Source organism: Tardiphaga sp. vice154 (genome assembly GCF_007018645.1).
In the GTDB taxonomy this organism is placed as follows: domain Bacteria; phylum Pseudomonadota; class Alphaproteobacteria; order Rhizobiales; family Xanthobacteraceae; genus Tardiphaga.
Genome location: NZ_CP041399.1, coordinates 2,468,019 through 2,693,108, shown reverse-complemented (window position 1 = coordinate 2,693,108; position 225,090 = coordinate 2,468,019). Strand labels below are relative to the sequence as shown.

The window sequence follows — 225,090 nt, the reverse complement described above, 5'->3', positions numbered from 1 at the left end:
CAGATCGCGATCCAGCGCGCGTTGCGGTTGGCCGCCTCGTCGCCGCCGCGCGCCAGCAGATACACCAGCACGGCGCCGATGGTCGGCAGGAAGGTGACGACGGAGAGAATGGGCCAGGTCATGACGGAAGCCGACGACATCAGTGGCCCCCCAGGCCGAATATGAACCAGGTGATCAGCCCGGCGACGCCGATCAGCATCGCGAAGGCATAGTGGTAGAGATAGCCGGTCTGGATCCGCACCGCACCGCGCGTGATATCGAGCACGCGAGCCGAAATGCCGTCGGGACCGAGCCCGTCGATGATCTTGCCGTCGCCGACCTTCCACAGGAAGCGGCCAAGCCATTTGGCGGGACGCACGAAGATCAGGTCATACAGCTCGTCAAAGTACCACTTGTTGAGCAGGAACTTGTAGAGCAGCGGATGCTGGCCGGCGAGTTCGACCGGCAGATAGGGCCGGCGGATGTAGAACAGATACGACACCAGGAAGCCGGCCGCCATCATCACCGTCGGCAGGTTGGCAATCATCGCGGGGATGTGGTGCATCTCGTCCAAGAGGTGCGGATGGTTCTTCAGCGAATCCCGGAAGAACTCCTCCACGCCGTGACCGGCGAACAGTTCCTTGAACGGGAAGCCGGCGAGGATCGCACCGGCCGCCAGCACGCCGAGCGGCACCAGCATCACCAGTGGCGCTTCATGCGCGGCCTCGTAATGCTTCTGGTCATGCGGCGCGCCGTGGAAGGTCTTGAAGATCAGGCGCCAGGAATAGAACGAGGTGAGACCCGCGGCGACGATGGTCATCAGGAAGCCGTACAGCGCGAACGGATTGGTCGAGACATAGGCGGCCTCGATGATCGCATCCTTCGAAAAGTAGCCGGCGGTCAGCGGGAAGCCGGTCAGCGCCAGCGTGCCGATCACCATCATCGCATAGGTGAACGGGATCTTGCGCCACAACCCGCCCATCTTGCGGATGTCCTGCTCGTGATGCATCGCGTAGATCACCGAGCCGGACCCTAAGAACAGCAGCGCCTTGAAGAAGGCGTGCGTGAACAGATGGAACATGGCGATGGAGTAGCCCCCTGCCCCCAGCGCCACGAACATGTAGCCTAGCTGCGAACAGGTCGAATAGGCCACGATGCGCTTGATGTCGTTCTGCACCAAGCCGATGGTGGCCGCGAAGAACGCGGTGGTCGCGCCGACCAGCATGATCACGGCCTGGGCATTCGGCGCGAGCTCGAACAGCGGCGACATGCGGGCCACCAGGAACACGCCGGCGGTCACCATGGTGGCGGCATGAATCAGCGCCGACACCGGGGTCGGGCCTTCCATCGCGTCCGGCAGCCAGGTGTGCAGCAGGAACTGGGCCGACTTGCCCATCGCGCCCATGAACAACAACAGGCCGATCAGCGTCAGCGCGTCGGCCTGCCAGCCGAAGAAGTTGATGGTCTTGCCGGTCAGGCCCGGAAGGGCGGCGAAGATGGTGTCGAAATCGGTCGAGCCGACCATCATGAAGATCGCGAAGATGCCGAGCAGGAAGCCGAAATCGCCGACGCGGTTGACCACGAAGGCCTTGATCGCCGCGGCGTTGGCGCTCGGCTTCTGATACCAGAACCCGATCAGCAAATAGCTGGCGAGACCGACGCCTTCCCAGCCGAAGAACAGCTGCAGCAGATTGTCGGCGGTCACCAGCATCAGCATCATGAAAGTGAACAGCGACAGATAGCCCATGAAGCGCGGGCGGTTCGGATCGTCTTCCATGTAGCCGAGCGAATAGATGTGCACGAGCGCCGACACCGTGGTGACGACCACCAGCATGACGGCGGTCAGCGTGTCGACGCGCAGCGTCCACGACAGCTGAAGGTCGCCGGAGGTGATCCAGGGCATCAGGACCACGCGGACGTCATGGTGCATGAAGCCGACATCGACCAGCGTCATCCATGACAGCGCGGCGGAAACCACCAGCAGCGTCGAGGTGATCAGTTCGGCCGCGCGGGAACCGGCCGCAGCCGGCTCGGCCACGTGGTGGTCATCATGGCCGTGATCGTCATGGGCGTGATCGTCATGGGCGTGCGCTGCGTGCGCGTCGCCGTGGCCATGCGCGTCGTCATGGTGATGGTCGAGCTGGTCGCCGCTGGGGTGGCGCGCATGCGCGCCCGACAGGGCGATCAGCCCGGCAAGGATCGCGCCGATCAGCGGCAGGAAAACAAGAGCCTGGATCATAGCTGGCTCAGCCCTTCATCAGATTGATGTCTTCAACCGCGATCGAGCCGCGGTTGCGGAAATAGACGACCAGCACGGCAAGGCCGATGGCTGCTTCCGCAGCGGCCACCGTCAGCACCAGCAGCGCGAACACCTGGCCGACGATGTCGCCCAGGAAGGTCGAGAACGCCACCAGGTTGATGTTGACCGCCAGCAGGATCAGCTCGATCGACATCAGGATGACGATGACGTTCTTGCGGTTGAGAAAGATGCCGAGAATGCCGAGCGTGAACAGGATCGCGCCGACCGCCAGATAATGTCCGAGACCGATCGTCATTTGACCCACTCCGAGGCGTCCGCGTCCTGCAGGCCCTGCCCGACGGCGACCTTGCGCACATCCATGGCGAGCGCCGGCGTGCGGGCGTTCTGCACGTTGATGTCCTGGCGCTTGACGGTCGCCTTGTGGCGCAGCGTCAGCACGATCGCGCCGATCATCGCCACCAGCAGCACCATCGCCGAGAGCTGGAAGTAATGGATGTACTTCGTATACAGCACCAGGCCGAGCGCCTCGGTGTTGGAAATGCCGGCGGGGATCGCCGAGGTGATCGACTTGGTGACGTTCGGGTTGATTACCCAGCCGCCGACCACGAGCAGCAGCTCGGCGAGGAAGATCACGCCGATCAGGAGGCCGAACGGCAGGTATTCGATGAAGCCTTCGCGCAGCTGCGCGAAGTCGACATCGAGCATCATGATGACGAACAGGAACAGCACCGCGACCGCGCCGACATAGACGACGATCAGCAGCATGGCGAGGAATTCGGCGCCCATCAGCACGAACAGGCCGGACGCATTGACGAAAGCGAGGATCAGGAACAGCACGGCATGGACGGGATTGCGCGAGGCAATCACCATCACCGCGCTGGCGACGCAGACGCCGGCGAACAGGTAGAAGAACAATGCGGCAATCATGACTGTGTCCTACCGGTACGGCGAGTCGAGTTCGATCGATTTGGCAATCTCTCGTTCCCAGCGGTCGCCGTTGGCGAGCAGTTTCGCCTTGTCATAGTACAGTTCCTCACGGGTCTCGGTCGCGAATTCGAAGTTCGGTCCCTCGACGATCGCATCGACCGGACAGGCTTCCTGGCACAGCCCGCAATAGATGCACTTCACCATGTCGATGTCGTAGCGCACGGTGCGGCGCGTGCCGTCGTTGCGGCGCGGACCGGCCTCGATGGTAATGGCCTGCGCGGGACAAACGGCCTCGCACAGCTTGCAGGCGATACAGCGTTCCTCGCCGTTCGGATAGCGGCGCAGCGCGTGTTCTCCACGGAAGCGCGGCGAAATCGGCCCTTTCTCGAAGGGATAATTCAGCGTCGGTTTCGGCCGGAAGAAATAGCGCATGGCGAGGACGAACGCGGATGCGAACTCGGCCAGCAGCAGCGAATGAGCGGTTGCCCTGATATTCATAGTGACCTCATTTCGGAGCAAGCCCCCCGAATTGCAGCACGGCCGCGACGAGGATGACATAGCCCAGCGACAGCGGCAGAAACACCTTCCAGCCCAGACGCATCAGCTGGTCATAGCGGTAGCGCGGCACGATCGCCTTCGCCATCGCAATCAGGAAGAACATGAACAGCACCTTGAGCGTGAACCAGATGATGCCTGGCACCCAGGTGAACGGTGCGAACGGGATCGGCGACAGCCAGCCGCCGAGGAACAGGATGGTGGCCAGCGCGCACATGGTGACGATGGCGACGTATTCGCCGAGCATGAACAAAAGGTACGGTGTCGAGCCGTATTCCGTCATGAAGCCCGCGACCAGCTCCGATTCGGCCTCGACGAGATCGAAGGGCGGACGGTTGGTTTCCGCGAGCGCCGAGACGTAGAACACCACGAACATCGGGAACAGCGGGATGAAGTACCAGCCCAGCATGCCCCACTTGCCGTCCTGCGCCATGACGATCGCCGACAGGTTCAGCGAGCCGACGCACAGCATGACCGTAATGATGACAAAGCCGATCGAGACTTCATAAGAAACCATCTGCGCGGCCGAGCGGAGCGCGGCGAGGAACGGATATTTCGAGTTCGACGACCAGCCGGCCATGATGATGCCGTACACCGACAGCGACGAGATCGCGAAGATGTAGAGCACGCCGACGTTGAGATCGGCGATCACCCAGCCGAGGTTCATCGGGATCACGGCCCAGGCGGCCAGCGCCAGCACGCAGGACACCAAGGGCGCCAGCAGAAACACGCCCTTGTTGGAGCCGGACGGAATAACCGGCTCCTTGAGCACGAACTTCAAGAGATCGGCGAAGGATTGCAGCAGGCCGAACGGCCCCACCACGTTGGGTCCGCGGCGCATCTGCACCGCCGCCCAGATCTTGCGATCGCCCAGCAGGATGAAGGCAATCGCGATCAACAACACTACGAGCACGAGAAGCGACTGCGCGACCATGACGATCAGCGGCCACAGGGTGCTAGTCCAGATATCAGCCATCGGTTTACTCCGCCGCCGTCAGTATCTGGCCGGAAGCCAGGCGGGAACATTCCGCCATGATGGCTGACGCGCGTGCGATCGGGTTGGTCAGGTAGAAATCCTCAATGCAGGTCTTGAACGGCGTCTTCTCGACGCTACCGCCCTTCCCCGCAAGGGTCTTGATCACCGAGGCGTCGCCAGCCTCGATCTGATCGAGCCGGATCAGATGCGGCACCGCCTTGAAGATCGCCTGGCGCAACGCGGCCAGCGAATCATAGGGCAGCCGGTGGCCAAGCACGTCGGACAGAGCGCGGATCACAGCCCAGTCTTCGCGGGCCTCGCCCGGCGGGAACCCGGCGCGCGCGGCCATCTGCACACGGCCTTCGGTGTTGACGTAGAGGCCGGACTTTTCGGTATAGGCCGCACCCGGCAGGATGACGTCGGCGCGGTGCGCGCCGCGGTCGCCATGGGTGCCGATATAGACGACGAAGGTGCCGTCGGCGACCTTCACTTCATCGGCGCCGAGCGAGAACAGCACGTCGATTGCACCCGGCGCGGTCATCTGGGCCACGCTGAGGCTGCCGGCACCCGGCGCGAAACCGATGTCCAGCGCGCCGACCTTGGAGGCCGTCGCCTGCAGCACGGCAAAGCCGTTCCAGCCCTCCGTGATGGCGCCGAAATCGGCCGCGAGCTTCGCGGCCAGCGCCAACACCGCGGCGCCGTCGGGACGCGCTGCGGCACCCGCGCCGACCAGCACGATCGGCTTCTTGGCGTTCTTCAACACGTCGGCAAAGTCGTTCTTGCCGGCGGCCAGCTCGTTCATCGATTCCGTGCCGGCGCCGAGATAGTCGTAGAGATAGGTCAGGTCGGCCTTCTCGCCGATCACGCCGATCTTCAACTGGCCGGTGCGCCAGCGCTTTCGGATGCGCGCGTTGAGAACGGCGGCTTCCTTGCGCGGGTTGGAGCCGACGATCAGCAGCGCGTCGGCTTCCTCGATCCCGGCGATGGTCGGGTTGAAGATGTAGGAGGCGCGGCCGGCGGCGGGGTCGAAGGCGCTACCGTCCTGAGTCGACACATTGGCCGAGCCCATGCTGGCCAGCAATTGCTTCAGCGCGAACATTTCCTCGATCGCGGCGAGGTCGCCGGCGATCGCACCGATCTTGCTGGCCTGCGTAACCGACACCTTGGCGGCCACGGCGCCGAACGCCTCCGCCCAGGTCGCGGCCCGCAGCTTGCCGTTCTCACGGATATAGGGGCGATCGAGCCGCTGGGTGCGCAGGCCATCTACGATGTGCCGCGTCTTGTCGGAGATCCACTCCTCGTTCACGTTCTCATTGATGCGCGGCAGGATGCGCATCACTTCGCGGCCGCGGGTATCGACGCGGATCGCGGATCCGACCGCGTCCATCACGTCGATCGACTGCGTCTTGCCAAGCTCCCAGGGGCGCGCGGCGAAAGCATAGGGCTTCGACGTCAAGGCGCCGACCGGGCAGATATCGACCAGGTTGCCCTGCAATTCCGAGGTCAAGGCGCTTTCCAGATAGGTGGTGATCTCGACGTCTTCGCCGCGGCCGAGCAGGCCCATTTCCGGCACGCCGCAGACTTCCGTGGCAAAACGGACGCAGCGCGTGCACTGGATGCAGCGGTTCATCGAGGTCTTGACGAGCACGCCGAGGTACTTGTCCTCGACGGCGCGCTTGTTCTCGGCAAAGCGCGACGTGTCGACGCCGTAGCCCATCGCCTGGTCCTGCAGATCGCACTCGCCGCCCTGGTCGCAGATCGGGCAATCCAGCGGATGGTTGATCAGCAGGAATTCCATCACGCCCTCACGGGCCTTCTTGACCATCGGCGACTTGGTCGAGATCTCCGGCGGCTCGCCCTTTGGGCCCGGGCGGCAGTCGCGCACGCCCCAGGCGCAGGAGGCGACCGGCTTCGGTCCGCCCTTCACTTCGACCAGACACATCCGGCAATTGCCGGCGATCGACAGCCGCTCGTGATAGCAGAAGCGCGGGATCTCGGCGCCCGCCGCCTCGCACGCCTGCAACAGCGTGTACTCGGCGGGGACATCGATCTCTTTGCCGTCGATGATGAGTTTCGTCATTTCTGTTCCGTCGATCTCACGATGAGCGAAGCGTCAAATAAATCAGGAGCGCGATCGTGACCGCGATCCCCATAATGATGTCGAGCCGGGCGAGATTTGCCACAACTCGTAGAAAGCAATTCATGGCTTTCGACGCCATCATCGCCTCCTCTGCAAACGTTACTCCGCCGCGACCATGTGCGCGGGATCGAGAATGCCCTGGTCGTCGAGGCTCGCCTTGCGGCTGAAATCGTCGATGCGGCGTTCGATCTCCGGGCGGAAGGCGCGGATCAGGCCCTGCACCGGCCACGCGGCGGCATCGCCGAGCGCGCAGATGGTGTGGCCTTCGACCTGCTTGGTGACTTCCAGGAGCATGTCGATCTCGCGCTTGTGGGCGCGACCCTCGACCATGCGGTTGAGCACTCGCCACATCCAGCCGGTGCCTTCGCGGCAGGGCGTGCACTGGCCGCAGCTCTCATGCTTGAAGAAGTAGCTGATGCGCGCGATCGCCGCGACCACGTCGGTCGACTTGTCCATCACGATGACGCCGGCGGTGCCGAACGACGACTTCGCGGCACGGGTGCCGTCGAAATCCATGATCAGGTCTTCGCAATCCGCCGCCGGGATCAGCGGGCACGAGGCACCGCCGGGAATGATCGCCAGCAGATTGTCCCAGCCGCCACGGATGCCGCCGCCATGCTTTTCGATCAGCTCGCGGAACGGGATGCTCATGGCGTCTTCGACCACGCAGGGCGTGTTGACGTGACCGGAGATGCCGTAAAGCTTGGTGCCGACATTGTTGGCGCGACCGATGCCGGCGAACCAACCGGCGCCGCGGCGCAGAATGTCGGGTGCCACCGCGATCGACTCGACGTTGTTCACGGTTGTCGGGCAGCCATACAGGCCGACATTGGCCGGGAACGGTGGCTTCAGGCGCGGCTGGCCCTTCTTGCCCTCGAGGCTCTCCAGCAGCGCGGTCTCTTCACCGCAGATATAGGCGCCGGCGCCGTGCGCGACATAGAGCTCGAACGGGAAGCCGTGGACGTTGTCCTTGCCGATCAGTCTCGCCGCATAGGCCTGGTCGATCGCCGCCTGCAGGTGCTCGCGCTCGCGGATGAACTCACCGCGGACGTAGATGTAGCCGACATGGGCGCCCATCGCGCAGCCGGCGATCAGGCAGCCTTCGATCAGGAGATGCGGATCGTGCCGCATGATCTCGCGATCCTTGCAGGTGCCGGGCTCAGACTCGTCGGCGTTGACGACGAGATAGCTCGGCCGACCGTCGGCATTCTCCTTCGGCATGAACGACCATTTCATGCCGGTCGGGAAGCCCGCCCCGCCGCGGCCGCGCAGACCGGACGCCTTCATTTCGGCGACGATCCAGTCGCGGCCCTTGTCGAGAATGGCCTTGGTGCCATCCCACGAGCCGCGCTTGCGCGCGCCGTCGAGGCCCCAGTCCTCGAGGCCGTAGAGATTACGAAAGATGCGGTCCTTGTCGTCGAGCATGGCTTCCTCGATCAGCGATTGGATTGCTTGTAGGCGAGCATCGCGGCGCAGCCGCCGAATACCACCGCCCACAGCAAGCTCGATTCCAGCGTGGCACTCAGAAAGAAGCGCTGCAGCAGGAAAATGAAAGTCGCAGCTGCAGCGGTATGGAGCGCGATGTAGAGCCACTTGTTCATGACTTCGGCACCTGTCTGCGTTGCGGGTGTCAGCGGGGACGTCATTTGGTCGGTCCCTTCGGTTCCGCCTTGGTCGGCGGATTGTTCTTGGTCGCGTCCGCGGCCGGTGCCTTCGGCGCCGGGCTTTCGCGGTCGGAGGCGGATTTGGTCGGCTTCTTGGCCTCGCCGTCGGCGAGTGCCGGCTCCTTCGGCTGGTCGAGTTCGATCGGCGGGCGCGTCATCGCGCCGCCGCCGATCAGCGTGCGGGCGCCGCCTTCGGGAGCCGCGAACTGGCGACCGATCTGCGACCCCGGATGCTGCGGCGTGCCGGCTTTGAAGCCGTCGATCAGCGCGTTCATGCTGTCCTTGGTGAGGTCTTCGTAGGTATCGCTCCAGATCATCACCATCGGGGCGTTGACGCAGGCGCCGAGGCACTCGACCTCTTCCCAGCTGAACTCGCCGTCATCCGACACATGCAGCGGATCGTGATGGATGCGGTGCTGGCAGACCTCGATGAGGTCGCCGGCGCCGCGCAGCATGCAGGGCGTGGTGCCGCAGACCTGGATATGCGCCTTCTTGCCGACCGGCGAGAGCTGAAACATCGTGTAGAAGGTCGCGACTTCGAGCACGCGGATATAGGCCATGCCGAGCAGGTCGCCGACGACGCGCAGAGCGGCTTCCGAGACCCAGCCGGCGTTCTGCTCCTGCGCCCGCCACAGGACCGCGATGACCGCGGAAGCCTGCCGGCCCGGCGGATAGTGCTCCATCTGCTGCTTCGCCCATACCAGATTCTCCGGCGTGAAGCTGAAGCTCGCGGGCTGCAATTCTTTCGGTGCGAGGCGGCGAACGGCCATGGTTTAGTCTCTCATTGAGCGCGGCGCGACGCGCTCGCATTCAGGCTGTTGATACGGTCCAGCCAGAACGCGCTCGAAGTGCCGAACACGTTGTAGCCGACATTGGTGGATACCTTGATGCGATCGAGGATCGAAAGATCGGTCACGGTCTCGAAGCGGTTGCTGGCGGGATCGCGCACGAACAGCGTCAGCGGCGTGTGGTCGAGAATATAGCGCGACACCGTATGCGCGGGATCGTTGCCGTGTTCTTCGCACATGATCACCGAGTCGGCTTGCAGCAAACGCGTACCGCCCTTGATCGCCTCGATCTCGACGCCTTCGACATCGAGCTTGATCAGGTACTTTCCGTCTGCCGTTACCCGGCCCTCGTCGATCAGATTGTCGAGCGCCAGCACCGGGACCTGCTCGCCGACGGCGTCTGCCGCGCCGACGATGCTGAAGGCCTCGTGCTTGGTGCCGGAAAGCTTGGCCGTGCCACGCTCCGAGCCGATCGCGCACTTGATCGTCTCGAAACGGCTGCCGTTGATCCGGGCGTTATTGGCGAGCTTGACGAAATTCTGCGCCGACGGCTCGATCGCGATGGCCTTGTGCGAACCGAGCGGCCCGCTCGATACCAGCACCGACCAGTAGCCGTAGTTCGCGCCGCAATCGAGCAGCGTATACTCGACCTCGACCGAATGCCGGAACAGCAGCTCCAGTTCGTTTTCGTAGGAGAACGCGGGGTCGAGCAGCTTGCTCCAGTACCCGTCGCCGAACGGAAAGGCGAAGTGCGCATCGCTGTTCAGGTTGACGACGATGTCGCGCTTCGGCAGCGCCCGGCGCAGCAGGTTGGCGCACATGATGTAGCCGCGATGCGAGAACGACGCCGACAACCGGCAGCCTGCCATCAGCATGAACGCCGCCGTGCGCTCCCAGGGACTGACGTCCTGGTAAGCGCCGGTGGCCCGGTCGAACTGAATGGGTGGCTGCGCCGATGTCACCGATCGACCTCGCCGAACACGATATCGATCGAGCCGAGGATCGCGGAAACGTCGGCAAGCTGATGGCCCTTGCAGATGAAATCCATCGCCTGCAGATGCGCGAAGCCCGGCGCGCGGATCTTGCACTTGTAGGGCTTGTTGGTGCCGTCGGAGACCAGAAACACGCCGAACTCGCCCTTCGGCGCCTCGACGGCGACGTAGACCTCGCCTTCCGGCACGCGAAAACCTTCGGTGTAGAGCTTGAAGTGGTGGATCAGCGCTTCCATCGAGCGCTTCATCTCGCCGCGACGCGGCGGCGTGACCTTGTGATCCTCTGTCAGGACGGGGCCCTGCCCGTCCGGCGCGCGCAGCTTGGCGATGCACTGGCGCATGATGCGAACCGACTGCCGCATCTCTTCCATACGGATGCAGTAACGGTCGTAGCAGTCACCGTTCTTGCCGATCGGAATGTCGAAATCCATCTCGTCATAGCACTCGTAGGGCTGCGACTTGCGCAGATCCCATGCTGCACCCGAGCCGCGCACCATGACGCCGGAGAAGCCCCACTTCCAGGCGTCCTCCAGCGACACCACGCCGATATCGACGTTGCGCTGCTTGAAAATGCGGTTGCCGGTCAGCAGCGTTTCGAGATCGGCGACCGTCTGCAGGAACGGGTCGAACCAGGCGTCGATGTCGTCGATCAGCGCCGGCGGCAGGTCCTGATGCACGCCGCCGATGCGGAAATAGGCGGCATGCATGCGCGAGCCCGAGGCGCGCTCATAGAACACCATCAGCTTTTCGCGCTGCTCGAAGCCCCACAAGGGCGGCGTCAACGCGCCGACGTCCATGGCCTGCGTGGTGACGTTCAACAGATGCGACAGGATACGGCCGATCTCGCAATACAGCACCCGGATCAGCTGCGCGCGGCGCGGCACGGTGATGCCGAGCAGCTTCTCCGCCGCGAGGCAGAACGCGTGCTCCTGGTTCATCGGAGCGACGTAATCGAGCCGGTCGAAATAGGGAATCGCCTGCAGGTAGGTCTTCTGCTCGATCAGCTTCTCAGTGCCGCGGTGCAAAAGGCCGATATGCGGATCGACGCGCTCGACCACTTCCCCGTCAAGCTCCAACACGAGGCGCAACACGCCATGCGCCGCCGGATGCTGCGGGCCGAAATTGATGGTGAAATTGCGGATGGCTGGTTGTTCGGTCATGGCTTGACCTCCGCCTTCTCGTCACCGGGCAGGATCGGATAATCCGCGCCCTCCCAGGGCGAGAGGAAATCGAATTTGCGGAATTCCTGGTTGAGCCGGACCGGCTCATAGACGACGCGCTTCTCCTGGTCGTCGTAGCGCACTTCGACGAAGCCGGAGAGCGGGAAATCCTTGCGCAGCGGATGGCCATCGAAGCCGTAGTCGGTCAGCAGCCGGCGCATGTCGGGATGGCCGACGAAGATCACGCCGTACAAATCATAGGCCTCGCGCTCGAACCAGTCGGCGCCGGGAAACACGCTGATGATCGACGGCACCTGGGTCGTCTCGGACGCCTCGAACTTGATCCGTACCCGCGCGTTCAGCGTCGGCGACATCAGGTGATAGACGACGTCGAAACGGTTCTCGCGGCCGGGATAGTCCACCGCCGTGACATCGACGAAGCTGACAAAGCGGCAGCCGGGATCCTCGCGGAGGAAGCGCATGACTTCGACAATCTTCGCGCCGTCGACGGTCAGCGTCAGTTGATCGAACGCGACATAGGAGCCGCTGACGGCGCCGGGCAGCGCTGCCTTGATGGTTTCGCCGAGACTGGAAAGGTCGATCACTTAATGGTCTCCGGATCGCGCTTCTTATAAAATGATGATGTTGTCAGGTTCAGCCATCCGCCTCTCCCAATTAACGCTCGATCGTCCCCGTTCGCCGGATCTTCTTCTGCAGCAGCAGTACGCCGTAGAGCAGCGCTTCTGCGGTGGGCGGGCAGCCCGGTATGTAGATATCGACCGGCACGACGCGATCGCAGCCGCGCACCACCGAATAGGAATAGTGGTAATAGCCGCCGCCATTGGCGCAGGAGCCCATCGAGATGACGTAGCGCGGTTCCGGCATCTGGTCGTAGACCTTGCGCAGCGCCGGCGCCATCTTGTTGGTCAGCGTGCCGGCGACGATCATGACGTCGGACTGCCGCGGAGACGCGCGCGGCGCGAAACCGAAACGCTCGACGTCATAGCGCGGCATCGAGACCTGCATCATTTCGACCGCGCAGCACGCCAGGCCGAAGGTCATCCACATCAGCGAGCCGGTGCGCGCCCAGGTGATCAGATCATCGGTCGCCGCAACGAAGAAACCCTTGTCGGACAGCTCGGCATTGACCTCGCGAAAATACGGATCGTTCGAGCCGACAGGCAGGCCGGTGTTGGGATCGATGATCCCGGTCGATGCCTTGGAGACAAGTGGCTGCGCGCCGATCGGGCGAACCGACGGCGTGGGCTGACCGGAGGTGAGGACGGGGCTCAATCCCATTCGAGGGCGCCTTTCTTCCATTCATAGGCAAAGCCGACGGTGAGAACACCCAGGAACACCATCATCGACCAGAAACCGGTCACGCCAAGCTTGCCGAAGGCCACCGCCCAGGGAAACAGAAACGCCACTTCCAGATCGAAGATAATGAACAGGATCGCCACCAGGTAGAAGCGCACGTCGAATTTCATGCGCGCATCGTCGAAAGCATTGAACCCGCATTCATAGGCGGAGAGCTTCTCCGGGTCCGGGCTCGAATAAGCGACGAGGAAAGGCGCCACCAACAGCCCCGCTCCGACAACGGTAGCGATGCCTATAAAAACAACGAGAGGTAGGTAATTTTGCAAGATGCCGTTCATCGGCAATCCCTTTTCCCGCAGGCGCGCGCGGATTCGAGAACATTGGAATTGTTCGAGGCTTAGCGCAGCGCAACAAGCCACGCAAGACGAGCGTTCGTGACAACTGCGATGCGGTCGCTGCCCTTCCGGAGCATCGTCAACGGTTTGTTTCCGGACATGACAGCGCCTCGCGACGGGCGATCAGCGCCAGCCATTCGCCCTGCATCCGCGCCAATCGGGCCGCCGCGTTGGCACAGTCGAGACCGGCGCTGCCGAGCAGCCGGAAGTCGGCCTGGGTGCCGCGCATCTGGCGGCGTAATCGCGAGATGCGAAAATTCAGCTTGGCGGATTCGGCCATGAGGGATATAGAACAAAAGAAGAACATTTTTACAAGTGCTGCGTTGAGCCAGACAATAGATCCCGGAGGTTCCCATGGCCCGTTCCGCTTCGTCTCAGTCCGCCGCCGTTAGCTACGCCGAAATGCCCGACCGCCTCGCGCAGCCGATGACGCGCGGTCAGGCGCTGACGTTGAAGTCGCTGGCGATCGAGGCCTACCAGCCCCGCCAGTTCGCCGCCGATCTCAGCCGCACGGAGGCCGCCCGGCGTATCGAAGCGTTGAAGCAGGAAATCGCGCTGGCCGATTCTTTCTGAAGATCAGGCGGACGACAGACGCGACAATAACGGCGCGAACCATGGTTTTGCCGACATCATTCTCATTGTGGAACACCGGGGAAACTTCGCATCTCGCCATTCCCGAATGTGGAATGGCGCGAGAGACGGGACTCGAACCCGCGACCTCTGCCGTGACAGGGCAGCGCTCTAACCAACTGAGCTACTCCCGCGTGGATCGTTCAATCCCGCAGTGAGGTGGACATAAAGGGGGGACCATTTGAAGTCAAGGACGTTGCGAACGGTCTGTGCATTGTTCTTGGTTTTCCGCGTGTCCGATTCAAAAACCCCGCTGTTTGCAGGCGAAACAGCGCAGGCGCCGCGTGCCCGAATCGTTTAAGCCCTGCTACGTCTCACTTTCCTGACCGACACCAACGTAGAGGGCCTAAAACATGGCGAAAAAAGCCGTTGCCGCCGCGACCCCCGCCGCAAAAGCCGCAGCCACCCCCGCTGCGAAAGCCGCAGCCAAAGCCGCCGCTCCCGCCACCGTGACGCTGAAGCATCTCGCCGCGGCGCTCGCCGAAGAGCACGAATTGTCGAAGAAGCAGACCGAAGCGATTCTCGGCGACATGGTCGGCCGCATCACCAAGCACCTCAAGAAGGGCGAGCGGATCCGCATCGTCGGCCTCGGCATCCTGCAGGTGAAGAAGCGCGCCGCCCGGATGGGCCGCAACCCCGCCACCGGCGAGGCGATCCAGATCAAGGCCAGCAAGAAGGTCGCGTTCCGCGCCGCCAAGGAGCTGAAGGAAGCCGTCTGATCGACGACTTTCCGCCGATAATTCGACGATAGATCAAACCCATTCCGGGCTGCGGCGGCGCCCGGCCCGGAATGAGGTCTTCAGGACTGGAGTGGTGATGTGACAGCGGCCCCGTCCCTCGAATTCACCCACGACGTGCTGCAGCGCTTCCTGCGCTATGTCGTGATCGACACCCAGTCCGATCCCGCCTCCCACACCTGCCCGTCCACCGAGAAGCAGAAGAATCTCGGCCGCCTGCTGGCGCAGGAATTGCGCGAGATCGGCCTTGCCGACGCGCATCTCGACGAACACGGCTACGTCTATGCGACGATCCCGGCGACTTCGACCAAGAACGTGCCGGTGATCTGCTTCTGCTCGCACATGGACACCTCGCCGGACTGCGCCGGCGCCGGCGTCCGGCCGCAGATCGTCCCGAATTACCGGGGCGGCGACATAGTGCTGCCGGCCGACCCGTCACAGGTGATTCGCGTGGAAGATAATCCGGCGCTCGCCGACCAGATCGGCCACGATATCATCACCTCGGACGGCACGACCCTGCTCGGCGCCGACAACAAGGCCGGCCTCGCCGAGATCATGGACGCCGCGCGCTATCTCATCGCCAATCCGCAGATCCCGCACGGCACCATCAAGATCCTGTTCACGCCGGATGAGGAGATCGGCCGCGGCGTCGACAAGGTCGACCTCACAAAGCTCGGCGCCGATTTCGCCTATACGATGGACGGCGAGACCGCCGGCCATCTCGAGGACGAGACGTTTTCAGCCGACGGCGCCGTGATCACGATCGAGGGCGTCAGCGCGCATCCCGGCTTCGCCAAGGGAAAGATGGAGCACGCCATCAAGATCGCCGCAGCCATCGTCGAGCGGCTGCCGAAAGACCATTGTTCGCCGGAGACCACCGAGGGCAAGGAAGGTTTTCTGCATCCGATCGGCATCACCGGCGCGCTGGAGAAAGCCACGCTGAGCTTCATCGTGCGGGATTTCACCGACGAAGGCCTCGCCGAAAAAGAAGCGTTGCTGCAATCCATCGTCGACGAGGTGATGAAGGATTACCCGCACTCCACCGCATCGATCGCGATCAAGCCGCAATACCGCAACATGAAGCAGGTGATCGACCGCCATCCGCAGATCGTCGATTACGCGATGCAGGCGATTCGGCGCGCCGGTCTTGCGCCGAAGCGCACCAGCATCCGCGGCGGCACCGACGGCTCGCGATTGTCCTTCATGGGCCTGCCCTGCCCCAACATCTTTGCCGGCGAGCACGCCTTTCACGGTCGCACCGAATGGGTCAGCCGCCAGGACATGGAAAAGGCCAGTGAAACCATCGTGCATCTGGCGATGATCTTCGAGGAACAGGCCTGACGCGCAGCGCGGCAGGATTTGAAGCCGGGTTGCCTTGCCACCCCGGCCGCCTCCGGCTAAATGAACGCCACGGGCGATTAGCTCAGCGGTAGAGCATTCCCTTTACACGGGACAGGTCGGCGGTTCGATCCCGTCATCGCCTACCATCTTCCTTCAGTCGAGCGGCTTGTCGTCGTCGGTCGAAGACTCTTCTTCCAGCGAGCAGATGTCACCGCCGCCGAGTTGTTCTTCCGGAGGCGGCGAGCTGTCGAGATCCTTCAGGACCTCCGTCAGCAGCTCGCACGGCGTTTTCTTCGGCTGTTCGCCTTCGATGGAGACAGGTGGATGGGCCATGGCAATATCCTCTGCTTCTCAATCTAACACCGATCGGCCGGATATGTTGCAACTCCGGCGTCGGGCGCCCGTGCCGCGCGCCTGGCCGATGCGTTGGTCGGGCATCGGCCCGGACGATGGCCGGATCACCGTCTGTACGCGAGAAGCCAGCCCGTGCGGTCATACCTCCGGCTGCAGCGTCCTCACATCGTCCAGTTGCCGACAGATTTCAGCAAACAACGGCCGCGAGGCGGGCTCGACGGACAAGCAGGCCGCTGACAATCGTTCGAGCCCTCGCAGCGCAACCCAATCCTCGGCGCCGCTGTAGCGGTCGAGCAGTTCTTCCAGCAGGCATCCGAAGGCCCGCACCTCCAGCCGCTGCAATCCGTTCGCCATCGTCAGGTTACCGGCATCGTAGAGCGACGCCGCGCCGAAATCGCCCAGCAACGCCTGCCCCTGCCCGTCATGCAGGATGTTGTGACCGTAGAGATCGCCATGCAGGATGCCGCGGTCGTGCAGGTGGCGGGCCGCGGACGCGATACCGTGCGCGATGCGCAGGATAGTCGGCATATCGAATGCGGCAGACGCCGGATAGATATCGCGGGTGCAGGACTCCAGGCTCGGCGGCCCCGCCAGAATCTCGAACACGGGATCGACGAGCTGCAGGACCAGACCGGCGGCGCCCGCCGGATGACCCACTACCCTGCCGATCACATCGATCAGATGGGGGTGCTCACCGGCGGCGATGGCGGCGCGCATTTCGGAGGCCGGCAGGCCGTCGCTGGTCATCGCGCCCTTGAACAGTTTGACAGCCACCGCCTGCAGGTCCTTGCCGTCCGCAGCCATCATGGCCCTGTGAATAACGCCCGATGCGCCCTGGCCGAGCACCTGCCCGATCTCCAGCGCGTCCCAGGGAATATCGGCGATCGCCGACGGCGAAGCGTCGCTCTCCGCGCCGCCGAGCTGATTTCCGGACGTGGCCAGCCACGACAGCCGCGGCAGGCCGAGCAACCATTCCGGCAATGCGGTCAGCCGGTTGGCGGCCAGACGAAGCAGTTCGAGATTAATGCAGCCGGCCAGCGTCTCCGGCAGGGATTCAAGCCGGTTGCCGGCCAGCATCAGCTTCTGCAATTGCGTACAAAAGCCGATTTCCTCCGGCAGCCGGTCGATCTCATTATCCGTCAGGATCAGCCAGCGCAGCCGCGGCGGCAGCGCCTTGGCGGAGACGCGCCTGATACGGTTGGCCTTGAAGCCGACCATGCTGAGTTGCGGGCATCGGCCCAGCACCTCCGGCAGCTCGGTGAACTGGTTGTCCGAGCAGAAGATGATCCGCAGCCTCGGCCATTCGGCCAGCTCATCGGGCAGTTCGCTGAGCGCGTTGCCGGACAGATCGAGGATTTCCAGGGTGTCGCCGAGATCCAGGATCTCGTGGGGAAAATCGGTCAGCCCGCAATCAAGCTTGAGATGGCGCGCGCCGCTGAGCGCGCCGGAGCGGAGCTGGTCGAGTGTGTGCATCTGCGATTCCACCGTGTCGTCGCCGGTCGATCGCACCCGGGCGGATCGGCCCGCCGCGGGCACCGGTCGCGCCCCTCGTAGCGCGATTGACGTCGCCGCGAAACCGGGACGCCGTCACTTCTGCAATTGCTCGATCAGTACGCGCGCGCCGACGCGGGGATCGCCGACATTTTCAATGGCGACATCCGGCACGATCTCGGCGGAAGCGCGCTGCAGGCGCTGCACGATCGGCCCGTCGCTAATTCTGCCGCGGGCCAGCAACCGCGCCGCCAGCACCTCCGGCGGCGCCGTGACGGCAACCACGACCAGTTCGGCGTAGGTGTCGCGCAGCCGGCCGATCACCGCGCGGGACACGTTGGCAACCACCGTGCGCCCTGCCCCGATGTCGTCGTCGATCGACTTGGCAAGCGCATAACACAGGCCATGCGCTTCCCAGTGTACGGCGAAATCGCCTCGGGTGCGGGCCGCCTGAAAGGCGTCCCGCGTCACCTGGTCATTGTCCTCGGCGCCGGAGGCCTCGCGCGTCACCACCCGGCGCGCAAACACCACGCGAGCATTGCCGGCGCAGGCGGCGCGCGCCAGATCGATCAGCGTATCCTTGCCGGCGCCGGAGGGACCGACCACCAGCACCAGCCGTCCCGGGCCGATCTTCGCTCGCGCGGCGGCCTCGGCCAGCGTGTCGTTCATGCGACCCGGTGCCCCTCGCGCCAGACGCTGCGCACCACTGGCAGGTCGCGGGCGACGTGGACACGGATCAGGTCGGCGCGCTTGCCGACTGCGATCTCGCCGCGATCATGCAGGCCGACCGCCTCGGCCGGGCGCTTGGTGACGGTCCGTACTGCGGCGGCCAGATCGATCGACGGCACGCGCTCGCTCAGTTGCAGCGCCGCCATCAAGAGGCTGGAGGGAATGTAGTCCGACGACAGGATGTCCAGCAGCCCTTCGCGCGCCAGATCGATGGCAGCAATGTTGCCGGAATGCGAGCCGTTGCGCACCACGTTCGGCGCGCCCATCAGAATGCCGACGCCAGCCTCATGCAGGCCGCGCGCGGCCTCCAGCGTGGTCGGGAATTCGGCGACGGAGACGCCATCGCGGATGGCGTCCACGACGTTCTCGTCGGTGGTGTCGTCATGGCTGGCCAGCGGGATGTTGTGCGCCTGCGCCAGCGCCACGATGTCGCGCATGTTGTCGGCGGCGTAAAGCCGCTGATATTCAAAGCGCTTGGCGAACAATTCGTCGAGCTCGGCGTCGGTCTTGCCGGCGCCTTTTCCGCGATAATAGGTGCGCAGCTTGGCTTCGTCGCGGAACTGGCGCTGGCCGGGCGTGTGGTCCATCAGCGACAACAGGCGGACGTGCGGCCGGCCGATCATCTCCTTCGCTTCCTCGACCACGCTGGGCATCGGGATCTCGCAACGAAGATGCAGGAAGTGGTCGGCGCGCAGCAGGTCGGCGTCGCGCGCGGTGGCGATCGCATCCGCCAGCAGCCCGGCGTGGCCGTCCGCTTCCTCGGCGCCCTTCTCGCTCCATACGCGCAAGGAATCCAGCACGGTGGTGATGCCCGAGGTCGCAAGCTGCCCGTCGTAGGAGACGACCGCAGCCACCGGATCCCAGAACACTTTGGGACGCGGCACGAAATGCGCTTCGAGATGGTCGGTGTGCAGTTCGATCAGGCCGGGCATGATCAGGTCGCCACGGGCATCGTCGAAGCCCGCGGGCGCATCGCCCTCGCCGAACTCTGCGATCCTGCCATCGGCAAAGGCGATCCAGCCTTGTTCGATCACGCGATCGGCCAGCACGATTCGGGCATTGCCGATCACGGTTTCTTGTTGCTTTGCTTTCATCATCTTCTTTCTCAGGCGCCTGCTGCGAACGATGTCACATCGACCAGCCGGTCGGCAATCTGGTGGCGCACGTCGTCGTCATGAACGATCGCGACCATGGCAACGCCGGCGCGTTTCTTCTCGGCGACCAGTTCGACCACCACGGCGCGGTTCACCGCATCCAGCGAGGCGGTCGGCTCGTCCAGCAGCAGGATCGGCAGTTCGGAGATGAAGCCGCGCGCGATGTTGACGCGCTGCTGCTCGCCGCCGGAGAAGGTCGAGGGCGGCAGCTTCCACAGCCGCTCGGGAATGTTGAGTTTTCGCAACAGCACGCCTGCCCGCTCGCGCGCGTCCTCGCGGGCCACGCCGGCGGCGAGCAACGGCTCCGCCACGACGTCGAGCGAGGCGACGCGTGGCACCGCGCGCAAAAACTGGCTGACATAGCCGATGGTGTGGCGGCGTACATTGAGGATCTGGCGCGGCTCGGCGGTGGCGATGTCGAGCGACGCGCCCTGGTGCTGCAAGCCGATCACGCCGCCGTCGCAGCGATAGTTGCCGAAGATCATCTTCAGGATCGAGGACTTGCCGGCGCCGGAGGGCCCGCCCAGCACGACACATTCGCCGGGCGCGACGTGGAACGAGACGCCGCGCACGACCGGCAGCCGGATGCCGTCCTGCAGATGCATCACAAAGGTCTTTTCAGCGTTGCGGATGTCGATCATCGGAATCATGGTGCCCTCACGCCGGCAGGATCGAGGAAACGAGCAGTTGCGTATAGGGCTCGCGGGGATCGTCGAGCACCTGGTCGGTGAGGCCGGTCTCGATCACGCGGCCGCCCTGCATCACCATCACCCGATGCGACAGGAGCCGCGCCACCGCGAGATCATGGGTGACGACGATGGCGGCAAGGCCGAGTTCGCTCACCAGCGTCCGCATCATGTCCAGCAGGCGCGCCTGCACCGAGACGTCGAGCCCGCCGGTCGGCTCGTCCATGAAGACAAGGCGCGGCTCGGTGACCAGGTTGCGTGCGATCTGCAACCGCTGCCGCATGCCGCCGGAATAGGTTTTTGGCGCATCGTCGATGCGATCCACCGAGATCTCGACGCGCTCCAGCCACGACGCCGCGGTCTGCCGGATTCGGCCGTAGTGGTTTTGGCCAACGGCCATCAGCCGCTCGCCCACATTGGCACCGGCCGAGACGCCCATGCGCAACCCCATCGCGGCATCCTGATGCACGAAGCCCCAGTCGGTGCGGAACAGAAAGCGCCGCTCGGCTTCGCCCAAGGCCGAAAGATCGCGTAGTACGCCGTCGCGCATCCGGTACGACACCGAGCCGGCATTCGGAATCATCTGCGCCGACAGCAATTGCAGCAGCGTCGACTTGCCGGAGCCGGACTCGCCGACGATCGCCAGCACTTCGCCGGGATACAGCGCGAAGGAGACATCGCGGCAGGCGTTGAGCCGACCGAAGGATTTCGACAGGCCTTCGGCGAGCAGCAGCGGCTGGTCGTCGTTGCGCGGCGCGCGCGTCACATCAAGCATGCTGCTTCTCCACATAAGGCGCGCTCTCGGCGCCACGGTGGCCTTCGGCCTGCCGCGTCTCGCAATAGTCGGTATCGGAACAGACGAACATCCGGCTGCCCGCATTGTCGGTGACGATCTCGTCGAGATAGGACGAGGACGAGTTGCACAGCGCGCAGCAGGCGTCGTGCTTGTAGGGCTCGAACGGATGGTCCTCGAAATCCAGCGACACCACCGAGGTATAGGGTGGGATCGCGTAGATGCGCTTCTCGCGGCCGGCGCCGAACAGTTGCAGCGCCGGGCAGTTGTCCATCTTCGGATTATCGAATTTCGGCGTCGGCGACGGGTCCATCACATAGCGTGCATTGACCTTGACCGGATAGGCATAGGCGGTCGCGATATGGCCGAACCGCGCGATGTCCTCGTAGAGCTTCACATGCATCAGCCCGTATTCGCCGAGCGCATGCATGCGCCGCGTCTCGGTCTCGCGCGGCTCGAGGAAGCGCAGCGGTTCCGGGATCGGCACCTGATAGACCAGCACTTGCTTCTCATGCAGCGGCGCTTCGGGAATCCGGTGCCGGGTCTGGATCACGGTGGCGTCGAGCGTGCTGGTGGTGACGGCCACACCCGCGGTCTTCTGGAAGAATTTGCGGATCGAGATCGCGTTGGTGGTGTCGTCCGAGCCCTGGTCGATCACCTTCAGCACGTCCTTGTGGCCGAGGATCGCCGCGGTCACCTGCACGCCGCCGGTGCCCCAGCCATAGGGCATCGGCATTTCCCTTGACGCGAACGGCACCTGATAGCCGGGGATCGCGATCGCCTTCAGGATGGCGCGGCGGATCATCCGCTTGGTCTGTTCGTCGAGATAGGCGAAATTATAGGTCGGCGCGTTCATTCCGCGGCCTCCTTCATGGCATCGGGTGCAGAATTGGCGTCGACAAATTCCTTGCGCAGCTTGCGCAACAGTCCGAGCTCGGACTGGAAATCGACGTAATGCGGCAGCTTGAGGTGCTCGACGAAGCCGGTCGCCTGCACGTTGTCGGAATGCGACATCACGAATTCCTCGTCCTGCGAGGGCGCAACGACATCCTCACCGAGTTCGCGGGCGCGCAGCGTGCGATCGACCAGCGCCATCGACATCGTCTTGCGCTCGCTCTGGCCGAAGGCCAGGCCGTAACCGCGCGTGAAGCACGGCGCCTCGGTGGCGCTTCCCTTGAACTGGGTGACCATCTGGCACTCGGTCAGCGTGATGGCGCCGAGCGGCACCGCGAAGCCGACATCTTCCGCCATGAACTCGACTTCGACCTCACCGAGCCGGATCTCGCCGGCGAACGGATGGTTGCGGCCATAGCCGCGCTGCGACGAATAGCCGAGCGACAACAGAAAGCCCTCGTCGGCCCGCGCCAGATTCTGCAGCCGCAGATCGCGCGCGGCGGGAAAGCTGAGCGCGTCGCGGGTGAGATCGCCGACCGGCTGATCGGCCTGTTCCGCCGGAGACGCTTCGATCAGGCCGTCGCGACCCAGAATGTCGGTGACGCGCGGCATTACCGCGGGCTGCGCTTCGGACTGCGCCGGCTGCTCCGGCATGGACTCGCCAGCGAGTACGGGATCCAGCAGGCGATGGGTGTAGTCGAAGGTCGAGCCCAGCACCTGGCCGCCCGGCATGTCCTTGAAGGTCGAGGATATCCGGCGCCGCACCCGCATCTGCGAGGTATCGACCGGCAGGCTTTCGCCGAACCGCGGCAGCGTGGCGCGGAACGCGCGCAGCAGGAAGATCGCCTCGATCATGTCGCCGCGCGCCTGCTTGATGGCGAGCGATGCCAGTTCGCGGTCGTACAGCGAGCCCTCGGTCATGACGCGGTCGACACCGAGGCTGAGCTGTTCGGAGATCTGGTCCAATGATACTTCCGGCACATCGCGATCGCCGCGACGTTCATGTGCCAGCAGCCGGTGGGCGTTTTCGATGGCGCGTTCGCCACCCTTGACGGCGACATACATGCTCAGCCCTCCTTCGCGGTGAGGCGCGTGGTGCGCGGGATCGCGACGACCCTGTCGTCGGAAACCAGCACGAGATCGATACCGCGCGGAAACAGCGTGGCATTGAGCGCGAGACGATCTAGCCAGTCCGGCAGTCCGATGGTCGCGTGCAGAATGGCCGTGCCATCGATGCCCGGGCCGCGCAGTCCATAGGCCGGCCCTTCGGTGAGGCTGGCCACCTGCAGGATGATGGTGGTCGAGCGGTCCGGATATTCTGAGGTCCCGAATGAAAACTGCTCGAAGCCCGGCAGCGTGCGGGCTTCGGCGATCAGCGCAAAGCTGCAGACCGATGAGCCTGCGATGACCGGCGCGCTGGTGTGAAACTTGATCCACTTGGCGACCGCAGGCGTCGCCGCCATCCCGGCGTCGAGCCACACCGGCGTGTCCTGGTCGAACAGCGTCAGTGCGATAGCGGCCGAACCACGCATCATCGGCGCCGGCACGCCGGAACCGGCCTCGATGCGCTGCACGGAACCCGGCCGCGCCATCGCGTCCATCACCGAGCGAAAGGTCGATTGTGCCGACAGCACCTTGTCGGCGAAGCCCGCCGGCATTTCTGCAATCGTGGTCATGATTATCCCTCCCCGCGCACGAGCGTATAGAAATCAACCTTGGTCGCCGCGGTCTGCGCCGCCTGGCGCTGCTGCTCGCCGGCGATCCGCGCCCGCAGCGGCGTCAGTACCTGTATTTCCAGCGTTTCTGCGAAACGTTCGGTCTGGATCAGCGCATCGCACAGCGCGATCAGTTCGGCCTTGGCGCGGTCGCGGCCGAGCACATAGCCAAAACCGACCTCGCCGCCCGCCAGCCGCACGGCGGCCCGCGACACGGTGGCCTCGCCAAGGTTGAACGGCGCACCGTCGCCGCCGATCCGGCCGCGCAGCATCACCAGCCCGTTCTCCGCTTCGCGCAACGGCTGATAGGCAGGCATCTCAAGCGCTTCGAGATGGCCGGCGATCGCCGCCGTGTCGGCATGCGCCAGCACGGCCATTGCCTGCTGTCGCCGCATCTGCTCAGGGTTCAGGGCTGCGGTCATGGTCATCCCGTCCGGATCAAGTTGTCTATATTTCTAGACAACTTGATAGACCCATGCAATGACCGTTTGGTGACAGCACGGTGATTTTTCGCTATCCCCGCCCGACAACTTGGTGAGACCACAACATCGTGACCATGCAGGACAAACCAACCGGCGTTGCGCTGTGGCGGCAGGTCGCCGACGGCATCGAGCGTGGCATTGCCGACGGTACTCATCGGTCCGGCGAAAAACTGCCCGGCGAGACCGAGATCGCCGAAACCTACCGCGTCAATCGCCATACGGTGCGTCGCGCGCTGGCGTCGCTGGCCGAGCGCGGTTTCGTGCGTGCCGAGCGCGGCAGCGGCACCTATGTGGAAGCGCCGAAGCTGACCTATCCGCTGCGCGCGCGCACGCGCTTCTCCGAGATCGTCGGCGCCGGCGGTCGCGAGCCCGACGGCAAGATGATCGAGGCCGCCACCGAACCTGCGACGCGCGAGCTGGCCAAACAGCTCGGCGTGAAGACCGGCGCGCCTTTGGTGCGGATCGAAGCGCTGCGTTTTGCCGACAAGACGCCGATCTGCATCGGCACCACCTGGTTTCCCGCAGACCGTTTTGCCGATGCCGCGGCGGTCTACCAGCGGCTGAATTCAACGACGAAGCTGCTCGCGCATTACGACATCCGCGACTATCAACGGCTCTCGACCCGAATCACCGCCGCGATCGTCAATGCCGCCGACGCCGCAAGGCTTGAACTGGCGCTGGGGCGGCCGATCCTGATCGTCGACAGCGTCGACACCGATATGAAGGGCACGCCGCTGAAGGTGTCGCGCTCGCGCTTCGTCGCCGAGCGCGTCGAGTTCGTCGTTGAGAACGGCTAGCGCGAGCCTTCACACCACCGCGCGTCGCCCGATGATCGCAAAGCGCAGCCGGCTGGAGATGACGTCGATCGCTGCGACCGCCACCAGGATCATCAGGATCAGGAACGACACTTTCTGCCATTCCAGCACGCGGATCTGTTCGGCGAGCTGCAGCCCGATGCCGCCCGCGCCGACGATGCCAATGATGGTCGCGGACCGGGTGTTGGATTCGATGAAGTACAATACCTGTCCGGCGATCACCGGCAGAACCTGCGGCAGCAGGCCAAAGCGTATCTCGTGCAGCGGGCTGCCGCCGGACGCCCGGATGCCTTCGACCTGCTTCTTGTCGGCGGCTTCGATCGCCTCCGAGAACAATTTACCGAACGCCCCGAAATCCGACACCGCAATGGCCAGCACGCCGGCGAACGGGCCGAGGCCCACGACATTGATCCAGACCAGCGCCCAGATCAGCGTATCGACGCCGCGGATCGAGTCGAGGAAGCGCCGCACCGGAAAGCGCAGGAAAGGCGACGGAATGATGTTTCGCGCCGCCAGAAAGCTGACCGGCAACGCGATCACTGCTGCGAGCGTGGTGCCGAGCAGAGCGATCGACAATGTCTCGCCCATCGCGGCGAGATAGGCCGGCAGCGACGAGCCGGGATCGGGCGGCACCATCATCATCGCGATCCAGCCGAGCTGCTGCACGCCGGCCAGCATCCGGGCCGGCGAGAACTCCAGTTCGTTGAGGCCGAAGATGAACAGCGCCAGCACCGCGACAAAGATCGCCGGCACCGTCGCGCGTGACGCCATCGGCCGCTGAAACACGGCCGGATAGCGCGCGCGCAGTTCTTCGGTATTGACGCTCGGCCGCTTGCTCATGATCGGGCTTCCTTGCCGAACAGCCGGCCGCGCAGCCAGCCGGTGCTGATGTCGATGATGAACACGGTGACGATGATCATCAGCAGGATGGCGCTCACGTCCGAATAATAGAATTTCCGTACCGCGACCACGAGTTCCTGGCCGATGCCGCCGGCGCCGACGAAGCCCATCACGGAGGCGCCACGGACATTGATCTCGAAACGCAGCAGCGTGTAGCCGGCAAAGCCCGCGGCGACCTGCGGCAGTACCGCAAAGCGCATGCAGTCGGTCCAGCCGGCGCCGGTCGAACGGATGCCCTCGACCGGCCGCATGTCGATGTTCTCGACGATCTCGCTATATTGCTTGCCGAGCGCGCCGACGCAGTGGATCGCGATCGCCAGCACCCCGGCCATCGGGCCAAGGCCAAAGGCGATCACGAAGATCAACGCGAACACGATGTCCGGCACGGTACGGCAGAATTCCATGAAGCGCTTGACCACGAAGCGCAGCGGTGCGGACGGTGCGGTGTTTTCCGCGGACAGAAAGTTCAGTCCGAACGCCAGCACCGCGCCGACCAGCGTTCCGACATAGGAGATCAGCACGGTCTCGCCGAGCAGCGACAGCCATTTCTGCCAGCCCCAGAACCATTCGCCGACATCGCTCCATGCCCGCATCCCGGTATCGAGCGTGAAGATGCGATCGAAGTAGCTGGCGATATTGCCGATCTTGCCGAAGAAGGTCGCCAGGTTGACCTCCGCCCCTATCGCCGCGATCAGCAGCACTGCGAAGCCGACCGCGGTCGCCAGCGTGGCCCGCAGCCGCTTCTTCGCCACCGCGCGGCGATAGGCGTCATTCAGCGCCGCAAGCTGCTGGGCCGGAAGGATGGAAACGGCAGCGGACATGTTGATACCTGAGGGAGGTCAAAGAAAAAGAGCCGGACCCAGTCGGTCCGGCTCTTCACAGTCGTACAGCGATCAGGACGCCTTCTTCTTGCGCAGGGCGTCGACGAACTTGATCAGGTCGATGGTCGCGTCCCAATCCTTGGTGGTCGCGGCGTGGAAGCCCTTCTTCTGGCCGTCCGACAGGCGATCGAACGCCGCCTTGTCCTTGGTCGGCGCCTCGATGAAGGCCTTGGTGATCGCGACCTTAAGGTCTTCCGGCAGGTCCGAGCTGTAGGCGTAGGGGCCGTTGATGATCGGCGCCGACTTGTGCACGATGCGGAAGTCTTCCTTCTTCATCGCCGAGCCGTCGGCGTTCTTCAGCATGCCCTTGGTGAGCATCTGCTGCAGCGTGGAATCATTGTCGTTGGTCCACTGGTTGGCAGCGACGTCGACGGTGCCCTGCGACAGCGCCAGCAGCGCGTTCTCGTGGCTGCCGGTGAACACCACCTTGCCGAAATAGCTGTCGGCGTCCGTGATGCCGAGCTTGTCGAGTTCGAAGCGCGGCACGTTGTTGCCCGAGGTCGAGTTCGGATCGACCAGGCCGAGATTCTTGCCCTTCAGATTGTCGATCGTCTTGTAGGCGCTGTTCGCCTTGACGAAGAACACCGAATAGTAGCCGGTCGAGCCATCGATGTTGATGTCGTTGGCAAAGGCGTCGGTCTTGACGCCGGTCAGGCGGGCGCGGGCGAACGAGGCGGAGCCGTAGCTGGCGATCTGGATGTTGCCGGCGCGCTGGCCTTCGATCACCGCGGCATAGTCGTTGGCGATGCGCAAATTGACCTTCACGCCCAGCTCCTTCGAGAGATAGCTCACGAAGGGCTGCCAGCGCTCGGTGACGCCGGAACCGTTTTCCGCCGGGATGACGGCGAAGGTCAGTTCCGGATATTTGGTCTTGTAGTCCTGCGCCGACGCGGCCGAGGTGGCGAGCGCGAGCGCTGCGGCGCTGATGAGAAGAATGCGGCGATTGATCATGATAGCCTCAGGGTTCGTTCGGGTTTGAAGGCGCTTGCTGAATACAGCCCGCGGATGTCAGGGCTGCGACGTCAGGCGGCGGCGGCGTTGCCATAGGCGGGAACGCCGGCGGGTACCGGATGGTGAGTCGGGTTCCTTCCCATCACCTCGTCGGCTTCCAGGTCGTAGAGCTCGCGGGCGATGCTTTCGGTCAGCGCGGCCGGCGCCCCGTCGAACACCACGCGGCCCGCGGACATGCCGATCAACCGGTCGCAATAGGTCCGCGCCAGATCGAGCGAATGCAGGTTGCACATCACGGTGATGCCGAAATGCTTGTTGATGCGCAGCAGTGCATCCATCACGATGCGGGTATTGCGCGGATCCAATGATGCGATCGGCTCGTCGGCGAGAATGATGTCGGGCTGCTGCACCAGCGCACGCGCAATGGCGACGCGCTGCTGCTGGCCGCCGGAAAGTTGATCGGCGCGTTGCGCCGCCAGCGAGGCCATATCGAATTGCTCGAGCGCCGACATTGCCAGAGCGCGGTCCTGCTCGGGCCACATCTGGGTCAGAGAACGCCATTGCGGCATCTCGGACAGCCGGCCCATCAGCACGTTGGTCAGCACGTCGAGACGACCGACCAGATTGAACTGCTGGAAGATCATCGCCGAGCGCGCGCGCCACTGCCGGAGATCGCGACCACGCAACGCCGTGATATCGACGCCGTCATACTGGATGCGGCCCGAGGTCGGCTCCGCCAGCCGGTTGATCATCCGCAGCAGCGTCGATTTGCCGGCGCCGGAGCGACCGATCACGCCGACGAAGGCGCCGGAGGCTATCTCGAACGACGCATGATCGACCGCCGCCTTGGCGCCGAAGCGGCACGTCAGATTATCAACCACCAGCATGCCGTACTCCCAAAGCAATAGAACGCAAGCCGTAACGCCCATGGTTGACAGTGATATGACATCGCCAATCCACCGCCGCGCAGTCCCCAGGCTGGGACTTTTCGGTGATCATCATCGAAACGTCACGCTGTCGTCACGGAACCGATCGAAGAGAACCACGCGCACCGCTGTGTCCTTATGAGCGGCATCGCCGCCGAGCCTTTCCTGCAGGAGTATCCATGACCGAAAAGAAACTCTCACCGGTGCCGTCGGTCGATCCGACCGCGCGACTGGTCGAGGCCACGCTCGGCGCCTATTGCGAGGTCGGCGCGCGTACGGTCCTGCAGGAAGTCGCGATGGGCGACTACTCCTATGTCGTGAATGACGCGCAGGTCACCTACACGACGATCGGAAAATTCGTCTCTATCGCCGCCATGACGCGGATCAATCCCGGCAACCATCCCATGCACCGCGCCACGCAGGCGCATTTCACCTATCGCGCCAGCGCCTATTTTCCGGGAGAGGCCGACGACGCCGAATTCTTCGAATGGCGCCGCGCGCATCATGTCACGATCGGCCATGACGTCTGGATCGGTCACGGCGCCATCGTGCTGCCCGGCCGCCATATCGGCACCGGAGCGGTGATCGCCGCCGGCGCCATCGTGACCAGGGATGTGCCGGCCTATACGATCGTCGCCGGCAATCCCGCGCGCATCATTCGCCGCCGCTTTCCGGAAGACGTAGCCGCCCGGCTCGGCGAGCTGGCGTGGTGGGACTGGGACCACGCGACGCTGCGCCAGGCCCTGCCCGACTTTCGCAAACTTTCGGTGGAAGATTTTCTCGACAAGTACCAATCTGGCGGCGCGGCGCCCGCCGCCCAGCAAACGGCAGAGACATGACGAATATTTTCATTGACGGCGGACGCACCCTGCTCGGCCACGAACTCGTCGAAACCTCGCTGCAGATCTACGGCGGCAGCATCGCCGCCATCGGACATGACCACGCGCATGGCCTCGGTGTCGACGCCGGCGGCCTGCTGGTGCTGCCGGGAATCGTCGACCTGCATGGCGACGCCTTCGAGCGTCAATTGATGCCGCGCCCCGGCGTCGATTTCCCCGTTGACGTCGCCCTCATCGACAGCGACCGCCAGGCGATAGCCAATGGCATCACCACGGTTTTCCACGGCACCACCTGGTCATGGGAGCCCGGGCTGCGCGGCGCCGAGAATGCGCGACTGCTGCTGCAGGCGATCGAGACGCTGCGGCCGCAGCTGGCCGCCGACACCCGCTTCCATCTGCGCCAGGAGACCTACAATCTCGACGCCGAGACCGAGATCCTGCAGTGGCTGGCTGACGGCCGCATCGACCTGCTGGCGTTCAACGACCACATGGACCTGACCGGGATCTTTAAACCCGCGAAGCGCGCCCGCATGGTCGAGCGCAGCGGCCTCAGCAGCGAGGCGTTCGGCCTCCTGGTCGAGCGCGTGCTGTCGCGCGCCGATGCCGTGCCGGCGTCGATCGCGCGCCTCGCGCAGGCGGCCAAGGCGGCAAAGGTGCCGACGCTGTCGCATGATGACATGACACCCGACATGCGCAGCGACTTCCGCGCGCTCGGCGTGGCCATTGCGGAGTTTCCCATCAACGAGGAAACCGCGGTTGCCGCCGCGGACGCCGGCGACTTCATCGTGTTCGGCGCGCCGAACGTGGTGCGCGGCGGCAGCCACACCGGCTGGACCCGCGCATCCGACATGATCGCCAAGGGCCTGTGCTCGATTCTCGCGTCGGATTACTATTATCCCGCGCAACTGCTGGCCGCGTTCCGGCTTGTCGCCGACGGCATCCTGCCGCTGCCGCAGGCCTGGGCGCTGATTTCGGCCAATCCGGCGGCGGCGGCCGGCCTGACCGACCGTGGTGTGATCGCCGAAGGCCGACGGGCCGATCTGGTGCTGATCGACGACAGCGTGGCGCTACGGCCGCGCATCGTCGCGGTGGTCGCCAACGGGCGATTGGTGCATCTGACCGACGCCGGCCGCCTGCTGCAGGCGGGCCCGGCCCGCGCGCTCGCCGCGGAATAGGCGCGGCCTTCGCGGCGACGGCGGGGGGCCGCCGTCGCCGGGTTTTCGCGCATTCTCTGCAACCAAACGCCCGGCCTGCCAGTATCTGTCAGCATGGCCCGGCGGCATAGCCCGTCGCCTGCACGGGAGAGATACATGCGAGTAGCCGTTCTACTGGTTGCGCTGCTGCTGGGCCTGGCTGCCCCCGCGCGGGCCGACGATGTCGCCGCTGCGCAAAACGAGATCCGCGCGCAGGAACAGGCGCTCGCCCGCGACGATGCCGCGGCCGCCTACTCTCATGCCGCGCCGGCGCTGCAGCGCATGTTCGGCGATCCCGACACCTTCATGGCGATGGTCCGCAGCGGCTACGCGCCGGTGTATCGCCACAAGAGTTTCGACTTCACGGATTCGCGCAGCGTCGGCGGTCGAATCGAGCAGGACGTCCGCATCGTCGATACCGAAGGCGTGCCGTGGGATGCGCTGTACTTTCTGGAGGTCCAGCCCGACGGCAGCCTGAAAATCATCGGCTGCACGCTGAAGGCGGTCGGCACCTCGGCGTAAGCACCGCGCGCACTCCTATGATCTAGCCATTGCCCCAGCGACGCTCAGGCCGTGCGCCCCCTCTCCCTGTGGGAGAGGGCGGGGGTGAGGGGATACGGTCTATCGATGGCGCGAGACCCCCTCGCCCGGATATTCGAGCTGACGCTCGAATAACCGACCTCTCCCGACGGGGAGAGGTGACGGGGCGTCGCTGATGCCTGCAATACGTCGGCACATCCCACAAAAAAGCGGCGCCCCGAAGGGCGCCGCTGATGTCGTCGTGAGGATCGATCCTTAGTGCGCGGTGAGGCCGCTGCCGGCTTCGTCGGCGGCGTCCGGCTTGACCGGCAGCTTGGTGTCCTCTTCCCACTCGATCGGGATCGGCTTGCGCACCAGGGCGTTGGCGATCACGTCATCCATCCGGGCGACCGGAATGATGGTCATGCCGCCCTTGATGGCGTCGGAGATCTCGGTGAGGTCCTTGGCATTGTCCTCGGGGATCAGCACCGTCTTGATGCCGCCGCGGGCCGCTGCCAGCAACTTCTCCTTCAATCCGCCGATCGGCAGGATCCGGCCGCGCAGCGTGATTTCGCCGGTCATGGCAAGATCGTGCCGGATCGGAATGCCGGTCAGCACCGACACGATCGTCGTGGCCATCGCCACGCCGGCCGACGGGCCGTCCTTCGGGGTCGCCCCTTCCGGCACGTGGACGTGGATGTCGCGCCGCTCGAACAAAGGCGGTTCGATCCCGAAGGTGATCGCGCGCGAGCGGACGTAGGACGCCGCCGCCGAGATCGATTCCTTCATCACGTCCCGCAGATTGCCGGTGACGGTCATGCGGCCCTTGCCGGGCATCATCACGCCTTCGATGGTCAGCAACTCGCCGCCGACATCGGTCCACGCCAGACCGGTCACGACGCCCACCTGGTCGTCGAGCTCGATCTCGCCGAAGCGATATTTCGGAATGCCGAGGAATTCCTCGATATTCTTCTCGGTGACCTTCACCACCTTCTTCTTCGAGAGCATCAGCTCCTTCACGGCCTTGCGGGCCAGTGTGGAGAGCTCGCGCTCGAGATTACGCACGCCCGCCTCGCGGGTGTAGCGGCGGATCATCAGCAGCAGGGCGTCGTCGTCGATCGACCATTCCTTGCTGTCCAGACCGTGCTTGGAGAGCGCGACCGGGATCAGGTGCTTGCGCGCGATCTCGACCTTCTCGTTCTCGGTGTAACCGGCGATCCGGATGATCTCCATGCGGTCCATCAGCGGCCCCGGAATATTCAGGGTGTTCGCCGTGGTGATGAACATCACGTTGGACAGGTCGTAGTCCACTTCCAGATAGTGGTCGGCGAAGGTGCCGTTCTGCTCGGGGTCCAGGACCTCGAGCAGCGCGGACGACGGATCGCCGCGGAAATCGGCGCCCATCTTGTCGATCTCGTCGAGCAGGAACAGCGGGTTCGAGGTCTTGGCCTTGCGCATCGACTGGATGATCTTGCCGGGCATCGAACCGATATAGGTCCGGCGATGGCCGCGGATCTCCGCCTCGTCGCGCACGCCGCCGAGCGACACGCGCACGAACTCACGTCCGGTCGCTTTCGCGATCGACTTGCCGAGCGAGGTCTTGCCGACGCCGGGAGGACCGACGAGGCACAGGATCGGGCCCGACAGCTTGTTGGCCCGGGTCTGCACCGCGAGATACTCCACGATGCGGTCCTTGACCTTCTCCAGGCCATAGTGGTCCTCGTCGAGCACGGCCTGCGCCGCGGCGAGGTCCTTCTTGACCTTGGACTTCTTGTTCCATGGAATCGACAGCAACCAGTCGAGGTAGTTGCGCACGACGGTCGCTTCCGCGGACATCGGCGACATCTGGCGCAGCTTCTTCAGCTCGTGCTGCGCCTTCTCGCGGGCTTCCTTGGACAGCTTGGTCTTGGCGATCTTCTCCTCGATGTCGGCCAGCTCGTCGCGACCTTCGTCGTCGCCGAGTTCCTTCTGGATCGCCTTCATCTGCTCGTTGAGGTAGTACTCGCGCTGGGTCTTCTCCATCTGCCGCTTGACGCGGCTGCGGATGCGCTTCTCGACCTGCAACACCGAGATCTCGCTCTCCATCAGGCCGAGCACCTTCTCCAGGCGCGCGGTGACCGACAGCGTCTCCAGGATGCCCTGGCGATCCGCAATCTTGACGGCGAGATGCGACGCGACCGTATCGCCGAGCTTGGCGAAATCGGTGATAGCCTGCACGACGCCGACGACCTCGGCGGAGATCTTCTTGTTGAGCTTCACATAGCTCTCGAAGTCGGACACGACCGAGCGCGACAGCGCTTCCGCCTCGACCGAGGTAGCATCGGTGTCGGCCAGCGCGGTGGCAGTGGCTTCATAGTATTCGGCACGGTCGGAATACTTCTCGACCTTGGCGCGCTCGAGGCCTTCCACGAGGACCTTCACAGTACCGTCGGGAAGCTTCAGGAGCTGCAGCACGCTGGCGAGCGTGCCGATCTCGTAGATGGAATCCGGGGCCGGATCGTCGTCCGACGCATTCTTCTGCGTGGCGAGCATGATCAGCGCGTCGCTCTTCATCACCTCTTCGAGGGCACGGATCGATTTCTCGCGGCCGACGAACAGCGGCACGATCATGTGCGGGAAGACCACGATGTCGCGCAGCGGCAGCACCGGATAAGAGTGGCTTTCGCCGTGAATGATAGTTGGCCGGGGTTTGGAGGCAGTCATGGCCCAATCCTTTTGCTGTACCCCCCTGCTCGCGGTCCGCTCTTTGCGCAACCGCCACAAGGTGCCGATTTTCCGTCTCACTCGGCCGCCTCAGGCTCCGCTTGTCCGGATCGTAATAGCGAATCTTGGGGGAGGAAAGATGTTCGCCGAAAGCCTAAGGTGGCTATGGCTCGGGGGGGTGTCAAGAGACGCGATCGCGTCTGCCACTGGTACCAATACCCGGTCACCGCGGCCGGTTGCCGCCAACTCTTTTTCGCAAAAAAAAACGGCTGCCGATCGGATCGGCAGCCGTTTTGTCAGGTCTCGTCAAGCAGCACGGTAGCCCGATCAGGCGCTGGCGCTGCTCTCGGTGTTGGCGCGGTCCGCGTAGATGTACAGCGGGCGAGCGGTACCTTCCACGACCTCGCGGGAGATCACGACTTCCTCGACGCCTTCCAGACCCGGAAGATCGAACATCGTTTCGAGCAGGATGCTTTCCAGAATGGAGCGCAGGCCGCGCGCGCCGGTCTTGCGTTCGATCGCCTTGCGCGCCACCGCGCCCAGGGCCTCGTCGGCGAAGGTCAGCTCGATGTTCTCCATCTCGAACAGGCGCTGGTACTGCTTGACCAGCGCGTTCTTCGGATCGGTCAGAATCTTCTTCAGCGAGGCCTCGTCGAGATCCTCGAGCGTCGCCACGACCGGCAGACGACCGACGAATTCGGGGATCAGGCCATACTTCAGCAGATCTTCGGGCTCTACGAAGCGGAAGATTTCGCCGGTGCGGCGGTCTTCCGGCGCCAGAACCTGGGCGGCAAAGCCGATCGAGGTCGACCGACCGCGCGCCGAGATGATCTTTTCGAGGCCGGAGAACGCACCGCCGCAGATGAACAGGATGTTGGTGGTATCGACCTGCAGGAACTCCTGCTGCGGATGCTTGCGGCCGCCCTGAGGAGGCACCGACGCCACGGTTCCTTCCATGATCTTCAGCAAGGCCTGCTGCACGCCCTCGCCCGACACGTCGCGGGTGATCGAGGGATTGTCGGACTTGCGCGAGATCTTGTCGATTTCGTCGATATAGACGATGCCGCGCTGCGCCCGCTCGACATTGTAGTCGGCCGACTGCAGCAGCTTCAGGATGATGTTCTCGACATCCTCGCCGACATAGCCGGCTTCGGTCAGCGTGGTGGCGTCGGCCATCGTGAACGGCACGTCGAGGATGCGCGCCAGCGTCTGGGCGAGCAGCGTCTTGCCCGAACCGGTCGGTCCGATCAGCAGGATGTTCGACTTCGCCAGTTCGACGTCATTGTGCTTGGTCTGGTGGTTGAGGCGCTTGTAATGGTTATGCACCGCGACCGAGAGGACCTTCTTGGCATGGCTCTGGCCGATGACGTAATCATCGAGAACCTTGCAGATTTCCTTCGGCGTCGGAATTCCGTCGCGCGACTTGACCAGTGAGGATTTGTTTTCCTCCCGAATGATGTCCATGCAGAGCTCGACGCACTCGTCGCAGATGAAGACGGTGGGACCCGCGATCAATTTGCGAACTTCGTGCTGGCTCTTGCCGCAGAACGAGCAATACAGCGTGTTCTTCGAGTCGCTGGTGCCGACCTTACTCATTGTCTTCTCCGTCCGCCGTTCGATCTAGTTCGTTCGGTCGCCCTGTTACGGCACTCCTCCGTAGATAGAGCAAAATCCGTACCAAAAAAGACCCCGTTGCAGAATGCCGCACGAATCATGGCGCACTCAATCTTTCCGCAATACTAACCCATCCACCTAAGCGAACCATGCTGTCAGCCGATGATCAAGAATTCGCTAATCGCAACGGTGCCTGACACCGTGACAATAGCGTGATTTGCTCCCGCTGCGCGAGCGCCGCCATCAAATTCGGCGGCCGAGGCACGAAAGCCACACCCCGACGAGCACGAAAGTGGAACGCTCGCAAAGGCGAAACGGAACCTGATACCGATCGCGGCGGTATCTGTCCGGATCACAGCCCGATCCGGGACAGATAGCGCGAAGGCGCCGTCTGTCCCGGTTCGCCAAATGTGTCCTACGGCGCCTTCGCGGACGATTCTTCGGCGCGCTTGTCGATCACCTTGTCGATCAGACCGAATTCCCTGGCCATGTCGGCGGTCAGGAACTTGTCGCGCTCCAAGGCCTCCTCGATCTTCTCATAGCTCTGGCCGGTATGCTTGACGTAGATCTCGTTGAGCCGCTTCTTCAGGTTCAGGATTTCCTGGGCGTGCAGCATGATGTCGGTCGCCTGGCCCTGGAAGCCGCCGGACGGCTGGTGCACCATGATGCGCGAATTCGGCAGCGAGAAGCGCATGTCCTTATGGCCGGCGCAGAGCAGCAGCGAGCCCATCGAGGCGGCCTGGCCGACGCAAAGCGTCGAGACCGGCGGGCGAATGAACTGCATGGTGTCGTAGATCGCCAGGCCCGACGTCACCACGCCACCCGGCGAATTGATGTACATCGAGATTTCCTTCTTCGGATTCTCGGCTTCGAGGAACAGCAGCTGCGCGACGGTCAGCGTCGACATGCCGTCCTCGACCGGACCGGTCACGAAGATGATGCGCTCCTTCAGCAGGCGCGAGAAGATGTCATAGGCCCGTTCGCCGCGGTTGGTCTGTTCGACCACCATGGGCACGAGGTTCATGTAGGTTTCCACCGGATCGCGCATTGATCACCCGAAAGGTTAGAGAAGGTCTGGTTTGGCGGGGACGCGCGTCGATCGGCGAGAGAGAACCTGTAAAGGCTGGCCGGACGAGGACGAACGTCCCGTGATGCAGGAATAACAATCAGAGCCCACAGATATGAGCCAATCGGGCGGCGACAAGGCCACAGGCCGTCGATGCCCTCTGGCACCAGTTCAAGCCGATTCTTGCGGCCACGGCAAAGCGATGCAGCAACTCTATCGCCGGTATCGAGACATAAGCTTAACGCCGGCCGAAAGCCGGAGCCATCGGTGGCGCTCAACCACCTCTCCCCGGTGTGGAGAGGTCGGAGCCTCGCGTCAGCGAGGGTTCGGGTGAGGGGCGACGGCCTATCGACGGCGCCAAGCCCCCTCACCCGGATGGGTTCGCTTCGCTCTCCCATCCGACCTCTCCCCTCTAGCGAAGCTTGCTTCGCGCGGGGGGAGAGGTGAAGGAGAGCACGGCGGCCTGGATCAGGCCGCGGTCTTGTCCGCTTCCTCGTCCTTGTAGAGCTCTTCGCGGCTGACCTTCTTCTCGGTCACGTTGGCGAGCTCAAGGATGTAATCGACCACCTTGTCCTCGTAGATCGGTGCACGAAGCTGGGCCAAGGCATTGGCATTGTTGCGGTAATAGTCCCAGACTTCCTTCTCGCGACCGGGCATCGAACGCGCCCGCTCGATCACGGCGCGGGACACTTCGTCGTCGGTCACAGTGATCTTGTTCTTCTCGCCGATCTCCGACAGCACAAGGCCGAGGCGAACGCGGCGGTCGGCGATCTTGCGGTATTCTTCCATCGCGGCTTCTTCGGTGGTGTTCTCGTCCGCGAAGCTCTTGCCGGTCGATTCCATCTCCGACTTGATGGAATTCCACATCAGCTTGAACTCTTCCTCGACCAGCGACGGCGGCGCGCCGAACTGGTGGGTTTCGTCGAGACGATCCAGCAGCACGCGCTTGACGCGCTGGCGGGTCGCGCCGGCGTATTCCTGGGTCAGGCGCTCCTTGGCGGCTTCCTTGAGCTTGTCGAGCGATTCCAGGCCGAGCGTCTTGGCGAACTCGTCATCGATCACGGTATCGACCGGCGACTCGATCTTGGTCGCGGTGGTCTCGAACTCGGCCGGCTTGCCGGCCAGCGTGTCGCTGGCATAGTTCTTCGGGAATTCGACCTTCAGGGTGCGGGTTTCTCCGGCGCCGATGCCGATCAACTGTTCCTCGAAGCCCGGGATGAAGGTGTTGGAACCGATAAGGACCTGGATGTCCTCGCCGGTGCCGCCGTCGAACGGGGTGCCGTCGATGGTGCCCTTGAAGCTGACGGTGACACGGTCGCCGGAGGCGGCCTTCTCGCCCTCGGCCTTGGCGTTGAACGCGCGGTTCTGGTCGGCGACGCGCTTGATGGCCTCATCGACGTCCGACTCGGCGACCTCGGCGACCGGCTTCTCGACCGAGAAGCTCTTGAAGTCGGCCAGTTCGATGGCGGGGACGACTTCGATCGCCACGGTGTAATTGAGGTCCGACTTGCCGCTCAGGATGTCTTCGACTTCCTTCTGCTCGGTCGGCATCGTCACCTTGGGCTCGGTGGCCAGGCGGAAGCCACGCTCGGTGAAGATCTGCGAATTGGTGTCGCGGATCAGCTCCTCGACGGTCTCGGCGGCGACCGAGCGGCCGTACAGGCGCTTCAGGTGGCCCATCGGGACCTTGCCGGGGCGGAAGCCGTTGAGCTTGACCTTGCCCTTCATGTCGTCGAGGCGCGCATCGACCTTGGCTTCGATGTCGGCGGCCGGAACGTTGACCTGGAATTCGCGCTTCAGCCCGTCGGAAACGGTTTCATTCACCTGCATGGCGTCAATCTTCTTCTCGCTGGTCCGGCGCGCAGGCCGGACGTTGTAAAATGGTGCAATGGCAGGCCGAAACCTTCCACCGTTCGTGTCGAGCCCATTCCATCAAGGATCTCCTTGTCGAAACGTGCCCGGAAAACTCAATGTCAAACGCTGTGAACGTTTGGTGCGGGCGGAGGGACTCGAACCCCCACAACTTGCGTCGGCGGCACCTAAAGCCGCTGCGTCTACCAATTCCGCCACGCCCGCGTAAAACATGCTGTTCGGCCGCGATGCCGCGAGCGGCGGGCTTATAACATGGGGATGATGGTTCGCATCAAAAAAATGGGTTTGGCAAGCCCTGCGACACAATCACCGCCGTACTGGACACCGGCCGGCGAAAATGGTCGGGATTCCGACATGACACACGCGCCACCTGCCCTCAGCCGCCGCACCCTGCTCGCCGGATTGGGCGGGACGATTCTGGTGCCTTCGCTGGCCTCGTGGACGCCATCACCGGCCGCTGCCCAGGGGCGGCCTTCCCTCGCTTTGCGCGCCGGGGCTGGAACGCTGGCGCTGGCCCCCGGCACGCCGACGCCGGCCTGGCTGCTCTCGGGGGCCGACGAAATTCTCCGGTTCAAGCAAGGCGATGAGATCGACATCAGCCTCCAGAACGACCTGCCGGTGCCCATTGCGCTGATGTGGCGTGGCCTTGGTGGCATCGCGCGCGCCGAGCCGCTGCTCGGCCGACCGCCCATGGCCGCCGGCGGCAAGGACGCCTTCCGGCTGCCGCTGCGTCATGCCGGCACCGGGCTGCTCGACGCCCGGTTGCTCGGCGACGGCCAGGCGCTGCCGTCACCGGCGCGGGCCTGTGTCGTGCAGGAGGCCGCGCCACCGGAGGTGGACCGCGACGAGGTCTGGCTGATCGAGGATTTCCGGCTGCGCGCGGATGGCACCGCGATCGCCCCCGGCAGCGACCCGAAAGACGCCGCAACGCTGTTCACGATCAACGGCAAGCCGACCCTCGACCTCGCAGCCAGAATCAACGAGCGGCTCAGAATTCGGATTATCAATGGCTGCCAACGATCTGTCATTGCTTTACGAATTGAGGATCAAGAGATCCGCGTGATGGCCATTGACGGGCAGCCCGCCGAGCCCTTCCTCGCCCGCAACAGCCAGCTGGTGCTGGCGCCGGGCACGCGGATCGACGCCTTCATCGATATCACCAAACCCGCCGGAACGACTTCCGGCCTGATGCTCCATGACGGCAAGCAAGCCCGCACGATCGGCAAGCTCGTCGTCTCCGGCGAGGCCCCGGCCCGCGACCGCGCCCTGCCGCCACCCGCGCCGCTGCCGTCCAACGGGCTGCCGGCGCGGCTGGATCTCAAATCGGCCCAGCGCATCGATCTGACGATCGGGGGCGCCGCCGCGGCCAAACCGGAATGGGTGAAGCCTGCCGGCATCACCGCGTCGGCGCCGGCCTTTCGCGTCAAGCCCGGCCGCGTCGTCGTGCTCGCCCTCACCAACCGGGACAACACCGCGGCGGTGTTTCATCTGCACGGCCACCCCTTCCGCCTGCTCGACCGGCTCGACGATGGCTGGAAGCCGTACTGGCTGGACACGCTGGCCATGCAACCCAACCAGACCCACCGCATCGCCTTCGCCGCCGAGTATCCCGGCCGCTGGGGCATGGAAGCCTTTGCCACCGACTGGGCCGCGCCCAGGCTGATGCGCTCGTTCGAGGTCGCCTAGCTCAATACTGGAACTCGAACCGGTCATAGAGCCGTCGGAACACTGCGGGGAGCGTCTCCGGCAGGTCCTCTGCGATCAGACCCGGCCCGGCCTCTGAGCCGGCCTCGCCGTGCATCCAGACGCCGATGCAGGCAGCTTCGAAGGCGGCAACGCCCTGCGCCAGGAAGCCGGCAATGATCCCCGCCAGCACGTCGCCGGAGCCCGCGGTCCCCAGCCAGGGCGGCGCGTTGGCTGAAATCACCGCGCGGCCGTCCGGCGATGCGATTACGGTGTCCGGCCCCTTCAGCAGCACGACGGCGCCGGCGCGCTCGGCTGCCGCACGCACCCGCTCGAGCTTCGAGCGCAGTGGATGTTTGTTGCTCATGTCACTGAACAACCTGGGGAATTCGCCTTCATGCGGGGTCAGAACAATATGCACTTCCGGCGACGCCTTGATCGCCGCGAACAGTTTTTCCGGCGCGTCGGCAAAGCTGGTCAGGGCGTCGGCATCGAGCACGGCGTGACGTTTCGCCGACAGCAACGCCAGCACGAAGTCGCGGGTGCGGTCGCCGACGCCGGCGCCCGGCCCGATCACGCAGGCATTGACCTTGCGGCCGATCAGCTCAGCAAACTCCTCGGCCGTGTCGACCGGCCGCACCATAATTGCCGTCAGCGCGCCGGCATTGACCGCCAGCGCCTCGCGCGGCGAGGCCACCGTCACCAGCCCGGCCCCGGCGCGCAGCGCGCCGCGGGCCGACAGCCGTGCCGCGCCGGTCGAGGCAATCCCGCCCGAGAGGATCACGGCATGGCCGTGGGAGAATTTGTGACTGTCGATCCGCGGCGCCGGAAATGCGGTGGCCCAGGCGTCCGGCGTATTGTCGGAAGTCAGCGGCCGGATCGTCTCCAGCACATCGGCATCGATGCCGATATCGACCACCCGCAACTGCCCGGCATGGACCCGTCCCGGCAGCAGCATGTGGCCGGGCTTCGGGCGAAAGAACGTCACCGTCTCCAACGCGCGGACCGCGGCGCCCACCACGGCGCCGGTGGTGCCGTTGATTCCGCTCGGCAGGTCCACCGCCAACACCGGCACGCCTGCGGTATTGATCGCCTCGATCATCGCCAGCGGTTCGCCCTTGACGGGCCGATCCAGCCCGGCGCCGAACAGCGCGTCGATGATCAAGGCCGGCGATCCGATCGCAGCGGGATCCCAGGACAGGATCTGCCCCTTCCACGCGGCTGCCGCCAATGCGGCGTCTCCCTTGAGCGTGGCGGGGTCGCAGAGCAGCATGACTTCGACCTCGCGCCCGCGCGCGGCCAGTTCAGTCGCCGCGACAAAGCCGTCGCCGCCATTGTTGCCGCGCCCGGCGATCACCAGGATCGATCCCTCGTCTGCCAGATCCATCGCCGCATCGGCCACAGCCTGGCCGGCACGGCGCATCAGTTCGAAGCCGGCGATGCCGGCTGCGATCGTCAGCCGGTCCGCCTCGCTCATTTCGGCCGTCGTAAGAACTTCCATGTCGTTTCCTCTACGCCTCATCGGGAGGCAATGGCCGGGTCGCTCTGGCGATCCAGCTAACGTATATTTGCACTCTGATTGTGCAGTCTGCACAAATAGCATGCTAAAAAACCGCCGCGCCGACTGGTCGGTCACGGGGGTAGCCTTGTAATGACCTGATAATGCTCGAAAGTTAGACTGCCTCGTCAGTTGGCATGGACCCTGCTTTTACGAGCCTGCTTCTGACCGTCACCTGTAGGCGATGGAGGGGTGGCTGACCGCCTGTGATTCCCCGCTTCGATGGGAGCGACATGGGGACAGCCTAATAATGCCCACAACAGGGTATCGATCAGTCTGCGCGATAGGCGCAATGTAACGCAACGTGCGGCCTGACTTAGTGGAAGTGCCGGGGAGACGCTCAGTGAAGAAAATCGAAGCCATCATCAAGCCATTCAAGCTCGACGAGGTAAAGGAAGCACTTCAGGAAGTCGGATTGCAGGGAATCACGGTTACCGAAGCCAAGGGATTCGGCCGCCAGAAGGGCCATGCCGAGCTCTACCGCGGCGCCGAATACATCGTCGACTTCCTGCCCAAGGTGAAGATCGAGATCGTGATCTCCGACGATCTGGTCGAGAAGGCCATCGATGCCATCCGCCGCGCGGCCCAGACCGGACGCATCGGCGACGGCAAGATCTTCGTGTCCAACATCGAGGAAGCCGTCCGGATCAGAACCGGCGAATCCGGCCTCGACGCCATCTGAGCCTGCGTTCGCAACTTCTGAGGCTATCGAAAGCACTCCGGAACGGCTAGAGATAGCCGGCCGCCGCCGCGCGGCCGCGTTCCGACGACCAGCCAAAGAGGGTATTCATGACGACCGCCAAAGAAGTCCTGCAGTCCATCAAGGACAATGACGTCAAATACGTCGACCTGCGCTTCACCGACCCCCGCGGCAAGTGGCAGCACGTCACCTTCGACGTCTCGATGATCGACGAAGACATCTTCGCCGAAGGCACGATGTTCGACGGTTCCTCGATCGCCGGCTGGAAGGCGATCAATGAATCCGACATGATGCTGATGCTCGACCCGGCGACCGCCGTGATCGATCCGTTCTTCGCAGAGACCACGATGGTCATCACCTGCGACATTCTCGAGCCCTCCACCGGCGAACCCTACAACCGCGATCCGCGCGGCATCGCCCGCAAGGCCGAAGCGATGGTCCAGTCGATGGGCATCGGCGACACCGTGATGGTCGGCCCGGAAGCCGAATTCTTCGTGTTCGACGACGTCCGCTTCTCGTCCAGCCCCTACAACACCGGCTTCAAGCTGGATTCGTCGGAGCTGCCGACCAACTCCGACACCGAATATGACGGCGGCAACCTCGGCCACCGCATCCGCACCAAGGGCGGCTACTTCCCGGTTCCGCCGCAGGATTCGGTGCAGGACATGCGCTCGGAAATGCTCGGCGCGATGGCCCGCATGGGCGTCAAGGTCGAGAAGCACCACCACGAGGTTGCTTCCGCCCAGCACGAACTCGGCATGAAGTTCGACACGCTGACCCACATGGCCGACCAGATGCAGATCTATAAGTATTGCATCCACCAGGTCGCGCACATCTACGGCAAGACGGCCACCTTCATGCCGAAGCCGGTCTATGGCGACAACGGCTCGGGCATGCATGTGCACCAGTCGATCTGGAAGGACGGCAAGCCGGTATTCGCCGGCAACAAGTATGCCGACCTGTCGGAGACCTGCCTGTTCTACATCGGCGGCATCATCAAGCACGCCAAGGCGATCAACGCCTTCACCAACCCGTCGACCAACTCCTACAAGCGCCTGGTCCCCGGCTATGAAGCCCCCGTGCTGCTCGCCTATTCCGCGCGCAACCGTTCGGCCTCCTGCCGCATCCCCTACACCACGTCGCCGAAGGCCAAGCGCGTCGAGGTCCGCTTCCCCGACCCGATGGCCAATCCGTACCTCGCTTTCGCGGCGATGCTGATGGCCGGCCTCGACGGCATCAAGAACAAGATCGATCCGGGTCCGGCGATGGACAAGGACCTCTACGACCTGCCGAAGGAAGAGCTGAAGTCGATCCCGACCGTCTGCGGCTCGCTCCGCGAGGCGCTGGAAAACCTCGACAAGGACCGCGGCTTCCTGAAGAACGGCGGCGTGTTCGACGACGACTTCATCGACAGCTACATCGAGCTGAAGATGACCGAAGTGATGCGCTACGAAATGACCCCGCATCCGGTCGAATTCGACATGTACTACTCGCTGTAACATTGCGCGGATCTCTTCCGCACATTATCGCATGAAGCAAAGGGCGCCCCGGCAACGGGGCGCCCTTTCGTTTTGGAAATTGGTTCGGGCGACGCGCGATCTTCGCTTGATCCGGCCGGTATTTGCCGAAAGAGTGCGGTGAATTCGCAGCGAGGATCGAACGTGCCCCCTGAAGACGCCATCACTAAACGCAGCGACCTCGCCTGGGCCATCGCCGTCGGCGGCATCAGCACCGTCGCCTTTGCGATCTTCGTGGTGTTCGCCTGGTATTTCTCCGCCACGTTGTTTCTGATCTTCGCGGGCATTCTGCTCGGTGTTGCGCTGAATGCGTTGACCGAACTGTTCGGCAGGGTGATGGGCGGCCCGCACGCCTTGCGCCTGACCATCGTCTGCCTGCTGCTCACCGCGCTTCTGGCCGGCGTGGTGTTCCTCGGCGGCTCCACGATCGCCGACCAGGCGAAGGTGCTGAGCACGACGCTGAAATCGCAGATCGTCAACGTCAAGACCTTCCTCGAGCAGCACGGAGTCGACACCAGCTATCTCGACTTCGGCGGCCTCGCCAGCGAGGCCGACGGGTCTGTGAAGCCGGAGACACCCGTGAAACCCGCGCCGGCTTTCCCGGGGGAAGCCAAGACTAACAACCTTCCCAGTGCCAGCGCCTTTGCCTCCAGCGGCGGCGCCATCGTCAGCCAGACGCTTAAGATCATTCTCGGCGCGGTCGGCGCGCTCGGAAATTTCTTCATCGTGCTGTTTCTCGGACTCGCCTTCGCCGCCCAGCCGAGCACCTATCGCAGGGGCCTGCTGTCGCTCACGCCGAAGAAGTATCGCGCGCCGATGACCGTCATTGTGGATAATATCAGCGGCACGCTGGAGCGCTGGCTGATTGCCCAGATGATCACCATGCTGGCCGTCGGCAGCGTCACCTGGATCGGCCTGATGCTGATCGGCGTGCCCAGCGCCTTCATCCTCGGGGTTCAGGCCGGGCTGCTCGCCTTCATTCCCACCGTCGGCGCCCTGCTCGCGGGCCTGATCGTCGTGCTTGCCAGCCTGGCCTCTGGCTGGTTCGCCGCGGCCAGCGCCTTCGTGCTGTTCCTCGGCGTCCATGCCATGGAGAGCTATGTGCTGACGCCGATCCTGCAGCGCCAGGCGCTCGACATTCCGCCGGCCACCCTGTTCGCGTTCCAGATCATGCTCGGCATCGTCTTCGGCGTCTGGGGACTGGCACTGGCGCTGCCGGTGCTGGCGATCATGAAGGTGGTGATCGACTTCCTGCGCGAGGCGGACGAAGACGATAGCGGGGCCGAGCCGGTTGCCAAGGCTGCCTGATCACGACGCCCCTTCAGCATCACGCACTTTGTAAATCGGCATAGAACCGCCGCCACAACCACCTGCTGTCGGCGTCGCTTTGCAAAAGTACCGATTGCGCGCCGCCGTCATGCAAAGCGCGATCCGGTTTTCAGTCATCAGTTGTTCAGGCTGTCAAAAAATTCAACGTCAACGCCGCGCAGGTTCAGCGTCGATACACGCTGAATTAATCCGACGAGGCTTGTATGGACACGCTGCCGTCGACCTCCGAAGCTCGTTAGTAATTTAGTCATCTAAATTCTATCAGTGCCAACCCGGTTGCCGCTTCAGATCGTAGCTCGCTGAAAGGAAACCGGACCCATGCTCTACGCCCTGTCATGCCTGCCCGCCCAGCACGATCCGCGTTACATGATCGCCGCGCTGCTGGTGTGCATGTTTGGCTCGCTGCTGTCGATGCGGCTGCTGGCGCGCGTCAGGCGAAATAGCGGTGCCCGGCGCCTCAATCTGCTGTTCCTCTCCGGGCTTGTCGCGGGCGGCACGGTCTGGACCACGCACTTCACGGCGATCCTCGGATACGGGTCGCCGCTCGAGCGGGCATTCGAGCCGACGCTCACGTTCTTTTCGCTGGCGATCGTGGTGGCTTTCTCCTGGCTTGGTTTCTTCATCACCACCCGCACCCGGCTGGGGCCCGCCATCGAAGGCGGCGGCGCCATTTTCGGAGCTGGAATTGCCATCATGCACTATACCGGCATGATGGCCTTCGAGGTGCCGGGCATCCTGATGTGGAACCCGGGCCTAGTGACCGTTTCGGTTCTGTGCGCGATGGCCTTCGGCGCTGTTGCCACCAACCGCATCAGCCGGCCGGTGACCCGCTTCTGCAAGTATGGCGGCACGCTTTCCATGATCCTGGCGATCGTCACGCTGCATTTCATCGGCATGGCGGCTGTCACGGTGGTGCCGATGGCGGGTTCGGAAATCCCCGCGCAGGCTTTGTCGGACACCTTCCTTCTTGGCAGCGTCATCGCCGCCATCACGCTGATCATGGCCATGGCGACGTCCGCCTATGCGATCGATCTGCACGCGGCGCAAGAAGCCACCGCGAGCTACCGCCATCTTGCGCTGCACGATCCGCTCACGGGACTTCCGAACCGCAACGGCATTGCACAGCGCCTGGCTGCCCTGCTCACCGGAAGCAGCGACGATACCGCGCGCGTCGTTGTCCTTGCCATCGATCTCGACCGCTTCAAGGATGTCAACGATGCGCATGGCCACGCGGCCGGCGATGCCCTTCTGACCGGCGTCGCCCGGAGGCTAGGCGCCGCGTTACAGAATGGAGAATACCTCGCCCGCATCGGCGGCGACGAGTTCGTGGCGATCAAGACCGATGTGTTCGCCCGTGCCGAAGCCGTCAAATTTGCCGACCGGCTGCGCGATCTCGTCCTCGCGCCCATTCCATGGGAACACCGCAACCTGTCGGTCAGTTGCAGCATCGGCATCGCGCTGTTTCCCGAACACGGCACGTCAGGCGAGGTCCTGTGCGCGAGGGCCGATCTGGCGATGTACCGCGCCAAGAGCATGGGCCAGGGCAAGATCTGCAGCTACGAAGCGTCGATGGACGAAGTGAGCCGCACCCGCGCGGAGCTTGCGATCGACCTGAAGCGGGCGCTGGCCGCCGACGAGTTCGAGCTTTACTATCAACCCCAGAACGACGTCATGACCGGCAACATCGTGGGCTTCGAGGCGCTGTTACGCTGGAACCATCCCAAAAAGGGTCGGGTTCCGCCCGACCAGTTCATACCGATTGCGGAAGAAACCGGCCTGATCGTCGATATCGGCGACTGGGTTCTGCGAACCGCATGCGCCACGGCGACGAGTTGGAGCCGGCCGTTCCGCGTGGCGGTCAACGTCGCGCCCGCGCAGCTCAATCACGATCTGGCCAAGCATGTCGCCGCAACGCTGCGCGAAACAGGGCTCGCACCCGACCGTCTGGAAATTGAACTGACCGAGACCGGCATTATCGCGGACCGCCAGCATGCGCTGCAGGTCGTGCTGGCGCTGAAGGAGCTCGGCGTCACCGTCGCCATGGACGATTTCGGCACGGGCTATTCTTCCCTGTCGACACTGCAGGCCTTTCCGTTCGACAAGATCAAGATCGACAAGAGCTTCATCCAGTCGGTCGAGACCAGCGTGCATGCCGCCGCGATCATCAAGGCGACGATGCTGCTCGGCCGCAGCCTCGATATCCCCGTGCTGGCGGAGGGCGTCGAGACCACGCGTCAGCTGGAATTCTTGCGCGGCGAGAATTGCGACAGCGTGCAAGGCTTCCTGTTCGGCAGACCGATGCCGCGCGACGTCATCAACCAGATGATCCTCGACGCCGCTAAGACCGGGCGCGCGCCGCCCGAGTCCAAGGGATCGGCATCGGCCGCCGCGGCCTGAGCGGCCAGCCACATGGTGAACGATGCGTTATTCCGACCGTCGGAATCGCGCGGTAGCCGTTGAAGTTTGCTTATCGCAGGCGCCTAGGGTGACGGCCAGGTCATCGCTCCCACGGATTTCCATGAGCAGCATTTCGACCATCGCCCTGTCCGGCATGACCGCGGCGACACGCCGTTTAGCCGTGTCCGCCTCGAACGTCGCCAATATCGCGAGCACCGGCACCCTGCCCGATGCCAGCGGCGCGGTAGCGGCCGGCGCGCCGCGGGCCTATGCACCGCTGGTCGTGGTCGAGACCGCCAGCGCCGGCGGCGGCACCGCGACGTCGGTTGCGACGGCGACACCCTCTACCACCGCGGTCTCCGATCCGCAGGCCCCCTTCGCCAACGCAAGCGGTCTGGTTGCCGCACCCAATGTCGACCTGTCGCAGGAGATGATCAGCCAGCTGATCGCCAGCTACAGTTTTGCGGCCGGCGCGGCGACAATGAAGGCGGACGACCGCATGGCCAAGGCGCTGATCGACATCAAGGCGTAAGGCCAGGCAGGTCGAACGATCAAGCAGGTATGCCGAGCCGGTCTGCAGCGCCTCAGGCCTCAGGTCGTCAGCACGGTCTCGGTGTGCTCCACTTCCGGCGGCGACGCGAAGAATTCGCCGACCAGAGCGCGCCATTCGGCGAAGTCCGGCGATCCCCGGAAATCGACCGTGTGGTCCTCCAGCGTCGCCCACTGCACCATCAGGCGGTAGCGCTGCGGCTTTTCGATCGATTTATGCAGCTCAAAACCCTGGCCGCCCTTGGCGCGCAGGAACAGCGGACGCGCCTTGGCCACCGCGGCCTCGAAAGCCGATTCGGTGCCCGGCTTGACGTCGATCTGTGCGATTTCAGTGATCATGTTCACGGCCTTTGTTGAGGTCGCCATATGTAGCGCAAAGCGCCATCGCGGTGAAGCCCGCGATCAGGCTACCAGCAGCACGGTAGCTAGTACCGCGACACAGCCGCCGAGAAAGGCAACGGTCGGCCAGCGCCGCGCGGCATCGTTGTAGTGCCCCCGGGCCCGACGCTCGCGGATCAGCGCGCTCTCATATTCGTCCGAGGTCGAGAACATGCAGGCAAAGCCGGACCGTGCTGCCACCGCCGCCGCCTCGAGAGAGAGCAGCGCCAGTTCGGAACGGGTTGGACGTGATGCGATCATGCATCAATATAGGGAGCAATCCGTAAACGGAGACTTAGCGCGCCGCCGTGGTGCCGATAGTGAGACCGCCGCGCACCACGCTGGCTTTCGGCGCCGTCTGGCCGGCGATGGCGCGGCGGCCCTGCTCCAGCGATACCGGCTGCTGCTCTTCCGCCGCCTGCACGCGGTTGCGGCCGCCGCGCTTGGCGTCGTACAGCGCGGTATCCGCCGCCGCCAGCAGCACGTCGAGTTCGGTATGGGCCGGCCCGCCGGCGACACCGATGCTGACGGTGGTTACCACCGGCGCGTCGTCGATCTCGATACCGCAGGTCGCAAAGGCTTCGCGAACACGTTCGGCCGCGTTCATCGCCTCTTCCAGATTGCACGGCAGCATCGCTGCGAACTCCTCACCGCCAATCCGCCCGCTCAGGTCGGTGAGGCGCAGCGTCTGCGTGATGATATTGGCGAACAGTTTGAGCACCTCGTCGCCGGCCGGATGGCCGAAGCGGTCGTTGATCGACTTGAAGTGGTCGATGTCGAAGATCATCACGGTGATCGGACGGCCCGCCTTGGCCTCACGCTCGATCATCCGCGCGGTGGCCTCCGAGAAGCCGCGGCGGTTGAACATGCCGGTCAGCGGATCGCAAGAGGCCGCGACCTTGTGCACCGTGACGGCGCGCTCCGACACCCGCATGAAGATCACGAACACGGTACCGACGGCGTAGAGCACCAGTTCGATCGCAAAGATCATCGCCCAGACGCTGGCGCCGGAATGGCCGGTGCCGGAATCCACGACGTCGCCGATCAGGATCGGCAGCATCAGGACGAAACCGTGCAGGAACGGCACGATCACCGTCGGCCAGCGCCGCTGCACCGACTTGCGGCGCTCGGCCCACAATTCGCTGGCGGTCAGCGTGGCGTACAGCGCGACAATGCCGGCGCCGATCGTCATCCGCAGCGCGGAGGCCTCAGGCGGCAAAGTGAGGATGGCGGCGACCCAGGCCGCGGCGCCGAAGCCGAGACCGAGCCAGCTCGGCTTGCGACCGTGGAAAACCCGCGCCGCGTTCCACACCATGGCGCAAGCGACAAAGCCGATGGCGTTGAGCGCCAGCGACAGCACGTCGCCCAGCATCGCGCCGGCCAGGGTCCACAGTCCGACCGAGGCCGCGCCAAGCAGATAGGCCGCGCCCCACCAGTTCAGCGCCGCAATTTTCTCCTGCCGCCCGAAGAACAGCAGCATGGCGCCCAGCATGGCGGCGACCAAGGTCGCGACGAGATAGAGCGTGGAAGTGTCGAGCGACATCGTATGGCCACCGGCAGAAGTTGCAGGATGTCCGCCCAGACGGGCGGAATGGCATTTTACGCCATGGTCAACGATAGGCCGGGCGGATTGGAAAACCGTTTGCACGGAAGCAAAGATTTTCGCGAAAAATCGCGTCAATTACCGTTCATTTGAAACGAAAAGAGCGCCCGAAGGCGCCCTTTGTTGGCTCTGCTGCGTTCGCAGCAAATGCGACGAAGCGATTAACGCTTCGAGAACTGGAAGGACTTGCGGGCCTTCGCCTTGCCGTACTTCTTACGCTCGACGACACGCGAGTCGCGCGTCAGGAAGCCGCCCTTCTTGAGCACGCCGCGCAGGTCGGGCTCGAAGCAGGTCAGCGCCTTGGAGATGCCGTGACGCACAGCACCGGCCTGGCCCGACAGACCGCCACCGGCGACGGTGCAGATCACGTCATACTGGCCGGCACGGGCTGCGGCGACCAGCGGCTGCTGGATCAACATGCGCAGAACGGGGCGTGCGAAGTAGACTTCGACTTCGCGGGTGTTAACGATGATCTTGCCGGCGCCCGGCTTGATCCAGACGCGGGCGACCGCATCCTTGCGCTTGCCGGTCGAGTAGGCACGGCCCTGCTTGTCGATCTTCTTCACGTAGGTCGGGGCGTCCGGTGCCTGCACCTTCAGCGACGACAGCTGGTCGAGGGACTGCATGGTATCCGACATTATGCGGCCCTCATGTTCTTGCGGTTCAGCTCGCCGACGTTGAACGGCTCGGGCTGCTGGGCTTCATGCGGATGCTCGGCACCCGGATAGACGCGGAGATTGCTCATCTGCAGGCGACCGAGCGGGCCGCGCGGGATCATGCGCTCAATGGCCTTTTCCATAATGCGCTCAGGGAAGCGACCCTCGAGGATCGACTTGGCGCTGCGTTCCTTGATGCCACCGATGAAACCGGTGTGGTGGTAATAGATCTTCTGGTCGCGCTTGCGGCCGGTGAAGACCACCTTCGCGGCGTTGATGATGATGACATGGTCACCGCAATCAACGTGGGGCGTGTAGATCGGGAGATGCTTGCCGCGCAGGCGCATCGCGACCAGCGTGGCGAGCCGGCCGACCACGAGACCCGTGGCGTCGATGACGATCCACTTCTTCGTGATCTCGGCTGGCTTGGCCGAAAACGTTTTCATGTGAAAATTCCGTGAAAAGGAGACATCGGCGCGAAAGCACCGAACTAGGCGCGTTTCTAGTGAGGGCTACGGATTCCGTCAATGCCCAATTGCGTCGGGCGACGCAAAATTTATCAGCAAAATCATAATCTTATAAATAAGGTGCAATTTTACCTTCTAATTCAGCCAGCATTTGGAATGGAATAGGTCGAGGTGACGTGGGCGATCGGATCGGCCGAAGTGCCTGATAACAGGGTGACTTCGCCCACCGCGAGGCGTTTTCCGATCTTCAGCAGGCGCGCGGCCGCCAGCACGTCCTGGCCGGGCTGGCCCTTGCGCAGGAAATTGATGTTGAGATTGGTGGTGACGGCGAGGCCCACCGGCCCGATCGCGGACAGCAACACGACGTACATCGCGAAATCGGCCAGCGCCATCAGCGTCGGGCCGGAGACGGTGCCGCCCGGCCGCAGCATGCGCTCATTATAGGTCTGGCGCAGTAGGGACGATGAGCCGTCGGCGCTTTCGATGGCGATATCGCCGGTGCTGAAAGCTTGCGGAAATTCCCTGTGCAGGAATGTTTCGAGTTCGGCCACGCTCATTTTTGCAATCGTCATGTATCCTCACCTGCTCTCGCCTGTTGGCCTCTGTTACAATACGGTGACGGCCCTGCCCAGAGATGGATGTTCTTCATGGCCCTGTCCCAGCGCGCGTCCGACGCGCCCCCCCTCCTGCTTCGCGAAGCAATCGACGCCGTCGCGGTGCTCACGCTGAATCGCCCGGCGGCGCGCAACAGCCTGTCCGAAGGCCTGATCGGCGACCTGCATTTGGCACTCGATGCCATCGCCGGTGACCGTACCGTGCGCGCCGTGGTGATCGCCGCCAACGGCACGGTTTTCTCCGCCGGCCACGACCTCAAGGAGCTCACCGCGCGCCGCGTCGACGCCGATCGCGGGCGGGCCTATTTCGCGCATATGATGTCGATCTGCAGCGCGATGATGCAGGCCGTGGTGGCGCTGCCGAAGCCGGTGATCGCCTGCGTGCAGGGCGTGGCGACCGCGGCGGGCTGCCAATTGGTGGCGAGCTGCGATCTGGCGGTGGCTTCCGAGGCCGCGACGTTCGCCACGCCCGGCGTCGATATCGGGCTGTTCTGCTCGACACCGATGGTGGCTCTGACGCGAAATGTCCCGCGCAAGCAGGCGATGGAGATGCTGCTCACCGGCGAACCGATCACGGCGGCGCGCGCCCGCGAAATCGGCCTTGTGAACCGCGTCGTGGCCGCAGGCCTTGAGCGTGACGCCGCGATTGCGCTGGCCGAACAGGTGGCGCGCAAATCTGCGCATACGGTGAAGCTCGGCAAGGAGGCGTTTTATCGACAGGCCGAGATGAATCTCGCCGACGCCTACAGCTTTGCCGCCGGAGTGATGACCGAGAACATGATGGCCCGTGACGCCGAAGAAGGCATCGGCGCCTTCATCGAAAAGCGTCAGCCCAAGTGGGAAGACCGATAACCCGGCACTTATCCGTAGCCCGGATGGAGCGCAGCGAAATCCGGGAATGCCGAGCAAGTTGAACCGCTGCCCCCGGATTGCGCTGCGCTCCATCCGGGCTACCGACTTCGTTGCAACGGCTCCTCGCAATGACGGGCCGTTAGCGTTGGAAATGAACATGAACCACGACAGCTACAGCGACGATCATATCCGCGAGATCCTCAACAGCGTGAAGACCATCGCGATGGTCGGCGCCTCGCCGCAGAATGTGCGGCCGAGCTATTTCGTGTTCAAATATCTCGCCGAGCGCGGCTACGACATGATCCCGGTCAATCCCGGACAGGTCGGCAAGAGCCTGATCGGCAAACCGTTCGTCGGATCATTGCGCGAGATTGGCCGACCCATCGACATGGTCGATATCTTCCGCAGCGCCGAGCACATCATGCCGGTGCTCGACGAGATTCTCGCTTTGCCCACGCTGCCGAAGGTGATCTGGCTGCAGCTCGGCGTCCGCCATGACGAGGCCGCGGCGAAGGCCGAGGCCGCAGGCATCACGGTCATCATGAACCGCTGCCCGAAGATCGAATATGGCCGGCTGTCGTCGGAGATCGGCTGGATGGGCGTCAACTCGCGCACCCTGAGCTCTAAACGCGGTCCGGTGCCGACGATGGGGATGCGGCTGTCGCTGAATCGCGGCAGCATCGGCGGCGCCGGCACCGCAGCCGCCGACCGTGCGGCAAAAAGCAGGAACGACGACGCCTGAGCGCGCGATCCGACCGTTTCGTTTCACGGCCATAGCGCAACGCAGCACAGAAATTGCGAACTAGCGGCTTGTTGATGCATCGCCTTGACGGCGGCGGCGCGCACCATCAGCATGCCGCCAACTTGTCGAAACGATTTCAGGGAGAGACCATGACCGACCGCCTTCCCGGCTTTGCCACGCTGGCCGTCCACGCAGGCGCGCAGCCCGATCCAACCACCGGCGCGCGCGCGACGCCGATCTACCAGACCACATCCTTCGTGTTCAACGATTCCGACCACGCGGCATCGCTGTTCGGACTGCAGTCGTTCGGCAATATCTATACGCGCATTACCAATCCGACGACCGCCGTGCTGGAAGAGCGCGTCGCAGCACTTGAAGGCGGCACCGCGGCGCTGGCGACGGCCTCGGGCCACGCCGCGCAACTGGTCGTATTCCAGCAATTGCTGCGTCCGGGCGATGAATTCATCGCGTCGCGAAAACTCTATGGCGGCTCGATCAACCAGTTCACCCACGCCTTCCAGAGTTTCGGCTGGAATGTGGTGTGGGCCGATTCCGACGATATTGCCTCGTTCGAGCGCGCGGTGACCGACAAGACCAAGGCGATCTTCATCGAATCGATCGCCAATCCCGCCGGCTCCATCACCGATATCGAGGCGATTTCCGCCGTGGCGCGCAAGGCCGGCGTGCCCTTGATCGTCGACAACACGCTGGCGACGCCGTATCTGATCCGGCCGATCGACCACGGCGCCGACATCGTGGTGCATTCGCTGACCAAATTTCTCGGCGGCCACGGCAATTCGCTGGGCGGCATCATCGTCGATGCCGGCACCTTCGACTGGTCGAAGGACGGCAAATATCCGATGCTCAGCGAGCCGCGCCCGGAATATCACGGCATCAAGATCCAGGAGACCTTTGGCAACTTCGCCTTCGCGATCGCCTGCCGCGTGCTGGGGCTGCGCGACCTCGGCCCGGCGCTGTCGCCGTTCAACGCCTTCATGATCCTGACCGGCATCGAGACGCTGCCGCTGCGCATGGAGCGCCATTGCGAAAACGCCCGGGCGGTCGCCGAATTCCTGTCGGCGCATCCCGCGGTGGCCGCGGTGAATTACGCCGGCCTGGCTGGCAATCGCTACCACGCGCTGGCCCGCAAATATGCGCCGAAAGGCGCCGGCGCGGTGTTCACCTTCAGCCTGAAGGGCGGCTACGAGGCCGGCGTCAGCCTGGTCTCGAAGCTGAAACTGTTCTCGCATCTGGCCAATGTCGGCGACACCCGCTCGCTGGTGATCCACCCGGCCTCCACCACCCACAGCCAGCTCGACGACGACGCCAAGACGCGCTCGGGCGCGGCGCCGGACGTGGTGCGATTGTCGGTGGGCATCGAGGACAAGGAAGATCTGATCGCGGATCTTGAGCAGGCGCTGGGGGCGTAGCCCTTAACTGTCATTCCGGGGCGCGAGCAGCTTGCTGCGAGCGAACCCGGAATCTCAGCGTGGGACGATGAACACATCTTGGTTCCGGGTTCGCGCTCGGCTCACGCCGCCCGCACCCCGGAAAGACAGTCTTGTTCAGGCGGCCTTGCTGGCCAACGCGAATTTTGCGGGAGCGGTTCGCTTCACCTTCATCCGCTCGACCTGCAGCACCGACAGCGTCAGCACCACGATCGCCATCGCCTGATGCGACAGCGCCAGATCGATCGGCACCTGATACAACAGCGTCAGGATGCCGAGCATCGCCTGCGCGGTAATCGCCGCGACCATCCACAGCGCGCCGTTGATCACCGCTTTGTCAGCCCGCGACCGCACCGCATCCACGGCGTGCCAGATCGCCAGCGCCAGCAGCGCATAGGCCGTCATGCGGTGCTCGAACTGCACGGTCAGCACATTGTCGAACAGGTTGCGCCACCACGGCTCCTCGAAGAACAGCCGTGCCGCGGAGGGGATCAGCGCGCCGTCGATCTCCGGCCAGGTGTTGAACACCCGACCTGCCCGCAGCCCAGCCACCAGCGCACCGAAATAGATCTGCAGGAAGGTCAGCCCGAGCAGCACCACGCTGGTGATGCGCAGCCGCCTATTCGCCGCCACCGGCGTGCGGTCGGTCAGTTGCCGCAGCGTCCAGACGATCGCGGCAAAGATCACCAGCGCCAGCACCAGATGGGTCGCCAGCCGATATTGCGACACCTCGACGCGCTTGGTGAGACCCGACGCCACCATCCACCAGCCCACGGCTCCCTGCAGGGCGCCAAGGCCGAAGATCACCCATAGCCGTTTCTTCAGGTCGGAACCCAGCACGCCTGACCAGAAGAACCAGAGGAAGGGCAGCAGATAGACCATGCCGATGACGCGGCCGAGCAGCCGATGGCTCCATTCCCACCAGAAGATGGTCTTGAATTCGTCGAGGCTCATGCCGGAATTGAGCTCGCGATATTGCGGGATCGCCTTGTAGGCCTCGAACGCCTCGTTCCAGTGCGCCTGGGTCAGGGGCGGCAGCGTGCCCGTGACCGGCTTCCACTCGACGATCGACAGGCCGGATTCCGTCAGCCGCGTCGCGCCGCCGACCAGCACCATCAGCGCGATCAGCGCGGCGACCGCGATCAGCCACGCCCGCACCGGGCGCAGCCTTGAGTCGTCGCGGAGGGAACCGGTGGTCATGGGCAGCCTCGAACGGTCTGGACGTCAACCGCTTGAACGGATTTCTGCGGCCCTTATAGTCCGGCCAACCGCGGCGTGCAAAGCCTGCACCTGCCCCACGCCCTCCTTCGGTCAGCACATTTCCGTCATGCGAATCCGCACCCGCAAATTCCTCGGCACCATCTTCCTGCTTGTGCTGGTCGTGATCTGGTCTCTGCTCGGCATGGCGGTGGCGCAGATGCCGTGGCTGGCCGCGTCCGGCTTTCGGCAGGCCATCTTCTATGTCGTTGCCGGGCTCGGCTGGGTGCTTCCGGCGATGCCGATCGTCAGTTGGATGTCGAAGCGGAATCCGGAACCCCTGACCTGATCCAGGCACCTCTTACGCTTTCTTGACGAATCTCTGCCAAGGTAAGCGACGAAACACCCGAGCAAATCCCGAGAAGGCTGAAATGCCCATGGCCGCTGTGATCGATGGTCCCGCGGCCGCCGCACCGGCAGCTTGTCGCATCGCGCGCGTCGAAATTTTCAGCGACATGCAGGCCGCCGAGCCGATCTGGCGATCGCTGGAAACCTCCGCGCATCTGTTCACGCCCTATCAGCGTTTCGATCTGCAGGCCGCCTGGCAGATACATATCGGCGCAAGCGAGGGTGTGCGGCCGCTGATCGTCGTCGCCTATGACGCGGCCAATGAGCCCTTGCTGCTGCTGCCGCTCGGCCTGCGGCAACAGCGCGGCATGGCGGTTGCCTGCTATCTCGGCGGCAAGCACATCACCTTCAACATGCCGCTGTGGCGGCGCGATTTCGCCGCGGGCGCCGGCAAGGCCGAGATGGACGCGCTGCTGCGCGGCATCCAGCGGCACGTCACCCGGGTCGATGTGCTGGCCCTCGCCCGCCAGCCGCAAAGCTGGCTCGGCATGGCCAATCCCCTCGCCTTGCTGCCGAGCCAGGCCGCGACCAACGGATGCCCGGTGCTGCGAATGACACCGGGCGCGGCACCCGGCGACCGCGTCAGCGCTTCGATGCGCAAGCGCCTGAAGACCAAGGAACGCAAATACGACAGCGTGACCGGCTATCGCTATCTGCAGGCCCGTTCCGAGGCCGACATCACGCGCATCCTCGATGCCTTTTTTGCCATCAAGCCGTTGCGCATGGCGGAGCAGAACCTGCCCAACGTGTTTGCCGAACCCGGCGTCGAGGCCTTCATCCGCGACACTTGTGCTGCGCCACGCGACGGTGGCCACGTCATCGATCTGCATGCGCTGGTCTGCGACGAGGAAGTGATCGCGATGTTTGCCGGCGTCGCCGACGCCGGACGCTTCTCGATGATGTTCAACACCTACACGATGTCGGAGAATGCGAAGTATAGCCCCGGCCTGATCCTGATACGGACCATCATCGACACCTACGCCGAGCATGGCGTCACCTCGCTCGATCTCGGCATCGGGGGCGACGATTACAAGCGGATGTTCTGCAAGGACGACGAGCCGATCTTCGACAGCTTTTTGCCGCTCACCGGCCGCGGCCGGCTGGGCGCGCTCGGGCTGTCATCGCTTGCGCATGCCAAGCGCATGGTCAAGCAATCGCCGGCCCTGACGCAAATGGCGCAAAAACTGCGCGGCGCGTTGCAGCGCTGATCCTCTCACCGATACAGACATTGGTTTCTCACCCTCCCCTGGAGGGGGAGGGTGAAGAGCGCCACCGCCTTAGCCTAGATTGCTGAGCTCGTATTTACGCCGCTGCGACCTGCGCGGGTGCATTCGCCGCGGCCGGATCGACGTCCGAATGCAGCATCGCCACCTCGGCGAAGCCGACGGCGCGGAGCTGCCCGGCCATCAGCGCGCGCGCTTCCGCGTCCATCGACGACTCCGGCATCACGACCGCGCGGGCCTGCGAGGTCAGCAGCCCGGCCGGCAGGTCCGCGGCCGTGCCGGCATCGAGCAGCACGTGGTCGTACACCCGCAGCAGCGCGTCGAGCGCCATGGTCAGCCGCGGCGACTGCAACAGCGCGCGGTCGGCGCCGGCGCGCCCCATGCTGACCATGTGAACGGCCGACATCCGGTCCTTGGTGATGACCTGACCGAACGAGGCCTCGCCCAGCATCAGTTCGGCCAGCCCGGGTGCCGCGGGATCATTGGACACTGCCCTCAATTCCGGCGACGCCGACGACAGGTCGACCAGCACCACCTTGGCACTGCGCGCCAACAGCCGCGCCAGGGTCAACGCCGTCAGCGAGATGTTGTCCTGCTGCCCGGTGCCGAGGATGGTGATCTTCCTTGCCGAGGCGCCCGCAGCCCGCAGTGACACTGCGAGCTTTTCGATCTCGCTGACCTTGGCGGCCAATTCGGGATGGGTTTCGCGCACGACCGGTTCAGGCGCCACGGCGACCGGCGCGGGCATCGGCGAGGGTGTCGAAATGAATGCGGGCGTCGGGGCAGGCTCGACGACCGGCGGGATCGGCGTTTGCGCCACGACGGGCGCAGACGCCACGACGACGGGCCTTTCGACAACAGGTGCCGCGGCGACCAGCGGCTCGACGAAGGCCGGCGCGGCACGCGCCACGGCCATCGCAGGACGCGGCGCGGTCATGCGCAGCAATTCGCCTGTGACGATACTGCCGGCGGACAGCATCAGGGTCGCCAGCGTCGCGATCAGCACGATCGGCAATTTCTTCGGATAGGCCGGCGTGTTCGACACGATGGCGCGCGATATGATGCGGCCATCGGTGGGTGCGGCCTCAATGTTCTCCCGCGTCGTCGCCTCGCGATATTTGGCGAGATAGGTTTCCAAGAGGTCGCGCTGCGCCTTCGCCTCGCGCTCCAGCGCGCGGGCCTGCACGTCCTGGCCGTTGGTCGAGGTCGCCTGCTTCTTGACCTGTTCGAGGCTGTTGGTCAGGCCATCGACGCGGCCGGCGGCGATACGAGCATCGTTTTCCAGCGAACGCGAAAGCTTGGCGGCCTCCTCGCGCAACTGGCGGTCGAGGTCGCCGAGCTGCGCCTTCAACTCCTTGATGCGCGGATGGCCGTCGAGCAGCGTCGAGGATTGTTCGGCGAGCTGCGCGCGCAGCGTGACGCGCTGCTCCGACAGCCGGCGCAGCAATTCCGAATTGAGAATTTCGGACGACTCGATCGGCCGCCCGCTCTGCAGCATGTCCTTGATCATCCGTGACTTGGATTCAGCATCGGACTTCAGGGCGCGGGCATTATTGAGCTGGGAGTTGATCTCACCGAGCTGCTGGTTCGACAGCGACGTGTTGTTGGTGCCGATGAACAGGCTCGACTTCGAGCGGAAATCCTCGGCGCGGGATTCCGCGTCCGCCACCTTCTTGCGCAGGTTGTCGATCTCGCCGGACAGCCATTGCCCCGCGGCCTTGGCCTGCTCCTGACGCGCGCCCTGCTGCATCGTCAGATAGCCGTCGGCGATCGAGTTGGCGACCCGTGCTGCCAGCTCCGGATCGCGCGACTGGAATTCGATCACCATCACGCGGGACTTGTCGACCGCATAGGCCGTCAGCCGCTCGTAGTAGGAGTCGAGCACGCGCTCCTCGGGCGTCATCGAGAACGGATCGCGCCCGATGCCGAACAGCGCCAGCAGCGTCTTGATCGGCGACATGCCGTCCAGCACCGGATCGAATTCCGGCCGCTCGGCGAGCTTGTTCTTCTTAATGATGTCACGCGCCAGATCGCGCGACAGCAGCAATTGCACCTGGCTGGTGACGGCTTCGGCGTCGAGCGAGGTGCGCTCCTCGTTGCGCTCGCCGTTCGGCCGCAGGAAGACGTTTTCGCGCCCGTCGATCAGGATGCGCGCTTCGGACTTGTAGCGCGGCGTGATAAGGTTGACGGCGACCAGCGACAGCAGCAGCGCCAGCGCGGTCGGGATCAACACCCAGGCGCGCTTGCGGTTGAGGGCATGGCCGAGTGCGCGCAAATCGAGATCACCAAGTTGTGGCGGCGGCACGGGCGCGACCGTAGCGGCCATCGGCCGTCGCTGCGCCTTGCGAAACATCGACGTGCTGAACAAGGACCGGCTGGTCGGGCTGGGCTGCGCAACCGCCGGAGCGACCGTATCGCTCGCCCCTTGGTCCTTGCCTTTACGCCAGAATGCCAAACCCATCGCACACTCCTACCAACGCCAACTGCGTCTCACACAGGGACCATTAAATGCGATTAAGGTTGCCGCGCGGTTAATTCGGTACCGCACTCCCCGATATCAGCGCCGGCGTCGCCGGACTCATCGTTTGTTAACCACGAGCACCCTTATTGGAGCACTATCGGTCCGTGGATTTTTCCAATGCGTGTTGCTCCCCATCTCGCCTGTCTTGTCGCTGCGCTGGCACTGTCCGGCTGCATGGGCCGTTCCGGCCCCGTGGCGCAGCGTCAGCCGCAGGGCGGCTTGGATGCCCTGGCGTACGGCGCGCCGACGCCTGGCGCGCCGCTCGGCGTTGCCGTTTCAGCTCATGGCTATGATGCCGCCTACCGGCTCGACGCCGGCGACAAGCTTCGCGTCGTGGTCTACGGCCAGGAAGGACTCACCAATTCCTATGCGATCGATGCCGGCGGCTCGATCACCATGCCGCTGATCGGCGCGGTGCGTGCCCGCGGCCTGACGCCGGCGGCGCTGGCCGGCAGCATCACCGCGCGGCTGCGCAACGGCTTCATCCGCGAGCCCTCAGTGGCGGTGGAGATCGAGGCCTACCGACCATTCTTCATCCTCGGCGAGGTCGCCGCCCCCGGGCAATATCCCTATGTGCCAAACATGAGCGTCGAGGCCGCGGTGGCGATTGCCGGCGGATTCCTGCCGCGCGCCCGTCGCGACGAGGTCATGCTGTCGCATCCGACCGAGCAGGGCATCGTTCGCGCCGCGGTGCCGCTCGGCACACCGATCGATCCGGGCGATACCATCCAGATCGGCGAGCGCTGGTTTTGACGATGGCGCCAGACAGCCAGCCGTTGCGCATCTTGCACGCCGTCCGCGCCCCGGTCGGCGGCATCTTTCGTCACATCCTCGATGTCGCCAATGGCCAGGCCGCCCGCGGTCACCAGGTCGGCATCATCGCCGACAGCCTCACGGGTGGCGAGCGCGCCGCAGCGGCCTTGGCCGAGATCGCGCCGCGGATGGCGCTCGGCGTGCACCGCCTGCCGAGCCACCGCGAACCGCATCTGACCGACCTGCTGGCATGGGCGCAGTTCATGCGTCTGGTGCACAGGCTGGCTCCCAATGTCCTGCATGGCCACGGCGCCAAGGCCGGCGCCTATGTCCGCCTCAAGCTGAGGTCGAAGACCTGCATCCGCGTCTACACGCCGCATGGCGGGTCGCTGCATTATCCGCCGAACACGCTGAAGGGCAAGCTCTACGCCGGCGTCGAGCGGATGCTGATGGACCACACCGAACTGTTCCTGTTCGAGAGCATGTTCGCGCGCAACACCTACCAGCGCGTCATCGGCACGCCGTCGGGACTGGTGAAGTGCGTGTTCAACGGCGTCACCTCCGACGAGTTCGAACCGGTGACCCCCGCCGCCGACGCCACCGACCTGTGTTACGTCGGCGAATTCCGCCACATCAAGGGCGCCGATCTGCTGGTCGATGCGGTGGCGCAATTGCGCGCCGAAGGCCGGCCGGTGACGCTGACGCTGGGCGGCGACGGCGAGGAGACCACGCGGCTGAAGGCGCAGATCGAGCGGCTCGGTCTCGGCGACGCCGTGCGCTTCATCGGCCACGTCAAGGCGCGCTACGGTTTCTCGAAGGGACGCCTGCTGGTGGTGCCGTCGCGTGGCGACTCGATGCCCTATGTGGTGATCGAGGCCGCCGCCGCCGGCGTGCCGATGATTGCCGCCAATGTCGGCGGCATTCCGGAAATTTTCGACGTCCACACCAGCGCGCTGTTCCCGCCGGGCAACGGAGCTGCGATCGCTGACGCCATCCGAACGGAACTCGACGAACCCAAGGCGGCATTAGCGCGGGCGAAGGCAATGCGCGAACGCATCGCGCAGCACTTTTCCCAGGATGCGATGGTCGAAGGCGTAATCGCCGGATATCGGCAGGCCTTTGCCAATCGTTAACCACCGTTTACCTGTAACAATTTATTCCGAAATACCCATTAGACGTTGACGCCATGTCAGGCGTCGCACACCACTGCGCCGGGCCCAGCTCAAACGGATTGCAGTCGTGGAACCGATCAACGCACGCTCCATGCTCGATGAAGCCGCAACCCTCGCCGGCCGACCGGCCGTCGAACGTCGCCGCCGTCTGTCACCCGCCGCCCTCGACGTCGTCAGCCAGAAGGTCCGCGCCGCCTATTCGCCCGTGGTGATTGCCGGGCTGGTGCGGCTCGCCGATTTCGTGATGCTCAGCTTCGTCGGCGTGGCGCTGTATCTGGCCTATGTCGCCCGCATGGACGGGTTCGGCTGGGAATACCCGGCGGCGATCGTGGCGATGGCGGCAGCAGCCGTGATCTGCTTCCAGGCCGCCGACCTCTACGAGGTACAGATCTTTCGTGGCCAGTTGCGACAAATGACCCGCATGATATCGACCTGGTCGTTCGTGTTTCTGCTGGCCATCGGTGTTTCCTTCTTTGCCAAGATCGGCGGCTCGGTTTCACGAGTCTGGCTGTCGGCTTTTTTCGTCGTCGGCCTGGTGGCCCTTGTCGCGCAACGCTCGCTGTTGCGCGGCCTGATCCGGCGCTGGGCGCGGCAGGGCCGGCTCGATCGCCGCACCATCATCGTCGGCGCCGACAGCAGCGGCGAGCATCTGATCCGCGAATTGCTGGCGCAGGATGATTCGGATCTGCATATCCTCGGCGTGTTCGACGACCGCGCCGACAAGCGTTCGCTCGACACCGTGGCCGGCACGCCGAAACTCGGCCGCGTCGATGACATCATCGAATTCGCCCGCCGCACACGCGTCGATCTGGTGTTGTTCGCGCTGCCTATCTCGGCCGAGACGCGCATTCTGGAAATGCTGAAGAAACTGTGGGTGCTGCCGGTCGATATCCGGCTCTCCGCGCACACCAACAAGCTGCGCTTCCGTCCGCGATCCTACTCTTATCTCGGCAAGGTGCCGACGCTCGACGTGTTCGAGGCGCCGATCACCGACTGGGACCTGGTGATGAAGTGGACCTTCGACCGCGTTGTCGGCGCGTTCGCACTGCTGGTGCTGCTGCCCGTGATGGGGCTGGTGGCGCTGGCGATCAAGCTCGACAGCCCGGGCCCCGTGCTGTTCCGGCAGAAACGTTTCGGCTTCAACAACGAGCGCATCGACGTGTTCAAGTTCCGCTCGCTGTATCACGACCAGGCTGACCCGATGGCCAAGACCGTCGTTACCAAGGGCGACACGCGCGTCACCCGCGTCGGCCGCTTCATCCGCAAGTCCAGCCTCGACGAATTGCCGCAATTGTTCAATGTGGTGTTCAAGGGCAACCTGTCGCTGGTCGGCCCGCGCCCGCACGCCTTGCAGGGCCGCGTGCAGACCCAGCTGTTCGACGAAGCGGTCGACGGCTACTTCGCCCGCCACCGCGTCAAGCCCGGCATCACCGGCTGGGCCCAGATCAACGGCTGGCGCGGCGAGATCGACAACGAACAGAAGATCCAGAAGCGCGTCGAATTCGACCTGTATTATATCGAGAACTGGTCGGTGCTGTTCGACGCCTACATCCTGCTGAAAACGCCGGTCTCGCTGATGACGAAAAACGAGAACGCGTATTAGGTCGATATAATCCTACGCGGCAGGCACGCCTGCCTTAGATCGACGCTGCTCTCTACCCGAGTCGTCCCCGGGAAAGCGGGGACCCATAGCCTCTGTCCGTGATGAGGAAGCGACCTGCCAGCCGCGAACACCTGTGCGCAACACGACGACAGCGTGTATGGGTCCCCGCTTTCCCGGGGACGACAGGCGGAAAGTACAGAGCCTGAAGACGATCAACGGGATCCCAGCATCCCCCTCCCCCGCTACACCACTCGTCAACATTGCCGGCGTATACTTCACTCGCCATGACCCTGCTCGCCACCGATCAAAACTATACTGCAACGACCGCGCCCGCCGTGGTGACACTGCAGCGTGCGCTGCTGTGGCTGATGGGGTTCGGCGGCGCCATCGTCTTCATCGAGCCCAGCCCCTACGAGATTGCCACCATCACCGCGATGGTGGTGTTCTTCGCCGGCGGTCTGCGCATGCGGCTGGCGTTCGTGCCGCTGCTGGCCCTGCTGTTCCTGATCAACATCGGCTATACGATCTGCGCGGCCTACCTGCTCGACCGAACGCCGATCATCAACTGGATCCTGACGTCCTGGTACATGGCGGTGTCGGCGGTCTTCGTGGCGCTCGTAATCTCCGAAGACACCGCGGCAAGACTCGACCTGCTGCGCCGCGGACTGATTGCCGGCGCGCTGCTGGCGTCGCTCGCCGGCATCGCCGGCTATCTGCACCTGATCCCGGGCGGCTCGATGTTCACGCTGTACGGCCGCGTCTCCGGCACCTTCAAGGACCCCAACGTGCTCGGCGCCTATCTGGTGCTGCCGGCCCTGTTCGCGCTGCAGAGCGTGGTGAGCGACCGCTTCGGCCGCGCGCTGCGCAGTACGGTGGTGCTCGGCATCCTGACGCTGGCGGTGCTGCTGGCGTTCTCCCGCGCCGCCTGGGGCCTGCTGGCCATCACCGCGGCCTTCATGCTGTTCCTGATGGTGCTGACCAGCCCGTCGCACCAGCAGCGCTCGCGCATCATCGTCATGGCGATCGCCGCGCTGATCGCCGTCGTCGTGGTGATCGTGATCCTGCTGCAGTTCGATTTCATCGCCGACATGTTCAAGCAGCGCGCCTCGCTCGACCAGTCCTACGACGAAGGCCGCTTCGGCCGCTTCGGCCGCCACGTTCTGGGCGCACAGATGGCGCTCGATCTGCCGTTCGGGATCGGCCCGCTGCAATTCACCAAATTCTTCCCCGAGGATACGCACAACTCCTATCTCAATGCCTTCATGTCGGGTGGCTGGATTTCGGGCATTTGCTATCCCGCGCTGATGTTCACCACCGTGCTGCTCGGCTTTCGCTACGTGTTCGTTCCGGTGCCATGGCAGCGGGCCTATCTCGCGGTTTTCGCGGCGTTTCTCGGCACCGTATTCGAAGCCTTCATCATCGACACCGACCACTGGCGCCACTTCTGGCTCATGCTCGGCGCGATGTGGGGCATGTTCGTCGCCGCCCAGCAATATATGGCCGAACCCGTCCCCGGAATCGATGAAGCCAACGGAACACCTGCCGCATGACGTCACCGATCCGCATTGCGGTCCTGATCCCCTGCTACAATGAAGAGGCCGCGATCGCCCAGGTCGTGGCCGGCTTCCGCGCCGCGCTGCCGATGGCGGAAATCTATGTCTACGACAACAATTCGTCGGACCGCACCATCGAGGTCGCGCGCGCGGCTGGCGCGCAGGTGCGCTCTGAGCGGCACCAGGGCAAGGGCCACGTCGTCCGCCGGATGTTCGCCGACGTCGAGGCCGACATCTACCTGCTGGTCGATGGCGACGCGACCTATGACGCGGCCTCTGCATCGCCGATGATCGAACTCCTGATTGCCGACCACCTCGACATGGTGGTCGCACACCGCGTCGACCAGGCCAGCGCCGCCTACCGCACCGGCCACCGCACCGGCAACTGGCTGCTCACCAGCTTCCTCGGCGACGTGTTCGGCCGCGGTTTCGAGGATGTCCTGTCGGGCTACCGGGTGTTCTCGCGGCGCTTCATCAAGTCGTTTCCGGTCCTGTCCGACGGCTTCGAGATCGAGACCGAACTCAGCGTGCACGCGCTCGAACTGGCGATGCCCGTGGCCGAACTCAGGACGCCGTATTTCGCCCGTCCGGAAGGCTCGTTCAGCAAGCTCAATACCTGGGGTGACGGTTTCCGGATTCTCGGCACCATCCTGAAACTGTACCGCTCGGAGAAGCCGCTGCGCTTCTTCGGCGTGATGGCCATCATGCTGGCGTCGATCTCGATCGCGCTGTCGATCCCGATTATGATCACCTACTTCGAGGAAGGCGTGGTGCCGCGGCTGCCGACCGCCGTGCTGTCGCTCGGCATCATGCTGGTGGCGGTCATGTCGGTATTCGCCGGACTTGTGCTGGATACCGTTTCGCGCGGCCGGCGCGAGGCGAAGCTGCTGCGCTATCTCGCCGAGCCCTGGCTGGCGCGTTGACCCGCAAACGAAAACAGCCCCCCTCGCGCGGGGCTGAATACGTCGCAATCAGAAGTTTATCGGACGATAATCGTGCGACCGCGCTGACCGCGATGATAGCCGCGATCCCAATGGCGCGGCGGCGGGCCACGACGGTAGTCGCGTCCACGATAGCCCCGATCGCGATAACCACGATCCCGATGACCATAGCCACCGCCGCCACCGAGCTGAACGCTGATGCCCTGCGCCGCCGCGGGAGCCGCCGGCGTGGCGACATACAGCAAAATCGCAGCAGCGACCAGCAACGCGAATTTCTTTATCATGAAAATCTTTCCCTTGTGAAGTGTCGCGGAACAAGTCGGCCAACCTCCGATGGTTCCGATCAAATATGTCGCGAAACTTTTACATGGCTGTTAACGCCCGGTTAACCACGCGAGCTCATAGTTGAAAGATCAAGCGTGGGCCGGATGTACGCCCGCGCAAATGGTCCGGGGCTCACGCTTCGGGCCATTTTGTTGTTTGAGAGAGTTTTATCGTTCGGTGATCTCGGCTTGCGATCATCCGGTGAGAATCATGCTGCGAGCCCTGGCATAATCCCAGGCGGAGAACAGCACGCCGCCAGGCTGGCCGCTTGGCATCACGATAAACGGGTCGTCGATAGACGCGAACGGAAGCACGGCGTGGCGAGTCGCGCGCTACACTGAACCGACAATGACCAAATGGAAGTCAGTTTGGGGATGGTGGGATGAATTGGTCGGAGCGAGAGGATTTGAACCTCCGACCCCTAGTCTCCCAGACTAGTGCGCTAACCGGGCTGCGCCACGCTCCGACGATGCCGCATCCTGTAGCTTTGATCCGGGCCGGGCGCAAGAAGCTTGGCGACGATTACGCCTGCGATCGCCACCGGCGATCTTCGCGACCTCAGCCGTCCTTCATCGCCGCATCGAGCGCCTGCCGGCACGCCAGCAGGTCCTCCAGCGCGGCGCGGAGGCGCGCGCGGTCGCGCTGCCGAGCGGCACGGTCGATGGCCGGCGCCGGTGCAGGACGCGGCTCGGGTGGTGCTTGCGGGCGCGGCCCCTCGAAGCGCGGCAGCGGCGCGGCTATGTCGGGCTCGCGACGGGGCGAAAGATCGGGTTCACGCCGTGGCACGACGCCGGGCTCGCGCCGGACCTGCATCATGGGCTCGCGGCGGACTGCAAGTTCGGGTTCGCGGCGGGCGACCACCGGGACCGCCTCCTCCTCGTCCTCCTGCTCGTCGATCTCGGCCTCGGCCTCCACTGACTCGTCATCGGGCTCGTCATCAACCGGCGCCCGCTTCGCGTCGGGACGCGGCGGGGCGAACGCCGGCGCGGCGTTGCCATCGACCAGTCCCTGCACCGCCTTGATGCCGTTTTCCTTCAGGATGCGCTGCACGCCACGGATGGTGTAGCCCTCGCCGTACAACAGGCGGCGTATGCCGCGCAGCAGGTCGACGTCGTCGGGGCGGTAGTAGCGCCGGCCGCCGGAGCGCTTCATCGGCTTGATCTGGGTGAACCGGGTTTCCCAGAACCTCAGCACATGCTGGGGAATGTCGAGGTCGTCGGCGACCTCGCTGATGGTTCGGAATGCATCCGGCGCTTTGTCCAAATGCTGGATCCCCAATTTCATCGGTCAGCGCTCCGCGAGACAGCGGGCTGCAAACTCACTCGTCGTGTGCTTCCTTGCCGTTACCGGCCGAAGCGTCGCCATTGATGCGCTGCTTGAGAATCGCCGACGGCTTGAACACCATCACCCGCCGCGGCGAAATCGGTACCTCGGTGCCGGTCTTGGGATTGCGGCCGATGCGCTGGCCCTTCTTGCGCACCATGAAGGAACCGAACGACGACAGCTTCACCGTCTCGCCCTTCTCCAGGCAATCGGTAATTTCCTTCAGAACCAGTTCCACGAACGCAGACGATTCCGTGCGCGAGAGGCCCACCTTTTGGTAGACCGCCTCGCACAGATCGACGCGTGTGACTGTTTTTCCCGTGCCCGTCATCGCCTGCCCCAACTCTCGGCGAACAAAATTGTTGTCAGAAATTATGAGGTTAACGACCAATGGTCAACAGCGCTCATCGATGCCGCGGCATCGAAGTTCATGACAATGCGAGATAATTTGTAATCAGCCTACCAGCGGATCAGCGCCGAGCCCCAGGTGAAGCCGCCGCCCATCGCTTCCAGCAACACCAGGTCACCCTTCTTGATGCGGCCGTCGGCCACCGCGACCGACAATGCCAGCGGGATCGAGGCCGCGGAGGTATTGCCGTGCAGATCGACCGTCAGAACCACTTTTTGCGGCGCGATATGCAGCTTGTGCGCGGAGGCGTCGATGATGCGCTTGTTGGCCTGGTGCGGCACGAACCAGTCAATGCTCTCGGCGGTCGCGCCGGTGGCCTTGAACGCATCGACGATCACGTCGGTGATCATGCCGACCGCGTGCTTGAAGACTTCGCGGCCTTCCATGCGCAGATAGCCGACGGTCTGGGTCGAGGACGGCCCGCCATCGACATAGAGCTTTGACTTGTGGCGGCCGTCGGAGCGCAGATGCGTGGTCAGCACGCCGCGGTCGGTGGCGTCGCCGGGCTGCGGCTGCGCGTCCAGAATGATCGCGCCGGCGCCGTCGCCAAACAAAACGCAGGTGCCGCGGTCGGTCCAGTCGAGAATGCGGGAGAACGTCTCGGCGCCGATCACCAGCGCGCGTTTGAAGGCGCCGGCCTTGAGGAAATTGTCCGCCGTGGCGAGCGCGAAGACGAAGCCCGAGCACACCGCCTGCAGGTCGAACGCGGCGCCATGGTTGATGCCGAGCGCGTGCTGCACCGAGACCGCGGTGGCGGGGAAGGTGTTGTCCGGCGTCGACGTCGCCAGCACGATCAGGTCGATCGATTGCGCATCGATGCCGGCATGCGCGATCGCGGCCTGTGCGGCCTTGATCGCCAGATGCGAGGTGAACTCGCCTTCCGCGGCGATGTGGCGCTGGCTAATGCCGGTGCGCTGCACGATCCATTCGTCGGAGGTATCGACCTTGGCGGCCAGTTCGGCATTGGTCAGGATCCGCTCCGGCAGATAAGAGCCGCAGCCGAGCACGACCGAACGTATCGAAGTCACGAGACAGCCTCCTGCGCGGGCGCAAGGGAAGCGCCGGCGTCGCGGTTGAGCATCAGATTGATCTTGGTGAGCAGATCGTAGCTGACCATGTCATAGCCAACATCGATCGCGTAGGCAAAGCCGTCGGAATTGGTGCCGCCGTGGCTCTTCACGACGATCCCTTTCAGTCCGAGGAACACCGCACCGTTGGACTTGTTCGGGTCCATCTTTTCGCGTAGCGCCTGGAAGGCATTTCGCGCAAACAGGTAGCCGATCCGCGAGCGCCAGGTGCGGCCCATCGCGGAACGCAGATATTCGGCGATCTGCCGCGCGGTGCCCTCGGCGGCCTTCAGCGCGATATTGCCGCTGAAACCTTCGGTGACGATGACGTCGGCGGCGCCCTTGCCGATGCCGTCGCCTTCGACAAAGCCGATGAAGTCGAGTTGCGGCAGGTTCGCGGCGCGCAGCAGTTCCGCCGCCTCGCGGATTTCCTCGCCGCCCTTCATCTCCTCGACGCCGATATTGAGCAGGCCGACGGTCGGGCGCTCCAGATCGAACAGCGCGCTGGCCATCGCAGAGCCCATCACCGCCAGCGCCTTCAGATGGTGCGCGTCGCCGCCGATCGTGGCGCCGAGATCGAGAACCACCGAATCGCCGCGTGCGGTCGGCCAGATCGCCGCCAGCGCCGGCCGGTCGATCCCCTCCAGCATGCGCAGGCAGAATCGCGACATCGCCATCAGGGCGCCGGTGTTGCCGGCGGATACCGCGACATCGGCCTCGTCCTTCTTCACGGCGTCGATCGCCTGCCACATCGACGAGACCTTGCGGCCGCGGCGCAGCGCCTGGCTCGGCTTGTCGTTCATGCTGACGGCAACGGTGGTGTGAAACACCTTCGACACCTTCTTCAGCGCCGGATGCTTCGAAAGCTCCGCCTCGATCAACACGCTGTCGCCGAACAGCAGGAATTCGCTGTCGGGATGGCGGGTGAGGGAAATGGCGGCGCCGGGGATGACCACCGATGCGCCAATGTCGCCACCCATGGCGTCAAGCGCGATGCGAACCTTTTTCGGCATGAACGTCCCGGAAGCCTGTCTCTGGCAGCCCTGAGAAGCGGGCCGCGACGGATGCCCACCGCGAGAGCTGGCGAGCGGCGAAGGTATCAATTATCTGTACGGAGCGGGACAATAGCGTTTCCCCGTGCCGATACAACATCTTGACCGCATGCTTTTGCTGCGTAAGGCGGCTTGGGCCGGAATCGCTCCCGATCGGCCCACTCGGGGGCATCCGGCGTTAACAACCAGAAACCGGCCAGATGTGCTGCCCGATTTTGCTCAGTCGCCGCGCGATCCGCCGGTCCAGCCCTTCGGCTTCTTGGCATCCGGGCCTTCCTTCAGGACCTTTAGCGCCGCGAACGGATGTTCCTTGGGGTCGACCTGTTCGACCGGCGCCACGAATACGGCGTCCGCCTTGCGCGGATAGGGATTGAGCCCGAGGTACAGCGCATCGGTGGCGAGCCGGCCGATGTCGATGAAGCCGTTCTCGATCGGCTCCGGCGGATCCGGGGTCTCCTCGTCGCTCTCGATGTCCTCGTCGACCGAATCGGCCAGTTCGCGGATCTGCGACGGCGGCGCGAAAACGAGATCGATTTCCTCGTCGAAATCGCTTTCCATCGGGTCCAGCGTCACCACGCAGGTCTGCCCGACCCGGCCCCAGACCCGGCCGGTCACATGGACATGCCCGCCCTTGATCGGGGTCAGCAGCAGCGATGCCTTCGCCGAGCCCACGCCCAGCAGGCCACCGAGGGCCGCCATGGCCTCCCGCTCGCCCGGATTGGCCTCGATGTCGCGCGCCACCCCGGTTTCCGGGATCTGCATCACGGCAATCGGCACGCTCCAGGGATTCGACGTATCCGTCGGTCGGTCGGGTCTGCTCATGTCTTTACCAATGTTGCTGCGGGCTGCGGGAATCGCCACGCGCCGGATGTCAGGGTCGTCTCGTCCAACTGGCCCAGGTCGCGGACCGCCGCCTCGACGTAGGAAACCAGCCGCCGGGCGTGCTCGGGATCGACGCCATTGTAGATATTCTTCGACAGCGCCTGCGCCAAGGGCTCGGGACCTGCGTCCCAAGCCATATCATAGGCGGCGGCGCGACCGTAAAGCGCGCGGCCGAATTCCTGCATTTTCTTCGGCACGCGCAGGTCGGCGGTACCGAGCTCACGCAGATTGTCGTCCATATCGGTGCAGAAACGCTCCACCAGCGCCTGCGAGAACTCTCTCGGCGCGCCTTTCAGCTTCAGTTCGCGCAGCGCCAGCCACAGATGCAGCAGCAACATATCGAAACGGCCATCGACGCTGTCGCGGACGCCAAGCTCCCGATAAAACAGAGGTTCTCGCGCTTGCGCCACGATCATGCCATAGATGGACTCAATGGTGCCGCGCAACGGCGTCGGGGTCTTCCTGAAGAGATTGAACGGCCAGACCATCTTGAGTTCCTCAGGCGGGCCCTCCGGGCGCGCATGTTGCATTCGGAAGCTCTGCCCGGTACGTCAACGCCTCGACCGATGCAAGAGGACGGGGTCCGCTCCACGATGACAATTTCGAGCCACACCGGCGCGCAAGCGCAGCCGAAGCGCGGTTTTCGCCGCCTGCTCGGCGCGCTGACCGCCGCCGTCGTCTGCCTGTCGCTGGGCGCCTGCGCCGAGCAGTTTCAGAAGGGCTACATCCTGCCGATCGGCGCGCTGGAGCAGATACCGATCGGCGCCAGCCAGGACCAGGTGCTGATCGTGATGGGGACGCCTTCCACCGTCGCAACCCTGAGCGGCGAGGTTTTTTATTACATCTCACAGCGCGCCGAGCGCCCGGTCGCCTTCATGCGGCAGACAGTCACCGACCAGCGCGTGATTGCTATCTATTTCGACAAGAACCGCCGCGTCGAAAGGCTTGCCAATTACGGTCTGCAGGACGGCAAGATCTTCGACTTCATCAGCCGCACCACGCCGACCTCCGGCCAGGAAATGAGCTACCTGACCCCATTGTTCAAGCTGATCAGCTTCCGCTAGCCCCGTCCGGGGATCTCCCCGGACCACATGGCTGACGATAGCGAGATCCCCGCGGGGGTCTTGCGATCGTCCCGGCCGACACAAGCCGTGATTCCCGGTTCATGCTGATCTCAACGGCCGCGCCATTCATGCGGGCTTGCTCTGGTCCGGCGCCTTGATGCGAAACCAGGCGACGTACAGCGCCGGCAGAAACAGCAGCGTCAGCACCGTTCCGACGATGATGCCTCCCATCATGGCGTAGGCCATCGGGCCCCAGAAGATCTCGCGTGAGATCGGAATCAGCGCGAGGCTTGCGGCGGCTGCCGTCAGCAGAATGGGCCGCATGCGATGCTCCGTTGCTTCGACGACGGCTTCCCAGGGCGGTTTGCCCTCTTCCCTGAGATGCTCGATCTGCACGATCAGAATGACCGAGTTGCGGATCAGGATGCCGATCAGCGCCAGCACGCCGAGGATGGCCACGAAGCCCAGCGGCGCGCGGCTTGGTAACAGGGCGGCGACGACGCCGATCAGAGCGAGCGGCGCCACCGCGAACACCAGGAACAAGCGGTGGAAGCTCTGCAACTGCATCATCAGGATGGTCGCCATCGTGAACAGCATCATCGGGATCACAGCCAGAATCGGCGCCTGCGACTTGCCGCTCTCCTCGACCGCACCGCCCACCGCGACGTAATAGCCGGCCGGGAGTTTCGCGGAGAATTCAGAGATCGGCGCCTTGAGGTGGGTCACCACGGTAGCGGGCTGCGTGTCGTCGCGAATGCCGGCCTTCAAGGTGATGGTCGGAAGCCGTGATCGGCGCCAGATCGTCGGTTGCTCGAGTTCATAGCGGAACGTCGCCACTGCCGCGAGCGGGATGGACTGGCCGCTGTTGCCGGACAGCTGCAGATTGCGCAGTGTTTCGATCGAACCGCGTTCCGTTGCGTTGGCGCGGCCCAGCACCTTCACCAGATAGATGTCGTCGCGCACCTGGGTGATCGACGTTCCATTGACAATGCCGTTCAGGGTGGTCGCGATATCCTCGGAGGTAACGCCGAGCTGGCGTGCCTTGTCCTGCAACACATCGACCTTGACGACGCGCGCCGGCTCCATCCAGTCGAACACGACGTTGTCGAGGTGCTGGTTGCCCGAGATGATGCCGGCGAGTTGCTGGGAGTAGGCCCGGACCCGGGCTATGTCCGGACCGCTCATGCGATACTGCACGGGTCGTCCGACCGGCGGCCCGATATCGAGCAGCTTCACGAACGCGTCGGTGCCGGGAAAGGTCTTCGTCAGATAGGCCTGCAATTCGCCCCTCAAGCGGTTTCGGTCCGCGAGGCTCTTCGTCACGATCACCATCTGGCCGAACGACGTGTCGGCCGGCTGCACGTCGAAAGACAGCAGGAAACGTGGTGCCCCCTGTCCGACGTAGGTTGACCAGTGATCGATACCGCTACTTTCCTTCAGCGCTTCCCGCTCGAACCGGGCCATCTGCTCGTTGGTCTCTGCGATCGAACTGTTTTGCGGCAGGTTCCAGTCGACGACCAGCTCGTTGCGGTCGGACGACGGAAAGAACTGGTTCTGAACGTAACGCATGCTGAACACCGACAGAGCGAACGCCGCTATCGTCACCGCAATGGTAAGCCATCGCCGACGCATGCACAGCGCCAGCGCCCGGCTGAACCAGGTTGCAAACCGGCCCTTGTTTTCGTGGTGGCTTTTCATGGTGGCCGGCAGGATGGTCACGCCGAGCAACGGCGTGAAAAGCACGGCGACGATCCACGACGTCACGAGGGATACCGCGATCACGACGAACAGCGTGAACGTGAATTCGCCGGCGGCGCTATCATTGAGGCCGATCGGAATGAAGCTGGCCACGGTCACCAGCGTGCCGGTCAGCATCGGAAAGGCGGTGGACGTGTAGACGTAGGTCGCGGCCTTGGCGAGCGTATCGCCGACCTCCAGACGCGCCACCATCATTTCCACGGCGATCATGGCGTCGTCCACCAGCAGACCAAGCGCGATGATCAGCGCCCCCAACGAAATCCGCTGCAGCGAGATGCCCGTATACGACATAACCAGAAAGGTGATCGCGAGGACCAGCGGGATCGAGATGGCGACGACAAGCCCGGCGCGCATGCCCAGACTGATGAAGCTGATCGCCAGCACGATCACGATCGCCTCGAACAAGGCGCGGGTAAAGCCGGAGACCGCCTCGTCGACGATCTGGGGCTGGTCTGAAACCAGATGCACCTCGGCTCCGACCGGGAGATCGCCGGTGATTCTCGCCATTTCCTTTTTGAGGGCTTCGCCGAACTCGAGCAGATTGGCACCGGCCTTCATGCCGATCGTCAGCCCGATCGCCGGCTCGCCCTTGTAGCGGAACAGCGAGGTCGGCGGGTCGGTATAGCCGCGGCGCACGGTGGCGACATCGGTCAGCGGAAAGAACCGGTCGTTGACCCGCAGATTGATCGCCTTCAGGCTTTCTTCCGAGGTGAACTGCCCGCTGACCCGGACACTGATCCGCTCCGGACCGGCCTGCAGCACGCCCGACGGCGTGACCGCATTCTGCGCCTGAAGCGACGTGAGGATCGAGCGCTGATCGAGACCGAGCGCCGCAATCTTGCGGGTCGAGAATTCCAGAAAGATGACTTCGTCCTGGGCGCCGACGATATCGACGCGTCCGACGTTCGGCACCTGCAGCACCTTGGCGCGAACCTCCTCGACTCGGTCCCGCAACTGGCGCTGTGTCAGGCCATCGCTGGTGAAGGCATAGATGTTGCCATAGACGTCGCCGAAGCGGTCGTTGAAGACCGGTCCGACGACGCCGTCGGGAAACTGCCCCTTGATGTCGTTGATCATGTTCCGGACGCGGACCCATGTCGGGTTGACGTCGCGCGCCTTGGTCGTGGCCAGCAGATTGACAAAAACGGTGGTCTGGCCCGCCGTCGTGATGCTCTTGGTGTATTCGAGCGACTCGAGTTCCTCGAGCTTCTTCTCGATGCGGTCGGTGACCTGGCGCGTGGTGTCCTCGGCCGAGGCGCCGGGCCAACTGGCCTGGATCACCATGGTCTTGATGGTGAAGGCCGGATCTTCCTCGCGCCCGAGGTTCAAATAGCTGAAGAACCCGGCCACCATGAACGCGATCATGAAGTACCAGACCAGCGAGCGATGATGCAAAGCCCAGTCGGAAAGATTGAAATTTTTCACGCCGAGGCTTCCTGTTCCAGACGGATTTTCTGGCCTTCCTTGAGATGATGAACGCCAGCGGTCACGACGCGCGCACCGGCATCGATGCCGCTGGTGACGGCCACCGAGCCGTCATTGTTCGTGATGATCTGCACGTCACGCAGATGGACCGACTTGGTGGCCGGATCGACCAGCCAGACGCTTGATTTGCCGTCCCTGGTCAGTATCGCGGTTGCCGGCAGCCGGAAGCCGCGCGTCCTCTTCTCCGGGATCAGCGTGGTGATGGTCGAGCCCAGCCTGAACGTTTCGGGCGGCGCCTCCAGCGTGATGCGGATCCGGCGTGCGCGGGTAACCTGATCGGCCTGCGGGGCGATTTCGCGCACCTTGCCGGAAACGCGGATTTGCGGGTTCAATTGCAACGCGACCGTCAGCGGCATGCCGATCAGCAGCGCGCCCGCCACATCGTCGGAAACATCGATGACCGCCTCGCGGATGTCGGGCCTGGCCACGGTCACGACGGTCTGGCCGGGATTGACAATCTGCCCGACCTGGACGCTCACCGCGGTGACGACGCCGCCATATTCGGCGTTCAGTTTGGTGTAGCTGAGTTGTTCGCGGGCTTTCGTCACAGCCGACTGCGCGCGTATCACGGAAGCCTCGGCGGCTGCATTGCTTTCATCGGCGCTGTCGAGCGTAGCCTTGGTGGTGGCGTCGGTCTCGATCAGGGTGCGCTGACGTTGGGCCGTAGCAGCCGCATTGACCAACTTCCCCTGCGCCGTCGTCAGGTCCGCCAGCGACGAGCGCACGGCAAACTCCGCTGCAAATGCATCGACCGAGGCGAGCATCTGACCGGCCGCGACCGTATCGCCGACATTGACCGGTCGGGAGATCAGCCGCCCCAGCATGCGAAAGCCGTAGTCGGTCTTGAATTGGGGTTGAACCGTGCCGACGACCGATACCGTCGCAGCTTCGAGCGGCTCGACAACCATGGAGAGCACGGGCCGGATCGCCTCCGGCGCAGCGGGCTTTTCCTGGCAGCCGGCCATTGCGCCGCAAAGAGCGATCACGCCGATCAGTCGAGCCGCCGTCATGCCTGAGCCCCTTCATATGTAATGATTTGCGCCGGCCGCAGCAGTTTGCCGCCGTCGATGACCACCCGTTCGCCCGCCGCAAGGCCGTCGCTGACGACGAACGCGTTGGTCTCGTAGGTTTCAATCACGATGCTTCGCAGTGATACGGCGTGGCTCTTGGGATCGATGACCCAGACCGCAGGACCGTTCACGTCGGACGTGAGCGCGCTCCATGGCACCACGATCTTGTCGGCGGGCACGGTTCGCCCCTCGCCGCTCAGCGGACTGTTCAGCGTCATGGCTGGCGGCGGGTTCTGAATCGACATCTTGACCCGGACGGTCGAATTCTTCGGATCGACCGTGGGCGACACCTCGCGAATGCGGGCGAGCGCCGTGACGGAAGGATCTGACAGCAAATTCACCGTGATGGTGTCGCCGTCCACGGGGCGCAGGAAGATCGACTCATAGACATCGAATACGGCGTCGCGCGCGCCGTCTTCGGCCAGCGTGTAGGCAGACTGGGCGGATTGAGCGACCTGCCCGACTTCGACATTGCGGGCCGTAATGATTCCGGACGCGCTGGCGCGCAGATCGGTATAGGTCAGCGCGTCGGTCGAGGTCCCCAACTGCGCCTTGGCGGCCTCAAGCGTTCCCTCGGCGGTCCGCAGCCCCTGTTGCGCCTGATCGAACGAGACCCGCGTGGTGAAGCCACTTGCCATCAGGGTCTTCTGCCGTTGAAACGTCGCCGTCGCGACCCGCAGCTGCGCTTCGGCCGCCGTGACCGCGGCCTTCGCTCCTTCGAGATCGGCTTTTTGCTCGGTAGGATCTACCCGCGCCAGAACATCGCCGGCGTTGACGTGGGCACCGACATCCACCAGTCGCTCGGTGACCCGTCCGCTGACGCGGAACGACAGTTCGGTGCTGACGCGGGCCTGGACGTCCCCGGTCAGCCGGATCACCGTCTGCCGTGGCTGGGGCCGGACGACTTCGCTTTTCACCATCGCAGGGGAACGAGCTGGCGTGCGGGCAGGTTCGCAAGCTGCCAGGAACAATGCGAGCGGCATCATAAGACAGTTCCAAACGACTCGCGGCACCATGCGACGACCTGCTCCAACAATTCGTCTGAAATCCATATAATTGACTAACTCGAAAGTCAATAATATAACAAGTTTGAAATGAGTATTGAGATGCCTGCTAAAATCAAGAAAACGCGAGCGCGGCGCAAGGCCGAACGCCCCTCCGAGATTCTGGATGCGGCCTTCGAGGAGTTCGTCAAGAATGGCTACGGCTCGACGCGGCTGGAAGATGTCGCCACGCGCGCTGGCGTCACCAAGGGAACGATCTACTTTTACTTCGAGACCAAGGAGCGGGTTTTCGAGGAGATGGTCCGCCACACCTCTCTCGGTTTCTTTCCTGACTTTGAAAGCTACGCCGCGAAACTGCAGGGATCCTACACGCGCCGGCTGCATGACCTAATGGTCTTCGTGTTTGGACGGATTGCCGAGAGCCGGGAATCGCGCGAGACGCTTCGCTTCCTGATCGCGGAGGGGACCAGGTTTCCAGATCTCGTCGAACGGCACTACGACGAATTCGTCAAGCCGACGATCGACCAGTTTCAGAAGATCATCCAGGCCGGCATTGCCGCCGGCGAATTTCGGGCGGCGCCGGCGACGTCCTTCACCGAGATCGTCATGAGTCCGGCCTTGCTGTTGAGCCTGTGGGCGCTGTTGTTCGGAAGCCGCAAGCAACTCGATGTCGCGGCTTTCACCACAGCGAGCATCGATCTGTTCATGCACGGACTATCCGCCTCCAAGTAGGTCAATGGCGGAAGCGGCGTGCGGGGATGGCGTGGCCTTCGCGGCAGTCCCGGATGGTGCCGCGACGTCACGGTGACGTGGCTTTACCCGCGTCAACGGGCGTCTTGCCGATCTCGCCGTGCCGCTCTACGGTTTGCACCAAGACCAAAAAGTCATAACGACAAAGTTCAGGGAAGAAACCGATGACCCGCTTGATCACGCGCCGCGGCGTGCTGTCCGCTGCTGCCGGTCTGTCAACCGCCGCGATCCTGCCACGCAGCTCCCTCGGCGCCGGTGAATGGCGCCCCACCGAAACCGTCCGCGTCATCGTCCCCGCGGCCGCCGGCGGTTCGACCGACGTGATGGGCCGCCTGCTGGCCGCGCACCTGCAACCCGTCTGGGGGCAATCCGTGGTCGTGGAAAACCGCTCCGGCGGCGGCGGCACCATCGGTACCGCCGAAGTGGCCCGCCTCAAGGGCGACGGCCATACCATCCTGGTCGGCAATCCCGGCCCCAACGCCATCGCCTACAGCATCTTCAGAAACCTCAGCTACAAGGCCGAGCAGTTGCAGCCGGTCAGCAACATGATCCGGATCCCGAACATCGTCTGCGCGCACCCGTCGGTGCCGATCAAGACCATCCCGGAGCTGATCGCCTATATCAAGGCCAATCCGGACAAGCTGAACTACGGCTCCTCCGGCGTCGGCCAGAGCCCGCATCTGACCGGCGCGTGGTGGCTGCAGCTCACCGGGCTGAAGATGCAGCACGTCCCGTTCCGCGGCGCAGGACCTGCGCTGCAGGCGGCGCTGGCCGGCGACATCCAGATCCTGTTCGACAACCTCTACCCGTCATTGCCGCAGGTGCTCGACGGCAAGCTCACCGGCCTCGCCGTCACCACGCCGGAGCGCAGCGCGCTGGCGCCGAACGTGCCGGCGATGCGCGAGACGGCGCCCGAGTTGGCCAAGTTCGACGTCGCCTCCTGGTTCGGCGTGTTCTATCCGAAGAGCACACCCTCGGCCGCCGTCGACTCGCTGAACAGCGAGATCAAGGTGCTGCTGGCCCGCGCCGACACCCAGAAAACCATCGCGGCAATGGGTGCCGTGTCCGACTACGGCACACCGGCGCAGTTCTCGACCTTCGTCGAGGCCGAGACTGCCAAATTCAAGACCATCATCGACAAGGAAGGTCTGCAGATGGAGGTTAAGTGAACCGACGCTATCGCCGCGGCCGCTAGCGCCGCGGCGGTCGAAGCGGTAGACCGCCTTCATGACCATCCGCCCGATCGTGCGCTACCCCGATGCCCGCCTGTCGCTGCGCGCGCAGTCCGTCGTCTCGTTCGACGGCGCACTGCGCGAGCTGGCGAATGATCTTCTCGACACCCTGCATGCCGCGCCCGGCATCGGCATCACCGCGCCGCATGTCGGCGTATCGCTGCGCGTGGTGGTGCTCGACCTCGACGCGGTCACCGGCGCGCGCAGCTACATCAATCCGGAAATCGTCTGGACCTCGCCGGAGATGATCACGCATCAGGAGGGCAGCGTCTCGATGCCCGGCGTCAACGGTGACATCCAACGTCACGCCCGCGTGCGGATTCGCTATCAGGACCTTGACGGGGCATCACAAACCGAAGAATCCGACGGCCTGCGCGCGGTGTGCCACCAGCACGAGATCGACCAACTCGACGGCATGTTCTGGATGCAGCGGCTGTCGCGCCTCAAGCGCGACCGGCTGATTAAGAAATTCGAGAAGCAGTTGCGGGGCTGATGGGCCGCGGCACGCGTCGCCTTTTCGCCTTCGAATTTTTTGCGGCCCTCCTCGTTTCCGCCTCGCCTCTGCGGCGTGAAGTGTTACGCTTGGCTGTTCCTGGAATGACCCGGCGCGGGGTGAACTCACCTGTCGCCGGCTTCTTCGCTGCAATGCAGCGAAGCGCAGACAAGCGCGCCACAAGGCGCCATCGGCACATGGGAGGACATCATTATGCTCGACAAGGCCCCGAACGGAAAAGTCTCCAAACTGCTGGCGACGCTGGACAGCGCTCTGACCGCCGGCGACATCGACCGCGCGCTCGACCTGTTCCAGACCGACTGCTACTGGCGCGATCTCGTCAGCTTCACATGGAATATCAAGACCATGGAGGGCAAGGATCAGGTCCGCGCGATGCTGCAGGCGCGGCTTGCCGGCACGAAACCGTCGGGATGGAAGATTGCCGATGGCGAGGCAGCAACCGAGGCCGACGGGATCATCGAGAGCTGGATCCAGTTCGAGACCGCGGTCGCCCGCGGCTTCGGCCATCTCCGCCTGAAGGAAGGCCGGATCTGGACGCTGCTGACCACCATGGTCGAACTCAAGGGCTATGAAGAGCCCGTCGGCTTCGACCGGCCGATGGGCGCCAAGCACGGCGTCGACCGCGATCGCAAGACCTGGAAGGAAGAGCGCGAGCAGGAGACCGCCGAGCTCGGCATTTCGCGGCAGCCCTATTGCCTGATCATCGGCGGCGGCCAGGGCGGCATCGCGCTCGCAGCCCGGCTGCGCCAGCTCAAGGTGCCGACCATCGTGATCGAGAAGAACGAACGCCCCGGCGACAGCTGGCGCAAGCGCTACAAGTCGCTCTGCCTGCACGATCCGGTCTGGTACGACCACCTGCCCTATCTGCCATTCCCGCCGAACTGGCCGGTGTTCTCGCCGAAGGACAAGATCGGCGACTGGCTGGAGATGTACACCAAAGTGATGGAGCTGAACTATTGGAGCTCTACCACCTGCAAGAAGGCGACGTACGACGAAGCGGCGGGCGAATGGACCGTGATTGTCGAGCGCGACGGCCGCGAGATCGTGCTGAAGCCGAAGCAGCTGATTCTGGCGACCGGGATGTCGGCCAAACCCAACATCCCGAAATTCGAGGGCATGGATGTCTTCAAGGGCGACCAGCACCATTCGTCGCAGCACCCTGGGCCGGACGCTTACAAGGGCAAGAAGGCCGTCGTCATCGGCTCGAACAATTCCGCCCACGACATCTGTGCAGCACTTTGGGAAGCCGGCGCCGACGTCACCATGGTGCAGCGCTCGTCCACTCACATTGTAAAATCGGACTCGCTGATGGAAATCGGGCTGGCGCCGCTTTACTCCGAACAGGCGGTGCGCTCCGGCATGACCACGGCGAAGGCCGATTTGATCTTTGCCTCATTGCCCTACAAGATCCTGCACGAATTCCAGATCCCGGTTTACAATGCGATCCGCGAACGCGACGCGGATTTCTACAAGCGCCTCGAGACCGCCGGCTTCATGCTCGACTTCGGCGATGACGGGTCCGGGCTGTTCATGAAGTATCTGCGCCGCGGCTCCGGCTACTACATCGACGTCGGCGCCTCCGAGCTTGTCGCCGATGGCAGCATCAAGCTGAAGAGCGGCGTCGATGTGAAGAAGTTGACCGAGCATTCGGTGATCCTGACAGACGACACCGAACTGCCCGCCGATCTGGTGGTCTACGCCACCGGCTACGGTTCAATGAACGGTTTCGCCGCCGACCTGATCTCGCAGGAAGTCGCCGACAAGGTCGGCAAGGTCTGGGGCCTCGGCTCCAACACGACGAAAGACCCCGGCCCGTGGGAAGGAGAGCAGCGTAACATGTGGAAGCCGACCCAGCAGCCCGGCCTGTGGTTTCACGGCGGCAACCTGCACCAGTCGCGGCACTACTCGCAATTCCTGTCGCTGCAGCTCAAGGCCAGGATGGCAGGCATCCCGACCGACGTCTACGGACTGCAGGAGGTGCATCATCGCGGCTGAGCGACCGGATGCCAACCGTTCAGCCGCCGAAGATCGCATCCTGGTCCATGCGCACGGCGCGCAGCACACGGGTGGCTCGCCACCGCGCCTCTTGGGTGGCAATGCCGTAGGTGATCAGCAGCGAACGGCGCGGGGCGGTTTAATCATCGCGCGAAAGCCGCAATGCTGTTCCTGGGCGCAGGGGGCGGACACGCTGGCCTGTATGATCCCGACTATGATTTCCCGGACGAATTGATCGGCGTCGGTGCGCGCGTCTTCATGCGCACGCTGCGCGATCTGCTGGGCTGACGAATTCTTCTCATGGCCGAAACGGCCGCCAGTCACGAAATCAGCCAGCCAAATGCGCGACGCAGGAACGCCTGGCCTCTCTCTGCAACCGGCGTCCCCTGGGCCATCAGATCCCGTCGTGCTGCACGGACAGGCCGGTGACAGCCTGCTGTTCGACGGCAGCTTGCTGCATGGCGAAACATGCAACCGCCCCGGCGAATTCGCCGGAGCGACGTGCTATCAGTCCCGCGAACACGATCAACCTATATGGAATCCAGCCGTGGTACGCATCGGCATTTTGACCGTCTCCGATCGCGCCGCGCGCGGCGAGTATGCGGATCTGGGCGGCCCCGCGGTCGTCGACTGGCTGCGCCGCGCTATCGTCACGCCGTGGGAGCCTGTCAGCCGTATCATCCCGGATGGTATCGACAGCGTTCGCGACGCGTTGATCGCGCTGTGTGACATCGAAAGGGTCGACCTGCTGTTGACCACCGGCGGCACCGGCCCGTCGCCGCGCGATTGCACGCCGGAAGCAACCGAAGCGGTGATAGAGCGCGTGATGCCGGGCTTCGGCGAAGCGATGCGGCTGGCCAGCCTCAAGCATGTCCCGACCGCCATCCTCTCGCGCCAGACCGCTGGCCTGCGCGGCGCCTGCCTGATCGTCAACCTGCCCGGCAAGCCCGCTTCGGTGGCGGTCTGTCTCGATGCGGTGTTCGCCGCGATCCCGTTTTGTCTCGATCTGATCGGCGCAGGACGCATCGAGACGGATTCCGCGGTGATCGAGGCATTCCGGCCGCAATGATGCGGCCGGAATGCCGCGGCTCTCATGACATCGCCGTCAGCACCGGCACCAGTTGCCTCGCCTCGTTGACCAGAGCGGCAGTAAGCGCCGGCATCGGATCGCGTTTCGGATAGATCAGGCCGATCATCGTGCTGGCGTCGGGCGCCACGATCGGCACCGCGGCCAGCTCCGGCGGCATCGACCAGTCTCCCGCCATGATGCGCGGCATCACGGTGGCCAGTCGTCCGGCACGCAGATGGGAAAGCCGCACGGTGGAATCGTTGCATTCCAGCGCCGGCTGCACGGCGACGCCGACCTCCTGGAAGATGCGATCGTAGATGCGGCGATTCCTGGTATCCTGCAACGGCAGGCACAGCGGCAGCGTCGCCACCTCGTCCCACGTCACCGTCGCCTGGTCCATGAACGGCAGGCTGCGCGAACAGACCAGGCAGTAGCGCTCGTGATAGAGCGGCAGTTCGGCGTTGCGGCCGCCCGACTCCTCGTCGAGGTAGCTGACGCCGACATCGGCTTCGATATTCTCGAGCCGCGACAGCAGTTCGGCCGAGCTACAGGTAGCGATCGTAACATGCACGCCGGGATAGCGCACCCAGTAGGCATTCGTCAGCAGCGAGAGGATCGGCAAAGCCGTGGAAATCGCGGCGATCCGCAGATGACCGGAATTGCCCTGCTTCATCAGCTCGATCTCGGCGTTCATCGCGCGAAACTCACCGACGATGCAGCGTGCCCAGTCGAGAATGCGCAAGCCCTCCGGCGTGAAGCCCATGAACCGCGCGCCGCGATCGACCAGCAGGACGCCGAATTGCAGCTCGAGCTGTTTCAGCGCCGCCGAAAGGTTCGGCTGCGACACGCCGCAAACATGCGCCGCGCGGCCGAAATGCTTCTCCTTTTCAAGCGCCAGGAAATACTCGAACTTGTCATACATGGCGCGTTACCTGAAGAAACACCTGTGCATCCGAACTTCCGGTATTCCCGCCTGATTCCGGCGGCTCGGGCGCAAGCGCAACGTCCTTGATCGCGATCGGGAGGTCATTCAGATACGCCTCGCCGCCGCCGGGCGCGGCGAGCATCTGCAGGCAACCGCGTCCCCACGTCATGCAACATCGGCTCCGATGACGAGGCATGAGCGGGCTGCGCATCTACCCGGCCCGACGCCATGCTTGTCATGCATCGGACATCGCCATGGCGCCCGTTCTGGATCCGAGCCCGCCGGTGATACGCCGATGCGACCATTTTGGTTTTACGCAAATCAAGATGTTACGGCGCCGAAGTCCGTTTCCACGATCGCTGACCAGGCGCCCCTATTTCCCGGCAGCCGCGGTGTTTCCCGGCGCGGACTTGCCCTCGGTCTCGGCCAGCGGCAGCGGTGTCAGGCCGCCGAGACTCTTGCGGTAGATCACCCAATAGACGAAGCCGACAAAACCGCCGCCGCCGACAATGTTACCGAGCGTTGCAGGAAGGATGTTGTGCGCGATGTTGAGCAACGTGACGGTCGATACATCGACGCCGCCCGGCACATGCCCGGTCTGCACCAGCACCCAGGCCATCGGCAGGAAGAACATGTTGGCCACGCAGTGCTCGAAGCCCGCGGCGACGAAGCAGGACACCGGCAGCCACATGCCGATCATCTTGTCGGTCACCGAACGACCGGCATAGGCCAGCCAAACGCCGAGGCAGACCAGCAGATTGCAGAGGATTCCCTTGAAGAAAATGGTGACCATATCGGGCGCCATCTTGCCGATGGCCAGCTTCAGCACCGCCGCGCCCGCCTCGCCCTTATTGAGATCGACGAAATGCGACACGTACAACAGGAACACCAGGCCGAGCGCCCCCACCAGATTTCCGCACCAGACCAATGTCCAGTTGTGCAGTACCTCTGCGGTCCGGAGCTGGCCGTTGCACCAGGCCATCACGATCAGGCAGTTGCCGGTGAACAGTTCGGCGCCGCCGATCATCACCAGCGCCAGTCCCAACGTGAACACCGTGCCGCCAAGCAACCGCTGCAAGGCAAAGCCAAGCCTCGGATCGGCCAGCACGATCAGGAAGAACATGCCACCAAGGCCAATCGAGCCCCCCGCCACGACCGACAGCATGAACTCGGGCAGGAACGGGCTGCGCGCTTTCTTGACGCCCAGTTTCTCGACCCTGTCCTGAATTTCTGCAGGCGAATAGGCGTCCGAGCCGAACATTTGCGAAGTTGCGTTGTTATCCGCCACCGGTCACTCCTTCTTTTGCGCGGAGTACAGAAGCGCAGTTTGGCGGGTTGGACGTTGCGCTGGGTCACGATGCCGGCAACAGATGCCAGAATGCGTGAGCCGGACCGGCTTGATCGTCGTGACGGCCTGGGCGAAGCTCCCCACGCAAGCCTTGGCGGTTTGCGCATTCGGATAGGAAAAAGACGTCTTGCCAATTGAAACAACCGCGGTCCCCTCCAGCGCGGCATGGCTGGGCGGGCTTGGAGCCGTGCCGTTCATCGCCCTGGCGGGGGCGATGCCCCTGCTCGACGGAGCGACCCGACCCGGGGTCGCCTACGCGCTGCTCGCCTATGGCGCGACGATCCTGTCGTTTTTGGGCGGCATCCATTGGGGCCTGGCCATTTCGCCCGCGGGCAGCCCGGACACAACGAGACGTGCGGCCCGAATGATCCTCAGCGTGACGCCGTCGCTGGTCGCGTGGGTCGCCCTGCTCGTCGCAGGAAACACCGGACTGTTGCTGCTGGCCATCGCCGTGGCCGCCATGCTGGCGATCGATCTGCGGGCGACGCGGCTGGGCGATGCACCGCCCTGGTATCCGAAGCTCCGGATTCCGCTCAGCTGCGTGGTGGTGGCGTCGCTGCTGGTCGGGGCGCTGCTGTAACGTCGGCTCACGGCATGCGCGGCAAAACCCGTCCGGCAAGACGGGACAGATAGGGCCGCACCGGCAGAAACGCCCGATAGGCCAGCTCGAGCACCGGGAGCACGCCCGGCAACGCCGCCACGCGCGCCGCCCAGCGCCATTTGGGCAGCCGCGTCCACACCTCGACGAAAGCGGCTGCGCCCGACAGGATGCGCCCGTCCGCCGCACGGACATGGAAACGGGCCATCGCGCCCTGTTGCGTGACGCCGTCGGGGGTGACGGCGCCGGTCGCGGACACGTCGACGAAACAGATCGCGCCAGCCTGGTCGAGCCGGCGGTAATAGCCGATCTCGGCCTGGCACAGCGGGCAGGAACCATCGAAATAGACGGTGGAGGGCGACAGTGTGCGGTCCGGGGTACTGTGATCGTCGCCCATATTGCATTCCCGTTTCCGTCGGCTTTGGCCGGCGAGGTTACGATAGCATGCATCCCGTGCTCGGCGCCATTGAGATCGGCCGAAAGGTTCGGCCAGCGCCGCGTTGGCGATGTTGCCGGCGGCCGGCCCGCGGATCGCCTGTGTCGCAACATCTGAGCAACGCCGATAGCGTATCACGATCGCGTCAGGGAGTTTTCACATGCCGACACTTCGCCAGTTGGAATATTTAGTGGCCATCGCGGACGTCGAACATTTCGGACGGGCAGCGGACGCCTGCCATGTTTCGCAGCCAACGCTCAGCCAGCAGCTTCGCGCGCTGGAAGAACGACTTGACGTCGTCTTGATCGACCGGCGCAATCCGGGGGTCGAGTTGACCCCGGTGGGGCGAGAGATCACCGCGCGCGCACGCCGGGTGATCATCGAAGTTCAGGACATCCGCGACCTCGCGCGGCGCTCCAGAGACCACCTCGTCGGCACCCTCCGGTTTGGTGTGACGCCCACTCTGGGACCATATCTCATGCCGCCGATCGTTGCCGCGCTTCACCGCGAGCAGCCCGACCTGAGACTGCACATCAGGGAGGGTATCCCCGAAGAGCAGGCGCTCTTGCTGTCCCGGGGTGGCCTGGACATGCTGCTCGGACCGCTGCCGATCGAGGGAGGCGATATCGAGATCCAGCCCTTGTTCCGCGAACGGCTGTTCATCGTGGCAGCTCCCGACCACGCGCTGTCGCAACGCGCCAAGTTGCGCCTGTCGGATCTGTCAGGTGCCAAGGTTATCAGCCTCGAACCACGTCATCATCTGCATCGACAGGTCGCTGAAGTCTGCGCCGATCTCGGCATGGTGCTGTTGCGCGACTACGAAGGCACCAGCCTCGACAGTATCCATCAGATGGCGGCCTCGGGTGTGGGACTGGCGATCCTGCCGGAGCTTTACCTGCGATCGGATGTCGGCGGACTGGCGGGTGTCAAAGTGCTCGACCCCAAGGGATGGAATTTCACGCGCAGCATCGCAGCCGCCTGGCGATCGGGTGCCGCCTATGGCGACGCCTACCGCGCCATTGCCAATCGCGTCGATGCGGAGGCGCGCGCTTTGCTCGGCACGCCAAGAGTCGGCGCCGCGCCTCGATAGGCTGAGACTATCACGATTAACGCAAAATCCGATTAGCCGCCTATCGACCCGGCGACTAGATTGACCGTGCGGACCGGGCCCCTCTGACGACTGGCAAGTCGTGATGTCGGATCGAGATGAAACCGCTCGTGGAAAGAGCGTCTGGATCGGATCGGACCAATGGAATTTCTGGAATTGATGTGGCTCGGCAAGCCTTTATGGCTGTGGCTTGCTTTCCTTGCCATCGTGGTCACGTTGCTGGCGCTGGATCTTGGCGTGTTGCACAAGAAGCAGCGCGAAATCGGCGTGACCGAGAGTCTCGCGCTGTCCGCCGGCTACATCAGCCTCGGCCTCGTGTTTGGCGGCTGGGTCTGGTGGTACCTCGGCGAAAAGGCCGGGCTCGAATATGTCACCGGCTTCGTCATCGAGAAGAGCCTGGCGATGGACAACGTGTTCGTGATCGCTATGATCTTTAGCTACTTCGCAATCCCGCGCCAGTATCAGCACCGGGTTCTGTTCTGGGGCATTCTCGGCGTCATCATTCTGCGCGCGATCATGATCGGGCTTGGCTCGGCGCTGGTTGAGAACTTCGGCTGGGTGCTCTACGTCTTCGCGGCCTTCCTGATCCTGACCGGCATCAAGATGTGGCTGACCGCCGACAAGGAGTACGATGTCGGCTCAAGCGGCGCTCTGCGCTTCATCAAGAAAACCCTTCCGGTGACTGAAAACCTGCATGGCAACCGGTTTTTCGTGCGGCAGCCGCACCGGAAAACTGGCAAACCGGCTTGGTTTGTAACGCCGCTGTTCCTGGCGCTGGCGATGGTCGAAATCGTCGACGTCGTCTTCGCCGTCGATAGCGTGCCTGCGATCTTCGCGATTTCCACCGATCCGTTCATTGTCTACACCTCGAACATCTTCGCCATCCTCGGCCTGCGCGCGCTCTACTTCGCGCTGGCAGCGATGGTGCACCGCTTCCACTATCTGAAATATGCGCTCGCAGTGCTGCTGGTGTTCATCGGATCGAAGATCTTCATTGCCGATGCGTTTGGTCTGATGAAGATTCCGCCCGCGGCATCGCTGTCGATCACCTTTGCCATCCTCGCGGCGGGCGTGGGGTGGTCGCTGTGGAAGACGCGCGCGCAGCGCCCCGGCGTGGAAGGCGCGGGTTGATATGAATTGGCTGGCGATCGCCCCGTGCACCGCCAGCCAGTTCGGCGTGCTACCTTATCCATATTAGAATCCACTGCGATCGGATCGAGAGCGTCGGCCGTTCCAGCTGCCCGCTTCAGCCAATCAGGCCGCAATTTCAGGGAAAGCCGTCGTCCGCTCTTCCCCATGGACCGGTGCCCAATCCAGGTCGCCAATATATCGCCATGCCATCCGGCCGGCGTCGTCGAGCGCGAACAAGTGAAGCCAACGATTGTCGAACAGGGCACACACGCCTGGATGCCGCGCCAGGATGTCGGTCATCGCCTCACGCGGCGCCTCGATACAGACCGACATGCGAAGCGGCTCATGAACATAGCGTTCACCATCATGGACCGACTGCAAGGGGAGACCCGCCCGCATCACGCCGCCGGTGCCTTCGACGACGCCAATGCCGCCGACGACATTGTGCAAGAGCTTGTTGCCGCCACCGAACACCTCGGGCGCGACCGTCGATCCGTAATATTGCAGGCTGATCCAACTCGCCACCACCACCGGCGCCGTCAAAATCAGTTCGAGAACGCCAAAGTCCCGGTCGGCCTTCCATTGATAGTCGTGCAGGAAGGCGCGGCCTGCCAGGTTCTTGCCAGCAGTACGTACGCGTGGCGCGGCAATGAACGAACTACAGCCCGCCAGTGCCCATTCCGGTCTCACCTCAGCCCAATCGCGGCTTCGCCTGGCGAGGCTGCGCTCCCCTGCCCCGCGGGGCAGGCGCAAGGCCCGCTCGCCCCGGGCGATCTTGCCCGCGGCAGCAAGCCAAAGCCGTGCCTGACTCATGTCCGGCAGATGTGCTGCAGAATAGGTGTCCTTGTCATAGAGCGTGACGGCGTCGGTTGTCGTGTCATGCAGGGCGGCGACGAACAGGGTATCCGCCGGTATATCGATCCCTTGCGCAACCAGGCCAGTGCGAACCTCAACGTCGTTTAGCAGGGCGGCCAGCAGCCGTGCATTGACCTCGCCGGAATGGCCGCCGCAGGCGCCGCAGTGCAGCCCGCTGGCATGGGGGTTGTTGACCACATTGGCGCCGTGTCCGACGAAAAGCACCAGCCTCGCAAAGTTCGCCGTCAATGACATGGCGCGCAGCACGGTCTCGGCAGACCGGGTTCGTGCCCCGGTATCCCAGGGCAAATCAGGACGCGGCGCGGGATCGTTCGGCGCAGGCGTGGCGCGCAGTCCCAGCGCATCGCTCACGAGCTTGCTGACGTAAATCGGTCCCGTCGCCTCGACGAACGCAAAGGACGACACGGCGGCCAATTTGAACCGGCCCCAAGCCCGTCTGGCACGGGCCTTGAACCGCGCGGCTTGATCCGCTGCGGCGTCTTTGGGACCGCCCGAACGGGTGGTCATGCCGGGGTTCAGCAACACCGGCAGCCGGTGTTCGCTGACGTCCGATGCGAAGCGGCGGTGCGAGGCCGTCAGGCCAAAGAAGCCCGCGAACCCCAGGGTCTGGATCGCAGGGTTGACGTATTCCAGCGCTCGCCGGAAAACCTCCGACCGCACATCGATACAAAAGGCGGCCTGTATCGCAGGCCGGGCTTCTGCGACCGCCGGGCTTTGCGCTGCAAGCGTTTCAGCCAGCCTCCTTTGCGCCGAGCGTTCCAGGGCCTCCTGCAGGATGGCGTCAACAACATGGTCGGCAGTCGCTTGGACGGGCAAGGCATGCTTGGCGACGACAGACTGCCAGCGAGCACCGATCTGGTGCTCGTAGCGATCGAAAAGAGCCTCTTCCCAGATCAGGCGGATCGCCAAGAAATCGGTGATGGTCGTATCCGTCGTACCACCAAGCTCGGCTTGCCAGCGCTGGTAGCGCGCATATTGCGCCCAGCCGCCTAGCGTGATGAGCATTTGGTGGAAGTAGGTTTGTGCAGCCGCCATTGGAATACCGAGGCGTTGCACGACCCTCGCCTGCACATCTGCCGCGGTTTCCGGTGCCTCCGAGACATGGGTTGCAAAGCCCGACAGGCCAACAATCTCCGGCGTCAGATCGTGAGTCGCGACAGCCCGCCAAGCGGCGTAGGCGCCTCGACCGCGTGGTGCGGCCCACAGCGCCTGTCCCTCATCGAGATAACCCGCCGCCCACGCCCCGAAACGCTCGGCGATGAAACCCGGCCAATTGATCCCGGACACCTCCGCCGCCAGATCAGCAACCGTCGGCAATGCGCTGACCTCCGGTTTCGATCCTTGGACCGCCGCCATCAGCAACCCAAGGTTCGAGGGGCGCAACGCGACCGGCGCAATCGCCAGCGCCTCCGAAAGATCGGCATCGGTGATGCTGCCATCGGTGATCCGCTCGCGATACCAGCTTCGCGGCATGGTGACCGGCGCGCCCGCCACCCGCGCCAGCCGGGCGGCCACCGTGGCGAGACTTTCGTGGGTCTGGCCGAGGAATGGATTGACTGCGACACTTGACGCCAAGGGCCAGACCGGCGGGATCGCCTGTGCAGCTTGATCGGCGGCAGCAATTAGCGCCATTGCGTCGTGCTCGATAGAAGGCTTTGCAGTCGTCATTGCTCGTTCTCCATTCTGACCGGGATGCGTTGCGCAGCCGCCAGCCGCCAGCCGTGCAGCAGCCGGTCGAAAACAGCGTTGGCGTAGAAACCGTTAGAGAGATGTACGCGCAGCCCGGCGGCTGCCGGGTGGTACGCCCAGAGCGGAAACATCGCCTGAACGACCGCCACGACACCGAAGCTGAATACCGCAAGAACGATCAACACCCACTGCAACGGCCCCGGCGGGGGGGCGGCGGGCAGTACGTTCGACGTCAGCCAGACCACGAAGAGTTGCAGGGCGAAATAGCTGACGGACGTGGCGACGGCATAGACAATGGTGCGTTGGGTCAAGGCCCTCGGTGCGGCGTCCGCCAGCCCTTGAGCTAGCATATAGGCAACGCCGAAGATCAGGATCGCGCCCAGTGCAATGGCCTGCGGCGACTCGTGCCGGATGCCAAAACCGACTCCGACGACGGCGTAGATAGCGAGCGCGAGGAAGAAAGCGCGCCTGACGGCGCCGGCCTTGGGAATGGCGACAGGACCAGGCCGACGATTGGCGGCGATCAACTCGACCGCACCGCCCGAAGCGAGGAACGAATGCGCCTTGTAGAGCGAGTGGGCCACGATATGCAGCAAAGCGAGCGGGAAGAGCGCCAACCCGCACTCCAGGATCATGAAGCCCATCTGAGCGACCGTCGACCACGCCAACGACGTCTTCACCGCGGGCTGGGTCAGCATCACCAGTCCCGCAAACAGTGCGGTGAACCCGCCTATCATGACCAGCACAGCCAGCACGCCGGGTGCCAGCAACATCACGTCCGCAAAGCGGATCAGCAGAAATCCGCCGGCGTTGATGACACCGGCGTGCAGGAGCGCAGAGACGGGTGTGGGGGTTTCGATCACCTCGGTCAGCCAACCATGGGTCGGAAACTGAGCCGATTTCAGCAGCGCAGCCACGGCCAGAAAGCCCGCCGCGCCGAGCGCCAGTGCGCCGCCATCGCCAGCGCGCGCTGCACTCAGGATCGCTCCGATCTCGGTCGTTCCGTAGGCCAGCGCCAGCAGCACTGCTGCCACAATCAACGCCACGTCTCCGATCCGCGCGGTGACGAATTTCTTGGCGGCCGCCCGCTGCGCGGCGATCCGCTCGGGATAGAACAGCAGCAGCCGGTGCAGAAAGATGCTCGTCGCGATCCAGGCCACAACAAGCTGGACCAGATTCCACGACAGGATCAGCACGAGGACTGACGCCAGTGTCATGCAAAGCCAGCCCGTGAACGCGCCCTGCCGGGCTTCACCGTCCAGATAGGTGGCCGCATAGCGCACCACGACCCAGCCGATGAACGACACCAACAGAGACATCACGCTGCTGACCGCGTCGAGGTGGATCGCCCCCCCCATCCCCCGCGCATCCGCCCCGCGCAGCATCAGCAAGACGGCCGAAACGATCGCCACCCCCAGAGCGACCAGGGCCAGAGCCTCGGCCAACCGGGGAAGCATCGGCGGCCTATGGCCGGATTTCGAAAAGCCGACGGCCGCGGCAAGCAGGAGCGCGAACGGGGCGGCATAGGGCAACAGATCAATCAGCAAAGAATTTCCCCTCAGCGCATCATGCGGATGGGAAATCAGTACCAAAAGGAAAAAAGCGATAGAAATTCATTGTTCCACGCTTATCGTTCTGTTTTATAGAACGATATGAAAAACCTGAATTTCAACCACCTTCGGTATTTCTGGGCGGTCGCGCATGAAGGCAGCCTCACGCGCGCCGCCGAACGGCTGAACCTGTCGCAATCTGCGCTATCGGTGCAGATCCAGAAACTTGAACATCAGATCGCTCATCCATTGTTCGAGCGCGTGGGCAAACGCCTCGTTCTGACCGAGGCCGGCCAGATCGCGCTCGACTATGCCGACACTATCTTCCAGGCAGGCGACGAGTTGATGAGCACCCTCGACGGACGCCCACTGGCAAACCGCCAGGTCTTGCGGGTCGGCGCGCTGACGACCCTGTCGCGCAATTTCCAGCTCGAATTCCTGCACCCCTTGGTCGGCCGTACCGACGTGGAATTGATCGTGCGTTCCGGAACCATACGCGACCTTCTGGCGCAGCTTGAAGCGCACGCGATCGATGTGGTGCTGTCCAACAGCGCCGCTCCTAGGGACGCACGCGCGCCGTTTCGCAACCATCTCCTCAACGAACAGCCCGTCAGCCTGGTCGGGCGGCCGAGACCTGGCAAAGCGCCGTTTCGCTTTCCAGAAGATTTGCGCAGCGAGCCGATCCTGCTTCCCAGCCTCGACAGCGACATCCGGATCGCCTTCGATCGACTTCTTGAACTGGCGGGCATACGCCCCATCATCCTGGCCGAAGTCGACGATATGGCGATGCTTCGCTTGTTGGCCCGTGAGCGCGAAGGCGTGACCCTGGTGCCACCGATTGTGGTGCGGGATGAACTCGAATCCGGCGCTCTCGTCGAGCACTGTCGTATTCCCCATCTCTCCGAGAGCTTTTATGCCATCATCCTGAACCGACGGTTCCCCAACCAGCTTCTGGCCGAACTACTGGCGAGATAGGACAGCGGATTACTCTGTCAGACCAGGATCACCGCGCCGATCACGCGCCTTGGCGCCGGACCGGATTTGCCGGATGGGTCTGGATTATTTCCATTCTTACATTCAAGAACACCATAACCATTGAAATTGATGAGACAAATCTGGCCACAGACGGGCAGATGCCGACCGCGAGGCCGTCAAAAATCTACGCTTTTGATTTCATTGGGAAATCACCCGAGAAAATATTCTTACGGTTCCAGCATCTATCGGGGTCGATTGCCCCCGGAAGCCCGATTAGCAGTGGTAATTTGTCGACCGCGAGGACCGAAAAAGTACCGTCACGCACGTTTCGATAGCAGGCTCTGCTGGCCGATGTCATCTTCCGTACTATCAAATTGGACGCGGTCTGAAACCTGATTGCTGCCAACGACCCGCCACAAGCACCTAGATCGCGGCAACCGCGTCGGCCAGCAGATCCCGCACCTGCCTCGCAACGCTGATGAGTTCAGTGTTCTCGATCGCTTGCATCGAGGCTACCGGATCGACGGCGCTGACTTCAACGCCGCCCTCAACCTCCCGCAGGATGACGTTGCAGGGAAGCATCGCGCCTACCCGCGGTTCGATGCCGATTGCCTGATGCGCCATCTTTGGGTTGCAGGCGCCCAGAATTCGGTAACCCTTCATCTCGATATCGAGCTTCTTTTTCATCGTCGCCTTGACATCGATTTCGGTCAGGACGCCGAAGCCATGGTCCGCAAGCGCTTTTCGCGCGCGAGCGTCGATGTCGTCGATGCCCGCCTCGGAGATCATCCGATTGATTGTGTAGCTCATAGATCATCCACTTCCAGGTTGGCCGGATGCTGCAGTCGCAAATCCGATGCGACGTCTTGTTGACAGCTTCCCTTGCGCTCTTCCGTTCAACGCCGACACCGCCGAAATCGGCATTTTCTACATAAGACCTGCTCTTGCGGGCCTTTTGCACATCGGCTGCCGAAGTGACGAGCTGCCACAGTAACATCCAAGCTCTTTATGCCCGACCGATGAATCGGCTCCACGATCACCTTTTCGTTTCCAACTCCCCTGTTCTGGCTATCAAAGCACACGCCCGAGGCGTAATATTATAGCAATAATACTTGGGACCTGACATGTCGCGCCTAAATACGCATCCCGCATCTCATCTCGTCTCGCGCATCGGCTGGCTGCGGGCGGCAGTGCTGGGTGTGAATGACGGCATCGTCTCGACCGCAAGTCTAATCGTCGGCGTGGCGGCGGCCTCGGCCGCGACCTCCGAGGTGCTCGTGGCGGGCGTGTCGGGACTTGTGACAGAGCGCCATGTCGATGGCGGCAGGCGAATATGTCTCGGTCAGCTCGCAGTACGACACAGAACAGGCCGACCTTTCGCGCGAGCGCGCCGAACTCGCCACCCAGCCCGAGTTCGAACGCGAGGAACTGGCGCGAATCTACATCGACCGCAGCGTGTCGCCCGATCTGGCGCAACAGGTCGCGGACCAGTTGATAGCCAGGGACGCTCTGGGGGCCCATGCCCGCATCCAGGCGGCACTGACCTCGGCCGCGACCTTCGCCGTCGGGGCCGCAATGTCATTGGCGATGGTTCTGCTGATACCACGATCCGCGCTGGTGGTAGGAGCCACCGTCGCTTCTCTCCTGTTTCTGGCCCTGCTCGGCGCGATTGGCGCGCGCGCGGGCGGTGCAAATGTGATGGAGGCGACGCTGCGTGTGACCTTCTGGGGCGCGCTTGCCATGACGTTGACGGCGGGGACCGGTGCGCTGTTCGGAACCGTGGTTTGATCGCGTCTCCGCGCCGCAGCGACCCATCCCGGATGCTGGGGGCAGCCCATGGCAGACGCAGCGCGTGACGCGAGGTACTGGAACGAGGACCCCACTGCCCTGGCCGCGTCTCTGGGCGCGGGACCGGGCGGTCTCACGTCGGATCGGGCGGCATCGCAGCTTGCAACCGTGGGCCCCAACAGCGTCGAGGATGCGCCGCGCCTGAGCGCCCTGCGCCTTATGCTGCGGCAGTTTGAAAGCCCGCTCGTCCTGATCCTGGCCTTTGCGGCGGCCATTTCCCTTGTTCTTCAGCAATGGGTGGATGCGGGGATCATCCTGGCCATTGTACTGGGCAGCTCGCTTCTCAGTTTCTATCAGGAGTACCGGGCCTCGACGGCGGTCGAGGAATTGAAGAAACGCCTCGCGCTGACGGCACGCGTCCTGCGCGACGGGGCGGAACAGGTGCTGCCGGTGACGCAGATCGTACCCGGCGACGTGATCCTTCTGGCGGCCGGAAATCTGATCCCCGCCGATGGGATCATCCTTGAGACGCAGGATTTCCTCGTCAGCGAAGCCAGCATGACGGGCGAGTCCTTTCCGGTCGAGAAGCGGCCCGGCGTCGTCGCCCCCGATGCCGCGCTTGCCGAAAGGACGAACACCGTATTTCTGGGCGCCTCGGTGCGCAGCGGCACGGCGAAGGTCATGGTCGTTCGGACCGGTCACCGGACGGAATTTGGCGCCATTGCCGCGAGGTTGCGGGCGCGCCAGCCCGAAACCGACTTCGCGCGCGGTGTTCGGCAGTTTGGCTATCTGCTGATCCGCGTGATGGTGATCATCGTCCTGTTCGTCCTGACGGTGAACCTGCTGCTCGACCGCCCGGTGATCGAGTCGCTGCTCTTCGCGGTGGCCTTGGCCGTCGGACTGTCGCCCGAACTCCTGCCTGCGATCATCAGCGTGACGCTCTCCGCCGGCGCACGCGCCATGAGCAAGCGCGGGGTGATCGTGCGGCGTCTCGATGCCATCGAGAACTTGGGCAGCATGACCGTGCTGTGTACCGACAAGACTGGCACGCTGACCGAAGGCACCATCGTGCTGAGCGAGGTGCTGGATGCGGCGGCCCAGCCATCGGACGAGTTGCGGCGGCTCGCCTATGTCAATGCCGCGCTCGAGACAGGGATCGAGAACCCGCTGGATGCCGCCATTATTGCTGCCGGTGCATCGGCCGGACTAACGACCGCAGGACTGACCAAGATCGACGAAATCCCCTACGACTTCGTACGCCGCCGCTTGACCATCGTGGTGGCTGAGAGCGCCGACCCCGGAAATCACCTGATCGTCACCAAGGGTGCATTCTCGAATGTTCTGGACAGTTGCACGGCGTTCGAGCGCGATGGCGCCGAGGTGCCGCTGGACCAAGTTGCGCGCGCAAACCTGGACGCCGTGTTCAAGGCAAAAGGCGAAGAGGGTTTCCGAGTTCTCGCGCTGGCCACACGCCGCGTTGCCGCCAAGTCCGACTATGACCACGACGACGAGCGCGACATGGTGTTTCGCGGCTTCCTCGTGTTCCTCGATCCTCCGAAGCCCGAAGCGCGGGAAACGATCGGGAACCTCGCCCGGCTCGGCATCGCCATCAAGGTGATCAGCGGCGACAACCGCCATGTCACCGCGCACATGGCCCAGGCGGTGGGGCTGGACGCCGCGTCAATGCTGACAGGCGAGGATCTGGCGGGGATGAGGGACGAGGCGCTGTGGCACCTCGCGCCGCGCACCGACCTCTTTGTCGAGATCGACCCGCAGCAGAAGGAGCGCATCGTTCGCGCCTTGCAGCGCACCGGCCATTCGGTCGGCTATCTGGGCGACGGCATCAACGACGCGCCAGCGCTACACGCCGCCGACGTGGGCATCTCGGTTGCCGAAGCCGTCGACGTCGCCCGCGAGAGCGCCGACATCTTCCTGCTCAGCCGGGATCTGGACGTGCTGCGCCAGGGTGTCGAGGACGGGCGTCGCACCTTCGCCAACACGCTCAAGTACATCTCGATCACCACCAGCGCGAATTTCGGCAACATGATCAGCATGGCGCTGGCTACGCCGCTTCTGCCCTTCCTGCCGCTGGCGGCCAAACAGATCCTGCTCAACAACTTCCTGTCAGATCTGCCTTCGCTCGCGATTTCCAGCGACAATGTGGACCCCGAGCGCGTCTCCAGCCCGCAGCGTTGGAGCGTCAAGGATATCCAGAGATTCATGATTGTATTCGGCCTGATCAGCTCGGTCTTCGACCTGCTGACCTTCGGCGTCCTGCTCTACATCTTTCAAGCCGGCCAGGCGGCCTTCCAGACCTCGTGGTTCATGATCTCGCTGCTCACCGAGCTGGCGGTGGTGCTCGTTCTGCGGACCCGCAAGCCTGCCTTCAGCAGTAGCCCAAGCCGGTTGCTGCTGTGGTCAACCCTTGTTGTCGCGGCCGCGACGTTTGCGGTTCCGTTCCTCGGCGAGGCAAGTGCGCTGTTCGGCTTCGTGCCGCTTTCGACTATGGAACTGGCTGCTGTGGTGGCGATCGTCGGTGGCTACATCGTGGCAACGGAAATGGCAAAATCGTGGTTCTTCGCGCACGAGTCGGCCAGACCTTTCCGCTCTGCGTCCAATGCTGGCGGGCGCAGCTGACCCAGATCGACGAACGCGCCCGGCAAGGCGTAGCGACTGTTCCCTTGGCTAGCCCGACGTGTGAAAAGCCCCTGCCTACAGGGGGAAGTCAGGCTGCACGGCCCATGGAGGCCCAATCTTCAAGGACGAGGCGGAGGGCGCCCTGGCGCACCTGCGACAGAACATAAGGCTCTGGCAGGTAAGCCAGCCCCGCACCGGCCGCCGCCAGCGCGACGGCGAAGGGCGTGTCGTCGATGGTGATTGCGCCCGGGACGTCGAGCGCGAACGTCTCCTCGCCGCGCTCAAAGTCCCAATGGTAGATGCGATCATTGCCAAGCCGGATGCGGTGGTAACGATGATTGAGCAAATCATGAGGGTGCAGAGGAACGCCGTGCTTCTCCAGATAGGCCGGAGCGCCTGCTACCACCCACCGCATTTCGGCCGAAAGCCGTTGCGTCACCATGTCCTCAGGCACCGTGCCACCGTAGCGGATACCGGCATCTGCCCCCGCCTGCACGACGTCCAACAGATGGTTGGAAACCTGGACATCGATTTCGATGTCCGGGTAGCGCTCGACGAACACGGGAAGAACCGGGGCGAGCAGAAGCGCACTGGCATGCTGCATGACGTTAAGGCGAATACGGCCAATCGGTTCGTCGCGATGCCGGTCGAGTGCCAAGGCTGCGCCTGCGATTGCCTCGAATGGCCCCACCAGCGCGGCAAAAAACTCCTCGCCAGCGGCCGTGAGGGTGACGCTCCTGTTGGTCCGGTTGAGCAGACGGACGCCGATCCTCGCTTCCAGGCTCTTGAGAGCATGGCTCAATGCAGAGGCACTGACACCGAGCTCCAGCCCGGCGCGACGAAAGCTGCGATGCCTCGCGATCGCAAGGAAGTAGTTGAAGTCGGCTAGATCGGCTCGGCTGGTCGACATGGACGAACCCTGCTCGCTTCGACCGGCCTCACTCCCACTCGATCGTCCCGGGCGGCTTGCTGGTGATATCATACACCACGCGGTTGACGCCCTTTACCTCGTTGATGATGCGCGTCGCGGTCTCGCCGAGGAACTTCATGTCGAACGGGTAGAAGTCCGCGGTCATGCCGTCGGTGGAGGTCACCGCGCGCAGGCCGACGACGAATTCGTAGGTGCGGCCGTCGCCCATCACGCCCACGGTCTTCACCGGCAGCAGCACCGCAAAGGCCTGCCAGATCTTGTCGTAGAGGCCGGCCTTGCGGATCTGGTCGATATAGACCGCGTCGGCATTGCGCAGGATGTCGAGTTTTTCGGAGGTGATCTCGCCGGGGCAGCGGATCGCGAGGCCGGGACCGGGGAACGGATGTCGGCCGACGAAGATTTCCGGCAGGCCGAGCTCGCGCCCGAGCACGCGGACCTCATCCTTGAACAGTTCGCGCAAGGGCTCGACCAGCTTCATTTTCATGAAGTCCGGCAGGCCGCCGACATTGTGGTGCGACTTGATGGTCACCGACGGGCCACCGGTGAACGACACGCTCTCGATCACGTCGGGATACAGCGTGCCCTGCGCGAGATAATCCGCGCCGCCGATCTTCTTGGCCTCGGCATCGAACACGTCGATGAACAGGCTGCCGATGATCTTGCGCTTCTGCTCGGGATCGGTGACCCCTGCAAGCTTGCCGAGGAACAGTTCTTCAGCCTGCACGTGGACCAGCGGGATGTTGTAGTGGCCGCGGAACAGCTCGACGACGGTCTTGCCCTCGTCCTTGCGCAGCATGCCGTGGTCGACGAACACGCAAGTAAGCTGGTCGCCGATCGCCTCGTGGATCAGCACCGCCGCGACAGCGGAATCGACGCCGCCGGACAGACCGCAAATGACGCGGCCGGTGCCGACCTGGGAGCGGATCTTCTCGATCGCTTCCTCGCGGAACGCGCGCATGGTCCAGTCGCCGGTGAGGCCGGCGACCTTGCGCACGAAGTTGCGGATCAGCTTGGCGCCGTCCGGCGTATGCACCACTTCGGGGTGAAACTGCATCGCATAAAATTTTCTGACATCATCGGCGATCACCGAAATCGGCGAGCCCGGCGCCTTCGCCACGGCGCGAAAACCTTCCGGCAGCGTGGTGACGCGGTCGCCATGGCTCATCCAGACGTCATATTGGCCGCCCTTCTCCCAGACGCCGTCGAACAGCGCGCAGTCGTCCGTGATCTCGATCTTGGCGCGACCGAATTCGCGGTGATGACCGGCTTCGACGGTGCCGCCGAGCTGCTGCGCCATGGTCTGTTCGCCGTAGCAGATGCCGAGCACGGGAATGCCGGCATTGAGGATCGACAGCGGTGCGGCGGGAGCGTCATGGTCGAGCACCGAGGCCGGGCCGCCGGACAGGATCACGGCCTTGGGCTTCATCTCGGCGAAGGCGGCTTCGGCCTTGTTGAACGGCACGATCTCGGAATAGACGCCCTCCTCGCGCACGCGGCGCGCGATTAGCTGCGTCACCTGCGAGCCGAAATCGACGATCAGAATCTTGTCATGGATGTCCGCGGCCACATGCGGCGACGGATCGGACGGCGATACGGAAGTGTTGCTGGGGGCTGTCATAGCGAGCCATTACGCGACTCCCGGCGGCGTCGCAAGCCCGGAAAGCCGGCAGATGGCAGCCCTGCACCGCCCTATCCCCCGTCATTGCGAGGAGCCCTTGCGACGAAGCAATCCAGTCGTTGCCGAGCTCGTGGCTCTGGATTGCCGCGTCGCTTCGCTCCTCGCAATGACGGGGATGGGCCTTAATCGGCCTTCTTGCGCGCCAATACCGAGACGAAAAACCCGTCCGTGCCGGTCCGCCGCGGCGTCATCAGCAGGCCTTCCGGGCTCTGGTAGGTCGCGGCGGCAAAGGCTTCCGCCTTGTCCCACAGCACCGAAATCACCTGCTCGGCCGGCACCACGGAAAAATCCGGGTGACGGGCAAGGAAGCCGCGGATCTGCTCGTTGTTCTCCTGCGGCAGCACCGAACAGGTGATGTAGGCGATGCGGCCGCCGGCCTTCACCAGAGGCACCGCGCGCTCCAGCACCTCGATCTGGTCCTTGATCCGGACCTCGAGCGCGCCCGGGCGCATTCGCCACTTGGCATCGGGGTTGCGGCGCCAGGTGCCGGTGCCGGTGCATGGCGCGTCGATCACGACGAGATCGGCCGAGGCGTGGATGTCGGACAATGTGTCGTCCGGGCCCTTCGGGGTGCGGATGTCGCAATTGTGCACGCCCGCGCGCGACAGCCGCTCATGGATCGGCGCGAGCTGGCGCTTGTCGCTGTCGGTGGCGATCAGCCGGCCCTTGCCCTGCATCATCGCCGCCAGCGCCAGCGTCTTGCCGCCGGCGCCGGCGCAGAGGTCGATCACCTGCTCGCCGGGCTTGGCGCCCGACAGCTGGGCTGCGAGCTGCGAGCCCTCGTCCTGCACCTCGATGGCGCCCTTGATGAAATCTTCCTCGGCATGAATGCCGGGATTGCGGGCATCGGCGCCGAGATCGATCCGCAGCCCCATCGGCGACCACGGCGTCTCCACAGCGCCGAGATGCTTGACCGAGCCCAGCACCTTCTCGCGCTTGGCCTTCAGCGTGTTGACGCGCAGATCGAGCGGCGCGCGGCTGGCCATCGCGGTGGCTTCGGCGACGCGGTTGTCACCGAACACGGCGGTCAGATGGCCGTCGAGCCATTCCGGGTAGTCGCCGGCAATATGCGCCGGGGCGTCATCGACCGTGCGCGACGACAGTGCGGCTAGCTCGGCGTCGCTCAATGGCTCCGGCGAGAACCGGCCGCCATCGCACAATGCGGCGATCGCCTCGACGTCCATCTTGCGCTCGGCCTTCAGCATGCCGAGCACGCGGGCGCGCGGCGTGTCGCTGTTCATGATCCAGGCGCTGGAGGCGCGACGGCGCAGCACGTCCCACACCAACCCGGCGATGCCGGCGCGATCGCCGGAACCGGCGTAGCGGTGCGCAGTGCCCCACTCCTTCAGCGCCTTGGCGGCGGGCACGCGCTGGGTGTCGATGGCCTCGATCAGTTCGATCGCGGCGGAGAGTTTTGCGGCGGGAGTCATGGCAGTCTTTCAACAATGAAGAAGGAGCGGCGCGCGCTTCAGATCAGCAACAGCATGCGCAGCGCGAAGTAGAACCACATCGCCAGCAGCACCAGGGCACCGGCCAGCCAAGCCTGCGAGCGGCTGTTGCCCGCGACATAAATACCGGCGTGCAGGAAGCGCGTCACGACGAACACCCAGGACAGGCAGACCAGCACCAGATCGATTTTTCGCAACGGCAGGCCGATCGCGATCAGTGCATAGAACAACAGATCGAGCTGCGAGGCGTGATTGGTGGCCTCCGACGCCTCATTGCGCGTCGCCGCCCCGCCCCGTCCGGTCCAGAAAAAAAGTCCGAGCGTCAGAAACACCAGCACGAAGACCGGCAGCAATACCATTTGAACCGTCATCGACATCTCTCCTGCGCGGCGAAGCGCGAGCTATAGACCCCGCGCCGGCGGATGACAATTCGAGGCGGCCCCCACGCCGGCCTTCCCCGTCATTGCGAGGAGACCTTGCGACGAAGCAATCCAGTTCTTCGCTTGTGGCCTTCTGGATTGCCGCGTCGCTTCGCTCCTCGCAATGACGGAGGAGAGGCCGGCAGGTGACGACGACAGCGCTCGGCGTTAAACTTTGTCCGGCCCGACGCGCACCAGTTGCTTGCCGAAATTCTTGCCCTTGAGCAGGCCCATGAAGGCCTCCGGCGCGCTGTCGAGGCCTTCGGTGACGAACTCCTTGTACTTCACCTTGCCCTCCTTTACCCAGACCGACATGTCGCGCAGGAAATCGCCGCGGCGACCGGCGAAGTCGCTGACGATGAAGCCGCGGAAGGTGAGCCGCTTGGTGAGAATGGTACGCATCATTTTGCCCGCCCATTTCGGCGTGGTATCGGCGGTGTCGCTGTAGGAGGCGATCAACCCGCACACCGGAATACGCGCAAAGAAGTTCAAGAGCGGAAACACCGCTTCGAATACCTCGCCGCCGACATTCTCGAAATACACGTCAATGCCGTCGGGGCATGCCGCCTTCAGCTTGGCGGCGAAATCCGGATCGCGGTGATCGAGGCAATCACTGAAGCCGAGCTCGTTCTTGACGTAGTCGCACTTTTCCTTGCCGCCGGCGATGCCGACCGCGCGCGCCCCCTTGATCATAGCGATCTGGCCGACGGCTGAACCGACAGCGCCCGAGGCTGCAGCAACCACCACGGTCTCGCCGGCCTTGGGCTGGCCGATATCGAGCAGGCCGGTGTAAGCCGTCATGCCGGGCATGCCGAGAATGCCGATCGCGGTCGAGATTGGGCCGAGCGAGGGATCGATCTTGCGCAGAATATTGCCATCGACCACCGAATAGGTCTGCCAGCCGGAATGCGCCAGCACGAGATCGCCCTTGGCCACGGCGTCGCTGTTCGACGCCATCACTTCGCATACGGTGCCGCCTTCCATCACGGCATCAATCGCCACCGGCGCTGAGTAGGACGCGGCGTCATTCATGCGCCCGCGCATATAGGGATCGAGCGACAGCCAGATCGTACGCAGCAGCACCTGGCCCTCGCCCAGCTCCGGCATCGCGTAGTCCTCAAGGCGGAAATCCGACGGCTTCGGTTCGCCATGCGGACGGGCGGCCAGAACGATGCGCTTGGGAGATGCGGTCATGAGATTTCCTCGGAGGTTTCTTGTTGATCGTTGCTCGAGATTACAAAAACGCGGCGCGCAAAAATCGCGCGCCGCGGGGTCGTCGTCAATATCGGTTCAGGCGGTGATCTTCGCCAGCACGGCATCGAACGCGGTGGTCGCGGCCGGCAGATCCTTGAAGGTCTTGATCTCGCGCGAAGCCTGCGCGTCTTTCTCGGCGACGGCCGGATCGATCGGCGTGAACGACTCGCCGCCTTCAACCATGCCCTTGGGGCCGCCGACCAGAAATTCATGATCCTCGACAGGCTTGTCCTTCTCGAGCCAGACGCCGAGCGTGGCGATGCTGTTGCCGCGCCGGTGCGAGATGTAGCGATCGATCGCCACGCTGCCGTCACGCTGGCTGCCGCCGAGCTTGGCGAAACCCTTGGCGTCGAGCAGCTTGTGCGACTTGAAGCCCTTGACGCCGACCGACGCCGCCTTCGCGGTCTCCTCGGTGAGGTCGTATTTCTCGGCCATCGCCTTGCCGACCACGGCGAGTTCGCCCGCCATGTCGTGCTCGAACTGCTTGCTCTCGGTGCGCGGCTGGCCGGCCTTGCGCGGCTTGTTGGCCTGGCGCTTCTCGAGTTCGGCGGTGCACTGCGCGACGATCTCGGCGACGTCCTTGCGCTCGGCGTTCGCCAGCAGGTTTTTCAGATCCGGGGTGGAAAGCGCGGCGACGCGCTCGTCTGTCCAATCGACCATAATATCCAACGTTCTCTTCTGACGATGGCGAGAGGGTTCTCGCAAAACCGCGTCACCCGCCCGTCAAAATCGAGGGGCGGCCGGCTGCGCCAGGGGCAGCGCGCGTGACACGGGAACTCTAGCGCGTTTTCGCGCTCAAGTGGGGTTATCTTTGGGCAAAGGCCTTACACGCCGCCGGGATAGTTCGGGCTTTCGCGGGTAATGGTGACGTCATGCACGTGGCTTTCGCGCAGCCCCGCGCTGGTGATGCGGACGAACTCGGCCTTGTTGTGAAACTCGGTGAGGTCCTTGGCACCGACATAGCCCATGGCCGCGCGAAGACCGCCGGCGAGCTGGTGCATCACGTTGCCTACCGGGCCCTTATAGGCGACCTGGCCCTCGACGCCTTCCGGCACCAGTTTCAGCGAGTCCTTGATGTCCTGCTGGAAGTAGCGGTCGGCCGAGCCGCGCGCCATCGCGCCGACCGAGCCCATGCCACGATAGGCCTTGTAGGACCGGCCCTGCCACAGAAACACTTCGCCGGGCGTCTCGTCGGTGCCGGCCAGCAAGGAGCCGACCATCGCGATATCGGCGCCGGCGGCCAGCGCCTTGGCGAGATCGCCGGAGAACTTGATGCCGCCATCTGCGATCACCTGGATACCAGCCTTCTTGGCGGCTTCCACCGCATCCATGATCGCGGTGAGCTGCGGCACGCCGACGCCGGCAACCATGCGGGTGGTGCAGATCGAGCCCGGGCCGATGCCGACCTTGATGGCATCCGCGCCGGCATCGATCAGCGCCTGCGCGCCCTCGGTGGTGGCGATGTTGCCGGCCATCACCTGTACCGCATTCGACAGCCGCTTGATGCGCTGCACGGCTTCCAGCACGCGCGACGAATGACCGTGTGCGGTATCGACGACAATGATGTCGACGCCAGCATCGATCAGCCGCTCGGTGCGCTCGAAGCCGCCCTCGCCCACCGTCGTTGCCGCGGCAACGCGCAGCCGGCCCTGGGAATCCTTGGACGCCAGCGGATGCGCGACCGCGTGCTCCATGTCCTTGACGGTGATCAGGCCGACGCAGCGGTATTGATCATCGACCACCAGCAGCTTCTCGATGCGGTGCTGGTGCAGCATGCGCTTGGCTTCGTCCTGGCTGACGCCTTCGCGCACGGTGACGAGGTTCTCATGCGTCATCAGTTCGGAGATCTTCTGCCGGGGGTCCTTGGCGAAGCGCACGTCGCGGTTGGTCAGGATGCCGACCAGCTTGCCGGGGACGCCCTTGCTGGCGCCGGTCACGACGGGAATGCCGGAGAAGCCATGCTCGGACATCAGCGCCAGCGCATCCGCGAGCATCGCATCGGGGCCGATGGTCAACGGATTGACCACCATGCCGGATTCATACTTCTTCACCTGGCGGACCTGCGCAGCCTGGCCCTCGACGTCGAAATTGCGGTGGATGACGCCGAGACCGCCGGCCTGCGCCATGGCAATCGCCATGCGGGCTTCGGTGACGGTGTCCATCGCCGAAGCCATGATCGGGATGTTCAGCGGAATGGTCTTGGTGGCGAAGGAGCGGATGTCGGCATCGGACGGCAGGATGTCGGACAGGCCGGGCTTCAGCAGCACGTCGTCGAACGTGTACGCTTCGCGAATTTTATGAACCACCGCCATTGCCAACTCCATCTGCGGCTGACTTGCCGCGCTAAATACCTTGGGATGAGCCAATTGGCCGGCGATGCGGAGCATCGTCGTCGAATCGAAGCCCATCAGTAGGGTTGGCGGTGGTCGATAGCATGCTGCGCTGCGAATTAAAAGCGTCTGGCTGCCATGCGCCCGATTTTGAGAGGGGGGCGACAGCCCCGGCCTGCCCACCGCCTGGCTGCGTTCACGCAGCCGTTAGCCGCCTGACGCCCGTGACCGGTGGCCGCGTCCCCCGCCGGATGTTAAAGCCCGGCCGCGCCCTCCTGAAGAATCGCCGGATCCACTCGCAACGCGAGACGCCGGGAACAAAGAATTCTCATGAACAAAGAACGCCTGATCCCGCTCATCGTCGCATCCGCGTTGTTCATGGAGAATATGGATTCCACGGTGATCGCGACCTCGCTGCCGGCGATCGCGGCCGACATCGGCACCAGCCCGCTGACGCTGAAACTGGCGATCACCTCCTATTTGCTCTCGCTGGCGGTGTTCATCCCCGCCAGCGGCTGGACCGCGGACCGCTTCGGCGCCCGCACCGTGTTCTCGATCGCCATCGCGGTCTTCATGGTCGGCTCGATCGGCTGCGCGCTGTCGCAGAACGTCACCCACTTTGTCATCGCGCGCATCCTGCAGGGCATGGGCGGGGCGATGATGACGCCGGTCGGCCGCCTCGTGCTGCTGCGCTCGATCGACAAGGCCGGGCTGGTCAATGCGATGGCGTGGATGACGATGCCCGCGCTGATCGGACCCGTCATCGGCCCGCCGCTCGGCGGCTTCATCACCACCTATTTTTCCTGGCACTGGATCTTCCTGATCAACATCCCGATCGGCCTGCTCGGCATCTATCTGGCGCAGCGCTACATCGATCCGATCCGCAGCGACGATCCCGAGCGCTTCGACCTGTGGGGCCTGATCCTGGCGGGCGTGGGCCTCGCCGGCATCGCCTTCGGCGGCTCGGTCGCGGGGCTCGGCCTGCTACCCTGGCCGATTGTCGTGGCGTTGGTCGGCATCGGGGCGGCATCGATGACGATGTACGTGCTGCACGCCCGCCGCACCTCATCGCCGGTGCTGGATTTCTCGCTGCTGCGGCTGGCGACGCTGCGCGCGGCCATCATCGGCGGCTTCCTGTTCCGGCTGGGCATCGGCGCGTTGCCGTTCCTGCTTCCGCTGTTGATGCAGGTCGGTTTCGGCCTGTCGCCGTTCCGCTCCGGCCTCGTGACCTTCGGCTCGGCGGTCGGCGCGATGGGCATGAAGGCACTGGCGGCGCGCATCATCCGCACCTTCGGTTTCCGCAACGTGCTGACGATCAACGCCGTGGTCAGTTCGGTATTTCTCGCCGCCTGCGCGCTGTTCACGGTGCAGACGCCGCTGCTACTGATCCTGGTGCTGCTGGTGGTCGGCGGCTTTTTCCGCTCGCTCGAATTCACCGCCATCAACACGGTGGCCTATGCCGAGCTAGAGCCATCGCAGATGAGCCGCGCCACCACGCTGGTCAGCGTCAACCAGCAACTGGCGATCTCCGCCGGTGTCGCGGTGGGCGCGGCCTGCGTCGAATCCAGCATGGTGCTGAACAAGATGACCGAATTGTCGGCCGGCGACTTCGCCCCGGCCTTCATCGTGGTGTCGGTGCTGTCGGCGGCCTCGGCCTACTTCTTCTGGCAGATGCCGGACGACGCCGGCCACGAGATCTCCGGCCGCAAGGTGATCGACATCGCCAGCCGCAAGGGCGCCGAGAAGGCCGCGGTCAAGGCGGGCAGCGAGGGCACAGAAGAAGCGCGGGACCAGAAGCTGGGGTAGTCTACTCCTCGCTTTGCCCCATGCGCTTTTCGCCGGCGATACCGCGAAAGCCCAACGCCAACACATAGCGCTCGGAAGAATCCTTGCGGCTGGAGGCCGGCTTGACGTGCTTCACCGAGGTGAAGTCCCGCTTCAACTGGTTCATCAGCGTGGCATCGGCGCCGCTCTGGAACACTTTGGCGACGAAGGTGCCGCCCGGCTTCAGCACGTCGGCGGCGAAGGCCGCGGCGTCCTCGACGAGGCCGACGATGCGTAGCTGGTCGGTCTTGCGGTGGCCGGTGGTATTGGCGGCCATGTCGGACAACACGACATCGGCCTTGCCGCCCATCATCTCGAACAGTTTGGCCGGCGCGCCGTCGTCCAGGAAATTCATCTGCGCGAAGGTGACGCCCGGAATGTTGGGCATTTCCAAGAGGTCGATGGCGATCACCTGGCCGCGGCCCTCGGCCGAGCCGATACGCTTGGCAGCGATCTGGCTCCAGCCGCCGGGGGCGGCGCCAAGGTCGACCACCGAGATGCCCGGCTTGAGGAAACGGTATTTATCGTCGATCTCGATGATCTTATAGGCCGCGCGCGAGCGCAAGCCGTCGCGCTTGGCCTGCTGCACATAGGGATCGTTGAGCTGGCGCTCCAGCCAGAGTTTCGAGGAGTGCTTCAGCCTGCCGGCGCTCTTGACGGTGACGTGCAGCCGTCCGGTGGTGTCTTTGGCCATATCGTGGTGCTTGCTTTCGGGTTCCGGCGTTCTCTAGCACACCGGGCCGGAAAAGGGGCATCCGATCAGGCGACCCGGATCGCGCCGTCCTCGCGCATCATTTCGACCAGCATGCCCTCGCGCAGGCCGCGGTCGGCGACCCGCAGCCGCGGCAGCCGGAACAATTGCCGGATGGCGTCCAGAATCGCACAGCCGGCCAGCACCAGATCGGCGCGTTCCGGGCCGATGCACTGGTTAGCGGCGCGCTCGGCAAAGCTCATCGACAGCAATTTGGCGATCGTCGCGTCGAGATCGGCCTCGCCGAGCCAGACACCGTCGATGCGGCGGCGGTCGTAGCGCGGCAGATGCAGGTGCACGCCGGCCAAAGTCGTCACCGTTCCGGACGTGCCCAACAGATGCATGCCGTGGAGGTCGTCGCCATGTGCCGCCGCGAACGGGGCGACGTGCTGAGCGACGTCCTGCACCATCAGCGCATAGGATTCCTTGGTCACATGCTGGCCGCCGAACTTTTCCGCCAGCGTCACCACGCCAAGCGGGATCGACATCCACGCCTTGATCTCCGGCCGGGCGTCGGGATGTACGGGATCGCGCGCGATCCGCACCAGTTCGCTGGATCCGCCGCCGATGTCGAACAGGATGGCGCCCGTCGCCGCGGCATCGAGCAGCGGCGAGCAGCCGATCACAGCCAGCGAGGCTTCGGTCTCGCGATCGATGATCTCCAGCGTGATGCCGGTGTCGCGCGCCACCTGGGCCAGGAAATCGTCGGCATTGGACGCCGCGCGGCAGGCCTCGGTCGCGATCAGCCGCAACCGCTGCGCGCCGCGCTGCTGGATCTTGTCGCGGCAGATCGAAAGTGCCGCAACCGCCCGCGCAATCGCCGCCTCGCTGATGACGCCGGTGAGCGAGACGCCCTCGCCGAGCCGGATGATTCGAGAAAACGAATCGATCACGCGAAAATTATTGTCGCCGGTGGGCTGGGCGATCAGCAACCGGCAGTTATTGGTCCCGAGATCTAGCGCGGCATAGATACTGCCATTCACGTCCCGGCCAGGGGCGGCCATGCCGCCAGTATCCTGCACAGCCAAGTCCTGCGCATGCCCGCGCGGCACCGGGCCGTCGCGAAGCCGCGTGTCATCCGTCATTCCGTCTGCTTTCCGCGGCCATACCGGCCGGCTTGGAAATATCCTTGGAAACATCCATTCACGGAAAGTTTAGCAGGGCACAGGGGCAGCGCAACCACCGCACAGCCCCATGACCAATCATACATTGTCGCGGCGGGGCCGCTGCTTTATCTCAGAGCGTCCGTTGGGGCGCCAAACCGGGCGAAACCCCGCGAAAAACGACATTTGATGGATTTGGCAATGCAAAATCATACCGGCTCGCCCGTCGACAACTCCATCGCCATGCAGAAATACGGCGTCGGCCAGCCGGTGCGCCGCAAGGAGGACGACACGCTCGTCCGCGGCAATGGCAAATATACCGACGATTTCAACCTGCCCGGCCAGTTATACGCCTGGATCGTGCGCAGCCCACATGCCCACGGCCTGATCCGCGGCATTGACACCACGGCGGCCCGGGCGATGCCCGGCGTGCGCGGCGTCTGGACCGGCAAGGACCTGGAAGCGGCCCATTACGGCCCCTTCACCTGCGGCCTGCCGCTGAAGAACCGCGACGGCTCGGCCCTGCTGCAGACCAACCGCACCGCACTGATGACCGACAAGGTCCGCTTCGTCGGCGATCCCGTCGCTTTCGTGGTGGCGGATACCGTGGCGCAGGCGCGTGACGCCGCCGAAGCGGTCGAGCTCGACATCGAGGCGCTGCCCGCCGTGACCGATTGCGAAGCCGCAACCCAGCCCGGCGCGCCGCTGTTGTGGGATCACATCCCGAACAATGTCGCGCTGGATTTCCACTATGGCGACACCGACAAGGTCGAGGCCGCCTTCGCCGGCGCCGCGCATGTGACGAAGCTCGACATCACCAATACCCGCGTCGCCGTGGTGTCGATGGAGCCGCGCTGCGCGCTGGCGTCCTATGACAAGGCCGGCGAGCGCCACGTCATCCAGGTTGCGACCCAGGGGGTCTCCGGCAACCGCAATACTCTCGCCAAGCTGCTCAACGTGGCGCCCGACAAGGTGCGGATCCTGACCGCCAATGTCGGCGGCTCGTTCGGCATGAAGAACATCAACTATCCCGAATATATCTGCATCCTGCATGCCGCCCGGGAACTGGGAAAGCCGGTGAAATGGCTGGAGGAGCGCTCCTCCAGCTTCCTGTCCGACAGCCAGGGCCGCTCGCAGGACATCCATGCCGAGCTGGCGCTGGATGCCGACGGCAAGTTTCTCGCGGTGCGGCTCAAGGGCTACGGCAATCTCGGCGCCTATATCAGCGGCGTCGCCCCCGGCCCGCTCTCGCTCAACACGGCCAAAAACCTTGCCAGCGTCTACAAGACGCCGCTGCTGTCGGTCGACATCAAATGCGTGCTGACCAACATGACCCTGATGGGCGCCTATCGCGGCGCGGGCCGTCCCGAGGCCAATTTCTACATGGAGCGATTGATCGATCGCGCCGCCGAGGAGATGGGCATCGACCGTCTCGCTTTACGCAAGCGCAACTTCATCAAATCGTCGCAGATGCCGTTCGCCGCGGCGTCCGGCGTCACCTATGACAGCGGTGATTTCGGCGGCGTGTTCGCCAAGGCGCTGGAAATGTCCGACCATGCCGGCTTCGCCAAGCGCAAGAAGGACAGCCGCAAGGCCGGCAAGCTGCGCGGCATCGCGGTGGGCTGCTATCTTGAAGTGACCGCTCCGCCTTCACCCGAACTCGGCAAGGTCACCTTCAACGCCGACGGCACGGTGACTCTGACCACCGGCACCCTTGACTACGGCCAGGGCCACGCCACGCCGTTCGCCCAGGTGCTCTCATCGCAGCTCGGCGTGCCGTTCGACTCGATCCGGCTCGAACAGGGTGACAGCGACCTCGTCCGAATGGGCAACGGCACCGGCGGCTCACGCTCGATCACCGCCACTGGCCAGGCAGTCGTCGAGGCCTCAGCGCTGATCATCGCCAAGGGCAAGGCAGCCGCCGCGCATCTGCTGGAAGCCTCCGAAGCCGACATCGAATTCAAGGCCGGCCGCTTCACCATCGCCGGCACCGACCGCTCGATCGACATCATGGAATTGTCGAAGCGCCTGCGCGACGGCCAGCAACCGGACGGCGTGCCCTCCTCGCTTGATGTCGACCATGACGGATCTGTCGTGCAGTCGACGTTCCCGAACGGCTGCCATGTCGCGGAAGTCGAGATCGAGCCCGACACCGGCGTCATCAAGATCGTCAACTACACCGGGATCAGCGACTTCGGCACCATCGTCAATCCGATGATCGTCGCCGGTCAGTTGCACGGCGGCGTCGCCCAGGGCATTGGCCAGGCCTTGATGGAAGAGGTCAGCTACGATTCCTCGGGCCAGCCGATCACCGGCTCGTTCATGGATTACGCCCTACCCCGCGCCGGCGACATCCCGTTGATGAAGACCGGCGACCATCCGTCACCGGCGACGTCAAATCCGCTGGGCACCAAGGGCTGCGGCGAAGCCGGCTGCGCCGGCAGCCTCGCGGTTGTGGTCAACGCGGTCGTGGATGCGCTGTCGGAATATGGCGTCACCCACATCGACATGCCGCTGACCCCGGAACGCATCTGGCGCGCGATCGAGGACGGCAAGAAGACCAAGGCGGCGTAAGTATTCCTATGTGAAGCGAGGGCGGCCGTAGAACCCCTCCCCCTTGCGGGGAGGGTCGGCCGAACGAGCGATGATGCGATAGCATCATCGGGAGTGGAGGCCGGGGTGGGGGTGCCACGGACGACGTAGCTTGTGGCTACCCCCACCCGACCCGGCTTCGCTACGCTTCGCCGGGCCACCCTCCCCGCCTAGCGAAGCTTCGCTTTGCAAGGCGGAGGGTAAGATCAGCGCTCCGCTGCTGCTACAGCAGCCCCAATTCCCGCAACTCCCGCCGCATCGGCTCGGGCATCGCCTCGATCGAGGCAGCGGCCTTGCCGAGATCCGGCGGGGCGTCGCCCATCGCCAGATAGCGCCAGCCCTGGAACGGGCGCAGCGGGCGCGGCGACACCGAGAATACCTTCGGCTCCATGCGCAACCGGCAGCGGTTGATGCCGGCGCCATCGCGGAACGGCTCGATCGCGACCAGCTTCTGGCGCACCGCGATCTCGCCCTTTATCACCCAGTAGATCGAACCGCCATCGAGCAACTCGGCGTCGCGCTTGGGCACCATGCGGGTCACATGGGTGTGGTGCAGCGGCACGCCGGCCTTCTTCGCCATGGCCAGCCGATCGGCGACCCAGCCCTTGAATTCCTTGATCGATTCACAACCGACGGCGAGCTTGATGAGATTTAGCGACATGGGCCTGAGATGGTCATGAAACGGGGGATGACAAGCCTCAATTATCCGCCCCGGCCGGCGCCGGCGCAAGCTGCACCGGGCCGGTCTGCACAGGACGCGGCGGCTTCGGCGCCGGCGGCTTCTTCGGCGCGGCGGGCGCCGCCGCCTGCGCGTTGGCGGCAGGCGACCGCGGCGCATTGATCGGCGGCTCCGGTGTCATGATATTGACCGGCGGGATCGAGGCCGAAGTTGGAAAATCCGCCGTGGTCGGCTTCCCGGTCGGCATCGACGGCGGAAGACCGGACAGCGTGACGACGCCGGGAGCCGTCGCCGTCGGCATATTCCAGCCGGGTGCATAGCGCGCAATCAGAGTGTCATAGCTGCGCTGCTCCATATGGGCGGCGATCTCGTCGTGATTGGTCAGCGAGGCATAGGCCGGACACGCGCCGATCTGGCAATTGTCCCGGGCCAGCAGCAGGTGGCCGATCAGCCCGAAGCGGTCGCGCTCGATCGACCGGCGCAGCGATGCCAGTTCAGGGGTCATGACCTTGTTGGCGGCGGTTACGTCGCCAAAAGAGACCAGCCAGGCGAGGCGCGCCGCCGCGTAGGACACCGCCGCGGCAGCGTTCTCGGGAGAACCAAACAGCACCTTCTCGCAGGCGGCCAGCACGGCGTCGCCGGCGAGATCGTCTAGGCAGGACAGCGCCGGCAGCGACGCCATCGCCGGCGGCGGTTCAGGCGCAGCGGCCTTGACGTTACTGGCGACACTGGCCGAGCCCTGCCCGCCTGCCCCATAGCTGCGAATCGTGGCGGCACTGGCCACCGCCATGGCGAGCAGGGTAATCACCGCCAGCGCGCCATTGGCGACGGACTTTTCGGCGCGCAGCAGCGTGATCGCCACGATCAGACCGAAGAACGCCGCGACGGCAATCGTCAGCCACATCGGAAAGCTCGGCGAGCGCCAGAGTTGTTCGAGCGAAGTCGCCCAGGCCCAGTTCATCGAGTGTCCCCGCTCGTGACAGATCAAGTGTGGCTGCCATGAACCCGCAATATGCTGATGTTATGGCGAAGCCGTCGTTGCCGTATGCAGCACTCAGTCCTGCTCGAAGCGCGGGATCAGAAGCGTCTCCGCCAGGCCTTCCTGCGTCCATTGCCGGAACGCCGGCAAAGCCTGCATCGTCTCGACATATGCGCGCGACGCCGGCGCAAGCTCGATCGCGTAGGTCAGAAACCGCTGCACCACCGGCGCATACATCGCATCTGCCCCGCTGAAGTCGCCGAACAGATACGGCCCGACATGGCCGTAGCGGGTCTGGCATTCGGCCCAGATCTGCTGGATGCGCGCGATATTGGCTTCGGCATCCGCCGACGGCGCCTTGGCCTGCACCGGCCGATGCAGGTTCATGCCGCATTCGTTGCGCAGCGCCATGAAACCGGAATGCATCTCGGCCGAGATCGCGCGCGCATGCGCGCGGCGGGCGCGGTCCTCGGGCCACAATTTAGCGTCCGGGAAACGCTCCGCGGCATATTCGATGATCGCCAGCGAGTCCCAAACCGTGACGTCGCCATCGACCAGCACCGGCACCTTGCCGGACGGCGTGAAGCCGAGAAGGCGCGCCTTGTCTTCCGCACCGTTATAGAGCGGGATCATCACCTCTTCGAAGGCAATGTTGGCAGCCTTCAACGCGAGCCACGGCCGCATCGACCACGACGAATAATTCTTGTTACCGATCACCAGCGTCAATGTCATCATGCCCTCCTGCGCGTGCAACGTTGCCACGCAAGGTCCCCTGCAATCAAGCCGCGCCGGTTGCCGCGAATCCGCGTGCGTGGCACATTCACGCTTTGGCAAAGGCACTAAATGGTCAGTTATTCCTGGGTCGATGTCGTGGCGGTCGCGTTCTTCGCGATCGAATGGACGACTTATGCGATCACGCTGGAGCAGTCGGCCTATGGCCGCGACAGCCTGTCGTCACGGATGCATGTCTACCGCGAGGTCTGGATCCGCCGGCTACTGGAACGCGACGTTCGTATCGTCGATACCCACATCATGACCTCGCTGCAGAACGGCACCGCCTGGTTCGCCTCCACCACGCTGATCGCGATTGGCGGCGCGCTGGCGCTGCTGCGCGCCACCAACGAGGTGGTGCCGATGCTGCAGAGCCTGCCTATCTTCTTCGACGCCTCGCCGGCGCTGTGGGAAATCAAGTGCCTCGGCCTGGTGCTGATTTTCGTCTATGCGTTTTTCAAGTTCGCCTGGTCGTACCGGCTGTTCAACTACGTCGCGATCCTGATCGGCGCGATGCCGCTGGCCGCCGAGCGAGACACGCCGGAGGCAGAGAAGCATGTGATGCGAACGGTGCGAATGTTCGGCGCAGCCGCGCGCCACTTCAACCGCGGCCAGCGTGCGTTCTTCTTTGCGCTCGGCTATCTCGGCTGGTTTCTCAGCCCCTGGGTGTTCCTGGTCACCACCGCTGCCGTGGTGACCGTGACGTGGCGACGCCAGTTCGCCTCCAACGCGTGGCGGGCGATGGAGCCATAGCGATCGTTTTACACCTCTCCCATAGGGAGAGGTCGGATGTTTGAGCGAAGCGAGAACATCCGGGTGAGGGGTTACGGACTATCGAGAGCGCACAGCCCCCTCACCCGGATTGCTCCGCAATCCGACCTCTCCCCGGTGGGGAGAGGTTTTGAGCGTCGCGGTCGGAGACGAGCCATAGATCAGCCGGCGAAATCCTGCGGCGTGAAGGGGACGTCGAGCACCTTCCACTCGTCGTATTTGTCAGCGGGCAGCATCGCGTAAGGCTGGCACTTCTGCAGCGCCTGCATCGCGGCCTGCATCAGGAGTGGACCTTTCATCGAGGCACTGGCCTCGATCAGCGTCGGCGCCATTGTCAGGCTGCCATCCGGCGCAAAGAACGCGCGCAGCACGATCCGCACCTTGTCGGTGCGCGCCACCTCGGCCGGCAGCTTCGAACAGGATCGCAGATGGCGGCGGAACGCGGCGATATCCAGCGGCTCGATGTCCGCCTTGTCGGTCGCCAGCGCCCCGCCATTGCCGTCCGGCAGGCCGAGCTGCACGCCGTATTTGACCGTGATGTCAGGCTCGACCGTCGGTGATGCGGCCTGTGCCGGGGCCGGCGGCGGCGGCTGCAGTGCCGCCTGCTGCTGCATCGGCGCGGGCGGGCTCGCCGGCTTCGGCGGTTCGGCCGGCGGCGCGGCGGCGGCAGCCGCCCTCTGCTGCGCGGCCGGCGTCGGAGGCGGTTTCTGCGCGACCGGCTGCTGCGTTTTGCTTTCATCGAGCGTCGGCTTGTCCAGATCCGGCAGCCTGAACTCCGGCGTCGGCGGCGGCGGCTTGGGCGGCTCGGCCGCAGGTGTCGGCATTTCCGCTGCCTTTTCGACCGCAGCCACCTGTTCGGGCGTCACGACATCGACGGCGATGTTCGCCGTCACCGACGGATCGAACGGTCGCGCGTCGGCGAAGAAGACACTCACCGCCAAAGCGATGTGACCGATCACCGAAAGGGCGACGGCCGCGCGGATCAGGTGCCGTGGTTCCATGGCGATCAAATGGGTCTCTGCAACGCAACGCTGGGGGACAACCATAACGCCGGTGACCGCACTGTACCACGCCTTGCGCAGGCCGGGACGATGCGGCATGGCATGGAGATGTCCGAACCCCGATCCCCCGATTCCCCGACCGCCGCTTCCACCCTGGAAGACTCCATCCTCGATGTGCTGTCGCGCGGCACCGGCACGCTGAGCGCGCCCGAGATTGCCCATGCCATCACGCCGGAGGGCGACTGGCACTCGCTGTTGATGCCGATCCGCCGCGCGGCGGTGCAATTGGCGCTGGCCGGACGGCTGGTGATCTACCGCAAGGGCAAGCCGGCCGATCCCAACGACTTCCGCGGCGTCTACCGCCTCGGCCTGCCGCGGCAGGACTGAGCCGTCATCGCTTGACCGGCCCCGGATACAGCGCCGAGCTGCGGCCCGTCAGCCAGTAACCGAGCAGCCCCGTCCATTCGTGAATCGCGGTGTCGGTGCGCGACAGGCCGGCCGGCAGCGTGTCGAACGGCATCCCGGCAGCGACCCAGCCGCGGGTACGCCAGTCCACCGGATAGGCCTCGACGTCGAAGCCGGCGGCCCGGAACGCGCCGATCGAGCGCGGCATGTGGAAGGCCGAGGTCACCAGCAGCCAGCGCTCGCCGGGCTTCGGCATCAACATGCGCCGCGTGAAAACGGCGTTCTCGTCGGTGGTGCGCGAACCGCCTTCCAGCGTGATGCGATCCGCGGCAACGCCGAAACGCTCAAGCCATTCGCCGGCAATCGGCGCCTCCGGGAGACCGTTCTCGATCAGGTTGCCGCTGCCGCCCGAAAACACGATCCGCGCCTTGGGAAAGCGTTTTGCCAATTCAACCGCGCCGGTCATGCGCTCGTTGGCGCTATTCATCTCGACCATGCCGCGCGCGGCCGATGTCTCCTGGTCGATCGCGCCGCCCAGCACGATGATGCCGTCGGGATCCCGGCCATCCGCCTGCCACGCCGGAAACCGCTCCGTCAGCGTCAGCATCAGGACGTTGCCGGCCGGCGAATAGCCGAACACCAGCAGCAGCAGGATGCCGAAGGTCAGCGTCAGCGATCCCGACCGCTGGCGTTGCAGCAGCAACAAAAGCGCCCCGATCGCGCAGACCACGGCGATCGCATTGGACGGCGTCGCGAAGAAGCCGAGGATTTTCGACAGCGAGAAGAACATCGGATCGGCCAATTGGTGAAAGACCGCCCTGCATGGGCGATCGGCGCCACAAGATCAACCGGACGCGTCAGTCCCATTTCGGCGCGAAGCCGAAATCGGTGAGCCGTCCGCCATCATTGGCCAGTGCCGAAATCTCAGCCATCTCGGCGTCATCTAGCGTGAAATCGAAGATCTCGATGTTCTCGGACAATCGCTCGATCTTCGAGCTCCGCGGAATCGCTACCACGTCCTGCTGCACCAGCCAGCGCAGGCAGACCTGGGCTGCTGACTTGCGATGCGCCGCACCGATCCGCGTCAGCACCGCGTCGGACTTGATGTGGCCCTTGGCGATCGGGCTGTAGGCGACCAGCGCCATGCCGGCCTTCGCGCAGGCGTCGCGCACCTTGGTCTGGTCGAGATAGGGATGATACTCGACCTGGTCGCACACCAGCGGCTGCGGACACAGCGCCACCGCTTCCTCGATCAGCCCCACGGTGAAGTTGGACACGCCGATGTGCCGGGCCAGGCCCAGCTCCTTGGCATGCGCCAGCGCGCCGAGCGTCTCAGCGAGAGGCACATGCGCGTTGGGCCAGTGAAGCAGCAACAGATCGACGTCGGACATCCGCAGCCGGACCAGGCTCTCCTTGGCGGAGCGCAACAGATCGTTCGGCGCAAAATGCGTGGTCCAGACCTTGGTGGTGACGAAGACGTCGTCGCGCTTCACATGCGAGGAGCGCAAGCCTTCGCCGACCTCGCGCTCGTTCTCATAGACCTGCGCGGTGTCGATATGGCGATAGCCGAGCCGCAGCGCCTGCTCGACGACGCGCGCGCAGACCCGGCCGCGCAATTCCCAGGTCCCGAGCCCGATGGACGGAATGCGCGCGCCGTTGGCTTCGACGTAAAGCATGGGGGCCTCCTGCTACTTAAGCCCGAACCATAGCGTAGCGATGCCGAGGAAGGAAAAGAACCCGACGACGTCGGTCACGGTGGTCACGAAGGTGCCGGACGCCACCGCCGGATCGGCCTTGACCTTCTCCAGCACCATCGGGATCAGGATGCCGCCCAGCGCGCCGGCGACCATGTTGACCAGCATCGCGAGCCCGATCACGACGCCGAGCGCCGGGATCTTGAACCAGGCCACCGCGGCGATGCCGGTAATCACCGCGAAGGCGATGCCGTTCATCAGACCGACGAGGCCTTCGCGGATGACGATGCGGCTGGCATTGTTGGAGGTCAGTTGCCGCGTCGCCAGCGCGCGCACCGCCACTGTCATGGTCTGCGTCGCCGCATTGCCGCCCTGGCTGGCCACGATCGGCGCCAGCACCGCGAGCGCGACCATCTGTTCGAGCTGGCCCTCGAACAGGCCAAGCACCGAGGAGGCCAGAAACGCGGTGGCGAGATTGATGATCAGCCAGTTGAAGCGGCCCTTGGCGATCGACCAGAAATTGTCGGACAATTCTTCGTCGGAGGTGACGCCGCCCAGCGCTTTGAGGTCCTCGTCGGCCTCCTCCTCGATGACGTCGACGACGTCGTCGATCGTAATGACGCCGACAAGACGGTTGTCGATATCGACCACCGGGGCCGCGACCAGATTATATTTGCCGAACAGCCGCGCCACCTCCTCCTGGTCGTCATTGACAGAGACGCGGCGGCGGTCCTCGTCGATCAGGTCGGCGAGCGGGATCGGGCGCCGCGACCGCAGCAGCGCATCGAGCGACACCGCGCCCTGCCAGCGCTGCCACTGATCGACGGCATAGATTTCATAGAACCGGTCCGGCAGGTCCGGGGTTTCGCGCATGTAGTCGATGGCCTGGCCGACGTTCCAGTCCGGCGGCACCGAGATAAAATCGGTCTGCATCCGCCGGCCGGCCGAATTTTCCGGGTAGTCCAGGCTGCGCTCCAGCGCGACGCGCTCGGACGGCGGCAGCTTGTCGAGGATCTCGTCCTGGTCTTCCTCGTCCATGCCCTCGAGCAACTCGACGGCATCGTCGGAATCCAGCTCGCGGACGCCCTCGGCGACGGTCGCGGGTTCCAGCTCCTCGAGCAGTTCCTCGCGCACGGAATCATCGACTTCGTTGAGCGCCGAGAAGTCGAAATCGTCACCGGTCAGCTCGATCAGGCTGACGCGGTCGTGAGGCTGTAGCGCCGAGACCAGGTCGCCGAGATCGGCCTCGTGCAGTTCGCCGACGATCTCCTTGAGGAAGGCGGTATCGACGGATTCGATCGCCTTGGCGACGATCTCGACGAACTCCGCGCGCAGCTCGCCTTCGGCGTCGCGCATCGGATGGCGGTCGAGCGCCGACATCGCTGCGGGGTCGGCGAGCTCCAGATTATCGGCCATGCCGTCCCTCGCCTGTTTAAATTTTGATGTCAGACCCGACGCATCTTGCAACGAAATGCGCTATCCAGCGATATCGGTTGAATCCGGACCTGCATGAGGCATTACCCAATGGGCAATGCACCGCGCAATCGGAAATGTGCGGCTCGCTCGATCAGCGGCCGGGAAAGTGTTGGGAACGTGTTGTTGAAGGCTGCCGTCGTCGCGCTGATTGCCAGCACCGTTGTGGCCCAGGCTGCCGCGTGTCCCCGGCCCGACAAAGGCGGCACCGCCCGGGTGCTGACGGTCGATCCAGCAGCCTATCCCCGCGTTGGCCTGCAGAGCTTCGCGCAAACGCTGCCGCTGCAGGATCGCGAGGTGGTGCTGACCTTCGACGACGGTCCGAACCCGGCCACGACGAGCAGGATCCTCGATGCGCTGAAGGCCGAATGTATGCAGGCGACGTTCTTCCTGATCGGGCAGAACGCGGTCGCGCATCCCGCGCTGGTGAAGCGGATCGCGGCCGAGGGCCACAGCATCGGGCATCACTCCTTTGCGCACCCCAATCTCGGCCTTGTCAGTCATGCCGAGGCCGTCGCGCAGATCGACCGTGGCATCAGTGCCGACGAGCTGGCCCTGAACGGCCGCGCCACCACGGTGCCGAGTACGCCATTTTTCCGCTTCCCGTACTTCCAATCGACGCCGGCGCTGCTCGACGTGCTGCAGTCGCGCGGAATAGCCGTGTTCGGCGCCGATTTCTGGGCCAGCGACTGGAACAAGATGACGCCCGATCAGGAACAGGCGCTGGTAACCGGGCGGCTGAAGGTCGCGGGCCGCGGCATTATCCTGTTCCACGATACAAAGGCGCAAACCGCCGCGATGATGCCTGATTTCCTGCGCTATCTCCGCGAGAACCACTACCGGGTTGTGCATGTCGTCGCATCGGTGCCGCGCCAGTCCGCCGGCCCGGTGACGCCGAAGTGACCGCAGGTTAAGCCGGCGTTCACCCTGTTGCCCCTACTTTCCTTTTTGATTTCAATACATTTGGTGTGTGGATGGCTTGTGCCTCATTTCGAGTAACCGCCCTGGTGGGCTTCGGCCTGCTCGGCTTCGCGGGCTCGTCCGCTCAGGCCGCCAACTGCCCCGGCAATCCCGACGCGCTCGGCACCTCCCGGACCATCGTCGTCGATCCCCGCGAGCATCCGCGGATCGGCACCATGCAGTATTCGAAAACGCTGCCGCTGGAAGACCACGAGGTGGTGCTGACCTTCGATGATGGCCCGATCCCGAAACACAGCAACGCCATTCTGGCGATTCTGGCCCAGCAGTGCATCAAGGCGACGTTCTTCGAGGTCGGCCGCATGGCGCAGGAACATCCGGAAGGCGTGCGCAAGCTGATCGCCGCCGGCCACAGCGTCGGGACCCACACGCAAAACCATCCGCTGACCATGAACCGGCTGCCGATCGAAGCCGCACAAAAGGAAATCGACGACGGTATCGCCTCGGTGACGGCGGCGCTCGGCGATCCCGCGCTGCTGTCGCCATTCTTCCGGGTCCCCGGACTGTTGCGGGCGGGCATCGTCGAGGACTATCTGGCGTCCAGGGGCATCCAGACCTGGAGCGCCGATTTCCCCGCCGACGACTGGCGCCACGTCTCGTCCACGACCGTGCATGACCTTGCGATCTCGCGCCTCAAGGCCAAGGGCAAGGGCATCCTGCTGCTGCACGACATCCAGCCGCGCACGGTCGCCGCCCTGCCCGGCATTCTTGCCGACCTGAAAGCCGGCGGCTTCCGCATCGTCCATGTGGTAGCCGCGACGGCCACGCTGCCGAAGACCCCGACGACGCCGCAGCAGTGGCAGATGTATCCGACCTCGCCGACGGTTGCGATTTCGCGCTGGCAGAAGGTGCCCTCCTTCGCCTACGCGCATCTCGACATGCTGCCGGCGCCGGCGATGTCCGCCTCCGACCAGACGCTGTCGTTTCCGGAAACCCGCCGCCGCCTCCGCGGCGAAGCCCCGCTCACCGCGCCATGGCCGCGTGAACTGTCGTTGCAGGCAATGACCGCCCGGGCGACTCTGCCGGTACCGTCAAAGAGCCTGTTCGAAATCATGGAGCGTCGCAGCGCGCCGATCACGGCGCTGGTGCGGCTGCCGCATCATGCCCAGGGGCAGCAGGGCTCCGACGCCGTGGCCCGACCGATCACGATCGAGGCCAGCGCGGCCCGCCGCGCCATTCCCGGCAGCATGCCAGTGACGCAGCCGGGCCTGCAGCCGGGTCCGCACGCCTTCCGCTAGCGCGGTCAGGACACGATCTTGGCTATGCACAGCACCACGATGATCCCGAGGAACAGCAGGTCGATATAGGACTTAATCTCGCCGGCCTGGCGCTGTTCGACCACTTCCTTGACGATCAGCTTGCGCGAGGCCACCGCCGACGGCCCTTCCAGCGACAGCCCGCCAAGACGGCGGGTCTCCAGCTCCAGCCGCTCGATGCACTTGAAGAAGTAGAACGTGCGCAGCGCCGACACCGCGCGCATCACCGCATAGGCCAGCACCAGCGCCGCGATAATGGTGCGCTGCTGATATTCGGCGATAAAGTTCAGGCTGAAATAGACCAGCGCCAAAAACGCGAAGTTGGACGTAAAACGATAGGCATAGCTGAGAAATTTCATGGTCGCTCCGGCCCATCAAGGCGATCCGCGGGCCATCCGCGGCGTCGCGGCGTTGCTAGCTTGAACTCGTTACCGAGGCTTGAAGGTATTATACGGCATGTAGCGTAACGCCCACTTGTGCACGGTTCTATCGCCGCCGGCCTGTCTCGTCTGCCATTATTGCGTCACGTCCCGGCTGACCCCGATCCAGAGTAGCACCATGTCCGAAACGTCTGCGAGCCATATCGAGCCCGGCAGCACAGCCTTCCACCGGTTACGGCTGCGGATGCGCCTTCTTTATGAGGGCCGCGATGCGCAGACCCGCTGGTTTCTCTATGGATTGCTGGCGTTCGATTTCGTCTCGATGCTGTTCATCATCGCGACCTCGTTCCTGCCGCGCAGCGACATGATCCGCGCGGTAGACCTCGGCTTCGGCGTCATCTTCCTGATCGAATTCGCGGCGCGCTTCATGGCGATCCGGCGGCCGCTGCGCGAATTGCTGCGCTTCACCACCTGGACCGATGTCGCCGTGATCGGCTCGCTGCTGGCGTCCGCCAGCGGCGAGGCGGCCGGCTTCCTGCGCGTGCTACGCACGCTGCGGCTGCTGCGCACCTTCAGCGTGGTCCAGCATCTGCGCCGCGACAGCCCGCTGTTTCGCCGCCACGAGGACCTGATCACCGCGCTGGCCAATCTGTCGGTGTTCATTTTCGTGATGACCGGCGTGGTCTACGAGACCCAGCGCCACAGCAATCCGCAGATCGTCAACTATGCCGACGCGCTGTATTTCACGGTCACGGCGCTCACCACCACCGGCTTCGGCGACATCACCCTGCCCGGCACCATGGGCCGGCTGATCACCGTGGCGATCATGATCTTCGGGGTGACGCTGTTCCTGAACCTGGCGCGCGTGCTGTTCAGCCCGGCCAAGGTGCGATTCCGCTGCCCGGACTGCGGATTGCAGCGCCACGACGCCGACGCGGTCCACTGCAAGGCCTGCGGAAAACTGCTGAACATCCCGGATGAAGGGCTTGTGTGACCCGACCCGGAGTTCACACCAGAAATTTCAATTATATCAATGTGATGAGGTGTGTGGTGCGCTCGGAGGGACTCGAACCCCCACCCTGTTACGGACTGCCACCTCAAGGCAGCGCGTCTACCAATTCCGCCACGAGCGCTAAAGAGTCCGGCGAGGGCTTTCGCCAACCGGATCAACCGGCGCCGATGTAACAAAACAATGATGGGGGGACAAGGCCCGATGCGAGATTGCCGCCACCTATCTGTGTTCAGAGGTCCTGGGCAGCATCTGCTTGACTTCGACCGCGATCCGGTTGCGGTTGACCTGCACGACGCCGGAGGCGATCGGCAGGTTGTTGGCGAGGATTTTCACCTCGTCCTGCTCGCTGGCGTCGAGTTCAATGATGGCGCCGCGGCTGAGCCGCATCACCTGATGCACAGGCATCGAGGTGGTCCCGAGGACCACCATGATGTCGACCGTAATTTTATCGAGGGTTGGCACGCGGGCCCCGCAGTCACAGATGCAAGATTGCACTAAATTCGACATCACCATCTTATGGTTACCCAATGGTTAACGACCGAAACACCCTCGATATCCAGCCGTTTTTACGCGGCGATGACGGCCCCGCGGTGGAATGGCGGGTGTCGGACACGCCGATTCCCTATCCCGAAGCTGTCGCGGAGATGGAATCGCGCGCCGCTTCCATCGCCGACGGCACCGCGCCGGAACTGGTCTGGCTGCTCGAACATCCGCCGCTGTACACCTCCGGCACATCGGGCAAGCCCGGCGATCTGCTGGATGCACGTTTTCCGCTGTTCGAGACCGGCCGCGGCGGCCAGCTGACCTATCACGGCCCCGGCCAGCGCATCGCCTATGTGATGCTCGACCTCAAGGCGCGGCGGCCGGACGTGCGCGCTTACGTCGCCTCGCTGGAGCAATGGATCATCCGGACGCTCGCCGCCTTTAACGTCCGCGGCGAGCGCCGCGAGGACCGCGTCGGCGTCTGGGTGACCCGGCCCGACAAGGGTGATGGCCATGAGGACAAGATCGCCGCGATCGGCGTCCGGCTGCGGCGCTGGGTGTCGTTTCACGGCATCTCGATCAATGTCGAACCGGACCTCGGCCATTTCCAGTCGATCGTGCCCTGCGGCATTGTCGATCCGCGCTTTGGGGTCACCAGCGTGGTCGATCTCGGCCTGCCGGTGAGCATGGAAGATATCGACGTCGCATTGCGGCAGGCGTTCGGCGAGGTGTTCGGTGAAACCGGCACGCGTGTGCCGGAAACGCTGGTGTAAGCGCGCGGTTGTCCTTTGTTAGTCTCTCCTGTTCCGGGAAAGATGAAGATCCGCACTCGCGGCAAATTCCGATCTGAATGTCAAACAGCCGAGCGGTCTCGTTCTCGCGGCGCCAGTGGCGTCCGAGCTGTGAGCAGTTCTCCCCTCCAGACATGAGGGGAGCGGCGCGCCGTCAGGCGCGGTTGTGGTGGTTGGGACGCGGTCCATCTTGCGATGGATCGCGGCGCCTGCGGGCGCGCCACCGCGGTGGTTTTTGGCCGGGGGACCGTGCTTCCGGGGACCTGGTGCGGTTCGGGCCTCAGCCCGCGCCCGGCGGTTTCCCGCCGTCACCTATCCCGCGTCCAGCCGACAAAGAGCGGCAGAGCCCCGTAATAGGCCCGGACGGCGACCCCCGGCCTCCCGGGGTGTGCTTGCGAGGCACACGCGCAGGACACCGCCTCCGGCTCCACTATCAGACGCCTCATGACAGCGCCCCTCGTCGAACCGGACAAGAGGACTATATGCCGCTATAGGATTTTTGTCAATTGACGGCGCAACCGCCGTCAGAGCGTCGGCAGCACCGAGAAATCTTCGCCGGCGTTCCGGAGGTTCAGCATGTCGGCGCCGGCCTCCGTCGCCGCGACCGTATCGACGCGCGCGTGGCTCGGGCCGCGGCGACAGTGCTCGATCATCTGCTCGACGATATCGACAGGCCCTGCGAGCACCGCCTCGACGCTCCCGTCGCGGCGATTGCGGACCCAGCCTTCGAGGCCGAGGCCGTCGGCGGTGTGGGCAACCCATGCGCGATAGCCGACGCCCTGCACGCGACCGCGGATCGTGACGTGCCGGATCGTATCGCTCATGGCTTGCTCAATCCCAGAAATTCGCCGTAGCGCTGCCGCACCAACGCGGCGCGCGTCACCCAGTCGAGCAAGCACCTCGTAGGCGCGCGCCCGTGCGTTAGATCAACAATTGACCAAACAGAAAAATTTTCCTTATGTCTCAACTTCATATGTCAGCGAATTCGACGGCCGGTGAACATCATGTTGGAACTAGGTGCGATAGTAAATCTGCCGCTCAGAGACGTTTGGTCCGGAGAGGCTACGCATTTTACGCCATGGCTTGCGCAAAACTTAGACGTATTAGCCCAAAAGTTGGGGATGGATCTCGAATTAGAAAGCACGGAAGCATCTGCGGGAGATTTTTCTGCTGACATTATAGCGAGAGACCTCTCTACAAATCATCTGGTGGTTATTGAAAATCAGTTTGGGAACACAGACCATCGCCACTTAGGGCAATTAATCACGTATTCTTCTGTCCTCGGTGCAGGTGTTGTCGTTTGGATTGCTGAGAGCATTCGATCGGAGCACAAATCCGCGATAGATTTCCTAAACCAGAATTTAAAGGAGAGCCTCAGGTTATACGCTTTAGAAGCCTCGGTCATACGGATTGACAACTCGAAGCCGGCCTTCGTGCTGAGCGTCGTATCGCGACCGACGGAAGTTGCAGCCACGACGCCAGAGGGCGCACAACCGATTTCCGAAACACGTGAAAGATACAGAGAATATTTTCAAGCTCTCATCGACGAGCTTCGCGAAAAGCACCATTTCACTAATGCAAGAGCTGGACAGCCGCAAAACTGGTACACTTTTGCCTCCGATAATTCGCGAATTTATAAGTATGGCACCAGCTTTGCCAACGGCGATCGAGTCCGCGTAGAGACCTACCTCGACTGCGGAGACAAAGGTAAGAACGAGCGACTTTTTGATTGCCTTTACAGTCAAAAGGAGGAGATAGAAAACGAGTTCGGCTCGACCTTGAGCTGGGAGCGCCTCGACGAGAAAAGAGCCTGCCGTATCGCCACATATCACGATGGTGGTATTGATGCGGACTCCGAAGAACTTCTAAAGATTCAGCAGTGGGCAATCTTAAGTATGTTGAAGTTCAAATCTGTTTTTCCTGCTCGCATTGAAAAGTGCCTTAAGCAGATTGACAGTTCAGAGCCCCCGATATCCTACGCTTAAGTCAGCCACGCCGTGATAGGATGCCGTCGCGGCGGTTGCGGACCCAGCCTTCTAGGCCGAGGTCGTCAGCGGTGTGGGCAACCCATGCGCGATAGCCGACGCCCTGCACGCGGCCCTTGACGGTGACGTGCCGGATCGTATCGCTCATGATTTCTTCAGGCCGAGGAAGTCGCCGCCGCGCTGCTTCACCAAGGCTGCGCGCGTCACCCAGTCCAGCAGATCCGACGACGCCAGACCAGGCAGATCCTTTGGCGCTACGCCATCGCGGATCGCCGTCAGCGTGGCGAACACCGCCTGCGTCGCCGCGGCGATCGGCGCGTGGCCCTGCACGGCAATGCGGACGCGCTGGCGGGCGAGGAAGTCCCAATCGGTGATGTCGTCGGTCAATCCGCCCAGCACGATCGGAAGCGTCGTCGCCGCGGCAATGGTTTCGAGTTCGGCCCGCGTCTTTACGCCGGTGAACATCAGCGCGTCGGGGCTCTGCGCCTCATAGGCCCGCGCTCGCGCGATGGCGTCGTCGATAGAGGCGATGGAGGCAGCGCCGGTGCGTGCCACGATCACCAGCGAAGAATCGCGCCGCGCCTCGAGCGCGGCCCTGATCTTGCCTACGCCTTCCTGCAGCGCAATCAGTTGCGGCTTCGCCTCGCCATAGGCGGCCGGAAGCTGCGTGTCCTCGATGGTCAGGCCGGCGGCGCCCGCCATCTCCAATTCCTGCACGGTGCGGCGGACGTTCATGGCATTGCCGTAGCCATGATCGGCATCGACCAGCACCGGCAACGCCGCGGCGCGCGACATCCGCCGCATCTGCTCGGCCAGCTCGGACAGCGTGATCAGTGCGATATCGGGATCGCCGAGCACCGCGAGCGAGGCCGCGGAGCCACCGAACATGCCGACCTCGAAGCCGATATCCTCCGCGATGCGCACCGAAATCGCGTCATAGACCGAAGCCGGACGCAGGCATTGCGAGCCCGACAGGATCGCGCGCAGTGCCTCGCGACGGGTACGGAAGGTCATGCGAATTCCAGGATCAGCGCGTCGACCGCGAGCGTCGCGCCGGCCGTGGCGTGGATCTTCTTGACGATGCCGTCGCGCTCGGCGCGCAGCACGTTCTGCATCTTCATCGCCTCCACGACGGCGAGCGTCTCGCCGGCCTTGATGTCCTGTCCCTCGGTGACGGCGATCGACACCACCAGGCCCGGCATCGGGCACAGCAGCTTCTTGCCGGTGTCGGCCTTGACGCCGACCGGCATCAGCCGCGCCGACGCGGCCTCAGCCTCGGTGAACACGTTGACCGCGACCTCATAGCCTTGATGCGCAAGGCGAATGCCGTTGGGGATCGGCCGCACTTGCATGGCCACCGGATGGCCGTCGATGTTGCCTTCCCAGACCGGCTGCCCCGGCGTCCAGGTCGAGGCAATCAGGTGCGCGGTGCCGACGCTGCCATCGCGCGCGACGAAGCGTACGGCAATGCCGAAATCCTCGCGCGCCACCTCCAGCACGATCTCCTCGCGCTCCAGCCACACCGCGCGGCGGCCGGCACGGAGCACCGGACGGCCGGTTAGCTGGCCGGAAATCTGCCGCTTGCGCTCGCCGATCACATGGTCGATGGCCGCGCCCACCGCAGCGATGCGGCGCGCCACCTCGCCCTCCGGCTTGCGCGCGGCAAAGCCCTTGGGGAATTCCTCGGCGATGAAGCCGGTGGAGAGATTCCCCTCGCGCCAGCGCGGGTGGCTCATCAAGGCCGACAGGAACGGAATATTGTGGCGGATGCCGTCGATATAGAAGGCATCGAGCGCGTGCGATTGCGCCTCGATGGCGGCGGCGCGCGACGGCGCGTGCGTGACCAGCTTGGCGATCATCGGATCGTAATAGATCGAGATCTCGCCGCCCTCCTGCACGCCGGTGTCGTTACGCACGGTGATGCCGTCGACGCGGCTCTCGGCGGGCGGACGGTACTTCACCAGACGGCCGATGGAGGGCAGGAAGTTGCGGAACGGGTCCTCGGCATAGACGCGGGATTCCACCGCCCAGCCGGTCAGCGTGACATCCTTCTGCGCCATCTGCAGCTTCTCGCCGGCGGCCACGCGGATCATCTGCTCCACCAGATCGACGCCGGTGATTAGTTCGGTGACGGGATGCTCGACCTGCAGACGGGTGTTCATCTCCAGGAAGTAGAAGCTCTTATCCTGGGCGGCGACGAATTCCACCGTGCCGGCGGAATCGTAGTTCACGGCCTTGGCCAATGCGACCGCCTGCTCGCCCATTTTCCGCCGGGTGGTTTCGTCCAGCAAGGGCGACGGGGCCTCCTCGATGACCTTCTGGTTGCGGCGCTGGATCGAGCATTCGCGCTCGCCGAGATAGATCACGTTGCCGTGCTTGTCGCCGAGCACCTGGATCTCGATGTGCCGGGGATCGACGATGAACTTTTCGATGAACACGCGGTCGTCGCCGAACGAGGACTTCGCCTCGGCGGTTGCCAGGCCGAAGCCCTCCTCGACTTCAGAGGTCGAGTACGCGATCCGCATGCCCTTGCCGCCACCGCCGGCGGAGGCCTTGATCATCACGGGATAGCCTATCTCGTCGGCGATCTTGATGGCGTGCTTGCCGTCGGTGATGACGCCGAGATGGCCGGGCACGGTGGAGACGTTGGCCTTGGCCGCCGCCTTCTTGGATTCGATCTTGTCCCCCATCGCGGCGATGGCGCCCGGGTTGGGGCCGATGAACACGATTCCGGCGGCTTCCAGCGCACGCGGAAACGCTTCGCGCTCCGACAGGAAGCCGTAGCCGGGATGCACAGCCTCGGCGCCGGTCTTGCGGCAGGCCTCGATGATCTTCTCGATCAGCAAATAGCTTTCACTGGCCGCCGGCGGGCCGATCAGCACGGCCTCGTCGGCCATCGCGACATGCAGCGCGTCACGGTCGGCCTCGGAATAGACCGCGACGGTCTGGATGCCCATGCGGCGGGCGGACTTGATGATGCGGCAGGCGATCTCGCCGCGATTGGCGATCAGGATACGTTTGAACATGGGATGTTACTTGCCACCTTTGAGCGGGGTCCGGCCGAGCGGGCTGACGCAATCTGGCACGCGGGAGCGGCTGTCACAATTCGGCAGACGACGAAAAGGTCGCGGCAGCAACGGACCGACCGCGGACTTTCTTGAGGCGGAATTTGCCATGCGTTCCCCTGTCATCTGATTGGGCAGACCAACCGATCTGCCATCCCGGCTTTCGCCCAAATTCGCCCTCCCCGCAACCGGATTTTGCGACGCGGCAGGGTCGCGCCAACGACCTCGCTCACCTCCCATGCGCCGCATAAACGAAAAAGGCGGGCCGAAGCCCGCCGTCGTCAAATTCGTGAGAACTGGCCTTAACTTACATGCCGATGTCGAACACCTTCGGCAAGCCGGCCATCGGCAGCGTCGCGGCGCCGACGATGGTCGCCACCAGGGTCATCAGCGTGCGGTTGTTGACGCGCTTGCCGCGCATCTGGGCGGAGATCCATTCCAGCACTTCGATGTTGACGCCGACGGCGCGGGTCGGCGCCCAGCTCTCGATTGCCGTATCCGGCGACAGCGCGACGGTGCGCGACGGCACCGGCAGGCCGGAGGCGGACGCGGCGTGGTGCACGACTGCCTTGGCGAACAGATCGTCGAACGCGCCTTCATCGCTGCGTTCGGCGGCGGCTTCGTTGATGGCGAACAACGTCTCGGCTTCGGCGCGGCTGACCGGCTCGCTGGCGACCCCGGCGGCGGTGAGGATGCGCGCACACCAGGCGGCGTCATCGGCATCGAGGGCACGGGAATAATGGATACGGCCGCGGGTGGTCGGTCCCTCACCGGTGATGACCCCATCGCGCACGATGGCGAGGGCCTGCGCCGCGCTGCGGCGGTCAAGGATCTCGGAGGTCTCGATGGCGCCGGCGACGGCGGCTGCGGGGGCGGTCAACATGGGGTCCTGCTCTTCTCTCTCGTTCTGAAGCCCAGCAATTCCATGCAGGACCTAACACTTCGTTAATAATCGTTCCCGTAGTTGCGCGCGTCGCATGAGGTTGCTTGTTTGTTACGCCGCGTCGCGTTCCGGTTCATCGGTGTCGCAACGCGGTCGGGCGGGATTGGGCCGGCCTCGCGGCAACTTCGCGGCGGCGAACGCTTAAACGTGAAGGTGATCGTTTTGTCGCAGGGGCAGCACGCGAAACAATTTGCCCACCAACCCGCTGCACAAAGAACGTGTTGTGCCTTTTTCCGGGCGGTGTTCCTTTCCGCGCCGACGTTGCCTATAAGTCGGCTGCCAAGTTCATCTTCAACTTGAATGACATGAGGCCGACCTATGACCCTGCAAATTGGCGCCGTGGCGCCTGACTTCGAAGCCGAGACCACTGCCGGCCGCATCAAATTCCACGACTGGATCGGCGACAGCTGGGCGATGCTGTTCTCGCATCCGAAGGACTTCACCCCCGTGTGCACCACCGAGCTCGGCGCGCTGGCCAAGCTACAGCCGGAGTTCGACCGTCGCGGCGTCAAGCTGATCGGGCTCAGCGTCGATCCCGTCACCAAGCACTCGCTGTGGGTCGAGGACATCAAGGAGACGCAAGGGTACGGCCCGACCTTCCCGATGATCGGCGACACCGACCTCAACGTCTCCAAGCTCTATGACATGCTGCCGGCCGCCGTCTCCGGCGACGCCAACAGCCGCACCGCCGCCGACAACGCCACCGTGCGCAACGTGTTCGTGATCGGCCCGGACAAGAAGATCAAGCTGGTGCTGGTCTATCCGATGACCACCGGCCGCAACTTTGCGGAGATCCTGCGCGTGATCGACTCGTTGCAGATGACCGCCAAGCACCGCGTCGCCACCCCGGCCGACTGGCAGCAGGGCGAGGACGTCATCATCGCCGGCTCCGTCACCGACGAGGAAGCCAAGACGATCTATCCCGACGGCTGGAAAGCGCCGAAGCCGTATATCCGGATCGTGCCGCAGCCGAAGTAATTGCGGCGCATGGTCAAGAGAAAGGGCGCCCTGCCGATGCGGGGCGCCCTTTTTCATGTGCTGGTAGGGTGGGCAAAGCCGACGGGCGCGCAGCGCGCGACGGCGTGCCCACCACCATGATGAGGCGTGGACAGCTGGTGGGCACGCCGCAAGGGCGCCTTTGCCCACCCTACCCTGTCATCAAATCTTCGAGCTCACCCAGTTGGCCAGCAGCAGGCCGAGCGTCGCCGTCGTCGCCGTGACGAAGGTGCCCCAGCTGATATCGACGATGACGACGGGCCAGGTCCAGTGCTTGAGGAGCGCCAGGGCCGTCAGCTCGAAGGTCGCATAGCAGAACAAGCCGAACAGCGCGCCATACACCAGGGTCGACTGCCAGGTCGCGTCCGGTGAGCCGTTCACGAAGACCAGGATGCCGACGATGTAGAGACAGTAGAACAGAACCGCAGGCGCCATGCGGACCGGGCCCAGCATGTCGCCGACCTGCGACGAGAAGAACCCCTTGGCGATGGTGCCCAGGAAGAACAGGTCCAGCGGCAGCATGACGATGAATGTTGCCAAATAGAGAATTGCGTATCGCTTCACGACGACCTCCGGAATGTGCTTGAGCGCAAGGGACTGACTAGTTACGCACCAACAGAAACATGGTTGCAAGATACCGCAGGTATTTGAACCCTGATCGAATGTCGGAGTCGCGTGTTACATCAGAAACATGACCGATTCCTCCCCCCATATCGTCTGGTTTCGCGACGACCTTCGCCTGTCCGATCATCCTGCCCTTCATGCTGCGTCGATGAGCGGCGCGCCGGTGATCTGTCTCTATGTGCTCGACGAGGTCAGCACGGCACTCGCGCCGACCGCCCGGCCGATCGGCGGCGCCACGCGCTGGTGGCTGGCGCAATCGCTCCGTACGCTTGAGGCCAGCCTGAAACGCATCGGCGGCACGCTGGTGCTGCGCCGCGGCGCAGCGGCCGACATGATCGCGGCCGTCGCGCGCGAAGCCGGTGCCGGTCATGTGCACTGGAACGAGATTGCGCAGACCCCTCACCTCGCGGTCGCCGACGAAGTGGTCGAAGCACTGGCCGACCTCAATGTCGGCGCCCACAGCTACGCAGGCGACTTGCTGGTGACGCCGAAAGCGATCCGTACCAAGGAGGGCCGCGGCCTGCGGGTGTTCACGCCATTCTGGAAGCGCATTCTGGCGATGGGCGATCCGGCAAAGCCGCTGCCGGCACCAACGAAACTGAAGCCGGCGCCCGGCGTCGCCAGCGACAAACTGTCCGACTGGAAGCTCGAGCCGACAACGCCGGACTGGGCTTCCGGCTTGCGCGGGATGTGGACGCCCGGCGAAGCGGCCGCGCACAAGCGGCTCGATCTGTTGCTGAAGGGCGCGGTCGCCGGCTACGCGACCGACCGCGACCGGCCCGATCGCGAAGCCACGTCGCGCCTGTCGCCGCACCTCCGGTTCGGCGAGATCAGTCCGCGTCAGGTCTGGTACGCGGCGCGCTTTTCCGCTGCCGAGCAACCGAAACATGCCGCCGACATCAACAAATTCCTCAGCGAGGTCGGCTGGCGGGAGTTCTGCCGGCACCTGTTGTTCGACGTCCCGGACCTCGCCACGCGCAATCTGCAGAGCTCGTTCGATGCCTTTCCCTGGCGGCGCGACGACCGTTCGCTACTGGCCTGGCAGCGCGGACAGACCGGCTACCCGATCATCGACGCCGGCATGCGCGAGCTCTGGCACACCGGCACCATGCACAATCGCGTCCGCATGGTGGTCGCTTCCTTCCTCGTCAAACACCTCCTGATCGACTGGCGCGAAGGCGAACGATGGTTCTGGGATACACTCGTCGATGCCGACGCCGGCAGCAATCCGGCCAACTGGCAATGGGTGGCAGGCTCCGGTGCGGATGCCGCGCCCTACTTCCGCGTCTTCAATCCGATCCTTCAGGGAGAAAAATTTGACCCCGATGGAGTCTACGTCCGACGCTGGGTGCCGGAGCTGAAAGACATGCCGTCGAAGTTCATCCACCAACCCTGGAATGCTAGCCCGCTAGAGTTTGCGCGCGCGGGCGTCACGCTCGGCGAGACCTATCCGATGCCGATCGTCGAACACAAAATTGGTCGCGAGCGTGCATTGAAAGCGTATGCGACGACACGAAACAGTTGACTACACGTCGCTCACACTTCATCTGAGAAGCGAATCGGACTATCGTCAGAGAATCGATAACCTTTGGGGGATAAGATGAAAGACGACACACCGATTTTGGAGCAGATGACAGACGCCTTAAGCAGCGCTGCCGATGCGACAAAAGAAGCCGCCACTTCCTTGGTGACGAAGGTCCGCAAGGCCACCACCAAGAAAGCGGCGAAGAAGCCCGCGGCAAAGAAAGCCGTGAAGAAGTCCACCCCGAAATCTTCGGCCAAGAAATCCTCGGCGAAGAAAACCAAGAAAGCGAACAAGACAGTGGCAAAAGCAGTGAAGAAAACCGCGAAGAAGGCTCCGAAGGCCGCCAAGAAGACCGCCGCCAAGAAGGCCGTGAAGAAGACCACCGCCAAGAAGGCCGTGAAGAAGGCTGCTCCGAAGAAGGCCAAGAAGGCCGCTCCGAAGAAGGCCAAGAAGGTTGCCAAGAAGTCCAAGAAGTAAGACCCTCACAGCTCGCTGTGAAGTGAAAGCCTCCGGGTCCAAGCCCGGAGGCTTTTTCTTGGTCGGTGCTTCCTCTCCTCTCCCCACCGGGGAGCGGTGCGATGAACATGGACATCCGGTCTAAGCCAGATAGCGCTCACTCATCCCCGCCCGCGAACCACCAGCACCGCGGCGCCGCAGGCGACCATGCCGGTGATGGCGACCGCGTCGAGCGTCTCGCCGAACAGGATGTAGGCCATCAGGGCCGTCACCGCCGGCACCAGATAGAACAGGCTCGCGACCTGGCTCGAAGCCTGCCGCCGCAACAGCCAGTACAACAGCCCGACCGTGCCGATCGACAGCACCACCGCGAGCCACGACACGGCCAGCACGAACTGCATCGACCAGACGATCATGTTGCTCTCGAAGGCCCAGGCGCCGAGGCCGAGCAGCACGAGGGCGGCGAATTGCTGGATCAGGCTGCCGGCACGCCAGTCGATGCCGCCGCAGAAGCGCTTCTGGTACAGCGTGCCCAGCGTGATGCTGACCAGCGATGCCGCAGAGGCCAGCCAGCCCCAGCCGGCGTCGCCGGTGATCGGCCGGCCGTGCAGGATGAGGCCGACCCCGACGAGGCCGAGCAGCAGGCCGCCCCACTGCAGCGGCGTGACACGTTCGCCGAGGAAGCGGCTCGCCAGCGTCGAGGTCAATACGGGTTGCAGTCCGGGGATAAGCGCCGACAACCCGACCGGCACCGAATGCGCCACCGCGAGCACGGTGCCGGCGAGATACAAGCCCTGCACCAGGATGCCCGCGACGATCGAGTGGCCGACGCCGGCGCGATCCGGCCAGCGCGGTCTGATGATGGCGACCACCACCGCCATGATCGCCACTGCGAGCGCCATGCGGACCGTGAGATAGGTCAGCGGCTCTGCCCCGGTCAGCACATATTTGGTGGCGATGAAGCCGGTGCTCCACAGCAGCACGAAGACCACCGGGATCGTGCGCGCTGCAGCACTCTGAAATGTATGTTTCATTTGCCGACTGAGTTGCCCGATCCTATGCTATGCGGCAATCACGAATTGCGCGGGGCCACTCGCGGCAAACACATACCCGACCAAAGATGAGGAACCGCCATGGACGTTCGCGCCGCCGTTGCCATCGCTGCCGGCAAGCCGCTGGAGATCACCACCGTTCAGCTCGAAGGACCGCGCGATGGCGAGGTCATGATCGAGATCAAGGCGACCGGCATCTGCCACACCGACGAATTCACGCTGTCGGGTGCCGATCCCGAAGGCCTGTTCCCGGCGATCCTCGGCCATGAAGGCGCCGGCATCGTCGTCGAGGTCGGCCGCGGCGTCACCTCGGTGAAGCCCGGCGACCATGTCATCCCGTTGTACACGCCGGAGTGCCGGCAGTGCCCGTCGTGCCTCTCGCGAAAAACCAACCTCTGCACCTCGATCCGCGCCACGCAAGGCCAAGGCATGATGCCGGACGGCACTTCGCGCTTCTCGATGGAGGGAAAGCCGCTGCACCATTATATGGGCACCTCGACCTTCGCCAATTACACCGTGCTGCCGGAGATCGCGGTCGCCAAGATCCGCGAAGACGCGCCGTTCGACAAGGTCTGCTACATCGGCTGCGGCGTCACCACCGGCATCGGCGCGGTGATCAATACCGCCAAGGTCGAGCAAGGCGCCAAGGCGATCGTATTCGGGCTGGGTGGCATCGGCCTCAACGTGCTGCAGGGCCTGCGGCTCGCCGGCGCCGACATGATCATCGGCGTCGACCTCAACAACGACCGCAAGCCGTGGGGCGAGCGCTTCGGCATGACGCATTTCGTCAACCCGACCGAACTCGGCAAAGACCTTGTGCCGCACCTCATCAACATGACCAAATCAGGCGCCGACCAGATCGGCGGCGCCGATTACACCTTCGATTGCACCGGCAACGTCACGGTGATGCGGCAGGCGCTGGAAGCCTGCCACCGCGGCTGGGGTGAATCGATCGTGATCGGCGTGGCGCCGGCCGGAGCCGAAATCTCGACGCGGCCGTTCCAGCTGGTCACCGGCCGGGTCTGGCGCGGCTCGGCCTTCGGCGGCGCGCGGGGACGGACAGATGTGCCGAAGATCGTCGACTGGTACATGCAGGGCAAGATCCAGATCGACCCGATGATCACCCATGTGATGCCGCTGTCCGACATCAACAAGGGGTTTGATCTGATGAAGCAGGGCAAGTCGATCCGCGGCGTGGTGACGTTTTAAAGAAGACGCGGAGCGCTGATCTTACCCTCCCCCTTGCGGGGAGGGTGGCGCGCTTGAGAGCGCAGCGAACAAGCGTGCCGGGTGGGGGTCGCCCCAAACGCTGTCGGAGTTTGGGGCACCCCCACCCCGGCCTCCACTCCGAACGATGCGTTGCATCGTTCTCCGTTCGGCCGACCCTCCCCGCAAGGGGGAGGGGTTTTACGACCGCCTTCGCGTCACATCGAAGGCCGCCCATCAACCATTCCTTTCGAAGAACGGAACGAGGCGGCCGGTGAAGCGCGTGTAACGCGCCGTCACGCGGTCGCCGATGACGAGGTCGGGGGCACCGTGGGCCATCATGCGAAAGCCTTCGGCGGTGTCGATCAGGACGATATTGTAGGGCACGTGCTCGCGGGCCTCCGGCGTGCCGGCGCGAAGCACCAGCGACGTCGCGTAGACGGTGCCCTGCCCGCTGGCGGTCCTGTCCTCGGGATCCGGCGCACCGCAGGCGGCGCAGAAGGCGCGGCGAAAATATTGCTTCGCGCCGCAGGCAGCACAGCTTTGGTAGCTGATCGCCGCCACATTGGTAGTCCAGTCGTCGGCCGGCTTCATCGCACCCGCTCCAGAAACATGCTGACATGCGACGACAGCACGCCGCCGTCGCCATGCAGCAGCGCGACCGAGGCGTCGCGAACCTGGCGGTTGCCGGCGCGGCCGGTCATCTGTAGCTGCGTCTCGACCAAATGCGCCATGGCGCCGCCGACGCCGCAATGGCCATAGCTCAACAACCCGCCATGGGTGTTGAGCGGCATGGCGCCGTGCTGTCCGAAGTGTCCGGCACGCACGCGGTCCGCCGCCTCGCCGCGGGCGGCAAGGCCGAGGTCTTCCAGCAGCATCGCCAGCGTGATGGTAAAGCTGTCATAGACGGCGGCGTAGCGGACGTCGGAGATCGCGATGCCGCTTGCATGTTTCGCGCGGGCAATGGCGATCTCGGCGCCGAGTTCGGACAAGGCCGGTGCCGCGGTGACGTGCTGATGGGTATGTGCCTGCGCCGCGCCGCGGACGCGGATCGCGCTCTCGCCGGTCGGCTCCCGACTGACGACGAAGGCTGCGCCGCCGTCGGATACCGGGCAGCAGTCCAGCAGCTTGAGCGGCGTGGCGATCGGCTTCGAGGCCATCACGTCGGCGACGGTGATCGCCTCGTGAAACTGCGCGCCGGGATGGGTGAGCGCGTGCGCGCGCATCAAGACGGCGAATTCGGCGAGGTCTTCCTGCGTCACGCCGTATTCATGCATGTAGCGCGATGCCACGAGTCCGTAATAGGCCGGGATGGTCGGGCCGAGCGGGACCTCATAGACGGGATGCCCGACCTGCGCGAGCGCCTGGATCGAGGCGTCACGGCTTTGGCCGGAGAGCCGGTTTTCGCCGCCGACGACGAGAATGTGCCGGGCAACGCCGGCATCGACCAGCGTGTGCGCCAGCATCGCCATCGCCATCCCCGTCGCGCCGCCGACCTGGATGGCATGGGCATAGGACGGCGTGATGCCGAAATGCTCGGCGAACACGGTCGCCAGCATGATGTGCGGCATGGTGGTCGAATAACCGCACAGGAAGCCGTCGATGTCGGAGCGCTTGAGCCCGGCGTCGGCGAGCGCGGACTCGGCGGCAGTGCTCATCAGGTCGAGGGTGGACGAGCCTTCATGCTTGCCGAATGGCGTGAGGCCGACGCCGGTGATGTAGCTCATGCGCCGCCTCCCTCTGTCATTCCGGGATGCGACAGACGGCGAAGCCGGATGGTGCAGACCCGGAATCCCGGAATGTTTTGCGCTGAACATGTCGGGATTCCGGGTTCGCGCGCAGCTCGCGCTGCGCCCGCCCCGGAATGACAAATCAACAACATCAATACGACTTCGGCAGGCCGAGCACGCGCTCGGCGATGAAGGACAGGATCAGCTGCGGGCTGATCGGCGCGATGCGCGGGATCAGGGATTCCCGCAAATAGCGCTCGACGTGATATTCCTTGGCATAGCCGAAGCCGCCATGCGTCATCACCGCCTGCTCGCAGGCGTGGTAGCCCGCTTCGCCCGCGAGATATTTTGCGGCGTTCGCAGCCGGACCGCACGGCATCTCCTGGTCGTATTGCCAGCCGGCCGACAGCACCATCAGCCACGCCGCCTCCAGCTCCATCCAGTTCTTCGCCAAAGGATGCTGGATCGCCTGGTTCTGGCCAATCGGGCGGTTGAACACGTTTCGCACCTTGGCATAGTCGGCCGCGCGCTTCAGCGCGGCCTGCCCCAGACCGACCGCTTCGGCGGCGATCAGGATCCGCTCGGGGTTCATCCCGTGCAAAATGTAGTCGAAGCCGCGGCCTTCCTCGCCGATGCGGTCCTCGACCGGGATCTCGAAATCCGCGATGAACAGCTCGTTGGAGTCGACCGCCTTGCGGCCCATCTTCTCGATCTCGTGCACGGCAATCTTGCTGCGATCGAAGTCGGTGTAGAACAGGCTGAGGCCGTGGGTCGGCTTCTTGACGTCTTCCAGCGGCGTGGTGCGGGCCAGCAGCAGGATCTTCTCGGCGACCTGCGCGGTCGAGATCCACACCTTCTGGCCGTTGACGACATACTTGTTGCCGTCGCGCACCGCGCGGGTCTTGAGTTGCGTGGTGTTGAGGCCGGTGTTGGGTTCGGTGACGGCGAAGCAGGCGCGCTCGCTGCCGTCGACGATGCCCGGCAGCATCCGCGCGCACTGCTCCGGCGTGCCGAACACCACGACGGGATTGAGCCCGAACACATTCATGTGGATCGCGGAGGCGCCGGACATTCCGGCGCCGGATTCCGAAATCGTCCGCATCATGATCGCGGCTTCGGTGATCCCCAATCCGGAGCCGCCGTATTCTTCCGGAATGCAGATGCCGAGCCAGCCGGCTTTCGCCATCGCCTGGTGGAAGTCGGCGGGGAAGCCGCCCTCCTTGTCCTTCTTCAGCCAGTAGGCGTCGTCGAAATCGGCGCAGATCTTTTCGATCGCGTCGCGAATGGCTTCTTGGTTGTCGTCATAAGCAAAGTTCATGCGATCAGACCTGCGACGTGTCGGGCATGGCGGCCTGCTTCAGCACGCCGTCGGCCGTCAGCTTCGCGATCTGCTCCGGGGTGTAGCCAACCTCGGCCAGCACCTCGGCGTTCTGCTCGCCGAGATGCGAGGCGAGCCGCGTCGGGTTGACCGGCGTCTTCGACCAGGTCGCCGCGACCTTCATGTTGCGTACCGCGCCCTCGGTCGGATGCTCCGCGTGCTGGAAGAAGTCCGTCGCGACCATGTGCGGGTCGTCCATCATGCTGGCCAGCGTGTGCATCGGGGCCGACGGCACGTCGGCCCCGTCGAGCAGTTTTGCCCACTCGGCCGTCGAGCGCGTCAGGAAGATGCGCGACAATTCGGCGTTGACGGCGTCGATATTCTGAATGCGCTGCACGAACGTCGCGAAGCGCGGATCGTCGAACAGTTCTTCGCGCCCGACGTGTTTGAGGAAGCTCTTCCACTGCTTGTCGTTATAGACCATCGCGCAGATATAGCCGTCGGAGGTCTGGTACGGCCGACGATCGGGCGACAAATGGCGGGCATAGCCGCCCTGGTCGAGCGGCGGATCGAAGGTCAACCCGCTCATGTGATCGCCCATCATGAAGCTCGCCATGGTTTCGAACATCGGGATGTCGACGCGCTGGCCCTCCCCGGTGCGGTCCCGATGCACGACGGAGGCCAGGATCGCGCCGAGCGCGGTGATGCCGACGATGCGGTCGACCAGCGCGTTCGGCACGTAGCGCGGCACGCCGTCGCTCGAAACTTGCGCGTTCAACGAAGCGAGCGCGGTCGCACCCTGGATCAAATCGTCATAAGCGGGCTTGGCGGCATAGGGGCCGGACTGGCTGAAGCCGAACACGCCGGCATAGATCAATCGCGGATTGATCGCCGCCATCACCTCGTAACCCAGATCGAGCCGCGCCATTGCGGCCGGACGGACGTTATAGACCAGCACGTCGGCGGTCTCGACCAGTCTGAGAAGCGCGGCGCGGCCTTCCTCCTTCTTGAGGTCGAGGCAGATGCAGCGCTTGCTGCGGTTAGTGTTGAGAAATATAGGCCCCATTCCGGGATTGCGCATCGGCCCGATGGACCGCACCACGTCGCCGTCCGGGGATTCCACCTTGATGACATCGGCGCCGTAATCGCCCAGCGTCTGCGTGCAATATGGCCCCATCATCACCGACGTCATGTCGATGATCCTGATCCCGTCAAGTGGTCCCATATCGACGTTCGCTCCCGGGCGATGTTGATTTGCAGCGCCGAAGCGCCGTCATTCCCGGCCTAGTAACGGCATGGTTCGCGCAAGATCAAGGCCGGCTGGCGCAAGGCGGCATGCGTGAAGCGGGGTACGCTCTTCCGACCCTCCCCTGGAGGGGGAGGGTCGACCAGCAACGCGCGAAGCGCGTGCGAGACAGGGTGGGGTGGGGTGAATGGCGAAGCGATGGCGGCAGAGCCATTCACCCCACCCCGCGCATCCCGATGCTGCGCATTGCGATGAGCGCCCTTCCCCCTCCAGGGAAGGTTAAGAGTTCAACCCTTCATCCGCTCCCGCAATTCCGTCTTCAACACCTTGCCGTAATTGTTCTTCGGCAGCGCCTCGAGAAACACATAGCGCTTCGGCCGCTTGAAGCGGGCGATAGCCTGCAGGCAATGCGCATCCAGCGCAGCGGCGTCGGTCGCAGAGCCCTGCTCCAGCACGACGCAGGCGACGACGATCTCGCCCCATTCCGGATCGGCGACGCCGATCGCCGAGACCTCGCGGACGTCCAGATGCGTCAGCAGCGCCTCCTCGACCTCGCGCGGATAGATGTTGGTGCCACCGGAGATGATGACGTCCTTGGAGCGATCCGACAGCGTGAGGAAGCCGTCCGCGTCGAGCCGGCCGACGTCGCCGGTACACAGCCAGCCGTCCTTCAGCGTCGCTTCGTTGGCTTCGGGGTTATTCCAGTAGCCCAGCATCACCGTCGGCCCTTTGGCCTCGATCTCGCCGGTCTCGCCCGCCCGCAGCGGCTTTCCGTCCACGTCGGTAATACGCACTTGCATGACGCTCTGCGCGACACCGACCGAAGCGAGGCGTTCGAGAAAACGGGGGTGTTCGACGTCGGCATGCCACGACCGCGGCAGCGAGGTGATGGTCATCGGTGACTCGCCTTGCCCATAAATTTGGACAAAACGTTGTCCCATCGTCGTGATCGCGTCGCGAATATCGGCGAGATACATCGGCCCGCCGCCATAGACGATGGTGCGTATACCTTCGCCAGTTTCGCCGCGCTGTTTCGCGGCATCGACCAGTCGGCGCACCATGGTGGGCGCGGCGAACATCGCGACATTCTTCAAGGCCCGGCCGAGGTCGAGCACCTCAGGGGCATCGAAGCCGCCTGATACCGGCACGACATGGCGCGCCGCCATGCGGACATGGATGAAATTATACAGGCCGGCGCCGTGCGAGATCGGCGCGGCGTAGAGGATGGCATCCTCGCGCGAGACGGTATCGACATCGGCAAGATAGCACATCGACATCGCCACCAGATTGCCGTGACTGAGCATCACGCCCTTCGGGCGCCCCGTGGTGCCGGAGGTGTAGAACAGCCAGGCAAGGTCGCTAATTTCGCGCGCGTGCGGCGACGCCGCGCCGCCGTCGTCATGCTGCAAGGTTCGGTAGTCGGCGGACTCCACCGACAGCATCTGCATCCCGGCCGGCATGTCCTCCATCACGGACGACAAGGCCGCGGCACTGTCGTCATCGACCAGCGTCAGCCTCGATCCGGCATTGTCGCAGATCCATGCCGCCTCGCGGCCGTGCAGCTTGGCATTGATCGGGATCACCGCCGCGCCGATCCACCATACCGCATAGAGGCATTCGAGATAGGCCGTGCAGTTCGACATGAACAAAGCGACGCGGTCGCCGGGCCGGATGCCGTAATCGCGCGCCAGCCCGGCGCCGATCGCCGCCGCGCGGCGGGCGAAGGCGGCGTAGTCGGCCTCGATCGTCGTGCCGCGCAGCAATGCCGGCGCATCGGGATGCAACCGCGCCGACGCCGCCAGCCATTGCGCAATGTTCATGCGCTACTTCGCGGGCTCGAGCACCGAGACGTAGTTCGCCACCGCCGCGCCGCCCATGTTGAAAATGCCGGCGAGTTTGGCGTTCTTGATCTGCATGCCTTCCGGCGCCTGGCCGAGCAGTTGCATCGCGCTCAGCACATGCATCGAGACGCCGGTGGCGCCGATCGGGTGGCCCTTGGCCTTCAGGCCACCGGACGGATTGACCGGCAGTCGGCCGTCCTTCTGGGTCCAGCCTTCCTTGATGGCGCGGGCGCCCTGCCCGCGCGGCGTCAGACCCATCGCCTCGTATTCGATCAGTTCGGCGACGGTGAAGCAGTCATGCGTCTCGACGAAGGAGAGATCGTCGAGCGTGACGCCGGCCTTCTCCAGCGCGCGCTGCCAGGCGACGGTGCAGCCCTCGAACAGCAGGATGTCGCGCTTGGACATCGGCAAAAAGTCCTGGGCATGAGCGGTCGACTTGATGGTGACGGCCTTGCCCATCGCTTTTGCGGTCTCGGCATCGGTCAGGATCAAGGCGGCCGCGCCATCTGACACCAGCGAGCAATCGGTGCGCTTGAGCGGTCCGGCCACGAACGGATTTTTCTCGCTCTCAGAACGGCAGAACTCGAAGCCGACGTCCTTTCGCATCTGCGCATAGGGGTTGTGCACGCCATTGGCGTGGTTCTTGGCGGCGATCATGGCGAGTGCGTCCGACTGGTCGCCGTATTTCTGGAAATACTTCTGCGCGATGCCGCCGAACACGCCGGCAAAGCCCGCGGGGGTTTCGCCGTCTTCGGGCAGGTAGGACGCGCGCAACAAATTCTTGCCGATCTGCGGGCCCGGCGTGCGCGTCATCTGCTCGACGCCGACCACGAGCACGATCTTCGCCGTACCGGCAGCGATCGACTTGACGCCCTGCTGGACCGCGGCGGAACCGGTGGCGCAGGCGTTCTCGACGCGGGTGGCGGGCTTGAAACGCAGCGCCGGATCGGCCTGCAGCACCAGGGAGGCCGTGAAATCCTGCGGCGAGAAGCCAGCGTTAAAATGGCCGAGCACGATCTCATCGACATCGGCGGCCGAGATGCCGGCATCGGCCATCGCCTCGGTGGCAACTTTTACGACGAGGCTTTCGACGGTCTCGGCATCGAACTTGCCGAACGGCGTATGCGCCCATCCTACGATGCTGGCGGTCATGGTGGTTTCTCCCTGAGCATGATGTCGTAATCGACGTTGGGCTCAATATAGGCGCGGGCGGTGGGGGATGGCGAGGCCGGAACCCGGCGATTTTCGCGGCGCAGGGTTGCGGTGGCAAATTGTCATTCCGGGGCGTGGACGGCGACAGCCGGTCGCGAACCCGGAATCCCGAGATGGGACGATGAACACTTCGGGATTCCGGGTTCGCTCGCGCTGGCGCGCTCGCGCCCCGGAATGACAGTGTGATGCCTTAAGCCACGAACTTCCCGCCGAGTTCATCCTCAATGTGAATTCGGATGATGTCGTCAAACGTCTTCTCGGCCGTGGTGAAGCCGAGCCCCAACGCGCGGTCGGTGACGAAATCGCGCGGCCAGCCGGAGACGATGCCGGAGATCACCGGATCGCTCTGCCGCTTGATGCGGGCGACGACGCCTTTGCCCGCAACGCGCTCCAGCGCGGCAATCTGTTCACCGACCGTGACCGACATGCCGGGCATCGACAGATTGCGCCGGGCGCCCATCGCCGAAAGATCAATCGTGGCGGCATGCAGCAGGAATCCGACTGCCGACCGCGGCGAGGCGTGCCAGTGGCGGACGTCGTCGCCGACCGGCAGGATCGCCTCATGGCCGGCAAGCGGCTCGCGGATGATGTTGGAGAAGAAGCCGGACGCCGCCTTGTTCGGCGTGCCCGGGCGGACGCAGATAGTCGGCAGCCGGATGCCGATGCCGTCGAGAAACCCCTTGCGCGTGTAGTCGGCGATCAGCATCTCGCAGATCGACTTCTGCGTGCCGTAGGAGGTCAGCGGCGTGTGGAAGAATTCGTCGCCGATTTTTTCGGGGAACGGCGCGCCGAACACGGCGATCGACGAGGTGAAGACCAGCCGCGGTTTGTAGCCGCCGCCAATCGCGCGGATGGCGTCGATCAGGAACCGCGTGCCGTCGAGATTGATGCGATAGCCCTTGTCGAACTCCGCCTCGGCCTCGCCGGACACGATCGCGGCGAGGTGGAAGATCGCGTCCGGCCGGTGCACCAGCAGCGGCGCGGCGGTGGCGGGATCGGCGAAGTCGGAGGTGACGAGGCTGATCGGCAGCGCCGCGCCGGCCGGCTTGGCCGGCGCGATCACGTCCTGCAGCGTCATGCGGGTGATCTCACGGCCGCCGAGATGGCCGTCCTTCACGAGCCGTTCAGCCAGCTTGCGGCCGACCATGCCGGCGGCGCCGAGGATGAGGATATGCAAGGGTGACTCCGTTTCTTGGTTTTGATTTTATTGTCATTCCGGGGCGCGAGCAGTTTGCTGCGAGCGAACCCGGAATCCCGATGTGTGGCGCGCTGAACATGTCGAGGTTCCGGGTTCGCTCGCGCTGGTGCGCCCGCGCCCCGGAACGACGTTGTCGTATTATTCCTTCACCGCCCCCGTCATCGCCGACACGTAATGCTCGACGAAGAACGCGTACAGAATCACCAGCGGCAATGACCCGACCAGCGCGCCGGCCATCAGCGAGCCCCATTTGTAAATGTCGCCGTCGACGAATTCATTGACGATCGCCACCGGCACGGTCTTGTTCTGGGTCGACTGCAAAAACGTCAGCGCGTAGATGAACTCGTTCCAGCACAGCGTGAAAGAAAAGATGAAGGCCGAGATCAGGCCGGGCACCGCGAGCGGCACGATGATCTTGACCAGGATCTGCCAGCGCGACGCGCCGTCGATCAGGGCGCACTCTTCCAGCTCGAACGGAATGGTCTTGAAATAGCCCATCAACAGCCAGGTCGAGAACGGGATCAGCAGCGTCGGATAGATCAGGATCAGCGACAGCGGCGAGTCGAACAGCCCATAGGCCTGAATTACCGTCGCCAACGGGATGAACAGGATCGACGGCGGCACCAGATAGGCCATGAAGATCGTCGCACCCACCACTTCCGCGCCGCGGAAGCGCAGCCGCACGATGGCGTAGGCGGCGAGCACCGAGGCAATGATCGACAGCGTCGTGGCCGCGGCTGCAACATACATCGTGTTCCACAGCCAGCGCGGATAGTTGGTCTCGAACAACAGCTTGTTGATGTGCTTCAGCGTCGGCTTGACCACCCAGAACGGATTGAACCGCTCCATGTCGATCAGTTGTTCGTCCGGTTTGATCGAGGTCAGTGCCATCCAGTAGAACGGAAAAAGCAGGATCACCACGATGATGAACAGCGGGATGTAGAGCGTGACGATCCGGCTCGGCAGCGACTCCAGATAGGTCATGCCCTCGCTGTTGTCGTCCTGCTCGACGGTGGCAGCGGCGACGCGGGTGTTAGCGGGAACGTCAGTCATTGTCAGTGCCTTGCTGCCATTTGCGGCGTTGCATGCCGAACCAGGAAATCGCGATCGCCGCCATCAGGAACGGGATCATCGCGGTGGCGATCGCCGCGCCCTCGCCTAACCGGCCAGACAGAATGCCGCGCTGGTAGCTCAGCGTCGCCATCAGATGGGTCGCGTTGACCGGACCGCCGCGCGTCAGCGCCCAGATCAGCTGGAAGTCGGTGAAGGTGAACAGCACCGAGAAGGTCATGACGACCGCGATGATCGGCGTCAGCAAGGGATAGGTGATGAAGCGGAAGCGCTGCCAGCTTGTGGCACCGTCAAGCGTCGCGGCCTCGTACAGCGACGGCGACACGGTCTGCAGGCCTGCCAGCAGGGTGATCGCGACGAACGGTACGCCGCGCCAGATATTGGCGAAGATCACGCTGGCCCGCGCCATGTTGCCGTCGCCGAGAAAATTGATGTTGTGGTCGATCAATCCCATCTTGATCAGCGACCAGGAGATGATCGAGAACTGCGAGTCGTAGATCCACCAGAACGCGATCGCCGACAGCACGGTCGGCACGATGAACGGGATCAGCACGGCGGCGCGGATCAGCGCCTTGAACGGCATGTGGCGGTTAAGCAGCAGCGCCAGATAAAGGCCGACGACGAATTTGATGGCGGAAGCGACGATCGTATAGAGCAGCGTATTGAACACCGACAGCCAGAAGATCGAATCGTCCTTCAGCCATTCGTAGTTTTCAAGTCCAACGAACACGCCGGCGCGGCCGATGCGGTCGTCGGTGAAGCTCATCCAGACGCCGAGAAACAGCGGATAGGCCAGGAACAGGATCAGGAACGCGGCCGCCGGCAGCATGAACCACAGCGCCAGCCAGTTGCGGTTGGTGCGCAGCCGGTCCCAGGCTGAGGATTTTCCGACATGGCGAGTGGGCGTGGGGAGCGATGTCTGAAGGGTCGTCATTCCATGGTAGCTCCGGTTGGTCGTAATCCATGTCGTCCCGGCTTGCGCTCGCAGGCTCGCTTGCCGGGACGACAGGTGGAGAGGCCGGCGCGGATTACATCAATCAGCGACGGCCGTTTCGTCAGGTCATCCCATCACGCGCGGAAGATACGCTTCGCCGCGCGTTCCGCCGAACCCATCGCAGTCTTCACGTCCTCGCGGCCGGTGCAGTAGTTGGCGTACATGTCGACCACCACGAAGTCGGCGATCGCCGCCGCCGCGTTCTCGCTCATCTGGGCCTCGCCGGCCGGGGTCGACGCCGAGGTGGCGACGTCGCGGTACGGCGTGTTCTTCGGGTCCGCGGTCCAGATCGGGTTCTTCTCGTAGGCGAGCTGGAACGGCGACAGATAGCCCTGCGCGGCCTCGACCCATGGGTTGAACTGCTCCGGCTCCATCATGAAGGCGGTGAATGCCTTGCAGGCCTGCGGGAACTTGGTGAAGGAGAAGATGAGGATCGGGAAGCCGAGATGCAATTCGCGGCGCTTGCCGTCCAGGCCCTTCGGCAGATGGGCGTGGTTCATGTCCTCGGCAATCGCCGGGGCTTCCTTCTTCGCGGTGACGTAGACCGAGATACCGTTGGTGGTGAGGTGTAGCTGACCCGCAAGGAAAGCCTTGTTGTTCGACGAGTCGTTCCACGACGCGGTCCCGGGAATGAAATTGTCGTACAACGACTTGACGTATTCCAGCGACTTGGCGGTCTCCGGCGAGTTGATCGTGACCTTGTTGTCCTTGTCAATCAGCTTGCCGCCATGCGCCCACAGCGCCCAGTGAACCCAGCCATTGGCGTCGCCCGAAGCGTGGCCGAGCGCCATGCCGCCGGGCGTGCCGTTCTTGTTCATGCCCTTGAACAGGTCCTGGAAGCCGCCGAGGTCTTCCGGGAAGGTCTTGTGGCCGGCCTTTTCGGCGGCAGCGACGCGGTAGTTGACAAGGCCGCCGGTGGCGGCGACAGGCACGCCGATCCACTTGCCGTTATACATGCCGTACTGCTTGCCGGATTCCGCCCAGCCGCCGTTCTTCTTGCCGAGATAGTCGGCGACGTCGGTGACGTCCATGCACTTGGAGGGAAACAGGAAGGGCAGCGAATACAGCCCCCACACCATGTCGAGCCCCTGCCCGGTATTGGCGGCAACCGACGCCTTGGGCTGGATGTCGTCATAGGATTCGTTAGAGACGTTGATGGTGACGCCGGTCGCCTTCTGGAAGGCGTCGACGATCTTCATGAAGGCCACGTCTTCGGCCTCGACGAAGCGCTTCCAGCGCAGCAGGTTGATCTTGGCGCCCGCTTCCGGCTTCCACGGCGAGGCCTGAGCCCAGGCCTTGGCATGGCCGAGCAACTGGTCGGCCGACATGGTCGCCGCGGCGGCCAGCGTGATCGCGCCGCCCTTGAGCAGAGATCGGCGATCCGGTGTGAATCCAGTCATCTTTCATCTTCTCCCTGTTTATTGGTTCGTTGATCGACCAATGTTTTGAACGAATTTGTCATTCCGGGGCGCGAGCAGCTTGCTGCGAGCGAGCCCGGAATCTCGAAATGTTCAGCGCAAAACATCTCGGGATTCCCCGCCACTCCAATTGGAGTGGCTGAGGTCTGCATCAGCCAGCTTCGCCGTCTGCTGCAGACCGGAATGACATGCCTAGATCCTCTTCCCGGTATCCTTGTCGAACAGATGGGCCGAGGCCGCGCGCGGGCGCAGGTGCACCTTGTCGCCGGGCTCGACGCGGCGGCGGTCGCGGAAGATCGCGATGATGTCCTGGGTACCGATGCGCGCCACGACCTGGGTTTCCGAGCCGGTCGGCTCGACCACGATGATCTCCGCCTCGATGCCGTCATCGGCAAATTCGAGGTGTTCGGGACGAATGCCGTAGGTCACGGCCTTGCCGTTGGCCGCCGCCGGCGCCTCGGCGACCGGCAGCCGCGCGCCGCTGGCGGTCTCGACCCAGGGCTGGCCGCCATTGACCTTCAGCGTGCCTTCGAGAAAGTTCATCGCCGGCGAGCCGATGAAGCCGGCGACGAACTTGTTGTCGGGGTGATCGTAGAGTTCGAGCGGCGCGCCCATCTGCTCGACGATGCCGTCCTGCATCACCACGATCATGTCGGCCATGGTCATGGCCTCGATCTGGTCGTGGGTGACGTAGACCGTGGTGGTCTTGAGCCGCTGGTGCAGTTCCTTGATCTCGGCGCGCATCGCGACGCGCAGCTTGGCATCGAGATTCGACAGCGGCTCGTCGAACAAAAACACCTGCGGGTCGCGGACGATGGCGCGGCCCATCGCGACGCGCTGGCGCTGGCCGCCGGAGAGCTGGCGCGGATAGCGGTCGAGCAGCCGGCGAAGATCGAGAATGTCCGCGGCGCGGTTGACCTTGGTGTTGATCTCATCCTTGTCGGCGCCGCGCAGCTTCAGCGAGAAGCCCATATTATCGGCAACGGTCATGTGGGGATAAAGAGCGTAGTTCTGGAACACCATCGCGATGTCGCGCTCTTTCGGCTGCACGTCGTTGACGATGCGGTCGCCGATCGAGATAGTCCCGGAGGTGATTTTTTCGAGGCCGGCGAGCATGCGCAGGAGCGTGGACTTGCCGCAGCCGGAGGGGCCGACCAGGACAACGAAGGCGCCATCCTCGATCGGGACCGATACGCCGTGGAGTACTTCAAAACCGCCAAAAGATTTACGCACGTCATGGATCTGCACAGACGCCATGCCATTCCCCTCCCAAAAGTCGGACGTCCTCCGGTGTGCCGGGGCGCCAGTTGGCGAACGTCTTAGCAGAAATTTTTCGGCTTGTCGTTGGATGATAGTCGTAGGGCGCACCGCGCGCGGAGCGTTGCGAAGCCGGCGTTGACATGCCACCATTCGCCGCCCATCAAAAGAATCTGACGCACCAACCAAGTGTGCGCTGCGGGAGAAATGATGAACAAGCCCCTCAACGGCATCGTCCGGCGCAAACTCCGCTCCAGCGAGTGGTTCAACGATCCGCACAATCCGGCGATGACCGCTCTCTATCTGGAGCGCTACCTCAACTACGGTCTGACCCGCCACGAACTGCAGTCCGGCAAGCCGATCATCGGCATTGCGCAGACCGGCAACGACCTGTCGCCGTGCAACCGGCACCACCTCGAACTCGCCAAGCGCGTCCGCGAAGGCATCACCGCCGCCGGCGGGCTGGCGATGGAATTCCCAGTGCACCCGATCCAGGAAACCGGCAAGCGCCCGACCGCGGCGCTCGACCGTAACCTCGCTTATCTCGGCCTCGTCGAAGTGCTGTTCGGCTATCCCCTGGACGGCGTGGTGCTGACCACCGGCTGCGACAAGACCACGCCGGCCTGCCTGATGGCCGCCGCGACGGTCAACCTGCCGGCGATCGTTCTGTCCGGCGGGCCGATGCTGAACGGCTGGCATGATGGCGAGCGCACTGGCTCCGGCACGGTGGTGTGGAAATCCCGCGAACGGCTTGCCGCCGGCGAGATCGACTATGAAGAGTTCATGACGCTGGTCGCCTCCTCGGCGCCGTCGGTCGGCCATTGCAACACGATGGGCACGGCCTCGACGATGAATTCGCTGGCGGAAGCCTTGGGCATGTCGCTGCCAGGCTGCGCGGCGATCCCGGCGCCCTATCGGGAGCGCGGCCAAATCGCCTACGAGACCGGCCAGCGCATTGTCGAGATGGTGTGGGAAGACCTCAAGCCGTCCGACATCCTGACAAGACAGGCGTTCGAGAACTGCATCGTGGTCAATTCGGCGATCGGCGGCTCGACCAACGCGCCGATCCATATCAACGCGCTGGCGCGCCATATCGGCGTCGAGCTTGATATCGACGACTGGCAAAGCGTCGGCCACGCAGTGCCGCTGCTGGTCAACATGCAGCCGGCCGGCTTCTATCTCGGCGAGGAATATCACCGCGCCGGCGGCGTGCCCTCGGTGATCCGTGAGCTGATGAAGCACAACAAGATTCACGAGGACGCGCTGACGGTGAACGGCCGCAGCATGGGCGAGAACTGCGCCAAGGCCCCTGCCCCCGACGACGACGTGATCTGGTCCTACGACCGGCCGCTGGTGGCGGACGCCGGCTTCCTGGTGCTGCGCGGCAATTTGTTCGATTCCGCGATCATGAAGACGTCGGTGATCTCGAAGGAGTTTCGCGAGCGCTATCTTCTGAATCCCGACGACATGAACGCCTTCGAGGGCCGCGCCATCGTGTTCGAGGGGCCGGAGGACTATCACCACCGCATCGACGACGAGTCCCTGGATATCGACGAGCACTGCATCCTGTTCGTGCGCGGCACCGGGCCGATCGGCTATCCCGGCGGCGCCGAGGTGGTCAACATGCAGCCGCCGGCGGCCCTGATCAAGCGCGGCATCCACTCGCTGCCGTGCATCGGCGACGGCCGGCAGTCCGGCACCTCCGGCTCGCCCTCGATCCTGAACGCCACGCCGGAAGCCGCCGCCAATGGCGGGCTGGCGATCCTGCGCACCGGCGACCGGGTGCGGATCGACCTAAATGTCGGCAGCGCCAACATCCTGATCTCCGACGAGGAGCTGGAATCGCGACGCGCGGCGCTGAAGGCCGACGGCGGATTCAAGTATCCGGCGCACCAGACGCCGTGGCAGGAGCTGTATCGCTCGACCGTCGGCCAGCAGGCGACCGGCGCCTGTCTGGAGCTGGCGACGCGCTATCACGACATTGCCGGCAAGATCGGCACCGCCAGGCATAACCACTAGCCTCGCGGTGTCATTCCGGGCGCGAGCGCGTCAGCGCGAGCGAACCTCAGCCACTCCAATTGGAGTGGCGGGGAACCTCGTCATGGCACGCTGAACATCCGGGGATTCCGGGTTCACGGTCGGCTCGCGCCGCCCGTGCCCCGGAATGACAGTTTTGATTTCTGCAAAAACAAGAGCGACAGGGAGAACCACATGTCCGATCGCCTGAAAGGCAAGCGCGCCTTCATCACCGCGGGCGCCGCCGGCATCGGCCGCGCCTGCGCGCTGGCCTTTGCACGCGAGGGCGCGAAGGTGTTCGCGACCGACCTCAACGAGGCCGGTGTGATGGAGTTGAAGCAGGACGGCATCGACGTCGCCAAGCTCGACGTGCGGGACAGCGCCGCGGTCGCCGCAATGGCCAAGCGCGTGGGCCCCGTCGACATCCTGCTCAACGCCGCCGGCTTCGTGCATCACGGCACCGTCTTGGAATGCTCCGACGACGACTGGGACTTCTCGTTCGACATCAATGTGAAATCGATGCACCGCACAATTGGCGCCTTCCTCCCGGCAATGCTCGAGCGCGGCCACGGCTCGATCGTCAACATCGCTTCCGCCGCCGGCGTGTTCAAGGCGGCGCCGAACCGCTACGTCTACGGCGCGACGAAAGCCGCAGTGGCGGCGCTGACCCGCGCTGTCGCCGCCGACTTCATCACCAAAGGCATCCGCTGCAACTGCATCTGCCCCGGCACCATCGAAACGCCGTCGATGCTGGACCGCGCCGCAGCGGCCGGACCCAACGGCCGTGAGATGTTCGTCTCGCGCCAGCCAATGGGCCGGCTCGGCACGGCGGAGGAGATCGCGTCTCTCGCCGTCTACCTCGCCAGCGACGAAAGCTCATTCACCACTGGCGTTGCCCACGTCATCGACGGCGGCTGGACGTTGTAATTTCCTTGGTTCCGGGGCGCGAGCGCATCAGCGCGAGCGAACCCGGACCCTCGAGATGGGACGATGAACATTTCGGAACTCCGGGTCTGCGGCAGCCGGATTCGCCGCCTGCCGCATCCCGGAATGACAGTTTGATTTCGTAGATTGTATCGAGCAAGGACACTCCCATGAACAAAATCGATCTGAACGGACGCTGCGCCGTGGTCACCGGCGGCGCGCAGGGATTTGGGCGCGCGATCACCGAGCGCTTCGTTGCTTCCGGCGCCAGGGTGGCGATCTGGGACCACGACATCGCGTATGCGGAAAGAACCGCGAAGGAGATCGGCGATGCCGTCATCGCTATCGGCGTCGACGTATCCGATCTTGCGGCGGTCGAGGCCGCGCGCGACACCACGCTGGCCAAGCTGGGAAAGATCGACATCCTCGTCAACAATGCCGGGATCGCCGGGATCAACAAGACGGTATGGGAAACCGACCTGGATGAATGGCGCAAGGTGCTGCGCATCAACCTCGACGGTCCGTTCATCTGCTGCAAGGCGATCGTGCCGTCGATGGTGAAACAGAACTACGGCCGCATCGTCAACATCGCCTCGATTGCCGGCAAGGAAGGCAACCCGAACGCGGCGCACTACTCCGCGTCGAAGGCCGGGCTGATTGCGCTCACCAAGTCGCTCGGCAAGGAACTGGCGAGCTACGAGATCGCAGTCAACGCGATCACGCCGGCGGCGGCGCGGACGGCGATCTTCGACCAGATGACGCAGCAGCATATCGACTTCATGCTGTCGAAGATTCCGAAGGGCCGCTTCGTGCTGGTGGAAGAACTCGCCGCGATGGCCGCCTGGCTGGCGTCCGAAGACTGCGCGTTCTCGACCGGCGCGGTGTTCGATATTTCGGGCGGTCGCGCGACGTATTAGTTCTTCTTCCTTCTCCCCTTTTGGGAGACGGTGGCCGCGCGAAGCGCGGTCGGATGAGGGGTAACAGCGAAGCTCGGAGCTTGTAGCGCCCCCTCACCCGTCTCGACCGCTTCGCGGTCGATCCACCCTCTCCCACAAGGGGGAGAGGGAAGAAGTCACCCCTTCGCCTTGACGCGAAAGATCACCGGCAGTGTGAAGCTGAGGCCCTCGTCGGCGATCAGCGGCGGCGGGGCCGGCAGCGGGTCGGAGCGACGCACCATGGCGACCGCGGCCTGGTCGAAGGCGGCGTCGCCGGAGCCCTTGATGACGCTGACGGCGAGGACCTTGCCGGTACGGTCGATCTCGAAGTTGACGGTGATCTCGGCGGTCTTCTGCTGGCGCTCGGCGGGATAGCGCTTGTGGCGGTCGAGATGCGCGACCAGTTCCTTCTGCCATGTCACCTTCATGCGCTGCGCGCTCTGGCCGGAGCCCTGCGCGGGCGCGACCGAACGCGGCGCCTCCTGGGCAGCGTCGACCGAAGGCATCGCGGTCGCTTCGGACGCCACCGATTCCGTGGAGGCCGATTGCTGCACCGCCTGCTTTTCAGGCTCCTCCTCGACCGGCTTCTTGGAATCATTGGTGGTCACGACCTGGTCGGGATCCTCGCTCTCCTGCGGGATCGCCTTCGGCAGATCGGTCTCCTTCACTTCCGCCTTCTGCTCGGCGATCGCCGGCGAGGCGGTGGAAGCGTCGGTGTCGGGCCCGGGCGGCAGGTCGCTGGCCTCCTGGCGCGGCGACAGCATCTCCAGCCCGACCTCGATCGCCGGCGCCCCCAGCGAGTCGTCGGAGGCGTCCGCATCGAGTTGCACCACGGCCAGCGCGATGCCGACGCCGTGCAGCATCACCGCGACGACCGCGGCGATGGCCCACAGCCGGCATGACGGCTTTCGTGCATCAAGGTCGGACATCTCGTTTCGTCCGTTCAGGGCTTCGGCTGGTCGGCCGGCGCCGGTGGCACCGCGCCGCGGTCCGGCACGCCTTCCAGCGTCACCAGCTTCAGCTTGGTGTAGCCGCCGGCCCGCAGCAATTCCAGCACGTCCATCATGTCGCCATAGGGTACCGCCCGGTCGGCGCGCAGGAAGATCGGCTTGTCCTTGCTGGCATCCGGCATGGCGTCCAGCGAGCGGATCAGGTCGACGCGCTTGACCATGTTTTCGCCGATCGCCACCGCGAGATCCGGCTTGATGCTGACATAGATCGGCTTGTCCGGCTTCTTGACCGGCGTGGCGGTCGAGGTCGGCAGGTCGATCGGCAGGTCGACGGTGGAGAGCGGGGCTGCGATCATGAAGATGATCAGCAGCACCAGCATCACGTCGATGAACGGCGTGACGTTGATCTCATGGGACTCTTCGAGATCGTCGTCGCCGGCGCCTTCGGATATCGACATGCCCATGGTCTATTCCGCCGCGCGCGAGTGCGGGATGCCATGCTGGGTGCGATCGAGATCGCGAGACAACAGCCGGCCGGCCGCGCCGGAAGCGCGGTTGACGTACTCCATGTAGGTCTTCGTCACCCGGGCGAAGTGATTGTAGATGATCACCGCCGGGATCGCCGCGACCAGGCCGATCGCGGTGGCCAGCAGCGCCTCCGCAATGCCGGGCGCCACGACGGCGAGATTGGTGGTCTGCGATTTCGAAATGCCGATGAAGCTGTTCATGATGCCCCACACGGTGCCGAACAGGCCGACGAATGGCGAGGTCGCGCCGATGGTGGCGAGCGCGCCCATGCCGAAGCGGATGCGGCGGGCTTCGGCGCGCATGATCTCGGAGAAGCTGGAGGCGGCGCGCTCCTTGATACCGGCGTCGGAGGAGATGCCGACCGACATCCGCCCCTCCTTCATCGCCGCAGCCAGCAGCACGGAAAGCACGGTATCCTTCTTGCCGAGCGCGAGCTGCGCTTCCGACAGCGAACGGGACTCCGAGATGTGCTTCAACGCGTTCTTCAGGCGGCGCTGCGAGGCGGTCAATTCCATCGTCTTGGCGATGGCGACGGTCCAGGTGACCAGCGAAGCGAAGGCAAGGCCCAGCATGACGAGCTGGACGATGATGTCGGCGTTCCTGAACATCGCCCACGGCGACAGATCGTGCACGCCCACCGCTACCGCCGCCTTCGCTCCCTTGGCCGTCTCGGCACCGGACGGATCGATCGCCTGCGGGGCCGGCGCTGCCGAGGGCGCCGTCTGAGCCGACGCCGGCGGCGCGGCGACCTGTTGCGCAGCGAGGGGCGAGGCCAGCGCGAACACGGCCAGCACGGACAACAGTTTCAGAAGCATTCTAAACAAGGACGTGTACCTCGGACCGACGGCGGATGACATTGGGATAGACACCGGTCAACTTGACCATTTCAGGGCCGGCGCTTCCGGGCCGTTCGGCAACGCTTTAGACTGCGGCACGCCCTCGGGCACTCGACGGCCTTCGCTCGCCCCGTGGAATTGAGTACCGGCCGGCCAAAAACCGGTCAATGCGGTTTGCCCGCATTAGGCTGTCGATTCCTTTGAATACGTCCAAACTGCCGCTCAAATCACCAGGCCGATCACGGCTGGAACTTCAACCATTGCAATGCCGGCGGACCCTACTCGCCCGGACTGTCGCGATCTGCAGGAACGCTACGCCTGCACCGCACGCTTCGTGCCGACATAAACGGTGTTGGACACCTCATCGTCGCCATGCAGGTTTTCGAACGCCACCACATGCGCTTCAACCGCGCCGAACACCCGTTCCAGCAAGCCGTTGAACGCTGCATCCGGCGGATCATTCGACCACAACGCGAACACGCCGCCGGGCTTGAGGTGCTCCGACAACCGCTGCAAACCGGCTGCGGTGTAGAGTACGGCATGGCTGGGATGCAGCAAATTGTCCGGTGCGTGGTCGATGTCGACCAGCACGGCGTCGAACAGCCGGCCGAGCGCTTCGGGATCGAGGCCGCCATCGGCCGAGGTGGCCATCGTGAAAAAGTCGCCGTGCACGAGGCGGCAGCGCGGATCGGCGGACAGTTCACGGCCGACGGGAATGAGGCCGGCCTGGTGCCACTCGATCACTTCCGGCAGGGCATCGATCACGATCAGCGAACGAACGCGCGGATCAGCCAGCGCGGCCTGCGCGGTATAGCCCAGACCGAGGCCGCCGACCACGACGTCGAGGCCGCCCTGTGAAAGCGGATCTTGCGGCAGCGACGACAGCCCGATATCGGCGAGCGCGATCTCGGCGGCGGTGAAGGCGCTCGACATCAGGAATTCATCGCCGAGCTTGATCTCGTAGATATCGACATCGGAGTCCGGCCGGCGGCGGCGGCGCAGGGTCAGCACACCGATCGGCGTGGGGCGATAGTCCAGCTCTTCAAAATTGATGCTCATGCCGCACCATGCCCATGCGACAGCCGGCGCGGCAACAGCCAATATTTGTCCATCACGGCCGCAACGGCTGCCGTCCATGATACGCGCACCCTGGCATATGCAGGGCGCCATGCGCGCCGAGGGAGATCGCGGCCTCGATCGTGCCTCGCGGTAGCTGACAACGCGGGCCGTTCGGCAACAACATGACTAGCGGCAACGTCGCCCCCGATCATCCAACGAATACCGCTAAATCACGCCAACTTTTAACGATAAACGCCGCGACCATCACGCGATGTTTGATGTGAACCTATTAATTACACGTCACACGACTCAAGAAGTGCACTATTCGATACAGACAGCTACGGCACACATGTTCAAAAGTTCTCATACGCCACGATTCGTTTTGTGAAGTGGGTAGTTGAGTGTTGATGCGGACAGATTTCACTTCTGCGCGGGGGCACTTGATGAAACGAGTATTGGTTGTCGATGACGATCCGTTGGTATCATTGTCCATCCGCCTGACGCTGGATCGGCACGGCTTCGAGACCGTGCTGGCCGATGGGGGCGTCAGCGGCTTGCATGCCCTGGAAGCATCGCGGTTCGACGTCATGATCGTCGATATCTTCATGCCGGAGATGCGCGGCTTTGAATCGGTGCGGGTGTTTCACCAGCGCGCGCCCGATGTCCCGCTGATCGCGATCTCCGGCTATGCCTTCGCGCAGCACACCGCGCCGGCGCCGGACTTCTTGCGGATGGCGCTCGTGCTCGGCGCGACGCGCTGCCTGCGCAAGCCGTTCACGCCCGCCGCTTTGCTCGCGGTGATCGGGGAAAGCCTGGCGGAAGCCTCCGCCCTGCGCCGTCCCGACGATTTAGGCACCGCGATCCATAGCGAATAGCCATCGTCTTTCTGCCGTCTGCCCCGCCGGGAGTCGTCAGGCGTCGGCCATGTCGGAATTGGTGGTTCGCTTGGCTTTGCCGGGCTTTGTGCTGAGAAAGCGGATTTCGAGCTCCGCTCCGTTGACCTTGACCAGTTCGCAGCGCCGATAGGCCAGCCCCGTCGAGGACAGCAGCAGGAAGAACTCCTTCAGATGCAAGCCCTCGATCGATCCTTCCAGGGTCAGTTCGGCATCGACCGAGGACACCGCCTTCAACAGGCAATTGCGGCGCCAGGTGCCATCGATCGCCATAATCCAGACGCTGTAGCCCCGCCCGAACACAACGCGTGCCGGCCCGGTGTTCTCTGTTGCCATCACGCGGTCCTATCTGACGGCACTCGCCGGCATCTTCAGTGCCGCGCCCATGCCGGGTATCGATGACGCGGCCCGCGCGTCCACCGGCAGATAGACGCCGCGGCGGTTCGGACAGACGCGATATTTGTCGGTAAGACCAATCACCGTTTCGGCCGCGCCAAGGAACAGACAGCCGTCCGGTTCGCTCGCCTTGGCGAGCCGGCCGAAGATATCGCTCTTGGTCGGCTGGTCGAAATAGATCAGCACGTTGCGGCAGAAGATGATGTCAAACTTGCCGAGGCCGGCAAAGTCCTGCAGCAGATTGAACTGGCGGAACTGCACCAGCGCACGGACGTCGGCATTAAGCTGCCACATCGTGCCCACTTGCGTGAAATGCTTGACCAGCGACTGGATCGGCAGGCCGCGCTGCACTTCGAACTGCGTGTAAAGACCGGCGCGCGACTTCTCCAGGACTTCCGGCGACAGATCGGTGGCGATGATCTCGAGCCGCCAGCCGGAGAGCTGGGCGCTCATGTCCTTGAGGATCATCGCCAGCGAATAGGGCTCCTGCCCGGTCGAGCCGGCGGCACACCAGATCCGCAACGCGCGCTTGCTGGCGCGCGCCTTGATCAGGTCAGGCACCACGGTGTCCTTGAAATGATCGAACGGCGTCTTGTCGCGAAAGAAGAACGTCTCGTTGGTGGTCATGGCCTCGACCACGTCGGCGATCACTTGTGCCGAGCCGGCCTTCATCTTCTGCACGACCTCGCTGATACCGGCGACGCCGAGCTTGCGCGCCAGCGGCAACAGCCGACTTTCCAGCAGATACTTCTTGTCGGCCGACAACATCAGGCCGGAGCGTTCTTTCAGAATCTTTTGCAGATACTCGTAATCGGCGGGAGTCATGATGTCTTTCTGAACAAAGCGCCTGCAATCCTGCGCATTCGAATTCCGGTAATGGCCGAAGATGCGATGGTGGTATTTTCAAGCCCGACAATAAGCGTCGGTCAATCATGACAGTTGCAGCAAATGACTAAGACATCCCCAATATTGCCGGCACAATTGGCAACGAGAAAAGAGATTTGGCGCGAGAACACGACCACGCGCGGCGCTGCATCCGACATCGTAGGTATCAGTGGAAACGCCTGGCTCGAAAGAGCCAGGCGTTCGATGATGCGTGACGTCGCGCGGGAAAACTCGCGCGGGGGCTGGCCTATTCTCTCGAAGGACTTGTCCTGCGGCTGACCGCCAGCACGATCATGCCGAGCGCGCCGGAGATCAACGATCCTGCCAGCACCCCGACCTTGACCTCGTCTTGCAACTCCGCGCTGAGCGGAAACGCCAGAATGCCGATGAACAGGCTCATGGTGAAGCCGATGCCGCACAGCAGGGCAACGCCGTACATCTGCGCCCAACTGGCGTCATCGGGAAGTCTTGCGACTTTCAAAGTTATGGCGAGCCAGGTTGCCAACAGGACGCCGGCCTGTTTGCCCGCGAACAGGCCGAGCGTCACGCCGATCGTCACGGGCTCGAGCAGGACCGACCATTTCATGCCCGCAAAGGACACGCCTGCATTGGCAAAGCCGAAGACCGGCACGATCAGATAGGCCACCCAGGGCTGCAAGGCGTGTTCGAGCACGAGCAGCGGCCGCGGCGCTCCGGTCGCATGATCCGCCCTTGGCAGCGGGATCGTCAGCGCAAGCGCGACGCCGGCCAGCGTCGCGTGCACGCCGGATTTCAGGGTGCATAGCCAGAGCAGCACACCCAGGACCAGATAGGGCGTCAGCTTGCGGACGCCGAAACGGCTCATGCCCAACAGCAGGCCGATCGTCGCCGCGGCTCCCGCGAGCCACCACGGCGCCAGGCTGTCGGTATAGAACAAGGCGATGATGGTGATCGCGCCGAGGTCATCGAGAATGGCGAGCGCGGTGAGGAATATCTTCAGCGACACCGGCACGCGGGAGCCGAGCAGCGCGAGCGCGCCCAGGGCAAAGGCGATGTCGGTGGCCGTCGGAATGGCCCAGCCGCGCGCGGTCGCTCCGGAGATGCCGTTGAAGGCAAGGTAGATCGCCGCAGGCGCGATCATGCCGCCGAGGGCGGCAAAGCCCGGCAGGACGCGCCGCGGCCATGTCGCAAGCTGCCCCTCCATGAACTCGCGCTTGATCTCGAGCCCGACGAACAGAAAGAACACCGCCATCAGGGCGTCGTTGATCCAATGCAGCACGCTGAGGCCGGCGACATAGGACTGCAGGGTGGCAAAATAGGCCGGTGACGCCGGCGAGTTGGCCACGATCAAGGCAGCCGCGGCGGCCAGCATCAGCACCACGCCGCTGCCCGCCTCGCTGGTCATGAAATGGCGAAGCGACGAGATTGGCTTCAGCCTTGGAGGGGATGAGTTCATGTCGCTCCCTGACAGGTCGAAGTCGCCGGTACAAGCCGTTCCGGGTGTTACAGATGTGGCCGATTGATGCACCGCGAGCAAGCCTGACGCCCGCGCGACGATCCGGTTCCGGGGGACAAGTGGCGGATGCCAACGACCGTGTCACAGTACCGATCCGTCAACGGAACAGGGCGTGAAACCACATGGATGCCTGAAATCGGCCTGGCTGGGGAACTAGGATTCGAACCTAGACAAACAGAGTCAGAGTCTGTTGTGCTACCGTTACACCATTCCCCAAAGGATTCAGTGGCTTGGCCGCGGCCTGCCAGAATCGCCGGAACCGGGATAACCGCCCGTTCCGGCCGCGTTCTAGCCCGACCGCCGCACCTTGCGCAAGCGCGCCGTGAGCCAATTGCGCAATATCTCCCAACAAAGGAATAATTGCGCCCATCAGCGGGCTAGAAGCTCGTGACGTCACTGCACCGGCGGGGTGCCGTGGGTGTGGAAGGATTCGATGGTCTTGAGGCCCCAGGCCTGGCCTTTCCTGCGCTCTGCCTCGCTCCAGACGATCGGCTTCCAGTCCGGCGCCAGGATCAGCCGCGCGCCGGCGTTGGCGACCTCGACACGGTTGCCGCCGGGTTCGTAGACGTAGAGGAAGAAGGTCTGCTGGATCGCGTGCTTGTGCGGGCCGGTCTCAATATGCACGCCGGCCTCGAGGAAGATGTCGGCAGCGCGCAGAATGTCCTCGCGGCTGTCGAGCGCGTAGGTGACGTGGTGGAAGCGGCCTTTCGTGCCGGAATGGTCGCGCGAATAGGCGAAGTCGTAGCTCTTGTTCGACATCGTTAGCCACATGGCTGCCTCGGTGCCGTCGTCGAGCACGATCTGCTCGGTCAGCCGGCAGCCGAGATAATCCTCGAAGAAGATCCGGTTGGCCTTGATATCGACCGCGAGGCAATTGAGGTGATCGAGCCGTCGCACATTGATGCCGCGCGCGGGATATCGTTGCGCCTGGTTCTTCAATGCCGGCTTCAGCTCCGGCGGCGGCTCGTACCATTCGGTCTCGTAATAGAGCTCGACGATGTGGCCGTCAGGATCCCGGCAGCGATAGGCCGGGCCGTGGCCGAGATCGCCGTCGGTCCAGCCGATCGCGAACTCCGTGCCCTTCAGCGCCGCCACGCGCCGCTCAAGCGCCTGCGGGCTGCGCGCCCGCAGGGCCATGTGTTCCATGCCGGAGGTGTTCGACGCCGTCAGTTTCAGCGTCGAGCGCTCGTAATCGTCCCAGCCGCGCAAATAGACCGACTCGCCCTGCCGCCCACTGACGGTCATGCCCATCACGTCGACGAAGAAGGCGAGGCTCTCGTCGGGCTTCGGCGTCAGCATTTCCATGTGGCCGAGATGGGCGAGATCGTAGATCGGTTCGGGGGTCATGATTATCTCCAATGCCAATAGCCGTCATTGCGAGGAGCCCTTGCGACGAAGCAATCCAGTCTTCGCTTGAGGCCTTCTGGATTGCCGCGTCGCTTCGCTCCTCGCAATGACGGCGGAGAGTGGGGTGCTCATCTCAACTTGCGGGTCACGTCGTCGTACAGTTCATCCACAGCGTAAGCGCGCGGGATCAGTCCCTGCTCCGTGGCGTAGCCGGTAATCAGTTCGATCGAGCGGGTTAGTTCGTCGTCGGTATATGAGACGGTCTGGCCGGCCGCAGCGGCCCGGCTCGCCTGCAGCATGCGGTGCACCTCGCGGACGATTTCGGGATGTTCGTCCGACAGGTCCTTGCTGACCACCGTGATGTGATTGACCGGCACCACGCCATGCCCCGCGAACCACGCTTTCTCCTCGGCTGCGGCGTTGGGAAACAGCGGCTTCACCCGCGGATCGTCGGACTTTTCGCCGAGCACGGCGTCAAGTTCGCCGTTGAACAGCATCTGCAGGATCTGCTTCCCGGCCGGCGCCTTCGTCGTGATGTCCTTGAACTCGGCGACATGCGGCTCCTCGAAGGTCACCCAGTCGACCTTGTCGAGATCGACGTCGTAATCGTGGGCCAGGATGCCGCGCAGCCACGCGCCGGTCGTGGTGGTGAAGGAACGAATGCCGACGCGCTTGCCTTCGAGATCCTTCGGCGTGACGATTCCGGATTCCGGGTTGGTCACGGCAAAGCCATGCTGAAACCGCGCCATCATCACGTCGGGCAGCAGCACCATCGGCTTGTGATAGGCCCTGGCCATCAGGAAAGTGACGATCGCCAGTTCGGAGACATCGAACGCGGCCTCGCGGACCATCGGCTTGAAGCCCTTGTTGGTCGGCTTGTAGTCCGCGAATTCCATCTCGACGAGATCGGAGGAGATCTTGCCGGATTTCAGCGCCGCGGTGTGCGGGTGGTCGCCGAGCAGCACGCGGAGCTTCATCATCGCCCTGCCCTACACGTCTTCCGGCTTGTCGACATAGACGAGACCGGCCTTCGCAAGGCCCTCGCGCATGCTGTACATGTCGAGGCCGAGAATGCCGGAAGCAAGTGTCTGCCGCTTGCTCTCCTCCAGCGCCGCACGCGCCTCGGCCTTGTCGGCGATTTCGGCGGCGTTCTTACGGGGGATCACGACCACGCCGTCCTCGTCGGCAATGACGACGTCGCCGGGTTGGACCAGCTCGCCGGCGCAGACGACGGGGACGTTGACCGCGCCGAGCGTGGCTTTCACGGTGCCCTTGGCGGAAATCGCCTTCGACCAGACCGGAAAGCCCATCTCGCGCAGGGTCTTGATGTCGCGGCAGCCGGCATCGATAATCAGGCCGACGCCGCCGCGCGCCTTCAGCGAGGTCGCCAGCAGATCGCCGAACATGCCGTCGGTATTGTCGGTCGTGCAGGCCACCACCAGCATGTCGCCGGGGCGGCACTGCTCGATGGCGACATGCAGCATCCAGTTGTCGCCGGGCTGCGCCAGCACGGTCACCGCGGTGCCCGCCGCCTCCGCGCCGGCCCACACCGGGCGCATATAGGGCTTCATCAGGCCGAACCGGCCATAGGCCTCGTGCGCGGTGGACACGCCGAGCGCACCGAGACGCTTGACCACATCGGCATCGGCCCGCTCGATGTTTCGGACGACGACGGTCTTCATGCCAGCACCTCCAGGGTCATCGGGAACAGCCGCTGATAGGCCTCGCCATAGGTCATCGCAGCGCCCGTGTTGCGGCCGCCCTGCATGCCCCGCTGCAGCGCGACGCGCTCGTAATAGGCCCACAGATGCTTTTGCGCGGCGAGGATCTCGAACGTCTTGCGCTTGATGTCCCAGACCTCGTCGATATTGAGGATCACCTGCGGCTTGAAGTTGCACATCTCGGGCTGATGCGGCTCGAACAGGAACACCGGCGGCGCCGAATAGCTGTATTCGGCATCCGGCTTGTGACCCATCGCCTGCGCGATGATGCGGGCCTCCTGCGCGGCGGCCGTCGCGGCAGGGTGATCGACGTTATAGGGATCTTCCAGCGAATGCGTCAGCACGAAGCTCGGATTGAGCTCGCGGTAGATGTCGATCAGCCGTTCCTTGTGCGCCTCGGTGAGGTGCAAGGGATAGTCGCCGGCATCGAAGAACTCGATCTCCGCGCCCAACGAGGCCGCCGCGCGCTCGGCTTCATCGCGACGGCCGGCCTTGACCTTGTCCAGCGTCATGCCCTGCTGCTTCCAGGCAAACTGGGACTCGCCGCGCTCGCCATAGGCAAGGCAGACGATCTTCATCCGGTAGCCCTTCTTGGCATGCAGCGCGATCGCTCCGCCGGCGCGCCAGACGAAATCGCCGGGATGCGCGGAGACCACCAGGCCGGTTTTCTGCATCGACATGAGAGATGTCCTTACTTGCTATCGAAATCAAAAAGACGCGCCGGATTGTCGACCAGAATTTTTTGCTGCACGGCCGGGTCCGGTGCGAACAGCGGGATCAGGTCGACGAGGTCGCCATCATTGGGCATCGCCTTCACGTTGGGATGCGGCCAGTCGGTGCCCCAGATCACGCGATCCGGCGCGGTGTCGCAGATCTTCTTCGCGAACGGCACGGCGTCGGTAAAGGGCGGGCCCATCGAGGTCACGCGCTCGCAGCCGGACACTTTGACCCAGCACTTCTCGTCGCGCTGCATCAGGTCGAGCAGCGTGCGGAACGACAGCTGGTCGAGGCCGTCGGCCGCCTTGACGCGACCCATGTGGTCGATCGTGTAGCGCACCGGCAGCTTCGCCAGCAGCCCGGCATAGTCCGGCAGGTCGATCGCGTCGAAGTGCAAATCGACGTGCCAGTTCAGCGCGGCGATCATGTCGACGGTGCGATGAAAGACCTTCATGTCCGGCGTGCCGCCGAGATGCTTGACGAAGTTGAAGCGGCAGCCGCGAAAGCCGCCGTCATGCAGCTCCTGCAGGCCCTGCTCGTTAATCGCGGGATCGAGGTTGGCGACCGCGCGATAGCGGCCTTCGCTGACCTTGATGGCGTCGAGCGCGACGCGGTTGTCGGTGCCGTGCACGCTGGCATTGACGATCACCGCGCGGCCGATGCCGAGAATTTTGTGCAGCTTCTGGAAATCCTCCAGCGGCGCATCCGGCGGGATGTAGGAGCCGACATAGGGATACTTGGCGCCCGGTCCAAAGATGTGGGTGTGCGAGTCGCAAGCCAGCGCCGGCAGCTTGAATTTCGGCGTGCGGGTGTGAGGATCGGGGCCGGGCACGGTTGGTTTGGTCATGACGTCCTTGAATGCGTGAGGAAAAAGCGCGCGACGTTATTGTTTGGGAATGCCGGCCTGCTCGATCACCTTGGTCCACTTGGCGATGTCATCCACCAGACGCGCTTTCAGCTCTTCCGGCGAGCCGGCGCGCGCCTCGATGCCGAGATCGAGCAGCTTCTGCTTGACGTCCGGCTGCGCCACCACCTCGCGCAGCGCGGCGTTGAGTTTCGCGATCACCTCCGGCGGCGTTTTGGCCGGCGCGAACAGCGCGTTCCACGACACCACGTCGTAGCCCTTGACGCCGCCCTCGCTCACCGTGGGCGTGTCCTTCAGGATCACCGAGCGGGTTTCGCCGGTGGTGCCGATCGCCGTGAGCTTGCCGTCCGTCAATGCGGATTTCATGCCGACATAGTTGTCGATCAGGACGTCGATATCGTTGCGCAACAGGCCGATGATGGCTTCGGGCGTGGCGCGGTACGGCACGATCTGGAAATCGACGCCGGCGGTGGATTTCAGGAGCTGTGCGGACAGGTTCTGCGTGCTGCCGACGCTGATGGTGCCGACATTGAGCTTGCCGGGATTGTCGCGTGCAAACTTGATTAGGTCGGGAAGCGTCTTGTGGGGCGACTCGGCGTTGGTGCCGACGATGAAATCGAAGAAGCCGATGCTGGAGATCGGCGCGAAGTCCTTCACCGGATCGAACGGCAGGCTCTTGAACAGCGGCACGCTGACGGCGGTGCCGTTGCTGAGCAGCGCCAGCGTATAGCCATCCGGCGGCGACGACAGCACCGCGCGCGCCGCGGCGACGCCGCCGGCCCCCGGCATGTTCTCGACGATCAGGCGCTGGCCCAGTTTCTCGCCGAGGCTTTCGGCGACGATGCGCAGTGTGATGTCGGCGACGCCACCGGCGGCGAACGGCACGACCACACGGATCGGCCGGTTCGGATAGGTCGATTGCGCCTGTGCCGGGGAGGCCAGGCCCAAAAGGGTCATCGCCACAGCCGTGATCCCCGCGCGCCAATAGCGTGCTTGGCGGCCCTTCGATCGAAATTCAGATTGCGGCATCATGCGGCCCTGCCCTTCAGCGGGGCGGCTTGATGCGCCCCTTTCCGACCGCCGTCATAGCCAAGTCCTATTTATGCAACAAATGATAGTTTTCGCACAATCCACCGCTCTCCTTCATAATTGAACATGCTGGCCCTTATCGGCTTTTACGCACGATGACAGCCACCGGCCCGCCACCATCCGGGCCCTGATGTTCGGCGCCGCCGGACACGAACAACAATGTGGTGCCGACGACGCCGGCGATCACGCCGCCGACCAGCGCGCGCGCGTGGCGAGAGGATGCGATGTCGCTGTCGTCCAGCATGGTGTGCCGCGCGCCGCGAATGAGCCCGGTCTGCGAGGCCTCCGCCTTGCACAGCACGGCGCACAGCGCCTGCTGCGATTCTGCGTCCAGCGGATAGAGGGAGGCGATTCCCGCCGCCGACAGCGCGCGGATGACGGCCGCGGAATCGATCGCGTCCTGCATGACGTCGTGCGCGACGCGGTACTCGCCGGACCAGGCGCGGCTGTTGCCGACCACGAGAATCTGGTTCTCCAGCAGTTCGACCCCGGCCGAGGTGCTGGCGCGGTTCGAATACAGGCTGAAATCCCGGCAAACGACCGCATCGTCGATCGCCTCGCGGGACAGTTCTCCGAGCGCCACGCCGACGCCGAGCGCGGATGCGCCCCGCGAATAGGCCATCGATTTTAGCGTGTCCTCGGTGGCGACGTCCCGGCCGTCCGCTCTGGCCTCGGCGATGCGTGACTTGGTCAGCAGCGGGCATTTCACCTGCACGTAGTGCACGTCCTCCGCCCGCTCGATTCCGGCAGCGGCCATCGCCTCGCGCACCGCGTCCGCCGTCGCGTCGATCTGCGCGGCGCGGCCGATCTCGTGCGGCGCAAACGGGCGCGTCACCGCGGTTCCGATCGCCAGCGCCATTTCGCCATCCGCCGCCGCCTCGCCCGGCACCACCTCGAACACCAGCCAGTGCGGCGACAGCCCGCCCTCGGTTCCGCCGGACATCACCGTGACGACGCGCCGCTCGACGGCGTCGGAGGCCTCGCCCGTCGCGCGCACGATCATCGCCTTAAGCGCCGACGACGCAAAGCCGCGCGTGAAATCATTGACGCAACCATTGCCTTCGGTCTTGCCGAGGATAGCGACGATCCGCCGGGGATCGATGCGCCCGGCCGCGAATTGCGCCTCGATGCCGGAGACGTCGTCGGGCGCGCCGGCCGCAATCCTGTGAATTCGTGCTTCCATGAGGGTCCGCCTGTTGATGTTGGCCGAACCATGTGGCGCGCGCCTTGTTCGGACAAGCCCCGATTGGGACGCGCAGCGACGCCGAAAAGGCACCGCGCCCGCGGCCTATTGCAGGGCGGCGAAATACGCCTTGATCAACTCGATCAGCGCCTGCGCCGGCTTGCTCGGCGGCAGGCCGCGCTTGACGACGATGCCGACGGTGCGGCTGACGCCGGGGTTGCGCAGCGGCACGGCGACGAGGCCCGCGGTGCCCTGGGTTGCCACCGCAATGTTCGGCACCACGGCCACGCCGAGCCGTTCGAACACCATGCCCACCGCCGTCTGCAGATGCTGCACCTCGTAGCGCCAGTTCAGCGCGTCGCGGCGCTCGCCCAGCGCGTCGTCGATCAGCGCGCGATTGCCGGCCTGCGGGCTGATGCGGATCAGCGGCGTGTCCGCCAGATGCGCCCAGTTGAGAAAGTTGCGCTTTGCGAATTCGTGATCCTTCGGGCACAGCAGCACGAAGCGTTCCTTGATCAGCGGTGTCGCCTCGAGATCCCAGATGTTCATCGCAATGATGGTGACGCCGAACTCGGCCTGCCCCGACTGCACCAGCGTGGCGATCTCGCCGGCCGAATTGTCGTGGATCTTGATCGAGATGCCGGGATGCGCCGCGTTGAACTCCTGCAGCACCCGCGGCAAATGATAGGCGGCAATGGTCGGCAGGCAGCCCAGCGCGATATGCGCCTGACGCTGGCGACCACGGGCGCGCAGCAGGTCGATGGTGTCGGACAATTCGCCGATCATCCGCCGCGCGGTCGGCAGCAGTTCCAGTCCGGCAGGTGTCAGGGCCACCTGCCGCGTCGTGCGGGCGAGCAGTTGCAGGCCGAGATCCTCCTCCAGCTTCTTGATGCGGTGGCTGAGGGCCGTCTGCGACAGGTTCAGATGCGCTGCCGCGCGCGAAAAGCTGCCCCGCTCGGCAATCGCGAGGAACGCCTGCAGTCCCGGGAAGTCGATGCGCATGGAGATTCCGACCGATGCCGCCAATGAGCCTGCAGAGGTACCCCGCAGTTCCCCGGCGAAGCAAGGTTTGCGGACGGCCATGGCAAGCGCCCGGCGTCCCCTTGCACCTGAGCGACTGCCGGGCTGGTTAATTCGGGGTAAAGCCTTCGGCGGCCAGCCCCGCATCCGCTCGGCCGTCGGCCATGAATTCTTCCGGGAAAGCCGGTTGAATGCCGCGACCGGCAGTAAAGCCCACCGTTGAACGTCCAAACTGCACACGGAATGCCCCGGCCATTTAACCGTTTGTCCAGTCCCTTACCCTCATAGTGATCCCAAACCGGGGCGCGACAACGCGATTATTTCAACATGACACTTTTCACTACGCCGGCGTCGTTCGGGCGCATCATATCCGTCAAGGGCTCACTGGCCCGCGTCGGCCTGCTGGCTGCCAACCAGATGGCGCCGGCAAAAGCCCGCGCTACCGTCGGCTGTTTCGTCAGCATTCGCTGCGCAAGTTCGACCATCATCGCCATGATCACCGAGGTATCCTGCGAAAACATGCAGGAACCCGATACCTACATAGCCAGTGCCTCGGTTGACCTGCTCGGCGAGATCGTCGGCGGACCGGACCGCCCCAAGTTCCAGCGCGGCGTCACCATTTATCCGACTATCGGCGACGCCGTCGAACTGATCAGCAATGCGGAACTGCGCACCGTCTATGCACCGACCGGCTCCGACCAGATCAATGTCGGCACGCTGCAGCAGGACAAGTCGGTCATCGCCTATGTCGACGTCGAGGAAATGCTGAGCAAGCACTTTGCCGTGCTGGGCTCCACCGGCGTCGGCAAGTCCTCCGGCGTGTCCCTGCTACTCAACGAAATCCTGCGAGTGCGACCGAACCTTCGCATCTTCCTGCTCGATGTGCACAATGAATATGGCCGCTGCTTCGGTGACCGTGCGCTGGTGCTCAACCCGCGCAATCTGAAGCTGCCGTTCTGGCTGTTCAATTTCGAGGAGATCGTCGACGTGCTGTTCGCCGGCCGCCCCGGCGTGCCGGAAGAGCTGGAAATCCTCGGCGAGGTGATCCCGATCGCCAAGGGCGTCTATACGCAGTACCAGAACTCCGACCGCATCGGCCTGAAGCGGATCGACCCGAAGACGATCGGCTATACCGCCGACACCCCGGTGCCCTATCGCCTCGTCGATCTGATCTCGCTGATCGACGAACGCATGGGCAAGCTGGAGAACCGCTCCTCGCGCATCATCTATCACAAGCTGATCTCGCGCATCGAGACGGTGCGCAACGACCCGCGCTACGCCTTCATGTTCGACAACGCCAATGTCGGCGGCGACACCATGGCGGAAGTGATCTCCTATTTGTTCCGGCTGCCGGCCAACGGCAAGCCGATGACCATCATGCAGCTCGCGGGCTTCCCGGCTGAAGTCGTCGACTCCGTGGTGTCGGTGCTGTGCCGCATGGCGTTCGATTTCGGGCTGTGGAGCGACGGCGTCTCTCCGCTGTTGTTCGTCTGCGAGGAAGCCCATCGCTACGCTTCCGCCGACCGCAACATCGGCTTCGGCCCGACCCGCAAGGCGGTATCGCGGATTGCCAAGGAAGGCCGCAAATACGGCGTCTATCTCGGCTTGGTGACCCAGCGTCCCGCCGAACTCGACGCGACCATTATCTCGCAGTGCAACACGTTATTCGCGATGCGGCTCGCCAACGAGCGCGACCAGACATTGTTGCGCTCTGCCGTGTCGGATGCCGCCGCCAATCTATTGTCTTTCGTGCCCTCGCTCGGCACCCGCGAAGTGCTGGCGTTCGGCGAAGGCGTCGCGCTGCCGACGCGACTGCGGTTCAAGGAAGTGCCGCCGCATCAATTGCCGCGCTCGGAAGCCACGATTTCCACCGTGCCGTCGGTCGCGGCCGGCCACGACATGCATTTCGTCGCCGCGGTGCTGGAACGCTGGCGCGGCGCCACCTCGCACCGCGACGTGCCGAACGATCCCGGCTTCACCGACCGCCCGATGCCGCGCACGCTGGAAACCCCGATGCTGCAGCCGTCGCTCGGCCTCGACCCCGACCGCTTCTCGCTGCTGAAAAAGCCGCTCCGCTAGCTGCGCAGTTCAACTTCCCCCTCTTCTTTTGAGGGGGAGGGTGAAAAGAGCAACGCTTCTCCCCCGCGCCATCATCGCCTATGGTCCGCCCCGCGCATCACGCGCCCGACGGATCTCCCGATGACCCAGCCCAATCGTTTTCCCGTGCCTGCGATCGACACCCTGCCCGACGATATCCGCACGCGGATTCTGGCGGTGCAGGAAAAGTCCGGCTTCGTGCCCAACGTATTCCTGTCGCTGGCCGGGCGGCCGGATGAATTCCGCGCCTTCTTCGCCTATCACGACGCGCTGATGGACAAGGATGGCGGGCTGACCAAGGCCGAGCGCGAGATGATCGTGGTCGCGACCTCCGCCGCCAACCAGTGCCATTACTGCGTGGTGGCACACGGCGCGATCCTGCGGATCCGCGCCAAGAATCCGGAGATCGCCGATCAGATCGCGATCAACTATCGCCGGGCCGACATCACGCCGCGGCAGCGCGCAATGCTGGACTTCGCCATGAAGGTCAGCCGCTCTGCTGAAACCATCGGTGAATCGGATTTCGCCGAGGTCGCCGGCCAAGGCTTCAGCGATGACGACATCTGGGACATCACCGCCATTGCCGCGTTCTTCGCGCTGTCGAACCGGATGGCCAACGTCACCGGCATGAAGCCGAACGCAGAATTCTACATGATGGGCCGGCTGCCGAAATAACGGCGGCGCACAGGGATAGCGACATGCTCGACTGGTCGGAAATCCTGTTGCGGCTCGGCATCGCCGCGCTGGCGGGCGGCGCGCTCGGGCTCAACCGCGACCTGCACGGCAAGCCGGTCGGCGTACGCACGCTGTCGCTGGTCAGCATCGCTGCCGCGATGGTGATGGTGCTGGCCGATCCGCTGCGGGACGGCGGTTTCTCGGATGCCGGCAGCCGCGTCATCCAGGGCATTCTCACCGGCATCGGCTTTCTCGGCGCCGGGGTGATCTTCCATGCCGAAAAGCATGTTCGCGTTCGCGGCCTGACCAGCGCGGCTTGCGTCTGGCTGACGGCCTGTATCGGCATCGTCTGCGGCGCCGGCCAATGGCGCATCGTTACGGTGGCATTGGCCATCGCCTTCGTCGTGCTGCTGATCGGCGGTCCGGTCGAGCGCCGGCTACACCGCCTGCTCGGCGGCCAGCCGGACCACGACCTGCCCGCGGACGAACCTCAGTCCTCCGCTTCCGGACCGCACCAGCCCGGCAGATAGGTCGCGTCCCGGCTCCTGGCGAGCGCCAGCGCCTTTTCCATGGCCTTCTCGAAATCGGCCTCGACGTCCTTGCGCGACAGCCGGCGGCGCAACAGGTCGGCCCACAGGAATTCGCTGAACGGCGTGACGTCCTTGGCGTAGCCACCGGCGCGGCGCAATTCGCCGGCGAGGCTGCGAAACGGGTCGTCCTTCAGCTTGGCGATCGATTTCGGGATGTCGTTGAAATGATGCCGCACGCCGCGGGCGTCATAGGGGTAGACCCAGCGGCGATTGTCGAGCACGCCCCAGAACGCCTCCTTGTCGACCATCGTCAGATCGGCGACCACGCTGACCAGAATGTCCTTCACGTCCTCGTCATGCAGCGCGCGGGCAAGGTGATGGTGATCGATGATGTAATGGTGATGATCCGGCCCGAGCACGACCGGAATCATGTGCGACCCCAGGGCCTCCGCCTGCTTGCGCTTCGACCGGTGCTCGCGCCAGTGCTTGCGCTTCTCCTTGACCTCGCGCATGCCCACGGTCATCTGCGTCGGGCGCAGCGACAGGATCGGAATGGGCTGTACCGTGGGTTCGCGGGTTGGCATGTCTGTATTCCCTCGATTGCCGCATCTCGGCCATGCGGAGTTAACGAAACCGACCCACCGCGAACGTGCTAAAATTACAAATCACATCTCGCGGACCGCGACCATGAAGACCCAGCAGCCGATCATCAACCCGGACGATGGCGAACACCGCGTGCTGAAATATGTGCCGCGCAACTCGGCGACGCTGCAAAACAATGCCAGCGTTACCGCCGCCGAAGATCTTTCTCGCTTTGAGCAGCCCCGCGACGAGGGCGACGACTTCGGTCACCGCATGCTCGCCAACGCCGCGGCCTTCGCATTCACGGCGGTCCTGATCGGCATCGGCATCTGGCTGGCGATCAACATCGCCGACCTGCGCAAGACCCAGGATTGCGTGCTGATGGGCCGCCGCGACTGCAGCCGGATCGTGGCACCGCAGGGCTGAACCCCCCGGGCATTGCCGGATCTGGCCGGTGGGTAGGCGCTCACCACCCATTGAACTGACGAGCTGCCTCCGTTATACGGGCAAACGACTCCTTACGGCAGGCGGGGTGTTTCGGGGCCAAGCCCCCCTTTTGTCATGCCGTTCTTAATTTTTCTTCAATCGATCAAAGGCTTAATGATGTCCACCACATTCGATCAGGTCGCTACAATCATCGCGGAAACCTGCGACATTCCCCGCGACACGATCACGCCGGAGAGCCATGCGATCGACGATCTGGGCATCGACAGCCTGGACTTCCTCGATATCGCCTTCGCCATCGACAAGGCGTTCGGCATCAAGCTGCCGCTGGAAAAATGGACCCAGGAGGTCAACGACGGCAAGGCGACCACCGAACAGTATTTCGTCCTCAAGAACCTCAGCGCCCGCATCGACGAACTGGTCGCGGCCAAGGGCGCGTAACGCCCACATGAACCTCGAATATTTTCACCTGATTGACCGCATCACCGATCTCGATGTCGGTGAGCGCCGGATCACCGTTGAAGCGATCGTGCCCCACAAGAGCACGATCTTTGAGGGTCATTTTCCCGGCTATCCCCTGATGCCTGGCGTGTTGCTGATCGAGGCGATGGCGCAGACTTCGGGCTGGCTGCTGATCGCCTTGAACAAGTTCGAACGGATGCCGTTTCTGGCGGCGGTGCAGGAGGCCAAGATGCGGACCTTCATCACCCCCGGAGAAGTGCTGACGATCGACGCCACGCTGGCGCATGACGGCTCCGGCTTTGCCCGCACCGACGTGAAGATCAAGGCGGCCGGCAAACTCGCCTGCAATGCCACGCTGACGTTCCGCATCGTGCCGTTCCCGCATCCGGATTTGCGCGGGCACATGGATATCATGGCCAAGCGGATCGGCTTTCCGACCGAGGCGATCGCCCAAGGAACAGCCGAAGGAACCGCCGAAGGAACGCAGCATGGCTGAAACGAGACACGCAGTATCCGAACCGGTGGAAGCCTGGATCACCGGCATTGGTCTTGCGACCTCGCTCGGCGAAGGCCCGGACGCCCATTGGGATGCGCTCAACAACAAGCGCATCAACATCGATGAGACGAATTTCGCGCCCTACATCGTGCACCCGCTGGCGCCGCTTTCCTACGACTCGCAGATCCCCAAGAAGGGCGATCAGCGGCAGATGGAAGCCTGGCAGCGCATCGGTACTTACGCCGCCGGCCTGGCACTGGAATCGGCCGGCCTGAAGGGCAACAAGGACATCCTGTCGAAGATGGACATGATCGTCGCGGCCGGTGGCGGCGAGCGCGATCTGGCCGTCGATTCCGGCATCCTGAATTCCGAGGGCCACGGCGCGACGCCGCCCGGCCTGCTCAACGAACGGCTGATGAACGATTTGCGGCCGACGCTGTTCCTGGCGCAGCTGTCCAACCTGCTCGCCGGCAACATCTCGATCGTTCATGGCGTCACCGGATCGTCGCGCACCTTCATGGGCGAGGAAGCCGCCGGCGTCGACGCCGCGCGTATCGCGCTGGCGCGGATTGCCGCCGGACAGAGCGACGTCGCCTTGATCGGTGCGGCGCATAATGGCGAGCGCAAGGACCTGCTGCTGCTGTACGAATTCGACGACTTCAACCTGAAGAACAGGTTCGAGACGGTGTGGGCGCGCGAACAGGCCTCGGGCTTTGCGCTCGGCTCGGCCGGCGCCTTCGTCGTGATCGAATCCCGGGCGCATGCCGAAGCGCGCGGCGCCAAGCCGCTGGCGCGTCTGAAGAGCGTCGTCGCCGACCAGGTCCGCCGCAAGACGCCGGGCGAAGTCACGGCGTCGCTGGAGAAGCTGTGGTCCAAGCTCGGCTCACTGAAGAGTGATGTCGCGATCATCACCGGCGCGACCGGCGCAGAGCCTGCGACCTCGGAAGAGCGCGCGTTCCTGAACGAGCATCGCGACGTCGCGGTGCGCGCCACCGGCACGATGTTCGGCCATACGCTGGAGACGCAGTTTCCGCTCGGCCTCGGGCTCGCCGCGCTGGCGATCTCGCGCGGTGCGCTGTATCCGCCGAACGATTCGACGGGCGTCGAGATTGAAATGACGAAGAAGCCCACCCAGATTGTGGTGATCGGCGCCGGCCATTGGCGCGGCGAAGGCATGGCGCTGGTCGAAGCGATCGATTGACGCCTAAGACACGGCCGACGGGGAAGACACATGACAGCCACGCGCGATAAATTCGGCCGACCGATCGTCGTCGTCACCGGCATGGGCGTCGTCACCTCGCTCGGCGCCGGCAAGGACGACAACTGGAAGAAGCTGACAGCCGGCGAGTCCGGCATCCGCACCATCACGCGGTTTCCGACCGAAGGCCTGAAGACCACGATGGCCGGCACCGTCGATTTCGTGCCGGTCGATCCGTTCTCCTCCACGGATCTGTCGGAAAAGCTCGGCGATCTCGCGACGGAAGAAGCCATCGCGCAGGCCAATATCGGCAGCAAGGGCGACTTTCCCGGCCCGCTGTTTCTCGCCGTCGCTCCCGTCGAGGTCGAATGGCCACAGCGCCAGGCCGTGGCGCGCGCCACCGGCGCCAACACCGCGATTGACTACGACGCGCTGCTGCGCGTCGCCTCCGGCGGCCAGTTCAAGGATTTCCATCGCCGCTTCATGTTCGGCTCGGTCGCCGATCATATCGCCGAGACGTTCGGCACCAAGGGCTCGCCGATCTCGCTGTCGACCGCGTGTGCCTCCGGCACCACCGCGATCCAGCTCGGCGTCGAGGCGATCCGCCGCGGCGACGCCGATGCCGCGCTGTGCGTTGCCACCGACGGCTCGGTCAATCCGGAAGCACTGATCCGCTTCTCGCTGCTGTCCGCGCTCTCCACCCATAACGACCCGCCGCAGGCCGCGGTGCGGCCGTTCGCCAAGAACCGCGACGGCTTCGTGATGGCCGAAGGCGCCGGCGCCCTGGTGCTGGAGAGCCTGGAAGCCGCCACAGCGCGCGGCGCCAAGATCCTCGGCATCGTCGCCGGCTGCGGCGAACTCTCCGATAGCTTCCACCGCACGCGCTCGAGCCCCGATGGCAAGCCGATCGTCGGCTGCGTCAACAATGCGCTGTTCGATGCGGGTCTGGTCTCCGACCAGATCGACTACATCAACGCGCATGGCACCGGCACGCCGGAAAACGACAAGATGGAGTATCTCGGCATTTCCACCGTGTTCGGCGAACGCGCCAAGCAGATTCCGGTGTCCTCCAACAAGTCGATGGTGGGACACACGCTGTCAGCCGCCGGCGCGGTCGAGGCGGTATTCTCGCTGCTGACGCTGGAGCACCAGCGGATCCCGCCGACCATCAATTACGATGTTCCCGATCCCGCGATTCCATTCGACGTGGTCCCGAATACCGCCCGCGACGCGAAAGTCACCGCTGTGATGTCGAACTCGTTCGGCTTCGGCGGCCAGAACGCCTCTTTGATCGTGACGCGCGAGCCGATTTAGGCTTCGCGCGACTGCCTCCGGTTGACGCCCTAGCGTGAACCGGCGATACGCAACCATCTGAAATTCCTTATTGTCGGAGACGCAGGTCATGCGTGCGCTCAATCTCGTTGCCGATCGTGAACTCGTCGTCGTCGATCAGCCTGCCCCGCCGCCGCCCGAGGCCGGCGAAGTGCAGATCCGCGTCAAGGCGGTAGCGCTGAATCACATCGACGTCTGGGGCTTTCGCGGCATGGCCTTCGCCAAGCGCAAGCTGCCGCTCGCGGTCGGCGCCGAAGCCTCCGGCGAGATCGTCGCGGTCGGCGAAGGCGTGACCAACTTCAAGCCCGGCCAGAAGGTCGTGATGTACGGCGCCAAGACCTGCGGCGTCTGCAAGCCATGCGTCGAGGGTCGCGACAATTTCTGCGAGAACGTCGGCGGTCTCTACGGCTTTCATCTCGACGGCTTTTCGCGTGAGCTGATGAACATGCCGGCGCGGCTGGTGATCCCGGTACCCGACAATGTCAGCCTGCGCGATGCGGCCTGCGCGCCGATCGCATTCTCGACCGTGCAACACATGCTGTTCGACAATGCCAAGCTGCAGCCGGGCGAGACCATTCTGGTGCATGCCGGCGGCTCCGGCATCGGCACGGTTGCGATCATGATGGCCAAGAAGATCGGCTGCACCGTCATCACCACGGTCGGCGACGACTCCAAGATCGAGGGCGTCAAGGCGCTCGGCGCCGACTATGTGATCAACTACCGCAAGGATCGCTTCGAGGGCGAAACGCGAAAAATCACCAAGAAGAAGGGCGTCGACGTCGTGTTCGAACACGTCGGTGCCGACACCTTCAACGGCTCGCTGCTGGTGATGAAGCGCGGCGGACGTCTCGTCACCTGCGGCTCGACCTCGGGTCCGACCACGACCATCAACCTGATGCAACTGTTCCAGCAGCAGTACCGCATCTTCGGCTCGTTCGGCGCGACGATGAAGAACATCGCGGAGAGCCTGGAAAAGATGTCTGACGGCATGTTGCCGGTGATCGACACCGAAGTATCGATGGAGGACGTCGAGCCCGCGCTGAAGCGGATGGAAAGCCGCCAGGTGTTCGGCAAGATCATCGTCCACTTCTGATGCTGCGGCTGTTCCTCCGCGCCCGTGCAATCATTCGGAACGCCATAAAGCCGGCGGGCGAAGCGGTCGTCGGCGCGCTGACGATCGCCCTGCTCCGCACCACGCGCTATTTCGACCCGATCAAGACCGCCGAGCTGTTCGCGAAAATCACGCAGAAGATCGGTCCGCTATTCCGCGAGGACAAGATCGGCCGCGCCAACCTCACCGCGGCCTTTCCGGAAAAATCGCCCGAAGAAATCGAGACGATTCTCGCCGGCGTGTGGGGCAACATGGGCCGCTTCGCGGCCGAATTCGCGCATCTCGATCACGTCTGGGAGCACGATCCCGCGCATCCCGAACTGAGCCGCATCGAAATCCCGGAGCGCACCCACGAGCTGTTCGCGCAGCTCCGCCTCGACGGCAAGCCCGCGCTGATCTTCGCAGCCCATCTCGGCAATTGGGAATTGCCGGCGCTTGCCGCGGTCGCCCACGGGTTGGAGGCGACGGTGCTGTATCGCCGCCCGAACATCGAGGCCGTCAACCGCACCATAGAGCGCATCCGCGCCGTGAATATGGGCACGATGGTTGCAGCCAGCCACGACGCCCCGGTCAAGCTGGCGCATGCGCTTTCCGACGGCCAGCACGTCGCGATGCTGATCGACCAGTGGTTCCGGAACGGCGTCCAGGTCGATTTCTTCGGCCGCAAGACCAACGCCAATCCGATGCTGGCGCGCCTCTTGCGCCAGGTCGACTGCCCGATCCACGGCGTCCGTATCATCCGCCTGCCCAACCACCGTTTTCGCGCCGAATTGTCCGAAGAGGTCAAGCCGGTGCGTACAGCCGACGGCAAGGTCGATGTGCAGGGCACCATGCAGGCGGTGACCAGCGTTCTGGAAGGCTGGATCCGCGAATATCCCGACCAGTGGCTGTGGCTGCATCGGAGATGGCGGTAGCTTTCTTCACCTCTCCCCGTTGGGGAGAGGTGAAGATAGGCGCCCGATGCGCTACCGCCCCGTCTTCACCCGCGTCCATAACCGGTTGATCACCCGCTGGGTGGCGGGATCGCGCGCCGTGATGATGAACAGCTTCTGCAGCATCGCGTCGTCCGGATAGATCGTCTTGTCGTTCAAGATCTTCGGATCGACCTGCTTCTGGCTCGCCAGATTGCCGTTGGCATAACCGAGATAGTTGGAATTCTTCGCCGCCACGTCCGGCCGGTACAGATAGTTGATCAGCGCATGGGCTTCAGCGACATGCGGCGCGTCTGCCGGGATCGCCAGATTGTCGAAGAACATCTGCGCCCCCTCTTTCGGCACGGCATAGCCGATCTCGACGCCGTTTTTCGTTTCATCCGCCCGCGCGCGGGCCTGGATGATATCGCCGGACCAGCCAACCACGAGGCAGATCTCGCCGGTCGCCAGCGCGCTGAGATATTCGGAGGAGTGAAATTTTCGTACCGACGAGCGGACACGGCCGACGGTTTCGGCAGCCTTGTCGAGATCGGGCTGTTTCGTTGAGTTGGGGTCGATGCCGAGCCAGTTCAGCGCCGCCGGCAGAATGTCGTCGGCCGAGTCCAGCATGTGAACGCCGCACTCCTTGAACTTCGCCAGGTTCTCCGGTTTGAACACGATGTCCCAGCTGTCGACCTTGGCATCGGCGCCGAGAATTCGCCGGGCCGCCTTGACGTTATAGCCGATGCCGGTGGTACCCCACATGTAATTGGCGGCGAACTGGTTGCCGGGATCATAGGTGTTCAGCCGGCCGGTGACGGCGTCCCAAGCGTTGGCGAGGTTCGGCAGTTTCGATCTGTCGAGCTTCTGAAAGATCTTGGCTGCGATCTGACGCTGCAGGAAATAGGCGGTCGGCACCACGACGTCATAGCCCGACTTGCCGGCCAGGAGCCGCGTCTCCAGCGTCTCGTTGGCATCGAAGGTGTCGTAGACCACCTTGATGCCGGTCTCCCTGGTGAAGTCCTCGAGGACTCCCGGCGCCATGTAGTTCGACCAGTTGTAGAAATTGACCACCCGCTCCTGCGCCTGTGCGGGCACCGACAGCGCGACCGAAACGGCACAGGCGGCGATGATGCGGACGAGCATGGTCTCTCCTAACGGCGATGCACCGCGTCGTGCAGGCGCTCCAGCGCGGTGTCGAGCGTCGAGTCCTTCTTGGCGAAGCAGAACCGCACCACCGAGCTCACCTTGTCTTCCTCATAGAACGCCGAGACCGGAATCGCTGCGACCTTGTAGTCATGCACGATGCGCTTGCAGAACGCCTCGTCGGTCTCGTTGAGCCCGAGCGGCGAGAGATCGACGGTGAGAAAATACGTGCCCTGCGACTGGATCACCGGAAAGCCGATCTGCTGCAGACCGGCGGCGAGCCGGTCGCGGCTGCGCGCCAGCCCGGTTTGCATCTCCTTGAAGAACGCATCGGGCTTGCCGAGCCCATAGGCAACAGCCGTCTGCAGGTTCGGAGCGGTAGTGAAGGTCAGAAACTGGTGCACCTTGGCGCAGACGCGCAGCAAAGGCGGGGCGGCGCAGACGAAACCGATCTTCCAGCCGGTCAGCGAAAATATCTTGCCGGCCGAGCCGATCTTGATGGTGCGGTCGCGCATGCCGGGAATCGACATCAGCGGAATGTGCTGGAAGCCCTCGAACACGACGTGCTCCCAGACCTCGTCGCAGATTGCGATGGTGTCGAACTCCTGGCAGAATTTCGCCAGCAGTTCGAGATCCTCGCGCGGATAGACGACGGCCGCGGGGTTGAGCGGGTTGTTGAACAGCACCGCCTTGGTCTTGTGATTGAAGACCGCGCGCAGATCTTCCTCGGTCAGGCGCCAGTGCGGCGGCTTCAGGCTGACCAGCCGGGGGATGCCGCCGGCCTGGCGGATCACCGGCAGATAGGAATCATAGACCGGCTGGAAACACACCACTTCGTCGCCCGGCTCGACCGTCGCGAGGATCGCCGTGGTCAAAGCTTCGGTACCGCCGGAGGTCACCATCACCTCGGCCATCGGATCGAGGTCGAGGCCGTGCCAATGCCCGTAATGCGTGGCGATCGCCTGCCGCAGCTCCGGCAGGCCCATCATCGAAGGGTACTGGTTGTAGCCGTTGAGCACGGCATCGGCCGCCGCCTGGCGGATGTCCAGCGGGCCCGGATCATCCGGAAAGCCCTGACCGAGATTGATGGCATCGTTGTCGCGCGCGAGCTGCGACATCGCCTCGAACACCGTGACCGGCAGGTTCGCAAAGATCGGGTTCATCGCAGGGATCAGGCCTTGGTCGGCAGGCCGGCCGCTTTCCAGCCGAGCATGCCGCCGGCGAGGTGCTTGTCGTAGGGCAAGCCATTGACCTGCGCGGCGAGCGAGGCGGTCACCGAGCGCTTGCCGGAGCGGCAGGCGAACACGATCTGCTTGCCCTGGGGATCGGGCAGATCGGCACTGTCGAAGCCCGACAGCGGCACCACGACGGCGTCCGGATAGGCCTCGGCCTCGACTTCGTTGGGCTCGCGGACATCGACCAGCAGATAGCGGCCGTCCTTGATACCCTCAGCGACGTCTTCGGGCGCCAGATTCGTCACGCGATGATGTTCGGCCACCAAAACCTCCTGACGCCCCGACATTCCGGAGCGTATTTTGCAGTCGGACTACCCGTCCGTTCGGCGCCAACGTCGCCTCTTGCGGGACGAAAATCAAGCGTCCGGGGTTCGTTAAATCGTCACCTGGGTGCCGACTTCGACCACCCTGCCCGTCGGGATCTGGAAGTAATCGGTGGCATCGTTGGCGGTGCGGCTGAGCGAGATGAACAAAAGGTCCTGCCAGCGCGGCATGCCGGAATGGGTTGCCGGCTTCAGCGCACGGCGCGACAGGAAGAACGACGTCGACATGATGTCGAACTGCCAGCCGAGTTTTCGCGCGATAGCCAGCGCCTTCGGCACGTTCGGGGATTCCATGAAGCCGAACCGCAGCGTCACCTTGCTGAAGGTGGCGCTGATCTCTTCCAGCCGGACCCGGTCGGCGGGATCGATGCGCGGCGTGGACGCGGTCTCGATGGTGAGAATGACGTTCTTCTCGTGCAACACCTTGTAGTGCTTCAGACTGTGCATCAACGCGGTCGGCGCGGATTCCGGATCGCTGGTCAGGAACACCGCGGTGCCCGGCACGCGCTGCGGCGGCCGCTTCTCCATCATCGCAACCAGGTCCTTCAGCGGGAATTCCAGCTTGCGTGACTTCTCGAACAGCAGCCGGCTGCCTCGCCGCCACGTATACATCAGCAGGATGACGATGCCGCCGAGCAGCAGCGGCACCCAGCCGCCGTCGAACACTTTCAGCAAATTGGCAGCAAAGAAGGTGAGATCGAGCAGCAGGAACGGCACGATCAGCAGGGCGGCGGCCCAGGGCTTCCACTTCCACACCCGCCAGATCACGACGAACCCCATCATCGCGGTGACGACCATCGTGCCGGTCACCGAGATGCCATAGGCCGAGGCCAGCGCGCTCGACGATTTGAACAGCAGCACCAGCAGCACCACGGCGACCAGCAGCAGCATGTTGATGCGCGGAATATAGATCTGGCCGGAATGCGATTCCGAGGTGTGCCGGATCTCGAAGCGCGGCAGCAGGCCGAGCTGGATCGCCTGCCGGGTCAGCGAATAGGCGCCGGTAATGACCGCCTGGCTGGCGATCACGGTAGCCGCCGTCGCCAGCGCGACCATCGGGATCAGCGCCCAGTCGGGATACATCAGAAAGAACGGGTTCTCCAGCGCGGTGGGATCGCCGATCACCAGCGCGCCCTGGCCGAGATAGTTGATCGCCAGCGACGGCAGCACGATGTACAGCCACGCGGTTTGGATCGGCCGCTTGCCGAAATGGCCGAGGTCGGCATACAGCGCCTCCGCACCGGTGACCGCGAGGAACACCGCGCCCAGCGTGACGAAGCCGATGATGCCGTGATGCAGCATGAAGTTGACCGCATGCACGGGATTGAGCGCGTACAGCACCTCCGGGTGTTTCACGATCGGCGGGATCGCCGCGACGGCGATCACCGTGAACCAGACGCACATGATCGGACCGAAGAACGCCGCCACCCGCGCCGTGCCGCGCGACTGGACGGCAAACAGCGCGATCAAAATGACGATGGTGATCGGCACGACATAGGCATCGAAGGCCGACGTCACGAGCTTGATGCCTTCGATCGCCGACAGCACCGACAGTGCCGGCGTGATCACGGCGTCGCCATAGAAAAGTGCGCCGCTGATGATGCCGAGCAGCACGATGACCGAGGCCCCGCCGCCCTTCCCCACGGCGCGCTGCGCCAGCGCCATCAGCGCCAGCGTGCCGCCTTCGCCATGATTGTCGGCGCGCAGCAGGATCAGCACGTATTTCAGCGTCACCACGATCACCAGCGCCCACAGGATCAGCGACAGCACGCCGAGCACGGCCTCGTTGCTGATGCCACCAGCCGTGTGACCGCCGGCGGCGACCAGCGCCTCGCGGAGCGCGTACAGCGGGCTGGTTCCGATGTCGCCATAGACGACGCCGATGCTGCCCAGCATCAGGGACTTGAAGCCTTCGGTGGAATGCGCGCCGCCATGTTCGGCTGCCACCGGCGTTTCCGCGGCGGGGACTGCATTCTCGCTGGTCATGGTGGCCTCGATCAGGGCTGCGGCAACGCTAAGCGAGGCCGCTTAGAGGCCTGCGCGTAGCACGGCGTATAGCGTATTTTCGGGTCTCGGCCACGCGAAATGTCGAACGCTAGATCGTCACCTGGGTGCCGACCTCGACCACCCGGCCGGTCGGGATCTGGAAATAATCGGTGGCGTCGTTGGCCGAGCGGCTCAGCGCGATGAACAGGTGGTCCTGCCAGAGCGGCATGCCGGATTGCGCCGACGGCTTCAGCGAGCGCCGGGACACGAAGAACGACGTCGCCATGATGTCGAACTGCCAGCCGAGTTTTCGCGCGATTACCAGCGCCTTGGGAACGTTCGGCGATTCCATGAAGCCGAAGCGCAGCCGCACGGTGGAGAACTTATCGCTGACATTCTCCATCTTGACCCGCTCGGACGGATCGACCCGCGGCGTCTGCGCCGTCTCGATGGTCAGGATCACGTTGTGCTCGTGCAGCACCTTGTTGTGCTTGAGGTTATGCAGCATCGCGGTCGGCACGAATTCCGGATCGGAGGTCAGGAATACCGCGGTGCCCTTGACGATGTGCGGCGGGCGTTTCTCCAGGCTCTTGATCAGGTCGCGCAGCGGCACCTCGATGCGCCGCGTCTTGGCGACAAGGATGGCGGCGCCGCGGCGCCAGGTCCAGATCACCATCGCCATCAATACGCCGAACAGCAGCGGCACCCAGGCGCCTTCCAGTAGTTTGAGCAAATTGGCGCTCAGGAAGGCGAGGTCGACGAATACCAGCGGGGCGATCACGGCCGCCGCGGTGGCGGCCTTCCAGTTCCACAGCTTCCAGATCACCACGAAGCCCATGATCCCGTCGGCGACCATCGTGGTGGACACGGCGATGCCGTAGGCGGAGGCCAGACCGCTCGACGACTTGAACAGCAGCACCAAGAGGATGACGCCCATCAGCAGCAGGCGGTTGACGCGCGGCAGATAGATCTGCCCGGCATGGGTCTCGGACGTGAAGCGCACCTCGAAGCGCGGCAGCAGCCCGAGTTGCACCGCCTGGCGCACCAGCGAATAGGCGCCGGTGATGACGGCCTGGCTGGCGATGACGGTGGCGGCCGTGGCCAGCACGATCAGCGGCAGCAGCATCGATTCCGGCGCCATCCGATAGAACGGATTCTCGATCGCGGCCGGATTCGACAGCACCAGAGCGCCTTGCCCGAAATAATTGATCAGCAGCGCCGGCAGCACGAAGAAGAACCAGCCATACTGGATCGGCCGGCGGCCAAAATGGCCAAGATCCGCGTACAGCGCCTCGCCGCCGGTGACCGCGAGGAACACCGCACCCAGCGTCACCAACCCGATGGTGCCGTGGCTCATCATGAACTGCACGGCGTAATACGGATTGATCGCATACAGCACGGTCGGATCATCGGAAATGTGCAAAGCGCCCATCACCGCCAACGCCACGAACCAGAGGATCATCACCGGCCCGAAGGCCTTGGCAACCTTCGCGGTTCCCACGCGCTGCACCGAGAACAGGACGACCAGGATCGCGATGGTGATCGGCACGACGTAGGGCTCGAGCGCCGGCGCCTTCAGCTTGAGGCCCTCGACTGCCGACAGTACCGAGATCGCCGGCGTAATCATGGAATCGCCGATGAACATCGAGGCGCCGACCACGCCGAGCGCCAGCAGCAGCCAGCTTCGTCGCCCCAGCGCGCGCTGCCCCAGCGCCATCAGCGACAGCGTTCCGCCCTCGCCATTGTTGTCGGCGCGCAGCAGGAACAGCACGTATTTGAGGGTGACGACGATGAACAGCGCCCAAAGGATCAGCGACAGCACGCCGAGCACGATCACCGGCGTGACCGGGGCGCCGTGGGTCGCTCCATGCACGGCCTCGCGGAACGCATAGAGCGGCGAGGTTCCGATGTCGCCAAAGACGACGCCGATGCTGCCGACCGTCAGCGACCAGAAGCCGGTGTGGGCCGGCGCTTCAGGGGCGACCTCGCCTGATGTTTCGGTGGCGGCCATGCTGGTTCAAACACCCTAGGGTAATATTGGTCCCGGCTATGGCGTGCCGGGCAAGACCAGTCAACCGCTTGACGATAGCAGAACACACCCCTTTGCCGCCGCCGGAGCAATGGCAATTTTGGGGTGAGATCCCAAAAAAAGGATTTGACGCGAGCTACGGCTTGAGATTCGGCGGCAGCGGCGGATCCTCGCGCATCAGGGTGATGGTCACCCGGCGGTTGGCGGCCATCGACGGATCGTCGGGAAATAGCGGCTGGCCGTCCGCCTTGCCGGACACCGAGAACACGTTGGCCGGCGGCAGGCCCTCGCGTTCCAGGATCTGGCGCACCACGTTGGCGCGGTCGGCGGACAGGTCGAAGGCGTCATATTCGGCGCGCGCCGGGATGAAGCCCGCGGCAGTATGTCCCACGATCGCCACCCGCAGCGGCGTCGCTTTCAGCGGGCCGGCAAGTTTCTGCAACAGCAGCCTCGTGCGCTCATAGGGCACCTTGGAGCCTTCGGCGAACATCGAGCGGCCGTTCTGGTCGATGATCTCGAGGTTCAGCCCCTGCTTGGTTTCCTCGAACATAATGTTCTTGGAGATCTCGCTGATCTCCGGCATGTCCTGCAGCGCCTGGCGCAACGAAGCGGAGGCCAGCGCGAATTCGCGGTCCATCTTCAGCTTGGCGCCTTTCGGCCGGCCGCTGGCGTTGCTCTCGTCGGGACTGGTCTGGTTGGACGCCTCCTCGGGCGTGACGTGGCCGACGTTCTTGGTCTGACCACGGGTCGGCAGACCGTCGGATTCGATCACGCCGGAATAGCGCGCGTCGGACTGCACGCCGAACGCTTCGCGGATCGAGCCGGAGACGATCTTCAGCTTGGCGCCATCCGGGCTGGAGAACGCTACCAGCATTACGAAATAGCTGAGCAGCAGCGCCATCAGATCGGCGAAGGTCACGAACCAGCCGTGACCGCCATGGGCTTCTTCGCGCTTCTTCTTCGCCATGGGACTGCCCCGCGTCCGCTCCCGTTAGGCCGGGACCGGCTCGCCCTCTAGATCGTGGCGGTGCTTCTCGGGCAGATAGGCCAGCAGCATTTCGCGAACCAGGGTCGGGCTCTTGGAATCGCGGATCATCAGGATGCCGTCGATGATCAACGTCCGGTTGGTTTCTTCGTCCATCACCTTGCCATGCAGCTTGTCGGCGATCGGCAGACAGATCAGGTTGGCGACCAGCGCGCCGTACAAGGTGGCCAGCAACGCCACAGCCATGAACGGGCCGAGCTTGGACGGATCCGACATGTTGGAGAACATCTGCACCATGCCGAGCAGAGTGCCGATCATGCCGAACGCCGGGGCGCAGTCGCCGATCGCGCGGTAGATCTTGCTGCCCTCATTGAGGTGCATCAGAAAGTTGTCGCGGTCGCGCTCGAGGTTGTCGCGGATGAATTCGAGATCGTAGCCGTCGGCGACGAAGCGGATGCCCTTGGCGAGGAACGGCTCGTTGGTCTCGACCTTTTCAAGACCGACCGGACCCTGCTTGCGGGCGATCTCGGCAATGCGGGCGAGCTCGTCGACCAGATCGCGCGCCGACAGCCGGCTCAGCGTGAAGGCGAACTTCGCGCCCAGCGGCATGCCGTGCATGATCGCGGACAACGGGAAACGGATCAGGGTCGCAGCGATCGAGCCGCCGAAAATGATGATCACGGCATGGATGTCGTAGAACATCTTAAAATCGCCGCCCATCAGGACCAGCGTGCAGAGCACCGCGATGCCGGCGATCAGACCGACGCTTGTTGCGATATCCATGAAACACTCCGACGCTAGGCGTACGCGACGACTATCCGTGCTGGACGGCCACGCGTCCTCAGCGGGCGCGCGTCCACAACGTAGCGGCGCGCCATTAAGGACTGGTAAAGTGTAAGGTAGCAAAGCGCGGCGGCGCCGGAACAATCGACGCGTGGCGCGTTCATCGCGGAGCCATAACAGAACCCGTTACCGAACCAACGCCGTTTGTGACGTCAGAAAGAAACAGACGCCTATCGCTTTAGTGGATTTCCGACGCCTGCTTCAGCGCAGCTTTCAATTTCTCCAGCGAGAACGAAGTGCTGCGGGCGATGTCGAGGATCGGCGTCTCGCGGCGGCCGCATAGTTCGGCGGCATCGGGAAGCTTCGCCGCGATATCCAGCGGGATCACCACGGCGCCGTGCTGGTCGGCATGGATCAGGTCGCCGGAGCGCACCGTCATGCCGGCAACACGGACCTCGCCGCCAAAACTCTCGGCATGAACATAGGCATGCGACGGCCCCAGCGAGCCCGCCAGCGCCTGAAATCCCTCGGCCCATTGCGGAATATCGCGGATCGAGCCGTCGGTGACGACGCCGACACAGCCCAGCGCCTTGTGCACGGCGCTCTGCACCTCGCCCCAGAACGCGCCGTAGCCGACGTCGGCGCCGTCGATATCCTGGATGACGCTGATGCGCGGGCCCGGGCCGGTGCCGACATAGTCGTAATAGGCGATGCGGCGCGCCGCCTGTTCGGCGGCCGGCAGGCCGGAGGCAACCACCGAGCGGATCGTTGCGGTGCGGGCATAGCCGACGATCGCCGGCAGATCGGGGAACGGGCAGACCAGCGGCTTGGTGGTGTAGCCGATCAGCCGGCGCTCCGGTGCCACGATCTCCATCGCGTTGCAGATGGTCGGCGTATCATAGCGCCCGAGCGCTTCGAGGACCGCAGCTGACAGCGCTTCGCTGGAATGGGTCATGATGGTCTCCCTGGTTGTTGCGCATCCGGTCTGTGCAGGATGTCGTCGTCGGGCCGATCGGGGCCTAGTTCAGCCGCACGGGCGAGTCGTCGGGCTTCGCCGCCGGCGTGACGTAGGTGGCCGGCACCGGGGCGGGCTCCACCGGCACGACGGCCGTAGAGGCCGCCAGTGCGCGCTCCTGCGCGCGGTAGGATTTCCAGCCGAAAGGCAGGAAGGCCAGATACAGCACCGACAATAGCGACAGCACATGCCAGGGATAGCCGATCAGCAGCGCGATGAAGAGCACGACGCCCGCCACCACCGGCAGCACCAGTTCGCGCGGCACCCGCATGTTCATCGACTTGCCGGAGAACACCGGCAGCCGCGACACCATCAGGAACGCGATCAACAGCGTGAACAACGTGGTCAGTACCGCCGGAGGCGTCGGCACCCCGAGGAACGCCAGATAGATCGGCAGCAGCACGGTGATGGCGCCGAGCGGCGCCGGCATGCCGGTGAAGAAGTTGGCGGCGAAGGCCGGCTTGTTGGGGTCGTCCATCTCGGCATTGAAGCGCGCCAGCCGCAGGCTGCCGCAGATCGCGAAGATCATCGCCGCGATCCAGCCGATATTGCTGAGATCGTGCAACTGCCAGAAATACAGGATCAGGCCGGGCGCCACGCCGAAATTGACGAAATCGGCGAGGCTGTCGAGCTCGGCGCCGAACTTGGACTGGCCCTTGATCATGCGGGCGACGCGGCCGTCGACCCCGTCGAGCACCGCGGCGAACACGATCGCGGCGACCGCCAGTTCCATCCGGCCCTCGGTTGAGAGCCGGATCGCCGTCAGGCCGGCGCATATCGCCAGCAGCGTGATCAGATTGGGGACCAGCATCCGGACCGGAATGGTCCGGAACCGGCGGCGGCGGGTGTCTGGCGAGGGATCGGTCGGCATTTGCATGGTTCCCCTTTAGCAAACCCGACCGTGCTCCGCCATTGTGGCGAGGCCCCGACCCGTTTGGCTGAAGAACAGGATTAATCGATCCGGTAGGTGCGGCCGCCGTCGCCGACCATGAAATCGGCCAGCACGGTCTCGCCGGCCACCGCGGTCTGGCCGACCGATACCAGCGCCTTGCTGCCTTCCGGCAGATAGACGTCGAGCCGCGAGCCGAACCGGATCAGGCCGAAGCGCTCGCCGGCGCCCAGCATCTGGCCCTCGCGCACGAAGGAGACGATCCGCCGCGCCACCAGGCCCGCGATCTGCACCACGCCGATGCGGCCGCCGGGGATCGAGATCACCAGCGAATTGCGCTCATTGTCGTCGGAGGCCTTGTCGAGCTCGGCATTGATGAACTTGCCGGGCCGGTAGGCGATCCGCTCGATGCGGCCGGCGACGGGACTGCGGTTCACATGGCAGTTGAAAACGCTCATGAACACCGAGATGCGCAGCAGCGGGATATCGCCGAGGCCGAGTTCGGCCGGCGGCAGCACCATCTGGATCAGCGACACCCGGCCATCGGCCGGCGACACCACGACGCCCTCGCGGATCGGCGTGACGCGGACCGGATCGCGGAAAAACAGCGCGCACCACCCAGTGAGGATGGTGCCGATCCAGCCCAGCGGCGTCCAGATCCAGAACAGAATCAGCGTCGCCAGCGCAAACGCGCCGATGAACGGGTAGCCTTCCTTGTGGATCGGCGGGATCTGCGCACGGATGGAATTGGCGATGGACATGGGCTCAGCGTTCTTTCTTCCCCTCTCCCCCGGGCGCAGCGAAGCTGCGACTGGCGGGAGAGGGTGGCCGCGCGTCAGCGTGGCCGGGAGAGGGGGCGGTCGAGGTTGAACCAAGGTGCTTGATGAGAACTTCAAGCACCCCGTCCGAATTGTTCAACACTTCATTATTCCAGAACCGCAGCACGCGAAACCCTTGATCTTTAAGCCAATGGTCGCGGTGGAGATCCGATCGGTTTTCAGAATGCTGTCCGCCGTCGACTTCGATGACCAGACGTTCGGCCAGACAAACGAAATCAACGATGTAAGGCCCGACCGGCAACTGGCGCTTAAATTTGTAGCCGCGGAAGCGATGGGCGCGCAGCAGGTACCACAGCCGACGTTCGGCGTCGGTCATGTTCGAACGCAAAGCTTTGGCGTACTCCCTCGCCATGCCCCCTCTCCCGTCCGCGCTGCGCGCGGCCACCCTCTCCCGCCAACGCCGCTTCGCGGCGCCGGGGGAGAGGGGAACAAGAAAGAATCTACTCCGCGGCGTCCGGGGCCAGCAATGCCGGCGGCTTGCGGTTCGGTGCGGCGTCGTCGTCCGCGATCATCGCCAGCCGCTCGCGGGCTTCCTGGGCCTCGCGCTGCCGGTTCCACATGCTGGCGTAGAGCCCGGAGGCGGCCAGCAGTTGGCTGTGGGTGCCGCGCTCGGCGATCCGGCCCTGATCCAGCACGATGATCTCGTCGGCGCCGACGATGGTCGACAGCCGGTGTGCAATCACCAAAGAGGTGCGGTCCTTCGATACCTTCTCCAGCGCGTCCTGGATTTCCTGCTCGGTGTGGCTGTCGAGCGCCGAGGTGGCTTCATCGAGCAGCAGGATCGGCGGCGCCTTCAGCACGGTGCGGGCGATCGCCACGCGCTGCTTCTCGCCGCCCGACAGTTTCAGGCCGCGCTCGCCGACTTCGGTCTCGTAGCCCTTCGGCGACATCCGGATGAAGCCGTCGATCTGCGCGGTCCGGGCGGCCTCCTCGACCTCTGCGTCGGTGGCGTCCCAGCGGCCGTAGCGGATGTTGTAGCGGATGGTGTCGTTGAACAGCACGGTGTCCTGCGGCACCATGCCTATGGCTTCGCGCAGACTGGTCTGGGTGACATTGCGGATGTTCTGGCCGTCGATCGAGATGGTGCCGCCGGAGACGTCATAGAGCCGGAACAGCAGCCGCGAGATCGTCGACTTGCCGGCGCCGGACGGGCCGACGATCGCCACCGTCTTGCCGGCCGGCACCTCGAACGACAGCCCTTTCAGGATCGGCCGCTCGGGATCGTAGGAAAACTGCACGTTGTCGAAGCGGACCGCGCCGGCGCTGACCAGCAACGGCTTGGCGCCCGGCAGATCCTTGACCTCCGGGTTACGCTGCAGCACGCCGAACATCTTCTCGATGTCGATCACCGCCTGCTTGATCTCGCGATACACCATTCCCATGAAATTCAGCGGCTGGTACAGCTGGATCATCATCGCATTCACCATGACGAAATCGCCGACCGTGTTGGTGCCGTTCCGCACGCCAATGGCGCACATCAGCATGGTCGCGGTCAGGCCGCAGGTGAAGATGACCGCCTGTCCGGTATTGAGCAGCGCCAGCGACGTATAGGTCTTGACGCTGGCCTTTTCATAGCGCGCCATCGAGCCGTCATACCGCTCGGCCTCGCGCGCCTCGGCGCTGAAATATTTCACCGTCTCGTAGTTGAGCAGCGAATCGATCGCCTTGGTATTGGCCTCGGTGTCGGAATCGTTCATGCGGCGACGGATCTCGATCCGCCATTCCGTCGCGATGTAGGTATAATACATGTAAACGACGACCGTGATGGCGACCACCAGCACGTAGCGCCAGTCGAATTGCCACAGCAGCACGCCCATCAAGAGCGAGACTTCCACCACCGTCGGCACCAGCTGCAGGATCACCATCCGCACGATCACTTCGATGCCGAGCCGTCCCCGCTCCAGCACCCGCGTCAGGCCGCCGGTCTTGCGCTCCAGATGGAAGCGCAGCGACAGTTCGTGCATGTGGACGAAGGTGAGGTAGGCGAGCTTGCGCACCGCATGCATCGCCACCTTGGCGAAGATGCCGTCGCGCCATTGCGTCAGCACCGCCATCAGCACGCGGATCAGGCCGTAGCTCACGGTCATGATGACAGGCGACGCGATCAGCCACAGCGCCCAGTTGGACGATTGCACCGGGGCGGTGTCGGCGCCGGTCAGCGCGTCGATCGCCCATTTGAAGGTGAAGGGCACGGTCAGCGTCGCCAGCTTGGCGATCACCAGCAGCACCATCGACCAGAACACCCGCATCTTCAGGTCGGCGCGGTCACCGGGCCAGATGTAGGGCCACAGGTGAACCAGCGTCGACATCAGCGTGCCGCGCTCGATCGACGACGTGGGGGCGCTATCGTGGGAATGCGAATGGGCGGGATCAGCCATCGATAGCGCCCGGGATGAACGAGGCGGCTACTGGGCGCCGCAGGATGTTTAAGGTCGGTTGCATGCTGGAATGCATATAGGGAGTTGGGCCTGTTGTCGCACCCTTCGTGGTACAAATCTTTCCCACGCCAGGATGTACGAGGCATCAAATTCGCGTCGGCAGATCGTCCGGGTCTTGACGCTGTCTTTCCGCACTGCCACATAAATTAGATGAGCATCATCAAGAACGTCTGCGTGTACTGCGGCTCCGGCCCGGGCACGGATCCCCGCTTCGTCGAATCGGCTATCGCGCTCGGCAAGTCGCTGGCCGAAAACGGCGTCGGCCTGGTCTATGGCGGCGGCTCGATCGGCCTGATGGGCGCGGTGGCCACCTCGGTGCTGGAGCACGGCGGCCACGTCACAGGCATCATCCCGGAATTCCTGACCAAGCGCGAAAATGCGCTGACCGGCGCTCAGGAGCTGATCGTTACCCACGACATGCACGAGCGCAAGCGGCTGATGTTCGAGCGCTCGGATGCCTTCGTCGCCCTGCCCGGCGGTATCGGCACGCTGGAAGAGCTGGTCGAGCAATTGACCTGGCAGCAGCTCGGCCGGCATAGCAAGCCGATCCTGCTGGCCAACATCGGAAATTTCTGGGACCCGCTGCTCGAATTGCTCGAGCACATGCGCGCCACCGCCTTCATCCGGCCGACCCTGCCGCTCGACGTGCTGCAGGCCGACCGCGTCGAGGACATCTTGCCCCGCATCCGCGCCGCCGCCGCGCAGGCCTCGGAAGACGCCAAGAACCTCGCCCCCGAAGTCGCGGCAAGGCTGTAGTTTATCAACTCGGTGTCATTCCGGGATGCGAAAGACGGCGAAGCCGGGTGGCGCAGACCCGGAACCTCGAGTTGTTGATCGTCTCATCTCGGGATGCTCAGCCGCTCCAGTTGGAGCGGCTGAGGTTCCCTCGCAGCTAACGCTGTTCCCGCCCGGGAATGGCAGCCTCCTCAGAGCGGCGTCGCCTCACCGAGCGTTTTCTGCATCGTGGTATTGGCGAGCCATTCGTCGCCCATCGTGATCGTGCTGCGGCGGGTTGCGATGTAGCCGCGCTTTTCGAAGAACTCCTGCGCGTTGTCGCTGACATCTGCCGTCAGAATCTTGGCGCCGCGCGCGCCAGCGAGTTTTTCCAGCGCGTCGCATAGCATCGCCGCGACGCCGCGCAGCACCGCGCTGGGGTGCACGTACAACAAATCGATGTGGTCGGCGCCGCGCAATGAGGCAAAGCCGACCGGCGAATTCTCCAGCGATGCGATCAGTGTCAACTGCCCGGCGAGACGCTTGCCGAACGCGGCCTCGTCCTCCGCGGCCGAGGCCCACGCCGCCTGCTGCGTCTCGCTGTAATCGTCGCCGGTCAGCTCCGAAATGCTGGCGACGAAGATCGCCGCCAGGATCGGCGTGTCGGTCGGCAGGAACGGCCGCAGCGTGGCTTGAGGCATGGCCTGTCCCATCAGCGTGCGATCTCCCACGTGGTGCCTTCCTTGGAGTCCTTGATGGTCACGCCAAGCGCGGCCAGTTCGTCGCGCAGCCGGTCGGATTCCTTGAAATCCTTGCGCGCGCGCGCCGCGGTGCGGTCGGCGATCAGGCCCTCGACCTTGGAGGCATCGACGCCGCTGGCCTGCTGCTTGCGCCCGGCCCATTCGGCCGCGGTCTCGTTGAGGAAGCCGACCATCCGCAAGGACGCCGCGAACTTGCCGCGATCCTTATCGTCGCCGGCAGCGGCGCTGTTGCGCAGGCCGTGCAGCGCCGCGATCAATTGCGGCGTATTGAGATCGTCGGACAACGCATCGATCACCTTGTTCGACGGGTGGCCGCCCTTGTTGTCGGCCGCGACCCAGTACCAGTCGTCGAGCGTTTTGGCGCTTTCCTCGAGCCCCTTCAACGTCCAGTCCATCGGCGAGCGATAATGCGTCTTCAGCATGTTGAGGCGGATGACCTCGCCCGGCCAGTCGTTGAGCAGGTCACGAATAGTGATGAAGTTGCCTGTCGATTTCGACATCTTCTCGCCTTCGACCTGCAGGAAGCCGTTGTGCATCCAGTAGTTCGCCATGACATCGGTGCCGTGCGCGCAGCGCGACTGCGCGATCTCGTTCTCGTGGTGCGGAAAGATCAAATCGAGCCCGCCGCCGTGAATGTCGAAAGTGGTGCCGAGATAGGCCGCCGACATCGCAGAGCACTCGATGTGCCAGCCCGGCCGGCCCCTGCCCCACGGGCTTTCCCAGCCGGGTTCGTCCGCGGACGACTGCTTCCACAGCACGAAATCGGTCGCGTGCTTCTTGTGCGCGTCGACGGCAATGCGCGCGCCGGCCTGCTGGTCCTCCAGCTTGCGGCCGGACAGCGCGCCGTAATCCGGCATCGATTCGGTGTCGAACAGCACCTCGCCACCAGCCTCGTAGGCATGGCCGCGGGCGATCAGTTGCTGGATCAAGGTCACCATGTCGGACTTGCCGTCGGCGCGCGGCAGCACGAAGTCGGTGGCGCGCGGCTGATGCGTCGGCGGCAGGCAGCCCAGTGCTGCGACATCGGCATGAAACTGCGCGGCGGTCTTCTCGGTGACGGCGCGGATCGCCTCGTTCAGCGGCAGGCCCGGGAAATCCCGGATGGCGCGGTCGTTGATCTTGTCATCGACGTCGGTGATGTTGCGGACATAGGTGACCTGGTCGGGGCCGTAGATGTAGCGCAGCATCCGGAACAGCACGTCGAACACGATCACCGGCCGGGCATTGCCGATATGGGCGAAGTCATAGACGGTGGGCCCGCAGACATAGAGCCGGACGTTGTCGGCATCGATCGGCACAAAGTCGCGCTTCTCTTTGCTCAGCGTATCGTAAAGGCGCAAATCCATGACTGTCCCGTCCCTGATGGCCGGGCGTCGCATGATCTCGATTGAGAAGTGACGGCCGCAGCCAGCGTCAAGCTAGCTCGTAATCTCGCGGCGCAGGCCGCAATTGGCGAGAAAACCGTTCATTAGCGGCACCATGCGGCAGCCGGGGCTTGGCCGTCAAGGGCTGCCATCCGTCGCTCTGGACAGCATTGGCGCGCTCATCTTTCGGAAAATCGAGGCCGCCCACGCCATGGTTAATGATTGTTCAGCTTTTTGGCTCTATTGAAGGGCCTTTGGTTGATTCATTCATCAGGTGAGCCATGAAATCGATTGCCCTGTTGCTAGCCGCCACCTCGGTGCTGGCCGCCTCCTCCGCCGTGGCTGATTCCCGCGTCTTCATCATCGCCAACCAACCCGACGGCTATGGCATCGACCGCTGCCTGGCCGGCAGCGACAAATGCGGCGCCTCGGCCGCTTTGGCCTATTGCCAATCGCGGCAATTCGCCCAGGCGACCGCGTTCCGCCGGGTCGATCCCGACGAGATCACCGGCTCGGTGCCCAAGCCGGCCGCCGGCGGCAGCGCCCGCGAAGAATACGTCGCAATCACCTGCCAGCGCTGACAACGGCGATCCGCATCGGGTGACGGCGGCAGCGTCCGGCCGCCACAGTGCAGCCCCGGAAACGACGTGACCCTGCCGCGAGAAGCGGCTATGGGAAAGCCGCGTTGCCGTCGCCCAGGAAATTGCCTGATTTGGCGAATTCGGCAAGGCCGGCAAGGGGGTTTGCCAAGCATCGAACCCGCGCCGATCTGACCCGATGTGCTGTAGTGGCCCTTATGTCTGACACGTTGACTGCCTCGCTCCGCAAGTTTCTGGCCTGCACCGTCCTGCTCGGCGCTGTGTCGCTGGCCAATGAGGCCGCAGCGCAAGGCGCGCCCCCGCAACAAAGCGCCAATCCGATGTGCGTGCGGCTGGAGGGCCAGCTCGCGACCATTGACCGCGGCGGCGGTGGCGACCCCGCGCGCGCCGAGCAATTGCGACGCTATGAGGACGCAGCCTCCAAGCAGCAGAACGAGCTCGACCGCGTCACCGCGCAGGCCCGGCGGATGGGCTGCGATTCCTCCGGCTTCTTCTCGATGTTCAACGGCCAGTCGGCACAGTGCGGCCCGGTCAACAACCAGATCCAGCAGATGCGCGGTAATCTCGACCAGATCACCAGCAATCTGGAGCGGCTGCGCGTCGGCACCCCCGGCAGTTCGGACCGCGACAGCCAGCGCCGCTCGGTGCTGCTGGCGCTGGCGCAGAACAATTGCGGACCGCAATATGCTGCTGCCGCGCGCAATCCTGCACCCGGCTCCGGCGCCGGCAATTTCCTCAACAATTTGTTCGGCAACAACGAGCCCAGCCCCGATGCCCCGCCGCTCGACGCCGCGGTGGCGACCGCGCCGTCCGGCACCTATCGCACCGTCTGCGTGCGGACCTGCGACGGCGCTTATTTCCCGATCTCGTTCGCCACGGTGCAAAGCCGGTTCGCCGACGACGAGAAAACCTGCAAGAGCCTGTGCCCTGCGGCCGATGCCAGCCTGTTCAGCTACCGCAATCCGGGCGAGGACATGAACGCAGCGGTGTCGATCTCCGGCCAGCCCTATACGTCGTCGCCGAATGCGTTCAAGTACCGTACCGAATTCAACCCGTCATGCTCCTGCAAGGCGCAGGGCCAGACCTGGTCGGACGCGCTGAAGAACATCGACGACAAGGCGGCGGCCGAAAACGGCGACATCATCGTCACCGAAGAACGCGCCAAGCGGATGTCACTGCCACCCGCCAAGGGCACGCCGGTCTCCGCCAAAAAGGGCGCCGCGCCTCCGCCCGCCGAGACCCCTGCCGCAGCCCCCGCTGCGCCGGCCGATCCCAACAAGCCGATCCGCTCGGTGGGACCGACGTTCCTGCCGAAGGCGCAGTAAGACAGCGCGACGCGCAGGCAAGCAGCGTTGCGGACTCTTTGATTCCGCTTGGTTGTCAGCCTTGATAGTCGCTGCTCCTTGATATATATCATGGTATGTATCAGCACGTGGAGAGTGCCATGACATCGCGAACCGCCAAAATTTTCACGACCGGCCGTAGCCAGGCCGTCAGGCTGCCGGCGGAGTTTCGCTTCGAAGGCAGCGAGGTTTTCGTGCGCCGTGACCCCAAGACCGGCGACGTCATCCTCTCCCGCAAGCCGGATTCCTGGGACGGCCTTCTCGAGCTACACGGCCAGGATCAGATGCCGGACGATTTCATGGGAACGGCCGACCGCAGCGGACCGACGCAGCAACGCGATCCGTTCGCTGGCTGGAAAGAATGACGGTCCGGATGCTCGACACCAATATCGCCAGCCATGTCATCAGGGGCGATCGGCGTGAGATCATCGAGCGGCTAATTGCACTTCCCATGGAAGACATTGTGCTCTCCTCCGTCACCGAAGCAGAACTTCTTTACGGTCTGGCGAAGCGCGGCTACCCCGAGGCGCTGTCCGAGCGGGTCCGGCAGTTCCTGCTTCGCGTCGATGTGCTGCCATGGGATCACGATGTCGCCAAAACCTACGGCGACTTGCGGGCGGCATGCGAAGCGAAAGGCGTGACGCTTGCGCCCCTCGACATGATGATCGCCGCCCATGCCGCAGCCGTCGACGCGACCCTCGTGACGCGCGACAAAGCTTTTGCCCGTATTCCTCAATCGTTGAGGATCGAGGACTGGACGACGTAGAGTCGAAAAAGCTGAGGATCTCTCCTGGAGAAGCGACAAAGCGCGGGCAAAGTTCCATCTCGTGCAGGAGGACCAAAGTGGCCAAGCAGAAAAAGCGAAAGGCTAAATACACCAAGCCAGACGACCACTTTTCCGCCGGGCCTTTAGAGTTCGCGCGCTTCGGTCGGGTGGTGATAGGCCGCTCACGGGCAACAAAAGAGCAATTTGAAGCGGCTCAAGCCCAACTGGTGGCTCAGTATCCGATTGCAGTCGCCGAGATCGACGTCCTTGTCGCCGAAATCGCAGCGCAAATTGTCCGCCTTCCCCCCCGACCGTCTGCTTCAACGGGGCTGGTGGGAATATTCTGCGATGATGGTCGGGTTAGTCGGCAGAGATGCGGACGACTCAGACAAGCTCGCAGCAGCGCGGATGGTTGATTATGTACAAAGCGTGATCGTGTCAGTTAAGCCGGAGCAGTACGCCACCGACGTAAGCGAGGAAGATTTGACCAAGCTGCGAGCGAATGTCGAGACATTATTCCGGCGTTTCACTCTCGACTATCAGATGTGCTTGACGGCTCACCGACGGGCTCAAGACCGGCAACTGGATATGCAGCTGGAGGAGTTTCGGTTTCGCGCGGAAACACTCTGATTGAATGTTCGAGGCAAACGCTATCAGCTCCATGAGCGCCAGGCGCTACTTGATGTGCTCGTGCCGCATTCGGACATTCTGTAGAGCGCGCACGTCCGCTGTCATCATATGGTGGAATGGAGATGACTCAGTATGTATGGTCGCCTGACGTACCACACGACATTGAAGGCGCCATAGAACATACGCGCGTCGTCATGCTTGCTGACAACAAGCAAAATCGCCGCCTCGTGGAGTTCGAATACGACAAGGAGGGAAAGCTGTTTGGAGCACATTTTCGCAATGTGAATCTTGCCGGCGTTCCAACGGCTGAAATCGAGCGTCTACGCGCGGAGGGCGGCGCGCTGCAGCAGAGGCGGATTGCCAATGTGCACTCCAAGGGAAAGATTGGCAGGAACGATTACTGCCCCTGTGGTAGCGGAAAGAAGTGGAAAAGATGCCACGGCCAGCGAGCGTAACAACCGCTAAGCCTCAACGGCGGCAAACCGCTTTGCTTGTGTCAACAATTCTCATTCCCGATGCTGGACCGGGCTGTGTCAGCTCTTGAGAACAGCAAACTCGACGACCTTTCTGTCTGCCAGCCTACGCCCATGTTTCGCCAGTTTAGCGTTTCCGTATGCCGAGTAGAGGTCACTCGATATCGACTGGACGTCGCCCTACCCTTCGAACGCCTCGGCCGATCCCTTGCTCGCGTGCGTTACCAGCGTTTCGTCGGCGACCGGCAGCGGCAGGGCCAGATCGCGAAACTTGTTGGTGATCGGATAGCGGCGATCGCGGCCGAAATTGCGCCGCGTGACTTTGACGCCGGGCGCGGCCTGGCGGCGCTTGTATTCGGCGATGTTGAGCAGGCGGTCGATCCGGATCACGACGTCCTTGTCGAAGCCTTCGGCGACGATCACCGACAGCGGCTCCTCGCGCTCGACCAGACGCTCGAGAATGCCGTCGAGAATGTCGTAGGGCGGCAACGAATCCTGGTCGGTCTGGTTCTCGCGCAATTCCGCGGTCGGCGGGCGCACGATGATGTTGACCGGGATCACCTCGCCGTCGGGGCCCAGCGCGCCTTCCGGCTTCCACGAATTGCGCAACGTGCACAGCCGGAACACTTCGGTCTTGTAGATGTCCTTGATCGGGTTGAAGCCGCCATTCATGTCGCCATACAGCGTGGCGTAGCCGACCGACATTTCCGACTTGTTGCCAGTGGTCACGACCATCGCGCCGGTCTTGTTGGAGATCGCCATCAACAGCGTGCCGCGCGTGCGGGCCTGCAGATTCTCTTCGGTGATGTCGCGCGGCAGGCCGGCAAACGTGCCTGACAAAATGCTCTCAAAACCGTTGACCGCCTCCGCGATCGGCAGCACCTCGTAGCGGATGCCGAGCCGCTGCGCGAGATCGGCGGCATCGTCGAGTGATACCTGCGCGGTGAACCGGAACGGCAGCATCACGCCGCGGACGCGGTCGGCGCCGAGCGCATCGACGGCCAAGGCTGCACACAACGCGGAATCGATGCCGCCGGAGACGCCCATCAGCACGCCGGGAAACCCGTTCTTCTGCACGTAGTCGCGAAGGCCCAGCACGCAGGCGGCGTAGTCGCCGGCGTCGCCTTCCAGCACCGGCGCGATCGGGCCGTCGCAGCGCCAGCCGTCCTTGGTTTTCTCGAAGTTCAGCGTGGTGATGCTCTCGGCAAAGCCCGGCAGTTGCGCGCCGAGCGTGCGGTCGGCGTTGAGCACGAAGGACGCGCCGTCGAACACCAGTTCGTCCTGGCCACCGACCTGGTTGAGGTAGACCAGCGGCAGATCGCTTTCCATGACGCGCGCGACCTGCACCGACAGCCGCAAATCGTTCTTGTCGCGCGCATAGGGCGAGCCGTTCGGCACGATCAGGATTTCCGCGCCCGTCTCGGCGAGCGTCTCGACGACGTTCTCGTAATCCTCGGACTCTTCCATCCAGGTGTCTTCGCAGATCGGCACGCCGATCCGCAGCCCGCGGATGGTCATCGGGCCGGATACAGGGCCGCGCGCGAAAACGCGCTTCTCGTCGAACACGCCGTAGTTCGGCAAATTGACCTTGTAGCGGATCGCACTGATGCGGCCTTCGTCGAGCAGCGCGCAGGCGTTGTAGAGCTTGCCGCCGTCGACCCACGGCGAGCCGATCAGCATCGCGGGACCCCCGTCCGACGTCTCGCGCGCCAGTTCCTCGATCGCAGCCCGGCACGCCGCCTGGAACGAGGGCTTCAGCACCAGATCTTCCGGCGGATAGCCGGCGATGAACAGTTCCGGGAATACGATCAGCGCGGCGCCATCGGCCGCGGCCTGCGCACGCGCCGCGCGCGCCATGGCGGCGTTGCCGGCGATGTCGCCCACGGTCGGATTGAGCTGGGCAAGGGTGAGAACGAAGCGCGCGGAATCTGTCATGAAGTGATTTAAGCCCGCGGGCTCACCTTTCGCAATTGCGTGGTCAGTAGAGCCCCATGCGCTCGCCAAGCGCGAACGCCCAGGTCAGCCCGGCGATCACCAGCGCGACACCGACGGCGGCGGAGCCCATGTCTTTCACGGCGCCGATCTGCGGATCGTGCTCTCTGGTGACGCGGTCGGCCAGTTTCTCGATTGCGGTGTTGAGCAGTTCGACGGCAAGCAGCAACAGCACCACCGCCACCATCTCGATGCGGCGCGCCGCCGTGGTGCCGATCAGCAACGCCAGCGGAACCGCGAGGAGTAGTGCGAACAGCTCCTCGCGAATCGCCTGTTCGGAACGGGTGGCAAAGGTCAGCCCGTTCCAGGTGTTGATGCAGGCCCGCCAGAGGCGCGTCACTCAGAGGCCCGACGCGACCGGCATCGGATCTTCCTTGCCGACCCGCGAGGTCTTCAGCAGTTCGGCGATCAGGAACGCCATGTCGATCGACTGCTCGGCGTTCAGGCGGGGGTCGCAGACCGTGTGGTAGCGGTCGTTGAGGTCCTCGTCGGAGATTGAACGCGCCCCGCCGGTGCATTCGGTAACGTTCTGGCCGGTCATCTCCAGATGCACGCCGCCCGGATGGGTGCCTTCGGCGGCATGGATCTGGAAGAACGACTTCACCTCCGAGAGAATGCGGTCGAACGGCCGGGTCTTGTAGCCGGAGTTCGAGGTGATGGTGTTGCCGTGCATCGGATCGCACGACCACACGACCGTGCGCCCTTCCCGCTCGACGGCGCGGATCAGCGCCGGCAAATGATCGCCGATCTTCTCGTGGCCGAAGCGGTTGATCAGCGTCAGCCGGCCCGCCTCGTTTTCGGGGTTGAGTACGTCGATCAGCTTGAGCAATTCATCGGGCTTCAGCGACGGGCCGCACTTCAGGCCGATCGGGTTCTTGATGCCGCGGAAGTATTCGATATGGGCGTGGTCGAGCTGACGCGTGCGGTCGCCGACCCAGATCATGTGGCCGGAGGTCGCGTACCAGTCGCCGGTCATCGAATCGACGCGCGTGAAGGCCTGCTCGTAGCCGAGCAGCAGCGCCTCGTGGCTGGTGTAGAAATCCGTCGCGCGCAGTTCCGGATGGCTTTCCAGGTTGAGGCCACAGGCGCGCATGAAATTCAGCGCGTCCGAGATCCGGTCGGCCAGCTCCTTGTAGCGCCGCGACTGCTGCGAATCCTTCAGGAAACCGAGCATCCACTGGTGCACGCTGCCGAGATTGGCGAAGCCGCCAGTGGCGAACGCGCGCAGCAGGTTCAGCGTCGCCGCCGACTGCCGGTAGGCCATCAGCTGGCGCATCGGATCCGGCACGCGGGATTGCGCCGTGAAGGCGTTGTCGTTGACGATATCGCCGCGGTAGCTCGGCAATTCGACGTCCCCGATCTTCTCCATCGGCGAGGAGCGCGGCTTGGCGAACTGGCCGGCGATGCGGCCGACCTTTACCACCGGCACGGCACCGGCATAGGTCAGCACCACCGCCATCTGCAGCAGCACGCGGAAGAAATCGCGGATGTTGTTGGCGCCGTGTTCGGCGAAGCTCTCGGCACAGTCGCCGCCCTGCAGCAGGAACGCCTCGCCCTTTGCGACTCGGGCCAGTGCCTTCTTCAGATTGCGCGCCTCACCGGCAAATACCAGCGGCGGAAAAGTCGCCAGTTGCGCCTCGACGTCGCCCAGCGCCTTCAGATCCGGATAGGCCGGCATCTGCTGCACAGGCTTGTTGCGCCAGCTATCGGGCGTCCACCGCTCTGCCATCACTTTAAACTCCTGAAAACCGCGCCATCCGCAGGCAGCGGAGCCGCGTTATACACAGGGTTCCCAGGGATCACCAGACAGAAATCCGGCTTGCGCGATAACCCCTTGCAGCCAATGTCGAATTCGACTTTGCTGAGATCATTATGACGAAGGCGAATTTCAAGGCGGCAACGGACGACGTGTTTGCCGACGATATACGTTTGCCGGCCGCCGACGGATTTCTGCTGGGCGCAACGCTGTATCTGCCGCGCGGCGCCAGGTCCCATGCGGTGCTCATCAATTCCGCGACCGCGGTGCCACGCCGGATCTATCGCGGCTTTGCCAGCTACCTCGCCAGCCGCGGCTGCGCGGTGCTGACCTATGATTACCGCGGCACCGGGGATTCCCGGCCAAAATCGCTGGCCGGCTTTCAGGCCACGATGGCCGACTGGGCCGCGCTCGACGTCAGCGCGGCGGTCGACTGGATGCGGGCGCGCTACCCGGCGATGCCGCTCGGCTTTGTCGGCCACTCGTTCGGCGGCCAGGCGCTGGGGTTGATCCCGAACAATGCCGAGGTGTCGCGGGCGTTACTGGTGGCGGCGCAGGCCGGCACCTGGCGGCTGATGAGCTCGCCGGAGCGTTACCGGGTCTACGCGCTGCTGGCATGCGTCGGGGTGCCGCTGACCCACGCATTGGGCTATGCGCCGGGCCGCGTCGGGCTCGGGCTCGATTTGCCGAAGGGCGTATTTCTGGAGTGGGCGAGGTGGGTCGCCTCCGACCGCTACTTCTTCGACGACAGCCGGTTGCGCGCGCTGGCGAACTTTCCGCGCTACCGCGGCGCGTTGCGGGCGCTCAGTTTTTCCGACGATCCCTGGGCAACCGAAGCCGCCGTCGAGATGCTGTGCGCCGGTTTCACCTCGATCCGCCCCGATATCCACGTCATTGCCCCGGCGGAAGCCGGGGCCAGGAAGATCGGCCATTTCGGCTTTTTCCGTCCGCAGCACCGCGACACACTATGGCGCGGTGCCGCGGAGTGGATTCAGAAGAGCGACTGACGCCGCGCAGAACCGTGCCGCCGATCCGTCATTTGATGTGGTGCGCGAGCTTCTAGCCTGACGGGTGGCCGAGACCGCGGATCCAGCCGCGGAGAACCGCTGACTTCATCGGGTCCTCTGCCGTTGGCGCTGCCAGCGGCACGGCATGGGGACAGCCGGCGCAGCCGGGAAATTCGTAAAGACAGAACTCCAGACACGCGGCGCCCGGGGTCCGGTCTGCGACCATATCGAACCGACATGGGCGCAGTAGTATATCGCACTGCAGCATGATGTTCGCCCCCCGGGTCAAGCGAGCACTCGGCATTCTCCGCGACGGGATGACCTTGTGCGGCGCTAAGATGCGGTATCATGCGAATTCCGAAGGCGGTTTGCTGTACGATAGTGCTCATGCCGCAGGAAGTTTTCGCGCTCCTCGTCGAGCAAAATCCAGGCTGATTGCAACGACCGTCATTCCGGGCAGGAGCGTTTGGGCGCCGTCCGGATGCTGCAGAATTAACCGATCGAATGCGGCCAGGGGCTGCCCAGCAAACGCTGGTAATTGTCCTGGACGGCCTTGTGACATTCGCAGGCCAGTCGCCCAAGAGCGACCGGATCCGTGATGCGAAGTTGACCTCGGACATAGCTGATCGACCCGGCGCGCTGCATCGCACTCGCAATCTCGGTCACGCTAGCGCGGCGCACGCCGATCATGGAGGCGAGATAGTCCTGGGTCAGCGGCAGTTCGTCTCCGGCAAGATCTCTCATTCTCAAGATCCAGCGCGCCATTCGCGCTTCGATCGAATGTCGCGCGTTGCAGGCGGCCGTCTGCTGAACATCGGCAACCAGAAATTGCTCGTGCGACGCGAGCAGATTGAGCACGGCAGGATACTCGCTGGCAATCCGGCGCAATGGCGCGCGATCGATCACGGAGGCCTCTCCAGATACCTGGACAAGGATCTTGTTGATGGAAGTCCTGTGATCCATCGCCTGTGGCGCGCCGACGACACCATCCCGTCCGACCATGAACGTCTGAACCAGCGCCCCGTCGTCGAGTTCGACCATGAACGAGATGATCCCGGAGTGGGGGAAATGCACGTTGCTGATGTTACCGCCGGGCTCGGCAAGGACGTCTCCCTGGTTCAACCGAACAATTTTCAAATGCTGGTTCAGCGCGGTCATTCCACCTTCAGGGAGCATCTGCAGAAGTCGGTTGTTGTTTGTCATTTCGCCGGCCGATCTGAGTTTGAAGCAGCTGGGTATGAACGCACGATGGCTTGTAACCGGCAAGTGCTTTCGAGGTCGGGGTCCTTGACATGGATTCTGGACATGACAAAAGGTCGCCTTGGTGGAACCACCCGTGAATACGCCGCCGTAAACGTCGGGACGAGCGAGTGGAGTTTGAACCACTCGCGATTCTTGATTTGCATCAACCATCGCTGCCGCGATAGGTGCGACATTCAGCCATGATCCATTCAAGCCCCTTGAGGGCACCATGAATGCCATGAGGCGCATTTCGACGGTCGCGCTTACGCTTATTTGCCTGTCGGTCATGCTGCGACCGGGTTTTGCCTTCGGCGGCTTGGCGCAGGATCGCTGGAAGCCTGCTCATCTCGAACATCTGCCGCCCGGCATCCGCGCCATCTTGCAGAAATGGGAGACGGTATGCGGCGGATCGATCGCCGCCTCGCAGCAGTTCGCGCTGTATCTCACGATACCCGGCGGCGAACTCGTGGCCCTTCACTACGATGATTTTCGTTGCGGCAATCAATCGGCCCAATGCACCGCCAAAGGATGCCTGCATGAAGTTTATATGGCGAGCAACGGGCACTATCGTCGGGTGCTTGCCGTGCATGCCCGCGATATTCGACTGCTTCGCGATCAGGCCGCGGCGCGGGTCGAGATCTCCGGCGTGAATGGCGAGACCACGGCGTTGCGATGGAACGGCCATCGATTCGTCGAGTGACGACAACACCGGACCATGGCAACGAGCGTCGAACACCAGACAGGGGTCGTCCGCAGGACGGACTGTTGATATAGGATTGGCGCCGAGAGCCAGTCCACGCCGCTTTCTTCGCTGGATCTACCCATATGGAGCATTGATGCCGAGTCCCCGTCAGGCGCGCTCGTACACGCACTTCCGGCCCAGCCTCACTCGAGCTTTGCTGATGGTCGCGCTCGTCGGCGTGCCGTCGCTGTCGTGGGCTGAGGAGGAGGTCAAGGTCAACGCCGCGCAGATGCAGACCCTCGGCATTCGTGTGGTGCACCCGATCTCGAGCCGGAGCGACCTCACACTGCCCTACCCCGCCCAGATCGTGATCCCGATGCCGCAATTGTGGGTCGTGAGTACGCCCGTGTCCGGGATGGTCACCAGCCTGGCGATTGCGCGGGGCGACCGGGTCGATGCCGGCCAGCCGCTGGTGAACCTCGAGAGCCCGAGCTTTGTGTCGCTGCAACGCGAATATCTACAGGCCTTTTCGCAGGAAGTGCTGGCCGCGCAGCAACTCAAGCGAAACACCGAATTGTTCGACGGCAAGGCCGTGCCGCAACGCGTGCTGGAGACCAGCCAGGCGGAAGCCCGGCAGGCCAGCATCGCCGTGGCCGAGAAGCGGCAGATGCTTCGGCTCAGCGGACTTTCAGACGCCGCGATTGCGCGGCTGACCAGCGAAACGGCGATAGTCGCGACCATGTCGGTTGCCGCGCGCCAGCAGGCGACGGTGATCGACATTCTGGTTTCTCCGGGCCAACGCATCGAGCAGGCCGCGCCGCTGGTCAAGCTCGCGCGCCTCTCGGTGCTCTGGGCCGAGATTGCCATTCCGGCGTCGAACATCCATGCCATCCGGCCGGGCGCCCGCGTGGAAATCGAAGGCTATGCGGTACCGGGCAAGGTCATCCTGGTGTCGGAGACGACGGATTCCGCGACCCAGACCGTGCTGGTGCGCGCCGAGGTGCCGAATTCCGGCGAATTGCGGCCCGGACAGACGGCCGCGGTACGCATCGGGTTCATTTCCGTCGGTGAGAGTGCCTGGGAAATTCCCTACAGCGCGCTGGTCCGGCGCGGCGACAAGGCGTCGGTCTTTGTCGCCATCGAAGGCGGTTTTCGCCTGCTGCCGGTGACGCTCATTGCCGAGGATCAGGAACACGTCGTGATCTCCGGCGTGATCTCCGACAAGGATGAAGTCGCCGTCAGCGGTACAGCGGCGCTTCGCGGAATCCTGCTGCGGCTCGGAGCCAGCGAGTAATGCTGGAGCGCCTGGTTGCTTTCGCGCTGTCGCAGCGCCTGTTCGTCGCCTTGAGCGTATTGCTGCTGATCGGCGCCGGCGCCGTGCTGCTGCCGACTTTGCCGATCGACGCCTTCCCGGACGTCTCGCCGGTTCAGGTCAAGGTGATCATGAAGGCGCCGGGTCTTACCCCGGAGGAGGTCGAGCAGCGCATCACGGTGCCGATCGAGCTTGAGCTGTTGGGACTGCCCAACAAAAAGATTCTCCGCACCACGACCAAATATGCACTGGCCGACATCACCGTCGATTTCGAGGACGGCACCGATATCTATTGGGCGCGCAACCAGGTTTCCGAACGGCTGGCCAACATCACGCGCGACCTGCCGGAAGGCGTGACCGGCGGCCTCGCGCCGATCACCAGCCCGCTAGGCGAGATGTTCATGTTCACCATCGACAGTCCCGAGCTGTCGCTGGCGGAACGCCGGACGCTGCTCGACTGGACCATCCGTCCGGCGCTTCGCACCGTTCCGGGGGTCGCCGACGTCAACTCGCTGGGCGGTCACGTCCGGGCCTTCGAGATCGTGCCGCTCAACGACGCGCTGGCCGCGCGCGGCATTTCGTCGGAGGTGTTCCGGCGCGCCATCGAGACCAACAGCCGCAATGACGGCGCCGGCCGCGTCAACCAGGGCGAAGACAGTGCCCTCGTCCGCATCGAGGGCAGCATTCGCTCCATCGACGACATCAAGGCCATCGTGGTCGATACCAGGGATGGCATTCCGATCCGCGTCAACGATGTCGCCCGCGTCGAGGTCGGCGCGCTGACGCGCTATGGCGCGGTCACGATCGATGGCCGCGGCGAAACCGTCGAGGGGCTGGTGCTCGGCCTGCGCGGCGCCAATGCCGGACAACTGGTCAAGGACGTCCGACAGCGCCTGCAGGAGTTGGCGCCGTCGCTGCCCAAGAGCGTGACCATCAATGTGTTCTACGACCGGAGCCGGCTGGTCGGCCGTGCCGTCGGCACCGTGGTGCGTGCGCTGGGCGAAGCCACGGTGCTGGTGATCGTGCTGCTGCTGCTGTTTCTCGGCAACTGGCGCGCCTCGCTGATCATTGCCTTCAGCCTGCCGCTGGCGATCATGATCGCGCTGATCGTGATGCGCCTGGTCGGTATGTCGGCCAATCTGATGAGCCTGGGCGGTCTTGCCATCGCGATCGGCATGCTGATCGACGCGTTGGTAGTGGTCGTCGAGAACATCGTCGGCAATCTCAGTACGGATCAGGAAGGCAAGGCGACGCCGCTGATCCATATCGTGTACCGCTCGGTATGCGAGGTGCTGGAGCCGGTCGCCACCGGCGTGATGATCATCATCATCGTGTTCGTGCCGCTGCTGGCGCTGCAGGGGCTCGAGGGCAAGCTGTTCATCCCGGTGGCGCTGGCGATCATCTTTGCGCTGGCGGCCTCGCTGGTGCTGGCCCTCACCGTGCTGCCGGTCGCGGCGTCGTTTTTTCTCAAGGCAACGCCGCACCGCGACCCCTGGCTGATCCGCCAGGCGTCGCGGGCCTATGCACCGGCGCTGGCCTGGGCGCTCGGCAATGAACGCAAGGTGATGGGGGCGGCCGTGGTGGCCCTGGTCGCGGCGGGCGTGGCCTACACCCAGCTCGGCAAGACCTTCATGCCGACGATGGACGAAGGCGATATCATCATCAGCGTCGAGGCCATCCCGTCGATCAATCTCGATCAGTCGGTGGCGATCAACGGCAAGCTGCAGGCCGCCATTCTGGCGCGGGTCCCCGACATCGCGGGGATCATCGCGCGCACCGGATCGGACGAGCTCGGCCTCGATCCGATGGGCCCGAACCAGACCGACACCTTTCTGATCCTGAAGCCGGCCAATGAGCGCCAGACGGCCGACAAGGCCGCCCTGCTCCAAGAGCTCCGACACGTATTGGCAGACTTTCCGGGGCTGTCGCTCAGCTTCACCCAGCCGATCGACATGCGGGTCCAGGAGATGATCAGCGGCGTGCGCGGCGACGTCGCGGTAAAGATCTTCGGGCCGGACGTTGCCAAGCTTAACGAGATCGCCAGCGCCCTTTCGACGCTGCTGTCGGGCATCGACGGCGCCGAGGACGTCTATACGACGCTGAACGAAGGCGCGCAGTACTACACGGTCGCGGTCAACCGGCTGGAGGCCGGCCGCCTCGGTCTGGCGGTGGACGCGATTGCCGCCTCGCTGCGCACCCAGATCGAAGGCCGCACCATCGGCACCGCGCTGGAGCCGGGACGGCGCACGCCGATCCTGGTGCGCGGCAGCGAGGCGACCCGCGAGGCGCCGTCGATGCTGGCCAGCCTGCCGCTGACGCTGGCGTCCGGACAGCATGTGGCGTTGTCGCAGGTGGCCCGCATCCATCGGGTAGACGGCCCCGTCAAGATCGATCGCGAAGACGGCGGCCGGATGAGCGTCGTGCGCTCCAACGTCCGCGGGCGCGACATGGTCGGCTTCGTGCTGGCCGCGCAGCAGAAGGTGGCGGCCGAGCTGAAGCTGCCGCCGGGCTATCGTCTGACCTGGGGCGGACAGTTCGAAAACCAGCAACGCGCCGCCGCGCGTCTGTCGGTCGTCGTCCCCGTCGCCATCGGGCTGATCTTCGTGCTGCTGTTCACCACCTTCGGCTCGATCCGGCAGGCGCTGATGGTGCTGGTCAACATTCCCTTCGCGCTGATCGGCGGGGTCTTTGCGCTGGTGCTGACCGGCGAATATCTGTCGGTGCCGGCGTCGGTCGGTTTCATCGCGCTGCTCGGCATCGCCGTGCTGAACGGCGTCGTGCTGGTGTCCTACTTCAACCAGTTGCGCGCGCGCGGCGTGGCCGAGCCTCGCATCGTCGTGGAAGGCGCACAGCGCCGGCTGCGACCGGTGCTGATGACCGCCAGCATTACCGCGCTGGGCCTGGTCCCGCTGCTGTTCGCGACCGGCCCCGGATCCGAAATCCAGAAGCCGCTGGCCATCGTGGTGATCGGCGGCCTGCTGTCCTCGACCGTACTGACCCTGATCCTGCTGCCGATTCTCTATCGCCGGTTCGGCGGTGCTGCGAGGAAGATCGCATGACGGCTGAATCTGTCTGCCTGACATTGGTCGCCGCCCGCAGGCGGCGCGACGAGTTGTTCGACTTTCTCAGCGCGCAGCGCGATCTGGTCGCGGGATTTTCCGCCTCGGACTGTGCCGGCTTCGGCCCGACGGTGCGCCTGCCCTCGGCGCCCGAGCAGGTCAAAGGCCATGCCGACCAGGTCCTGCTGCGTCTCATTATGGAAAAGCCGCAGGCTGATCTGTTATTATCCCGGATCAAGACCGCATTCGCAGGAACCCGGCTGGTCTACTGGATCATGCCGGTAACGGAGTTCGGCATCTTGGATGACCGCGGTCCTGAAGCGGACCATTGAGCCGTGCGGTCAGGTTGATCGTCCGTATCAGGCCCGCGAAGGCAGCGATAAGCCCCGGCTTGATCAACCGGCAAAAAAGCCACCGAACGCGCCCGCCCAGGCCGCAAGGGCAACCAGGAACAATCCCGGTATCACGCGAACAGCAAACGCCAACGTGCCACTTGTCGCGGCCAGCACGACTTTGGTGATCGTATTGGTCGAAAAGGCGGCAAGGATCGGCAGCAGCGCGTCCGATGCCGCAAGCTTGCCCGAGGCGACCAGCGCGGCGACCGAGATCGCCGCCGAATGCGTATCGGCAAATCCTGCCATGGCCGCCGCGAAGATGATGCCGTTTTCGCCGAACCGGTCCTGCAACGCGGCGGAAGCGAGCAGAATGACCGACAGCGTGATCGCAAAAATGAGCGCCGTCCGGAGACTGAAGGCGCGGCCTGTCTGCGGATCGGCTTCGGTGTTGCCGCGCAGCGCCAGCACGGTGAATATCGCGCCATAAACGCCCGCCGCTACCCCCGCGCAGCCCAGCGGGACGGACAGCGCTGCGAGGGTTGCCATGCTGGTGCTGGCGAGAACGAGTGCCATCTGAACGACCGTGGCCACCGTGGACAAGACAGCGCCGGCCACCGCCGCGGCGACGATGTTCTCCGCCTTGGCAGCGCGTGTGCCCATCGCCCCAATCGTTGCGGCGCTGGAAATAAACCCCGAAGCGAGGCCGGCCGCGGGAAGTCCAAAACGGCTGCCGAGAACGCGCACCGCGACATAGCCCGCGGCGCCGATCGCCATGATGAGAATCACGATCAGCCAGATCGCATGCGGATTCAACGCCCCATAGGGCCCCATCGGACGGTTCGGTACGAGCGGCAGGACGATCAGCGTCGCCGCTGCGAGGATCAGCGCGTCGCGCATCTCCGCCTCGGTGAGGACACGGCTGACAAATCGATGAAGATGGGATTTGATCGCCAGCAAAATCGCCAGGGCGACGGCAACGCCGCCCGCCAGCACCGGATTCTGAATCGAAAGTCCGCCCAGCATGACCGTGACCGCGAGCGCGAGTTCGGTCGTCAGTCCGGGGTCTTTGGTATTGCCACGCCAATAGGCGATGGCCACGAGCGCCAACACGCCGGCCGTCGTGACAGCCAGCATCATCACGCCGCCGACGACGACGCTGACCGCGCCGGCCAGCGAACCGACGGCAAAGGTTCTGATACCGGCCGGCGAGCGGGACGCCCCGGATCCCTTGCGACGTTCCCGCTCGACGCCAATCAGCAGGCCGATTCCGAGTGCTGCGCCCAGCTTTAAAACAAGGGGATCGATAGCCATGCTCCTGCGAGGACGAACGCCGCGTGCCAGACGTCAGGGTGCGTGGCTATCACAGCCCCGTCAACTCAAGAATGGGCTGTCGCCGCTGGAGGGGATGGCCGACGTCGATCATGGCCAGCATGACGGCTTTCGACAGGCCGCTCATCGATGCGGTTGGCATGCCTATCCGCATTGGCAGCTCGTACGGTGAGGAGCCATGCTATGCATGTGCTGGCGAAGCCTCAATCCGGAACGCACTGGTGGTCATGACAGACGTCTCCCGCGATCATCGCATCGAACTGCGGTTCGACAAGATCGCACAGATATTTCATACGCTCGATCCGTTTCCGTTTCGGGAGCGTGACCTCGATCGCGAGGCGGAAGACTACATCGTCGGCTGGGCCGGTGAATTGTCGACCGATCGTGCGCTGCGAATCGTCATTCACCTTCCCGAGATCGAGGCGAAGACCCGCGCGGCTCAGGAACTGGGGGCCGCCTTCGATCGCTACTTTGCCGACCGTGGCCATTCCGTGCAGCGCGAGATCAAGGAGCTGTTCCGGGTCGGTCGTCGCTCGCTCGGCATCGGAATTACTGTGCTGGTGACATGTCTGGCGCTGGCGCATGTCGTCGGGGGCTACCTGACCAGTAGCCCGTTCGGTCGCCTGGTCGAGGAGAGCTTCCTCCTTCTGGGCTGGGTCGCCAATTGGCGGCCCCTCGAAATATTTCTCTACGATTGGGTACCTCTGGCGCGACGGCGCGATTTGTATCGCAGGCTTTCGGCAGCCATGGTGGACCTTCAACCCTATGCCGATGCGGAAACCGCACGGCAGCACTAAGCCGCCGAACCGCGTCGCACCCGCCCGTCGCGGAAACTCCCGCGCACTTGTTTGACCCACGTCAATGGCAGCGGCGAGACGCAGAATAGAATGTTTGCAGAGGTGCATCATGCGTTTTCGAAACACCAACGCGGATTACGGCGCGGTGTCGCAAACACTGCATTGGCTGACGGTCGTTTTCGTCGCGCTCGCATGGCTGTCGGGAATTGCAGGTGACGAGCTCCCCGCGGGCGCGCAGAAGTCCGGCCTTTTCATACATATTTCTACCGGACTGGCCATTCTGGCGTTGATGGCCGCGCGGCTGGCCTGGCGGGGGATCGATCAAATGCCCTCGGCAGAAGCCGCCGACCATGCTTCCGCGATGTCGCGGTGGCTGGAGCTGGCCGCGCGTCTGGCGCATGTCGGACTTTATGTCCTGCTGATCGCGGTGCCGGTGATCGGCATTGTCCTGCAGTTTGCGCGCGGCGAGCCCCTGCCCCTGTTCGGGCTGACGGAAATTACGTCGCCATGGCTGAAGGACCGGGCGTTCGCGCACAACGTCAAAGAGCTGCACGAAATCGCCGCGCATGGGCTCGTCCTTCTGGCCGCACTCCACGGCAGCGCGGCGATCGCGCACCACTGGATTTTCCGGGACCGTACCCTCGCTCGAATGCTCCCGCATCTCACCAAGTAAGCGTGCGGCCCTCGCCGGGCAGTGGCGGACGCCGCAGCAGCGATGCCGATGGCGGTCGTCGAGAGGTCGTTTGAAATGCCTGCCCGCTTCATGATGCGTTCGTTGCTGGTTCTGCTGCCGGCGTTCGGCCTGGCGCTCGGCTTCGCGCTGCCGCTGCTCGGACCGGGGCCGTGGCAGGACCGCGCCTTCGCTGCCTTCACAATTCCGGTGCTGGTCGTCCTGTCCTACGACATCGTCGCAAGCCTGCGGCGCGGCGAAGTCGGGCTCGATATCGTCGCCCTGCTTTCGATGGTCGCAGCCCTCTTTGTCGGAGAGGAACTCGCCGCGGTGGTGGTGGCGTTGATGTATGCCGGCGGGCAGTTTCTCGAAGCCTACGCCGAACGCCACGCCCGGCGCGAGATGACCGCGCTGCTGGCACGGGTCCCTCGAACCGCCGTCCGCCACCGCAACGGCGGCCTGGAAGAAGTCGCGCTGGAGCTGATCATCCCCGGCGACCGGCTGTTGATCCGGCAGGGCGACGTCGTCCCGGTCGATGGCGTGGTGACGAGCGGACTGGCGGTGCTGGATCAATCCGCGCTGACCGGGGAGCCGATCCCGGTCCAGCAGAACGCCGGCGAGGCGGTGATGAGCGGGTCCACCAACGCCGGCGAGGCGTTCGATCTCGATGTGTCGCGCCGTGCGGCCGAAAGCACCTATGCCAGCATCGTGCGCCTGGTTGAAGGAGCGCAGCGCTCCAAGGCGCCGATGTCGCGGCTCGCCGATCGCTTTGCGCTGGTCTTCCTGGCGGTCACCCTGCTGATCGCCGGGCTGGCGTGGTTCTTCACCGGCGATCCGGTGCGAGGGGTCGCCGTGCTGGTGATCGCGACGCCCTGCCCCCTGATTCTCGCCGTGCCGGTCGCCATCGTGTCCGGCCTGTCCCGGGCGGCCCGACACGGCATTTTGATCAAGGGCGGCAAGGTGATCGAGGCGCTGGCGCGCATTCATTCCCTGGTGCTCGACAAGACCGGCACGCTGACCGACGGCCGCGCCAAGGTCGTGGCGGTGGACGTCGTTGCGGACATCGATGCCGACGAGATATTGCGGCTCGCGGCCTCGCTCGATCAGGCGTCGAAGCACATCATCGCCCAGACCATCGTCGCCGAGGCCCGGAACCGGCAGCTCAGGCTGGCGATCCCGTCCGACGTCGTCGAGACGCCGGGCGAAGGCGTCCACGGTGGGGTGAACGGACGATCGGTCGTGGTCGGCGGCATCGCCTTCGTGATGTCGAGATTGCCACCCGGCACGCCAAGCCCGCACCGTTCCGACGCCGTTGCCGGCGGCGTCATCGTCGCCGTCGCCGTCGATGGTCGCCTGGTCGGCGAGATCAGGCTGGCGGATCAACTGAGGTCGGGCACGCAGGACTTGCTGCAGCAATTGAGAACGCTGGGCGTGCAGCGGATCGTCCTGGCCACCGGCGATCGGCCCGAGGTCGCCAACGCCATTGTCGCAGGTCTTGGATTCGACGCCGTGCGCGCAGGGTTGACGCCCGACCAGAAAGTCCTGGTCGTGCTGTCCGAGCGAAAGAACGGTCCGGTCATGATGGTCGGCGACGGCGTCAACGATGCCCCGGCGCTGGCTGCGGCCGATGTCGGCGTCTCGATGGGCGCAAGAGGCGCGGCCGCCTCCGCCGAGGCGGCCGACGTCGTCATCCTGGTCGATCACCTCGACCGTATCGTGCCGGCGATGGAGATCGCCCGCCGCTCCCGCGCCATCGCATTGCAAGGCGTGTTCGCCGGCATGGGGCTGTCGATGATCGGCATGGTGGTCGCGGCGTTCGGCTTCCTCACCCCGGTGGAGGGGGCGCTGATCCAGGAAGCCATCGACATCGCCGTCATCCTGAACGCGCTGCGCGCCCTGGGCGACGGGCAGGCCGCCGGAAATCAGAACCAGTAGCGCGCGTGCCGAGGCGGCGGCGGTGACCTACTCCGCCGCCTCGCGCACATAACGCGCGGTCGGCGTCCGCATCGTCACCAGTTCTTCGGCGGCGCTGGGGTGCACGGCGACGGTGGCGTCGAAATCGGCCTTGGTGGCTTTCATCTTGATGCAGATGCCGAGCACCTGGATCAGTTCGGCAGCCTCGTGGCCGACGAGATGGCAGCCGACCACGATATCGGTAGTGGCATCGACGATCAGCTTCATCAGCACGCGGCTTTCGCTGCCCGACAGCGTCGCCTTGATCGGCTTGAAATTGGTCATGTAGACGTCGACATGGCTGAACTGCGCGCGGGCCTCGGCTTCCGTAAGGCCCACGGTGCCGACTTCCGGCTGCGAGAATACTGCGGTGGGGATGTTGCTGTAGTCGACCTTGACCGAACGCTTGCCGAACACCGTATCGGCAAAGGCATGGCCCTCGCGGATCGCCACCGGCGTCAGATTGATGCGGTGGGTTACGTCGCCGATGGCGTAGATGTGCGGCACGTTGGTCTGGCAGAATTCGTTGACTGCGATGCCGCCATTGGCCGGGTTGATGGCCACGCCGGCCTTCTCCAGCCCCATATTGGCAACGGCCGGATGGCGTCCGATCGCGAACAGCACCTGGTCGGACGCAATGCTCGCGCCGTCCGACAGATGCGAGGTGAATTCGTCGCCGTGCTTGTCGATCTTGGTGACGGTGCAGCCGGTGAGAATCGTGATGCCCTGCTTCTCCATCTCGGCCCGCAAATGCTTGCGGACGTCCTCGTCGAAGCCGCGCAGGATGTTGTCGCCGCGATAGACCAGCGTGACGTCGGAGCCGAAGCCGGCAAAGATGCAGGCGAATTCGAGCGCGATGTAGCCGCCGCCCTGGATCACAATGCGCTTCGGCAGCTGCGGCAGGTCGAACACCTCGTTCGACGAGATGACATGCTCGATTCCCGGAAAGATCGGGCCGTGATTCGGCGCGCCGCCGGTGGCGATCAGGATATGGGCCGCGCGCACGAGGTCGCCATTGGTCAGGCGCAGCGTATGCGGATCCTCGAACACCGCGCGGGTCTTCAGCGTGGTGGCGCCCGATCTGTCGACATTGGCGGTGTAGATGCCCTCCAGCCGCGCGATTTCCTTGTCCTTGTTGGCGCGAAACGTCGGCCAGTCGAAGCTTGCCGCAGGAATCGTCCAGCCGAAGCCGGCGGCGTCGGCGATGTCCTTGTGGATATGCGAGGCATAGACCATCAGCTTCTTCGGAACGCAGCCGCGGATCACGCAGGTGCCGCCGAACCGGTACTCCTCCGCCACCGTGACCCGTGCGCCATAGCCGGCGGCGATTCGCGCGGCGCGCACGCCGCCCGAACCGCCACCAATGACAAACAGATCGACGTCGAAGTCAGACATGAGCCGCCCCAAAGTTTCGGGCGAGCGCCCCAAGCGCTCGCCCTGTTTCCTGCCTTAGATTTCCTTGCCGCGCTTGCGCATCTCGGCGCGGAACTGGCCGTTGATCTCTTCAGAAAAATTCTTCGCCCAGTTCTGCATATAGGCCATGCTGGACTGGATCGACTTCGGCTCCTGCACCAGGAGCTTCTGGCCGAGCGCCGACTTGTAGAACACAACGAGGTCTTTCAATTCGGCTTCGGTGAAGTCGCTGGCATAGATCTTCGCCATCTGCTCGCTGATCTCGTTTTCGCGACCGGCCAGCTTCTGCGCCACCACGACGGCGACCTCGTTGAGGTCCTTCTGGTAGTTGAGATTGTTCTGCAGCACCGAATCCTTGACCCGCTGCACCATGTTCGACACGGCGCCGGCATACATCGCGCTGGCGTTCTTCATCACCAGGATTTCCTTGGCGTAGCCGATCGCCGCCGGGGTTGCCGGCTTCAGCGGGGCCGGCGTCGCCGCGGGCGCCTGCGCATAGGCCGGCATCGCGGGGCCGGCGAGGCCGAGCGCGAGGCCGAGCGCCAGCAGCATGTTGGAACGGTTGGTCATGGTCGATTCTCCGTGGGTTGCGGCGTCAGGGCCGCTTAAATGTGCGAATGCCGTTTGATCCTGCCAGCATGGCGATACTGGCGAGGCCAATAAAAAGCCCGTGCTCGACGACGCCCGGGATCGCGCCGAGCAGCCCTGCGAGGCGCGGCGCGTCGGAAATCTGCCCGAGCCGGGCATCGATGATCCAGTGGCCCCCATCGGTGACAAAAGCATGGCCGGAGCCGTCCTGGCGGACCGCCATCTCGCCGGACAGGCCGCAGGCGCCGAACACGCCTGCGATGGCGCGCCTGGTCGCCGCTAGTCCGAACGGGATCACCTCGATCGGCAGCGGGAAGCGGCCGAGCACCTCGACCCATTTGGAATCGTCGGCAATGACGATCATGCGGTCGGAGGCAGCCGCCACGATCTTCTCGCGCAGCAGGGCGCCGCCGCCGCCTTTGATCAAATTGAGGTTGGCGTCGATCTCGTCGGCGCCGTCGACGGTCAGGTCGAGCCGGTCGATAGCGTCCAGCGTGGTCAGCGGCACGCCGCAGCTTTCCGCCTGCGCGCGGGTGGCCTCCGAGGTCGGCACACCGATCACCTTCAGTCCGGTCTGCGCGATTCGCGCGCCGAGCAGGTCGACGAAGTGCTTGGCGGTCGAGCCGGTGCCCAGCCCAAGCTTCATGCCGTCCTGGACGTGCTCCAGCGCCTGCGCCGCCGCCTGCCGCTTCAATTCATCCATGGTCATGCTGGGCCGGGTCCTGCGCTTCATTCGGTGCCGTACGGCGATCCGCCTATCTAGCGACGTTTGGCGGCGAGGAACAGGGCGGCTGGTGGGCTTTCCCACCTGTTGGCCTGTGGCGTCCTGAACCTCACCCGCCGATTCAGGACTTGCGCCGCAGCGGCGCCGCCGCTAGCGATCCCCGCATGAGTGATTTCTCCCTGGTCATCTTCGATCTCGACGGCACGCTGGTGGACACCGCGCCCGATCTGATCAGCGCATTGAACTGGGTGCTGGCCCGCGAGGGCCTGGCGCCGGTGCCGCTGGAATCCGCCCGCAAGATGATCGGCCAGGGCGCGCGCCGGCTGATCGAGCGCGGGCTGGAGGCCGAAGGCCGCGAGATGGGCGTGGCCGACGTGACCCGCCTGACCTCCGACTTCATCGATTATTACGCCGAACACATCGCCGACGATTCGCGGCCGTTCGACGGGCTGATCGCCGCCCTCGACGAAATGGAGGCTTCGGGCCACCGCTTCGCGGTCTGCACCAACAAGCTGGAATGGCTGTCCCGACGGCTGCTCGAGCAGCTCGAACTGACGTCACGCTTTGCGGCGATCTGCGGCGCCGACACGTTCGGCGTCTCCAAACCCGATCCGGTGATCCTGCAGCAGACGGTGGCGAAAGCCGGCGGCCGGATGTCGTCGGTGGTCATGGTCGGCGATGCCGGCCCGGACATCGGCGTGGCGCGCCGTGCCGGGGTACCGGTCATCGGCGTCGAATTCGGCTATACCGACGTGCCGATCGCCGATCTGAAGCCGGATCTGCTGATCGGCCATTTCCGCGACCTGCCGGCCGCGGTCAGCCGGCTGCTGCCCGGAAAGAGTTTTTAACCGGTTGATGTTGCTGAATGTTTCAAAACCGTTCGGCCGCACATTAACCATTGCTTAACTATCCCCGCCCGGGCGGTTGCACGGCAAAGCCCGGACTTCTATTGTCGGGCATGGGGACTGCGGCCAGCCGCGAAAGAAACGGACAGACCATGCGTCGAGTTATTGTATTAGCGGCAGCAAGCCTCAGCCTCGCTGGCTGCGCCTCGTTTTCCATGGATGGCTTCAAATCGTCGCCGGTGCCGGTCACCGTGCAATTCGATTCGGTGCCGCCCGGCGCCGACGTCGTGACCTCGGTCGGCCCGGGCTGCAAGACGCCCTGCTCGCTCCCGATCGCCACCGAAACCGGTTTCACCGCGACCTTCAATCTGGCGAAGTACCAGCCAGTCACCGTGCCAGTCACCGTGACCAAGGTCCCCGGCGACTTCACCACGGCCGCCACCACCGTCGTCGATCCGAGCCCGGTGGTCGCCGAATTGCAGCCGATGACGCCGCCGCGCCGCGCCGCCCGCAAGGCCGCCAAGAAGCGCGCCGCGCCCGCGCCGGCCGCTGCCGCGCCCGCCGAGGGTTCGCCGTTCCCGGCGCCGGCCCGTTAAGTTCCAGTATCCAGTTCGATTTCTGTAACGCCCCGGCACGATTGTGCCGGGGCGTTTGCGTGACTACATTGAGCCACCGGCAGGCGTGCCGGACTTCTTCAAGATGCTGGTTTAAAAGCAGCGACAGGACTCGATGGCATGGCTGTATCCGCACTGACACCGTCCAAGGCGGGTTCCGCGATGATCGATCCGTTCGGCCGGACCATCGACTATCTGCGCGTCTCCGTCACCGACCGCTGCGACCTGCGTTGTTTCTACTGCATGTCGGAAGACATGACCTTCCTGCCCAAGGCCGACCTGCTGACGCTGGAAGAGCTCGACCGTCTGTGCTCGGCCTTCATCGACAAGGGTGTCACCAAGCTGCGCCTCACCGGCGGCGAGCCGCTGGTCCGCCGCAACCTGATGTCGCTGGTGCGTTCGCTGTCGCGGCACCTCAGGACGGGCGCGCTGCGCGAGCTGACCCTGACCACCAACGGTTCGCTGCTTTCGAAATATGCCCAGGAACTGGCCGATTGCGGCGTCAAGCGCATCAACGTTTCGATGGACACGCTCGACCCCGACAAATTCCGCGCCATCACCCGCTGGGGCGACCTTTCCAAGGTTCTGGCCGGCATCGACGCGGCGCAGGCGGCGGGCCTGGCCGTGAAGATCAACGCAGTGGCGCTGAAGGGCCTCAATGAGGAAGAAATCCCCTCGCTGATGCAGTGGTGCCACGGCCGCGACATGGCGCTGACCCTGATCGAGGTGATGCCGATGGGCGAGATCGGCGAAGGCCGCATCGACCAGTACGTGCCGCTGTCGCTGCTGCGCGGCAGGCTCGCCACCAACTTCACGCTGACCGACCTTCCCGACGACACCGGCGGCCCTGCCCGTTACGTCCGCGTCAGTGAGACCGGCGGCAAGCTCGGCTTCATTACGCCGATGACCCATAATTTCTGCGAATCCTGCAACCGCGTCCGCATCACCTGCACCGGCACGATCCACACCTGCCTCGGCCACGAGGATGCCTCCGATCTGCGCAAGCCGCTGCGCGCCTCGCCGGACGATGCGCTGCTCAGCGCAACCATCGACCGCGCCATCGGCACCAAGCCGAAGGGCCACGACTTCATCATCGACCGCCGCCACAACCGGCCCAGCGTGAGCCGGCACATGAGCGTCACCGGGGGATAGTCCTCCCGGCTCCCCCTCCCCCGCTACCAGACCCCCGCCGTCAATCTGCCGAATTACCAATTGACGGACGACCGAGGCGCTGAAATGGTGCCGCCGCATCACGTGGACGCAGCGCAAAAGGCTGCCCTTTCTCGATGAGAAAGCCGAAATCCACGGGTGCGGGACGGGTTCAAGGGGAAGAGTAGTGGACGTACTCAAAATCACGCGCGTGATCGACCAGCTCAGCGATGCCTTCGGGTTCATCGCCAAATGGCTGGTACTGCTTGCCTGCCTGGTCAGCGCCGGCAACGCCACGATCCGCTATCTGTTCAACTACTCGTCGAACGGCTGGCTCGAGATCCAGTGGTACATGTTTGCCGGGATCGTGTTTCTCGGCGCGTCGCAAACCTTGCGGCTCAACGAACATGTCCGCGTCGATCTGGTGTACTCCGCAGTCTCCGACCGCGCCCGGCTGTGGATCGATATCATCGGCATCATCTGCTTCCTGCTGCCGGCGATGATCTATCTGTTGTATTTGACCACACCGTTCTTCCTCAATTCATGGCGCCTGCAGGAGACCTCCAGCAATGCCGGCGGCCTGATCCTGTGGCCGGTCAAGATGATCCTGCCGCTCGGCTTCCTGCTGCTGCTGCTGCAGGGCCTGGCCGAACTCGCCAAGCGGATCGCGGGGCTCGCCGGCATCGTCAAGATCGACACCCATTACGAAGCGCCGCTGCAATAAAGCGGCCGTTTCTCCGACCTTTTGACCACGACACTTTTTAGCAGTCAGGACCATCCGATGTTTTCCTACGGCGTGATGCCCCCGCTGATGTTCGGCACCATGATCACGTTCATGCTGATCGGATTCCCGGTGGCGTTTTCGCTGGCCGCCGTCGGCCTGTTCTTCGGCATCGTCGGCATCGCGACCAGCCATTTCGATCCGTCGTTCCTGCAAGCGTTGCCGTTCCGCTTCTACGGCACCATCTCCAACGACCTCTTGCTATCGATCCCGTTCTTCACCTTCATGGGTGCGATCCTCGAGCGCTGCGGCCTCGCCGAGGACCTGCTGGAAGGCACCGGGCAATTGTTCGGCAAGATCCCCGGCGGCCTTGCCTATGCCGTCATCATCGTCGGCGCCATTCTCGGCGCCATCACCGGCACGGTCGCAGCCTCGGTGATCGCGATGGGCATGATCTCGCTCCCGATCATGATCCGCTACGGCTACGACATGAAGGTCGCCACCGGTGTGATCGCGGCGTCCGGCACCATCACGCAGCTGATCCCGCCCTCGCTGGTGCTGATCGTGCTGGCCGACCAGCTCGGCCGCTCGGTCGGCGACATGTATCTAGGCGCCATCGGCCCCTCGATCCTGCAGGTCGTGATCTTCATCCTCTACATCATGGTGCTGTCGTTCCTGCGGCCGAACTCGATGCCGCCGCTGCCGGCCGATGTGCGCGAGCCCTTGAACTGGAAGCTGGTCAGCCGCGTGCTGTGGGGCATGATCCCCTCGATCGTGCTGATCTTCCTGGTGCTTGGCACCATCGGCATGGGCTTGGCCACGCCGACCGAAGCCGGCGCGATGGGCGCGGTCGGCGCCATGGTGCTGGCCGCTTTGCACCGCCGCCTGACCTGGCCGCTGGTCGAGCAGGCGATGACCTCGACGATGCGGCTGACCTCGATGGTGGTGTTCATCCTGATCGGCTCGACCTGCTTCAGCCTCGTCTTCCAGGGCATGGACGGCGCGCGCTGGATCGAGCACCTGCTCACGGGTCTTCCCGGCGGCGCGCTCGGCTTCCTGATATTCGTCAACATCTTCGTGTTCTTCCTGGCGTTCTTCCTCGACTTCTTCGAGATCGCTTTCATCATCATCCCGCTGCTCGCCCCCGTCGCCAGCAAGCTCGGCATCGACCTCGTCTGGTTCGGCGTGCTGCTCTGCGTCAACATGCAGACCTCGTTCATGCATCCGCCGTTCGGCTTCGCGCTGTTTTATCTCCGCGGCATCGCACCGCCGGTGGTGAAGAGCCGCGACATCTATTGGGGCGCGATGCCGTGGGTCGCGATGCAGATCATCCTGGTGATCATCGTGATCTGGTGGCCCGGGCTCGTCACCTACTGGATCGACACGTCGGTGGTCGACACCACCAACGTCAAGATCGAAATCCCGCAGATCGAGATGCCGGCGCTGGACTTCGGGCCGAGTAAGTAGCTGGCTACGTGTCGGATCCGACACGTATTCACAACACTGTTATTACGCCTGTCGCTCTCCTTGCCTCCGTCATCTGGGCGTTTCGCGCTCATTGCTGTAAGCTCCGTAGCGCGACTGCACCGCTGCGAGGAGCCGTTTCCATGACCACCGCCGTCCTGAACCGCCGCGCCCTGCTTGCCGCCGGCGGGGCGGCATTGGCAACCGGAGTTTCCGGCCTGCTGCTGCCCGCTCGGGCCGAAGGCGTCGCACCGACGCCGTCGATGTCGGGCGGGGCCAACAATTACGTCAAGGGCGCGCCGACCGTGGAGCGGATCGGCAAGGGCGGCTTCTGGATGAGCGGCACCGTCCGCCGCGCCGGCGACGGCGCTCCGCTCGCCGGGCAGCGCATCCAGATCTGGGCGCACACCACCGAAGGTCAGGAGCAGGAGCCGCAAAGCCGCGGAGCCACGCTCACCGACAAGAACGGCGTGTTCCGTCTCGAAATGCCGCAGATCATTCCCATCTTCGGCCAGCCGCACGGTCATCTGGCGTATGACAGCGGCGAATTCAAAACCGTGTTCCTGCGTCCCGTGATGCGCAGCGCGAAAGAAACCAGCCTGGAGGCGCACTTCGTGCTGCAGCCGGCCTGACCGAATTGCAGGCGAAGCGAGGGAACGTGGCCCGCGCGGCCCTGATCTGGGCTGGCGTGGCGGCCGCCATCTGCATTCCGATCGCCGCGGCCATGGCGAGCCCCCTGCTCGCCTGGCGTGGTCCGGTCTACATCCTGGCCGGACTGGCAGGAATTGTCGCACTGGGTGCCCTGCTGTTTCAGCCTTTGCTCATTCGCGGTGATCTGCCGGGACTACCGGCCAGCTCGGCGCGGCGTGTACATCGCTGGGTCGGAGGCACGCTGGTGGTCGCGGTGATGATCCACGTCGCCGGCCTCTGGATCACCAGCCCCCCAGACATGATCGACGCCCTGCTGTTCGCATCGCCGACCCCGTTCTCGCTTTGGGGCGTGATCGCGATGTGGGCGATCTTTGCCGTGGCACTTCTGGCGGCATTGCGGCGGCGATTGGGGCTGCGGCTGCGAAATTGGCGCATCAGCCATATGCTGCTCGCGATGGTCATTGTCGTGGGAAGTGTCGTCCATAGCATGCTGATCGAGGGGACGATGGAGACGATGTCGAAAGCGGCGCTCTGCGCGCTCGTCATCGCAGCTACCATAGGGGTCACGGCGGACCTGCGAAGGTGGAGAAAGCGCGGGCCTCTCTCCCCCGCAGCCGAGCTGCGCCCGGCTCCGACCTCTGCCGCGAGCAGTGAAAGATGACGCTGCGGGCGCGCTTTACGTCCTGATGCCGATGCGGGTGTGATCTTCCTTCCCTCTCCCCTTGTGAGAGAGGGTGGATCGACCGCGAAGCGGTCGAGACGGGTGAGGGGGCGGCGACGAGCACCGAGCCAAACAATACCCCTCATCCGACGCGGACTTCGTCCGCGCCGCCGTCTCCCACAAGGGGAGAAGGAAGAAAGAGCGCCGTTGGTCGAACGCCGCCATGAGGTTCTAACCGTCGATCAGAGATATTTTTCCAGCATCGCCCTGATATTGACACGCGCCCGGAGCCGGCTGGCGAGCAGAAACATGCCGCCTATCTTGCGCTGCAAGTACAAAGTATCCACGGGTGGAGCGTGCCAGTTGTCGCGATTGACGGCCATTTCCATGCCGCCGTCGCGCAAGCGCGCAGCAAGATCGGTGGTGCCGAAATCGAACAGGCCATCATATCGCAACGGCTGCATCGCCATGTCGAACAGCGCCATCACGGCGTCCTGGCGGGCGCGCGGGATCGATCCGGACAATAATCCGAGCGCGAGCGCCGACCGGCTTGCCGAAGCCCGATCGCCCGCGACACCGGCACGCAGCAGGCTGCGGTAGTCTTGCACGA

The 225,090-nt window shown here is 64.2% G+C and carries 221 protein-coding genes, 6 tRNA genes and 2 pseudogenes (2 of these 229 running past the window's edge); 86 read left to right on the top strand and 143 right to left on the bottom strand.

Annotated elements, in window-relative coordinates:
* From FIU28_RS12590 to FIU28_RS12515, 16 genes are all read right to left on the bottom strand, one after another.
* Window positions 1-122: the beginning of an NADH-quinone oxidoreductase subunit M gene (locus FIU28_RS12590; protein WP_441351228.1), read on the bottom strand. 1,387 nt of this gene lie to the left of the window's left edge; only the first 122 of its 1,509 coding nucleotides appear in the window; it begins with the start codon at window positions 120-122; its stop codon lies beyond the left edge, outside the window.
* 17 nt (window positions 123-139) lie between these two features.
* Complete coding sequence (gene nuoL / locus FIU28_RS12585) at window positions 140-2,218, bottom strand: NADH-quinone oxidoreductase subunit L (RefSeq protein WP_143573361.1); 2,079 nt, start codon at window positions 2,216-2,218, stop codon at window positions 140-142.
* A gap of 7 nt (window positions 2,219-2,225) precedes the next feature.
* Window positions 2,226-2,534 (bottom strand): NADH-quinone oxidoreductase subunit NuoK, encoded by a 309-nt coding sequence (gene nuoK / locus FIU28_RS12580; RefSeq protein WP_143573360.1) that lies wholly within the window; start codon window positions 2,532-2,534, stop codon window positions 2,226-2,228.
* Entirely contained in the window at window positions 2,531-3,166 is a 636-nt protein-coding gene (locus FIU28_RS12575) for an NADH-quinone oxidoreductase subunit J (protein WP_143573358.1), read from the bottom strand. Before FIU28_RS12575 ends, nuoK begins: the two co-directional genes overlap by 4 nt.
* Window positions 3,167-3,175: 9 nt before the next feature.
* A complete protein-coding gene (gene nuoI, locus FIU28_RS12570; protein ID WP_143573356.1) occupies window positions 3,176-3,664 on the bottom strand; it encodes an NADH-quinone oxidoreductase subunit NuoI in 489 nt (162 codons plus the stop codon).
* 7 nt (window positions 3,665-3,671) lie between these two features.
* Window positions 3,672-4,697, bottom strand: a complete 1,026-nt coding sequence (gene nuoH / locus FIU28_RS12565) for an NADH-quinone oxidoreductase subunit NuoH (protein ID WP_143573354.1) — start codon at window positions 4,695-4,697, stop codon at window positions 3,672-3,674.
* Between the two features lie 4 nt (window positions 4,698-4,701).
* Complete coding sequence (gene nuoG / locus FIU28_RS12560; RefSeq protein ID WP_143573352.1) at window positions 4,702-6,777, bottom strand: NADH-quinone oxidoreductase subunit NuoG; 2,076 nt, start codon at window positions 6,775-6,777, stop codon at window positions 4,702-4,704.
* A gap of 159 nt (window positions 6,778-6,936) precedes the next feature.
* A complete protein-coding gene (nuoF, locus tag FIU28_RS12555; RefSeq protein ID WP_143573350.1) occupies window positions 6,937-8,262 on the bottom strand; it encodes an NADH-quinone oxidoreductase subunit NuoF in 1,326 nt (441 codons plus the stop codon).
* Between the two features lie 11 nt (window positions 8,263-8,273).
* Entirely contained in the window at window positions 8,274-8,483 is a 210-nt protein-coding gene (locus FIU28_RS12550) for a hypothetical protein (protein ID WP_143573348.1), read from the bottom strand.
* The gene (nuoE, locus tag FIU28_RS12545; RefSeq protein ID WP_143573346.1) at window positions 8,480-9,271 is read right to left on the bottom strand and encodes an NADH-quinone oxidoreductase subunit NuoE; all 792 of its coding nucleotides are present in this window, start codon (window positions 9,269-9,271) and stop codon (window positions 8,480-8,482) included. The genes FIU28_RS12550 and nuoE overlap by 4 nt, the downstream gene beginning before the upstream one ends.
* Window positions 9,272-9,282: 11 nt before the next feature.
* Complete coding sequence (locus FIU28_RS12540) at window positions 9,283-10,251, bottom strand: FkbM family methyltransferase (RefSeq protein WP_246660956.1); 969 nt, start codon at window positions 10,249-10,251, stop codon at window positions 9,283-9,285.
* Window positions 10,248-11,441: an NADH-quinone oxidoreductase subunit D gene (locus FIU28_RS12535; protein WP_143573344.1), complete on the bottom strand. Its 1,194-nt coding sequence runs from the start codon at window positions 11,439-11,441 to the stop codon at window positions 10,248-10,250. The genes FIU28_RS12540 and FIU28_RS12535 overlap by 4 nt, the downstream gene beginning before the upstream one ends.
* Window positions 11,438-12,046, bottom strand: a complete 609-nt coding sequence (locus FIU28_RS12530; RefSeq protein ID WP_143573342.1) for an NADH-quinone oxidoreductase subunit C — start codon at window positions 12,044-12,046, stop codon at window positions 11,438-11,440. Before FIU28_RS12530 ends, FIU28_RS12535 begins: the two co-directional genes overlap by 4 nt.
* Before the next feature lie 70 nt (window positions 12,047-12,116).
* Window positions 12,117-12,740, bottom strand: coding sequence for a NuoB/complex I 20 kDa subunit family protein (locus tag FIU28_RS12525; protein WP_246660955.1), 624 nt, complete (start codon window positions 12,738-12,740; stop codon window positions 12,117-12,119).
* Window positions 12,731-13,096 carry an NADH-quinone oxidoreductase subunit A gene (locus FIU28_RS12520; RefSeq protein ID WP_143573338.1) on the bottom strand — a complete coding sequence of 122 codons (366 nt, stop codon included), beginning with the start codon at window positions 13,094-13,096 and terminating at the stop codon, window positions 12,731-12,733. The genes FIU28_RS12525 and FIU28_RS12520 overlap by 10 nt, the downstream gene beginning before the upstream one ends.
* Window positions 13,097-13,232: 136 nt before the next feature.
* On the bottom strand, window positions 13,233-13,433 hold the full coding sequence (locus FIU28_RS12515; protein ID WP_143573336.1) for a hypothetical protein: 201 nt from the start codon (window positions 13,431-13,433) through the stop codon (window positions 13,233-13,235).
* Between the two features lie 74 nt (window positions 13,434-13,507).
* Here FIU28_RS12515 and FIU28_RS12510 point away from each other — a divergent pair, with 74 nt between their 5' ends.
* Window positions 13,508-13,726, top strand: a complete 219-nt coding sequence (locus FIU28_RS12510) for a DUF3072 domain-containing protein (protein ID WP_246660954.1) — start codon at window positions 13,508-13,510, stop codon at window positions 13,724-13,726.
* Between the two features lie 114 nt (window positions 13,727-13,840).
* On the opposite strand, the gene FIU28_RS12505 is transcribed toward FIU28_RS12510, so the two are convergent.
* Window positions 13,841-13,917 (bottom strand) — tRNA-Asp (locus FIU28_RS12505).
* 219 nt (window positions 13,918-14,136) lie between these two features.
* Between FIU28_RS12505 and FIU28_RS12495 the strand changes: the two genes are divergently transcribed.
* The 3 genes from FIU28_RS12495 (at window position 14,137) to FIU28_RS12485 (ending at window position 16,007) form a co-directional block, all read left to right on the top strand.
* Window positions 14,137-14,502 carry an HU family DNA-binding protein gene (locus FIU28_RS12495; RefSeq protein WP_168202940.1) on the top strand — a complete coding sequence of 122 codons (366 nt, stop codon included), beginning with the start codon at window positions 14,137-14,139 and terminating at the stop codon, window positions 14,500-14,502.
* Window positions 14,503-14,601: 99 nt separating this feature from the next.
* Window positions 14,602-15,861, top strand: coding sequence for a peptidase T (pepT, locus tag FIU28_RS12490; RefSeq protein WP_143573333.1), 1,260 nt, complete (start codon window positions 14,602-14,604; stop codon window positions 15,859-15,861).
* 71 nt (window positions 15,862-15,932) lie between these two features.
* Window positions 15,933-16,007 (top strand) — tRNA-Val (locus tag FIU28_RS12485).
* 7 nt (window positions 16,008-16,014) lie between these two features.
* On the opposite strand, the gene FIU28_RS12480 is transcribed toward FIU28_RS12485, so the two are convergent.
* The 10 genes from FIU28_RS12480 to phnG all read right to left on the bottom strand — a co-directional run bounded on the left by FIU28_RS12480 (window position 16,015) and on the right by phnG (window position 24,105).
* On the bottom strand, window positions 16,015-16,194 hold the full coding sequence (locus tag FIU28_RS12480) for a hypothetical protein (protein WP_143573331.1): 180 nt from the start codon (window positions 16,192-16,194) through the stop codon (window positions 16,015-16,017).
* Window positions 16,195-16,353: 159 nt separating this feature from the next.
* Entirely contained in the window at window positions 16,354-17,688 is a 1,335-nt protein-coding gene (locus FIU28_RS12475) for a leucine-rich repeat-containing protein kinase family protein (RefSeq protein WP_143573329.1), read from the bottom strand.
* 114 nt (window positions 17,689-17,802) lie between these two features.
* Complete coding sequence (gene phnN / locus FIU28_RS12470) at window positions 17,803-18,375, bottom strand: phosphonate metabolism protein/1,5-bisphosphokinase (PRPP-forming) PhnN (protein ID WP_143573327.1); 573 nt, start codon at window positions 18,373-18,375, stop codon at window positions 17,803-17,805.
* On the bottom strand, window positions 18,372-19,529 hold the full coding sequence (locus FIU28_RS12465; protein WP_143576162.1) for an alpha-D-ribose 1-methylphosphonate 5-triphosphate diphosphatase: 1,158 nt from the start codon (window positions 19,527-19,529) through the stop codon (window positions 18,372-18,374). The genes phnN and FIU28_RS12465 overlap by 4 nt, the downstream gene beginning before the upstream one ends.
* A gap of 11 nt (window positions 19,530-19,540) precedes the next feature.
* Window positions 19,541-20,239, bottom strand: a complete 699-nt coding sequence (gene phnL, locus FIU28_RS12460) for a phosphonate C-P lyase system protein PhnL (protein ID WP_143573325.1) — start codon at window positions 20,237-20,239, stop codon at window positions 19,541-19,543.
* Window positions 20,240-20,246: 7 nt separating this feature from the next.
* On the bottom strand, window positions 20,247-21,050 hold the full coding sequence (gene phnK / locus FIU28_RS12455) for a phosphonate C-P lyase system protein PhnK (protein ID WP_143573324.1): 804 nt from the start codon (window positions 21,048-21,050) through the stop codon (window positions 20,247-20,249).
* A complete protein-coding gene (locus FIU28_RS12450) occupies window positions 21,043-21,924 on the bottom strand; it encodes an alpha-D-ribose 1-methylphosphonate 5-phosphate C-P-lyase PhnJ (protein WP_143573322.1) in 882 nt (293 codons plus the stop codon). The genes phnK and FIU28_RS12450 overlap by 8 nt, the downstream gene beginning before the upstream one ends.
* Complete coding sequence (locus tag FIU28_RS12445; protein WP_143573321.1) at window positions 21,921-23,027, bottom strand: carbon-phosphorus lyase complex subunit PhnI; 1,107 nt, start codon at window positions 23,025-23,027, stop codon at window positions 21,921-21,923. The genes FIU28_RS12450 and FIU28_RS12445 overlap by 4 nt, the downstream gene beginning before the upstream one ends.
* Window positions 23,028-23,029: 2 nt before the next feature.
* Window positions 23,030-23,638 (bottom strand): phosphonate C-P lyase system protein PhnH, encoded by a 609-nt coding sequence (phnH, locus tag FIU28_RS12440; RefSeq protein ID WP_143573319.1) that lies wholly within the window; start codon window positions 23,636-23,638, stop codon window positions 23,030-23,032.
* Between the two features lie 2 nt (window positions 23,639-23,640).
* Window positions 23,641-24,105 carry a phosphonate C-P lyase system protein PhnG gene (gene phnG, locus FIU28_RS12435; RefSeq protein WP_143573317.1) on the bottom strand — a complete coding sequence of 155 codons (465 nt, stop codon included), beginning with the start codon at window positions 24,103-24,105 and terminating at the stop codon, window positions 23,641-23,643.
* A 122-nt stretch (window positions 24,106-24,227) separates the two neighbouring features.
* On the opposite strand from phnG, the gene phnF reads away from it, so the two are divergent.
* Window positions 24,228-24,956 (top strand): phosphonate metabolism transcriptional regulator PhnF, encoded by a 729-nt coding sequence (phnF, locus tag FIU28_RS12430; protein WP_143573315.1) that lies wholly within the window; start codon window positions 24,228-24,230, stop codon window positions 24,954-24,956.
* A gap of 9 nt (window positions 24,957-24,965) precedes the next feature.
* Here the strand turns inward: phnF and phnE (FIU28_RS12425) are convergent, their stop codons facing one another.
* From phnE (FIU28_RS12425) to phnC, 4 genes are all read right to left on the bottom strand, one after another.
* Window positions 24,966-25,814: a phosphonate ABC transporter, permease protein PhnE gene (phnE, locus tag FIU28_RS12425; protein ID WP_143573313.1), complete on the bottom strand. Its 849-nt coding sequence runs from the start codon at window positions 25,812-25,814 to the stop codon at window positions 24,966-24,968.
* On the bottom strand, window positions 25,811-26,695 hold the full coding sequence (phnE, locus tag FIU28_RS12420) for a phosphonate ABC transporter, permease protein PhnE (protein WP_143573311.1): 885 nt from the start codon (window positions 26,693-26,695) through the stop codon (window positions 25,811-25,813). The genes phnE (FIU28_RS12425) and phnE (FIU28_RS12420) overlap by 4 nt, the downstream gene beginning before the upstream one ends.
* 72 nt (window positions 26,696-26,767) lie before the next feature.
* Window positions 26,768-27,706, bottom strand: a complete 939-nt coding sequence (gene phnD / locus FIU28_RS12415) for a phosphonate ABC transporter substrate-binding protein (protein WP_143573309.1) — start codon at window positions 27,704-27,706, stop codon at window positions 26,768-26,770.
* A 71-nt stretch (window positions 27,707-27,777) separates the two neighbouring features.
* The gene (gene phnC / locus FIU28_RS12410) at window positions 27,778-28,593 is read right to left on the bottom strand and encodes a phosphonate ABC transporter ATP-binding protein (protein WP_143573308.1); all 816 of its coding nucleotides are present in this window, start codon (window positions 28,591-28,593) and stop codon (window positions 27,778-27,780) included.
* A gap of 218 nt (window positions 28,594-28,811) precedes the next feature.
* On the opposite strand from phnC, the gene FIU28_RS12405 reads away from it, so the two are divergent.
* The 3 genes from FIU28_RS12405 (at window position 28,812) to FIU28_RS12395 (ending at window position 31,186) form a co-directional block, all read left to right on the top strand.
* Window positions 28,812-29,471: a transferase hexapeptide repeat family protein gene (locus FIU28_RS12405; protein ID WP_143573306.1), complete on the top strand. Its 660-nt coding sequence runs from the start codon at window positions 28,812-28,814 to the stop codon at window positions 29,469-29,471.
* Complete coding sequence (locus FIU28_RS12400; RefSeq protein ID WP_143573304.1) at window positions 29,468-30,646, top strand: alpha-D-ribose 1-methylphosphonate 5-triphosphate diphosphatase; 1,179 nt, start codon at window positions 29,468-29,470, stop codon at window positions 30,644-30,646. Before FIU28_RS12405 ends, FIU28_RS12400 begins: the two co-directional genes overlap by 4 nt.
* A 135-nt stretch (window positions 30,647-30,781) precedes the next feature.
* Complete coding sequence (locus tag FIU28_RS12395; RefSeq protein ID WP_143573302.1) at window positions 30,782-31,186, top strand: DUF4864 domain-containing protein; 405 nt, start codon at window positions 30,782-30,784, stop codon at window positions 31,184-31,186.
* 273 nt (window positions 31,187-31,459) lie between these two features.
* Here the strand turns inward: FIU28_RS12395 and lon are convergent, their stop codons facing one another.
* The 5 genes from lon to FIU28_RS12370 form a co-directional block, all read right to left on the bottom strand.
* Window positions 31,460-33,886 carry an endopeptidase La gene (gene lon, locus FIU28_RS12390; protein WP_143573300.1) on the bottom strand — a complete coding sequence of 809 codons (2,427 nt, stop codon included), beginning with the start codon at window positions 33,884-33,886 and terminating at the stop codon, window positions 31,460-31,462.
* A gap of 327 nt (window positions 33,887-34,213) precedes the next feature.
* Window positions 34,214-35,482 (bottom strand): ATP-dependent Clp protease ATP-binding subunit ClpX, encoded by a 1,269-nt coding sequence (gene clpX / locus FIU28_RS12385; RefSeq protein WP_143573298.1) that lies wholly within the window; start codon window positions 35,480-35,482, stop codon window positions 34,214-34,216.
* A 433-nt stretch (window positions 35,483-35,915) separates the two neighbouring features.
* Window positions 35,916-36,548 carry an ATP-dependent Clp protease proteolytic subunit gene (locus FIU28_RS12380; protein ID WP_143573296.1) on the bottom strand — a complete coding sequence of 211 codons (633 nt, stop codon included), beginning with the start codon at window positions 36,546-36,548 and terminating at the stop codon, window positions 35,916-35,918.
* Window positions 36,549-37,034: 486 nt separating this feature from the next.
* The gene (gene tig / locus FIU28_RS12375) at window positions 37,035-38,396 is read right to left on the bottom strand and encodes a trigger factor (RefSeq protein WP_143573294.1); all 1,362 of its coding nucleotides are present in this window, start codon (window positions 38,394-38,396) and stop codon (window positions 37,035-37,037) included.
* Between the two features lie 161 nt (window positions 38,397-38,557).
* Window positions 38,558-38,642, bottom strand: a tRNA-Leu gene (locus FIU28_RS12370).
* A 150-nt stretch (window positions 38,643-38,792) separates the two neighbouring features.
* Between FIU28_RS12370 and FIU28_RS12365 the strand changes: the two genes are divergently transcribed.
* Entirely contained in the window at window positions 38,793-40,124 is a 1,332-nt protein-coding gene (locus FIU28_RS12365; RefSeq protein ID WP_143573292.1) for a multicopper oxidase family protein, read from the top strand.
* A gap of 1 nt (window position 40,125) precedes the next feature.
* Here the strand turns inward: FIU28_RS12365 and FIU28_RS12360 are convergent, their stop codons facing one another.
* Complete coding sequence (locus tag FIU28_RS12360) at window positions 40,126-41,622, bottom strand: NAD(P)H-hydrate dehydratase (RefSeq protein ID WP_143573290.1); 1,497 nt, start codon at window positions 41,620-41,622, stop codon at window positions 40,126-40,128.
* A gap of 400 nt (window positions 41,623-42,022) precedes the next feature.
* Here FIU28_RS12360 and FIU28_RS12355 point away from each other — a divergent pair, with 400 nt between their 5' ends.
* The 5 genes from FIU28_RS12355 (at window position 42,023) to FIU28_RS12335 (ending at window position 48,154) form a co-directional block, all read left to right on the top strand.
* The gene (locus tag FIU28_RS12355; RefSeq protein WP_143573288.1) at window positions 42,023-42,361 is read left to right on the top strand and encodes a P-II family nitrogen regulator; all 339 of its coding nucleotides are present in this window, start codon (window positions 42,023-42,025) and stop codon (window positions 42,359-42,361) included.
* Window positions 42,362-42,468: 107 nt separating this feature from the next.
* A complete protein-coding gene (gene glnA, locus FIU28_RS12350; protein ID WP_143573286.1) occupies window positions 42,469-43,878 on the top strand; it encodes a type I glutamate--ammonia ligase in 1,410 nt (469 codons plus the stop codon).
* A gap of 162 nt (window positions 43,879-44,040) precedes the next feature.
* Window positions 44,041-45,204, top strand: coding sequence for an AI-2E family transporter (locus FIU28_RS12345; RefSeq protein WP_143573284.1), 1,164 nt, complete (start codon window positions 44,041-44,043; stop codon window positions 45,202-45,204).
* Between the two features lie 339 nt (window positions 45,205-45,543).
* Window positions 45,544-47,622, top strand: coding sequence for a putative bifunctional diguanylate cyclase/phosphodiesterase (locus FIU28_RS12340; protein ID WP_143573283.1), 2,079 nt, complete (start codon window positions 45,544-45,546; stop codon window positions 47,620-47,622).
* A gap of 121 nt (window positions 47,623-47,743) precedes the next feature.
* On the top strand, window positions 47,744-48,154 hold the full coding sequence (locus tag FIU28_RS12335; RefSeq protein ID WP_143573281.1) for a flagellar basal body rod protein FlgC: 411 nt from the start codon (window positions 47,744-47,746) through the stop codon (window positions 48,152-48,154).
* Window positions 48,155-48,213: 59 nt separating this feature from the next.
* Here FIU28_RS12335 and FIU28_RS12330 read toward each other — a convergent pair whose 3' ends face one another.
* The 3 genes from FIU28_RS12330 to FIU28_RS12320 form a co-directional block, all read right to left on the bottom strand.
* A complete protein-coding gene (locus FIU28_RS12330) occupies window positions 48,214-48,510 on the bottom strand; it encodes an antibiotic biosynthesis monooxygenase family protein (protein ID WP_143573279.1) in 297 nt (98 codons plus the stop codon).
* Between the two features lie 63 nt (window positions 48,511-48,573).
* Window positions 48,574-48,810: a hypothetical protein gene (locus FIU28_RS12325; protein WP_143573277.1), complete on the bottom strand. Its 237-nt coding sequence runs from the start codon at window positions 48,808-48,810 to the stop codon at window positions 48,574-48,576.
* 34 nt (window positions 48,811-48,844) lie between these two features.
* Entirely contained in the window at window positions 48,845-50,092 is a 1,248-nt protein-coding gene (locus FIU28_RS12320; RefSeq protein WP_143573276.1) for a GGDEF domain-containing protein, read from the bottom strand.
* A gap of 27 nt (window positions 50,093-50,119) precedes the next feature.
* Between FIU28_RS12320 and FIU28_RS27195 the strand changes: the two genes are divergently transcribed.
* On the top strand, window positions 50,120-50,245 hold the full coding sequence (locus tag FIU28_RS27195; RefSeq protein ID WP_256365983.1) for a hypothetical protein: 126 nt from the start codon (window positions 50,120-50,122) through the stop codon (window positions 50,243-50,245).
* A gap of 68 nt (window positions 50,246-50,313) precedes the next feature.
* On the opposite strand, the gene rpsI is transcribed toward FIU28_RS27195, so the two are convergent.
* The 3 genes from rpsI to FIU28_RS12305 form a co-directional block, all read right to left on the bottom strand.
* Window positions 50,314-50,790 (bottom strand): 30S ribosomal protein S9, encoded by a 477-nt coding sequence (gene rpsI, locus FIU28_RS12315; protein ID WP_143573274.1) that lies wholly within the window; start codon window positions 50,788-50,790, stop codon window positions 50,314-50,316.
* Window positions 50,790-51,254 (bottom strand): 50S ribosomal protein L13, encoded by a 465-nt coding sequence (gene rplM / locus FIU28_RS12310; RefSeq protein WP_143573272.1) that lies wholly within the window; start codon window positions 51,252-51,254, stop codon window positions 50,790-50,792. Before rplM ends, rpsI begins: the two co-directional genes overlap by 1 nt.
* Before the next feature lie 161 nt (window positions 51,255-51,415).
* Window positions 51,416-51,847 (bottom strand): PaaI family thioesterase, encoded by a 432-nt coding sequence (locus FIU28_RS12305; RefSeq protein WP_143573270.1) that lies wholly within the window; start codon window positions 51,845-51,847, stop codon window positions 51,416-51,418.
* Between the two features lie 75 nt (window positions 51,848-51,922).
* Between FIU28_RS12305 and FIU28_RS12300 the strand changes: the two genes are divergently transcribed.
* The 3 genes from FIU28_RS12300 to FIU28_RS12290 all read left to right on the top strand — a co-directional run bounded on the left by FIU28_RS12300 (window position 51,923) and on the right by FIU28_RS12290 (window position 54,913).
* Window positions 51,923-52,741 (top strand): enoyl-CoA hydratase, encoded by an 819-nt coding sequence (locus tag FIU28_RS12300; RefSeq protein WP_168202937.1) that lies wholly within the window; start codon window positions 51,923-51,925, stop codon window positions 52,739-52,741.
* Between the two features lie 157 nt (window positions 52,742-52,898).
* On the top strand, window positions 52,899-53,483 hold the full coding sequence (locus tag FIU28_RS12295; protein ID WP_143573266.1) for a CoA-binding protein: 585 nt from the start codon (window positions 52,899-52,901) through the stop codon (window positions 53,481-53,483).
* Window positions 53,484-53,632: 149 nt separating this feature from the next.
* On the top strand, window positions 53,633-54,913 hold the full coding sequence (locus FIU28_RS12290; RefSeq protein WP_143573264.1) for an O-acetylhomoserine aminocarboxypropyltransferase: 1,281 nt from the start codon (window positions 53,633-53,635) through the stop codon (window positions 54,911-54,913).
* Between the two features lie 135 nt (window positions 54,914-55,048).
* On the opposite strand, the gene FIU28_RS12285 is transcribed toward FIU28_RS12290, so the two are convergent.
* Complete coding sequence (locus FIU28_RS12285) at window positions 55,049-56,131, bottom strand: COX15/CtaA family protein (protein WP_143573262.1); 1,083 nt, start codon at window positions 56,129-56,131, stop codon at window positions 55,049-55,051.
* Window positions 56,132-56,258: 127 nt separating this feature from the next.
* Between FIU28_RS12285 and FIU28_RS12280 the strand changes: the two genes are divergently transcribed.
* Complete coding sequence (locus FIU28_RS12280) at window positions 56,259-56,477, top strand: DUF2842 domain-containing protein (RefSeq protein ID WP_143573260.1); 219 nt, start codon at window positions 56,259-56,261, stop codon at window positions 56,475-56,477.
* Window positions 56,478-56,559: 82 nt separating this feature from the next.
* On the top strand, window positions 56,560-57,744 hold the full coding sequence (locus FIU28_RS12275; RefSeq protein WP_143573258.1) for a GNAT family N-acetyltransferase: 1,185 nt from the start codon (window positions 56,560-56,562) through the stop codon (window positions 57,742-57,744).
* 94 nt (window positions 57,745-57,838) lie between these two features.
* Here the strand turns inward: FIU28_RS12275 and FIU28_RS12270 are convergent, their stop codons facing one another.
* On the bottom strand, window positions 57,839-60,220 hold the full coding sequence (locus FIU28_RS12270) for a GumC family protein (RefSeq protein ID WP_143573256.1): 2,382 nt from the start codon (window positions 60,218-60,220) through the stop codon (window positions 57,839-57,841).
* A 177-nt stretch (window positions 60,221-60,397) separates the two neighbouring features.
* Here FIU28_RS12270 and FIU28_RS12265 point away from each other — a divergent pair, with 177 nt between their 5' ends.
* The 5 genes from FIU28_RS12265 (at window position 60,398) to FIU28_RS12245 (ending at window position 66,284) form a co-directional block, all read left to right on the top strand.
* Complete coding sequence (locus tag FIU28_RS12265; RefSeq protein WP_143573255.1) at window positions 60,398-61,033, top strand: polysaccharide biosynthesis/export family protein; 636 nt, start codon at window positions 60,398-60,400, stop codon at window positions 61,031-61,033.
* Between the two features lie 2 nt (window positions 61,034-61,035).
* Window positions 61,036-62,166 (top strand): glycosyltransferase family 4 protein, encoded by a 1,131-nt coding sequence (locus FIU28_RS12260; protein ID WP_210245395.1) that lies wholly within the window; start codon window positions 61,036-61,038, stop codon window positions 62,164-62,166.
* A 106-nt stretch (window positions 62,167-62,272) separates the two neighbouring features.
* On the top strand, window positions 62,273-63,808 hold the full coding sequence (locus FIU28_RS12255; protein WP_168202936.1) for an undecaprenyl-phosphate glucose phosphotransferase: 1,536 nt from the start codon (window positions 62,273-62,275) through the stop codon (window positions 63,806-63,808).
* A gap of 284 nt (window positions 63,809-64,092) precedes the next feature.
* On the top strand, window positions 64,093-65,358 hold the full coding sequence (locus tag FIU28_RS12250; protein WP_143573251.1) for an O-antigen ligase family protein: 1,266 nt from the start codon (window positions 64,093-64,095) through the stop codon (window positions 65,356-65,358).
* Entirely contained in the window at window positions 65,355-66,284 is a 930-nt protein-coding gene (locus FIU28_RS12245) for a glycosyltransferase family 2 protein (RefSeq protein WP_143573249.1), read from the top strand. Before FIU28_RS12250 ends, FIU28_RS12245 begins: the two co-directional genes overlap by 4 nt.
* Window positions 66,285-66,340: 56 nt before the next feature.
* Here FIU28_RS12245 and FIU28_RS12240 read toward each other — a convergent pair whose 3' ends face one another.
* The 8 genes from FIU28_RS12240 to FIU28_RS12205 all read right to left on the bottom strand — a co-directional run bounded on the left by FIU28_RS12240 (window position 66,341) and on the right by FIU28_RS12205 (window position 71,847).
* Window positions 66,341-66,586, bottom strand: a complete 246-nt coding sequence (locus FIU28_RS12240; protein WP_143573247.1) for a hypothetical protein — start codon at window positions 66,584-66,586, stop codon at window positions 66,341-66,343.
* 428 nt (window positions 66,587-67,014) lie between these two features.
* Window positions 67,015-67,092: transfer RNA gene (locus FIU28_RS12235), tRNA-Pro, on the bottom strand.
* Window positions 67,093-67,184: 92 nt separating this feature from the next.
* Window positions 67,185-67,889, bottom strand: coding sequence for a MerR family transcriptional regulator (locus tag FIU28_RS12230; RefSeq protein WP_143576160.1), 705 nt, complete (start codon window positions 67,887-67,889; stop codon window positions 67,185-67,187).
* Between the two features lie 55 nt (window positions 67,890-67,944).
* Window positions 67,945-68,280 carry an integration host factor subunit alpha gene (locus FIU28_RS12225; RefSeq protein WP_143576159.1) on the bottom strand — a complete coding sequence of 112 codons (336 nt, stop codon included), beginning with the start codon at window positions 68,278-68,280 and terminating at the stop codon, window positions 67,945-67,947.
* 128 nt (window positions 68,281-68,408) lie between these two features.
* Window positions 68,409-69,386, bottom strand: coding sequence for a beta-ketoacyl-ACP synthase III (locus FIU28_RS12220; RefSeq protein WP_143573245.1), 978 nt, complete (start codon window positions 69,384-69,386; stop codon window positions 68,409-68,411).
* Entirely contained in the window at window positions 69,383-70,438 is a 1,056-nt protein-coding gene (gene plsX, locus FIU28_RS12215) for a phosphate acyltransferase PlsX (protein WP_143573243.1), read from the bottom strand. Before plsX ends, FIU28_RS12220 begins: the two co-directional genes overlap by 4 nt.
* Window positions 70,439-70,696: 258 nt before the next feature.
* Complete coding sequence (locus FIU28_RS12210; protein WP_143573242.1) at window positions 70,697-71,299, bottom strand: YceD family protein; 603 nt, start codon at window positions 71,297-71,299, stop codon at window positions 70,697-70,699.
* A complete protein-coding gene (locus FIU28_RS12205) occupies window positions 71,296-71,847 on the bottom strand; it encodes a ubiquinol-cytochrome C chaperone family protein (protein ID WP_143573240.1) in 552 nt (183 codons plus the stop codon). The genes FIU28_RS12210 and FIU28_RS12205 overlap by 4 nt, the downstream gene beginning before the upstream one ends.
* 105 nt (window positions 71,848-71,952) lie before the next feature.
* On the opposite strand from FIU28_RS12205, the gene FIU28_RS12200 reads away from it, so the two are divergent.
* Window positions 71,953-72,423, top strand: coding sequence for an outer membrane protein assembly factor BamE (locus FIU28_RS12200; RefSeq protein WP_168202934.1), 471 nt, complete (start codon window positions 71,953-71,955; stop codon window positions 72,421-72,423).
* A 126-nt stretch (window positions 72,424-72,549) separates the two neighbouring features.
* Here FIU28_RS12200 and FIU28_RS12195 read toward each other — a convergent pair whose 3' ends face one another.
* Genes FIU28_RS12195 through FIU28_RS12185 form a run of 3 tightly spaced genes read right to left on the bottom strand, consistent with a single transcriptional unit; the run spans window position 72,550 to window position 77,722 of the window.
* On the bottom strand, window positions 72,550-75,606 hold the full coding sequence (locus FIU28_RS12195) for an efflux RND transporter permease subunit (protein ID WP_143573236.1): 3,057 nt from the start codon (window positions 75,604-75,606) through the stop codon (window positions 72,550-72,552).
* A complete protein-coding gene (locus tag FIU28_RS12190) occupies window positions 75,603-76,676 on the bottom strand; it encodes an efflux RND transporter periplasmic adaptor subunit (protein ID WP_143573234.1) in 1,074 nt (357 codons plus the stop codon). The genes FIU28_RS12195 and FIU28_RS12190 overlap by 4 nt, the downstream gene beginning before the upstream one ends.
* Window positions 76,673-77,722 (bottom strand): efflux RND transporter periplasmic adaptor subunit, encoded by a 1,050-nt coding sequence (locus FIU28_RS12185; RefSeq protein WP_246660953.1) that lies wholly within the window; start codon window positions 77,720-77,722, stop codon window positions 76,673-76,675. The genes FIU28_RS12190 and FIU28_RS12185 overlap by 4 nt, the downstream gene beginning before the upstream one ends.
* Before the next feature lie 120 nt (window positions 77,723-77,842).
* On the opposite strand from FIU28_RS12185, the gene FIU28_RS12180 reads away from it, so the two are divergent.
* The 6 genes from FIU28_RS12180 (at window position 77,843) to mog (ending at window position 83,300) form a co-directional block, all read left to right on the top strand.
* The gene (locus FIU28_RS12180; protein WP_143573230.1) at window positions 77,843-78,472 is read left to right on the top strand and encodes a TetR/AcrR family transcriptional regulator; all 630 of its coding nucleotides are present in this window, start codon (window positions 77,843-77,845) and stop codon (window positions 78,470-78,472) included.
* Window positions 78,473-78,654: 182 nt separating this feature from the next.
* Window positions 78,655-79,659 carry a Bug family tripartite tricarboxylate transporter substrate binding protein gene (locus FIU28_RS12175; RefSeq protein WP_143573228.1) on the top strand — a complete coding sequence of 335 codons (1,005 nt, stop codon included), beginning with the start codon at window positions 78,655-78,657 and terminating at the stop codon, window positions 79,657-79,659.
* A gap of 58 nt (window positions 79,660-79,717) precedes the next feature.
* A complete protein-coding gene (locus tag FIU28_RS12170; RefSeq protein ID WP_143573226.1) occupies window positions 79,718-80,215 on the top strand; it encodes a peptide deformylase in 498 nt (165 codons plus the stop codon).
* 213 nt (window positions 80,216-80,428) lie between these two features.
* The gene (locus tag FIU28_RS12165; protein ID WP_143573224.1) at window positions 80,429-82,231 is read left to right on the top strand and encodes an NAD(P)/FAD-dependent oxidoreductase; all 1,803 of its coding nucleotides are present in this window, start codon (window positions 80,429-80,431) and stop codon (window positions 82,229-82,231) included.
* A 162-nt stretch (window positions 82,232-82,393) separates the two neighbouring features.
* Complete coding sequence (locus FIU28_RS26965) at window positions 82,394-82,519, top strand: hypothetical protein (protein WP_441351289.1); 126 nt, start codon at window positions 82,394-82,396, stop codon at window positions 82,517-82,519.
* A gap of 259 nt (window positions 82,520-82,778) precedes the next feature.
* Window positions 82,779-83,300 carry a molybdopterin adenylyltransferase gene (gene mog / locus FIU28_RS12155; RefSeq protein WP_143576158.1) on the top strand — a complete coding sequence of 174 codons (522 nt, stop codon included), beginning with the start codon at window positions 82,779-82,781 and terminating at the stop codon, window positions 83,298-83,300.
* Window positions 83,301-83,322: 22 nt separating this feature from the next.
* Here mog and FIU28_RS12150 read toward each other — a convergent pair whose 3' ends face one another.
* The 3 genes from FIU28_RS12150 to FIU28_RS12140 all read right to left on the bottom strand — a co-directional run bounded on the left by FIU28_RS12150 (window position 83,323) and on the right by FIU28_RS12140 (window position 85,513).
* Window positions 83,323-84,222 carry a LysR family transcriptional regulator gene (locus FIU28_RS12150; RefSeq protein ID WP_143573223.1) on the bottom strand — a complete coding sequence of 300 codons (900 nt, stop codon included), beginning with the start codon at window positions 84,220-84,222 and terminating at the stop codon, window positions 83,323-83,325.
* Window positions 84,215-84,394, bottom strand: a complete 180-nt coding sequence (locus FIU28_RS12145) for a hypothetical protein (protein WP_143573222.1) — start codon at window positions 84,392-84,394, stop codon at window positions 84,215-84,217. The genes FIU28_RS12150 and FIU28_RS12145 overlap by 8 nt, the downstream gene beginning before the upstream one ends.
* Window positions 84,395-84,598: 204 nt before the next feature.
* Entirely contained in the window at window positions 84,599-85,513 is a 915-nt protein-coding gene (locus FIU28_RS12140; RefSeq protein ID WP_246660952.1) for a formate/nitrite transporter family protein, read from the bottom strand.
* A gap of 187 nt (window positions 85,514-85,700) precedes the next feature.
* Here FIU28_RS12140 and FIU28_RS12135 point away from each other — a divergent pair, with 187 nt between their 5' ends.
* Window positions 85,701-86,153, top strand: coding sequence for a DUF3429 domain-containing protein (locus FIU28_RS12135; protein ID WP_143573220.1), 453 nt, complete (start codon window positions 85,701-85,703; stop codon window positions 86,151-86,153).
* A gap of 7 nt (window positions 86,154-86,160) precedes the next feature.
* On the opposite strand, the gene FIU28_RS12130 is transcribed toward FIU28_RS12135, so the two are convergent.
* Window positions 86,161-86,568: a thiol-disulfide oxidoreductase DCC family protein gene (locus FIU28_RS12130; protein WP_143573218.1), complete on the bottom strand. Its 408-nt coding sequence runs from the start codon at window positions 86,566-86,568 to the stop codon at window positions 86,161-86,163.
* A gap of 199 nt (window positions 86,569-86,767) precedes the next feature.
* Here FIU28_RS12130 and FIU28_RS12125 point away from each other — a divergent pair, with 199 nt between their 5' ends.
* Window positions 86,768-87,697 (top strand): hydrogen peroxide-inducible genes activator, encoded by a 930-nt coding sequence (locus tag FIU28_RS12125; protein WP_143573217.1) that lies wholly within the window; start codon window positions 86,768-86,770, stop codon window positions 87,695-87,697.
* 159 nt (window positions 87,698-87,856) lie between these two features.
* A complete protein-coding gene (locus FIU28_RS12120; RefSeq protein WP_143573215.1) occupies window positions 87,857-88,846 on the top strand; it encodes a TerC family protein in 990 nt (329 codons plus the stop codon).
* A gap of 123 nt (window positions 88,847-88,969) precedes the next feature.
* Here FIU28_RS12120 and FIU28_RS12115 read toward each other — a convergent pair whose 3' ends face one another.
* Complete coding sequence (locus FIU28_RS12115; RefSeq protein WP_143573213.1) at window positions 88,970-91,390, bottom strand: YbcC family protein; 2,421 nt, start codon at window positions 91,388-91,390, stop codon at window positions 88,970-88,972.
* Window positions 91,387-92,958 carry a proton-conducting transporter transmembrane domain-containing protein gene (locus tag FIU28_RS12110; protein WP_143573211.1) on the bottom strand — a complete coding sequence of 524 codons (1,572 nt, stop codon included), beginning with the start codon at window positions 92,956-92,958 and terminating at the stop codon, window positions 91,387-91,389. The genes FIU28_RS12115 and FIU28_RS12110 overlap by 4 nt, the downstream gene beginning before the upstream one ends.
* A 105-nt stretch (window positions 92,959-93,063) precedes the next feature.
* Here FIU28_RS12110 and FIU28_RS12105 point away from each other — a divergent pair, with 105 nt between their 5' ends.
* Window positions 93,064-93,936 carry a LysR family transcriptional regulator gene (locus FIU28_RS12105; protein ID WP_143573209.1) on the top strand — a complete coding sequence of 291 codons (873 nt, stop codon included), beginning with the start codon at window positions 93,064-93,066 and terminating at the stop codon, window positions 93,934-93,936.
* 423 nt (window positions 93,937-94,359) lie between these two features.
* On the opposite strand, the gene FIU28_RS12100 is transcribed toward FIU28_RS12105, so the two are convergent.
* Entirely contained in the window at window positions 94,360-94,746 is a 387-nt protein-coding gene (locus FIU28_RS12100; protein WP_143573207.1) for a DUF302 domain-containing protein, read from the bottom strand.
* 314 nt (window positions 94,747-95,060) lie between these two features.
* Here FIU28_RS12100 and FIU28_RS12095 point away from each other — a divergent pair.
* Both FIU28_RS12095 and mgtA read left to right on the top strand, forming a co-directional pair.
* A pseudogene (locus FIU28_RS12095) lies at window positions 95,061-95,724 on the top strand (VIT1/CCC1 transporter family protein).
* A gap of 48 nt (window positions 95,725-95,772) precedes the next feature.
* On the top strand, window positions 95,773-98,361 hold the full coding sequence (gene mgtA / locus FIU28_RS12090; protein WP_143573205.1) for a magnesium-translocating P-type ATPase: 2,589 nt from the start codon (window positions 95,773-95,775) through the stop codon (window positions 98,359-98,361).
* Between the two features lie 88 nt (window positions 98,362-98,449).
* Here mgtA and FIU28_RS12085 read toward each other — a convergent pair whose 3' ends face one another.
* From FIU28_RS12085 to guaB, 7 genes are all read right to left on the bottom strand, one after another.
* Complete coding sequence (locus tag FIU28_RS12085; RefSeq protein WP_143573204.1) at window positions 98,450-99,271, bottom strand: LysR family transcriptional regulator; 822 nt, start codon at window positions 99,269-99,271, stop codon at window positions 98,450-98,452.
* 28 nt (window positions 99,272-99,299) lie between these two features.
* Entirely contained in the window at window positions 99,300-100,910 is a 1,611-nt protein-coding gene (gene guaA, locus FIU28_RS12080) for a glutamine-hydrolyzing GMP synthase (protein WP_143573203.1), read from the bottom strand.
* A 182-nt stretch (window positions 100,911-101,092) separates the two neighbouring features.
* Window positions 101,093-102,400: an RsmB/NOP family class I SAM-dependent RNA methyltransferase gene (locus FIU28_RS12075; protein WP_143573202.1), complete on the bottom strand. Its 1,308-nt coding sequence runs from the start codon at window positions 102,398-102,400 to the stop codon at window positions 101,093-101,095.
* A gap of 38 nt (window positions 102,401-102,438) precedes the next feature.
* Window positions 102,439-102,789 carry an MAPEG family protein gene (locus FIU28_RS12070; protein ID WP_143573201.1) on the bottom strand — a complete coding sequence of 117 codons (351 nt, stop codon included), beginning with the start codon at window positions 102,787-102,789 and terminating at the stop codon, window positions 102,439-102,441.
* A gap of 216 nt (window positions 102,790-103,005) precedes the next feature.
* Window positions 103,006-104,031 (bottom strand): NADP-dependent oxidoreductase, encoded by a 1,026-nt coding sequence (locus tag FIU28_RS12065; protein ID WP_143573200.1) that lies wholly within the window; start codon window positions 104,029-104,031, stop codon window positions 103,006-103,008.
* A gap of 96 nt (window positions 104,032-104,127) precedes the next feature.
* Window positions 104,128-104,751, bottom strand: coding sequence for a hypothetical protein (locus FIU28_RS12060; RefSeq protein WP_143573199.1), 624 nt, complete (start codon window positions 104,749-104,751; stop codon window positions 104,128-104,130).
* 164 nt (window positions 104,752-104,915) lie between these two features.
* The gene (guaB, locus tag FIU28_RS12055) at window positions 104,916-106,403 is read right to left on the bottom strand and encodes an IMP dehydrogenase (protein ID WP_143573198.1); all 1,488 of its coding nucleotides are present in this window, start codon (window positions 106,401-106,403) and stop codon (window positions 104,916-104,918) included.
* 348 nt (window positions 106,404-106,751) lie between these two features.
* On the opposite strand from guaB, the gene FIU28_RS12050 reads away from it, so the two are divergent.
* Complete coding sequence (locus tag FIU28_RS12050; RefSeq protein ID WP_143573197.1) at window positions 106,752-108,227, top strand: DHA2 family efflux MFS transporter permease subunit; 1,476 nt, start codon at window positions 106,752-106,754, stop codon at window positions 108,225-108,227.
* A 1-nt stretch (window position 108,228) separates the two neighbouring features.
* Here the strand turns inward: FIU28_RS12050 and FIU28_RS12045 are convergent, their stop codons facing one another.
* Both FIU28_RS12045 and FIU28_RS12040 read right to left on the bottom strand, forming a co-directional pair.
* Window positions 108,229-108,939, bottom strand: a complete 711-nt coding sequence (locus tag FIU28_RS12045; RefSeq protein ID WP_143573196.1) for an RlmE family RNA methyltransferase — start codon at window positions 108,937-108,939, stop codon at window positions 108,229-108,231.
* A 65-nt stretch (window positions 108,940-109,004) separates the two neighbouring features.
* The gene (locus FIU28_RS12040) at window positions 109,005-110,081 is read right to left on the bottom strand and encodes a Ppx/GppA phosphatase family protein (RefSeq protein WP_143573195.1); all 1,077 of its coding nucleotides are present in this window, start codon (window positions 110,079-110,081) and stop codon (window positions 109,005-109,007) included.
* 219 nt (window positions 110,082-110,300) lie between these two features.
* Between FIU28_RS12040 and FIU28_RS12035 the strand changes: the two genes are divergently transcribed.
* On the top strand, window positions 110,301-112,673 hold the full coding sequence (locus FIU28_RS12035; RefSeq protein WP_143573194.1) for a xanthine dehydrogenase family protein molybdopterin-binding subunit: 2,373 nt from the start codon (window positions 110,301-110,303) through the stop codon (window positions 112,671-112,673).
* A 241-nt stretch (window positions 112,674-112,914) separates the two neighbouring features.
* On the opposite strand, the gene FIU28_RS12030 is transcribed toward FIU28_RS12035, so the two are convergent.
* The 3 genes from FIU28_RS12030 to FIU28_RS12020 all read right to left on the bottom strand — a co-directional run bounded on the left by FIU28_RS12030 (window position 112,915) and on the right by FIU28_RS12020 (window position 115,081).
* A complete protein-coding gene (locus tag FIU28_RS12030) occupies window positions 112,915-113,352 on the bottom strand; it encodes a DUF1489 family protein (protein ID WP_143573193.1) in 438 nt (145 codons plus the stop codon).
* 37 nt (window positions 113,353-113,389) lie between these two features.
* On the bottom strand, window positions 113,390-114,331 hold the full coding sequence (locus FIU28_RS12025; protein WP_143573192.1) for a hypothetical protein: 942 nt from the start codon (window positions 114,329-114,331) through the stop codon (window positions 113,390-113,392).
* Between the two features lie 93 nt (window positions 114,332-114,424).
* Window positions 114,425-115,081, bottom strand: coding sequence for a glutathione S-transferase family protein (locus tag FIU28_RS12020; RefSeq protein ID WP_143576156.1), 657 nt, complete (start codon window positions 115,079-115,081; stop codon window positions 114,425-114,427).
* A gap of 111 nt (window positions 115,082-115,192) precedes the next feature.
* Here FIU28_RS12020 and FIU28_RS12015 point away from each other — a divergent pair, with 111 nt between their 5' ends.
* Window positions 115,193-115,873 (top strand): DUF599 domain-containing protein, encoded by a 681-nt coding sequence (locus tag FIU28_RS12015; protein ID WP_143573191.1) that lies wholly within the window; start codon window positions 115,193-115,195, stop codon window positions 115,871-115,873.
* Window positions 115,874-116,052: 179 nt separating this feature from the next.
* On the opposite strand, the gene FIU28_RS12010 is transcribed toward FIU28_RS12015, so the two are convergent.
* Window positions 116,053-116,892: a hypothetical protein gene (locus tag FIU28_RS12010; protein ID WP_143576155.1), complete on the bottom strand. Its 840-nt coding sequence runs from the start codon at window positions 116,890-116,892 to the stop codon at window positions 116,053-116,055.
* Window positions 116,893-117,000: 108 nt separating this feature from the next.
* Here FIU28_RS12010 and FIU28_RS12005 point away from each other — a divergent pair, with 108 nt between their 5' ends.
* Complete coding sequence (locus FIU28_RS12005; protein WP_441351288.1) at window positions 117,001-117,279, top strand: DUF3253 domain-containing protein; 279 nt, start codon at window positions 117,001-117,003, stop codon at window positions 117,277-117,279.
* A 4-nt stretch (window positions 117,280-117,283) separates the two neighbouring features.
* Here FIU28_RS12005 and FIU28_RS12000 read toward each other — a convergent pair whose 3' ends face one another.
* The 3 genes from FIU28_RS12000 to mgtE all read right to left on the bottom strand — a co-directional run bounded on the left by FIU28_RS12000 (window position 117,284) and on the right by mgtE (window position 120,407).
* Window positions 117,284-118,087, bottom strand: a complete 804-nt coding sequence (locus tag FIU28_RS12000) for a YdcF family protein (protein WP_143576154.1) — start codon at window positions 118,085-118,087, stop codon at window positions 117,284-117,286.
* 67 nt (window positions 118,088-118,154) lie between these two features.
* The gene (locus tag FIU28_RS11995; protein WP_143573189.1) at window positions 118,155-118,973 is read right to left on the bottom strand and encodes an aldo/keto reductase; all 819 of its coding nucleotides are present in this window, start codon (window positions 118,971-118,973) and stop codon (window positions 118,155-118,157) included.
* 12 nt (window positions 118,974-118,985) lie between these two features.
* Complete coding sequence (mgtE, locus tag FIU28_RS11990) at window positions 118,986-120,407, bottom strand: magnesium transporter (protein WP_143573188.1); 1,422 nt, start codon at window positions 120,405-120,407, stop codon at window positions 118,986-118,988.
* A gap of 183 nt (window positions 120,408-120,590) precedes the next feature.
* Here mgtE and FIU28_RS11985 point away from each other — a divergent pair, with 183 nt between their 5' ends.
* Complete coding sequence (locus FIU28_RS11985) at window positions 120,591-121,367, top strand: polysaccharide deacetylase family protein (protein WP_441351630.1); 777 nt, start codon at window positions 120,591-120,593, stop codon at window positions 121,365-121,367.
* A gap of 71 nt (window positions 121,368-121,438) precedes the next feature.
* Window positions 121,439-122,680, top strand: coding sequence for a polysaccharide deacetylase family protein (locus FIU28_RS11980; protein ID WP_143573187.1), 1,242 nt, complete (start codon window positions 121,439-121,441; stop codon window positions 122,678-122,680).
* A gap of 5 nt (window positions 122,681-122,685) precedes the next feature.
* Here FIU28_RS11980 and FIU28_RS11975 read toward each other — a convergent pair whose 3' ends face one another.
* The gene (locus tag FIU28_RS11975; protein ID WP_143573186.1) at window positions 122,686-123,057 is read right to left on the bottom strand and encodes a hypothetical protein; all 372 of its coding nucleotides are present in this window, start codon (window positions 123,055-123,057) and stop codon (window positions 122,686-122,688) included.
* Window positions 123,058-123,256: 199 nt separating this feature from the next.
* Between FIU28_RS11975 and FIU28_RS11970 the strand changes: the two genes are divergently transcribed.
* Window positions 123,257-124,072 (top strand): potassium channel family protein, encoded by an 816-nt coding sequence (locus FIU28_RS11970; RefSeq protein ID WP_143573185.1) that lies wholly within the window; start codon window positions 123,257-123,259, stop codon window positions 124,070-124,072.
* A 54-nt stretch (window positions 124,073-124,126) separates the two neighbouring features.
* Here the strand turns inward: FIU28_RS11970 and FIU28_RS11965 are convergent.
* Both FIU28_RS11965 and FIU28_RS11960 read right to left on the bottom strand, forming a co-directional pair.
* Window positions 124,127-124,211, bottom strand: a tRNA-Leu gene (locus FIU28_RS11965).
* A 98-nt stretch (window positions 124,212-124,309) separates the two neighbouring features.
* Window positions 124,310-124,597: a FliM/FliN family flagellar motor switch protein gene (locus tag FIU28_RS11960; RefSeq protein ID WP_143576152.1), complete on the bottom strand. Its 288-nt coding sequence runs from the start codon at window positions 124,595-124,597 to the stop codon at window positions 124,310-124,312.
* Window positions 124,598-124,617: 20 nt separating this feature from the next.
* On the opposite strand from FIU28_RS11960, the gene lipB reads away from it, so the two are divergent.
* The gene (gene lipB / locus FIU28_RS11955) at window positions 124,618-125,346 is read left to right on the top strand and encodes a lipoyl(octanoyl) transferase LipB (protein WP_143573184.1); all 729 of its coding nucleotides are present in this window, start codon (window positions 124,618-124,620) and stop codon (window positions 125,344-125,346) included.
* Window positions 125,347-125,888: 542 nt separating this feature from the next.
* Here lipB and FIU28_RS11950 read toward each other — a convergent pair.
* On the bottom strand, window positions 125,889-126,188 hold the full coding sequence (locus FIU28_RS11950; protein ID WP_143573183.1) for an acylphosphatase: 300 nt from the start codon (window positions 126,186-126,188) through the stop codon (window positions 125,889-125,891).
* A 180-nt stretch (window positions 126,189-126,368) separates the two neighbouring features.
* On the opposite strand from FIU28_RS11950, the gene FIU28_RS11945 reads away from it, so the two are divergent.
* The gene (locus FIU28_RS11945) at window positions 126,369-127,349 is read left to right on the top strand and encodes a DUF4268 domain-containing protein (RefSeq protein WP_246660996.1); all 981 of its coding nucleotides are present in this window, start codon (window positions 126,369-126,371) and stop codon (window positions 127,347-127,349) included.
* A 22-nt stretch (window positions 127,350-127,371) separates the two neighbouring features.
* On the opposite strand, the pseudogene FIU28_RS11940 reads toward FIU28_RS11945, so the two are convergent.
* The 4 genes and pseudogenes from FIU28_RS11940 to FIU28_RS11925 form a co-directional block, all read right to left on the bottom strand.
* Window positions 127,372-127,497 (bottom strand): annotated as a pseudogene (locus FIU28_RS11940) (acylphosphatase); the annotation flags it as partial.
* On the bottom strand, window positions 127,494-128,363 hold the full coding sequence (locus tag FIU28_RS11935) for an isocitrate lyase/PEP mutase family protein (protein ID WP_143573181.1): 870 nt from the start codon (window positions 128,361-128,363) through the stop codon (window positions 127,494-127,496). The pseudogene FIU28_RS11940 and the gene FIU28_RS11935, both read right to left, overlap by 4 nt.
* On the bottom strand, window positions 128,360-130,375 hold the full coding sequence (locus FIU28_RS11930) for an acetyl-CoA carboxylase biotin carboxylase subunit (RefSeq protein ID WP_143573180.1): 2,016 nt from the start codon (window positions 130,373-130,375) through the stop codon (window positions 128,360-128,362). The genes FIU28_RS11935 and FIU28_RS11930 overlap by 4 nt, the downstream gene beginning before the upstream one ends.
* A gap of 346 nt (window positions 130,376-130,721) precedes the next feature.
* Complete coding sequence (locus FIU28_RS11925; protein WP_143573179.1) at window positions 130,722-131,297, bottom strand: hypothetical protein; 576 nt, start codon at window positions 131,295-131,297, stop codon at window positions 130,722-130,724.
* A 378-nt stretch (window positions 131,298-131,675) separates the two neighbouring features.
* Here FIU28_RS11925 and FIU28_RS11920 point away from each other — a divergent pair, with 378 nt between their 5' ends.
* The gene (locus tag FIU28_RS11920; protein ID WP_143573178.1) at window positions 131,676-132,335 is read left to right on the top strand and encodes a peroxiredoxin; all 660 of its coding nucleotides are present in this window, start codon (window positions 131,676-131,678) and stop codon (window positions 132,333-132,335) included.
* A gap of 180 nt (window positions 132,336-132,515) precedes the next feature.
* Here the strand turns inward: FIU28_RS11920 and FIU28_RS11915 are convergent, their stop codons facing one another.
* Entirely contained in the window at window positions 132,516-132,917 is a 402-nt protein-coding gene (locus FIU28_RS11915) for a DUF2177 family protein (RefSeq protein WP_143573177.1), read from the bottom strand.
* Window positions 132,918-133,044: 127 nt separating this feature from the next.
* Here FIU28_RS11915 and FIU28_RS11910 point away from each other — a divergent pair, with 127 nt between their 5' ends.
* On the top strand, window positions 133,045-134,502 hold the full coding sequence (locus tag FIU28_RS11910; RefSeq protein ID WP_143573176.1) for a cryptochrome/photolyase family protein: 1,458 nt from the start codon (window positions 133,045-133,047) through the stop codon (window positions 134,500-134,502).
* An 11-nt stretch (window positions 134,503-134,513) separates the two neighbouring features.
* On the opposite strand, the gene FIU28_RS26960 is transcribed toward FIU28_RS11910, so the two are convergent.
* A complete protein-coding gene (locus FIU28_RS26960; RefSeq protein WP_210245501.1) occupies window positions 134,514-134,759 on the bottom strand; it encodes a hypothetical protein in 246 nt (81 codons plus the stop codon).
* Between the two features lie 52 nt (window positions 134,760-134,811).
* Between FIU28_RS26960 and FIU28_RS26955 the strand changes: the two genes are divergently transcribed.
* Window positions 134,812-134,979 (top strand): hypothetical protein, encoded by a 168-nt coding sequence (locus FIU28_RS26955; RefSeq protein WP_210245500.1) that lies wholly within the window; start codon window positions 134,812-134,814, stop codon window positions 134,977-134,979.
* A 140-nt stretch (window positions 134,980-135,119) separates the two neighbouring features.
* Here FIU28_RS26955 and FIU28_RS11900 read toward each other — a convergent pair whose 3' ends face one another.
* Window positions 135,120-135,992 carry a DMT family transporter gene (locus FIU28_RS11900; protein ID WP_143573174.1) on the bottom strand — a complete coding sequence of 291 codons (873 nt, stop codon included), beginning with the start codon at window positions 135,990-135,992 and terminating at the stop codon, window positions 135,120-135,122.
* 99 nt (window positions 135,993-136,091) lie between these two features.
* Here FIU28_RS11900 and FIU28_RS11895 point away from each other — a divergent pair, with 99 nt between their 5' ends.
* Window positions 136,092-137,219, top strand: a complete 1,128-nt coding sequence (locus FIU28_RS11895) for an S-(hydroxymethyl)glutathione dehydrogenase/class III alcohol dehydrogenase (protein WP_143573173.1) — start codon at window positions 136,092-136,094, stop codon at window positions 137,217-137,219.
* Window positions 137,220-137,453: 234 nt separating this feature from the next.
* Here the strand turns inward: FIU28_RS11895 and FIU28_RS11890 are convergent, their stop codons facing one another.
* The 11 genes from FIU28_RS11890 to FIU28_RS11840 form a co-directional block, all read right to left on the bottom strand.
* Window positions 137,454-137,810, bottom strand: coding sequence for a Zn-ribbon domain-containing OB-fold protein (locus FIU28_RS11890; RefSeq protein WP_143573172.1), 357 nt, complete (start codon window positions 137,808-137,810; stop codon window positions 137,454-137,456).
* Window positions 137,807-138,943: a thiolase family protein gene (locus tag FIU28_RS11885; RefSeq protein WP_143573171.1), complete on the bottom strand. Its 1,137-nt coding sequence runs from the start codon at window positions 138,941-138,943 to the stop codon at window positions 137,807-137,809. The genes FIU28_RS11890 and FIU28_RS11885 overlap by 4 nt, the downstream gene beginning before the upstream one ends.
* Window positions 138,944-139,097: 154 nt before the next feature.
* Entirely contained in the window at window positions 139,098-140,264 is a 1,167-nt protein-coding gene (locus FIU28_RS11880; RefSeq protein ID WP_143573170.1) for an acyl-CoA dehydrogenase family protein, read from the bottom strand.
* A 4-nt stretch (window positions 140,265-140,268) separates the two neighbouring features.
* Window positions 140,269-141,489 carry a CaiB/BaiF CoA transferase family protein gene (locus FIU28_RS11875; protein WP_143573169.1) on the bottom strand — a complete coding sequence of 407 codons (1,221 nt, stop codon included), beginning with the start codon at window positions 141,487-141,489 and terminating at the stop codon, window positions 140,269-140,271.
* A 308-nt stretch (window positions 141,490-141,797) separates the two neighbouring features.
* Window positions 141,798-143,330, bottom strand: a complete 1,533-nt coding sequence (locus tag FIU28_RS11870; RefSeq protein ID WP_143573168.1) for a class I adenylate-forming enzyme family protein — start codon at window positions 143,328-143,330, stop codon at window positions 141,798-141,800.
* Between the two features lie 3 nt (window positions 143,331-143,333).
* Window positions 143,334-144,503: an acetyl-CoA acetyltransferase gene (locus FIU28_RS11865; RefSeq protein ID WP_143573167.1), complete on the bottom strand. Its 1,170-nt coding sequence runs from the start codon at window positions 144,501-144,503 to the stop codon at window positions 143,334-143,336.
* Between the two features lie 250 nt (window positions 144,504-144,753).
* Window positions 144,754-145,740: a D-erythronate dehydrogenase gene (gene denD, locus FIU28_RS11860; protein ID WP_143573166.1), complete on the bottom strand. Its 987-nt coding sequence runs from the start codon at window positions 145,738-145,740 to the stop codon at window positions 144,754-144,756.
* Between the two features lie 159 nt (window positions 145,741-145,899).
* Window positions 145,900-146,814 (bottom strand): carbohydrate ABC transporter permease, encoded by a 915-nt coding sequence (locus tag FIU28_RS11855; RefSeq protein ID WP_143573165.1) that lies wholly within the window; start codon window positions 146,812-146,814, stop codon window positions 145,900-145,902.
* Complete coding sequence (locus FIU28_RS11850; protein ID WP_143573164.1) at window positions 146,807-147,766, bottom strand: carbohydrate ABC transporter permease; 960 nt, start codon at window positions 147,764-147,766, stop codon at window positions 146,807-146,809. Before FIU28_RS11850 ends, FIU28_RS11855 begins: the two co-directional genes overlap by 8 nt.
* 134 nt (window positions 147,767-147,900) lie before the next feature.
* The gene (locus FIU28_RS11845; RefSeq protein WP_143573163.1) at window positions 147,901-149,226 is read right to left on the bottom strand and encodes an ABC transporter substrate-binding protein; all 1,326 of its coding nucleotides are present in this window, start codon (window positions 149,224-149,226) and stop codon (window positions 147,901-147,903) included.
* 210 nt (window positions 149,227-149,436) lie between these two features.
* A complete protein-coding gene (locus FIU28_RS11840) occupies window positions 149,437-150,501 on the bottom strand; it encodes an ABC transporter ATP-binding protein (RefSeq protein WP_143573162.1) in 1,065 nt (354 codons plus the stop codon).
* 207 nt (window positions 150,502-150,708) lie between these two features.
* Between FIU28_RS11840 and FIU28_RS11835 the strand changes: the two genes are divergently transcribed.
* From FIU28_RS11835 to FIU28_RS11825, 3 genes are all read left to right on the top strand, one after another.
* Entirely contained in the window at window positions 150,709-152,520 is a 1,812-nt protein-coding gene (locus tag FIU28_RS11835; RefSeq protein ID WP_441351286.1) for an IlvD/Edd family dehydratase, read from the top strand.
* A gap of 192 nt (window positions 152,521-152,712) precedes the next feature.
* Window positions 152,713-153,444, top strand: a complete 732-nt coding sequence (locus FIU28_RS11830; protein ID WP_143573160.1) for an SDR family oxidoreductase — start codon at window positions 152,713-152,715, stop codon at window positions 153,442-153,444.
* A gap of 167 nt (window positions 153,445-153,611) precedes the next feature.
* Window positions 153,612-154,358, top strand: a complete 747-nt coding sequence (locus FIU28_RS11825) for an SDR family NAD(P)-dependent oxidoreductase (protein WP_143573159.1) — start codon at window positions 153,612-153,614, stop codon at window positions 154,356-154,358.
* A 155-nt stretch (window positions 154,359-154,513) separates the two neighbouring features.
* On the opposite strand, the gene FIU28_RS11820 is transcribed toward FIU28_RS11825, so the two are convergent.
* The 4 genes from FIU28_RS11820 to FIU28_RS11805 form a co-directional block, all read right to left on the bottom strand.
* Entirely contained in the window at window positions 154,514-155,305 is a 792-nt protein-coding gene (locus tag FIU28_RS11820) for an energy transducer TonB family protein (RefSeq protein WP_143573158.1), read from the bottom strand.
* Between the two features lie 14 nt (window positions 155,306-155,319).
* Window positions 155,320-155,790 carry a TonB system transport protein ExbD gene (exbD, locus tag FIU28_RS11815; protein WP_143573157.1) on the bottom strand — a complete coding sequence of 157 codons (471 nt, stop codon included), beginning with the start codon at window positions 155,788-155,790 and terminating at the stop codon, window positions 155,320-155,322.
* 3 nt (window positions 155,791-155,793) lie between these two features.
* Window positions 155,794-156,669 (bottom strand): tonB-system energizer ExbB, encoded by an 876-nt coding sequence (exbB, locus tag FIU28_RS11810; protein ID WP_143576150.1) that lies wholly within the window; start codon window positions 156,667-156,669, stop codon window positions 155,794-155,796.
* Window positions 156,670-157,002: 333 nt separating this feature from the next.
* Window positions 157,003-157,749 (bottom strand): spermidine synthase, encoded by a 747-nt coding sequence (locus FIU28_RS11805; protein WP_143573156.1) that lies wholly within the window; start codon window positions 157,747-157,749, stop codon window positions 157,003-157,005.
* 443 nt (window positions 157,750-158,192) lie between these two features.
* Here FIU28_RS11805 and FIU28_RS11800 point away from each other — a divergent pair, with 443 nt between their 5' ends.
* The gene (locus FIU28_RS11800; protein WP_143573155.1) at window positions 158,193-158,624 is read left to right on the top strand and encodes a response regulator; all 432 of its coding nucleotides are present in this window, start codon (window positions 158,193-158,195) and stop codon (window positions 158,622-158,624) included.
* A 36-nt stretch (window positions 158,625-158,660) separates the two neighbouring features.
* Here the strand turns inward: FIU28_RS11800 and FIU28_RS11795 are convergent, their stop codons facing one another.
* The 13 genes from FIU28_RS11795 to FIU28_RS26415 all read right to left on the bottom strand — a co-directional run bounded on the left by FIU28_RS11795 (window position 158,661) and on the right by FIU28_RS26415 (window position 169,616).
* Complete coding sequence (locus FIU28_RS11795; protein WP_143573154.1) at window positions 158,661-158,978, bottom strand: PilZ domain-containing protein; 318 nt, start codon at window positions 158,976-158,978, stop codon at window positions 158,661-158,663.
* Window positions 158,979-158,987: 9 nt separating this feature from the next.
* Entirely contained in the window at window positions 158,988-159,863 is an 876-nt protein-coding gene (locus FIU28_RS11790) for a CheR family methyltransferase (RefSeq protein ID WP_143573153.1), read from the bottom strand.
* Between the two features lie 307 nt (window positions 159,864-160,170).
* Window positions 160,171-161,358, bottom strand: coding sequence for a Na+/H+ antiporter NhaA (gene nhaA, locus FIU28_RS11785; RefSeq protein WP_143573152.1), 1,188 nt, complete (start codon window positions 161,356-161,358; stop codon window positions 160,171-160,173).
* Window positions 161,359-161,560: 202 nt separating this feature from the next.
* A tRNA-Gln gene (locus FIU28_RS11780) sits at window positions 161,561-161,634 on the bottom strand.
* Window positions 161,635-161,811: 177 nt separating this feature from the next.
* A complete protein-coding gene (locus FIU28_RS11775) occupies window positions 161,812-162,765 on the bottom strand; it encodes a catechol 2,3-dioxygenase (RefSeq protein WP_143573151.1) in 954 nt (317 codons plus the stop codon).
* Window positions 162,766-162,893: 128 nt separating this feature from the next.
* Window positions 162,894-163,745 carry an ABC transporter substrate-binding protein gene (locus FIU28_RS11770; protein WP_143573150.1) on the bottom strand — a complete coding sequence of 284 codons (852 nt, stop codon included), beginning with the start codon at window positions 163,743-163,745 and terminating at the stop codon, window positions 162,894-162,896.
* A 9-nt stretch (window positions 163,746-163,754) separates the two neighbouring features.
* Window positions 163,755-164,447, bottom strand: coding sequence for a 4-carboxy-4-hydroxy-2-oxoadipate aldolase/oxaloacetate decarboxylase (locus tag FIU28_RS11765; protein ID WP_143573149.1), 693 nt, complete (start codon window positions 164,445-164,447; stop codon window positions 163,755-163,757).
* Window positions 164,444-165,166 carry a PIG-L deacetylase family protein gene (locus FIU28_RS11760; RefSeq protein WP_143573148.1) on the bottom strand — a complete coding sequence of 241 codons (723 nt, stop codon included), beginning with the start codon at window positions 165,164-165,166 and terminating at the stop codon, window positions 164,444-164,446. Before FIU28_RS11760 ends, FIU28_RS11765 begins: the two co-directional genes overlap by 4 nt.
* Window positions 165,167-165,177: 11 nt before the next feature.
* On the bottom strand, window positions 165,178-166,050 hold the full coding sequence (locus FIU28_RS11755) for an amidohydrolase family protein (protein WP_143573147.1): 873 nt from the start codon (window positions 166,048-166,050) through the stop codon (window positions 165,178-165,180).
* A gap of 36 nt (window positions 166,051-166,086) precedes the next feature.
* The gene (locus FIU28_RS11750; RefSeq protein ID WP_143573146.1) at window positions 166,087-167,025 is read right to left on the bottom strand and encodes a Bug family tripartite tricarboxylate transporter substrate binding protein; all 939 of its coding nucleotides are present in this window, start codon (window positions 167,023-167,025) and stop codon (window positions 166,087-166,089) included.
* A gap of 208 nt (window positions 167,026-167,233) precedes the next feature.
* A complete protein-coding gene (locus FIU28_RS11745; RefSeq protein WP_143573145.1) occupies window positions 167,234-168,340 on the bottom strand; it encodes a ring-opening amidohydrolase in 1,107 nt (368 codons plus the stop codon).
* Window positions 168,341-168,445: 105 nt separating this feature from the next.
* Window positions 168,446-169,342 (bottom strand): LysR family transcriptional regulator, encoded by an 897-nt coding sequence (locus FIU28_RS11740; RefSeq protein WP_168202924.1) that lies wholly within the window; start codon window positions 169,340-169,342, stop codon window positions 168,446-168,448.
* 127 nt (window positions 169,343-169,469) lie between these two features.
* Window positions 169,470-169,616, bottom strand: a complete 147-nt coding sequence (locus FIU28_RS26415; protein WP_168202923.1) for a hypothetical protein — start codon at window positions 169,614-169,616, stop codon at window positions 169,470-169,472.
* A 71-nt stretch (window positions 169,617-169,687) separates the two neighbouring features.
* On the opposite strand from FIU28_RS26415, the gene FIU28_RS11735 reads away from it, so the two are divergent.
* From FIU28_RS11735 to FIU28_RS11725, 3 genes are all read left to right on the top strand, one after another.
* Window positions 169,688-171,439, top strand: coding sequence for an ATP-binding protein (locus FIU28_RS11735; protein ID WP_143573143.1), 1,752 nt, complete (start codon window positions 169,688-169,690; stop codon window positions 171,437-171,439).
* Window positions 171,440-171,559: 120 nt separating this feature from the next.
* Complete coding sequence (locus tag FIU28_RS11730) at window positions 171,560-172,132, top strand: peroxidase-related enzyme (RefSeq protein WP_143573142.1); 573 nt, start codon at window positions 171,560-171,562, stop codon at window positions 172,130-172,132.
* Between the two features lie 23 nt (window positions 172,133-172,155).
* On the top strand, window positions 172,156-172,662 hold the full coding sequence (locus FIU28_RS11725; RefSeq protein WP_143573141.1) for an MgtC/SapB family protein: 507 nt from the start codon (window positions 172,156-172,158) through the stop codon (window positions 172,660-172,662).
* Here the strand turns inward: FIU28_RS11725 and FIU28_RS11720 are convergent.
* Window positions 172,623-173,246, bottom strand: coding sequence for a ParB-like protein (locus FIU28_RS11720; protein WP_143573140.1), 624 nt, complete (start codon window positions 173,244-173,246; stop codon window positions 172,623-172,625). The genes FIU28_RS11725 and FIU28_RS11720 overlap by 40 nt on opposite strands.
* 103 nt (window positions 173,247-173,349) lie before the next feature.
* Between FIU28_RS11720 and FIU28_RS11715 the strand changes: the two genes are divergently transcribed.
* The 7 genes from FIU28_RS11715 (at window position 173,350) to FIU28_RS11685 (ending at window position 179,201) form a co-directional block, all read left to right on the top strand.
* Window positions 173,350-173,670 (top strand): hypothetical protein, encoded by a 321-nt coding sequence (locus tag FIU28_RS11715; RefSeq protein ID WP_143573139.1) that lies wholly within the window; start codon window positions 173,350-173,352, stop codon window positions 173,668-173,670.
* A gap of 177 nt (window positions 173,671-173,847) precedes the next feature.
* Window positions 173,848-174,129 carry an acyl carrier protein gene (locus tag FIU28_RS11710; RefSeq protein WP_143573138.1) on the top strand — a complete coding sequence of 94 codons (282 nt, stop codon included), beginning with the start codon at window positions 173,848-173,850 and terminating at the stop codon, window positions 174,127-174,129.
* A gap of 7 nt (window positions 174,130-174,136) precedes the next feature.
* Complete coding sequence (locus tag FIU28_RS11705; RefSeq protein WP_143573137.1) at window positions 174,137-174,646, top strand: 3-hydroxyacyl-ACP dehydratase FabZ family protein; 510 nt, start codon at window positions 174,137-174,139, stop codon at window positions 174,644-174,646.
* Entirely contained in the window at window positions 174,639-175,847 is a 1,209-nt protein-coding gene (locus tag FIU28_RS11700) for a beta-ketoacyl-ACP synthase (protein ID WP_143573136.1), read from the top strand. The genes FIU28_RS11705 and FIU28_RS11700 overlap by 8 nt, the downstream gene beginning before the upstream one ends.
* A gap of 30 nt (window positions 175,848-175,877) precedes the next feature.
* Window positions 175,878-177,158 (top strand): beta-ketoacyl-ACP synthase, encoded by a 1,281-nt coding sequence (locus FIU28_RS11695; protein ID WP_143573135.1) that lies wholly within the window; start codon window positions 175,878-175,880, stop codon window positions 177,156-177,158.
* 88 nt (window positions 177,159-177,246) lie between these two features.
* Window positions 177,247-178,269 (top strand): zinc-binding dehydrogenase, encoded by a 1,023-nt coding sequence (locus FIU28_RS11690; protein WP_143573134.1) that lies wholly within the window; start codon window positions 177,247-177,249, stop codon window positions 178,267-178,269.
* Entirely contained in the window at window positions 178,269-179,201 is a 933-nt protein-coding gene (locus FIU28_RS11685; protein ID WP_143573133.1) for a lipid A biosynthesis lauroyl acyltransferase, read from the top strand. Before FIU28_RS11690 ends, FIU28_RS11685 begins: the two co-directional genes overlap by 1 nt.
* 51 nt (window positions 179,202-179,252) lie before the next feature.
* On the opposite strand, the gene FIU28_RS11680 is transcribed toward FIU28_RS11685, so the two are convergent.
* The 12 genes from FIU28_RS11680 to FIU28_RS11625 all read right to left on the bottom strand — a co-directional run bounded on the left by FIU28_RS11680 (window position 179,253) and on the right by FIU28_RS11625 (window position 192,806).
* On the bottom strand, window positions 179,253-180,344 hold the full coding sequence (locus FIU28_RS11680; protein WP_143573132.1) for a polyamine ABC transporter substrate-binding protein: 1,092 nt from the start codon (window positions 180,342-180,344) through the stop codon (window positions 179,253-179,255).
* Between the two features lie 8 nt (window positions 180,345-180,352).
* Window positions 180,353-181,507, bottom strand: coding sequence for an aminotransferase (locus tag FIU28_RS11675; RefSeq protein WP_143573131.1), 1,155 nt, complete (start codon window positions 181,505-181,507; stop codon window positions 180,353-180,355).
* A gap of 8 nt (window positions 181,508-181,515) precedes the next feature.
* Window positions 181,516-181,842: a rhodanese-like domain-containing protein gene (locus FIU28_RS11670; protein ID WP_441351285.1), complete on the bottom strand. Its 327-nt coding sequence runs from the start codon at window positions 181,840-181,842 to the stop codon at window positions 181,516-181,518.
* Window positions 181,843-181,953: 111 nt separating this feature from the next.
* A complete protein-coding gene (locus tag FIU28_RS11665; protein ID WP_143573129.1) occupies window positions 181,954-183,888 on the bottom strand; it encodes a potassium transporter Kup in 1,935 nt (644 codons plus the stop codon).
* A gap of 109 nt (window positions 183,889-183,997) precedes the next feature.
* Complete coding sequence (locus tag FIU28_RS11660; RefSeq protein ID WP_143573128.1) at window positions 183,998-185,899, bottom strand: potassium transporter Kup; 1,902 nt, start codon at window positions 185,897-185,899, stop codon at window positions 183,998-184,000.
* Window positions 185,900-186,053: 154 nt separating this feature from the next.
* Window positions 186,054-186,884: an OmpA/MotB family protein gene (locus FIU28_RS11655; protein ID WP_143573127.1), complete on the bottom strand. Its 831-nt coding sequence runs from the start codon at window positions 186,882-186,884 to the stop codon at window positions 186,054-186,056.
* Window positions 186,885-186,908: 24 nt separating this feature from the next.
* Window positions 186,909-187,685 carry a motility protein A gene (locus FIU28_RS11650; protein WP_143573126.1) on the bottom strand — a complete coding sequence of 259 codons (777 nt, stop codon included), beginning with the start codon at window positions 187,683-187,685 and terminating at the stop codon, window positions 186,909-186,911.
* Window positions 187,686-187,923: 238 nt separating this feature from the next.
* Entirely contained in the window at window positions 187,924-188,640 is a 717-nt protein-coding gene (locus FIU28_RS11645) for an RraA family protein (RefSeq protein WP_143573125.1), read from the bottom strand.
* A 64-nt stretch (window positions 188,641-188,704) separates the two neighbouring features.
* Entirely contained in the window at window positions 188,705-189,571 is an 867-nt protein-coding gene (gene pssA, locus FIU28_RS11640) for a CDP-diacylglycerol--serine O-phosphatidyltransferase (protein WP_143573124.1), read from the bottom strand.
* Between the two features lie 80 nt (window positions 189,572-189,651).
* Window positions 189,652-190,350, bottom strand: a complete 699-nt coding sequence (locus FIU28_RS11635) for a phosphatidylserine decarboxylase (RefSeq protein WP_143573123.1) — start codon at window positions 190,348-190,350, stop codon at window positions 189,652-189,654.
* Window positions 190,351-190,354: 4 nt separating this feature from the next.
* Window positions 190,355-190,780, bottom strand: coding sequence for an endonuclease domain-containing protein (locus FIU28_RS11630; RefSeq protein ID WP_143573122.1), 426 nt, complete (start codon window positions 190,778-190,780; stop codon window positions 190,355-190,357).
* An 88-nt stretch (window positions 190,781-190,868) separates the two neighbouring features.
* On the bottom strand, window positions 190,869-192,806 hold the full coding sequence (locus FIU28_RS11625; protein WP_143573121.1) for an ABCB family ABC transporter ATP-binding protein/permease: 1,938 nt from the start codon (window positions 192,804-192,806) through the stop codon (window positions 190,869-190,871).
* Between the two features lie 210 nt (window positions 192,807-193,016).
* On the opposite strand from FIU28_RS11625, the gene FIU28_RS11620 reads away from it, so the two are divergent.
* A complete protein-coding gene (locus FIU28_RS11620) occupies window positions 193,017-193,622 on the top strand; it encodes a TIGR00730 family Rossman fold protein (protein ID WP_143573120.1) in 606 nt (201 codons plus the stop codon).
* Between the two features lie 170 nt (window positions 193,623-193,792).
* Here the strand turns inward: FIU28_RS11620 and FIU28_RS11615 are convergent, their stop codons facing one another.
* Both FIU28_RS11615 and cysS read right to left on the bottom strand, forming a co-directional pair.
* Window positions 193,793-194,293: a GNAT family N-acetyltransferase gene (locus FIU28_RS11615; RefSeq protein ID WP_143573119.1), complete on the bottom strand. Its 501-nt coding sequence runs from the start codon at window positions 194,291-194,293 to the stop codon at window positions 193,793-193,795.
* Window positions 194,293-195,687, bottom strand: coding sequence for a cysteine--tRNA ligase (gene cysS, locus FIU28_RS11610; protein ID WP_143573118.1), 1,395 nt, complete (start codon window positions 195,685-195,687; stop codon window positions 194,293-194,295). The genes FIU28_RS11615 and cysS overlap by 1 nt, the downstream gene beginning before the upstream one ends.
* Before the next feature lie 299 nt (window positions 195,688-195,986).
* Between cysS and FIU28_RS11605 the strand changes: the two genes are divergently transcribed.
* The 6 genes from FIU28_RS11605 to FIU28_RS11580 all read left to right on the top strand — a co-directional run bounded on the left by FIU28_RS11605 (window position 195,987) and on the right by FIU28_RS11580 (window position 199,498).
* A complete protein-coding gene (locus tag FIU28_RS11605; RefSeq protein WP_143573117.1) occupies window positions 195,987-196,286 on the top strand; it encodes a hypothetical protein in 300 nt (99 codons plus the stop codon).
* A 215-nt stretch (window positions 196,287-196,501) separates the two neighbouring features.
* Window positions 196,502-197,629: a DUF2865 domain-containing protein gene (locus FIU28_RS11600; RefSeq protein WP_143573116.1), complete on the top strand. Its 1,128-nt coding sequence runs from the start codon at window positions 196,502-196,504 to the stop codon at window positions 197,627-197,629.
* Window positions 197,630-197,748: 119 nt separating this feature from the next.
* Entirely contained in the window at window positions 197,749-198,012 is a 264-nt protein-coding gene (locus FIU28_RS11595) for an antitoxin (protein WP_143573115.1), read from the top strand.
* On the top strand, window positions 198,009-198,413 hold the full coding sequence (locus FIU28_RS11590; RefSeq protein WP_143573114.1) for a type II toxin-antitoxin system VapC family toxin: 405 nt from the start codon (window positions 198,009-198,011) through the stop codon (window positions 198,411-198,413). Before FIU28_RS11595 ends, FIU28_RS11590 begins: the two co-directional genes overlap by 4 nt.
* Window positions 198,414-198,617: 204 nt before the next feature.
* The gene (locus FIU28_RS11585; protein WP_143573113.1) at window positions 198,618-199,043 is read left to right on the top strand and encodes a hypothetical protein; all 426 of its coding nucleotides are present in this window, start codon (window positions 198,618-198,620) and stop codon (window positions 199,041-199,043) included.
* 122 nt (window positions 199,044-199,165) lie between these two features.
* Window positions 199,166-199,498 carry an SEC-C metal-binding domain-containing protein gene (locus FIU28_RS11580; protein ID WP_246660949.1) on the top strand — a complete coding sequence of 111 codons (333 nt, stop codon included), beginning with the start codon at window positions 199,166-199,168 and terminating at the stop codon, window positions 199,496-199,498.
* A gap of 198 nt (window positions 199,499-199,696) precedes the next feature.
* Here FIU28_RS11580 and FIU28_RS11575 read toward each other — a convergent pair whose 3' ends face one another.
* From FIU28_RS11575 to FIU28_RS11565, 3 genes are read right to left on the bottom strand one after another with little or no spacing between them, the layout of a single operon-like run.
* On the bottom strand, window positions 199,697-201,451 hold the full coding sequence (locus FIU28_RS11575) for an NAD+ synthase (protein ID WP_143573111.1): 1,755 nt from the start codon (window positions 201,449-201,451) through the stop codon (window positions 199,697-199,699).
* Window positions 201,452-201,494: 43 nt separating this feature from the next.
* Window positions 201,495-201,848, bottom strand: a complete 354-nt coding sequence (locus FIU28_RS11570; protein WP_143573110.1) for a diacylglycerol kinase — start codon at window positions 201,846-201,848, stop codon at window positions 201,495-201,497.
* Window positions 201,849-203,237: a class II 3-deoxy-7-phosphoheptulonate synthase gene (locus tag FIU28_RS11565; protein WP_143573109.1), complete on the bottom strand. Its 1,389-nt coding sequence runs from the start codon at window positions 203,235-203,237 to the stop codon at window positions 201,849-201,851.
* 143 nt (window positions 203,238-203,380) lie between these two features.
* Here FIU28_RS11565 and FIU28_RS11560 point away from each other — a divergent pair, with 143 nt between their 5' ends.
* A complete protein-coding gene (locus FIU28_RS11560; protein ID WP_143573108.1) occupies window positions 203,381-204,271 on the top strand; it encodes an alpha/beta hydrolase family protein in 891 nt (296 codons plus the stop codon).
* 492 nt (window positions 204,272-204,763) lie between these two features.
* Here the strand turns inward: FIU28_RS11560 and FIU28_RS26410 are convergent, their stop codons facing one another.
* Both FIU28_RS26410 and FIU28_RS26405 read right to left on the bottom strand, forming a co-directional pair.
* A complete protein-coding gene (locus FIU28_RS26410) occupies window positions 204,764-205,429 on the bottom strand; it encodes a Crp/Fnr family transcriptional regulator (RefSeq protein WP_168209943.1) in 666 nt (221 codons plus the stop codon).
* Window positions 205,430-205,676: 247 nt separating this feature from the next.
* Window positions 205,677-206,249: a hypothetical protein gene (locus tag FIU28_RS26405; RefSeq protein ID WP_168207218.1), complete on the bottom strand. Its 573-nt coding sequence runs from the start codon at window positions 206,247-206,249 to the stop codon at window positions 205,677-205,679.
* Window positions 206,250-206,349: 100 nt separating this feature from the next.
* On the opposite strand from FIU28_RS26405, the gene FIU28_RS11545 reads away from it, so the two are divergent.
* The 3 genes from FIU28_RS11545 to FIU28_RS11535 are packed head-to-tail and all read left to right on the top strand — an operon-like array spanning window position 206,350 to window position 210,898.
* Window positions 206,350-207,489: an efflux RND transporter periplasmic adaptor subunit gene (locus FIU28_RS11545; protein ID WP_143573105.1), complete on the top strand. Its 1,140-nt coding sequence runs from the start codon at window positions 206,350-206,352 to the stop codon at window positions 207,487-207,489.
* Window positions 207,489-210,566 carry an efflux RND transporter permease subunit gene (locus tag FIU28_RS11540; protein ID WP_143573104.1) on the top strand — a complete coding sequence of 1,026 codons (3,078 nt, stop codon included), beginning with the start codon at window positions 207,489-207,491 and terminating at the stop codon, window positions 210,564-210,566. The genes FIU28_RS11545 and FIU28_RS11540 overlap by 1 nt, the downstream gene beginning before the upstream one ends.
* Complete coding sequence (locus tag FIU28_RS11535) at window positions 210,563-210,898, top strand: DUF3240 family protein (protein ID WP_143573103.1); 336 nt, start codon at window positions 210,563-210,565, stop codon at window positions 210,896-210,898. The genes FIU28_RS11540 and FIU28_RS11535 overlap by 4 nt, the downstream gene beginning before the upstream one ends.
* 63 nt (window positions 210,899-210,961) lie before the next feature.
* Here FIU28_RS11535 and FIU28_RS11530 read toward each other — a convergent pair whose 3' ends face one another.
* Complete coding sequence (locus FIU28_RS11530) at window positions 210,962-212,212, bottom strand: MgtC/SapB family protein (protein WP_143573102.1); 1,251 nt, start codon at window positions 212,210-212,212, stop codon at window positions 210,962-210,964.
* 110 nt (window positions 212,213-212,322) lie between these two features.
* On the opposite strand from FIU28_RS11530, the gene FIU28_RS11525 reads away from it, so the two are divergent.
* From FIU28_RS11525 to FIU28_RS11515, 3 genes are all read left to right on the top strand, one after another.
* The gene (locus FIU28_RS11525) at window positions 212,323-213,027 is read left to right on the top strand and encodes a hypothetical protein (RefSeq protein WP_246660948.1); all 705 of its coding nucleotides are present in this window, start codon (window positions 212,323-212,325) and stop codon (window positions 213,025-213,027) included.
* Window positions 213,028-213,136: 109 nt separating this feature from the next.
* A complete protein-coding gene (locus FIU28_RS11520) occupies window positions 213,137-213,700 on the top strand; it encodes a cytochrome b (RefSeq protein WP_143573101.1) in 564 nt (187 codons plus the stop codon).
* A 75-nt stretch (window positions 213,701-213,775) separates the two neighbouring features.
* Window positions 213,776-215,632 (top strand): heavy metal translocating P-type ATPase, encoded by a 1,857-nt coding sequence (locus FIU28_RS11515; protein ID WP_143573100.1) that lies wholly within the window; start codon window positions 213,776-213,778, stop codon window positions 215,630-215,632.
* 27 nt (window positions 215,633-215,659) lie between these two features.
* On the opposite strand, the gene gor is transcribed toward FIU28_RS11515, so the two are convergent.
* The 3 genes from gor to rpiA are packed head-to-tail and all read right to left on the bottom strand — an operon-like array spanning window position 215,660 to window position 218,360.
* Window positions 215,660-217,045, bottom strand: coding sequence for a glutathione-disulfide reductase (gor, locus tag FIU28_RS11510; RefSeq protein ID WP_143573099.1), 1,386 nt, complete (start codon window positions 217,043-217,045; stop codon window positions 215,660-215,662).
* 54 nt (window positions 217,046-217,099) lie between these two features.
* Window positions 217,100-217,633, bottom strand: a complete 534-nt coding sequence (locus FIU28_RS11505) for a DUF2059 domain-containing protein (protein WP_143573098.1) — start codon at window positions 217,631-217,633, stop codon at window positions 217,100-217,102.
* Window positions 217,634-217,658: 25 nt separating this feature from the next.
* On the bottom strand, window positions 217,659-218,360 hold the full coding sequence (gene rpiA, locus FIU28_RS11500; RefSeq protein ID WP_143573097.1) for a ribose-5-phosphate isomerase RpiA: 702 nt from the start codon (window positions 218,358-218,360) through the stop codon (window positions 217,659-217,661).
* 179 nt (window positions 218,361-218,539) lie between these two features.
* Between rpiA and FIU28_RS11495 the strand changes: the two genes are divergently transcribed.
* The 7 genes from FIU28_RS11495 to FIU28_RS11465 all read left to right on the top strand — a co-directional run bounded on the left by FIU28_RS11495 (window position 218,540) and on the right by FIU28_RS11465 (window position 224,480).
* The gene (locus FIU28_RS11495; protein WP_143573096.1) at window positions 218,540-219,223 is read left to right on the top strand and encodes an HAD family hydrolase; all 684 of its coding nucleotides are present in this window, start codon (window positions 218,540-218,542) and stop codon (window positions 219,221-219,223) included.
* 149 nt (window positions 219,224-219,372) lie between these two features.
* Complete coding sequence (locus FIU28_RS11490; protein ID WP_143573095.1) at window positions 219,373-219,816, top strand: hypothetical protein; 444 nt, start codon at window positions 219,373-219,375, stop codon at window positions 219,814-219,816.
* A 138-nt stretch (window positions 219,817-219,954) separates the two neighbouring features.
* On the top strand, window positions 219,955-220,986 hold the full coding sequence (gene moaA, locus FIU28_RS11485) for a GTP 3',8-cyclase MoaA (RefSeq protein ID WP_143573094.1): 1,032 nt from the start codon (window positions 219,955-219,957) through the stop codon (window positions 220,984-220,986).
* A gap of 184 nt (window positions 220,987-221,170) precedes the next feature.
* A complete protein-coding gene (locus FIU28_RS11480; protein ID WP_143573093.1) occupies window positions 221,171-221,707 on the top strand; it encodes a TRAP transporter small permease subunit in 537 nt (178 codons plus the stop codon).
* A 57-nt stretch (window positions 221,708-221,764) separates the two neighbouring features.
* Window positions 221,765-223,171, top strand: a complete 1,407-nt coding sequence (locus tag FIU28_RS11475) for a TRAP transporter large permease (RefSeq protein WP_143573092.1) — start codon at window positions 221,765-221,767, stop codon at window positions 223,169-223,171.
* A 140-nt stretch (window positions 223,172-223,311) separates the two neighbouring features.
* Complete coding sequence (locus FIU28_RS11470; protein ID WP_143573091.1) at window positions 223,312-223,800, top strand: Twin-arginine translocation pathway signal; 489 nt, start codon at window positions 223,312-223,314, stop codon at window positions 223,798-223,800.
* A gap of 26 nt (window positions 223,801-223,826) precedes the next feature.
* Complete coding sequence (locus FIU28_RS11465) at window positions 223,827-224,480, top strand: ferric reductase-like transmembrane domain-containing protein (RefSeq protein ID WP_441351284.1); 654 nt, start codon at window positions 223,827-223,829, stop codon at window positions 224,478-224,480.
* A gap of 242 nt (window positions 224,481-224,722) precedes the next feature.
* Here FIU28_RS11465 and FIU28_RS11460 read toward each other — a convergent pair whose 3' ends face one another.
* Window positions 224,723-225,090, bottom strand: partial view of an ABC1 kinase family protein gene (locus FIU28_RS11460; RefSeq protein WP_246660947.1) — the 3' end only. The gene runs 850 nt beyond the window's last position; 368 of the gene's 1,218 nt are visible here — the last part of the coding sequence; its start codon lies off the right edge, out of view; its stop codon occupies window positions 224,723-224,725.

Coding starts and splice junctions, on each gene's coding strand:
- FIU28_RS12265 (WP_143573255.1), top strand. CDS start 60,398: ATGCGTGTTGCTCCCCATCTCGCCTGTCTTGTCGCTGCGCTGGCACTG.
- FIU28_RS11685 (WP_143573133.1), top strand. CDS start 178,269: ATGCTGCGGCTGTTCCTCCGCGCCCGTGCAATCATTCGGAACGCCATA.
- cysS (WP_143573118.1), bottom strand. CDS start 195,687: ATGGATTTGCGCCTTTACGATACGCTGAGCAAAGAGAAGCGCGACTTT.
- FIU28_RS11740 (WP_168202924.1), bottom strand. CDS start 169,342: ATGCGCATCGACTTCCCGGGACTGCAGGCGTTCCTCGCGATTGCCGAG.
- FIU28_RS12225 (WP_143576159.1), bottom strand. CDS start 68,280: ATGACGGGCACGGGAAAAACAGTCACACGCGTCGATCTGTGCGAGGCG.
- lon (WP_143573300.1), bottom strand. CDS start 33,886: ATGACTGCCTCCAAACCCCGGCCAACTATCATTCACGGCGAAAGCCAC.
- FIU28_RS12165 (WP_143573224.1), top strand. CDS start 80,429: ATGCTCGACAAGGCCCCGAACGGAAAAGTCTCCAAACTGCTGGCGACG.
- FIU28_RS11995 (WP_143573189.1), bottom strand. CDS start 118,973: ATGCTTTACGTCGAAGCCAACGGCGCGCGCATTCCGTCCATCGGGCTC.
- FIU28_RS12105 (WP_143573209.1), top strand. CDS start 93,064: ATGAAAAACCTGAATTTCAACCACCTTCGGTATTTCTGGGCGGTCGCG.
- FIU28_RS11870 (WP_143573168.1), bottom strand. CDS start 143,330: ATGAACATTGCGCAATGGCTGGCGGCGTCGGCGCGGTTGCATCCCGAT.
- FIU28_RS11605 (WP_143573117.1), top strand. CDS start 195,987: ATGAAATCGATTGCCCTGTTGCTAGCCGCCACCTCGGTGCTGGCCGCC.
- FIU28_RS11505 (WP_143573098.1), bottom strand. CDS start 217,633: ATGACCAACCGTTCCAACATGCTGCTGGCGCTCGGCCTCGCGCTCGGC.
- FIU28_RS11535 (WP_143573103.1), top strand. CDS start 210,563: ATGACGGCTGAATCTGTCTGCCTGACATTGGTCGCCGCCCGCAGGCGG.
- clpX (WP_143573298.1), bottom strand. CDS start 35,482: ATGAGTAAGGTCGGCACCAGCGACTCGAAGAACACGCTGTATTGCTCG.
- FIU28_RS11475 (WP_143573092.1), top strand. CDS start 221,765: ATGTTTTCCTACGGCGTGATGCCCCCGCTGATGTTCGGCACCATGATC.
- FIU28_RS11635 (WP_143573123.1), bottom strand. CDS start 190,350: ATGTCCATCGCCAATTCCATCCGTGCGCAGATCCCGCCGATCCACAAG.
- phnN (WP_143573327.1), bottom strand. CDS start 18,375: ATGAACGACACGCTGGCCGAGGCCGCCGCGCGAGCGAAGATCGGCCCG.
- FIU28_RS12300 (WP_168202937.1), top strand. CDS start 51,923: ATGGCCCTGTCCCAGCGCGCGTCCGACGCGCCCCCCCTCCTGCTTCGC.
- FIU28_RS11690 (WP_143573134.1), top strand. CDS start 177,247: ATGCGTGCGCTCAATCTCGTTGCCGATCGTGAACTCGTCGTCGTCGAT.
- FIU28_RS12190 (WP_143573234.1), bottom strand. CDS start 76,676: ATGACGGCGGCTCGACTGATCGGCGTGATCGCTCTTTGCGGCGCAATG.
- nuoI (WP_143573356.1), bottom strand. CDS start 3,664: ATGAATATCAGGGCAACCGCTCATTCGCTGCTGCTGGCCGAGTTCGCA.
- FIU28_RS12070 (WP_143573201.1), bottom strand. CDS start 102,789: ATGACGGTTCAAATGGTATTGCTGCCGGTCTTCGTGCTGGTGTTTCTG.
- FIU28_RS11750 (WP_143573146.1), bottom strand. CDS start 167,025: ATGACCCTTTTGGGCCTGGCCTCCCCGGCACAGGCGCAATCGACCTAT.
- FIU28_RS11615 (WP_143573119.1), bottom strand. CDS start 194,293: ATGGGACAGGCCATGCCTCAAGCCACGCTGCGGCCGTTCCTGCCGACC.
- FIU28_RS12275 (WP_143573258.1), top strand. CDS start 56,560: ATGCCCATGGCCGCTGTGATCGATGGTCCCGCGGCCGCCGCACCGGCA.
- FIU28_RS26965 (WP_441351289.1), top strand. CDS start 82,394: ATGCTGTTCCTGGGCGCAGGGGGCGGACACGCTGGCCTGTATGATCCC.
- FIU28_RS11540 (WP_143573104.1), top strand. CDS start 207,489: ATGCTGGAGCGCCTGGTTGCTTTCGCGCTGTCGCAGCGCCTGTTCGTC.
- FIU28_RS11735 (WP_143573143.1), top strand. CDS start 169,688: ATGACACTTTTCACTACGCCGGCGTCGTTCGGGCGCATCATATCCGTC.
- FIU28_RS11775 (WP_143573151.1), bottom strand. CDS start 162,765: ATGACCCCCGAACCGATCTACGATCTCGCCCATCTCGGCCACATGGAA.
- nuoL (WP_143573361.1), bottom strand. CDS start 2,218: ATGATCCAGGCTCTTGTTTTCCTGCCGCTGATCGGCGCGATCCTTGCC.
- FIU28_RS12050 (WP_143573197.1), top strand. CDS start 106,752: ATGAACAAAGAACGCCTGATCCCGCTCATCGTCGCATCCGCGTTGTTC.
- tig (WP_143573294.1), bottom strand. CDS start 38,396: ATGCAGGTGAATGAAACCGTTTCCGACGGGCTGAAGCGCGAATTCCAG.
- FIU28_RS11660 (WP_143573128.1), bottom strand. CDS start 185,899: ATGGCCGCCACCGAAACATCAGGCGAGGTCGCCCCTGAAGCGCCGGCC.
- FIU28_RS11705 (WP_143573137.1), top strand. CDS start 174,137: ATGAACCTCGAATATTTTCACCTGATTGACCGCATCACCGATCTCGAT.
- FIU28_RS12210 (WP_143573242.1), bottom strand. CDS start 71,299: ATGAGCAGACCCGACCGACCGACGGATACGTCGAATCCCTGGAGCGTG.
- FIU28_RS11590 (WP_143573114.1), top strand. CDS start 198,009: ATGACGGTCCGGATGCTCGACACCAATATCGCCAGCCATGTCATCAGG.
- FIU28_RS12445 (WP_143573321.1), bottom strand. CDS start 23,027: ATGTATGTCGCCGTCAAGGGTGGCGAACGCGCCATCGAAAACGCCCAC.
- rplM (WP_143573272.1), bottom strand. CDS start 51,254: ATGAAAACGTTTTCGGCCAAGCCAGCCGAGATCACGAAGAAGTGGATC.
- FIU28_RS11630 (WP_143573122.1), bottom strand. CDS start 190,780: ATGGCGAGGGAGTACGCCAAAGCTTTGCGTTCGAACATGACCGACGCC.
- FIU28_RS11560 (WP_143573108.1), top strand. CDS start 203,381: ATGACGAAGGCGAATTTCAAGGCGGCAACGGACGACGTGTTTGCCGAC.
- FIU28_RS12270 (WP_143573256.1), bottom strand. CDS start 60,220: ATGGGTTTGGCATTCTGGCGTAAAGGCAAGGACCAAGGGGCGAGCGAT.
- FIU28_RS11620 (WP_143573120.1), top strand. CDS start 193,017: ATGAGCATCATCAAGAACGTCTGCGTGTACTGCGGCTCCGGCCCGGGC.
- FIU28_RS12010 (WP_143576155.1), bottom strand. CDS start 116,892: ATGGAACCACGGCACCTGATCCGCGCGGCCGTCGCCCTTTCGGTGATC.
- FIU28_RS12180 (WP_143573230.1), top strand. CDS start 77,843: ATGCCTGCTAAAATCAAGAAAACGCGAGCGCGGCGCAAGGCCGAACGC.
- nuoK (WP_143573360.1), bottom strand. CDS start 2,534: ATGACGATCGGTCTCGGACATTATCTGGCGGTCGGCGCGATCCTGTTC.
- FIU28_RS12550 (WP_143573348.1), bottom strand. CDS start 8,483: ATGACGTCCCCGCTGACACCCGCAACGCAGACAGGTGCCGAAGTCATG.
- FIU28_RS11720 (WP_143573140.1), bottom strand. CDS start 173,246: ATGCCAACCCGCGAACCCACGGTACAGCCCATTCCGATCCTGTCGCTG.
- FIU28_RS12520 (WP_143573338.1), bottom strand. CDS start 13,096: ATGAACGGCATCTTGCAAAATTACCTACCTCTCGTTGTTTTTATAGGC.
- FIU28_RS12365 (WP_143573292.1), top strand. CDS start 38,793: ATGACACACGCGCCACCTGCCCTCAGCCGCCGCACCCTGCTCGCCGGA.
- FIU28_RS11790 (WP_143573153.1), bottom strand. CDS start 159,863: ATGACTCCCGCCGATTACGAGTATCTGCAAAAGATTCTGAAAGAACGC.
- FIU28_RS12260 (WP_210245395.1), top strand. CDS start 61,036: ATGGCGCCAGACAGCCAGCCGTTGCGCATCTTGCACGCCGTCCGCGCC.
- FIU28_RS12240 (WP_143573247.1), bottom strand. CDS start 66,586: ATGATAAAGAAATTCGCGTTGCTGGTCGCTGCTGCGATTTTGCTGTAT.
- nuoG (WP_143573352.1), bottom strand. CDS start 6,777: ATGACGAAACTCATCATCGACGGCAAAGAGATCGATGTCCCCGCCGAG.
- FIU28_RS11765 (WP_143573149.1), bottom strand. CDS start 164,447: ATGAAGACCGTCGTCGTCCGAAACATCGAGCGGGCCGATGCCGATGTG.
- exbD (WP_143573157.1), bottom strand. CDS start 155,790: ATGGGCATGTCGATATCCGAAGGCGCCGGCGACGACGATCTCGAAGAG.
- FIU28_RS11895 (WP_143573173.1), top strand. CDS start 136,092: ATGGACGTTCGCGCCGCCGTTGCCATCGCTGCCGGCAAGCCGCTGGAG.
- FIU28_RS11710 (WP_143573138.1), top strand. CDS start 173,848: ATGTCCACCACATTCGATCAGGTCGCTACAATCATCGCGGAAACCTGC.
- plsX (WP_143573243.1), bottom strand. CDS start 70,438: ATGCCGAAAAAGGTTCGCATCGCGCTTGACGCCATGGGTGGCGACATT.
- glnA (WP_143573286.1), top strand. CDS start 42,469: ATGACGACCGCCAAAGAAGTCCTGCAGTCCATCAAGGACAATGACGTC.
- FIU28_RS11580 (WP_246660949.1), top strand. CDS start 199,166: ATGACTCAGTATGTATGGTCGCCTGACGTACCACACGACATTGAAGGC.
- FIU28_RS11850 (WP_143573164.1), bottom strand. CDS start 147,766: ATGACGACCCTTCAGACATCGCTCCCCACGCCCACTCGCCATGTCGGA.
- FIU28_RS11745 (WP_143573145.1), bottom strand. CDS start 168,340: ATGGAAGCACGAATTCACAGGATTGCGGCCGGCGCGCCCGACGACGTC.
- FIU28_RS11980 (WP_143573187.1), top strand. CDS start 121,439: ATGGCTTGTGCCTCATTTCGAGTAACCGCCCTGGTGGGCTTCGGCCTG.
- FIU28_RS12535 (WP_143573344.1), bottom strand. CDS start 11,441: ATGACCGAACAACCAGCCATCCGCAATTTCACCATCAATTTCGGCCCG.
- FIU28_RS12000 (WP_143576154.1), bottom strand. CDS start 118,087: ATGTTCTTCTCGCTGTCGAAAATCCTCGGCTTCTTCGCGACGCCGTCC.
- pssA (WP_143573124.1), bottom strand. CDS start 189,571: ATGCCGACCGATCCCTCGCCAGACACCCGCCGCCGCCGGTTCCGGACC.
- lipB (WP_143573184.1), top strand. CDS start 124,618: ATGGTTAACGACCGAAACACCCTCGATATCCAGCCGTTTTTACGCGGC.
- FIU28_RS12475 (WP_143573329.1), bottom strand. CDS start 17,688: ATGCACACACTCGACCAGCTCCGCTCCGGCGCGCTCAGCGGCGCGCGC.
- FIU28_RS12100 (WP_143573207.1), bottom strand. CDS start 94,746: ATGAGCTACACAATCAATCGGATGATCTCCGAGGCGGGCATCGACGAC.
- FIU28_RS12120 (WP_143573215.1), top strand. CDS start 87,857: ATGGAATTTCTGGAATTGATGTGGCTCGGCAAGCCTTTATGGCTGTGG.
- FIU28_RS11865 (WP_143573167.1), bottom strand. CDS start 144,503: ATGACCGCCAGCATCGTAGGATGGGCGCATACGCCGTTCGGCAAGTTC.
- FIU28_RS11470 (WP_143573091.1), top strand. CDS start 223,312: ATGACCACCGCCGTCCTGAACCGCCGCGCCCTGCTTGCCGCCGGCGGG.
- FIU28_RS11890 (WP_143573172.1), bottom strand. CDS start 137,810: ATGAAGCCGGCCGACGACTGGACTACCAATGTGGCGGCGATCAGCTAC.
- FIU28_RS11930 (WP_143573180.1), bottom strand. CDS start 130,375: ATGTTCAAACGTATCCTGATCGCCAATCGCGGCGAGATCGCCTGCCGC.
- FIU28_RS11875 (WP_143573169.1), bottom strand. CDS start 141,489: ATGGGACCACTTGACGGGATCAGGATCATCGACATGACGTCGGTGATG.
- FIU28_RS11625 (WP_143573121.1), bottom strand. CDS start 192,806: ATGGCTGATCCCGCCCATTCGCATTCCCACGATAGCGCCCCCACGTCG.
- FIU28_RS12125 (WP_143573217.1), top strand. CDS start 86,768: ATGCCGACACTTCGCCAGTTGGAATATTTAGTGGCCATCGCGGACGTC.
- FIU28_RS11730 (WP_143573142.1), top strand. CDS start 171,560: ATGACCCAGCCCAATCGTTTTCCCGTGCCTGCGATCGACACCCTGCCC.
- phnG (WP_143573317.1), bottom strand. CDS start 24,105: ATGACCATGACCGCAGCCCTGAACCCTGAGCAGATGCGGCGACAGCAG.
- FIU28_RS12340 (WP_143573283.1), top strand. CDS start 45,544: ATGCTCTACGCCCTGTCATGCCTGCCCGCCCAGCACGATCCGCGTTAC.
- FIU28_RS11920 (WP_143573178.1), top strand. CDS start 131,676: ATGACCCTGCAAATTGGCGCCGTGGCGCCTGACTTCGAAGCCGAGACC.
- FIU28_RS11725 (WP_143573141.1), top strand. CDS start 172,156: ATGCTCGACTGGTCGGAAATCCTGTTGCGGCTCGGCATCGCCGCGCTG.
- FIU28_RS12025 (WP_143573192.1), bottom strand. CDS start 114,331: ATGAACTGGGCCTGGGCGACTTCGCTCGAACAACTCTGGCGCTCGCCG.
- FIU28_RS12150 (WP_143573223.1), bottom strand. CDS start 84,222: ATGTATGACAAGTTCGAGTATTTCCTGGCGCTTGAAAAGGAGAAGCAT.
- FIU28_RS12280 (WP_143573260.1), top strand. CDS start 56,259: ATGCGAATCCGCACCCGCAAATTCCTCGGCACCATCTTCCTGCTTGTG.
- FIU28_RS11650 (WP_143573126.1), bottom strand. CDS start 187,685: ATGGATATCGCAACAAGCGTCGGTCTGATCGCCGGCATCGCGGTGCTC.
- FIU28_RS12480 (WP_143573331.1), bottom strand. CDS start 16,194: ATGGCCCATCCACCTGTCTCCATCGAAGGCGAACAGCCGAAGAAAACG.
- FIU28_RS12330 (WP_143573279.1), bottom strand. CDS start 48,510: ATGATCACTGAAATCGCACAGATCGACGTCAAGCCGGGCACCGAATCG.
- FIU28_RS12405 (WP_143573306.1), top strand. CDS start 28,812: ATGACCGAAAAGAAACTCTCACCGGTGCCGTCGGTCGATCCGACCGCG.
- FIU28_RS12305 (WP_143573270.1), bottom strand. CDS start 51,847: ATGACGATTGCAAAAATGAGCGTGGCCGAACTCGAAACATTCCTGCAC.
- FIU28_RS12320 (WP_143573276.1), bottom strand. CDS start 50,092: ATGTCGCTCGACACTTCCACGCTCTATCTCGTCGCGACCTTGGTCGCC.
- FIU28_RS12035 (WP_143573194.1), top strand. CDS start 110,301: ATGCAAAATCATACCGGCTCGCCCGTCGACAACTCCATCGCCATGCAG.
- FIU28_RS26415 (WP_168202923.1), bottom strand. CDS start 169,616: ATGGCCGGGGCATTCCGTGTGCAGTTTGGACGTTCAACGGTGGGCTTT.
- FIU28_RS12205 (WP_143573240.1), bottom strand. CDS start 71,847: ATGGTCTGGCCGTTCAATCTCTTCAGGAAGACCCCGACGCCGTTGCGC.
- FIU28_RS12015 (WP_143573191.1), top strand. CDS start 115,193: ATGGTCAGTTATTCCTGGGTCGATGTCGTGGCGGTCGCGTTCTTCGCG.
- FIU28_RS11935 (WP_143573181.1), bottom strand. CDS start 128,363: ATGACCTTCCGTACCCGTCGCGAGGCACTGCGCGCGATCCTGTCGGGC.
- mgtE (WP_143573188.1), bottom strand. CDS start 120,407: ATGGCCGATAATCTGGAGCTCGCCGACCCCGCAGCGATGTCGGCGCTC.
- FIU28_RS11675 (WP_143573131.1), bottom strand. CDS start 181,507: ATGAACCCGATCTTTGCGAACCTGCCGGTCACGGTGTTCGAGGCGATG.
- FIU28_RS11755 (WP_143573147.1), bottom strand. CDS start 166,050: ATGACCAAACCAACCGTGCCCGGCCCCGATCCTCACACCCGCACGCCG.
- FIU28_RS11795 (WP_143573154.1), bottom strand. CDS start 158,978: ATGGCAACAGAGAACACCGGGCCGGCACGCGTTGTGTTCGGGCGGGGC.
- mgtA (WP_143573205.1), top strand. CDS start 95,773: ATGGCAGACGCAGCGCGTGACGCGAGGTACTGGAACGAGGACCCCACT.
- FIU28_RS11715 (WP_143573139.1), top strand. CDS start 173,350: ATGAAGACCCAGCAGCCGATCATCAACCCGGACGATGGCGAACACCGC.
- FIU28_RS11825 (WP_143573159.1), top strand. CDS start 153,612: ATGAACAAAATCGATCTGAACGGACGCTGCGCCGTGGTCACCGGCGGC.
- FIU28_RS12325 (WP_143573277.1), bottom strand. CDS start 48,810: ATGATCGCATCACGTCCAACCCGTTCCGAACTGGCGCTGCTCTCTCTC.
- FIU28_RS11805 (WP_143573156.1), bottom strand. CDS start 157,749: ATGAGCATCAATTTTGAAGAGCTGGACTATCGCCCCACGCCGATCGGT.
- FIU28_RS12065 (WP_143573200.1), bottom strand. CDS start 104,031: ATGACCGCATCTCCCAAGCGCATCGTTCTGGCCGCCCGTCCGCATGGC.
- FIU28_RS11600 (WP_143573116.1), top strand. CDS start 196,502: ATGTCTGACACGTTGACTGCCTCGCTCCGCAAGTTTCTGGCCTGCACC.
- FIU28_RS11530 (WP_143573102.1), bottom strand. CDS start 212,212: ATGGCTATCGATCCCCTTGTTTTAAAGCTGGGCGCAGCACTCGGAATC.
- phnE (WP_143573313.1), bottom strand. CDS start 25,814: ATGAGCAAGCGGCCGAGCGTCAATACCGAAGAACTGCGCGCGCGCTAT.
- FIU28_RS12295 (WP_143573266.1), top strand. CDS start 52,899: ATGAACCACGACAGCTACAGCGACGATCATATCCGCGAGATCCTCAAC.
- FIU28_RS11885 (WP_143573171.1), bottom strand. CDS start 138,943: ATGAGCTACATCACCGGCGTCGGCCTCACGCCATTCGGCAAGCATGAA.
- FIU28_RS11960 (WP_143576152.1), bottom strand. CDS start 124,597: ATGTCGAATTTAGTGCAATCTTGCATCTGTGACTGCGGGGCCCGCGTG.
- FIU28_RS11975 (WP_143573186.1), bottom strand. CDS start 123,057: ATGAAATTTCTCAGCTATGCCTATCGTTTTACGTCCAACTTCGCGTTT.
- FIU28_RS12285 (WP_143573262.1), bottom strand. CDS start 56,131: ATGACCACCGGTTCCCTCCGCGACGACTCAAGGCTGCGCCCGGTGCGG.
- FIU28_RS11645 (WP_143573125.1), bottom strand. CDS start 188,640: ATGACCCATTCCAGCGAAGCGCTGTCAGCTGCGGTCCTCGAAGCGCTC.
- FIU28_RS11900 (WP_143573174.1), bottom strand. CDS start 135,992: ATGAAACATACATTTCAGAGTGCTGCAGCGCGCACGATCCCGGTGGTC.
- FIU28_RS11950 (WP_143573183.1), bottom strand. CDS start 126,188: ATGAGCGATACGATCCGGCACGTCACGATCCGCGGTCGCGTGCAGGGC.
- FIU28_RS11910 (WP_143573176.1), top strand. CDS start 133,045: ATGACCGATTCCTCCCCCCATATCGTCTGGTTTCGCGACGACCTTCGC.
- FIU28_RS11520 (WP_143573101.1), top strand. CDS start 213,137: ATGCGTTTTCGAAACACCAACGCGGATTACGGCGCGGTGTCGCAAACA.
- FIU28_RS11970 (WP_143573185.1), top strand. CDS start 123,257: ATGTCCGAAACGTCTGCGAGCCATATCGAGCCCGGCAGCACAGCCTTC.
- rpiA (WP_143573097.1), bottom strand. CDS start 218,360: ATGACCATGGATGAATTGAAGCGGCAGGCGGCGGCGCAGGCGCTGGAG.
- FIU28_RS12290 (WP_143573264.1), top strand. CDS start 53,633: ATGACCGACCGCCTTCCCGGCTTTGCCACGCTGGCCGTCCACGCAGGC.
- FIU28_RS11855 (WP_143573165.1), bottom strand. CDS start 146,814: ATGACTGACGTTCCCGCTAACACCCGCGTCGCCGCTGCCACCGTCGAG.
- FIU28_RS11800 (WP_143573155.1), top strand. CDS start 158,193: ATGAAACGAGTATTGGTTGTCGATGACGATCCGTTGGTATCATTGTCC.
- FIU28_RS11770 (WP_143573150.1), bottom strand. CDS start 163,745: ATGATGAAGCTCCGCGTGCTGCTCGGCGACCACCCGCACACCGCGGCG.
- FIU28_RS12170 (WP_143573226.1), top strand. CDS start 79,718: ATGACCATCCGCCCGATCGTGCGCTACCCCGATGCCCGCCTGTCGCTG.
- FIU28_RS12085 (WP_143573204.1), bottom strand. CDS start 99,271: ATGTCGACCAGCCGAGCCGATCTAGCCGACTTCAACTACTTCCTTGCG.
- phnK (WP_143573324.1), bottom strand. CDS start 21,050: ATGCTTGATGTGACGCGCGCGCCGCGCAACGACGACCAGCCGCTGCTG.
- nuoE (WP_143573346.1), bottom strand. CDS start 9,271: ATGGCCGTTCGCCGCCTCGCACCGAAAGAATTGCAGCCCGCGAGCTTC.
- FIU28_RS12075 (WP_143573202.1), bottom strand. CDS start 102,400: ATGACTCCCGCCGCAAAACTCTCCGCCGCGATCGAACTGATCGAGGCC.
- FIU28_RS12450 (WP_143573322.1), bottom strand. CDS start 21,924: ATGAACGCGCCGACCTATAATTTCGCCTATCTCGACGAACAGACCAAG.
- FIU28_RS12575 (WP_143573358.1), bottom strand. CDS start 3,166: ATGATTGCCGCATTGTTCTTCTACCTGTTCGCCGGCGTCTGCGTCGCC.
- FIU28_RS11760 (WP_143573148.1), bottom strand. CDS start 165,166: ATGTCGATGCAGAAAACCGGCCTGGTGGTCTCCGCGCATCCCGGCGAT.
- phnE (WP_143573311.1), bottom strand. CDS start 26,695: ATGTCCGCTGCCGTTTCCATCCTTCCGGCCCAGCAGCTTGCGGCGCTG.
- phnC (WP_143573308.1), bottom strand. CDS start 28,593: ATGCTGGTGGTTGATAATCTGACGTGCCGCTTCGGCGCCAAGGCGGCG.
- rpsI (WP_143573274.1), bottom strand. CDS start 50,790: ATGTCGGATACCATGCAGTCCCTCGACCAGCTGTCGTCGCTGAAGGTG.
- FIU28_RS11565 (WP_143573109.1), bottom strand. CDS start 203,237: ATGGCAGAGCGGTGGACGCCCGATAGCTGGCGCAACAAGCCTGTGCAG.
- FIU28_RS12250 (WP_143573251.1), top strand. CDS start 64,093: ATGACCCTGCTCGCCACCGATCAAAACTATACTGCAACGACCGCGCCC.
- FIU28_RS11925 (WP_143573179.1), bottom strand. CDS start 131,297: ATGTTGACCGCCCCCGCAGCCGCCGTCGCCGGCGCCATCGAGACCTCC.
- nhaA (WP_143573152.1), bottom strand. CDS start 161,358: ATGAACTCATCCCCTCCAAGGCTGAAGCCAATCTCGTCGCTTCGCCAT.
- nuoH (WP_143573354.1), bottom strand. CDS start 4,697: ATGGCTGATATCTGGACTAGCACCCTGTGGCCGCTGATCGTCATGGTC.
- FIU28_RS12045 (WP_143573196.1), bottom strand. CDS start 108,939: ATGGCCAAAGACACCACCGGACGGCTGCACGTCACCGTCAAGAGCGCC.
- FIU28_RS11835 (WP_441351286.1), top strand. CDS start 150,709: ATGATGAACAAGCCCCTCAACGGCATCGTCCGGCGCAAACTCCGCTCC.
- gor (WP_143573099.1), bottom strand. CDS start 217,045: ATGTCTGACTTCGACGTCGATCTGTTTGTCATTGGTGGCGGTTCGGGC.
- FIU28_RS12115 (WP_143573213.1), bottom strand. CDS start 91,390: ATGACGACTGCAAAGCCTTCTATCGAGCACGACGCAATGGCGCTAATT.
- FIU28_RS11495 (WP_143573096.1), top strand. CDS start 218,540: ATGAGTGATTTCTCCCTGGTCATCTTCGATCTCGACGGCACGCTGGTG.
- FIU28_RS12005 (WP_441351288.1), top strand. CDS start 117,001: ATGTCCGAACCCCGATCCCCCGATTCCCCGACCGCCGCTTCCACCCTG.
- FIU28_RS11515 (WP_143573100.1), top strand. CDS start 213,776: ATGCCTGCCCGCTTCATGATGCGTTCGTTGCTGGTTCTGCTGCCGGCG.
- FIU28_RS12060 (WP_143573199.1), bottom strand. CDS start 104,751: ATGGTCGATTGGACAGACGAGCGCGTCGCCGCGCTTTCCACCCCGGAT.
- moaA (WP_143573094.1), top strand. CDS start 219,955: ATGGCTGTATCCGCACTGACACCGTCCAAGGCGGGTTCCGCGATGATC.
- guaB (WP_143573198.1), bottom strand. CDS start 106,403: ATGGCGGTGGTTCATAAAATTCGCGAAGCGTACACGTTCGACGACGTG.
- FIU28_RS11695 (WP_143573135.1), top strand. CDS start 175,878: ATGACAGCCACGCGCGATAAATTCGGCCGACCGATCGTCGTCGTCACC.
- FIU28_RS11830 (WP_143573160.1), top strand. CDS start 152,713: ATGTCCGATCGCCTGAAAGGCAAGCGCGCCTTCATCACCGCGGGCGCC.
- FIU28_RS12400 (WP_143573304.1), top strand. CDS start 29,468: ATGACGAATATTTTCATTGACGGCGGACGCACCCTGCTCGGCCACGAA.
- FIU28_RS12175 (WP_143573228.1), top strand. CDS start 78,655: ATGACCCGCTTGATCACGCGCCGCGGCGTGCTGTCCGCTGCTGCCGGT.
- FIU28_RS12465 (WP_143576162.1), bottom strand. CDS start 19,529: ATGAAAGCAAAGCAACAAGAAACCGTGATCGGCAATGCCCGAATCGTG.
- FIU28_RS12185 (WP_246660953.1), bottom strand. CDS start 77,722: ATGATGCCGCTCGCATTGTTCCTGGCAGCTTGCGAACCTGCCCGCACG.
- FIU28_RS12130 (WP_143573218.1), bottom strand. CDS start 86,568: ATGGGCGACGATCACAGTACCCCGGACCGCACACTGTCGCCCTCCACC.
- FIU28_RS12510 (WP_246660954.1), top strand. CDS start 13,508: ATGGCCCGTTCCGCTTCGTCTCAGTCCGCCGCCGTTAGCTACGCCGAA.
- nuoF (WP_143573350.1), bottom strand. CDS start 8,262: ATGCTCGACGACAAGGACCGCATCTTTCGTAATCTCTACGGCCTCGAG.
- FIU28_RS11490 (WP_143573095.1), top strand. CDS start 219,373: ATGCGTCGAGTTATTGTATTAGCGGCAGCAAGCCTCAGCCTCGCTGGC.
- FIU28_RS11655 (WP_143573127.1), bottom strand. CDS start 186,884: ATGGCGAAGAAGAAGCGCGAAGAAGCCCATGGCGGTCACGGCTGGTTC.
- exbB (WP_143576150.1), bottom strand. CDS start 156,669: ATGCTTCTGAAACTGTTGTCCGTGCTGGCCGTGTTCGCGCTGGCCTCG.
- FIU28_RS11845 (WP_143573163.1), bottom strand. CDS start 149,226: ATGACTGGATTCACACCGGATCGCCGATCTCTGCTCAAGGGCGGCGCG.
- guaA (WP_143573203.1), bottom strand. CDS start 100,910: ATGACAGCCCCCAGCAACACTTCCGTATCGCCGTCCGATCCGTCGCCG.
- FIU28_RS12145 (WP_143573222.1), bottom strand. CDS start 84,394: ATGACGTGGGGACGCGGTTGCCTGCAGATGCTCGCCGCGCCCGGCGGC.
- FIU28_RS12380 (WP_143573296.1), bottom strand. CDS start 36,548: ATGCGCGATCCGGTGGAAACCTACATGAACCTCGTGCCCATGGTGGTC.
- FIU28_RS11680 (WP_143573132.1), bottom strand. CDS start 180,344: ATGCTCGTCCGCATCATCGCCGCCTGTGCCGTTTCGGTCGCGCTGTCG.
- FIU28_RS12495 (WP_168202940.1), top strand. CDS start 14,137: ATGGCGAAAAAAGCCGTTGCCGCCGCGACCCCCGCCGCAAAAGCCGCA.
- FIU28_RS11545 (WP_143573105.1), top strand. CDS start 206,350: ATGCCGAGTCCCCGTCAGGCGCGCTCGTACACGCACTTCCGGCCCAGC.
- FIU28_RS11575 (WP_143573111.1), bottom strand. CDS start 201,451: ATGACAGATTCCGCGCGCTTCGTTCTCACCCTTGCCCAGCTCAATCCG.
- FIU28_RS12515 (WP_143573336.1), bottom strand. CDS start 13,433: ATGGCCGAATCCGCCAAGCTGAATTTTCGCATCTCGCGATTACGCCGC.
- FIU28_RS11525 (WP_246660948.1), top strand. CDS start 212,323: ATGGCCAGCATGACGGCTTTCGACAGGCCGCTCATCGATGCGGTTGGC.
- FIU28_RS12360 (WP_143573290.1), bottom strand. CDS start 41,622: ATGGAAGTTCTTACGACGGCCGAAATGAGCGAGGCGGACCGGCTGACG.
- FIU28_RS26410 (WP_168209943.1), bottom strand. CDS start 205,429: ATGACCGCGCTGAACCAGCATTTGAAAATTGTTCGGTTGAACCAGGGA.
- FIU28_RS11945 (WP_246660996.1), top strand. CDS start 126,369: ATGTTGGAACTAGGTGCGATAGTAAATCTGCCGCTCAGAGACGTTTGG.
- phnL (WP_143573325.1), bottom strand. CDS start 20,239: ATGATTCCGATGATCGACATCCGCAACGCTGAAAAGACCTTTGTGATG.
- FIU28_RS11700 (WP_143573136.1), top strand. CDS start 174,639: ATGGCTGAAACGAGACACGCAGTATCCGAACCGGTGGAAGCCTGGATC.
- FIU28_RS12200 (WP_168202934.1), top strand. CDS start 71,953: ATGACAATTTCGAGCCACACCGGCGCGCAAGCGCAGCCGAAGCGCGGT.
- FIU28_RS12525 (WP_246660955.1), bottom strand. CDS start 12,740: ATGGGATTGAGCCCCGTCCTCACCTCCGGTCAGCCCACGCCGTCGGTT.
- FIU28_RS12245 (WP_143573249.1), top strand. CDS start 65,355: ATGACGTCACCGATCCGCATTGCGGTCCTGATCCCCTGCTACAATGAA.
- FIU28_RS11840 (WP_143573162.1), bottom strand. CDS start 150,501: ATGGCGTCTGTGCAGATCCATGACGTGCGTAAATCTTTTGGCGGTTTT.
- phnD (WP_143573309.1), bottom strand. CDS start 27,706: ATGATCAATCGCCGCATTCTTCTCATCAGCGCCGCAGCGCTCGCGCTC.
- FIU28_RS11880 (WP_143573170.1), bottom strand. CDS start 140,264: ATGAACTTTGCTTATGACGACAACCAAGAAGCCATTCGCGACGCGATC.
- FIU28_RS12040 (WP_143573195.1), bottom strand. CDS start 110,081: ATGACGGATGACACGCGGCTTCGCGACGGCCCGGTGCCGCGCGGGCAT.
- FIU28_RS11595 (WP_143573115.1), top strand. CDS start 197,749: ATGACATCGCGAACCGCCAAAATTTTCACGACCGGCCGTAGCCAGGCC.
- FIU28_RS12335 (WP_143573281.1), top strand. CDS start 47,744: ATGAGCAGCATTTCGACCATCGCCCTGTCCGGCATGACCGCGGCGACA.
- FIU28_RS12395 (WP_143573302.1), top strand. CDS start 30,782: ATGCGAGTAGCCGTTCTACTGGTTGCGCTGCTGCTGGGCCTGGCTGCC.
- FIU28_RS27195 (WP_256365983.1), top strand. CDS start 50,120: ATGTCCGCCCAGACGGGCGGAATGGCATTTTACGCCATGGTCAACGAT.
- FIU28_RS12020 (WP_143576156.1), bottom strand. CDS start 115,081: ATGACATTGACGCTGGTGATCGGTAACAAGAATTATTCGTCGTGGTCG.
- FIU28_RS11665 (WP_143573129.1), bottom strand. CDS start 183,888: ATGACCAGCGAGAATGCAGTCCCCGCCGCGGAAACGCCGGTGGCAGCC.
- FIU28_RS12030 (WP_143573193.1), bottom strand. CDS start 113,352: ATGTCGCTAAATCTCATCAAGCTCGCCGTCGGTTGTGAATCGATCAAG.
- FIU28_RS11820 (WP_143573158.1), bottom strand. CDS start 155,305: ATGTCCGACCTTGATGCACGAAAGCCGTCATGCCGGCTGTGGGCCATC.
- phnH (WP_143573319.1), bottom strand. CDS start 23,638: ATGACCACGATTGCAGAAATGCCGGCGGGCTTCGCCGACAAGGTGCTG.